Annotated in this window: 192 protein-coding genes, 7 tRNA genes, 1 rRNA gene and 1 pseudogene; 97 read left to right on the forward strand and 104 right to left on the reverse strand. The window is 48.7% G+C overall.

The features are described from left to right. A partial coding sequence (locus H7F15_RS19335) for a hypothetical protein (protein ID WP_221627094.1) occupies positions 1 to 180 on the forward strand: 180 nt, incomplete at its 5' end. 173 nt (positions 181 to 353) lie between these two features. Here the strand turns inward: H7F15_RS19335 and H7F15_RS15030 are convergent. After that, the gene (locus H7F15_RS15030) at positions 354 to 1,808 is read right to left on the reverse strand and encodes a tyrosine-type recombinase/integrase (protein WP_185197822.1); all 1,455 of its coding nucleotides are present in this window, start codon (positions 1,806 to 1,808) and stop codon (positions 354 to 356) included. Between the two features lie 106 nt (positions 1,809 to 1,914). Between H7F15_RS15030 and H7F15_RS15035 the strand changes: the two genes are divergently transcribed. Further along, on the forward strand, positions 1,915 to 2,295 hold the full coding sequence (locus tag H7F15_RS15035; protein WP_185197823.1) for a hypothetical protein: 381 nt from the start codon (positions 1,915 to 1,917) through the stop codon (positions 2,293 to 2,295). A 158-nt stretch (positions 2,296 to 2,453) separates the two neighbouring features. Here the strand turns inward: H7F15_RS15035 and H7F15_RS15040 are convergent, their stop codons facing one another. Both H7F15_RS15040 and H7F15_RS15045 read right to left on the reverse strand, forming a co-directional pair. Beyond that, the gene (locus H7F15_RS15040) at positions 2,454 to 3,161 is read right to left on the reverse strand and encodes an SOS response-associated peptidase (protein ID WP_255481270.1); all 708 of its coding nucleotides are present in this window, start codon (positions 3,159 to 3,161) and stop codon (positions 2,454 to 2,456) included. A 536-nt stretch (positions 3,162 to 3,697) separates the two neighbouring features. Then, positions 3,698 to 4,510 (reverse strand): AraC family transcriptional regulator, encoded by an 813-nt coding sequence (locus tag H7F15_RS15045; RefSeq protein ID WP_185197824.1) that lies wholly within the window; start codon positions 4,508 to 4,510, stop codon positions 3,698 to 3,700. A gap of 325 nt (positions 4,511 to 4,835) precedes the next feature. Between H7F15_RS15045 and H7F15_RS15050 the strand changes: the two genes are divergently transcribed. The 5 genes from H7F15_RS15050 to H7F15_RS15070 all read left to right on the forward strand — a co-directional run bounded on the left by H7F15_RS15050 (position 4,836) and on the right by H7F15_RS15070 (position 12,263). Beyond that, entirely contained in the window at positions 4,836 to 6,227 is a 1,392-nt protein-coding gene (locus tag H7F15_RS15050; RefSeq protein ID WP_185197825.1) for an alpha/beta fold hydrolase, read from the forward strand. A 615-nt stretch (positions 6,228 to 6,842) separates the two neighbouring features. Further along, complete coding sequence (locus H7F15_RS15055; protein ID WP_185197826.1) at positions 6,843 to 8,045, forward strand: C45 family peptidase; 1,203 nt, start codon at positions 6,843 to 6,845, stop codon at positions 8,043 to 8,045. A 20-nt stretch (positions 8,046 to 8,065) separates the two neighbouring features. After that, positions 8,066 to 9,232 (forward strand): serine hydrolase, encoded by a 1,167-nt coding sequence (locus H7F15_RS15060; protein WP_185197827.1) that lies wholly within the window; start codon positions 8,066 to 8,068, stop codon positions 9,230 to 9,232. A 112-nt stretch (positions 9,233 to 9,344) separates the two neighbouring features. Beyond that, the gene (locus tag H7F15_RS15065) at positions 9,345 to 11,759 is read left to right on the forward strand and encodes an outer membrane beta-barrel family protein (RefSeq protein ID WP_185197828.1); all 2,415 of its coding nucleotides are present in this window, start codon (positions 9,345 to 9,347) and stop codon (positions 11,757 to 11,759) included. Positions 11,760 to 11,858: 99 nt separating this feature from the next. Then, the gene (locus tag H7F15_RS15070) at positions 11,859 to 12,263 is read left to right on the forward strand and encodes a nuclear transport factor 2 family protein (protein ID WP_221627095.1); all 405 of its coding nucleotides are present in this window, start codon (positions 11,859 to 11,861) and stop codon (positions 12,261 to 12,263) included. Between the two features lie 308 nt (positions 12,264 to 12,571). Here H7F15_RS15070 and H7F15_RS15075 read toward each other — a convergent pair. The 3 genes from H7F15_RS15075 to H7F15_RS15085 all read right to left on the reverse strand — a co-directional run bounded on the left by H7F15_RS15075 (position 12,572) and on the right by H7F15_RS15085 (position 12,982). After that, a tRNA-Arg gene (locus tag H7F15_RS15075) sits at positions 12,572 to 12,645 on the reverse strand. A gap of 65 nt (positions 12,646 to 12,710) precedes the next feature. Beyond that, a tRNA-Pro gene (locus H7F15_RS15080) sits at positions 12,711 to 12,784 on the reverse strand. Between the two features lie 111 nt (positions 12,785 to 12,895). Next, a tRNA-Ser gene (locus H7F15_RS15085) sits at positions 12,896 to 12,982 on the reverse strand. A 307-nt stretch (positions 12,983 to 13,289) separates the two neighbouring features. Between H7F15_RS15085 and H7F15_RS15090 the strand changes: the two genes are divergently transcribed. The 5 genes from H7F15_RS15090 to H7F15_RS15110 all read left to right on the forward strand — a co-directional run bounded on the left by H7F15_RS15090 (position 13,290) and on the right by H7F15_RS15110 (position 17,196). Further along, positions 13,290 to 14,261: a VWA domain-containing protein gene (locus H7F15_RS15090; protein ID WP_185197830.1), complete on the forward strand. Its 972-nt coding sequence runs from the start codon at positions 13,290 to 13,292 to the stop codon at positions 14,259 to 14,261. Next, positions 14,258 to 15,172 (forward strand): aerotolerance protein, encoded by a 915-nt coding sequence (locus H7F15_RS15095; RefSeq protein WP_185197831.1) that lies wholly within the window; start codon positions 14,258 to 14,260, stop codon positions 15,170 to 15,172. Before H7F15_RS15090 ends, H7F15_RS15095 begins: the two co-directional genes overlap by 4 nt. Before the next feature lie 82 nt (positions 15,173 to 15,254). Then, a complete protein-coding gene (locus H7F15_RS15100) occupies positions 15,255 to 15,854 on the forward strand; it encodes a TetR/AcrR family transcriptional regulator (protein ID WP_185197832.1) in 600 nt (199 codons plus the stop codon). A gap of 50 nt (positions 15,855 to 15,904) precedes the next feature. Next, positions 15,905 to 16,417 carry a thioesterase family protein gene (locus H7F15_RS15105; RefSeq protein WP_185197833.1) on the forward strand — a complete coding sequence of 171 codons (513 nt, stop codon included), beginning with the start codon at positions 15,905 to 15,907 and terminating at the stop codon, positions 16,415 to 16,417. Between the two features lie 98 nt (positions 16,418 to 16,515). Beyond that, a complete protein-coding gene (locus H7F15_RS15110; RefSeq protein WP_255481271.1) occupies positions 16,516 to 17,196 on the forward strand; it encodes an HD domain-containing protein in 681 nt (226 codons plus the stop codon). A 67-nt stretch (positions 17,197 to 17,263) separates the two neighbouring features. On the opposite strand, the gene H7F15_RS15115 is transcribed toward H7F15_RS15110, so the two are convergent. Continuing rightward, on the reverse strand, positions 17,264 to 17,653 hold the full coding sequence (locus H7F15_RS15115; RefSeq protein WP_185197834.1) for a VOC family protein: 390 nt from the start codon (positions 17,651 to 17,653) through the stop codon (positions 17,264 to 17,266). A gap of 93 nt (positions 17,654 to 17,746) precedes the next feature. On the opposite strand from H7F15_RS15115, the gene H7F15_RS15120 reads away from it, so the two are divergent. Beyond that, positions 17,747 to 18,193 (forward strand): PaaI family thioesterase, encoded by a 447-nt coding sequence (locus tag H7F15_RS15120; RefSeq protein ID WP_185197835.1) that lies wholly within the window; start codon positions 17,747 to 17,749, stop codon positions 18,191 to 18,193. A gap of 282 nt (positions 18,194 to 18,475) precedes the next feature. On the opposite strand, the gene H7F15_RS15125 is transcribed toward H7F15_RS15120, so the two are convergent. Further along, positions 18,476 to 21,346: a S9 family peptidase gene (locus H7F15_RS15125; RefSeq protein ID WP_185197836.1), complete on the reverse strand. Its 2,871-nt coding sequence runs from the start codon at positions 21,344 to 21,346 to the stop codon at positions 18,476 to 18,478. Positions 21,347 to 21,678: 332 nt separating this feature from the next. Here H7F15_RS15125 and H7F15_RS15130 point away from each other — a divergent pair, with 332 nt between their 5' ends. The 4 genes from H7F15_RS15130 to H7F15_RS15145 all read left to right on the forward strand — a co-directional run bounded on the left by H7F15_RS15130 (position 21,679) and on the right by H7F15_RS15145 (position 26,071). After that, positions 21,679 to 22,758, forward strand: a complete 1,080-nt coding sequence (locus H7F15_RS15130) for an ATP-binding protein (protein WP_185197837.1) — start codon at positions 21,679 to 21,681, stop codon at positions 22,756 to 22,758. A gap of 123 nt (positions 22,759 to 22,881) precedes the next feature. Next, the gene (locus H7F15_RS15135; RefSeq protein WP_185197838.1) at positions 22,882 to 24,066 is read left to right on the forward strand and encodes an acetyl-CoA C-acyltransferase; all 1,185 of its coding nucleotides are present in this window, start codon (positions 22,882 to 22,884) and stop codon (positions 24,064 to 24,066) included. A 125-nt stretch (positions 24,067 to 24,191) separates the two neighbouring features. Beyond that, entirely contained in the window at positions 24,192 to 24,725 is a 534-nt protein-coding gene (locus H7F15_RS15140; RefSeq protein WP_185197839.1) for a HEAT repeat domain-containing protein, read from the forward strand. A gap of 29 nt (positions 24,726 to 24,754) precedes the next feature. After that, positions 24,755 to 26,071, forward strand: coding sequence for a toxin-antitoxin system YwqK family antitoxin (locus H7F15_RS15145; RefSeq protein WP_185197840.1), 1,317 nt, complete (start codon positions 24,755 to 24,757; stop codon positions 26,069 to 26,071). Positions 26,072 to 26,140: 69 nt separating this feature from the next. On the opposite strand, the gene H7F15_RS15150 is transcribed toward H7F15_RS15145, so the two are convergent. The 11 genes from H7F15_RS15150 to murI all read right to left on the reverse strand — a co-directional run bounded on the left by H7F15_RS15150 (position 26,141) and on the right by murI (position 40,266). After that, the gene (locus tag H7F15_RS15150) at positions 26,141 to 28,033 is read right to left on the reverse strand and encodes an amidophosphoribosyltransferase (protein WP_185197841.1); all 1,893 of its coding nucleotides are present in this window, start codon (positions 28,031 to 28,033) and stop codon (positions 26,141 to 26,143) included. 8 nt (positions 28,034 to 28,041) lie between these two features. Beyond that, complete coding sequence (locus tag H7F15_RS15155) at positions 28,042 to 29,556, reverse strand: NADH-quinone oxidoreductase subunit N (protein WP_185197842.1); 1,515 nt, start codon at positions 29,554 to 29,556, stop codon at positions 28,042 to 28,044. Beyond that, on the reverse strand, positions 29,557 to 31,230 hold the full coding sequence (locus tag H7F15_RS15160; protein WP_370523747.1) for a NuoM family protein: 1,674 nt from the start codon (positions 31,228 to 31,230) through the stop codon (positions 29,557 to 29,559). It abuts the gene before it with no gap. Between the two features lie 175 nt (positions 31,231 to 31,405). Further along, positions 31,406 to 33,577 (reverse strand): NADH-quinone oxidoreductase subunit L, encoded by a 2,172-nt coding sequence (gene nuoL, locus H7F15_RS15165; protein WP_255481272.1) that lies wholly within the window; start codon positions 33,575 to 33,577, stop codon positions 31,406 to 31,408. A gap of 228 nt (positions 33,578 to 33,805) precedes the next feature. Next, on the reverse strand, positions 33,806 to 34,111 hold the full coding sequence (nuoK, locus tag H7F15_RS15170) for an NADH-quinone oxidoreductase subunit NuoK (RefSeq protein WP_221627096.1): 306 nt from the start codon (positions 34,109 to 34,111) through the stop codon (positions 33,806 to 33,808). 2 nt (positions 34,112 to 34,113) lie between these two features. Then, positions 34,114 to 34,626: an NADH-quinone oxidoreductase subunit J gene (locus H7F15_RS15175; protein ID WP_185197844.1), complete on the reverse strand. Its 513-nt coding sequence runs from the start codon at positions 34,624 to 34,626 to the stop codon at positions 34,114 to 34,116. 29 nt (positions 34,627 to 34,655) lie between these two features. Next, the gene (locus H7F15_RS15180) at positions 34,656 to 35,246 is read right to left on the reverse strand and encodes an NADH-quinone oxidoreductase subunit I (RefSeq protein WP_185197845.1); all 591 of its coding nucleotides are present in this window, start codon (positions 35,244 to 35,246) and stop codon (positions 34,656 to 34,658) included. Between the two features lie 82 nt (positions 35,247 to 35,328). Beyond that, positions 35,329 to 36,432 (reverse strand): complex I subunit 1 family protein, encoded by a 1,104-nt coding sequence (locus tag H7F15_RS15185; RefSeq protein ID WP_185197846.1) that lies wholly within the window; start codon positions 36,430 to 36,432, stop codon positions 35,329 to 35,331. Positions 36,433 to 36,774: 342 nt separating this feature from the next. Then, complete coding sequence (locus tag H7F15_RS15190) at positions 36,775 to 37,959, reverse strand: glutathionylspermidine synthase family protein (RefSeq protein ID WP_185197847.1); 1,185 nt, start codon at positions 37,957 to 37,959, stop codon at positions 36,775 to 36,777. 23 nt (positions 37,960 to 37,982) lie between these two features. After that, positions 37,983 to 38,534 (reverse strand): hypothetical protein, encoded by a 552-nt coding sequence (locus tag H7F15_RS15195; protein ID WP_185197848.1) that lies wholly within the window; start codon positions 38,532 to 38,534, stop codon positions 37,983 to 37,985. A gap of 916 nt (positions 38,535 to 39,450) precedes the next feature. Then, positions 39,451 to 40,266, reverse strand: a complete 816-nt coding sequence (murI, locus tag H7F15_RS15200; RefSeq protein ID WP_185197849.1) for a glutamate racemase — start codon at positions 40,264 to 40,266, stop codon at positions 39,451 to 39,453. A 331-nt stretch (positions 40,267 to 40,597) separates the two neighbouring features. Between murI and H7F15_RS15205 the strand changes: the two genes are divergently transcribed. The 3 genes from H7F15_RS15205 (at position 40,598) to H7F15_RS15215 (ending at position 43,561) form a co-directional block, all read left to right on the forward strand. Continuing rightward, a complete protein-coding gene (locus H7F15_RS15205) occupies positions 40,598 to 41,101 on the forward strand; it encodes an RDD family protein (protein ID WP_255481273.1) in 504 nt (167 codons plus the stop codon). A gap of 93 nt (positions 41,102 to 41,194) precedes the next feature. Continuing rightward, positions 41,195 to 41,590 (forward strand): SPW repeat protein, encoded by a 396-nt coding sequence (locus H7F15_RS15210; protein ID WP_185197850.1) that lies wholly within the window; start codon positions 41,195 to 41,197, stop codon positions 41,588 to 41,590. A gap of 93 nt (positions 41,591 to 41,683) precedes the next feature. After that, positions 41,684 to 43,561, forward strand: a complete 1,878-nt coding sequence (locus tag H7F15_RS15215) for an ABC-F family ATP-binding cassette domain-containing protein (protein ID WP_185197851.1) — start codon at positions 41,684 to 41,686, stop codon at positions 43,559 to 43,561. Between the two features lie 79 nt (positions 43,562 to 43,640). Here the strand turns inward: H7F15_RS15215 and H7F15_RS15220 are convergent, their stop codons facing one another. Beyond that, positions 43,641 to 43,937 carry a hypothetical protein gene (locus H7F15_RS15220; RefSeq protein ID WP_185197852.1) on the reverse strand — a complete coding sequence of 99 codons (297 nt, stop codon included), beginning with the start codon at positions 43,935 to 43,937 and terminating at the stop codon, positions 43,641 to 43,643. A gap of 34 nt (positions 43,938 to 43,971) precedes the next feature. On the opposite strand from H7F15_RS15220, the gene H7F15_RS15225 reads away from it, so the two are divergent. Continuing rightward, positions 43,972 to 44,712 carry a phenylalanine 4-monooxygenase gene (locus tag H7F15_RS15225; protein ID WP_185197853.1) on the forward strand — a complete coding sequence of 247 codons (741 nt, stop codon included), beginning with the start codon at positions 43,972 to 43,974 and terminating at the stop codon, positions 44,710 to 44,712. A gap of 55 nt (positions 44,713 to 44,767) precedes the next feature. Here H7F15_RS15225 and H7F15_RS15230 read toward each other — a convergent pair whose 3' ends face one another. The 3 genes from H7F15_RS15230 to H7F15_RS15240 all read right to left on the reverse strand — a co-directional run bounded on the left by H7F15_RS15230 (position 44,768) and on the right by H7F15_RS15240 (position 47,777). After that, positions 44,768 to 45,607 (reverse strand): Ig-like domain-containing protein, encoded by an 840-nt coding sequence (locus H7F15_RS15230; protein WP_185197854.1) that lies wholly within the window; start codon positions 45,605 to 45,607, stop codon positions 44,768 to 44,770. Between the two features lie 293 nt (positions 45,608 to 45,900). Continuing rightward, on the reverse strand, positions 45,901 to 46,578 hold the full coding sequence (locus H7F15_RS15235; RefSeq protein ID WP_185197855.1) for a hypothetical protein: 678 nt from the start codon (positions 46,576 to 46,578) through the stop codon (positions 45,901 to 45,903). Positions 46,579 to 46,676: 98 nt separating this feature from the next. Beyond that, complete coding sequence (locus H7F15_RS15240) at positions 46,677 to 47,777, reverse strand: CaiB/BaiF CoA-transferase family protein (RefSeq protein ID WP_255481274.1); 1,101 nt, start codon at positions 47,775 to 47,777, stop codon at positions 46,677 to 46,679. 777 nt (positions 47,778 to 48,554) lie between these two features. On the opposite strand from H7F15_RS15240, the gene H7F15_RS15245 reads away from it, so the two are divergent. Further along, the gene (locus H7F15_RS15245; protein WP_185198003.1) at positions 48,555 to 49,928 is read left to right on the forward strand and encodes a DEAD/DEAH box helicase; all 1,374 of its coding nucleotides are present in this window, start codon (positions 48,555 to 48,557) and stop codon (positions 49,926 to 49,928) included. A gap of 994 nt (positions 49,929 to 50,922) precedes the next feature. On the opposite strand, the gene H7F15_RS19560 is transcribed toward H7F15_RS15245, so the two are convergent. From H7F15_RS19560 to H7F15_RS15260, 4 genes are read right to left on the reverse strand one after another with little or no spacing between them, the layout of a single operon-like run. Continuing rightward, positions 50,923 to 51,390 (reverse strand): hypothetical protein, encoded by a 468-nt coding sequence (locus tag H7F15_RS19560; RefSeq protein WP_255481275.1) that lies wholly within the window; start codon positions 51,388 to 51,390, stop codon positions 50,923 to 50,925. Further along, positions 51,360 to 52,967, reverse strand: a complete 1,608-nt coding sequence (locus H7F15_RS15250) for a ComEC/Rec2 family competence protein (protein WP_255481276.1) — start codon at positions 52,965 to 52,967, stop codon at positions 51,360 to 51,362. Before H7F15_RS15250 ends, H7F15_RS19560 begins: the two co-directional genes overlap by 31 nt. Before the next feature lie 59 nt (positions 52,968 to 53,026). Beyond that, positions 53,027 to 53,455 (reverse strand): GNAT family N-acetyltransferase, encoded by a 429-nt coding sequence (locus H7F15_RS15255; RefSeq protein ID WP_185197856.1) that lies wholly within the window; start codon positions 53,453 to 53,455, stop codon positions 53,027 to 53,029. A gap of 11 nt (positions 53,456 to 53,466) precedes the next feature. Continuing rightward, positions 53,467 to 54,498, reverse strand: a complete 1,032-nt coding sequence (locus H7F15_RS15260; protein ID WP_185197857.1) for a PhoH family protein — start codon at positions 54,496 to 54,498, stop codon at positions 53,467 to 53,469. Between the two features lie 98 nt (positions 54,499 to 54,596). On the opposite strand from H7F15_RS15260, the gene H7F15_RS15265 reads away from it, so the two are divergent. The 6 genes from H7F15_RS15265 (at position 54,597) to H7F15_RS15290 (ending at position 58,462) form a co-directional block, all read left to right on the forward strand. After that, positions 54,597 to 55,373 carry an S-adenosyl-l-methionine hydroxide adenosyltransferase family protein gene (locus H7F15_RS15265; RefSeq protein WP_185197858.1) on the forward strand — a complete coding sequence of 259 codons (777 nt, stop codon included), beginning with the start codon at positions 54,597 to 54,599 and terminating at the stop codon, positions 55,371 to 55,373. Between the two features lie 103 nt (positions 55,374 to 55,476). Then, positions 55,477 to 55,767, forward strand: coding sequence for a putative quinol monooxygenase (locus H7F15_RS15270; RefSeq protein WP_185197859.1), 291 nt, complete (start codon positions 55,477 to 55,479; stop codon positions 55,765 to 55,767). A gap of 160 nt (positions 55,768 to 55,927) precedes the next feature. Beyond that, positions 55,928 to 56,461, forward strand: a complete 534-nt coding sequence (gene hscB / locus H7F15_RS15275) for a Fe-S protein assembly co-chaperone HscB (protein ID WP_185197860.1) — start codon at positions 55,928 to 55,930, stop codon at positions 56,459 to 56,461. A 23-nt stretch (positions 56,462 to 56,484) separates the two neighbouring features. Beyond that, positions 56,485 to 56,568: transfer RNA gene (locus tag H7F15_RS15280), tRNA-Leu, on the forward strand. 167 nt (positions 56,569 to 56,735) lie between these two features. Beyond that, positions 56,736 to 57,329, forward strand: a complete 594-nt coding sequence (locus tag H7F15_RS15285) for a hypothetical protein (RefSeq protein WP_185197861.1) — start codon at positions 56,736 to 56,738, stop codon at positions 57,327 to 57,329. Next, positions 57,326 to 58,462: a DUF262 domain-containing protein gene (locus H7F15_RS15290; RefSeq protein ID WP_185197862.1), complete on the forward strand. Its 1,137-nt coding sequence runs from the start codon at positions 57,326 to 57,328 to the stop codon at positions 58,460 to 58,462. Before H7F15_RS15285 ends, H7F15_RS15290 begins: the two co-directional genes overlap by 4 nt. A 328-nt stretch (positions 58,463 to 58,790) precedes the next feature. Here H7F15_RS15290 and H7F15_RS15295 read toward each other — a convergent pair whose 3' ends face one another. The 10 genes from H7F15_RS15295 to H7F15_RS15340 form a co-directional block, all read right to left on the reverse strand. After that, complete coding sequence (locus tag H7F15_RS15295) at positions 58,791 to 59,102, reverse strand: hypothetical protein (protein WP_185197863.1); 312 nt, start codon at positions 59,100 to 59,102, stop codon at positions 58,791 to 58,793. Between the two features lie 162 nt (positions 59,103 to 59,264). After that, complete coding sequence (locus tag H7F15_RS15300) at positions 59,265 to 59,573, reverse strand: hypothetical protein (RefSeq protein WP_185197864.1); 309 nt, start codon at positions 59,571 to 59,573, stop codon at positions 59,265 to 59,267. Positions 59,574 to 59,682: 109 nt separating this feature from the next. Next, positions 59,683 to 60,129, reverse strand: a complete 447-nt coding sequence (locus H7F15_RS15305) for a hypothetical protein (protein WP_185197865.1) — start codon at positions 60,127 to 60,129, stop codon at positions 59,683 to 59,685. Between the two features lie 54 nt (positions 60,130 to 60,183). Further along, positions 60,184 to 60,486, reverse strand: coding sequence for a hypothetical protein (locus H7F15_RS15310; RefSeq protein ID WP_185197866.1), 303 nt, complete (start codon positions 60,484 to 60,486; stop codon positions 60,184 to 60,186). Between the two features lie 38 nt (positions 60,487 to 60,524). Beyond that, a complete protein-coding gene (locus H7F15_RS15315) occupies positions 60,525 to 61,733 on the reverse strand; it encodes an ATP-binding protein (protein ID WP_185197867.1) in 1,209 nt (402 codons plus the stop codon). Further along, positions 61,723 to 62,295 (reverse strand): chemotaxis protein CheB, encoded by a 573-nt coding sequence (locus H7F15_RS15320; protein WP_185197868.1) that lies wholly within the window; start codon positions 62,293 to 62,295, stop codon positions 61,723 to 61,725. Before H7F15_RS15320 ends, H7F15_RS15315 begins: the two co-directional genes overlap by 11 nt. Continuing rightward, positions 62,295 to 63,125 carry a protein-glutamate O-methyltransferase CheR gene (locus tag H7F15_RS15325; protein ID WP_185197869.1) on the reverse strand — a complete coding sequence of 277 codons (831 nt, stop codon included), beginning with the start codon at positions 63,123 to 63,125 and terminating at the stop codon, positions 62,295 to 62,297. Before H7F15_RS15325 ends, H7F15_RS15320 begins: the two co-directional genes overlap by 1 nt. Next, positions 63,115 to 67,137: a response regulator gene (locus tag H7F15_RS15330; protein WP_185197870.1), complete on the reverse strand. Its 4,023-nt coding sequence runs from the start codon at positions 67,135 to 67,137 to the stop codon at positions 63,115 to 63,117. The genes H7F15_RS15325 and H7F15_RS15330 overlap by 11 nt, the downstream gene beginning before the upstream one ends. 185 nt (positions 67,138 to 67,322) lie before the next feature. Beyond that, the gene (locus H7F15_RS15335; protein WP_185197871.1) at positions 67,323 to 67,571 is read right to left on the reverse strand and encodes a hypothetical protein; all 249 of its coding nucleotides are present in this window, start codon (positions 67,569 to 67,571) and stop codon (positions 67,323 to 67,325) included. 98 nt (positions 67,572 to 67,669) lie between these two features. Further along, positions 67,670 to 68,713 (reverse strand): COX15/CtaA family protein, encoded by a 1,044-nt coding sequence (locus H7F15_RS15340; protein WP_185197872.1) that lies wholly within the window; start codon positions 68,711 to 68,713, stop codon positions 67,670 to 67,672. A gap of 224 nt (positions 68,714 to 68,937) precedes the next feature. Between H7F15_RS15340 and H7F15_RS15345 the strand changes: the two genes are divergently transcribed. Further along, positions 68,938 to 71,136 carry a M3 family metallopeptidase gene (locus H7F15_RS15345; RefSeq protein ID WP_221627098.1) on the forward strand — a complete coding sequence of 733 codons (2,199 nt, stop codon included), beginning with the start codon at positions 68,938 to 68,940 and terminating at the stop codon, positions 71,134 to 71,136. Between the two features lie 74 nt (positions 71,137 to 71,210). On the opposite strand, the gene H7F15_RS15350 is transcribed toward H7F15_RS15345, so the two are convergent. Next, positions 71,211 to 71,651: a hypothetical protein gene (locus H7F15_RS15350; RefSeq protein WP_185197873.1), complete on the reverse strand. Its 441-nt coding sequence runs from the start codon at positions 71,649 to 71,651 to the stop codon at positions 71,211 to 71,213. 175 nt (positions 71,652 to 71,826) lie between these two features. On the opposite strand from H7F15_RS15350, the gene H7F15_RS15355 reads away from it, so the two are divergent. The 4 genes from H7F15_RS15355 (at position 71,827) to H7F15_RS15370 (ending at position 74,094) form a co-directional block, all read left to right on the forward strand. Continuing rightward, complete coding sequence (locus tag H7F15_RS15355) at positions 71,827 to 72,276, forward strand: GNAT family N-acetyltransferase (RefSeq protein WP_185197874.1); 450 nt, start codon at positions 71,827 to 71,829, stop codon at positions 72,274 to 72,276. Between the two features lie 74 nt (positions 72,277 to 72,350). Continuing rightward, the gene (locus H7F15_RS15360) at positions 72,351 to 72,632 is read left to right on the forward strand and encodes a GNAT family N-acetyltransferase (protein WP_185197875.1); all 282 of its coding nucleotides are present in this window, start codon (positions 72,351 to 72,353) and stop codon (positions 72,630 to 72,632) included. Positions 72,633 to 72,696: 64 nt separating this feature from the next. Continuing rightward, positions 72,697 to 73,419, forward strand: a complete 723-nt coding sequence (locus H7F15_RS15365) for a hypothetical protein (protein ID WP_185197876.1) — start codon at positions 72,697 to 72,699, stop codon at positions 73,417 to 73,419. A gap of 9 nt (positions 73,420 to 73,428) precedes the next feature. Further along, positions 73,429 to 74,094 carry a hypothetical protein gene (locus H7F15_RS15370; RefSeq protein ID WP_185197877.1) on the forward strand — a complete coding sequence of 222 codons (666 nt, stop codon included), beginning with the start codon at positions 73,429 to 73,431 and terminating at the stop codon, positions 74,092 to 74,094. A gap of 20 nt (positions 74,095 to 74,114) precedes the next feature. Here H7F15_RS15370 and gnd read toward each other — a convergent pair whose 3' ends face one another. Both gnd and H7F15_RS15380 read right to left on the reverse strand, forming a co-directional pair. After that, positions 74,115 to 75,014, reverse strand: coding sequence for a phosphogluconate dehydrogenase (NAD(+)-dependent, decarboxylating) (gene gnd, locus H7F15_RS15375; protein ID WP_185197878.1), 900 nt, complete (start codon positions 75,012 to 75,014; stop codon positions 74,115 to 74,117). 55 nt (positions 75,015 to 75,069) lie between these two features. Beyond that, a complete protein-coding gene (locus tag H7F15_RS15380; protein WP_185197879.1) occupies positions 75,070 to 76,605 on the reverse strand; it encodes a gluconokinase in 1,536 nt (511 codons plus the stop codon). Positions 76,606 to 76,733: 128 nt separating this feature from the next. Here H7F15_RS15380 and H7F15_RS15385 point away from each other — a divergent pair, with 128 nt between their 5' ends. From H7F15_RS15385 to H7F15_RS15400, 4 genes are all read left to right on the forward strand, one after another. Further along, on the forward strand, positions 76,734 to 77,066 hold the full coding sequence (locus H7F15_RS15385) for a helix-turn-helix transcriptional regulator (RefSeq protein ID WP_185197880.1): 333 nt from the start codon (positions 76,734 to 76,736) through the stop codon (positions 77,064 to 77,066). Positions 77,067 to 77,120: 54 nt separating this feature from the next. After that, complete coding sequence (locus tag H7F15_RS15390; RefSeq protein WP_185197881.1) at positions 77,121 to 77,966, forward strand: arsenite methyltransferase; 846 nt, start codon at positions 77,121 to 77,123, stop codon at positions 77,964 to 77,966. A 148-nt stretch (positions 77,967 to 78,114) separates the two neighbouring features. Next, complete coding sequence (arsB, locus tag H7F15_RS15395) at positions 78,115 to 79,194, forward strand: ACR3 family arsenite efflux transporter (RefSeq protein WP_185197882.1); 1,080 nt, start codon at positions 78,115 to 78,117, stop codon at positions 79,192 to 79,194. After that, on the forward strand, positions 79,191 to 79,808 hold the full coding sequence (locus H7F15_RS15400; protein WP_185197883.1) for a protein-tyrosine-phosphatase: 618 nt from the start codon (positions 79,191 to 79,193) through the stop codon (positions 79,806 to 79,808). Before arsB ends, H7F15_RS15400 begins: the two co-directional genes overlap by 4 nt. A gap of 1 nt (position 79,809) precedes the next feature. Here H7F15_RS15400 and H7F15_RS15405 read toward each other — a convergent pair whose 3' ends face one another. Both H7F15_RS15405 and H7F15_RS15410 read right to left on the reverse strand, forming a co-directional pair. Next, positions 79,810 to 80,268 (reverse strand): META domain-containing protein, encoded by a 459-nt coding sequence (locus tag H7F15_RS15405; RefSeq protein WP_185197884.1) that lies wholly within the window; start codon positions 80,266 to 80,268, stop codon positions 79,810 to 79,812. Positions 80,269 to 80,337: 69 nt separating this feature from the next. After that, positions 80,338 to 81,168 carry a hypothetical protein gene (locus H7F15_RS15410; RefSeq protein ID WP_185197885.1) on the reverse strand — a complete coding sequence of 277 codons (831 nt, stop codon included), beginning with the start codon at positions 81,166 to 81,168 and terminating at the stop codon, positions 80,338 to 80,340. A 268-nt stretch (positions 81,169 to 81,436) separates the two neighbouring features. Between H7F15_RS15410 and H7F15_RS15415 the strand changes: the two genes are divergently transcribed. The 3 genes from H7F15_RS15415 (at position 81,437) to H7F15_RS15425 (ending at position 86,680) form a co-directional block, all read left to right on the forward strand. Next, positions 81,437 to 83,236 carry a PDZ domain-containing protein gene (locus tag H7F15_RS15415; protein WP_185197886.1) on the forward strand — a complete coding sequence of 600 codons (1,800 nt, stop codon included), beginning with the start codon at positions 81,437 to 81,439 and terminating at the stop codon, positions 83,234 to 83,236. Between the two features lie 1,020 nt (positions 83,237 to 84,256). Continuing rightward, on the forward strand, positions 84,257 to 86,014 hold the full coding sequence (locus H7F15_RS15420; protein ID WP_185197887.1) for an SLC13 family permease: 1,758 nt from the start codon (positions 84,257 to 84,259) through the stop codon (positions 86,012 to 86,014). A gap of 57 nt (positions 86,015 to 86,071) precedes the next feature. Beyond that, a complete protein-coding gene (locus H7F15_RS15425) occupies positions 86,072 to 86,680 on the forward strand; it encodes a hypothetical protein (RefSeq protein ID WP_185197888.1) in 609 nt (202 codons plus the stop codon). 1 nt (position 86,681) lies between these two features. On the opposite strand, the gene H7F15_RS15430 is transcribed toward H7F15_RS15425, so the two are convergent. Together H7F15_RS15430 and H7F15_RS15435 are read right to left on the reverse strand one after the other, a co-directional pair. Next, positions 86,682 to 87,035 (reverse strand): hypothetical protein, encoded by a 354-nt coding sequence (locus H7F15_RS15430; RefSeq protein ID WP_185197889.1) that lies wholly within the window; start codon positions 87,033 to 87,035, stop codon positions 86,682 to 86,684. A gap of 12 nt (positions 87,036 to 87,047) precedes the next feature. Further along, a complete protein-coding gene (locus tag H7F15_RS15435) occupies positions 87,048 to 87,476 on the reverse strand; it encodes a TerB family tellurite resistance protein (RefSeq protein WP_185197890.1) in 429 nt (142 codons plus the stop codon). A gap of 262 nt (positions 87,477 to 87,738) precedes the next feature. On the opposite strand from H7F15_RS15435, the gene pfkA reads away from it, so the two are divergent. Continuing rightward, positions 87,739 to 88,710 (forward strand): 6-phosphofructokinase, encoded by a 972-nt coding sequence (gene pfkA, locus H7F15_RS15440; RefSeq protein WP_185197891.1) that lies wholly within the window; start codon positions 87,739 to 87,741, stop codon positions 88,708 to 88,710. 132 nt (positions 88,711 to 88,842) lie between these two features. Here pfkA and miaA read toward each other — a convergent pair whose 3' ends face one another. Next, positions 88,843 to 89,769: a tRNA (adenosine(37)-N6)-dimethylallyltransferase MiaA gene (miaA, locus tag H7F15_RS15445; protein ID WP_185197892.1), complete on the reverse strand. Its 927-nt coding sequence runs from the start codon at positions 89,767 to 89,769 to the stop codon at positions 88,843 to 88,845. Between the two features lie 164 nt (positions 89,770 to 89,933). Here miaA and H7F15_RS15450 point away from each other — a divergent pair, with 164 nt between their 5' ends. The 5 genes from H7F15_RS15450 to H7F15_RS15470 all read left to right on the forward strand — a co-directional run bounded on the left by H7F15_RS15450 (position 89,934) and on the right by H7F15_RS15470 (position 98,344). After that, the gene (locus H7F15_RS15450; protein WP_185197893.1) at positions 89,934 to 95,135 is read left to right on the forward strand and encodes a PAS domain S-box protein; all 5,202 of its coding nucleotides are present in this window, start codon (positions 89,934 to 89,936) and stop codon (positions 95,133 to 95,135) included. A gap of 9 nt (positions 95,136 to 95,144) precedes the next feature. Further along, positions 95,145 to 95,525 (forward strand): response regulator, encoded by a 381-nt coding sequence (locus H7F15_RS15455; protein ID WP_185197894.1) that lies wholly within the window; start codon positions 95,145 to 95,147, stop codon positions 95,523 to 95,525. Continuing rightward, positions 95,526 to 95,798: a hypothetical protein gene (locus H7F15_RS15460; RefSeq protein ID WP_185197895.1), complete on the forward strand. Its 273-nt coding sequence runs from the start codon at positions 95,526 to 95,528 to the stop codon at positions 95,796 to 95,798. Beyond that, the gene (locus H7F15_RS15465; protein WP_185197896.1) at positions 95,799 to 96,560 is read left to right on the forward strand and encodes an MBL fold metallo-hydrolase; all 762 of its coding nucleotides are present in this window, start codon (positions 95,799 to 95,801) and stop codon (positions 96,558 to 96,560) included. A 212-nt stretch (positions 96,561 to 96,772) separates the two neighbouring features. After that, positions 96,773 to 98,344 (forward strand): NFACT RNA binding domain-containing protein, encoded by a 1,572-nt coding sequence (locus tag H7F15_RS15470; RefSeq protein WP_185197897.1) that lies wholly within the window; start codon positions 96,773 to 96,775, stop codon positions 98,342 to 98,344. Positions 98,345 to 98,377: 33 nt separating this feature from the next. On the opposite strand, the gene H7F15_RS15475 is transcribed toward H7F15_RS15470, so the two are convergent. Beyond that, a tRNA-Leu gene (locus H7F15_RS15475) sits at positions 98,378 to 98,460 on the reverse strand. Between the two features lie 394 nt (positions 98,461 to 98,854). Here H7F15_RS15475 and H7F15_RS15480 point away from each other — a divergent pair. The 3 genes from H7F15_RS15480 to H7F15_RS15490 all read left to right on the forward strand — a co-directional run bounded on the left by H7F15_RS15480 (position 98,855) and on the right by H7F15_RS15490 (position 102,024). Further along, positions 98,855 to 99,616, forward strand: a complete 762-nt coding sequence (locus H7F15_RS15480) for an ABC transporter ATP-binding protein (RefSeq protein ID WP_185197898.1) — start codon at positions 98,855 to 98,857, stop codon at positions 99,614 to 99,616. Positions 99,617 to 99,697: 81 nt separating this feature from the next. Continuing rightward, positions 99,698 to 101,056 (forward strand): hypothetical protein, encoded by a 1,359-nt coding sequence (locus tag H7F15_RS15485; RefSeq protein ID WP_185197899.1) that lies wholly within the window; start codon positions 99,698 to 99,700, stop codon positions 101,054 to 101,056. A gap of 161 nt (positions 101,057 to 101,217) precedes the next feature. Beyond that, the gene (locus tag H7F15_RS15490; protein WP_185197900.1) at positions 101,218 to 102,024 is read left to right on the forward strand and encodes an SDR family oxidoreductase; all 807 of its coding nucleotides are present in this window, start codon (positions 101,218 to 101,220) and stop codon (positions 102,022 to 102,024) included. 85 nt (positions 102,025 to 102,109) lie between these two features. Here H7F15_RS15490 and H7F15_RS15495 read toward each other — a convergent pair whose 3' ends face one another. Further along, positions 102,110 to 102,802: an SH3 domain-containing protein gene (locus H7F15_RS15495; RefSeq protein ID WP_255481277.1), complete on the reverse strand. Its 693-nt coding sequence runs from the start codon at positions 102,800 to 102,802 to the stop codon at positions 102,110 to 102,112. Positions 102,803 to 102,916: 114 nt separating this feature from the next. Between H7F15_RS15495 and H7F15_RS15500 the strand changes: the two genes are divergently transcribed. Further along, positions 102,917 to 102,989, forward strand: a tRNA-Lys gene (locus H7F15_RS15500). A gap of 151 nt (positions 102,990 to 103,140) precedes the next feature. Then, positions 103,141 to 103,213: transfer RNA gene (locus tag H7F15_RS15505), tRNA-Lys, on the forward strand. A gap of 752 nt (positions 103,214 to 103,965) precedes the next feature. Here the strand turns inward: H7F15_RS15505 and H7F15_RS15510 are convergent. The 3 genes from H7F15_RS15510 to fabG form a co-directional block, all read right to left on the reverse strand. Next, positions 103,966 to 106,047: a VWA domain-containing protein gene (locus tag H7F15_RS15510; RefSeq protein WP_185197902.1), complete on the reverse strand. Its 2,082-nt coding sequence runs from the start codon at positions 106,045 to 106,047 to the stop codon at positions 103,966 to 103,968. A 20-nt stretch (positions 106,048 to 106,067) separates the two neighbouring features. Continuing rightward, positions 106,068 to 106,766 (reverse strand): hypothetical protein, encoded by a 699-nt coding sequence (locus H7F15_RS15515; protein WP_185197903.1) that lies wholly within the window; start codon positions 106,764 to 106,766, stop codon positions 106,068 to 106,070. Between the two features lie 140 nt (positions 106,767 to 106,906). Beyond that, entirely contained in the window at positions 106,907 to 107,653 is a 747-nt protein-coding gene (fabG, locus tag H7F15_RS15520; protein ID WP_185197904.1) for a 3-oxoacyl-[acyl-carrier-protein] reductase, read from the reverse strand. A gap of 617 nt (positions 107,654 to 108,270) precedes the next feature. Here fabG and H7F15_RS15525 point away from each other — a divergent pair. The 3 genes from H7F15_RS15525 (at position 108,271) to H7F15_RS15535 (ending at position 111,693) form a co-directional block, all read left to right on the forward strand. Then, on the forward strand, positions 108,271 to 109,596 hold the full coding sequence (locus tag H7F15_RS15525) for a peptidoglycan DD-metalloendopeptidase family protein (protein ID WP_185197905.1): 1,326 nt from the start codon (positions 108,271 to 108,273) through the stop codon (positions 109,594 to 109,596). A gap of 535 nt (positions 109,597 to 110,131) precedes the next feature. Beyond that, a complete protein-coding gene (thiL, locus tag H7F15_RS15530) occupies positions 110,132 to 111,157 on the forward strand; it encodes a thiamine-phosphate kinase (protein WP_185197906.1) in 1,026 nt (341 codons plus the stop codon). A gap of 203 nt (positions 111,158 to 111,360) precedes the next feature. Beyond that, positions 111,361 to 111,693, forward strand: coding sequence for an endonuclease domain-containing protein (locus H7F15_RS15535; RefSeq protein ID WP_255481279.1), 333 nt, complete (start codon positions 111,361 to 111,363; stop codon positions 111,691 to 111,693). A gap of 119 nt (positions 111,694 to 111,812) precedes the next feature. On the opposite strand, the gene H7F15_RS15540 is transcribed toward H7F15_RS15535, so the two are convergent. The 3 genes from H7F15_RS15540 to H7F15_RS15550 form a co-directional block, all read right to left on the reverse strand. Beyond that, on the reverse strand, positions 111,813 to 112,181 hold the full coding sequence (locus H7F15_RS15540; protein ID WP_185197908.1) for a hypothetical protein: 369 nt from the start codon (positions 112,179 to 112,181) through the stop codon (positions 111,813 to 111,815). 98 nt (positions 112,182 to 112,279) lie between these two features. Continuing rightward, on the reverse strand, positions 112,280 to 113,692 hold the full coding sequence (gene rlmD / locus H7F15_RS15545) for a 23S rRNA (uracil(1939)-C(5))-methyltransferase RlmD (protein ID WP_370523743.1): 1,413 nt from the start codon (positions 113,690 to 113,692) through the stop codon (positions 112,280 to 112,282). A 52-nt stretch (positions 113,693 to 113,744) separates the two neighbouring features. After that, the gene (locus H7F15_RS15550) at positions 113,745 to 114,938 is read right to left on the reverse strand and encodes an aspartate aminotransferase family protein (RefSeq protein ID WP_185197909.1); all 1,194 of its coding nucleotides are present in this window, start codon (positions 114,936 to 114,938) and stop codon (positions 113,745 to 113,747) included. A 207-nt stretch (positions 114,939 to 115,145) separates the two neighbouring features. Between H7F15_RS15550 and H7F15_RS15555 the strand changes: the two genes are divergently transcribed. Continuing rightward, positions 115,146 to 116,288, forward strand: a complete 1,143-nt coding sequence (locus tag H7F15_RS15555) for a PAS domain S-box protein (RefSeq protein ID WP_185197910.1) — start codon at positions 115,146 to 115,148, stop codon at positions 116,286 to 116,288. Positions 116,289 to 116,372: 84 nt separating this feature from the next. Beyond that, on the forward strand, positions 116,373 to 116,549 hold the full coding sequence (locus H7F15_RS15560) for a hypothetical protein (protein WP_185197911.1): 177 nt from the start codon (positions 116,373 to 116,375) through the stop codon (positions 116,547 to 116,549). 75 nt (positions 116,550 to 116,624) lie between these two features. Here the strand turns inward: H7F15_RS15560 and H7F15_RS15565 are convergent, their stop codons facing one another. After that, positions 116,625 to 117,701 carry an MBL fold metallo-hydrolase gene (locus H7F15_RS15565; protein ID WP_185197912.1) on the reverse strand — a complete coding sequence of 359 codons (1,077 nt, stop codon included), beginning with the start codon at positions 117,699 to 117,701 and terminating at the stop codon, positions 116,625 to 116,627. A gap of 418 nt (positions 117,702 to 118,119) precedes the next feature. Here H7F15_RS15565 and H7F15_RS15570 point away from each other — a divergent pair, with 418 nt between their 5' ends. The 3 genes from H7F15_RS15570 (at position 118,120) to pepE (ending at position 119,629) form a co-directional block, all read left to right on the forward strand. After that, complete coding sequence (locus H7F15_RS15570; protein ID WP_255481280.1) at positions 118,120 to 118,350, forward strand: hypothetical protein; 231 nt, start codon at positions 118,120 to 118,122, stop codon at positions 118,348 to 118,350. 90 nt (positions 118,351 to 118,440) lie between these two features. Then, positions 118,441 to 118,704, forward strand: a complete 264-nt coding sequence (locus H7F15_RS15575; RefSeq protein ID WP_185197914.1) for a hypothetical protein — start codon at positions 118,441 to 118,443, stop codon at positions 118,702 to 118,704. Positions 118,705 to 118,909: 205 nt separating this feature from the next. Continuing rightward, on the forward strand, positions 118,910 to 119,629 hold the full coding sequence (gene pepE, locus H7F15_RS15580) for a dipeptidase PepE (protein ID WP_185197915.1): 720 nt from the start codon (positions 118,910 to 118,912) through the stop codon (positions 119,627 to 119,629). Positions 119,630 to 120,416: 787 nt separating this feature from the next. Here pepE and H7F15_RS15585 read toward each other — a convergent pair. Both H7F15_RS15585 and H7F15_RS15590 read right to left on the reverse strand, forming a co-directional pair. Next, positions 120,417 to 121,760: an amidohydrolase family protein gene (locus tag H7F15_RS15585; RefSeq protein WP_185197916.1), complete on the reverse strand. Its 1,344-nt coding sequence runs from the start codon at positions 121,758 to 121,760 to the stop codon at positions 120,417 to 120,419. A 102-nt stretch (positions 121,761 to 121,862) separates the two neighbouring features. Then, positions 121,863 to 124,886, reverse strand: a complete 3,024-nt coding sequence (locus H7F15_RS15590; protein WP_185197917.1) for an amidohydrolase family protein — start codon at positions 124,884 to 124,886, stop codon at positions 121,863 to 121,865. A gap of 210 nt (positions 124,887 to 125,096) precedes the next feature. On the opposite strand from H7F15_RS15590, the gene H7F15_RS15595 reads away from it, so the two are divergent. From H7F15_RS15595 to H7F15_RS15660, 14 genes are all read left to right on the forward strand, one after another. Continuing rightward, the gene (locus tag H7F15_RS15595; protein ID WP_185197918.1) at positions 125,097 to 126,218 is read left to right on the forward strand and encodes a BamA/TamA family outer membrane protein; all 1,122 of its coding nucleotides are present in this window, start codon (positions 125,097 to 125,099) and stop codon (positions 126,216 to 126,218) included. A gap of 49 nt (positions 126,219 to 126,267) precedes the next feature. After that, positions 126,268 to 127,215 carry a YeiH family protein gene (locus H7F15_RS15600; protein ID WP_185197919.1) on the forward strand — a complete coding sequence of 316 codons (948 nt, stop codon included), beginning with the start codon at positions 126,268 to 126,270 and terminating at the stop codon, positions 127,213 to 127,215. Between the two features lie 267 nt (positions 127,216 to 127,482). Then, positions 127,483 to 128,991 carry a catalase gene (locus H7F15_RS15605; RefSeq protein ID WP_185197920.1) on the forward strand — a complete coding sequence of 503 codons (1,509 nt, stop codon included), beginning with the start codon at positions 127,483 to 127,485 and terminating at the stop codon, positions 128,989 to 128,991. Positions 128,992 to 129,399: 408 nt separating this feature from the next. Continuing rightward, on the forward strand, positions 129,400 to 129,705 hold the full coding sequence (locus H7F15_RS15610) for a helix-turn-helix transcriptional regulator (RefSeq protein WP_185197921.1): 306 nt from the start codon (positions 129,400 to 129,402) through the stop codon (positions 129,703 to 129,705). Between the two features lie 153 nt (positions 129,706 to 129,858). Continuing rightward, entirely contained in the window at positions 129,859 to 130,242 is a 384-nt protein-coding gene (locus tag H7F15_RS15615) for a rhodanese-like domain-containing protein (protein WP_185197922.1), read from the forward strand. A gap of 37 nt (positions 130,243 to 130,279) precedes the next feature. Continuing rightward, a complete protein-coding gene (locus tag H7F15_RS15620) occupies positions 130,280 to 131,623 on the forward strand; it encodes an MBL fold metallo-hydrolase (RefSeq protein WP_185197923.1) in 1,344 nt (447 codons plus the stop codon). A gap of 206 nt (positions 131,624 to 131,829) precedes the next feature. Beyond that, positions 131,830 to 132,237 (forward strand): hypothetical protein, encoded by a 408-nt coding sequence (locus H7F15_RS15625; RefSeq protein ID WP_185197924.1) that lies wholly within the window; start codon positions 131,830 to 131,832, stop codon positions 132,235 to 132,237. Between the two features lie 130 nt (positions 132,238 to 132,367). Further along, entirely contained in the window at positions 132,368 to 133,597 is a 1,230-nt protein-coding gene (locus H7F15_RS15630; protein WP_185197925.1) for an exonuclease SbcCD subunit D C-terminal domain-containing protein, read from the forward strand. A 153-nt stretch (positions 133,598 to 133,750) separates the two neighbouring features. Beyond that, on the forward strand, positions 133,751 to 134,398 hold the full coding sequence (locus H7F15_RS15635; RefSeq protein ID WP_185197926.1) for a hypothetical protein: 648 nt from the start codon (positions 133,751 to 133,753) through the stop codon (positions 134,396 to 134,398). 10 nt (positions 134,399 to 134,408) lie between these two features. Further along, positions 134,409 to 138,056: an AAA family ATPase gene (locus tag H7F15_RS15640; protein WP_185197927.1), complete on the forward strand. Its 3,648-nt coding sequence runs from the start codon at positions 134,409 to 134,411 to the stop codon at positions 138,054 to 138,056. A gap of 1,057 nt (positions 138,057 to 139,113) precedes the next feature. Continuing rightward, entirely contained in the window at positions 139,114 to 142,536 is a 3,423-nt protein-coding gene (locus tag H7F15_RS15645) for an amidohydrolase family protein (RefSeq protein ID WP_255481281.1), read from the forward strand. A gap of 204 nt (positions 142,537 to 142,740) precedes the next feature. Continuing rightward, positions 142,741 to 144,741, forward strand: a complete 2,001-nt coding sequence (locus H7F15_RS15650) for a tetratricopeptide repeat protein (RefSeq protein WP_185197928.1) — start codon at positions 142,741 to 142,743, stop codon at positions 144,739 to 144,741. A 45-nt stretch (positions 144,742 to 144,786) separates the two neighbouring features. After that, on the forward strand, positions 144,787 to 145,629 hold the full coding sequence (locus H7F15_RS15655; RefSeq protein WP_185197929.1) for a thermonuclease family protein: 843 nt from the start codon (positions 144,787 to 144,789) through the stop codon (positions 145,627 to 145,629). Positions 145,630 to 145,664: 35 nt separating this feature from the next. Then, a complete protein-coding gene (locus H7F15_RS15660; protein ID WP_185197930.1) occupies positions 145,665 to 146,048 on the forward strand; it encodes a hypothetical protein in 384 nt (127 codons plus the stop codon). 34 nt (positions 146,049 to 146,082) lie between these two features. Here H7F15_RS15660 and H7F15_RS15665 read toward each other — a convergent pair whose 3' ends face one another. The 3 genes from H7F15_RS15665 to H7F15_RS15675 form a co-directional block, all read right to left on the reverse strand. After that, positions 146,083 to 146,934, reverse strand: a complete 852-nt coding sequence (locus H7F15_RS15665) for a universal stress protein (RefSeq protein ID WP_185197931.1) — start codon at positions 146,932 to 146,934, stop codon at positions 146,083 to 146,085. A gap of 131 nt (positions 146,935 to 147,065) precedes the next feature. Next, positions 147,066 to 148,127 carry a DUF6687 family protein gene (locus H7F15_RS15670; protein WP_185197932.1) on the reverse strand — a complete coding sequence of 354 codons (1,062 nt, stop codon included), beginning with the start codon at positions 148,125 to 148,127 and terminating at the stop codon, positions 147,066 to 147,068. 157 nt (positions 148,128 to 148,284) lie between these two features. After that, a complete protein-coding gene (locus tag H7F15_RS15675) occupies positions 148,285 to 148,581 on the reverse strand; it encodes an HNH endonuclease (protein ID WP_185197933.1) in 297 nt (98 codons plus the stop codon). A 143-nt stretch (positions 148,582 to 148,724) separates the two neighbouring features. Here H7F15_RS15675 and H7F15_RS15680 point away from each other — a divergent pair, with 143 nt between their 5' ends. After that, positions 148,725 to 149,975 (forward strand): MFS transporter, encoded by a 1,251-nt coding sequence (locus tag H7F15_RS15680; RefSeq protein WP_185197934.1) that lies wholly within the window; start codon positions 148,725 to 148,727, stop codon positions 149,973 to 149,975. A gap of 79 nt (positions 149,976 to 150,054) precedes the next feature. Here H7F15_RS15680 and H7F15_RS15685 read toward each other — a convergent pair whose 3' ends face one another. The 7 genes from H7F15_RS15685 to H7F15_RS15715 all read right to left on the reverse strand — a co-directional run bounded on the left by H7F15_RS15685 (position 150,055) and on the right by H7F15_RS15715 (position 157,380). Continuing rightward, positions 150,055 to 151,566 (reverse strand): carboxypeptidase-like regulatory domain-containing protein, encoded by a 1,512-nt coding sequence (locus H7F15_RS15685; protein ID WP_185197935.1) that lies wholly within the window; start codon positions 151,564 to 151,566, stop codon positions 150,055 to 150,057. Between the two features lie 282 nt (positions 151,567 to 151,848). Continuing rightward, positions 151,849 to 152,217 carry a curli-like amyloid fiber formation chaperone CsgH gene (gene csgH, locus H7F15_RS15690; RefSeq protein ID WP_185197936.1) on the reverse strand — a complete coding sequence of 123 codons (369 nt, stop codon included), beginning with the start codon at positions 152,215 to 152,217 and terminating at the stop codon, positions 151,849 to 151,851. Between the two features lie 30 nt (positions 152,218 to 152,247). After that, positions 152,248 to 152,832 carry a hypothetical protein gene (locus H7F15_RS15695; RefSeq protein ID WP_185197937.1) on the reverse strand — a complete coding sequence of 195 codons (585 nt, stop codon included), beginning with the start codon at positions 152,830 to 152,832 and terminating at the stop codon, positions 152,248 to 152,250. 92 nt (positions 152,833 to 152,924) lie between these two features. Continuing rightward, the gene (locus tag H7F15_RS15700) at positions 152,925 to 154,040 is read right to left on the reverse strand and encodes a hypothetical protein (protein WP_185197938.1); all 1,116 of its coding nucleotides are present in this window, start codon (positions 154,038 to 154,040) and stop codon (positions 152,925 to 152,927) included. Positions 154,041 to 154,958: 918 nt separating this feature from the next. Further along, positions 154,959 to 156,365, reverse strand: a complete 1,407-nt coding sequence (locus H7F15_RS15705; protein WP_185197939.1) for a CsgG/HfaB family protein — start codon at positions 156,363 to 156,365, stop codon at positions 154,959 to 154,961. 68 nt (positions 156,366 to 156,433) lie between these two features. Continuing rightward, positions 156,434 to 156,856, reverse strand: a complete 423-nt coding sequence (locus H7F15_RS15710; RefSeq protein WP_185197940.1) for a curli production assembly/transport component CsgF — start codon at positions 156,854 to 156,856, stop codon at positions 156,434 to 156,436. A 35-nt stretch (positions 156,857 to 156,891) separates the two neighbouring features. Further along, positions 156,892 to 157,380, reverse strand: a complete 489-nt coding sequence (locus tag H7F15_RS15715) for a CsgE family curli-type amyloid fiber assembly protein (protein WP_185197941.1) — start codon at positions 157,378 to 157,380, stop codon at positions 156,892 to 156,894. Positions 157,381 to 157,630: 250 nt separating this feature from the next. On the opposite strand from H7F15_RS15715, the gene trxA reads away from it, so the two are divergent. Next, the gene (trxA, locus tag H7F15_RS15720; protein WP_185197942.1) at positions 157,631 to 157,939 is read left to right on the forward strand and encodes a thioredoxin; all 309 of its coding nucleotides are present in this window, start codon (positions 157,631 to 157,633) and stop codon (positions 157,937 to 157,939) included. Between the two features lie 62 nt (positions 157,940 to 158,001). Here the strand turns inward: trxA and H7F15_RS15725 are convergent, their stop codons facing one another. From H7F15_RS15725 to H7F15_RS15735, 3 genes are read right to left on the reverse strand one after another with little or no spacing between them, the layout of a single operon-like run. Further along, entirely contained in the window at positions 158,002 to 159,306 is a 1,305-nt protein-coding gene (locus H7F15_RS15725) for a hypothetical protein (protein WP_185197943.1), read from the reverse strand. A gap of 19 nt (positions 159,307 to 159,325) precedes the next feature. Further along, the gene (locus H7F15_RS15730; protein WP_255481288.1) at positions 159,326 to 160,687 is read right to left on the reverse strand and encodes a PAS domain-containing sensor histidine kinase; all 1,362 of its coding nucleotides are present in this window, start codon (positions 160,685 to 160,687) and stop codon (positions 159,326 to 159,328) included. Beyond that, positions 160,677 to 162,059: a sigma-54 dependent transcriptional regulator gene (locus H7F15_RS15735; protein WP_185197944.1), complete on the reverse strand. Its 1,383-nt coding sequence runs from the start codon at positions 162,057 to 162,059 to the stop codon at positions 160,677 to 160,679. Before H7F15_RS15735 ends, H7F15_RS15730 begins: the two co-directional genes overlap by 11 nt. A 284-nt stretch (positions 162,060 to 162,343) precedes the next feature. On the opposite strand from H7F15_RS15735, the gene H7F15_RS15740 reads away from it, so the two are divergent. The 8 genes from H7F15_RS15740 (at position 162,344) to H7F15_RS15775 (ending at position 175,535) form a co-directional block, all read left to right on the forward strand. After that, positions 162,344 to 163,594, forward strand: a complete 1,251-nt coding sequence (locus tag H7F15_RS15740; RefSeq protein WP_185197945.1) for an efflux RND transporter periplasmic adaptor subunit — start codon at positions 162,344 to 162,346, stop codon at positions 163,592 to 163,594. Positions 163,595 to 163,756: 162 nt separating this feature from the next. Then, positions 163,757 to 164,473, forward strand: a complete 717-nt coding sequence (locus tag H7F15_RS15745; RefSeq protein WP_185197946.1) for an ABC transporter ATP-binding protein — start codon at positions 163,757 to 163,759, stop codon at positions 164,471 to 164,473. 100 nt (positions 164,474 to 164,573) lie between these two features. After that, positions 164,574 to 166,970, forward strand: coding sequence for an ABC transporter permease (locus tag H7F15_RS15750; protein WP_185197947.1), 2,397 nt, complete (start codon positions 164,574 to 164,576; stop codon positions 166,968 to 166,970). Positions 166,971 to 167,010: 40 nt separating this feature from the next. Then, positions 167,011 to 169,410: an ABC transporter permease gene (locus H7F15_RS15755; RefSeq protein ID WP_185197948.1), complete on the forward strand. Its 2,400-nt coding sequence runs from the start codon at positions 167,011 to 167,013 to the stop codon at positions 169,408 to 169,410. A gap of 40 nt (positions 169,411 to 169,450) precedes the next feature. Then, a complete protein-coding gene (locus tag H7F15_RS15760; RefSeq protein WP_185197949.1) occupies positions 169,451 to 170,194 on the forward strand; it encodes a toast rack family protein in 744 nt (247 codons plus the stop codon). Between the two features lie 77 nt (positions 170,195 to 170,271). Further along, the gene (locus H7F15_RS15765; protein WP_185197950.1) at positions 170,272 to 172,158 is read left to right on the forward strand and encodes a PDZ domain-containing protein; all 1,887 of its coding nucleotides are present in this window, start codon (positions 170,272 to 170,274) and stop codon (positions 172,156 to 172,158) included. Between the two features lie 270 nt (positions 172,159 to 172,428). After that, on the forward strand, positions 172,429 to 174,735 hold the full coding sequence (locus tag H7F15_RS15770) for a TonB-dependent receptor (RefSeq protein WP_185197951.1): 2,307 nt from the start codon (positions 172,429 to 172,431) through the stop codon (positions 174,733 to 174,735). Then, on the forward strand, positions 174,735 to 175,535 hold the full coding sequence (locus tag H7F15_RS15775; RefSeq protein ID WP_185197952.1) for a DUF4249 domain-containing protein: 801 nt from the start codon (positions 174,735 to 174,737) through the stop codon (positions 175,533 to 175,535). The genes H7F15_RS15770 and H7F15_RS15775 overlap by 1 nt, the downstream gene beginning before the upstream one ends. A 128-nt stretch (positions 175,536 to 175,663) precedes the next feature. Here H7F15_RS15775 and H7F15_RS15780 read toward each other — a convergent pair whose 3' ends face one another. The 4 genes from H7F15_RS15780 to H7F15_RS15795 form a co-directional block, all read right to left on the reverse strand. Then, a complete protein-coding gene (locus H7F15_RS15780) occupies positions 175,664 to 176,479 on the reverse strand; it encodes a purine-nucleoside phosphorylase (protein WP_185197953.1) in 816 nt (271 codons plus the stop codon). Positions 176,480 to 176,739: 260 nt separating this feature from the next. Next, the gene (sppA, locus tag H7F15_RS15785) at positions 176,740 to 178,503 is read right to left on the reverse strand and encodes a signal peptide peptidase SppA (protein ID WP_185197954.1); all 1,764 of its coding nucleotides are present in this window, start codon (positions 178,501 to 178,503) and stop codon (positions 176,740 to 176,742) included. Between the two features lie 277 nt (positions 178,504 to 178,780). Beyond that, complete coding sequence (locus H7F15_RS15790) at positions 178,781 to 180,052, reverse strand: replication-associated recombination protein A (protein WP_185197955.1); 1,272 nt, start codon at positions 180,050 to 180,052, stop codon at positions 178,781 to 178,783. 212 nt (positions 180,053 to 180,264) lie between these two features. Beyond that, on the reverse strand, positions 180,265 to 181,419 hold the full coding sequence (locus tag H7F15_RS15795; RefSeq protein WP_255481282.1) for an AI-2E family transporter: 1,155 nt from the start codon (positions 181,417 to 181,419) through the stop codon (positions 180,265 to 180,267). A 74-nt stretch (positions 181,420 to 181,493) separates the two neighbouring features. Between H7F15_RS15795 and H7F15_RS15800 the strand changes: the two genes are divergently transcribed. Continuing rightward, positions 181,494 to 182,387 (forward strand): DMT family transporter, encoded by an 894-nt coding sequence (locus tag H7F15_RS15800; RefSeq protein ID WP_185197956.1) that lies wholly within the window; start codon positions 181,494 to 181,496, stop codon positions 182,385 to 182,387. Positions 182,388 to 182,529: 142 nt separating this feature from the next. Here the strand turns inward: H7F15_RS15800 and H7F15_RS15805 are convergent, their stop codons facing one another. From H7F15_RS15805 to H7F15_RS15850, 10 genes are all read right to left on the reverse strand, one after another. Next, a complete protein-coding gene (locus H7F15_RS15805; RefSeq protein ID WP_185197957.1) occupies positions 182,530 to 183,834 on the reverse strand; it encodes a DEAD/DEAH box helicase in 1,305 nt (434 codons plus the stop codon). Between the two features lie 221 nt (positions 183,835 to 184,055). After that, positions 184,056 to 184,802, reverse strand: a complete 747-nt coding sequence (locus H7F15_RS15810; protein ID WP_185197958.1) for a class I SAM-dependent methyltransferase — start codon at positions 184,800 to 184,802, stop codon at positions 184,056 to 184,058. Between the two features lie 3 nt (positions 184,803 to 184,805). Further along, positions 184,806 to 185,813: an alpha/beta fold hydrolase gene (locus H7F15_RS15815; protein ID WP_185197959.1), complete on the reverse strand. Its 1,008-nt coding sequence runs from the start codon at positions 185,811 to 185,813 to the stop codon at positions 184,806 to 184,808. A 122-nt stretch (positions 185,814 to 185,935) separates the two neighbouring features. Continuing rightward, positions 185,936 to 186,076, reverse strand: coding sequence for a hypothetical protein (locus H7F15_RS15820; protein ID WP_185197960.1), 141 nt, complete (start codon positions 186,074 to 186,076; stop codon positions 185,936 to 185,938). Between the two features lie 245 nt (positions 186,077 to 186,321). After that, entirely contained in the window at positions 186,322 to 187,440 is a 1,119-nt protein-coding gene (locus H7F15_RS15825) for an acyl-CoA desaturase (protein WP_185197961.1), read from the reverse strand. 210 nt (positions 187,441 to 187,650) lie between these two features. Continuing rightward, positions 187,651 to 188,763 carry an acyl-CoA desaturase gene (locus H7F15_RS15830; RefSeq protein WP_185197962.1) on the reverse strand — a complete coding sequence of 371 codons (1,113 nt, stop codon included), beginning with the start codon at positions 188,761 to 188,763 and terminating at the stop codon, positions 187,651 to 187,653. Between the two features lie 310 nt (positions 188,764 to 189,073). Next, complete coding sequence (locus tag H7F15_RS15835) at positions 189,074 to 190,288, reverse strand: multidrug effflux MFS transporter (RefSeq protein WP_185197963.1); 1,215 nt, start codon at positions 190,286 to 190,288, stop codon at positions 189,074 to 189,076. Between the two features lie 92 nt (positions 190,289 to 190,380). Next, positions 190,381 to 191,025 (reverse strand): NAD(P)-dependent oxidoreductase, encoded by a 645-nt coding sequence (locus H7F15_RS15840; protein ID WP_185197964.1) that lies wholly within the window; start codon positions 191,023 to 191,025, stop codon positions 190,381 to 190,383. A gap of 110 nt (positions 191,026 to 191,135) precedes the next feature. After that, positions 191,136 to 191,984 carry an AraC family transcriptional regulator gene (locus H7F15_RS15845; RefSeq protein ID WP_185197965.1) on the reverse strand — a complete coding sequence of 283 codons (849 nt, stop codon included), beginning with the start codon at positions 191,982 to 191,984 and terminating at the stop codon, positions 191,136 to 191,138. Between the two features lie 30 nt (positions 191,985 to 192,014). Then, positions 192,015 to 192,542, reverse strand: coding sequence for a GNAT family N-acetyltransferase (locus H7F15_RS15850; RefSeq protein WP_185197966.1), 528 nt, complete (start codon positions 192,540 to 192,542; stop codon positions 192,015 to 192,017). A gap of 973 nt (positions 192,543 to 193,515) precedes the next feature. Between H7F15_RS15850 and H7F15_RS15855 the strand changes: the two genes are divergently transcribed. Then, the gene (locus H7F15_RS15855; RefSeq protein ID WP_185197967.1) at positions 193,516 to 193,791 is read left to right on the forward strand and encodes a glycine zipper domain-containing protein; all 276 of its coding nucleotides are present in this window, start codon (positions 193,516 to 193,518) and stop codon (positions 193,789 to 193,791) included. A gap of 64 nt (positions 193,792 to 193,855) precedes the next feature. On the opposite strand, the gene H7F15_RS15860 is transcribed toward H7F15_RS15855, so the two are convergent. Together H7F15_RS15860 and lpdA are read right to left on the reverse strand one after the other, a co-directional pair. Continuing rightward, the gene (locus H7F15_RS15860; protein WP_185197968.1) at positions 193,856 to 194,614 is read right to left on the reverse strand and encodes a hypothetical protein; all 759 of its coding nucleotides are present in this window, start codon (positions 194,612 to 194,614) and stop codon (positions 193,856 to 193,858) included. A 136-nt stretch (positions 194,615 to 194,750) separates the two neighbouring features. Further along, positions 194,751 to 196,145, reverse strand: a complete 1,395-nt coding sequence (gene lpdA / locus H7F15_RS15865) for a dihydrolipoyl dehydrogenase (RefSeq protein ID WP_185197969.1) — start codon at positions 196,143 to 196,145, stop codon at positions 194,751 to 194,753. A gap of 324 nt (positions 196,146 to 196,469) precedes the next feature. Here lpdA and H7F15_RS15870 point away from each other — a divergent pair, with 324 nt between their 5' ends. Beyond that, on the forward strand, positions 196,470 to 197,078 hold the full coding sequence (locus tag H7F15_RS15870) for a tetratricopeptide repeat protein (RefSeq protein ID WP_221627099.1): 609 nt from the start codon (positions 196,470 to 196,472) through the stop codon (positions 197,076 to 197,078). Between the two features lie 139 nt (positions 197,079 to 197,217). Next, positions 197,218 to 197,748 carry a GNAT family N-acetyltransferase gene (locus H7F15_RS15875; RefSeq protein ID WP_185197970.1) on the forward strand — a complete coding sequence of 177 codons (531 nt, stop codon included), beginning with the start codon at positions 197,218 to 197,220 and terminating at the stop codon, positions 197,746 to 197,748. 88 nt (positions 197,749 to 197,836) lie between these two features. Here H7F15_RS15875 and H7F15_RS15880 read toward each other — a convergent pair whose 3' ends face one another. The 4 genes from H7F15_RS15880 to H7F15_RS15895 all read right to left on the reverse strand — a co-directional run bounded on the left by H7F15_RS15880 (position 197,837) and on the right by H7F15_RS15895 (position 202,571). Then, complete coding sequence (locus tag H7F15_RS15880) at positions 197,837 to 198,769, reverse strand: 1,4-dihydroxy-2-naphthoate polyprenyltransferase (RefSeq protein ID WP_185197971.1); 933 nt, start codon at positions 198,767 to 198,769, stop codon at positions 197,837 to 197,839. A 37-nt stretch (positions 198,770 to 198,806) separates the two neighbouring features. Continuing rightward, positions 198,807 to 199,418 (reverse strand): glutathione peroxidase, encoded by a 612-nt coding sequence (locus H7F15_RS15885; protein WP_255481283.1) that lies wholly within the window; start codon positions 199,416 to 199,418, stop codon positions 198,807 to 198,809. Between the two features lie 390 nt (positions 199,419 to 199,808). Beyond that, the gene (gene argS, locus H7F15_RS15890) at positions 199,809 to 201,599 is read right to left on the reverse strand and encodes an arginine--tRNA ligase (RefSeq protein ID WP_185197972.1); all 1,791 of its coding nucleotides are present in this window, start codon (positions 201,597 to 201,599) and stop codon (positions 199,809 to 199,811) included. Next, the gene (locus H7F15_RS15895; RefSeq protein ID WP_185197973.1) at positions 201,600 to 202,571 is read right to left on the reverse strand and encodes an arginase; all 972 of its coding nucleotides are present in this window, start codon (positions 202,569 to 202,571) and stop codon (positions 201,600 to 201,602) included. 78 nt (positions 202,572 to 202,649) lie between these two features. Here H7F15_RS15895 and H7F15_RS15900 point away from each other — a divergent pair, with 78 nt between their 5' ends. The 3 genes from H7F15_RS15900 to H7F15_RS15910 all read left to right on the forward strand — a co-directional run bounded on the left by H7F15_RS15900 (position 202,650) and on the right by H7F15_RS15910 (position 204,856). Next, positions 202,650 to 204,044 carry an arginine decarboxylase gene (locus H7F15_RS15900; protein ID WP_185197974.1) on the forward strand — a complete coding sequence of 465 codons (1,395 nt, stop codon included), beginning with the start codon at positions 202,650 to 202,652 and terminating at the stop codon, positions 204,042 to 204,044. A gap of 92 nt (positions 204,045 to 204,136) precedes the next feature. After that, on the forward strand, positions 204,137 to 204,316 hold the full coding sequence (locus H7F15_RS15905; RefSeq protein ID WP_185197975.1) for a hypothetical protein: 180 nt from the start codon (positions 204,137 to 204,139) through the stop codon (positions 204,314 to 204,316). 162 nt (positions 204,317 to 204,478) lie between these two features. Next, positions 204,479 to 204,856, forward strand: a complete 378-nt coding sequence (locus H7F15_RS15910) for an endonuclease domain-containing protein (protein ID WP_185197976.1) — start codon at positions 204,479 to 204,481, stop codon at positions 204,854 to 204,856. 63 nt (positions 204,857 to 204,919) lie between these two features. On the opposite strand, the gene H7F15_RS15915 is transcribed toward H7F15_RS15910, so the two are convergent. Next, positions 204,920 to 205,447: an HAD-IIIA family hydrolase gene (locus H7F15_RS15915; protein ID WP_185197977.1), complete on the reverse strand. Its 528-nt coding sequence runs from the start codon at positions 205,445 to 205,447 to the stop codon at positions 204,920 to 204,922. 147 nt (positions 205,448 to 205,594) lie between these two features. Here H7F15_RS15915 and hemG point away from each other — a divergent pair, with 147 nt between their 5' ends. From hemG to H7F15_RS15940, 5 genes are all read left to right on the forward strand, one after another. After that, positions 205,595 to 206,944 (forward strand): protoporphyrinogen oxidase, encoded by a 1,350-nt coding sequence (hemG, locus tag H7F15_RS15920; RefSeq protein ID WP_185197978.1) that lies wholly within the window; start codon positions 205,595 to 205,597, stop codon positions 206,942 to 206,944. Positions 206,945 to 206,957: 13 nt separating this feature from the next. Then, positions 206,958 to 207,692, forward strand: coding sequence for a polyprenol monophosphomannose synthase (locus tag H7F15_RS15925; protein WP_185197979.1), 735 nt, complete (start codon positions 206,958 to 206,960; stop codon positions 207,690 to 207,692). A gap of 158 nt (positions 207,693 to 207,850) precedes the next feature. After that, a complete protein-coding gene (locus H7F15_RS15930) occupies positions 207,851 to 208,819 on the forward strand; it encodes a TerC family protein (protein ID WP_185197980.1) in 969 nt (322 codons plus the stop codon). A 280-nt stretch (positions 208,820 to 209,099) separates the two neighbouring features. After that, on the forward strand, positions 209,100 to 210,140 hold the full coding sequence (locus H7F15_RS15935) for a 3-deoxy-7-phosphoheptulonate synthase (protein WP_185197981.1): 1,041 nt from the start codon (positions 209,100 to 209,102) through the stop codon (positions 210,138 to 210,140). Positions 210,141 to 210,246: 106 nt separating this feature from the next. Beyond that, the gene (locus H7F15_RS15940) at positions 210,247 to 210,573 is read left to right on the forward strand and encodes a DUF3817 domain-containing protein (RefSeq protein WP_185197982.1); all 327 of its coding nucleotides are present in this window, start codon (positions 210,247 to 210,249) and stop codon (positions 210,571 to 210,573) included. A gap of 103 nt (positions 210,574 to 210,676) precedes the next feature. On the opposite strand, the gene H7F15_RS15945 is transcribed toward H7F15_RS15940, so the two are convergent. Continuing rightward, on the reverse strand, positions 210,677 to 211,726 hold the full coding sequence (locus tag H7F15_RS15945) for a bile acid:sodium symporter family protein (RefSeq protein ID WP_185197983.1): 1,050 nt from the start codon (positions 211,724 to 211,726) through the stop codon (positions 210,677 to 210,679). A 77-nt stretch (positions 211,727 to 211,803) separates the two neighbouring features. Beyond that, entirely contained in the window at positions 211,804 to 213,783 is a 1,980-nt protein-coding gene (locus H7F15_RS15950) for a biosynthetic peptidoglycan transglycosylase (protein ID WP_185197984.1), read from the reverse strand. 268 nt (positions 213,784 to 214,051) lie between these two features. Here H7F15_RS15950 and purB point away from each other — a divergent pair, with 268 nt between their 5' ends. Next, positions 214,052 to 215,404 carry an adenylosuccinate lyase gene (gene purB, locus H7F15_RS15955; protein ID WP_185197985.1) on the forward strand — a complete coding sequence of 451 codons (1,353 nt, stop codon included), beginning with the start codon at positions 214,052 to 214,054 and terminating at the stop codon, positions 215,402 to 215,404. 136 nt (positions 215,405 to 215,540) lie between these two features. Further along, positions 215,541 to 215,996: a DoxX family membrane protein gene (locus H7F15_RS15960; protein ID WP_185197986.1), complete on the forward strand. Its 456-nt coding sequence runs from the start codon at positions 215,541 to 215,543 to the stop codon at positions 215,994 to 215,996. 57 nt (positions 215,997 to 216,053) lie between these two features. Here the strand turns inward: H7F15_RS15960 and H7F15_RS15965 are convergent, their stop codons facing one another. From H7F15_RS15965 to rrf, 12 genes and pseudogenes are all read right to left on the reverse strand, one after another. Continuing rightward, positions 216,054 to 218,489, reverse strand: coding sequence for a hypothetical protein (locus H7F15_RS15965; RefSeq protein WP_185197987.1), 2,436 nt, complete (start codon positions 218,487 to 218,489; stop codon positions 216,054 to 216,056). A 33-nt stretch (positions 218,490 to 218,522) separates the two neighbouring features. Further along, positions 218,523 to 219,674, reverse strand: a complete 1,152-nt coding sequence (locus tag H7F15_RS15970; protein WP_185197988.1) for a DUF4249 domain-containing protein — start codon at positions 219,672 to 219,674, stop codon at positions 218,523 to 218,525. 4 nt (positions 219,675 to 219,678) lie between these two features. Next, the gene (locus H7F15_RS15975) at positions 219,679 to 222,459 is read right to left on the reverse strand and encodes a TonB-dependent receptor (protein ID WP_185197989.1); all 2,781 of its coding nucleotides are present in this window, start codon (positions 222,457 to 222,459) and stop codon (positions 219,679 to 219,681) included. A 45-nt stretch (positions 222,460 to 222,504) separates the two neighbouring features. Further along, positions 222,505 to 223,260 (reverse strand): hypothetical protein, encoded by a 756-nt coding sequence (locus H7F15_RS15980; RefSeq protein ID WP_185197990.1) that lies wholly within the window; start codon positions 223,258 to 223,260, stop codon positions 222,505 to 222,507. Between the two features lie 130 nt (positions 223,261 to 223,390). Continuing rightward, on the reverse strand, positions 223,391 to 224,536 hold the full coding sequence (locus H7F15_RS15985) for a glycosyltransferase (protein WP_185197991.1): 1,146 nt from the start codon (positions 224,534 to 224,536) through the stop codon (positions 223,391 to 223,393). 2 nt (positions 224,537 to 224,538) lie between these two features. Next, positions 224,539 to 225,513, reverse strand: a complete 975-nt coding sequence (locus tag H7F15_RS15990; protein ID WP_185197992.1) for a glycosyltransferase family 2 protein — start codon at positions 225,511 to 225,513, stop codon at positions 224,539 to 224,541. A gap of 3 nt (positions 225,514 to 225,516) precedes the next feature. Continuing rightward, the gene (locus H7F15_RS15995; RefSeq protein WP_185197993.1) at positions 225,517 to 226,047 is read right to left on the reverse strand and encodes a DUF4199 domain-containing protein; all 531 of its coding nucleotides are present in this window, start codon (positions 226,045 to 226,047) and stop codon (positions 225,517 to 225,519) included. A 23-nt stretch (positions 226,048 to 226,070) separates the two neighbouring features. Then, a complete protein-coding gene (locus H7F15_RS16000) occupies positions 226,071 to 226,580 on the reverse strand; it encodes a DUF4199 domain-containing protein (protein WP_185197994.1) in 510 nt (169 codons plus the stop codon). 69 nt (positions 226,581 to 226,649) lie between these two features. Continuing rightward, positions 226,650 to 227,912 carry a dihydroorotase gene (locus H7F15_RS16005; protein ID WP_185197995.1) on the reverse strand — a complete coding sequence of 421 codons (1,263 nt, stop codon included), beginning with the start codon at positions 227,910 to 227,912 and terminating at the stop codon, positions 226,650 to 226,652. Between the two features lie 3 nt (positions 227,913 to 227,915). Next, positions 227,916 to 229,610 (reverse strand): hypothetical protein, encoded by a 1,695-nt coding sequence (locus H7F15_RS16010; protein ID WP_255481284.1) that lies wholly within the window; start codon positions 229,608 to 229,610, stop codon positions 227,916 to 227,918. Between the two features lie 75 nt (positions 229,611 to 229,685). Next, positions 229,686 to 229,910 (reverse strand): annotated as a pseudogene (locus tag H7F15_RS19675) (BatA domain-containing protein); the annotation flags it as partial. Between the two features lie 261 nt (positions 229,911 to 230,171). Beyond that, positions 230,172 to 230,276 (reverse strand): 5S ribosomal RNA (gene rrf, locus H7F15_RS16015); the annotation flags it as partial.

Genomic DNA, 230,276 nt, shown 5'->3' on the forward strand with positions numbered 1-230,276 from the left:
CACCAAAGTCTTGCCTGGACGCTTCCGTCCGAAAGCCAGCTTTCTTCCGGCACCGCCGAAGCAAGACTTCTACTCAGAAACTGCTTTTCTTCCTTTGGCTCTTTTTCTGATCGTTGCCCGCCTTTAGTGGCCTTTGATGCCTTCCAGCCCTTAAAAAGCCTGAAAAGCGCACCACTTTAAAATCTGAAAATAAGCCCAATCACGGCCAACTATTGGATATACGACAACATACGCTTATCTGCACTATGTACGTAACTGCTTTTACCCATTCTGTCGCAGGTTTTGTTTCTGGATCTGGTATAAGTAGTTGCAGTACACATGTTGTTATATCGTTGAGCTAATATAGGTGTTTACTACAGATTATCCAACGGGCTGACAATTTTATCCAAGGCATGGGTGGTGATGTGGGTATAGATCTCGGTGGTCTTGCTGCTCCGATGCCCCAGCAGCACCTGGATGTAACGCAAATCCGTCCCCTGCTCCAGTAGATGCGTGGCAAAGGAATGCCGGAGCGTATGGGGCGTAGCAGGGGCTTTCACCCCAGCCTTTTCTTTACTTGCCCGAAATACGTTGCGGATGCTTTCCACCGTGTACTGCCCGCCTGTCTGCCCTTCAAAGAGCCACACCTTGGGCTTATACTGCTTATAATACGCTCGCAGGCTTTCCAACAGCTTTTGCGAGAGCAGCGTAGTGCGGTCTTTCTTACCCTTACCGCCACGGATCAATAGCAAATTTCTATCTGACTGCACATCGGTCAGTTTCAGGTTGATCACCTCCCCTATTCTTAGCCCGCCTGCATACAAGAGCTGCAGCAGGCAGCGGTGCTTCAAATTCTCTGTTACAGAAAGAATCTTCAATACATCCTGCTTGCTCAATACCTGTGGCAAGCGTTCTGGCTTTTCTGGCCGCTCCACTTGGTTTAACTGCACCTCATGCCGCAGCAGCACCCGCTGGTAATAAAACTTCACCGCATTGATACTCTGGTTGATAAAGGATACAGAATACGTGCCTGCCTGCACCATCTGGCGGTGGTAGTGGTTGATCTCTTCTTCTGAAAAGGCATGAATATGTTCCAGTCCCTTCTCTTTATAAGTGTTCAGAAAACGAAGCAGCAAAGCGTGATACGAGCGGATGGTGCTCAGGCTATAGTTAAGTAAAAACAACTTTTCAATATAGTTCAGCGGGCAAGCGATATACCCATCGCCTTTCAGGTAGCTTTGCTCCCAGAGTCTTGCCTGCAAAGCCATGTCTTTTACCTGCATCGTCTGAGCCAGCCACAGCTGGGCTACAGGTTCTACTTCTGTCAGCAGTGTGTGCATACTGCTACTTTCGGTAGGGATCACAAAGCACTGCATCTCTGATAGCCACACAGCTACCTTGCTTTGCTTCAGGCAAACATAGATATCTTTGTTGTAGGCGTAGCTGAGTTGTATATAAGCTTTGCCCTGATGCTCCAATGGCTGCAAACGGATTACTGGCTTTAGGGGCACTTTCTTTAGGGGTTCTGCCTGTAGTGTCTCTTCTTGCAAAATGATGGTGCCATGGGCAGGACGCAGGCGTTTGGGCTTATACAAATAACGGGTATCTACTTTGGCCAGCCCCTGAAAGTGCTGGTGCGTCATCTCAATGGCCTGATTTGTATGATGCATCACAAAGCACTTGTAGGTCTTGCTGAACTTAAGCCAAGCGGCTTCCTTTAAGCGTTTACTGATAAAAGGGTTAGGCTTAAACCACAGGCGAATGAATTTTTTACCTGCATGTTCCAGCGGGTTGAGGTAAATAACAGGTAAGGCGGACGGGTAAGACATAAGCACTGCACATAGAAGAAGGCTTAAAGGTAAAACCTTCTCTTGCCCTAGCCGTGTTATTACCCGAGTATAAACGGATATACTCGGGTAATAACACACGTAGTGTATGGAGCAAAGCAACAAATGCCTGCAGTGTGCAGCAACTATAATGGGCAGAAGCGACAAACGCTACTGTTCTGATCAATGCCGCTATCTGGCCAACAACAAAGCCAAGCGGCAGAGTCAGGGAGAAAAACGCATCCAGCAGGTCAACGCAGCCCTTCGGAAAAACCGCAGCATCTTAAAGCAGCTCAGCCCGCAGGGAAAGACCACCATCCCCCGACAGTATCTGGAGCTGGCAGGCTTTGACTTCCGCTACCTCACCCAACTTTACCGCACCCAGAAAGGAAATACCTATTCCCTATGTTATGATTATGGCTACCTGCTCCTGCCCGATGAGAAGGTGCTGATTGTGAATTGGCAGCCTTACATGGATGGGCTTAGCTAAGGGTAGCCGGTTTGCTGCCGTTTTGAGATATGCAAGTAAGTTATTACAGTTTTACCGCTACCACTAAGCTGCCACCTCATACGTAATACAATAGCACATACAGATTGTGTGGTTTCTTTTCAATTCGACTGAATGTAGCCGTTACAAGTTGTTACCCGCTAAAACAGGCTTCCCTGTTCAGGTGCCGGTAGCCAGAGAGCAGGTGTGTTATGGGCAACAGCATTTACCAAAGCCGAGACCGGATAGGCTTTCATTTCTTGGGCCGGAAAAGGCTGCAACAGTGTGTGTAACGTATGGTAACCTGCCTTTGTAGTCAGCCAGGCTTCTTCCTTTTCCGGAGTCAGTAGCACCGGCATCCGATCGTGTGTTGGCCTTACCAGCTCGTTAGCCTGCGTGGTGATGATGGTAAAGGTGTTCAATACCTGGCCGGTATGCTTATCCGCCCACGTATCCCAGAGTCCGGCAAACGAGACCAGTGCTTCGCTTTGGAGTAGAAAACGGTAAGGCACTTTGCCGGCCGCCGTATTACGCCATTCATAAAAGCTATTGGCGGGCACCAGGCACCGCTTGCTTGTGATTAGCGCCCGGAAGCTGGGCTTTTCCAGTAGCGTCTCTGCCCGCGCGTTGATGGGCGGCTTATTGCGTGGAGTTAGATCGGTAGACCAATGCGGAACCAGGCCCCAGGAAAAGAGCTGTAGCTGATCGGGTTTATCGCCTGTAACAACCGGTAACAGCTGCGGCGGGGCGGCATTGTACCGCGCTTCCAGTTGATACTTTTCAAGCAGCTGCGCTACGCGTGAAGCCTTATTATTTTTATCTTTTACCCTAATAGCTACCGAGTACCTGCCACACATAGAGTTCTTCATTTATTTAGCACTTTTTGCCCCTTCTTACATACCGCGTAATTGTGTGGTAAAAAAGGTTACAGGCAAAAGTACCGTAAGAATAATGGATACAAAACCGCTTTACTTCATGCATGTGTTTGCAAAGCTACCTTTGTGTAAAAGGCGCTGACCGTAAGCTGGTAACTATAAGTTACCGGAAACTGACACATTCCGCACACGCTAAAACTACTTAAAAAAAATTGTAAGGGTGATCAATAAAAACTTTTCTTTATAGTAGTTTACGGAAAGCCTATTCTTACGCGTAACATTATGCACTAAATCACCTGTTCTGAAAGTAGACAGTACGGATTCACAGCGCGGCGCTACTTAAATATCTAATTTCTAAAAGCCGGACACGATAGTGCCTGCAAAGAGTGCCGGCACAGTGTTAGTGATACCCGGCGGTGTATGATGCTACCTCTGCTAACCAGGACTGGCTTCTGAGGGAGTTTTCCTGCTAACAATACACAGCAGGAGAAACAGGCAATTTTTGACCGGATACAGGCTAAGTTAAGGCGTTAGAAAAGGACCTTGGATGGCGCTATACCTTTAATTTTTTTAAAGCTCTTACTAAAAGCTGCCAGATCGGTAAAGTTTAACTGTGTGGCAATATCAACCCATGAAAGGCCGTCCTTCTTCAATTCTATACTTTTATCAATGCGTTTTTTAAACAGGTAATTATAGGGGCTGTCACCAAAGCATTGTTTGAATAACCTGTAGAACCTGAATTCAGATAAGCAGCAGGCTTCGGCAACCTGCTTTATACTAAGATCTGAGAAAAGACTGTCGTCGAGTACTTCTTTACCGGTTAATAAGCGTCTGAACAATTCCTGGCGCGTAGATAATTTCGCTGTTTCGAGGCTATAGTAAGACTTTATAGTTTCTTCGCTGTTCTTCACAACCAGTGAGGTAAGTTCGTAAATCAGTTCGATGCCTGGCCTGTCAAGTGTTTGGGAAGCGGACGATGATATGATAAAGTTCAGTAGCTTCTGCATGGGCTTTTCAGCCACGGCCTCATTCACAAATAATTCCGGTGTTAGCAGGTACTGGGCAGTACTGTTATAGTTATCCAGGTCGTTCGGGTAAATGGTCTGTAGCAGTAAATCATTCACAAGCGCGGCATCAATATCCACACAAACAGCCCGGGTTATAGCATTTTTAATGGTAATATCGAACCTTGGTAAAGTTTCATTTACCAAAAGATACTTGCCGTTAGTAACGCTGAAACGTTTATCCTTCAGCCAGTAACTTTCCTCGCCCTGTGCCACAAACTTTATCCCCAGCCCCAGGGGCTTTATTTCATCTTCCAGTGAGGTAAGACAAGAGCTCATGATCCGGTTCTTACTTTTCCTTTCTTTTAATGCATGGTAATTTTTATCCGTTACATGCAAAACCTCGCAGCTATTGCTATAGCCTGAAGTACACTGCTTATAAGGATTTCCCTCCACTATTTCCATCTGTAATTGTATTTAAAGCCTAAATATAAAAACATATATCAGGAAAGATTATATAGCCGGCCCAACAGGAATAAAAAAGGCAGGATTTTACAAGTCTACCAATCGAAAAGCTTCTTCTTTTGTACTTTGATACATCGTGGCCTTTATTTTTCATGTTAACTGAAAACACAATCTTAACGCATAAACCAAGTCAATTTATATGAATACCTTTCTATCCTGTAACCTGGTCCAACTCGGCAGGTTACTTTTCATACTGGCTATACTTGTAGCCGGCCAGGCAGAAGCACAACAACTTAAACGCAAGGCCACACTCGGGCTACGCACTGCTATCCTTCCGGATTCGCTGGCCAGGGTGCATCAACTTAAATCAGGTATAGTTGTAACAAGGGTCAGCCCACATTCTACGGCAGAGGTACTGGGTATCAAGGAGGGCGATATTATACTTTCGGTAAACAAACAGGCGGTGCGAACTCCAGAAGATGTTGCCAGTGTAAACCAGCTGTTAACCCCAGGCCAAACTATAACTTCGCAGCTTTTGCGGGATGGTAAAAAGAAAAATATAAAAGGGAAAGTAGTTGCTAAACCTCTGGAGACAGCTGAAAAGGCCGATGTCGTTTATGACCAGGCGCCTTTCCGAAACGGACAGTTACGCACCATTACGTATACCCCAAAAACAGCCGGTAAACACCCGGCGATACTCTTTATACCTGGCTTTCCGTGCCAGTCAATTGACGATTATGGAACCTCTCCTTATAACCAGCTTATAAAAGGCTGGAGCGATCTAGGGTATGTGGTAATGCTGGTAGAAAAACCGGGTTTGGGCGATAACGTGAACACACCCTCCTGCTTCGATATTGACCTTTCCACAGAGATAGAAGCGTTTGAGCAGGGTCTGTTAAAACTAAAACAACTGCCGCAGGTAAACCCGGATAACGTTTTCATTTTTGGCCACTCGATGGGTGGAATCGTAGCACCCATCCTTAGCCAAAAACATAGCCTGAAGGGTGTTATGGTCTATGGCAGCCCTTACCGCCCGTGGTTTGAATTTGCAACAGAAATGTTCAGGTTCCAGGCACCCGCAACCGGTAAAGACTATGTAGCCCACGAAGAAACCATGCGCCAGATGCACCATGTAATGTACCGTTTCTTTGTACTGGGCCAGCACCCTGATACCATAGCCGCAGCAGATCCGGCTTATAAAAAGATCTTACAGGAAGAATTTCAGCACACGGGTGGCGATATGTTCTGGTCAAGGGATTACCGTTACTGGCAGGAAATTGACGAGCTAAACCTAACCAAAGCCTGGGCCGAAACCGACGAACAGGTGCTTTCTATCTGGGGCGAATATGACTTTGAGATCGTAAACGCTGAAGACCATAAACGGATTGTAGAAGTGGTAAACCATTATCACCCCGGCCACGCTACTTTCCTGACGATGCCTAAAACAAACCACTCGCTGATCCTTGTGCCGGGCATGGCCGAAGGTGTTGTCCAAATGAACAGGCGCGACCTGAACTATAACAAAGCTAACTTTAACAAAAACCTGATAACAGAAACGGACGCCTGGATGAAACGGGTGATGAAAAAATAAAGGTACTATAGCCCTTAAATCATAAACCCTGTTTGCGTTTGGTAGCGCAAACAGGGTTTACTTTTTGCTGATGATTCAAGAAGTTTATAAAGCTAAGTAACCAGCAAATGGCAACTTCTTGTTTGTGTACTTCAGTTTATACTTCCGGGTATAGCTTTTAACTTTACCGCCAAACGTCCGATGAGGTAATCATTGTTCCGGCCATTCATACCTGAAAGCTGCCTGCTGTCAGGTATAACTTTCCAGATTTTACGACTTCCTCATTCTTGTTCCCTACCTCAAGTAAAGCGGGGTGCTTAGGTGGCACTTGCTTCAGTTCGTATCGTTTCACTAGCGGCGCTTCCTCTTCATTTAACACCACCCTGTCACCCGTTAGGAAGTAAAGGAACATTGCTGTATAAATTTAGGAATTAACGGATCCGGAGTGTGGGCTTACGTATACACCTAACTGAGCTTGAACTTTCCAATAAATACCTGGAAGCCACAAAATTGGCAGGATTTTACAACTGCTGTCTGTTCCCTTTAAATTAGTTTTGATTCAACTGCCAATCCGCTTTAAAGGCAATCTATGCTTTGGTTTCACAGCATCACATATTATCTATATAAACTACAACTATGAGAAAAATTACCTTTTTACTCTTACTTTGTTGCGTGCTGGCAACAACTGCCGTGACATTTGCCGCTGGTAAACCGCAGAAAAAAGTACCGGTCCTTTCTTTAAGTGGCAATGCTTACCAGCGTGGTTTTCAGCACGGGGCTCAAATGCGGACTGCCATTGCCGAAGTATACAAAAAATGGAAAGCTTCGATAACTAAAGACACCGGTAAAGACCCTGATGCCGTGATCGCCGATTTCTTGCGTACCTCCGACTACAAAACTGCGATCCTAATGTATACGCCTGCGCTTTGGCAGGAAATACAGGGCATGGCGGCCGGCTCCGGTCAAACAGAAGAAGATGTGCTTGCCTTTCAGTTGATTGATGAATACTGGGGATACCTGGACCGCCTGAAAAATGGCTCCGTGGCAAAAGAGCATTGCAGTGCTATTGGCGTGGCAGCCACCAAATCCTCTCCTGCTTACATCGCCCAGAATATTGACATAGACTCGTTTATGCACGGCTACCAGGTACTCCTGCACATTGTAGCGTCAGAGGATGTGCCGGAGCAGTATATTATGTCGTGTGCCGGTTTCCTTGGTTTTGCCGGGATGAATAACGATGGGGTTGGCGTTGTCATTAACGCCTTAACCGACCTGAACAGTGAGCCGGAAGGCCTGCCAGTGGCCTTTGTAACAAGAGGAATACTTAACCAGAATTCCGGGGAAAAAGCGTTGGATTTTGTTAAAAATGTAAACCACGCCACCGGCCAGAACTACCTGATCGGCACCAACAATGAAGTTGTGAACCTGGAAGCATCTGCAACAACTGTCGTACCATTTTATCCAGTTGCAAGCAGGCATGTGGTGTATCATACCAACCACGCACTGGCAAACCACGATGTAAAACCCTGGAAGCAGGAATACCACGCCCGTATCCTGGCAGGCACCACACCGCATACCAACAGCCAGAAACGTTTTAAGGCACTGGAAACACGCCTGGCAAACCCGGAAACGATGCTTTCCCCGGAGGTAGTGCAGGCAACCCTGCGCTCGAAAGACGATCCACAGAGCCCGGTATGTGTTGCCTTTAACAAAAAAAACGCATCCTTTACATTCAGTTCCGTACTCTTCACCTTCGGCAGAAAACCATCGGTGCAGGTTACCTATGGTTCACCTGATAAAGCAGGCTACCACGAATACTTTTTCGAACAGATCATCTGATTCTAACCACTCTACTTACGATGAGAAGATTAACCCAGCTGCGCTTCGTTATCCTTATACTTTTCTGCTGCGCGTACCTGCCTGTACCGGCCCAGCAACCTGCAAAAACGGCGGAACTTACAAAGCGCCTGCAGGTAAAACTTGATTCCCTGCAAAAAGCCAATGGTTTCCCGGGAGCTACCTTCAGCATAGTATTGCCATCCGGGGAGCAGTTAACGATAGCTACCGGCCTTGCAGACTCTGTAAGCAACACCCCTATGCGACCTGATAACCGTATGTTTTCGGGAAGTAATGGCAAAACCCTGTTTGCTGCCTCCGCTATGGTGCTGGCAGAACAGGGCGTATTTAGCCTGGATGATAAGATCGAAAAGTATATCGGTAAAGAAGCATGGTTTAACAGAATTCCGAATGCCAGGAGTATAACCATGCGTATGCTCCTGAACCATACTTCAGGGATCGAAGAATACTATGAGCTGGGAGATTTTATGCATCGTTTGCAGGCCAACCATACCTGGACCCCGGTAGAAATCCTGGCGTATGTGTTTGACCGCAAACCCCTGTTTGAAGCCGGAACAGCCTTTGGCTACGCTGACACCAACTACATCCTTTTCGGCTATATCATCGAAAAAATCAGTGGAAAAAAAATGTATGACCTGGCAGATAAGTATGTAGTGAAACCATACCGGCTGAAAGCAACAGAACCATCTGTAAAAATGAAGTATAAAAACCTGGCAGTTGGCTACGTAAACCCAGATGGGCCCTTCCCGGTGAAAGGTGCCTTTGTAAAAGACGGGCAGCTTGCTTTAAACCCGCAGTTTGAATGGACAGGTGGTGGTTATGTTTCAAGTGCGGCAGACCTGGCAACCTGGGCTAAGGCATACTATAACCTTAAAAGTATTTCACCGGCTTTACGCGGGCAAATGCGCCAGGGCGTGGCTGCCAATACCGGCAAAGACCACCTGTATGGCTTAGGCATGCAGATCAGGCCGGGGGGTGCTGCGGGTATGGGCTACGGGCATAGCGGCTGGTTTCCGGGTTACCTGACGGATGCGGAATATTTCCCGGAGCTGGACCTGGCCATGGCTATACAGTTTAATACCGATAATTTCCGGTTACTGAAAAGAACACCACATGCTTACCTGCTGGATATGGCAAAAATCATTGCCCCTGTCCTGCAGAACCCATAGCGTGTAGCTCAGACCGGCACGCTATACTCCAATAAATATTTTCAGGAATAAAAAGTCGGGCACCGTTTACGCGGTGCCCTTCTATACCTATATCCAAACCACAACTTTATTTATGAAATTTCCGCTGCTGACCACGGGCCTCTGCTTGATACTTGCCACCAACACGTTTGCACAGCTAACAGGTACATTAAAAGATGAGAAAGGCACTGCCCTGTCCTACGCCAATGTAGCCGTACTGCTGCTACCTGATTCCACGGGCATAACCGGGGCCATGACCAGTGAAGCCGGTTCATTTTTAATTCCAACGCCAGCACCGGGCAACTATATCCTACGGATCAGCACAATAGGCTATACCCAACTTTACACCCCTGCCTTCCGGGTAGATGACAGCTCGTTCAAGAAAGACATTGGCATAGTTATTTTGAAAGAAGACGCAAGGGCACTGCGCGAGGTGACCGTTAGAACGACACGGCCCGTTATTACCGTTGAATCTGATAAAATGGTAGTGAGCGTGGCAGGAACGGCTTTAGCAGCAGGCAGCACTGCATTTGAAGTGCTGGAGAAAGCACCGGGTGTATTTGTAGATCAGGATGGCAATATTCAACTGAATGGAAAAGCGGGTGCAAACGTGCTGGTGGATGGCAGGCTCACTTATTTTACAGGAAAGGAATTGCAAAATTACCTGGAGGCCATATCTGCCGAAAACATAAAGGAGATTGAAGTGATCTCGAACCCGTCGGCAAAGTACGAAGCGGCCGGCAGTTCCGGTATCATCAATATTAAACTGAAACAAAACACCCGCCTGGGCCTGAATGGGAGTTTAAATGCCGGTTACCAGTATAACGGTGCCTCGGGGTACGCAGCGGGGATAAACCTGAACTATAAGGCAGGCTACTGGAATTCTTTTCTGAACCTGGACATGGCCGAGCGGCCGCGCCTGCGCGAAGGGGTCATGGTCCGGGAATTTCACGCCAATGGGGCCGATGCCCGTTTTCACCAGCTGCGCGATGAAACGTTAACAATGCACACTCCTGCCCTGCGTTTTGGTACCGATTATGACCTGAATCCACGCCATAGTCTGGGGGCTGTTTTGAGCCTGGGCATAAATACCATGGACCGCGCTTTTTACTCCGGCACCGACATGAATGACCGGAAAACCGGAAAACATACGTTTGTGGAAGCCGGTAACTTTAACGACAACCGCAGCACCAACCATGCTTTTAACCTGCACTACAATGGCCAGCTCGATACGGTTGGTACCACCCTGGCGCTAAGTATAGATTACATTCAGCTACAGAATAAAGCCAACGCCCGCTACGAAAACCAATACCGGAGCCTTAACGACAACACGATAACCGACGAGTTGCTGCGCACCTATAATCCCGGCTATTACCACATTTACTCCGCCAATGCCGACTATAGTATGAATGCCTCGCAAAAAGCAAAGCTGGAGGCAGGCCTGAAAGCAAGCTATGTGGTATCTGATAATGGGCTCAGTTTTTATGAAGTGAAAGGAGAACAGGAAGAGCTTGATGAGAACAGAAGCAACCATTACCGCTACACCGAAAGTATACTGGCAGGCTATATAAACCTGAACACCAACCTTAGTGATACATGGAAATTGCAGGCCGGCCTGCGCGGTGAACAGACCTTCGGCAAAGGCAAGCCGGAAGCTTCAGACGCCATCCGAAAGCGTTACCTGAACCTGTTCCCAAGCGTGTTTTTAACGCAGAAGGTAAGCCAGCAATACCAGGTAACCTATAGTTACAGCCGCCGCATCGACAGGCCAAATTACCGCTCGCTTAATCCTTTCATCTTTTACCAGGACCCTTATAGTTGGGCGGAAGGCAATCCCGATTTAAGACCGCAGTTTACCAGTGTTTTCCAGGTAAACCAGCTGTTGCACAACACCTATAGTTTGCAGCTTGGCTATGCGTACACAAAAGATTTCTTTGCAGAAGTGCCTGAGCAGAATTCAGAAGACAATACCACCGTCTACAAAGAACGAAATATTGATAAAGCCGAGAACTATAGTGCAACGCTTATTGCTCCTGTCAGGCTCCTATCGGGTTGGGATGTGAGCAACAACCTGGTGGCTGGTTACCAGAAAAACAAAATATTTTTAAAAGAGGAAGAATTACAAAACAGCCAGCTCTACTGGATGCTGCAATCTACCCACAACGTGTTGCTGCCCTGGGATCTGCAACTGCAGGCTACGGCCGGGTATAACTCCCCATCAAACCACGGCATTTACCAGTTAAAGCGACAATGGTGGCTGGATGCCGGACTCAAGAAATCGTTTATGAAAGATAAGCTGGATGTTACCCTGGGAGCCACCGACATTTTCAGGACAAGAGATATGCGCGGCGATGCCAGCTATAACGGCGATGTGTTCCGGTTTGTGAACTACTTTATGGTTAGAAGCATCAAACTGAACCTGCGGTACAACTTCCAGCACGGCCAGAATTTTAAAGCCCGCAACAGAAGTATAAAACTGGAGGAATTAAACCGCGCTGGCGGCCAGTAAAAGTATAAACTATAATTTTATCTATTCCCCTACCTCAACCTTCAAACGATGCTGAATAACGTGTTTAAACTAGTTCTTTGCCTCTTATGCAGCATTCCGGTGCTTGGGTTCGTCGGCAAGGCAAACCTAGAAGCAAAACAGGAAGTTGCCGCCTTTATGCAGCGGTATGTGGCAGCCACTAACTCGCATAACTTTGCCAATGTACAACCGCTGTTGCAACCCGGTGCTGTGTACTGGTTCAACAAAAAGGAGAGCAGGGGATTACCCGAAATAGAAGCAGGTTTTAACGAAAGCTGGAATTACCTGCCTGACGAAGTATACGGAATTGAGAACATTACATGGCTGTCAATAGACAAGCGCAGTGCTACCTGCATTTATATTTATACCTACCAGGGTACCCACAACGGGAAACCTGTACAGGGCAAAGGCCGCGGCACAACTATACTTGTAAAAGAGAATGGTAACTGGAGAATAGCACACGAGCATTTATCTATTCCCCAGTAAAAGGTCTTCAAGATGTTCACAAATTACCTATTCTGTATATCAGATAGTCACGCAAAATCTAATGAGTAAAGCATAGGCCTTCCAAGTACTCGCCACATTCAGGCAAAAACCGAACAAGTTGGTTAGCCCAGGACAACTAAAACCCTGCAAATGCTTCATTTGCAGGGTTTTAGTTGTTTTTGATAGTACTACCAGCAGAGAGTAGTGGTTTTCACCTTAGGGAACAATGGCCGGGAAGCTGTGTGCAAATTGTGTGCACATAAAAAAAGCACTTACAAGTTTTATCTTATAAGTGCTTGATTATCAGGTGATCCCGTTTGGATTCGAACCAAAGACCTACTGCTTAGAAGGCAGTTGCTCTATCCAGCTGAGCTACGAGACCATGGCTACAGTAATTACTGTTTCCTTTAAACAAAAAATTTCGGAATCTCTTCCGAAATTTTGTTGTCGGGGTGGCAGGATTCGAACCTACGACCTCCACATCCCAAATGTGGCGCGATACCGGGCTACGCTACACCCCGAACTATGCTTTCAACTCCGGAAGCGATTTGTGTCGCTGTTATTGTTGAACGCGGTGCAAAAGTAAGCGAAGTTTTTAAACTGTCAAAATATTTTTTAAAAATTTTCGCTTGCGGAGAAGGGGGGATTCGAACCCCCGGTACCGTTACCAGTACGGCAGTTTAGCAAACTGCTGGTTTAAGCCACTCACCCACCTCTCCGGGACTCTTTCTGCTAAAGAGACTGCAAACATACAATAAACTTATCCATGGCGCAATAGGCTGTGGCAAAATTTAACGCCCTTCCGGTCAAAAAAATTACCGGCTGCAGAACAACTATAGCCTAAGTTATTGATAGTAAATCTGCTTGATTGAGGCTGCGCTTCAAAACTTTTTCCCCCGATGATCAAAAAAAATCCTAAGGGGCGTTCTAAAGCCATGCATGGGCTGCAATTTGCAGCTGCTAAATGCTATATTTGTAACCAGCCTGCCTGCATTTAACCCAGTGCAGTGGCCTTTTAATACGAACATGACCTGGTACCAATCCCTTACGTTGCTCGAACTTTTATTCGGTGTGCTCTTCCTAGGGCTCTACATCGGCTATTTGTGGCGCGTGAGGCGCGTGGCACTTTTTTTCGGGCAGCGGCCGCACGGCATCTGGGTTAAGTTTGTGCTGCGCCACCTCTATCTTATCCTTATTGTTATCGCGATACTTGGCCCGAGCTTCGGCGCCATGAAAAAGGAGATCAAAACCATTGGCAAGGAAGTGTACATTGCCGTGGACCTTTCGGCGTCCATGAACGCCACAGATGTACAGCCCTCGCGGCTCGAAAAAGTAAAACAGGAAATACAGCGCCTCATTACCCGTTTTAATTCCGACCGCATAGGATTGATGATCTTCGGGAACGATGCCTACCTGCAAAGCCCGCTTACCTACGACCAGAACGCCCTGCAACTATATACCCGCACGCTGCAAACCGGCCTGCTGCCCTACTCCGGCACCAACTATGAGCCGGTGTTACAACTGGCCCGCGAAAAGTTCGGGCAATTAGGCAACAGTCCTTCTGCGGAGCAAAAAGCGAAAATACTGGTACTGATAAGCGACGGCGAGGATTTTGGGGAAAACGTAGAGCAGCTGGCCGAGCAGCTGAATGAACAACAGGTACGGGTCTTTACGCTTGGCGTAGGCACTACCAACGGTAGCCGCATACCAGTCGGTAACAACTATAAACGTGACCAGGAAGGCAACACTGTTATCACCAAACTGCAACCGGAGCCCCTTATGAAGCTGGCAGAGCTTACCAACGGGCAATATTTTGAAGTTAACGACCGCGTCAGTGAAGTCAGCAAACTCATTAATGCCATCAACAACATAGAAGGCGAGCTGCGCGAAAGCAAAACGATAGATGTTACAGCTAACAAGTACATCTATCCGCTTGCGCTGGCGCTTATCCTTATATTGCTGGATACCCTGCTAACTATAAAGATCGTGCGGATATGAAGGTGTGGATGGCCATATTGCTGTTGCTGGGCATACCGGGATCGGGTATAAAGACCATTTCCCGGATAAACGACTATGCCGACCGTGCTGCCAAAGCCTACAACCGCGAGCAGTATGCCGAAGCAATTACAGCATACGAAGTGCTCCTGAACGATATGGAAGTGCAGGACGACCAGATCCGACTGAACCTGGCACATGCCTACTATAATGCCGGTCTGCTGAGCCAGGCACGCGACCAGTACCGTTTGCTTGCCGATCATCCATCGGAGCATATCCGGTCGGTGGTGCATCTGCAGCTGGGCAATATTGCCGGTACTCACAAAAAGTATTTGCAGGCGCTTTCGATGTACCGCAACGCACTGCTGGCAGACCCCGAAAACGATGTGGCCCGTTATAACTACGAGCTCGTAAAAAAATACCTGGCCCTGCACCCCGAAAAAGCTGCCCAGGACAAGCCCGAACCTCAGCCGGAAGAAACGCAACTGCCACCACCCGCAGCCGAAGAACAGGAGTCGCAACCAAAGCAGAACCCGGATGCGAACGGCGACCAGGAAGCTGAAACAGAAACACCACAACCCGACCCGGCCGGAAAGCCACAGGGCCAGGGTGGCAACGGCCAGCAACCCCAGGACAAGCAAAAGGAAGAGGCAGCAGGCAACGACCCGGGCCAGACCAAGGGTCAGCAGTTTGACGACCAGCATACACAACAGCCAAACGAACGGACCAGCAGCGACAATGCAGCATCCGGCGACGACCGTGCCCGCACCGAATCAAACTATAAGCAGGTAAACATCAGCCCTGAAAAAGCACGCATGCTGCTGAATGCCATGCGCGATGCAGAACTACAATACCTGCAGCAACTGCCTAAAAAAGCCCAAAGCAAACCCGATAAAAGCAAACCCGACTGGTAAGCAGCTGCTCAACTATAGTTTTCTCAACTTTTATTTTGAAATAAAAAACCAATCGGTTTATTTTGGAGTATAGAAGCAAACTATGGAAGCCCTGACCAAAGCCGAACGCACACGCCAGTACATTATTGAACAGGCATCGCATCTCTTCAACCAAAGGGGGTATGCGGGTACGTCGTTACAGGATATTATGGCGGCTACCAAACTGACCAAAGGCGGAATTTACGGACACTTCGAGAGCAAGGAAGAAATTGCCCTTGCTGCTTTTGAGCACGCATCCGGCCGCATACTGCAGTTGCTGGCGCAAACTATAAGCCAGCACCAGACGGCGGTAGCCAAGATCGAAGCCTTGCTGGAGTTCTACAGAAATTACCTTATTTCGCCGCCTATAACAGGTGGCTGCCCTGTTTTAAACACCTCTGTGGAAGCTGATGACACCAACCCGTTGCTGCGTGCCAGCGTGGTAAAAGTGCTGAACAAAATGCACCGCGCCCTGCAGAACATTGTACAGCAAGGCATACAGGACGGAGAATTTAAAGCTACTGTTAATGCAGAGCAGTTTGCTATACTTTTTGTGAGCATGATAGAGGGCGGTGTAATGGTATCGAAAGCATACGGAAAGCCGCTTTACCTGCACACCATCCTGAAACAACTGCAACTGATGACAGAAGAAATGAAAGCTTAATTTTTTTAACCTAAAATAAACCAAACGGTCTTTTTTAAAATTTTTCAACTATGAACGAAACTACCTTACCCAAGTACCTGGAAAGCCAGGCGCTGATCCGCTTTGAAGATTGCGACCCTTTCGGACACCTGAATAACGGCCGCTACACCGATTATTTCCTGAATGCCCGCGAAGACCAGCTACGCGACAACTATAACCTGGACATTTACCGCCACATGCATACTGCCGGCAAAGCCTGGGTGGTAGCTACCAACCAGATGGCGTACCTGCGCGAGGCAAAGCTGATGGAAAAAGTAACGATCCGTACCTGCCTGCGCTGGTTCACCGAATCAGACATCCTGATGGAAGCACTGATGCTGGACAAAAAGACCGGAACTATAAAATCGGTGGCCTGGATGCGCTTTAGCTATGTGGATGTAAAACAGGGCCGGAAAGTGCCCCACGAAGAACATTTGCTCAATTTATTCGGGCAGGTGGCTATACTTGGCGAAGGCCGTGATACGTTAATGTTTGAGGAGCGGGTAAAAGAACTGCGCCAGGCAGCTGCGCCGGTGGCAGGCTGAGGCCGGAAAATTTCTGAAATTTATTCGCACCTGCTTGCAACCATCTGCCTGTTTAGCGGCTCTCCTAACTATAGCAATTAAACTATAGTTGCAAACCGTTGTCTAACGTAGCATCGTCATTCACGCTTACGCGCCTGTCTTTTATGGAAAGAGAACTTAAGAACATACTGGAAGTGCTTACCCTTGCCGAGCGACTAAAATCAGAACTTCGCCACAGCTGGTTATCAGACGGGCGGCAGGAAAGTGTAGCAGAGCATACCTGGCGCATGGCGCTGATGGCTGTGTTGCTGGAACCTTACCTGGATGAGGAAGTAGACACGGCGCACCTCCTGAAGATGATCCTGATCCATGACCTGGTAGAGATTGAAGCAGGCGATATGCCCGCCTTTACCGTGCTGACCGAAGAAGCAAAAGCCCTGAAGCATCAGAAAGAGCTACAGGCCATCGAAAATCTTCGCGAAAAACTGGGCGTAGGCATCGGGCAGCATATTTACGAACTATGGCAGGAATTTGAAGCCCGCGAAACCTACGAGGCCAAAGTTGCCAACGCACTGGATAAGCTGGAAGTACGCCTGCAGCATAACCACGCCGACATCAAAACCTGGCTGGAAGTAGAACAGGAGAACGTTTTTAAAATGGGCGACCACACCGCATTCGACTCGTGCCTGGACCAGTTAAAAGACCTGATACAGGAACAAGGCGTGCAAAAAATGGAAAATGCCGGCATTTCAACTACCAAAGTACTGGCCCGGATCGCCTCACAAAATGCACTGGCATAAGCGAACATACATACAAACAGGTGAATTTCAGAAAGCGTTGGTAGCAATACCGGCGCTTTTCTGTTTTCTATAGTTTGATGTCGGGAGTATGAGCCACTTCCAGCACAAATCCGTTGGGATCACGGAAATCTACGGTATAGTAGCTGGCATCGTACTGTGGCATTTCCTGCGGCCCGCGGATAACATCGGCACCTATAGTTTGCAGCCACTCCCCTACCTGGTTCACAACGTCGCGGCTGGTGGCATGGAAACAGATGTGCCGCACACCCAAACTATCGCAAAAAGCAACCGGCATCTCTTTAAAATAAATTTCATGGCGGCCACAACTATAGGAAGTTCGCGTCAGCTCATACCAGCCGATCATCGGGAAAAGTTTGCTGTAAAAAGCCAGCGATTGCTCCAGGTCTTTTACCCAGAACTCGATGTGATTGATGCCCGGTCCGTAAGGGTGTTCCATAGTTCTATAGTTTGAGATAGCGCCGGAAAATTAAGGAAAGTAAAGCGAATTGCTGTAGATTACCGTCTGGTTTTATTCTTACCCACTTTACTTATGGAAACCACGCAGCACTACCGCCAGCTCGAGAAACTATACCACAGTGCCCGCATTCAGCAATTTATAGCAGGCAGCCAGTTAACCGTACAACACCAGACTGCCGAAATAACCTTGCCGGTAAAGCCAGACTATAGCCACGGAGCCAATGCCATGCACGGCGCTTTATACTTTAAACTGCTGGATGATGCCGCCTATTTTGCCGTGGCTTCGGTGGTGCAGGATGTGTTCATCGTTACCTCTTCGTTCCAGATAAACCTGGTACGCCCTGTTACCGGCGGAACTATAAAAGCCGTTGGCAAAGTAAGAACGATAGGCAAAAACCTGTTTGTAGCAGAAAGCACCCTTTACAACGACGAAGGCAAAGAAGTAGCCTTCGGCACCGGCCAGTTCATGAAAACAACCCAGCCACTCAGCAGCCTGCAAGGCTATAGTTTGGGAAGTTAGTGAAGTAAGAAGTTAGAGGTAAGAGGTAAGAGGTAAGAGGTAAGAACTTGACGCTGCACTCGCTCGCCTCCTGCAAGTGTGAGCTACCCGCGGACTCCGGCCGCTTTATAACTTATGCTACAACTATAGTTCAAACCTCACCAAACACTTAATTGAACACCACGAAAAACTAAAAGAAACCCGACCTCACAGTGTCTCCAAGACCTGTGAGCGTATTACCATAAACAAAAACGGGAAGCAAGAATAAACCTGCTCCCCGTTTTTTTATGAATCAAACTATAGTTACTCTGTAGCCTGACCTGCAACTTCAGGTTGTGGCTCGGGCTCTATCAGTTCAAAGCCATAGTTCTTCCCTTTCTGTATAGAAGGTACTCCCTGCTTCATCCAGACTGGCATTGGGGCACCTTTCAGGTAATAATCAAAGAACTGCGACATACGCACCGACAGGTCCTTGCGGTTTTTGCGCTGCATCAGGTTATGATCTTCACCGTTGTATACCAGCATCCAAACCGGTTTGTTCAGGCGGCGGAGCGCCATAAAATACTCAATTCCCTGATACCACGGCACAGCACCGTCCTGGTCGTTGTGCATAATGAGCAGTGGCGTTTCCACACGGTCAGCAAAGAACAGCGGCGAGTTCTCGATAAACTGCATCGGTTTTTCCCACAGCGTACCACCAATGCGACTCTGCGTTTTCTCGTACTGGAACTGGCGGCTCAGGCCTGTACCCCAACGGATACCACCGTAGGCACTCGTCATGTTTGATACCGGTGCACCTGCCATAGCTGCTTTAAACAGGTTGGTTTTAGTAACCATGTAAGCGATCTGGTAACCACCCCAGCTCTGGCCTTGCAGCGCCATGTTCTTTTCATCCACGTAGCCCTGCATCACCAGTTTCTGCACGCCCGGTATAATGCAGTCCATAGCGCTCTCGCCCGGGTAGCCGTTTTTGTACACAATATCCGGCACAAATACCAGGTAGCCGTTGCTCACAAAATAAGAGATATTAACCGTAGAGGCACTTGGCGCAGGTGTTTTGTGGCTGTGCAGCCCGTCCGAAGAACGCTCGTAGAAATACACGATCATCGGGTACTTTTTGGTCGCATCAAAGTTCTCCGGCTTGTACAGCAAACCTTCCAGCGGAATACCATCAGTCGATTTCCAGTTTACCAGCTCCACTGTGCCCCACAGGTAATCTTTCATTTGCGGGTTGGCGTTGCTAAGTTGCGTAGGCTTGGCAAAATCAGCTATAGTTGTATGCAGGTCCGGGTACTCCTGGAAAGAGCCTCTGCGGAATGTAAAACGATCCTCATTTTTCGCCTTGTTTAACCGTGAGTAGCTATTGGCTGTCATCACCAGTTTTTCAGGCTGTGCTTCTTTGCTCACATAGTCGCGGAAGTAGCCACCGGATTTATCGGTATTGTTAAAGGCGCTCAGGTATAGCGTTGCATTGGCAGGAATAAACTTCTGATCTTCGTCCAACTGCTCATAACGGAAGGTCAGTTTGTTCTTGCGGCCATAGTTGTCGGTTAGGTTTACCGGTGCTTTTTTACCGCTTGGGTCCAGTTTCCAGATGTCGTACTTGTCATACACCAGCAGGTAGCTGTCGTTTTCTACCCAACCGGCAAAATCGTAAGAGCCTGGCAGGGCCGGTACGTCGTTGGTCTCATCGTAAAACGGCAGGCCGATGCGCTTTGTCAGGTTCAGGTTTTTACCGTTTTTGGTAGCAAATGTATGCCAGCTGCTGTCGGTTGGCTCGTACCAGTACACATAGTTACCCAACGGCGACAGGCGCGGATAGCCTCGTGTTTCGTTCAGTACCTGCTTGAGGGTGCCTTTTTTCAGATCGATCAGGTAGGCATCTTTGCGGGTCGGGGTGTCGTAACCTATCGTTATTTTATACTTTTCATCGCTCACACCAAGCGCCACATCGCCTTGTCCGTATGCGTCCAGGTATACATCCGGCATATCCAGGGTGGCCAGCTGCTGCATTTTTTTGCCTTTCAGCTCATACATGGCCAGGAACGACTGCTTCAGGTCGCGGTCTTTGTTCTTTAGCTGCATCGGCTGAATGAGCGGATCTTTGTACGTCCAGATATCCAGGTTTACTTTGTCTTCTTCCAGTTGGGTGGTATCTTTTTCGTAGCGCGTCGGGCGCGGGAAGGTTCCGAAGAAAAGGCGCTTTCCATCTTCCGAGAAACGCAGTCTGCCATGCTCGCTCACCATCCAGGCTTTCGGCATTCCGGCGCTGGCTGTATCGGCAAGTATAGTTTTGCGGTTGTCTTTTTTAGTCCAGTGGTGCAGGGCATAATAGCGGATCTCAGCTTCCAGGGTATCGTTGGTAGCCACAAATGCCAGCTGTTCGCCTGCTTTGTCCGGTGTTAAGCCCTTGTAAGTAACTTTGCCCGTGTCAACCGGTATCACTTTCAGGTCGGCTATAGTTACAGCATATACGCCGGCTTTATGCAGCGAGTCCAGCTCATCTTTCACAAAGTAGAGCATGTTGCCTTTCTCCGAAAAAGTATAGTCTATCACGCGGTCGTAGCGCTGCTCCTGGCCGGTTTGCAGGTTGCGTAGTACCAGTTCGGTACCGTTGTACTTCCTGTTCTTCTTCAGTGGCTTTTTAGCTTCCGCTTTCTTTTCTTCGCCTTCAGCTTTCTTCTCTTTCTTAGCAGGAAGCTCTTTCTCGAGGTGGTAAGCTACCCAGTTATTGCCTTCTTTCGGCAGCTGGTACGATTTTACGCGTGGTATCTTAACCACGTTCATGCTCTCGAGCATCACAATTGCCAGCGAGTCTTTTGGCAGGTCGTCGCCTTTCTTCTTTTTAAGCTTCAGGGCGCGCACTTTCTGGTACTCCGGCTTTATTTCGAACACAGCATAGCGGCTATCGTTTGTGAAAGCTGCTTTTGTGCCACGCGCAAACGTGGTGAGCTTGTTGTTTACAAGGTCGCGCATCAGCAGTTCGCCATCACCTTCCTGCGGGTTCACGCTAAACAGTACGTATTTTCCGTTATTGGAAATCTTCTCGCCGTCAACGCCTTTCCAGCTGTCGTACACGTCGTGGGTGAGCGGTTTTTTAGCTGGCTGCTGTTGTGCCTGCGCCTGCAAAAGGCCCATGCTACCCAGCACCGCCAGGTATAAAAATTTCTTCATCCTTTGGTTAAAATAGGTTAGTAAACTATAGTTGTTCAGTTGTTGGTTATTAAAGATAGGGAAAAGCGTAAAAGGTTTAAAACTTACCACCGGTTATGCCTAAATCCATCTATAGTTTATACCTGACATTTATAAAGTATAATAACCTTCACCTCAAGACCGGAGTGTGTGGCAACGGTTCAGGCACCAGCTTTGTAGCCGCTTAAGTATAAACCTCATAATCAGCTTCATCACGTAATAAATTATCCTTATAGTAAGGATGCAGGCAGTAACAAACTTCACCTTTACATAGTAAATAACGCCTGACTATTACTGCCTGCAAATCTGAATAAATGGAAAAACCGACCGAGAAAACAGCAGCTCACAAGAGGGTGATCGAGCTGAACGACGAACTGGAAAACTATTTCAGCAATACTATAATTCCACAGTTGTTTGTAGATGCCGATCTGATCGTGCGTAAGTTTACCCCGGCTGCCATGTCGCACTTTAAACTATCTGAGGACGACCTGGGCAGGCATGTAAGCGATGTAGCCAATAACATCCGTTTCCCTACCATACTGGAAAATATACAGGAGGTCATAACCAACAAACAAGGTATTGTAAAGGATATTCAGACAACGGACAAGGTATGGTACCAGATGAATATTCTGCCTTACATCATCCGGAAGGAGAACCGCACTAATGGTGTTATCATCACGTTTGTTGACATCAACGACCGCATCAAAATTCTGAATGGCTACGAACGGCTTAACCGTAGCTACGAGAACATCATCCACTCCATATCCCACGACATAAAAGGCCCGCTATCGAATATAGATGGGTTGGTAAATGTATTGCGTGAGAAACAGGACAATGAAGAAGAGAAAACAAAAATACTCGACATGCTGAGTAAATCAGTAGCTCACCTTCGCAAAACTATAAACGACCTGGCTGATATAAAGGAAAGCGACACAGACTTTGCCAAAGGAGAAGAGCTTCTTAATTTCGAGAACATAGTAGAAGATGCCAAGTTGGCCCTGAAAGGTAAAATAGCCGAAACCGATGCACAAATTGAGACCGACATAGGCGTTACGCAGGTAAAACTATCCAGAAGAAACATCAGGAGCATATTGTATAACCTGCTGAGCAACGCCATTAAATATAATTCAGCTGCACCACCTAAGATCCTGATCAGAACCTGGAAATCCGGCGACAAAATAGTACTGGCAATAACCGACAATGGCATAGGCATACCCCCGGACAAAAGGGAGACCATTTTTGAGCGTAATACCCGCGTAAACACGCATGTAGAAGGTACCGGCATGGGCCTGTTTATAGTTAAGCGCATGGTAGAGGACATGGATGGCAGCATTGAAGTTGACAGCGAAGTAGGAAAAGGCTCTACCTTTACTATTTATTTCAGAAATCAGTAGTAATGCGCAGCATAGCTATTTATAGTTTGTAAGAGCCGGGACTACTTTCTCTGCCTAACGTCCGTTTGGTTTTAAGCATAAATCCTGATAATTTCACACTACAAAATCAATCCTTACAAAATCATGCAAGTTAAAGAAGTATATATTATCTCGGCGGTTCGTACGCCAATTGGCAGCTTCGGCGGTGTGCTGTCCAGCCTGAGCGCTACACAACTGGGTGCAGCTGCCATTAAAGGTGCTGTAGAGCGTGCCGGTATTGATAAAAAAGAAGTGCAGGAAGTGATCATGGGTAACGTGATCTCGGCTAACGTAGGTCAGGCTCCTGCGCGCCAGGCAGCTATTTTTGCAGGTCTGGGCCACGAGGTGGAGTGTACTACCGTAAACAAAGTTTGTGCATCAGGCTCTAAAGCCGTAATGTTTGCAGCGCAGGCCATTATGCTGGGTCACAAGGACGTAATTGTGGCAGGTGGTATGGAAAGCATGAGCAACGTGCCTTATTACCTGGACAAAGCCCGTTTCGGTGCGAAGTTAGGTCACGGCCAAATGACGGACGGCTTGCTGCGCGATGGTCTGTGGGATGTTTATAACGACTTCCATATGGGTAACGCTGCCGAAAACACTGCCCGCGAAATGAAGATCACCCGCGAAATGCAGGATGAGTACGCCATTGGCTCCTATAAAAAATCAGCTGCCGCTGCCGAAGCCGGTTTCCTGAAAGACGAAATTGTGCCTGTGGAAGTACCACAGCGTGGCAAAGATCCGCTTGTGATCACAGAAGACGAAGAATATAAAAAAGTTAGCTTCGATAAGATACCTGGCCTGAAGCCGGTATTTGATAAAGCCGGTACAGTAACAGCTGCAAACGCATCTACGCTGAATGATGGTGCCGCAGCCCTGGTACTGATGAGCAAAGAAAAAGCAGAAGAACTGGGCGTGAAGCCGATCGCTAAGATCCGTGGCTTTGCCGATGCCGAGCAGGACCCGATCTGGTTCACGACTACGCCATCGCTGGCCATTCCGAAAGCGCTTAAAAATGCCGGCGTATCTGCCGAAGAAGTTGACTTCTACGAGATCAACGAGGCGTTCTCGGTGGTATCTATCGCCAACAACCAGAAACTTGGCCTGGAAGGTGGCAACGTAAACGTGTATGGTGGTGCGGTATCGCTTGGTCACCCGCTGGGTGCTTCCGGTGCCCGTATCCTGGTAACACTTTGCAACGTGCTGGATAAAAAAGGTGGCAAAATTGGTGTTACCGGTATCTGCAACGGCGGTGGCGGTGCATCTTCCATCGTGATCGAAAAAGTATAAATTGCTGCAAGGCATACCATTTGCAGGAAGCCTTACGTTATCGCGTAGGGCTTCTTTTTTATAGGCACAGCTGCATTTTAAACTGTTTCCTATAGTTTTAGTGTTGATCTATTTTACAGAAACAAATGTTATTGCAAACCGAGTTAGCTAAGTTCTGGAGCTGGGCAGGCATGACGCCCGAAACTTATAACGAAGAGCGTGGCTTAGGCGAATGGGAAACAGCGTACCCGGGCTGGGACGCCCTTTACAAAGCGGCTGTTGAAGCACTGGAGCAACTCAATACCGGGTTTAACCACGACCTGGCACAGCAATTGGTATATGCCCTTGCTATTGATAACGAACAGCAGGTAATCCTTCAGAAAGTTGAAGAACTGCTGGAATCCAAGCTCAGGTTCGTGAAAAAGGCCATTAACTCCGATCAGCCGCAGGCACGCTGGCAGGCGGCCGAGCTGCTTGGCCGCTCTGAAGTGGAGGACCGCGAAAAACTGCTGGCAAACCTGATAAACCGCGATGCAGACAAGTATGTAAAGCGGCGCGCCCTGATGAGCCTGAGCAAGGTAAACCATGCAACGGCGCTTGAGTTTGCCAAAGGGTTTGTAAAAGACCCGGACCCGTTTCTGAAATTAGTAGCAAAAGAGATCATCAAACAGAAAGTATAAGTTTATACTTGCTAACCTTGTAAATACCTATGCCTAAGTTGCTTTCACTCTTAGCAGTTATGTTGGTTGCAGGCACTGCTGCATCGGCGCAAACCCGTAAGGTTGTAACCCATTACCAGAACGAGCCCGGCGCTGTAAAGGAAGTCTATTTTATGAAGCCCGACTCTACTATAGTTGGCTATTACAAACGCTACTACCCTACCGGCGAGCGCGAGGTATTCGCCAAATTTGTGGAAGGCAAAAAGGACAGTGTTTTCACGGAGTACTATAAAAATGGCAACCCAAGAATTAAGGTAACCTATAAACTGGACGTGAAGCAGGGCCCGTTCCTGGCCTATCACCCCGATGGCCGCCTGATGCAGGAAGGCCAGTACGAAAACGACCAGCAAAGCAATGTTTTTAAAACCTTTTACGATGACGGAAAGCTGCGCAAGGAAACCAACTTCGTGAATGGCTACCCCGAAGGGCTGATGAAAGAGTTTTACCCGGATGGCAAAGTAAAGTCGGAGCTGTACTATAAGGATAGAAAGCAGAGCGGCCCGGCCAAAACCTACTACCCGAACGGCCAGCTCGAAACGGATGCCAACTATAGAGCGGGTATGCTGGAAGGCTCGTACAAAACCTACTTTGAGAACGGACAGCTGCAGCAGGAAGTGAACAACGTGGCCGGCCAGAAACACGGCACTTTTAAAAGCTATTACCCGGATGGCAAACTGAGTACGGAAGGTGGTTTTAGTGCCGGCAAAATGAGCGGACCAAGCAAATCTTATTACCGCAACGGCCAGCTGCGCAGCACTATAAACTATAAGAACGGCGAGCCCAACGGCTTAACACAGCACTTTTATGAGGACGGCACCCTGCGCGAACAGGGCAACTATAGCAACAACGGCGCCGACAGCAAAGTAACCACTTACTACCCCAGCGGTAACATAAAGGCCGAAGAAGAATTTAAGAACAAACTACAGCAGGGCAACTGGAAAACCTACTTCGATGGTCCGGGCAAAAGAGTAAGTACCAGCGAGGTGTTCGACAAAGGCAAACTGCAGGGCGAGCGCGTGGCGTATCATGAAAATGGCCAGATCCGGTCGAAGGCTACCTACCAGAACGGCAAAGTAATAGGCTATAGCTACGAATATTACCCTGATGGCAAGGTAAAGACCGAAACCGCCTATAAAGACGGCAAAAAGACAGGCGACTATAAAACCTATTTCGAAAACGGTAAGCCGCAAACAGAAGGCCGCTTTGCCACCGACCGCCGGGTAGGCACCTGGAAGTATTACAACGAAGATGGCAAAGTAATTAAGACAGAAACCTACCGCAATGGTGTGGTAGTGGAAACCAAATAACAAACTATTTTACAACAAAAAAGCACTACCATTATATGAGCAGTGCTTTTTTGTTGTAAAATAGTTGGCTTAATAAGCTCTCACTGATTTTTTCTCTACAAAGTTCATGAACGCACGGTTCACTACTCTTGTGCCGCCCGGCGTTGGATAGTTTCCTGTAAAATACCAGTCGCCTTTGTGGTTCGGGCAGGCCTGGTGCAGGTCTTCTATAGTTTGGTAAATTACCTGAACTTCGGCATGTACATCCGGGGCCTTTACAATTTCAGATACTTTGGCGGCCAGCTCATCGTGCGTGAACAGGTCGTATAGTTCCTTCATAAAGTTGGTCTGCTTAAAGGCTTCGGTGCCTTCGGTAGCCACACACTTGTCGTACACTTCGTCAATTTTATAGTACAGACCACGGTCCTTCAGCAGTTCCAGCATTGCTCTGAACGCCACAAACTCCTTCACACGGCTCATGTCTATACCATAACAATCGGGATAACGGATCTGCGGTGCACACGATACGATGATGATCTTTTTCGGCTCCAGCTTATCCAGCATCTTTATGATAGACTTCTCCAGCGTGGTGCCCCGAACTATAGAGTCATCCAGTACCACCAGCGTATCCACACCTTTCTTTACTACTTCGTAAGTCGTATCGTACACGTGCGTTACCAGGTCGTCGCGGTTGCTGTCGTCGGTAATAAAAGTGCGCAGTTTTACGTCTTTTATCACCAGTTTCTCGGCGCGCGGCTTAAACGACAAGATCTCGTCCAACTGTTCCTCGCTAAGCTCCTGGTTCAGGATAGCCTTTTTACGGTAGGTGCGCAGGTAGTCTTCAATGCCCTTCATCATGCCCAGCCACGATGTTTCGGCCGTGTTCGGGATGTAAGAGAAAACCGTATTCTTCAGGTCGTAGTTAACGGCTTCCAGAATCTGGCGGCAAAGCAGCTTGCCCATGTTCTTGCGCTCCTCGTAGATCTCCGGGTCGTTGCCGCGCGAAAAATAGATACGCTCAAAGCTGCACGATAACTTCTCGCGTGGCTCCAGGATCTCTTTCAGAGTCGGATTCCCTTCTTTATCAACTATAAGCGCGTGGCCCGGCGTAATCTCTTTGATAGCGCTGTAGTCTACATCAAAGGCCGTTTTAATGGCCGGCTTCTCCGATGCAATTACAACTACCTCGTCGTCAATGTAATAATAGGCCGGACGGATACCGTTCGGGTCGCGAACCACAAACGAAGCACCATAACCAGTTAAGCCGGCCATGGCATACCCGCCGTCAAAATCCTTGGCTGCACGCTTTAGCACGCGTTCCAGGTCAAGGTTTTCTTCAATCAGGCTGGTAATTTCCTTGTTCGTGAATGCATCTTTATAAGAATCGAACAGCTCCTGGTTTTCTTCGTCCAGAAAGTGGCCGATCTTTTCCAGTACCGTAATAGTGTCGGATTTGTGTTTCGGGTGCTGACCAAGCTCTACCAGTTTCTGGAACTGCTCGTCAACGTTGGTCATGTTAAAGTTACCGGCTACGGCCAGGCTGCGGCTGCGCCAGTTGTTTTCGCGCACCATCGGGTGGCAGTTGTCCACGCTGTTGATGCCGTGGGTACCGTAACGCAGGTGACCCAGGTAAACATCCCCTAAAAACGGCATGTTCTCCCAGATCCATTCTATATCTTCCGCCTTCTCAGGATTGTTCTCCTTCAGCTGCTTATATTCTTTACCGATCTTGCCAAAAATACTGTCGATGGCGCGGGTCTTTACCGAACGGAAACGGCTGATGTATTCCATGCCTGGACCGGCATTTATCTTGATGCTGGCCACGCCTGCCCCGTCCTGGCCGCGGTTGTGCTGCTTCTGCATAAGCAGGAACAGTTTGTTAACGCCATACATGGGCGTGCCATACTTCTCAACGTAATACTCAATTGGTTTTCGGAGCCTGATCAGGGCAATACCGCATTCGTGTTTTATTGAATCGCTCATGTTTGCTGTTAAAGAGTTTGTGCCAATAGCCTCTCGATCCAGTGGAGCAGCAGGTCGGGTTTAAAGAACAGGACCAGCAGCGGCACCGCAAAAAAAGCCAGCAGCAGCTTATCTGACAGTGAAATAACTAATTTTTCTTCAGTTAAATTCCTTTTCAGGAAAAGGTAGTATGGAATCCGGATATAGTAAAATAAGGCCACGCCTGTCAGAAGTACACCCGCTACCAAAAGGGTCAGCAGCATAGGTTTACCGAAGGCAGAATACGCCTCCCAGACGTTGGTAAAAACCAGCAGCTTGCCCGTAAAACCAGCCAGCGGCGGCAGCCCCGTAAGCGACAGCAGGTAGAGCAGCGCCATAACGCCCAGGTAAGGCAGTTTGTGCCCTAAACCTGTAAAATGCTCCAGCTTCTGCACACCAAAATTCTCTTCGGATATTTGCAGAAACAGGAACATGCCATAGTTCATGAACAACAGCACCGATAAGTAGAACAATACACCCGTGGTATAGTTGGTGCCAAAGGCCATCAGCGCCATCAGCAGGAAACCGGCATGCGACACGGAAGAATAAGCCATCAATCTGCGTGGTGTTTTTTGCCAGAGGGCGGTAAAGTTACCGACTACAAGGGTTGCCAATGCCGCAATACCCAGGAACAACAGCACATCATCAAAATAAGCAGCTACAACCGGATCGGAGAAGGCAGCCACGAAGCGCAGAATAACGATGATACCCGCCATTTTAGGCCCTGTGGAGAACAAGGCAACTATAGGCATGGGCGCGCCCTGGTACACATCCGGCACCCAGAAATGGAAAGGCGCAGCTGATATTTTAAAGAAGAAACCGGCAAAAACAAGGATGGCAGCTATCGTTACCAGCAACACATCGGCCTGCAAAAGTGCCTGCCAGAAGGTGCCTTCGGTATAATTTAAGGAACCGGTAAAGCCATAGAAAAACGACATGCCATACAGCATCACACCTGCCGACAGCGTACCGTATAGTACATATTTCAGGCCGGCTTCTACGGCGCGCTTTTCCTGTTTTAAGGTGAGTGTCAGGATGTAGGAGGCAATGGAAACGAGCTCGATAGCCAGGAAAACCATGAGCAGGTTGATGGATTTGGCCATCAGGTTCAGGCCCAGCACCAGCATCAGGATCAGAGCATAGTATTCGCCGCGGCTTTCTTTCAGCTTTTCCAGCACTTTGCTTTGCAGCGACAGAAGCACCGTAAAGATACCTGCCGCACTGAACAAAATACCACTGAAACGGGCCAGGCCATCCGAGCGCAACAGATTCAGGAACTGCACGCCACCAGACGTATAGCCACCCAGGAACTGAAGAATAAGTGCTGAGAACAACCCGGTAAGCGCCAGCCACGGCAGCAGCTGTTTTATAGTTCTGGATCTGAACAGGTCTATAGTTACCAGCAGCAAAAAGAACCCGGCCAGCAGAAATTCCGGCAGCAGCGAGCCTGCCCCGGCAAGTATAGCATCAATAGATTGGGATAAGTATGCTGTTTGCTCCTTCACTTACTTAACTATAGTTGATAAGACCATTTGCAGCTGCTCCTGCCCGTTGCGCAGCACAAACTCCGTAAACCCTTGTGTTGCCATTCCAATCTTGTTCAGCAGCAGGTGCGGAAAAATACCGAACAGCAGCGCCAGAACAGCTAAGGGTACCAGCATCAGGTATTCGCGGGCATTCAGGTCGCTCATTACCGCTTTGGCGCGTAGCTCCGGGAAGATCCAGTATTTACCGAAGAACATGCGCTGCAGTGCCCACAGGTAATAGGCAGCCGCCAGCAGCAAACCGATCACGGCAACTATAGTTAACCAGCGCGGCAGCAAACCAGTAATATCCGGAGCGCTAAAGCCACCTACCAGCACCAGCAGCTCGGCTATAAACCCGGAAAAACCCGGCAAACCTAAGGAGGCAAAGAAAGCGATCACCACAAACGTGGTATAAGCCGGCATGCGTTTGGCAAGACCACGGAAGTTCAGGATCATGCGGTCGTGGGCACGGTCGTAAATAACGCCTACCACCAGGAAAAGCATAGCCGAAATAATACCATGGCTGAACATCATGTAAATAGCACCATTTACCCCTTCCGAAGTAAGCGAGGCCAAGCCCAGCAATACAAACCCCATGTGCGATACCGACGAGTAAGCGATCAGCTTTTTCAGATCGTTCATGGCGAGGGCACAAAGGGCACCATAGATGATGGAAAGCACACCTAAACCACCCACCAGCACCGCAAAATAAGCACCGGCATCCGGGAAGATCGGGTAAACTATACGAATTAGACCATAGCCACCTACCTTTAACAGGATAGCCGCCAGCAACACCGAAATAGGTGTAGGCGCCTCTACGTGGGCATCGGGCAACCAGGTATGCACCGGCACTGTGGGCACTTTAATGGCAAAACCGGCAAACAATAACAGGAACGCGATAAAACGAACCGGTAGGTCCCACAACACTGTACCCGAAAGCACATGCAGCAAACTACCCGGTATAAAGTTGGCCGGGTCCATCATGGCCGGAATACTGAAGGTACGAACTATATCAGCTCCACTTATCGCATTCTGCTGTAACGCCTGCTGCACCTGCAGGATCGTATCCGGATTAATGCCACTGGTCTGCAACATACCCAACTGCGCAGCTGTAGCCAACGGGTCAATTACAGATGTATAAAGTCCGATCATCACGATCAGGATAAAAAGGGAACCTACCAGGGTATAGATGAAGAACTTGATGGCTGCATATTCGCGTTTCGGGCCACCCCAGATACCGATCAGAAAATACATTGGCAGGAGCATAAACTCGAAGAACAGGTAAAAAAGGAAGAAATCCAGGGCCAGGAAACAGCCCATTACGCTGGTCAGCAGCAGCAGGTAGAGCAGGAAATAGCCTTTTATGTTCTTTTTGATCGTCCAGGAAGAGATAACGCCGATAACGCCAACTATAGCCGTAAGCAACACCATGCTGATGCTGATGCCATCCACACCCACAAAATATTCGATCTGGAAACGGCCCAGGTTTCCCAGCGAAAAGCTGATCCAGTCCAGTTTATTTACGAACTGGTAGCCCTGCTGTCCGTTGGCGGCGGCTGTGCCATCAAAGTTCAGATACAAAACTATAGCCAGCACCAGTTGCAGCAAAGCCCCGCCCAGTGCCACTCCTTTTATAGTTTTAGGCAGGCGCATGGGTAGCAGCAGTACTATAAACGCTGCCAGTAACGGAGAAAAAATAAGGCTGCTTAGTATAAAATCCTTCAAGCTACTTATTGTTGATTGTTAATTGCTGCTTGTTGTTTTTAACACCACTTCAGCAAAATCTTATAATCTCTTAAATCTTATAAATTCTAGTTCCAAAGATACTTTAAAACAACACGATATATAGTATTATCAGAATAAATCCGAATAATGAATAGGCGTAGTAGCTCTGTACCTTACCATTCTGCAGATTGCGGCCTAACACCCCGAACATTTTCGAGAGCGCAGCCACGAGCCACACCAGCCCATCAACCACCAGCCTGTCGAACCAGCCCACCATTTTAGAGAGCACGACCAGCCATTTGCTGCCATAGTTCAGCGTGTAATCGATCACGCGCTTGTCTACCCGGTAAAGTGTTCTGGAAAGCAGTAAAGCAGGCTGTATCAGGGTTCTGTTATAGATTCTATCAAGGTAAAAGTGGTTGTAGGATAACCTGGCAAAAGTACCTGTTGGTTGTTCCTGAAGCAGTTCTTCGCTGGTTTTACGGTTATAAACGACAAGGGCAGCAACTATACCCGCAGCGGCCAGCAAAGCCGACACTACACCAATTACAATATGCTCCAGGTGATTGGAATCGTCCTGCAATGTTACTGCCTGTACCAGGTTGTCGGCTAACAGCTTTAGGGAGGCATTATCTAAGCTAACACCGTTCACCACCCAACTGCCGCTAAAGCTCAGCGGATTAAGCGAGAAAAAAATACCCAGCGATAGTATGGCCAACAGAAGGACCGGTGCCAGCATCACACGCTCCGTTTCCTGCCGAAGCGAATAACGGATATGCTGCACATTAAACGGTGACCGGAAGCTACCAAAGAACATGAACCATAGGTGGCGCGTCATGTAAAAAGCGGTGAGCACTACAACTGCAAAGCCCGTTACCGGAACTATAAAATACAGCAGGTTGCCATTTGCGCTCATGGTCTGTGCCCAGGCCCAGCTAACCGAAAGAATAGCATCCTTTGAAAGAAAGCCGGAAGTGAGTGGAATACCAGCCAGAGCCGCTGCCGCAACCAGGTAACTATAGAACGTAAACGGCATTGTTTTGCGGAGCCCGCCCATGTTGCGGATGTCCTGTGCATCCAGGTGCTCCAGGTGCGCATGGTGCAGCCCGCGGTGCATGGCGTGTATGATGATGCCCGAGTTTAAGAACAGGGCTGCTTTAAAGAAAGCGTGCGTGGTCAGGTGGAAAAGAGAGGCATCGTAAGCGCCAATTCCCATACCCATCACCATGTAACCTAACTGCGAGATAGTGGAAAAAGCCAGCACAGCTTTGATGTCGTATTGCTTTAGCGCAGCCAGGGCACCTACCAGCGCGGTAATAGCGCCAACTATAGCTATAACAGTCAGTGCATCCGGCGTTAAGAAACTATAGCAGCGGGCCACCAGGTAAACACCTGCTGCCACCATGGTTGCCGCGTGTATCAGCGACGATACCGGCGTCGGGCCTTGCATGGCATCTGGTAACCAGACCTGCAACGGAAACTGCGCCGACTTGCCCACACACCCCATAAACAGGCCAAGGCCGGCAAGAGTAAGCAGCAGCGGCGTAAGCTCCAGTAGCCACGGCTCTCCGTTAAAAGTGCAAGCAAGTATAAAATTTCCGTTCACCCAGTTGCCAGCGCTTATAAGTGACCGGAGGGCTTCCAAATCGAAAGTGCGGAAGTAGGTGTAGAAAGCAAACAGCCCAAGCAGCAAGCCGATATCACCTACCCTGTTTACCAGGAAAGCTTTTTTGTTGGCCGCCACTGCTGCCGGTTTGTGGTACCAGAACCCGATGAGCAGGTAAGACGACAAGCCCACCAGTTCCCAGAACATGAACAACAGCAACAGGTTATCAACTAGCACAATGCCCAGCATACTGAACGTAAAGAGCCCCAGGTAAGCAAAATAACGATGATAACCGGAATCACCGTGCATATACCCTACCGAAAACAGCTGCACCAGCGTGGAAATGAAGGTTACGATTACCAGCATCAGCACGGTCAGGTTATCCAGCAGAATACCGGCTGTAAAATCTGAAACTATAGTTGATGGCAGGCTGAACCAGGTCATGCGGGCATGGTACGTATTAGAGTCCCAGGTCTGGGCGAACAGGTAAACCGATAACGCGAAGGTTATAGTTGAAATACCGATCGCCAGCCAGTCGACGCGGCGTGGCAGACGCTTACCGAAAAAGAACAGCACCAGAAAAGCCAGCAGCGGCAGCAGTAACACTACCAGGGCAGTAGCGGTTTGCGGTGTACCAGCCAATGGCTTTAAAAGTTCGGTCAGCTCCAAGTTTACAGGTTATAGTTTGGGGTTTCGGCGGCCAAAGTTAAAATATTTAGACCAGTGATTAAGGAGATTAAACTGATTTAGCTGATTTTTCTATTAGTGTCAGGGCGATTAAAATGATTTCTTAAGCTCTGTAACCTGCTCCTTTTAGATTTCAAAGGCTTAAATAGTCAAAATCAAGCTGCTGCTATAACTATAGGAGAATCATATAAATCAACTTAATCTCCTTCATCACTGGTCTGTTGCTATCTCGTTCAGGTTGGCGGTTTTGAAATGCTGGTACACACGCAGAACTATAGCTAAGGCAACAGCAGCTTCGGCAGCAGCCACAACTATAACAAACAGGGAAAACAACTGCCCCTGCAACAACTGCGGATCGTGGCGGCTAAAAGCGACCAGATTCAGGTTGGCAGCATTAAAGATGAGTTCAATCCCCATCAGCACCACCACCGCGTGGCGTTTGGTAATAACGGCAAGTACACCAATGCTAAAAAGCACGGCACTCAACAGCAGAATATGTTCTAAAGGAATGTTCATCGTTATACTTTCTGTCTGTCGGTGGCAATGTAGGCGGCTCCCATCAAAGCGATGAGCAGCAGCAGCGACGCAATTTCAAAAGGCAGTACAAAGTCTGTCATCAGCTTTATTCCTATAGTTTGCACCGTACTTTTCTGGTCTCCGAGCACTGTTATTTCTGTAGGCTGCAGCCAAGGCAAACTGCTGATATTTGCTTTTAAGATACTATAGCTCAAGCCTACAACTATAAGCCCGGCTACCAGCGCGCCCCAAACCGTATTCACGTTCTCCGACAGCACCGACTTATCGTGCACCCGGCAACTGAGCATGATACCGAAAAGTATGAGCACCAGCACCCCGCCCACGTACACCATCAGTTGCGTTACCGCTATAAAATCTGCAAACAGCAGCACATAAATGCCGGCTACACTCAGCAAGGTTATCAGCAGCGAAAAACCTGCATACAACAGGTTGCGCGTCAGTACCATGTAAGCCCCCGAAACTATAGCCAGTGCGGCAAAGATGTAGAAAAGCATTTTTTCAGTTATCAGTTAACAGTAATTAGTTATCCTTGCCTTCTTGCTGCCAGCGCGGCTGCTTTGGCGGCGGCCATTTCTTCCTGCTGCTTAGCCAGAAGCTGCTTTTTCTCTTCGGCCTGCTCCGGACTCAGATCAGTGAAATGGTAGATCATGTTTTTGATGTCTACTTCAGCAAAATCGTAAACCGGCGTCATAGTCAGGCAGTCGGTTGGGCAGACGGTGGTGCAGAGGCCGCAGTAGCAGCACTTAGCCATATCGATATCGAATACCGGTGCGTACAGGCGTTTTTTGGTACCGTCTGATGTCATCCCAATTTCTTCCGTCGCTTTTACAGACTCAATGGTAATGCAGTTTACCGGGCAGATTTTGGCGCAAAGGTCACAAACTATGCAATCGTCAATCTCGTTGTGCAGGCGGTAACGGCCGTTGTCTGGTACCGGAATGGCCTCGTACGGGTAAGTTAGCGTCACCAGTCCGTCGGGTTGGTTGAAGTAGTTCTTATCAGTCACGTACTCCGGCGTACGGCGGTTTTTGGCATTCTTAAAATGCTTCCACGTCAGCTGCAATCCACTTACCAGCGACTTTACCGCAAACCAGAAACCGGATCTGTTTTTCACTTCGTTCAAGTTAAGAGTTATGAGTTAAGAGTTAAGAGTTCAAATCACTTTAAACTTTTAACTCTTAACTTTTAACTAAATATCATATCATCAATAATCGCCAGATGCCTGCTATTAACACTACACCTAACGCAATGGGCGTAAGCACTTTCCAGCATAAGTGCATCAGCTGATCTACGCGCAGACGCGGATAGGTCCAGCGGATCTGCAGTTGCAGGAACAGCAGCACAAACGTTTTGCTCAGCAACCAGAAGCCTCCCCATAGTATACTTGATAGCTCTCCTACGGTGCCGGTGGTCCAATAAGCTAAACTGAAAGGGCCGATGTTCGGCAGTGGTGTATTCCAGCTTCCCAGGAAAAGGATCACCGCTACCAGGCTAACCAGCACCATCATGCTATACTCTGCCAGGAACAGCATGGCAAACCGGAACCCTGAATATTCTACGTGAAAACCCGCCACCAACTCCGACTCTGCTTCCGGAATATCGAAAGGCGCACGGTTGCTTTCGGCCAGCGAGGCGATGAAGTAGATCACAAAAGCAACCATTAGTATAGGAGCCCGGAAAATGTTCCAGGTGGTAATGCCGCCTATAGTTGTCGTGTTGATACCCAGCGCTTCGATGCCAAACAACCAGTTTATTTCATGTTCCAGCCCCGGAAACTGGTTTATCAAAGCGCCTTGCTGGTAACTGATCTCCTGAAAATCCAAAGATTGGCACACCATAACAGCAGCAAGTATAGCCAGGCCAGCCGGAATCTCATACGACACGATCTGCGCTACCGAGCGCATGGCTCCCAGCATGGCATATTTGTTATTAGAGCCCCAGCCCGCCATCAGCAAACCAACTACATCCAATGAGATGATTGCCAGCAAGTAAAAAACGCCAATACCGATGCCCGCAGGCACCAGATCCGGAGTGAATGGAATGACGGCAAAACCAGCAAAAACAGCAGCAAAAATTAGGATCGGGGCCAGTTTAAACAGCTTTTTATCGGCAGCGGCGGGTACTATGTCTTCTTTCTGCAAGAGCTTTAGTACATCCAGCACTGCCTGTAACGAACCGTGCGGACCTGCCTCGGTTGGGCCCATGCGGTCCTGCATAAAAGCCGCCACCTTCCGCTCTGCATACGCCAGCACGATCACTATAGATAGTAATAGCACAAGTGTCAGCACAAAAGCGAGCATAGGCGGTTAGGGTTTATTAGCTGGCAAAGGTAGTTTTTAATGTGCTAATGTGGTAATAATTGTTTAAGGTGCTAATGTCTGAATCTTTAAACAGGACCCCTACCCCAAGGATTTACAAAATTTAGGGATGAGCAGGATAAAACTATAGTTTCACATTTTTGCTGGCGCGAGTTTGTAACTCGTGCCTATTTATAGTGTTGAGTTTGTAACTCAACTGGGCGGGACGCCCAACTATAGTTCGTCACGAGCGAGGACGCTCTCGCCATCGCATTAACCTATATTAGTTCAGCACATTAACACATTTTTACATCAGCACATTACTCCATCTTCAAATCTGAGAACCTACTCTACCAAATGCGGCACAAACTGCGACAGGTTGGTGATGATGCCTTTCTCTCTTCTAAAACCGATAGCACAACCTTCTCCTGCCCAGAAAACGCCTGCCTGGTAGGTATAGCCTTTGTTGTCTTGTGGCAGGTCGCACCAGCGTTGGTATACCTGCTGTTGCTGGTCGTATTCGCCTTCCATTTTGGTAACACGTACCTTATCTACCACTTCTATACTCTGCCCTTCACGGCCGAAATATGGCTTACGGATGTACTTGTCTCTTAAAGGTGCAAGGTCTGCTTCTAATAGTAGCGGGTGGTACGGGTAGGCTTTCCAGAGCCAGGCCAGCATGCCTTTGCTTTGAAACAACAAGGTATAAGCCGGGTTCGCGATCACCACATTCCGGCTGCGCACAAGCTGCGTCAGGCTTTCGCAAAGTTCAGGTTCTTCCCAGGCAATCTGCTCCCAGGGCAGTAACTTGAACAGGAACGGAAACTGCTGCCATTGCTCCTGCCCTATCTGCGCCCAAACGCCACGCTCTGCACCCTGTGTAGAAATATTTACTTCCTCAATCGGGCTCAGGTGTGTATCAAAACCGGCTTCGGTGGCAGCCTGGGTCAGCACAGCACAGTTGGTTTCGTCTTCGGCGCTACCACCGATATAGGTCAACAGCAAAGCAGGGGCAAGATCATTGTTCATCATGCGCCAGGTTTTGAATTGCTCAACCAGTGCCTCGTATAAGCCGGAATACTGGTTAGCATCGTTTTTACCGGCCGCCGCCAGGCTTGCCCATTGCACCACAGCCGTTTCGGGTATGGATGTGGCTGTATCAGCGTTAAACTCAAGCAGCTTCGGTCCTTCGGGGGTTTGGGCCAGGTCAAAACGGCCATACAGGTGCCAGTGGCGGTCGTCGTTCCAAGACTGGCGTACCAGTTGCCACAGGTTCTGCGGTATTCCCAGCACATTCAGGAAAGCATCCGGCAGATCGTCGGGCACCGCCTGTAGCATCATGTCGTACAAGGTGTCGGCAGCTTCCAATAAGGCATCGGCATCCGTTTCGTTCAGGACCACAGCCTCACCGGGTACATAATTGGCGCAACCATCTTCCACACACCAGTCCCAGCCAAGTCCGCGCACAGCAGTTTCTACATCGCCCGTGTGTGGTTCCAGGCGCATTCTTATTCTTAAATTATCCAGCATCAACTATAGTTCTGAAATGATACTTACCCGCCAAAACCGCCGCCACTGCTGCGACCTCTGAAATAGCCACTTCTGCCGGAGCGCGGCGCTGTGCTCTGCTGCCGGTAGGTCTGTACGTTCTGGCGCCAGGCTGCCGTGTTGTTCATAACGCCGGGGTTTGCATAGTAAGCAGGTCGGGGCGACATCATGCGGCCTGCCATGTAGCCCATGCCGCTCCACCACAACACGCTGCCCAGTCCAAAACCACCCTGCTGGTATGTTTGCTGGTTAGCTGCCAGGTCTTTCATCTGATTTTCGAGTGCCAGACCCTGAAGCGTGTCTACCCGGCCATCGTTATACTTTAAAATAGCCATACTTCCACCCGGAGCGGTCGTGCGTTCGTCAGTGATTTTCCATTGATCAGGCGCTTCTTCGGTAAGTTCGGTAATGATGCCGTCCGGTACTTTCACTTCTTCACTGGTACCTGTAGTGTTGTTACTGCTGTCGCCGCAGCTGGTCAGGCCCATACAGGTAGCTGCCGCTACAATAAAAGCGTTTCGTTTCAGGTCGCCAATGCGCAGGTATCGTTTTTTCATAAGTTCTGATGGATTACAGTTAAAGGTACGGTTTTTACACCGAATTTGATAATTAAGCCCGGATTTGGGCCTCAATTGGTCTGGTTGAAGGGCTTTGGTTTAGCTATAGTTTTATAGTTGAAACTATATTCTCAAGGTTATGAAAAAACACCCCCTACCCCTCTCAAGAGGGGAATTTCAGCTATAACTTTAGTTTGATTTATAGTTTCATAGTTGCAGTGGTTCAAACCACCCCTACCCCTCCTTATCCAAGGAGGGGAACTCCGATACTGCTATAGATTCAACTATAGTTCTATAGTTGCTGCTTTAACACCCCTGTAGTCCCCTCAAGGGGACAATCTCTGCCTTTGCTATAGTTGAAGCTATAGTTCTATAGTTACAACTCAAGAGCAGGTAGGCGCAGCCTGCCCCGAGGAATTACAACCACGAACAAGAAATCAATCTGCTATCACTACAAGCAGGTAAAGCAACTATAGCCAAAGTCGTAGCTATCGAATTTGATCTCAGTCTTTGGGTTGAGCGCCTTTGACTTGTTGCGGTGCCGCCAGGCAATCCGAGGTACGAGGATAGCAAGAAGGCAGCAGCGCGATGCCCGAAGACGGGGCCTCCCGGCCCGGGAGGGAGCCAAGCTAACTATAAAACGATAGGCTCATAAAGCTCCCAGGATTAGAAGTAGCTATAGAACTACGGCTTGGTTCTAATAGTAGGCAACGTAAACTATAGAAGGATAGGCTGTATAAGATCCCTCGACTTCGCTCGGGATGACAAAGAAGCAACTATAGCCTGAGATAGATTTCTCACTCTGTTCGAAATGACAGAAGTGTGTTATTGCACATATAAGATGTCTCGGCTTTGCTCGACATGACAAATAGGGAAACTATAACTTATCAAACTATAGCTCAACCCAGAACCGACCTTATTCCCATAACGGATAATGCTCCAACTCTACTTCCCTCTTAAAGAAAATACGGGTGCTTTCTTCGAAGGAACGGGTAAAATCAGACACATAGAAATGATGATCGCCGGTTAACTTATCCGAGGCCAGGTCATGCTGCTCCAGGTAGTTCTTCACGTGCTGAGCTACAATCTGGCTGGCATCCAGCACATCCACTTTGCCTTTATAGTAATTTTCGATCTGTTTTTTGATGAGCGGATAGTGCGTACAACCTAAAATGAGCGCTTCAATGTTGTAAAGGTCCGGGTCCGAGAGGTAAGCATGAATGACACTTTCTGAGATGGTATCGTTAAAGAAACCTTCCTCGATCATGGCGGCCAGCAGCGGCGTAGCATGCGACTTCAGTTCGATGCCCAGGTCCAGCGCATCTACTTTTTTGCGGTACACATTCGAATTTACAGTTTGCTTGGTGCCGATCAGGCCGATGGTTTTGCCGGGATAGGTATTGCCGATGTACGAAACAATCGGGTCGATCACGTTCAGCACTTTGGCTTTGCTGCCCACATATTCTTTTACCAGCTCGTAAGCCGCCGCCGAAGCCGAGTTGCAGGCTATCAGAATAACTTTACATTGCTGCTTCAGGAGCAGGTTACAGATCTTGACCGAGTAAGCCTGTATGGCCGCAGCCGACTTATCGCCATAGGGCAAGTGAGCAGTATCTCCGAAATAAATCAGTTTTTCGTTGGGCATCAGTTTTGTAATTGCCTGAGCCACAGTAAGTCCGCCAATACCGCTGTCAAAAATTCCGATCGGCCAGTGTCTTTTCTCGTTTTCCATCGTATGCGAAATTACTTAAAAACCGATTTATATGCCGTTTACCCGTAAAATATGTGTGTTCACAAAGTTGGGCAACCTTTTTGAATTATATAAAACTTAACTCAGTTACATTTGCAACAAGTATATTACAATAACAAAAACAATAGTATAACTTTTATCAATTTCTTTGTAAATTTTAAACTAAAAGTTATATTTAACTGAATTTAGATTCCACAACTGTTGTCTTAGCCAGATAGCAGCCTGCCAAAGGTGAACCTACTGCATAGTTTATGTGCACACAGTCAGACTATACTATTTTTTATTTCCCGGATAGTTAGATAAAAAGACCCTTATGCAAACAGCTCTTACCTTGCCCGCACCTACTATAAAGCGTTCATCCCTGTACGGCAGCCTGACCAGTCGTTTTGTGGCTTTTCTGGTTGATACGACCTTACTGGTGTTCTTTTATACCATTATCTTTTATTCAGCAGGCAGCAATGCCCAGCACATCAGCTCCTGGGATAAATCGATGCACTCCGATGGCATCAGTTTTTCGGAATTGCTGCTTATTGGCAAGGTATTGTTCTTTAACGTGTACTTCCCGGCCGTGCACTGGCTGTATTATACCGTACTCGAGTCGTCGATGAAGCAGGCAACGATAGGCAAATTTACGCTTGGCCTTAAAGTGACCGACCTGCGTGGCAAACGCATCAGCTTCTGGCAGGCCAATCTCCGCTACTTCAGCAAGCTTTTATCCATTGCACCGGTTTGCCTTGGTTTTCTGCTGATGCTGACCACCCGCCGCAACCAGACATTTCATGATTATTTTGCACGTACGGTAGTTGTATCTGATTAGGGCTTTTCCTAAAAAAATTGTACAAAATATTGCCACATCCTTTTACGGGACTCGTATACCTATACCTGAGTATCAACAAGAAAGGAGTATAATATGCGATTTATCCCAACCCGTTTCCACGGAGTATTGGACTATATAGTAGGTATCTTTATGATCATAGCACCGTGGATCCTTGATTTTTCGGACAACGACTATGCCACCTGGACGATGGTAATTGCCGGCCTTGCCACTTTGCTGCAGACCGTGTTTACCGACTTTGAAGTTGGATTGGTTCGCCGCATACCCATGCAGAGCCATCTTATAGTTGATTTTAGTCTGGGTGTGCTGCTGGCGCTGTCGCCGTGGATGTTCGGATTTGCCGATCGTGTGTTTTTACCGCACCTGATCGTAGGTATTTTCTCTATCCTGGCTTCGCTTACCACGCACCGCGTACCAAGCCGTAGTTACAGGGCAGAGCATACCACCCCGGATCATATCCGAAACTTTTAAGAACAAGCTACATTAGTTTAAAAACAGGCCAGCCTTATCGGTTGGCCTGTTTAATTTTACCTCCTTCCGTCAGAAATACCTTAACTTTGCTTTATGAATTACCTATCCGCAGAAAATATAGCAAAAAGCTACGGTGACCGCTGGCTGTTCAAAAACCTGAACTTTGGCATCAGCCAGGGGCAGCGTGTGGCACTGGTTGGTGTAAACGGCTCCGGAAAAACCACGTTACTGAATGTGCTTGCAGGCAAAATTCCGCCCGACGAAGGCATTGTAAGCGTGCGCAGGGAAGTGAGCATTGGCTTTTTAGGACAGAACCCTGAGTTTGACGAGAACCTGACCGTGCAGCAAACTATATTTTCGGGACAGAGCGATGTGCTGGATGCCATACGTGAGTACGAAGTTGCCCTGGAGAACCCTGCTACCAGCCCAGACAAGATGCAGCGCATTATGGAACGGATGGATGAACTGCAGGCCTGGGACTTTGAGCTAAAAGTAAAACAGATCCTGTCCAAACTGGGCATTCATAACCTCGAGAACAAGATCAGCCATTTATCCGGAGGGCAGCGCAAGCGTGTGGCCATGGCCCGCGTACTGATTGAAGAGCCCACCATGCTGATACTGGACGAACCGACCAACCACCTGGACCTGGACACGATCGAATGGCTCGAGAACCTGCTCTCTACCCAGAACACTACCCTGCTGATGGTAACCCACGACCGTTATTTCCTGGACAAGGTAGCCAACGAAATTGCAGAACTGGACAACGGCGAACTATACACGTACAAAGGCAACTATAGCTATTTTGTAGAGAAGAAAGCATCGAGAGAGGAAATGGCCGCGGCCGAAACCGAGAAAGCCCGCAACCTGATGCGCAAAGAACTCGACTGGATTCGCCGTCAGCCAAAAGCACGTGGTACCAAAGCCAAGTACCGGGTTGATGCCTTTGAGGAACTGAAAGAGAAAGCGGCAAAAAAAGTGAGTGGCCCGCAACTGGAACTATCGGTGAAAACCACGCGCCAGGGCGGCAAGATCATTGAAGTAGATCATATCTCGAAGTCGTTTGGTAGCAAAAAGATTGTGGATGACTTTAGTTATGTGTTCAAGAAGAAGGACCGCATTGGTATAGTTGGCCCGAACGGTGCCGGCAAATCTACTTTCCTGAACATGCTGGTAGGCAAACTGCAACCCGACAGCGGAACAATTGATGCCGGCCAGACCACTGTTTTCGGTTACTATACCCAGGAGGAGCTTACGTTTAAAGAAGGACAGCGCGTTATTGATATTGCCAAGGAGATTGCCGAAGTAGTGGAAATGGCCAACGGCGAAGTAATTACAGCCAGCCAGTTTCTGCAGCATTTCCAGTTTGCGCCGGCGCAGCAATATACCATGGTTAATAAGCTGAGCGGTGGCGAAAAGCGTCGTCTGCAGTTGCTACGCGTGCTTATCAAAAACCCGAACTTCCTGATACTGGATGAGCCTACCAACGACCTGGACATTATTACGCTCAACATATTGGAAGACTTCCTGCTGAACTTTGGTGGCTGCCTGCTTATCGTCAGCCACGACCGCTACTTTATGGACCGTTTGGTAGAGCATTTATTTGTATTCGAGGGCGAAGGCAAGATCCGCAACTTCCCGGGCAACTATACCGACTACCGCGAGTGGCAGAAGGAACAGGGCAAACAGGAACCGGAAGTTAAAACTATAGTTGCCGCCCCTGCTCCCGAGAAAAAAGAAGAACCTGCGCAGGCAAAACGCAAAGCCACCTACAACGAGAAAAAGGAATACGAGCAGTTAGAGAAAGACATTGCCAGGCTGGAAGCCCGCAAATCAGAGATTATAGAGCTGATGAACGCCGGCACCACCACCGACCACGCGCAATTAACCGCCTGGGCTACCGAACTGGAAACGATTAACGAACAATTAGAAGAGAAGGAATTCCGCTGGCTGGAGCTGGCCGAACTGATGTAACTATAACCGATTGCAACTATAGCAGAGCGCTGTTCAGGTAAACCCGGGGCAGCGCTTTTTTTAGCTAAATTTCCGACCTTCACGTAACAGTACTTGCAAATCCGGAAATATCTCCCATATTTGCAATACAGATAAACACATGCACCAACCAGCTCCCATAGCAATCACACTTACCCTGCCGACCTCTGTTGGCCAGGAGCTGCTGCATATTGCCTATACTTATTGCCAGAGCATCTATAGCTATTACCGCTATTATTATCGCCGCCTGCGCTGCGCTCTCTTTGGCAATCACACCTGTTACAATTTGTAAAAAGTAAACCGCAAGGTTATACCTATAGTGATATCGAAAGCAGAGCGAAAGCTCTGCTTTTTTCATTTATACCCATTTGTAAACTATAATCTAAAGTACCATGAACCTGACACAGCACTACAGCAACTACACCACCGAGAACCATACCGTTTGGACCATCCTTTTTGAGCGACAGTACCAGAACCTGCAGGGCAAAGCCATTCCCGAGTTTTTTGAAGGGCTGGAGAAAGTAGGTTTCGACCGCGACCGCATCCCCGATTTTGTGGAAGTGAACAAGCGCCTGAAACCACTGACCGGCTTTAAAGTGGTAGCAGCCCCCGGCATTGTGGACGATGTTCTTTTCTTTCAGTTGATAGCAGATCATAAATTTCCGGCCACCGTCTGGATCCGGAACATGGACCAGCTGGATTACCTGGAGGAGCCGGATATGTTTCATGATGTGTTTGGCCATGTGCCGCTGCTTACCATTCCGGTGTACTGCCAGTTCCTGGCTAAGCTCTCGCAGCTGGCCCTGCAGTTTACCGACCGCCCCGATGTAATAGACCTTTTAACGCGCATTTACTGGTACACCATCGAGTTCGGCCTGTTCAACCGGAATGGCAAAGCACAGATCTATGGCGCGGGTATTCTGTCGTCGGTAGGTGAAAGCAACCTGTCTGTTTCGGAGGAAAGTGTGAAGTTTGGGTTTGATGTGGAACAGATCCTGAACACGCCTTATATTAAAGAGACTTTCCAGAGCCAGTACTTCCTGATCTCTGATTTTAAAGAGCTGCTGGCTGCACTGCCAGCCCTGGAGAAAGCCCTGCTCAGACTAAAAGCAGCACAACCCGCTGAAGTATAAAAAACTATAGCAGGTCCCGGTTACAGAACTATAGCCGGGACTTGCTATAGTTACCTTAGGGTAAAAAATACTTCATTATTTTCTCTTTAAACTCATCTGCAGTCACTTCCTTGTCATTATTTTCATCCCAAAGTGCGCCAACCCCATCTGTCAGCTCATTCTCTGATATAAGTTCATTTTTGTCGATATCCCACCGCTCAAAAAAGTTAAGGTCCTCCATTCCCTGTTCAAATTCGCTGTACTCGAGGTATTCGTTTTTATTTGTATCCAGCGTTGTCCATAGTTGGAGGTGCCCGCCGAAATCCATCCCAAACGTATTCACAAAGTCAGGCTCAATGTTATAGTCCCAGCTGTTCCTGTTTAGTATAGTATAAAAGGCCAGGTTGAAATCAGATAAGTTCAGATCGTCCTGGTTACCGTCTGCCAGCTCAAACCAGCCAGTTGTAGTGAATGCCGTATAAAAATTGAGCTGCGCGAGATCTTCAGTGATAAGATTGATTTCCACCGATCTGCTGGAAACATTCTGGTAATGGTCCTCGGCTTCCACTACAAGTTTGTACAAACCGGAGGCAGCAACGCCGGGCTGTATCACCTGGTTTATATTCCTTTCCTTTGCGGTAATCTCCCGTCCATCATCCTGCACATCAATAGGAATCCGTTTACCAGCACGATCTTCCAGAAACAGCCTCATTTCTTTAATGCCCTCCCCATCGGTGGCAGTTGCTCTAATGATCACAAGGCCGATCGCTAAGTACGTATCATCTGCTATAGGAGAAGTAATGGTGATCTGGGGAGCCACGGTATCCCGGTTCGGGTCGGGTACCTCGTCGTTGCTGTCGCAGGCTGCCAGCGCAAGCAACAGCACGCACATCTTAGGCCAATAATTTTTTTTCATAGTTCAGATTTAGTTTTACCAGCAGAGGGACAAAAGCAAATCAGAAGGCAGGTACTCTTCAGCAGAGCAGGGATTTTAGGTAGAGCTCAAACCCGGGGAGGATCACAGCTACATAACAATCAGTATGTCAATTATTTATAACGAAACTCTACTTTACTGGTTGTTAATAGCAGCGCAAACTTATATCCCAACTATAGCAAAAGGGAACGCACTGAACTACAGACAGCACATTCCCCTTTACCGGTAATTTTAGCTGGCACAACTATAGCCAGCCGTATAGTCAGAATCTATCGTTAATGTGTAAGCGTGGAGCTCACCTGGAAGCCTAATTTTCGTGGCTGTGTGATCACGTTTTCCTGTTTCTGTTTTAGGGTGATACGCTCAATTTCGCTCACGTCCTGGCCCATCAGATCGTTGTTTACAGCAGCAACCATGGCGCTTTCAATGATCAGGCGCAGCGTTTTGTTGTTGATCACGTTCTGAGCGATGCGGTCGTAAGGTAATTCCATCTGCTTCACGCCTTCAATCACGAAGTGGCGGTCAATATTGATCAGCATGCGGCCAACCAAGTAACCCGGGTCGTCCATGCGGTTATACTTTATAGTATCGGCCATAAAGTTGTAGGCCATGATATGCCCGAAAAACCTGCGTCTGAAATCTTCCTCTATGTAGTCGTTTCGCATCAGCTCGTAATCCTCCGGGAACGTGATAATGTTGGTGTGCATAATGAACATGAGCAGGTCGCCGGAGAACTTTACATGAAACTCGAATTCGCTGATATTTATGTATTCGATGATCACATCAGCGTCCTTTTTGGTTATGCGGGTGGTCAGTTTCTTTACTATATCCTGGGCAATTTCCTTCATCCGGTCGAAGGTAGCTTTTGTGTTGCGGTAAATAGCTTGCTTGGTTACAGATTTCTGGTGAAGCCCATTAATAATATCGTTAAGTCTTTCGTCTGATACTGCCATGGTTTTTGTATGCTCGGTAGTTTGAATGATTTTACAGCAGAAACTGGTAAAGAGTTATAAAATATAGTTCTGAAGGTGTTGCAACTATAGTTACATTCTCAGGTTTTGTAAGCCGGCGGAGGCGTAAGCTGCAGGGGCTCTTCCTCTCCTGTTTTAAACGCGATCTGGCGCACACCCGGCTTTGCGTCAGGACTTTCCAGCAGCATCTCCCTGGCTTGCGGCAGTTCAAAAACATCAGCAACTGTGTTTACGGCACCGGCAGGTACATGCAGTTTATGCAGGGCAGTTAAAAGTTGTTGCCGGGTATGTTTTGCAATGAGCTGGCCTAACAGTTCGTTCAGTTCCTGCCTGTTTTGTACGCGGCTATAGTTGGTTTTAAACCTGGCATCATGTGCCATTTCCGGAGCTCCCAGCACAGTACATAAGCGCTCAAACTGCCGGTCGTCGCCAATGGCCAGCACCAGTTGCCTGTTATCGTGGGTAGTATAAACCGTGCCGTAGGGCACAATGCTGGGGTGGCCCGAGCCCATACGCTGCGGATTGTAGCCGGCTACCAGCCAGCCGGTGGCCTGGTTTGCAAGGGCACTCACGGCTGCCTGCATCAGCGACACATGCACATACTGCCCCTGCCCTGTTCGCTCCCGTTGCAATAAAGCAACCAGCAAGCCTTCTTTCAGCTGATGTGCAGCCAGTAGATCTATTAAGGCAACAGGCATTTTGGTTGGCAGTCCGTCGGGTTCACCGTTCAGGTACATAAACCCGCTTTCTGCTTGTATAACCGCATCGTAGCCAGCCCGGCTATCGTCGGTGCCGTAGCCTGTCAGGTGCCCGTAGATCAGCCGTGGGTTTATTTTCTGAAGCGAACTATAGTCTGTGTGCAGTTTTTCGGCATCGCCGGGCTTGTAGCTGGCAATTGCAATATCGGCCTGCTTTACGAGGGCATAAAAGTGTTGCAGATCGGTAGCGTCAGAAAGGTTTAGCGGCAGTGACTCTTTGCCCCAGTTGGCAGCACAAAAGTAGGCAGGTGTATCGGTATCGGCAGGTTCGGAGCTGAGCTTCCAGCGCCGGGTTACGTCGCCGTTTGTGGCCGCATTTTCTATTTTAACGACGCGGGCACCAAGCTCTGCAAAAAACTGCCCTACGCTTGGCCCGGCCAGTACGCTTGCCAGTTCCAGCACCAGCATATCCTTTCCTATCATGGTCGGTTTGTTATAAAGGCCCGGTTTTGTGGCAGCAACCAACTACCCGCACCAGATCGGCTGCAATATATAAAACACAACCATATACCCACGCAGCAGGCAAGGCAACTATAACAGCAGGAATTGGTTTGGAGAATGCGAGCGGAAACTATAGAGATGCGCAAAAGCTGCCTGCAAGGAGCCGGGGAAGTGCTGCTCCGCAGAGGGATTTACCAGCTAACAAATTGCCAGGCAGCAGGTTACTATAGTAAAAAGAAAATCGCGTTGATAATGTTCACTCCTAACAGCAGGTAGAAGTTTGGTGATTCTTGTATAGCCTTTTTCATATTCAGAGATTATAAGGTGTTAAAATAAGGTAGTGTTAAACACTTTCTCATCTTACGCCCGGCTATAGCAAATGTTACACACAAATATAACTTTTCATATAAACACACTTATAGATAGATATATCTATTTTTATATATAATGCAAAATATATTAAAATTTACACCCTAAAATCAACCTGACAGCTACTTAAGTGCAACATATACCTAATTCTATATTTTGCACTACACAATATATTGTTCAATTTTTTATAAACATATAACTAACTATATTTTTCGGGCTGATGCTTGCATGACAAGTGCTGTGCAGAAAAAATGTAAAAAAACTTTATCTTTACCATAGCCATACGAAGCACTTTGCGTAGCAGGCGTATAACAGACTGACATAAAGAACACAACGTTGAATTTCCATTCATTTAATTTACACGCAGATGTTGTAACAGGTATAGAATCGATGGGCTATAACACGCCTACGCCTATACAACAACAGGCCATCCCTTTAATTTTAGAGAAAAAAGACCTGATTGCCTGCGCCCAGACCGGGACAGGCAAAACAGCAGCGTACCTGCTCCCGCTTATCGACAGGATTTCGCATGCCAACGCCTCGCACACCAGCACCCTGATTCTGGTTCCTACCCGCGAACTGGCCAAGCAGATAGATGAGCAGGTAGAAGGCCTTGGCTATTTTGCTCCGGTCAGCTCTATTGCCATTTACGGCGGTAACAAAGGTGACGAGTGGGACCAGCAGAAACGCGCCCTAACCAGTGGGGCTGATATTATTATTGCCACGCCGGGCCGCCTGATGTCGCATATGGCGCTGGGCTACGTAAAGCTGGACCAACTGAACTACCTGGTACTGGACGAGGCGGATAAAATGCTGGATATGGGCTTTATGGACGACATCCTGAAGATCGTGCGCCAGCTGCCAACAGAACGCCAGACCTTGCTGTTCTCGGCTACCATGCCTAAAAAGATCCGCGACCTGGCTCAGCAGATCCTGAAAAGCCCGGAAGAAATAAACCTGGCCGTATCGAAGCCTGCCGAGGGAATTGACCAGCGCATGTACCTGACGTACGACAACCAGAAACTGCCTTTGCTGGAGCACCTGCTGCGCCAACTGGATGTGCAGAACATGATCATCTTCACGTCGCGCAAGTCGAATGTGGCGCAGATCGTAAGGTCGTTGCGGAAGATGGGCTTCGAAGCAGAAGGCATACAGTCGGATATGACGCAGGATGAGCGTGAGGCGGCGCTACGCGATTTCAAGAACCGTAAATACCAGATACTGGTTGGTACCGACATCCTTTCGCGCGGCATCGACATCGACAACCTGAGCCACGTACTGAACTTTGATATGCCGCAGGATGCCGAAGATTATGTACACCGCGTGGGCCGTACGGCACGTGCTGCCTCCACTGGTATGGCTATTACCTTCGTGAACGAGAACGACATGTACCGCGTGCGCCGCGTAGAGCAACTGATCGAGCGCGACATTCCGAAGCTGCCTTTACCGGAAGACTTCGGCCCTGGCCCGGTATATGACCCGACTAAAAAAGGCCATACCCGCCACCGCGAAGGCAGCAAACCAGGACAAGGCAACCACAACCGCCCTCAGGACCGCAACAAGAACCGTAACCGTAATAAACCAAAGGGCCCGAGACCGGAGCAAACAACAGCTACCGCAGAGGCACGCCATGCTGTAGCACAGCCAGCTGCCGAAGGTGAAGCCACCAAGCCTAAAAAGCGCCGCAATAACCGGAACAGGAACCGCAACAAGCGTGGCCCGTCCGGTAACGCCACGCCATCCGCAACCCCAACCGAAAGCTAAGCTTTCCCTTACCCGGGATTTACTGGAATAAGAAGACTCAGAAGAGACGCACGGTGTTGCGTCTCTTTTTTTGGTCCAGTGATTTACGGGATTTTACTGATTTTTATGATTGAGGCTATAGTTATAGTTTGGGTTCTATAGTTACTGTTTATTATCTGATCCTGCACAGGAGCGGGAGATTTACCCCTTCCCAGCCTTCCCCTAAAAACAGGGGAAGGAGCTTAGCTATAGTTTTATAGATAGCAAACACAGCCCTACCCTTCTTGAGAGGGGGATTGTCTGAATCAGGATTTGCAGGATTAATGGATTTTCAGGATTGGGCTTGGCTATAGTTGACTACCATAGTTTTATAGTTACAGTTAGTCATCCCCCTGCCCCCTTCAAAGGGGGACTTTCTGCTATAGCTATAGTTTAGGCTATAGTTCTATAGTGGTTGTAGTTCAAACCACCCCTACCCCTCCTTATCCAAGGAGGGGAACTCTGCATCTGCCATTTCACAAACTATAGTTACAGACCGAGAGCAGGACAGGTTTACCTGTCCCTACGGAAATACAACCACGTGTAAAACAGTTTTACTATAACCAAGAGACAATAAGCAAACTATAGCCAAAGCAGCAGCTATCGAATGTGATTTCAGTCTTTGGGTTGAGCGCCTTGTAGATTTCCGGTGCTGAAAGCATTGCGAGGTACGAGCAAAGGAAATGTACACCGCGCGATGCCCGAAGACGGGGCCTCCCGGCCCAGGAGGGAGCCAAAGGAACTATAAGAAAATAGGCTCATAGAGCTCCCAGGATTACATGTAGCTATGAAATAAACGGCTTGGTTCAAGTGGTAGGCAAAGCCAGCTATAGCACCAGACGCTAGCAGGAGCTGCGCACGCTGCTAGGTCTTTAGCAACTATAGTTTGAGATAGATTTCTCACAGTTACGCTGGTCCCTATTGACTCTCTTCTCAGGCATGTTCGAAATGGCAGGAGAGTGTGAAGAAAAACCAACTATAACTCCTCCACAATTGCCCCTTCGGTAGTTACATCATAAACCGGCAGGTTATACTTTGCCAGCTCCTGTTTCATACGTTTGATGTACCAGGGTTTATTGCTGCCATCCAGTACTATCGCTTTTGCTTTAAAGGGCTGCAGTGCTTCCGGTTTCAGCCGGACATTTTGCGCAAGTATAATGTAATCTAATTCAAGGGTTGAAACCGGCTGTAGCTTTAGCGGTTTATGCAGATACAGTATCTTTTTCCCCTGCCAGACCAGCAGTTGGTTCCCGTCTGGTAAAGTTTTACCGGCGATGGCAACCGGGTCCCCAAACAGGTGAAGCGCCGGTACGGTGATGCCAGCTTCCCACAAATGGTTCTGGATGTTGAAACTATAGTTCTGCCGGTCTGCCAGTAGCGTGCTGTCGGTTACGAGTATGGCTTGCTGTTTAGCTATAAAACCCAGGGCGCTGCTGCCCCGCAAACTATAGATCGCCAGTTTTTCTGGTTCTGCTGCGCTATTGTTTCCATGATCTGCTGTACCGATAACACACCAACTATAGCTGTAGCCATTACCAGGTAACGGAGCTGTTTTTGTACCAGGAACAGCACGAGCAAGGCCAGCACACCATACAGCAACCACGACTGCAAAGCCGAAATATCCAATCCGTTTATTAGCGAGCCCGGCAGGTTCATGAGCAGCTGGTTGAACTCGTTCATCCCCCAGAGAAAACCATAGTGCAGGTAAAACAGCAGATCAGAGAGGTAGGGTATCCAGCTCAGCACCAGCCCGGCCATGCCAAAGTAAAGCGCCAGTGTAGAGGCCGGTACCACCACAATATTGGCCAGCCAGAAGTAAACCGGGAATTGGTGAAAATAATAGATGCCCAACGGCAGCGTAATGAGCTGTGCCGCGACCGCTATCGAGAAGAGCTCCCAGACGCCATCGGCAAAACGGTTGTTGATATCCAGCAAACTATAGATGGCCGGATGCAGCGCTGCAATACCAATTACCGCCAGAAAAGACAACTGGAAACCCACATCGAAAAGCATGTACGGATCGAAGCACAGCAGCGCGAAGGCGGTCGCTGCCAGTGTGTTGTAAATGTTATGCCGCCTGCTCAGCACCTGCGCCAGCAACACCAGACTAAACATCAGCACGGCCCGCAATACTGACGGCGACAAACCCGTCATGAAGCCATAGCCCCACAGCAGGACCAGTACCAGCAAGGCCAGCAGCAACCGCTGACTTTTGCGCATGATTACTTTTTTGAGGAGCAGCAGAAATACGCCAAACACCAGCCCCACATGCATCCCCGACACGGCCAGCACATGCATGGTGCCGGTGGCGGCATAGGCATCGCGAACGGCATTGTCCAGGTCATCTTTCACCCCTAACAGCAGGGCGGTAGCTATGCTTTGCTCACGTCTGGCAGTAACTTTTTCACGGATGGTCTCTTCGAAAAAGCGGCGCACGCTTATACTGGCATAAAGGAGCAGGTTGGGCGGGCCGTTGCCGATGTGTCTGAACTGATGAGCCTGCAAATTCTGGCGGTGATAAATACCTTTGAGCTGCAGGTATTCCCTGTAGTTAAATTGCCCGGGGTTAAGCGGCGGCGCAACAGGCTGTGGCGCTCCTTTTATAAACAGTTTATCGCCGTAAGTAAAAGTATAATCTTCGGGTGTGTCGTGAGGTACGGTTACCTGCACCTGCCCGCTTGCTGCCTGCCATTCGCCGTTTACAAGCACCTTATCCACCTCAACTATAGTTCGCTGGTATCCCGGTTTCTGTACCACAAAATCACTGACCACACCAGTATAATAGGCCGGCGGTGTTCTCAGGTTGGTAAGATGATCGGGTTTGAGATGCGGCGTACGCAACTCGGTTAGCCAGAAGCCGGATGCGGCAAAGCAGAACAGACCAACTATACCTACCCAGGTGTTTACATCTGCTGCCTTTACCCTGCGCGAATACAGGTACAACCCAAAAAACAACAGTACAAAAAAAGCGAAGACCTCAGAAGCAAACCTGAAGCCTTCGCCTATAATGGTATACAGCAAAATGCCCGCTATAAAACTAAGCGCTATCCGGATGAAGGGATATGGCGCCCAGTGCAGCATCAGCCGGCCAGTGTCATTTTATAGTGTTGAATATCGCACTCGGTAAACATATCGCCTTCGGTTACAAAGCCGTTACGCCTGTAAAAATTAACAGCCGGCAACTGCGCGTGCAGATATACTTTTTTGCCCGGTTGTTCTGTTTGCACATCCTGCAACACCGCTTTCAGCACCTGCTCCCCTACCTGCCTGTTTCTATAGTTGGGCAACACCGCAAAGCGCTCCAGCTTCACGCCACTTTCGGTGGTGCGCCAGCGGGCAGCGCCACAGGGTACGCCGTCTATAGTTGCCAGGTAATGGTTGGCAGAATCTTCAAACGTATCGTATTCGGCTTCGCGGGGCACTTTCTGCTCTTCTACAAACACCTGCTCTCTTATCTTAAAAGCTTGTTTGCGATCCTGCTCCTGCGCTGCTCTTATAACCTGGATCATGTAAGCTATAATTACGCGTTCTGTCTTACGCGTCTGTTATTTACAACTCCGTTTTTCTCATCTTCTTCGGCCTGTGCATCGCGCTTGGCACGTTTCTCTTCTTCCAGCTTGGTATAGGCATTCACGATGTCTTTTACCAGACGGTGGCGCACCACGTCATCGGCCGTCATTTCTACCACGCCAATGCCTTTTACACCGCGCAAAATGGTCAGGGCTTCCATCAGGCCGGAGCGCTGGTTACGCGGCAGATCTATCTGCGACCAGTCGCCGTTCACCATCAGTTTGGCGTTCGGGCCCATACGGGTCAGGAACATCTTCATCTGGGCTGGCGTGGTGTTCTGGGCTTCGTCCAGCAATACAAACGCATTGTTCAGCGTACGGCCACGCATATAGGCCAGCGGCGCAATCTCTATGATCTTGTTTTCCTGGTAATACTTCAGTTTTTCAACCGGTATCATGTCTTCCAGAGCATCGTAGATCGGGCGCAGATACGGATCCACCTTTTCCTTCATATCACCGGGCAGGAAACCAAGACTTTCGCCGGCCTCTACCACAGGTCTGGAGATGATGATCTTCTTAACTTCCTTGTTCTTGAGGGCACGCACCGCCATCGCTACCGACACGTAGGTTTTACCCGTACCGGCAGGCCCTAAGGCAAACACAAGGTCGTTCTTCTCCACGGCATCCACCAGTTTCTGCTGGTTCGGGGTCTTGGCCTTTATAACACCGCCCTTCGAGCCATACACAATCACATCCGGCGACGTTACGATCACTTCCTCATCGGTAAAAGAATCAGAAGAAAGGTATCTATTTACGCTGTTATGCGTAATCTTCCCGAACTTATGGTAATGGTCTATCAGCGACGACAGAATTTCGTGGATTTTAGTGATCTCGGGCGTCTGGCCCTGTATTTTTATCTCGTTACCTCTGGATATGATTTTGCTGCTTGGAAAGGCGGCAGCCAGTTGTTTTATATTCTGATTCTCGGTTCCCAGGAAGTCGATCAGGGAAATATTTTCGAGGGTTATGACTTTCTCTACCAAATGTTTAGCTCTTATATAGAATGTTGGTAATATTTCTTTAATTTAAAAGAAAATTTAGTTTATATAATTACAAATCTATTGAAATTATAGTTCTAAAGATGGCTGTAATTACGTTTATATCTGATTTTGGATATACTGACCACTACGTAGCGGCAGTAAAAGCAAAACTTATTTCGCAAGACCCTGACTGTAAAATAGTTGACATCACGCACGCGATAGAACCTTTTAACATAGCGCACGCGGAGTATGTGCTGGGCTCGGTGTACCAGGATTTTCCGGAAGGTACGGTGCATCTGGTAGGTGTGGATTCGCACGGGAGCAAAAGTGGCCGTTTTCATGCGGCGCGCCACAAAGGGCATTACTTTCTGCTGCCGGATAACGGGCTTTTGTCGCTGCTGACCGACGGGCAACCGGAGCTGGTGGTGGAGCTGAACGTGGAGAATCCGCTGATGCCTTTCCCGGTGAAAGACCTGCTGGCACCTGCAGCTGTGTACCTGGCCAAAGGCGGCGACATTGAGGTATTAGGCGAACGCACTTACGAACTGCGCCAGCTCCTGAACCGCCAGCTGCGCCTGAACGACCACTCCATTACCGGCCACGTGATACACGTAGACCGCTACGGCAACCTGATCACGAACATTACCCGCGACTGCGTAGATACGATAGCCCATGGCAGAACTTTCACCATACACTTCGGCCGCGAAACGATAGGCCGCATCTACCCCAACTATACCCAGGTAGACGACGGCGAATGCTGCTGCATTTTTAACGCTCAGAACCAGCTCTGTATCGGCATCAACAAAGGCCACGCCGCCGAACTCCTCGGCCTCGGCTTCGACTCGCAGGTTGACGTGCGCTTTTATCCGGGAAATTAGATTGAATTTTGAATGACTGAATAACTGAATGATTGAATAAGGCTGGTATAAAACCTAACTTTACTTCTTGATTCAGTTATTCAATATTCAATTATTCAAAATTATGCTTATTCGCATCGTCCGGATGACTTTTCAGGTGGATAGAACGGAGGAATTTCTGGAGATCTTCCGCAGTTCGAAAGACAAAATCTGCGGGTTTGATGGCTGCAACCACGTGGAGCTGCTGCAGGACCTGAACCACCCCAACGTGTACAGCACCTATAGTTTGTGGGACTCTGAAGAGCACCTGAACAACTACCGCGACTCCGAACTTTTCGGGCAGGTCTGGAAAGCCACCAAAGCCCTTTTCGCCGACAAACCACAGGCCTGGTCAAACATTTCAGTTAACATCTGAACAGTAAACAGTTAGCAATTAACAGTAAACAGCAACCAATTTTCATTGAACGGTAAACAACTATAGTTGTGAACAATACTGTGGCTTTTACTGTACTTTTGTAGTGGTAACTGCTAACTGTTTAATGGTTACTGCTAATTGTTTACTGATCACTGAAACTATGGATTACTTCGAATTTTATAATATACCTGAGAGCTTTTTACTGGACGAGAAGGCGTTAAAGAACATTTACTATAAACTGAGCCGCGAATACCATCCGGATTTTTACGCCAACGAGCCGCAGGAAAAGCAGCAGGAAATTCTGCAGCTGAGCACACAGAACACCAACGCTTACCGCACCCTTTCCGACCCCGACCTGCGCATGCAGTACATTTTAAAACATCATGGCCTGCTGGAAGAAGGTGGCAAAAACGAACTGCCCGCCGGTTTCCTGATGGAAATGATGGAGATAAACGAAGAGTTGATGGAACTGGAGTTTGACTTTGATGCTGCCAAACTGCACGAGATAGGCGAGCAAACAAGCGGTATAGTTGCCCAGCTCGACAACGACATTCTGCCGGTATTACAGCGCTACCCTGAGCTGCACGGAGTTACCAAAGACGAGGCCCTGGACGAAGTAAAAACCTACTACCTGAAGAAAAAATACTTGTTGCGTATTCAGGAAACTTTATCTAAGTTTGCAACCCGTTCCTGATAGCAGATCAGGGAGGAAGTAATGCCTTGGTGGCGGAATTGGTAGACGCGTTGGTCTCAAACACCAATGAGGTTACACTCGTGCCGGTTCGACTCCGGCCCAAGGTACAAAAGCCCTGCAGATGTTATTTCTGCAGGGCTTTTTTTATTTACATGAGACAGCACAGGGAACGGAATTAAATTATTATTTAATGTAATTTATTTACATGATTTCATTTTAAATATAAATATTAGCTTCAGTTAATATATATTTGAATATATAGTTGTCCAACCAAATGGATTTAGATAAAGTACAAGCCGATTTTTTAAGAACAAGTCCTAAGGATATTTACATGAATTATCTTCAGGGAAATGATGTGTGGTACTTCTCTGAATATCTAAAGAAGCCAAATTATTCAAAATCTTATGATGATTTTAAAAGGTTTATTGCATCTAATTTAGGTGTTAGCTTTAATAATATTTGTGTTATTGGAAGTTGTAAGTTAGGATACAGCTTGGCTCCATCTAAAAAGTTTAAAACCTTCGATGAAGACTCAGATATTGATTTGGTGCTAGTATCTAATAGTTATTATAATAAATTTTGGGATGCTTACTTTGATTTGTATGATCAAAGGGCGAACCTAGATTATAAGTTCATAGCTAATAATATCTTCAGAAGATTTGTCTCTATTAAAAACCCTGAACCCATTCATCCATCATTAACAGACTGGATATCTAAAGTTGAAAAGTTCAACAAAGACTATCAGACCTTGTTTGACATTAAGCATGAGATAAATTATAGAATTTATGACTCATGGGAGTCAGTTGAGAGATATCACATTAAAGGAATTACTGAAATCCAACACCAATTAAGAAAAACAATCCAATGAGTCAAGTTATTGATAATATATACATAGAGAGAAAGAGTGTTAAATGGCTAACAGACCAGATAAAGAATGAACTCTTGTATGTAGACAATTCCTTTCAACGACATTATGTTTGGACAACCAAGAATCAGATGAGACTAATAGAAACAATATTAGTTGGTTACGCGATTCCTGAAATATATATATGGGAAAGGGATACAGATTCACTAACGGGGTCTACTAAATTAAGCATTGTAGATGGTCAACAACGGCTAGGAGCTATTGCTGATTTCATTAATGATAAATTCCCGTTAAAAGTCTCTGCAATAGATAATAAAACATCGAGCTATGCGGGTAAAAAGTTTTCTACTTTAACAGAAGATGAGCGAAACCTTATTTGGAAATACCCTTTTACTGTACGGTTTATTAGAGAAGTAGTACGAAGAGACGACATTGTAAAAATGTTTTTAAGGCTAAATAGCACTAGTGCTTCTCTCAACCCGCAGGAACTTAGAAACGCAGAGTTCGGAGGTGAGTTTATTAGGTTAGCTAATGAAATAGCAGATAACGAGTTCTGGGCTCGTAATGAATCTTTCAATGTTTATGACCTTAGAAGAATGTTAGATATTGAGTTCATCAGTAGTATTCTGATATTCTTTAGACTTGGTATTGAAGAAGAAACTACCCAGTCTGCTATCAACAAAGCATATGACTCATTTAATGCTAAGTATGATGAGGCAGAGCAAGACAAAGCATTATTTTATGATTTATTAAATGAAGTAGATAAAATCATAAAGGATAATGAACAGGTTAAAAAATTTCTTAAAAAGAAGGTCCATTTGTATACTTTGATTACATCTGTTTATTACTTCTATAAAACTGAAGGTGGTGTGAATCAAAAGAGTATAGATAATTACCATGGCTTTGTTAGTGCATATGATGGGGACAAGGGCACACTAGAAAAATTATTTTTTAATGATAAATCTAGTGATCAACTTACTGCTACCCAAGTCGAGGCTCTTAAATATTTCAACGGAATAATTGAAGAATATAAACAATTAAGTAATGAGGGTACACAGAAGAAAAGTAACAGATTTAGAAGGATGGAAATAATCAAAGATGTAATGTCTAATCTAAATACTATTATTGATGAGTAAATAAAAAGCCAGAGCAAACTCTCTGGCTTTTTATTTATAGCTCTTCTATTCCTAAAATTGAAGAATACACATCGCAGTTAGGGCAGTAAAGAAAGTAGTCAATCGATTCTTTAATTCCAGACTTTTTCCAATGCAGTTGTTCTTTGTCTGGTAGCTCTTTAAAGAAAGATCATCTCTTAAGATATTACAAATATCTACAATTATCAAGTCATATCATTCTGCTTGAGTCAGCCAAAGAAGGTAACCAAGCTGTCCATAAAACAAAAATTCTCCCGGAAGTGCGGGAGAATCTGTGCTATAGTATCATAAAAGAACTGCTATCCGGCAGCTATCGCTCGGTGCAGTCCCAGTCTTTGATGGCATTCAGGTTTTCTTCAGCTGCCTGGATCATGTTTGCATCACCGCATTGTTTGGCTTTGTTAAAGAAATCGGTAGCCGTCTTTTTCATGGCTTCGCAGTTTTCCGGTGTCGGGTCGTTCGAGAAGGCCAGCGTTTTCTCATAGTTCACCTTTGCCAGCGCATTCAGTTCTTCCATGCAGGATTTGCCTTTATCTTCATCGTCATCGCCAAGGCAGGAGGTTAGGGCAACTGAGCAGAAAAGTGCCACCAATAGCAGCAGGAATGAGTTTAAGTGTTTCATAAAAAAATTGGTTAGGATTGATGAAAATGGAAGATAGGTAAATAATATAGAAAAGACTATATATTCACCTGAACTATAAATGCCTGTCGATTACAAAACAAAAAGTCCCCCGGCTGCCCGGGAGACTCTTGCTGTTAAATGAAAGGTAATCGGAATCTGAAACTATAGGTCGCTGCAGTCCAGGGCTTCGGTCATGGCTTTGCTTCGCTCTGCAGACTCGATCATGTTTTTATCCCCACACTCCTTAGCCTTGTTGTAAAAATTGATGGCAGCCTCCTTAAATGCGTTGCAGTTAGCGGTGGTCATGTTAGTAGAGAGGGCCTGTGCCTTTTCGTTGGCTATCTGCGACAGGCGCTGTAGTTCGTCGTAGCAGCTCTTTTCATCATCTTCGTCGTCGCCGAGGCAGGATGTAAAAGTAACCGTACAGAAAAGTGCTACAAAAAGCAGCAGAAGAGCGTTGAAGTTTTTCATGAATAAGGGTTTAGGTTTAGGCACCCAAGCTACCGTAAACCCTTACATCAAACAATACCTATATTTGAGTATTTTACTTTAATCAAGAAAAAGTTTACTCAAATACAGGCTATTTATTCAGCCTTTCGGTCAGCCCATCAATTACAGCATCGCAGAACTGACTAGCTATAGTTTGTGTTTCCGCAGTTTGCCAGCGCTCTAAGTAATTTTTCTCCAGCCAGGTGTTCTCCTTATCCGGCCCTACGCCATAGTAGTTATAGTGCAGTTTAAAGAGCAGGTCTTTGGTCAGGTCGAAGGGTTCAGTACCGGGTTTGTTGAAGCCCTCCAGGCGCAGTTTCAGGCCGAGCAGCTGCACGTTTCCGTTCTCTATGCTTACCTCCTTTTCCGGGTCGGCGGGGTCTTTGGTGCGGGTATCGAGCAGGCGCTCTAAGGTAAAGTTCTCGAACAGGGCAAGCACTGGTTGCAGTCCCTGGTGCACCTGTTGTGCCAGGGCTGGCAATACATCGTTATAAAGCTGTTGTATGGCTTTTTTATCGCGGAGCGGTCGGTCTTCCATAGGTATCTTAAAATTGGTAACAGGTAACGAACAGGAAACTATAGTTTGGGCGGATCAGCCGCGGGCAATTACCACGTAGCGGGCACTATAGCCATTGCTTTTATACAGCAGCTGCAGCGCCGAAATAAACGAGCGCTTTGCAGAACAATAGTGCTGCTGCCCGGCCAGCGGCTGTAGGTAGTTTTTAAAACCAGACTCCGGTACGCGCTGCAGGCAGCTTCTTACATCAGCTTCGGCCACATCGGTCAGGGCTTTGGCCAGCACTACCTGCGGCAGATAAGGCAGGGCATCGCGCATGCTTTGGTAACCCGCAAACGCATACAACCTATAGTTGCCTCTTAGTATTACAGAATTCATGCAGCTGTTTCAGCGCTGGTCAGGTCGTATAGTCGGGTCTACTTCAGGTATAGTTTAAAGGTGCAACCACCGTCTGGGTTATCATCCAGTTCAATGCGGCCTTCGCAGTTCTCAACAATGCGCTTTACTATAGCCAGCCCTACGCCGGTGCCCTCTACGTGCCCGTGCAGTCGCCTGAACATATCAAACACTTTATCCTTATCCTGCTTGCGCACGCCAAGGCCGTTGTCCTGCACTGTCAGCAGCGTAAACTCGCCTGCCTGTGTGGTGGTTATCTTAATTTCGGGTTTGCGTAACGGCGAACTATACTTAATGGAGTTGGAAACCAGGTTGTACAAAATACTGCGCAGGTTCTTTCTAAAAAACAGAATATCCGGCGCCGCACTGAAATCCTCCGTTATAGTTGCATCATATTTCAGGATCAGGTCTTTGATGCTCAGCTTTACATCATCCAGCACTTCACTGAACAGCACACGCTCCTGCGGGGTAGCATCTTCGTAATTTATTTTGGCAACTTCGGTCAGGTCGCGCAGGGTAGCTTTAAACCTGCCGATCGAGCTGTCGATCATGTCCATGATATTATCAATGCCGCTCAGCTCCACTTCTTTTTCCTGCAGGGTCTCGTACAGGGCTTTTACCAATCCTTCAATGTTGCTGATAGGTGCTTTCAGGTCGTGCGAGGCTGTGTATACAAAGTTGTCGAGGTCCTTGTTTACTTTGGTAAGCTCTTTGGTGCGCTCTTTTACCCGCTCCTCCAGTTGCTGGTTAATTTCGAGGGTAGCTTTATGTACGTACTCCAGTTCCTTCTTCTGCCGGAAAAACCGGACAAAGTTGGCTACTTTTACTCTTGTAATATAAGGGTGCAGCGGCTTAAACAGAAAATCAACGGCGCCTGCCTCAAATCCTTCAATCACGTGCACTTCCTGCTCGTTTATGGCCGTCACGAAAATGATCGGTATATCCCTTGTTTTGGAAATGTCGCGCAGGTAGCGGGCCACTTCGTAGCCGTTCATGCCGGGCATCTGCACATCCAGCAGTATCAGGGCAAGTTCTTCCTGCAGGGCAATTTTAAGGGCTTCCTCACCGGATAGGGCTGTCAGGTAGCTGATACTTTCATCGCCGGTGGAGAGCATGCTTTCCAGGCTTACCAGGTTCTCTGGCATATCATCTACCAAAAGTACCTTCATCTGCTGTGCATCTGTAGTACTTGCAAATACCGGTGGTGTTGTTTGCGGGTCAGTTAACATGTAAGGAAAGTAAAAACTCCTGAATATCAATTAATTGCATGATGCGGCAGCCGGGAGTTGCCCGTATGGCTGCCAGGGGCATGGTATCTATTTCTGCTTCCTGGGGTTGCTGCACCAAAGCAGTTCCACCTTTCTCAAAGATATACTTTAATCCTGAACTTCCATCACTGCTGGCGCCGCTTAGTATGATGCCGGCTACCTGGTCGCCGTACACATCGGCGGCGCTGGTAAAGGTAACATCGATCGATGGCCTTGAATAATTCTCCAGTTCCGAGTCATCCAGGGCAAAGGTCCGGTCGTTCTCCAGCAGCACATGGTAATTCGGGGGCGCCAGGTACAGCATACCCGGAACCAGCTGTTGCTTGTCCTCTATCTCGACGGTGGTTAGCCTGGTTTTCCGTTCAAAAATCTCCTGCAGGTTGCCTTCCTGGTCGCGCAGGCGGTGCAGTACCAGCACTATAGGCAAACTATAGTTTGGCGGCAGACCTTTGAGTATCTGCAGGGCAGCCTGTATGCCGCCCCAGGAGCCTCCTATCACCACAAGTTCCGGTACGCGCTGCATCAGTTCAGTTTCCGGTAAATCCGGTTAGTTTTATCTACTGCGTTATAGTAGGGGCTTATCCCCGACATAGCCAGTGTTTCTTTCTTGCCCAGCCCTAAATAGCCCAGGCTTACCAGACTCTCATCAAACAAATTAAGCACCCGCTCCTGCAGCTCACGGCCAAAGTAGATCAGCACATTGCGGCACAGAATAAGATGAAACTCATTGAAAGACGAATCGGTGGCCAGGTTATGCGGGTAAAATACCACGTTCCGGACCAGTTCCGAGTTAAACTTGGCATTGCCATAGTTGCTGCGGTAGTAGCCCGAAAATTCCTGCTTGCCTCCCGCTGCATAGTAGGCTGCCGTGTAGGCCGGTATCCGGCTCACCGGAAAAATACCCTCTTTTGCCTGCCGGAGCACTTTCTGGTTTATATCGGTGGCGTAAATTTTGGTACGGTTCAGCAGGCCTTCTTCCTGCAGCAATATGGCCAGCGAAAAAAGCTCCTCGCCGGTCGAGCAGCCCGCATCCCAGATCTTGATATAGGGATACGTAGAAAGCAACGGCAGCACGTTTTGCCGCAACGACAGGAAAAACGACGGATCACGGAACATCTCGGTCACGTTCACGGTCACATCCTGCAGAAACACCTCAAAAAAGAAGCTGTCGGAGAACAACGGTTCGCGTAGCTGCTGCATGTTTTCCAGGCCTTTCTGCCCCATAAACCGCTTTACCCGGCGGTACACCGAGGCCCGCGCATACCCGCTGAAATCGTAGCCGTAGTGTTGTTTTATCTCCCCAATCAGGACTTCTACCTCCTGCTCAAACTGTGCATCGCTGCTAAGCTTCATATAGCCACACGCGCATTAAGGTCAGTAATTTATCGGTATCCACAGGTTTTGGTATATAATCGGATGCACCGGCCTGCAGGCATTTCTCCCGGTCTTCTTTCATGGCTTTTGCTGTAAGTGCAATCACAGGAAGTTGCTTAAAACGAGAAATCGCCCGGATTCGTTTTGTTGCTTCTATGCCATCCATTTCCGGCATCATCACGTCCATCAGCACTATGTCTATTTCCTCTTCCTGCTGCAGCTTTTCCAGTGCTTCCTTTCCGTTGTAGGCTACTGCCACTTCCATGCCGTTCATTTCCAGCAGGCTGCTCAGCGAGTAAATGTTGCGCACGTCATCATCCACTACCAGCACTCTTTTGCCTTTCAGTACTTCTTCGGGCACATGCAGCTTCATTTTAAAGCCCGGGCCGGCCGGTAGTTTCTGGTTAACCCGGTGCAGGAACAGCTGCACTTCATCCAGCAGGCGCAGGTACGAGTATTCGTTTTTAATGATAACTGTATTGGCAAATGCACGCAGGGCATTCTCCTCGTCTTCGCTCAGGTCTTTGCCCGAGTAAATAATGATTGGGATATCAGAAAGGCCCGGGTTGGCTTTCAGCTTTTTCATCCAGTCGTAGCCTTTCATGCCCGGCAGGTTCAGGTCCAGAATGATGCAGTCTACTTTTTGCTTGGCCAGCACCTGTTCCGCTTCCTCGGCCGTGTATGCCGAAGCGGACTTGATGCCATGCGCCAGCAGCAGCTCCGACACCGCCTTGTTTTCTATCTCATTGTCTTCCACGATCAGGACATTCCGGATAGAAGTGCCCGAGGAATCAGCTATAGTTGTAAAGGCTTTGTTCAGCATCTCCAGCGTTACTGGTTTTGGCAGATATTCTTCGTGGCCTTCGTGCGCGCCTATCACTTCCTTGTCATAAGCCGACATTACGTGCACGTTGGTTTTGCGCAGGGCCTTGTCTTCGCGTAACTGCTTCAGCACGTCCCATCCGCTCATATCAGGCAACTGAATATCAAGTAGCATGGCGTCGGGCCGCTGTACGCGGGCCTGGTTCAGACCATCGGTACCGGTGTAGGCCTGATGCACTTTAAAGTTTCTGGATCTCGCAAAGTCAGCCAGTATGTCGCTGAAGCCTTTGTCATCTTCCACGATCAGCAGCGATACATCCTCGTTCAACTTGCCCGGTTGTTGCTCCACCTTATCCAGTAGTTTGCTTACCGAGTTGGCCCGGCTATAGTTGGTGCCGTTGGTTTGCTTTACCGGTTGCGGCTTTTTCGCTTCGGTGACACGGGGCTCGCGCGGCAGGTACAGGGTAAAGGTACTGCCCTTGCCCGGCTCGCTTTCCACCATCACTTCGCCGCCCAGCAGGGTTGCCAGCTCTTTGCTTATAGTTAGCCCCAGACCGGTGCCGCCGTACTTGCGGGTAGTAGAGGTATCGGCCTGCTGAAAGGCTTCAAACACCACATCCAGTTTATCAGCAGGTATACCGATGCCCGTATCGCGTACGGCAAACGCTACTACCTCAGGCTGCTCGCGCAACTGCTCCGACTTAAATGCCGGCCGCTGTTTTACTTCATAAATGGATAGTTCTACTTCGCCGCCCTCGTCGGTAAACTTGATGGCGTTTCCGATAAAGTTCTTCAGTACCTGTTCCAGCCTGAACCGGTCGGTCACGATGGTATCGAAGGACTGGTGTGCTACTTTTTCGTTGTAGCGTATCTTTTTCCGGGCAGCCATTTCCCGGAAGATCGGCTCCATTTTAATATCATCCAGCTTCACCTCCTCGGTCTCCAGCTTCACCACCCCCGACTCTATCTTGCTCAGGTCCAGTATCTCGTTTATCAGGCGCAGCAGGTCGTTGCCGGATTTATGGATGATCTGGGCATGATCTATCTGCTTGGTCGACAGCGTATTTTCCACGTTATCAGCCAACAACCTGGACAGGATAAGGATACTGTTGAGCGGCGTTCGCAGCTCGTGGCTCATGTTGGCCAGGAAATCGCTCTTGTACTTGCTTACCTGCTCTACCTGCTGCATTTTAAGCTCTATGGCTTCGCGGGCATCTTCCAGGGCTTTGTTCTTTACACCCAGTGCTTCGTATTGTTCTTCCAGCAACTGGGCCTTTTCTTCCAGTTCGGTGTTCTTTTCCTGTAGCTCTTCCTGGTTTACGCGCAGCTCTTCTTCCGACGCCTTCAGTTCGGCGTTCAGCTGGCGCAGCTCTTCCTGCTGGGTTTCCAGTTCTTCGGCCTGGTTCTGTGTTTCGTACAGTAGTTCCTGTGTCTGCAGATGGGCCTGCAGGGTGTGAATCACAACAGAAAGGCGCTCGGCTACCGCATCAAGGAAGCGTTGCTGCAACGGCGTATGCGGCTGTCGCGAGCATAGTTCCAGGGCACCAACTATAGTTCGGCCAAAGTATAGCGGCACTATCACCACCGATGCCGGCTGCACTTCTGCCAGGCCCGACCGGATCCGCAGGTATTCATCCGGCACATTGTCCAGTACCAGCACCTGGCGTTCGCGCACCGCCTGCCCTACTTTTCCGCTACCGATCTCGAAAACCGGAAGCTGCTGAAGCGGAACAGGCACGCCATGCGCTGCAACAGGCGCCAGTCTGCCGCTGCTGTTATGCAGGTACAGAATTCCGGTTTCGGCATCGGTATAGTGGCTCAGGAATGTAATAGCTTTTTCGGCCACACGCTCTACGGATGTCTCGCTGCTTACCTGGTTGTTGAGCTCTGCCACCCCGGACAATACCCAGTTGCGGTTTGCGTTCTCGGTGGTGAGCACATGCAGGTTGTCTTTCATGTCGCGGATAGCCAGGCTGAGCACATCTTCCTTGCTCTGTACCGGCACTTCCACATCGTAGCGGCCTTCGCCTATAGTCTGGGCCACATTGGCCAGCACCACCGATTTGTTTATTACTCCCCTGAAAGAGGAAGCCACACTGCCTATCTCATCAGAACTATAGATATCGATTTTAACATCGGTAGCACCCAGTTTAATACGCTCTGCTGCTGTTTTAAGCGCCGCCAGCGACGTGGAGATCAGGTTGATGATGTAAATGGACAGGATGGTAACCAGCACCAGCAGCGCCACGATCGAGATGACCAGAATCGTCATGTTCTGCTCTTTCTGGGCTATCTCCCCTAACACCTGCGTCCGTATCTGACGGATAAGTTCGTTTTCAGCGGTGCGGTAATCCTCTATGCTCCTTGTAAAAATATCGAAAACCGGACCTGCCTCATACGCTTCCAGGCTCTGCTGCGGGTTGTTTTCAAGAGACTGCAGTAGAACGGAAACCTTCTTATAGTTGTCGGTGGTTTGTACAGCCTGTACACTTTTTAAGGCCTCGGGGCTGGCGCCGCGGTTAAAGAGCACCAGCATGCGCCTGTAGTTCTGGAGCTGCGACATGAACTGGGCAAACTCCTCGTGCGAGAAGCTGTCGTCCTGCAACACACGCATCAGCAGGCTGCGCATACGTCCCAGGTGTATCTTTGCTTCGGCCAGGTTCCGGAAACTTTGCAGTTGTTGCGTTATCCGGAGGTTGCTGATGCCATTGGCGTTGTCGTTGATGCGGTCCAGTAACTGAAAGATCAGGTCTGCAGAGTAGGCACGAAACTTTTCTTCGTCGAGCTCATTCTTGTCAAGTGCCTGGCGGTAGGTTTGCATCTCGTTGAGCCGGGCGAGGTCCGGGAACTGCCGGTTAGAGGCAGCCAGAAAGTCCTTCAGGTCGCGGTCGGCGCGGTCGGTGGCGGCACGCAGGCTGTTGGCTTCTGCCAGGTAGGCCGAGTCGCCATAGGCTACCATTAATATGCGGGCGCGCTCTTTCTGCAGCACGTGCACCAGTTCAGATATCTTTTCAGATTCCTCTAACTGTAGGGCTTCCAGTTGCAGGGCATCGTTGGCAGCTACCTGCTCCTGAATGGTAGTTACAGCAAAATACATTACCGGAATAAGCAGCAGCAACAGCAGCAGTAAAAGCTTGTCCCGTATTTTCAGGTTCTTGATAAAGTTCATTCGCTAAGGGTGTGAGTACGTACAGGTGGTGTTCTACCAAACGGCAAATTAAAAAAAATGAACCCAAACATGTGCACTAAATAGAACAGATATGTTGCCGGACCAGCTGCCGCGGGTAAAACACCCGGCCGGCAAAGCGTTATAAGTCCGCTAAAAGTGCTTAACAGGAATACAGCGCCATCTGTTTAGTTAAACATCTTTTTAAGATTGATCTGGTCGAGAAAGGGATCGAGCGCTTTCTGGCTCTTGTAGCCACGCACTAAGGCCAGCACGTTGGTTTCGGGGTTAAACCATAGTTCTGCCACAAAATTACCGAGGTCGTATAGTTCTATCCGGTAACCCCTGCGCCCACGGTAAGCGATAAATATACCGTGTTCCCAAACGATCTCGAACCGGGCTCTTGTAGAAAATGTGTTGAAGAGGGAAAGGTCCATACCCCATTATACGGAGCGGCCCGTAAAATAACTGCCTGCGGCAAGGCCCTTTTTCAGACTTCACGGTTTAATGCAAAACCTGCCCTGCCGCTACCAAGCTATAGTTTGGCTGGCGTACCTATAGTTGGTCGGGAAGTTGCCTGGTGCAGGAGCAGCACGCTCAGGCCAAACAGCACTACGGCCATGGCCTGGTGCAGCACACCCCAAATTACCGGCACGGCCAGCAGTAGCGTACCAATGCCCAGCACTACCTGCACCAGTGTGGTCAGCAACAGCAGGCCTGCTATCGTTCTTACATCGGGGTAGGCCGACTTACGGGCAGTTAGCCAGGCACCCAATACCACCAGCAACACTACCACAGCCACCCAGCGGTGCAGGAACTGTACAAATACACCATTCTCCAGAAAATTACCCCAACCCAAATGGCCCTGCAGGTGCGATGGCAGCAGTTCGCCGTTCATAAGCGGGTATGTATTGTACGAAAAACCAGCCTTTAACCCGGCCACAAATGCACCCAGCACGATCTGCAGCAGCACTATAAAAAACACCAGGCCAGCATACCGTTTTATAGTTCCGGGTAAACTATAGTTGCGGGCTGGAAGCGCCAGGTCAGCTATGGTCCAGAGCAGCGTACCGATAAGCGCGAGTGCCAGGCAAAGGTGTGCCGCCAGCCGGTAATGGCTCACGTGCGGGTTTTCAACCAGGCCGCTTTTTACCATCAGCCAGCCCATCAGTCCTTGTGCCATGCCCAGCAAAAGTATCAGCAGCATTCTGCGTTTCAGCCAACCGGCAAACTGACCCGTGAACCAGAAATACAGGAACGGAACTATAAACACAAGCCCGATCAGGCGGCCCAGCAAACGGTGCAGGTACTCCCACCAGAAAATGCTTTTAAACCCATCCAGCGTCATGCTATAGTTCAGCTTCTGATATTCGGGAAACTGTTTATATTTCTCAAAAGCAACCATCCAGGCAGCCTCGTTCAGCGGCGGCAGGGTGCCGGAGATCACGTTCCATTCCACGATAGAAAGCCCGGATCCGGTAAGCCGGGTAATGCCACCAATTACGACCATGACCACAATAAGCAATACACCGCTCAGCAGCCACCAGACTATAGCTTTGTTATAGGTTACCTGTTGCATAGGTTTCTGTTAAAAACAGGCAAATGTCGGAAGTTTAAACATCGCGAAACATGATGCTTGTCATTGTAACTATAGTTGCTGCCACAGAAAATTAGTAAACTGCCTGTATGTGGTTCCAGGCCTGTCGTTCGGGTGCCGGTTGCAGTTTATCAGCATGATTTTTGTATCTTGTGCATGAATCAGGACAAGATGGGCCTGTTTTTATTGTACTATTACCCTTACTCATGAAAAATAAGATCACCAAAACCGGTAAAATAACCGGTCTGATGGCTGTGCTGGCCCTGGCAAGCTGTACTACTACCACAACCACCCAGCAGTCGCAGCAAACTACAACTGCCATGGAGCAACAGAAACCAGAAACCAACCCGCTTTTAAAAGAATGGACAGGCCCCTACGGTGGTGTACCGGCCTTTGATAAGATGAACCTGGCCGACCTGAAACCAGCAATGGAAAAGGCGATGGCTATGAACCTGGCCGAGATCGAGGCTATTGCCAATAACCCGCAGCCAGCTACCTTCGAGAATACGATAGAAGCCATGGAGCGCGCCGGCGAAGAACTGGGCCGCGTGTTTACGTACTATGGCATCTGGAGCAGCAACGTATCTACGCCGGAGTTCCGCAAGGTGCAGGCCGAGATGGCACCAAAGATCTCTGAATTCTCGTCTAAAATAAACCAGAACGAGAAACTGTTTCAGCGCATTAAAACGGTATACGAAAACTCCCGGAAGAACCCCTTACCGGCTGACCAGCAACGTGTGGTGCAATTAGTGTACGAAGGCTTTGCCATGGAAGGCGCCGACCTGAGCCCGGAAGCCAAAAAACGCTATGCCGAGATCAACAAAGAGCTGTCGTCGCTGTACACGGCTTTCTCTAACAACGTGCTGGCCGACGAGGAAAATTACGTAACCTACCTGACCAAAGACCAGCTGAGCGGACTTCCGGAGTCGTTTGTGAAAGCTGCTGCCAAAGCGGCCGCCGACAATGGCAAAGAAGGTATGTATGCCGTTACCAACACCCGCTCCAGCATGGACCAGTTCCTGACCTATTCGGATGAGCGTGCCCTGCGCGAGAAAGTATGGAACACCTACTACTCGCGCGGCGATAACGGCGACGACAAGGACAATAACGCCAACATTGCCAAAATACTGAAACTGCGCAACGAGCGCGTAAAACTGCTGGGCTTTGATAACTATGCCGAGTGGCGCCTGCAGAACCGCATGGCCAAAAACCCGGAAAACGCAATGGCCCTGATGAACGCTGTATGGCCTGCTGCCATTGCCCGCGTGAAGGAAGAAGTAGCCGACATGCAGAAACTGGCCAATGCTACCAGCAAAACCAAAATCATGATACAGCCCTGGGACTACCGCTACTACGCCGAAAAAGTGCGCAAGCAGAAGTACGACCTGAACTCAAACGAAGTAAAGCAATACCTGGAGCTGGGCAACCTGACACAGGCTATGTTCTTTACGGCAGGCGAGCTGTTCAACTTTAAGTTTACACCAGTAGCCGAGGGCACCGTGCCGGTTTTCCATGAGGATGTGAAGGTTTGGGAGGTAACCGATAAAACAACCGGCGAGCACATTGGCCTGTGGTACTTAGACCCATTCGCACGCCAGGGCAAGCGCTCGGGTGCCTGGGCCACTACGTACCGCGCCCACACAACGTTCGATGGCAAAGAGACGGTGCTGGCATCCAACAACTCTAACTTTGTGAAGCCTGCCCCGGGCGAGCCTGTGCTGGTTTCCTGGGATGATGCGACAACGTTCTTCCACGAGTTCGGCCACGCGCTGCACTTCCTGGCATCTAACGTAAAATATCCTACGCTGAACAGCGGCGTTAGAGACTATACCGAGTTCCAGTCGCAGTTGCTGGAGCGCTGGCTGTCTACTGACAAGGTGATAAACCAGTTCCTGAAGCACCACGAAACCGGCAAGCCGATGCCGGCCGATCTGGTAGCCAAAATAAAGAAAGCGGCTACGTTTAACCAGGGCTTTGAGACAACCGAATACCTGGCATCCGCCATTATGGATATGAAACTGCACCTTACCGACCCGAACGGTTTAGACCCTGATAAGTTTGAGCGCGAGACGCTGGCTGCTATGAACATGCCGAAAGAAGTAGTAATGCGCCACCGCACGCCACACTTCGGGCACGTGTTCAGCAGCGAGGGGTATGCTACTGGTTACTATGGTTACTTGTGGGCCGATGTACTAACTTCTGACGCCGCCGAAGCATTTGAGGAAGCGCCAGGCGGGTTTTATGACAAGGAAGTAGCAGCCAGACTGGTGAAATACCTGTTTGCCCCACGCAACTCCATGGACCCGGCCGAAGCATACAAACTGTTCCGTGGCCGCGATGCCAAAATAGATGCCCTGATGCGCGACCGCGGTTTCCCGGTGCCGGCTGGCAGCTCTAAAAAGTAAGCAACTATAGTTGCACATTAAAAAGCCCTGCAGGTTACCACCTGCAGGGCTTTTGTTTTATAGTTCGGCTTTGCTTAAGACCGGAGCCAGAGCATGGCTGTCTCGTAATCTGTAAATACTTCGTGCTCGGTTTTGCCGTGGTGCTTATAGTTTTGCTGGGCTTTTCTGGTAAACTCTGTGTTCGTCTGGATGGCATTGTAGGCTTCCTCGGGCAGATAAACGGCAATTTTCTCGATCCCGGAGTCGGCAACTATTTGTGTCCATTCGTTTTCTACCCATCTTTTTTCTTCCGACGTGATGATGTAGATCTCTTCGTCATCAATGAGCCAGTTCCTTACCTTTCTTTCTTTTGAAAAATGGTAAGCCCATAAAAAAGTCTCTTTGCGCTCCTGCAGATCGATCTGCCGCTTCCACTTTAGCAGAATGCAGGACTCGGCCGGGGCGTAAACAATTGTAACAAGCTTGTTTTCAAGCACCTTTTCAGTTTCTGAATCGGCACGGAATGGTAGTTTCATAAGTTGCGGGGGCAGGTTATAAGCAGAAGTAAATGTATAAAAAAAACAATATAATCTACACTATATATTTTAGGGATATACACCCTGTCTGGCACGGTTACAGATAATTCCGGACTGTTGTTTCTGATTACCCGTTCCGGTGCCTTACCTTTGTGGCAGTTCATACTTTTAGCATATGTCCCTTACCACTATCTGTAAACATTTTACCGACCTTACCAACACAGAACTATACGACCTGCTACGCCTGCGCAGCGATGTTTTTGTGGTAGAACAGAACTGTATTTTTCTGGACCAGGACAACAAAGACCAGCAATGCCACCATGTTCTGTTTTATGATGCGCAGCAGGAACTGGTTGCCTGTGCGCGTTTGGTACCGCCGGGGCTAAGTTACCCTGAAATGTCGATTGGCCGGATTGTTACCAGCATGAAAGTGCGCGGAACTGGTGTTGGCAAGCAGTTGGTAGCGTTCTCGATAGCAGAATGCCGCAGGCTTTTTGGGGAAGGGCCAATTAAGATCGGGGCGCAACTATACGCCAAAAAGTTTTACGAGAGCTTCGGGTTTGTGCAGAGCAGCGATGTGTACGACGAAGACGGCATCGACCATATTAAAATGATACTGGCCTAACTATCGTTTTATAGCTACCGGTTCGCCCAAAAAAGCGGTTGCTGCGTAAAGCTACAACTATAAACTATACAGTTATGGATGTAAAGATCGTGCACGAAGCAAAATACCAGCAGTTCACCGCACCCCTGGAAGGCGACGAAGAAGCAGAACTGGCCTATGCCTGCCCATCTGAAAAAGAGATAGATTTTACCCACACCTTTGTACCCGAATCGGCAAGGGGCAAAGGCATAGCCCAGCAACTGATCGAGCACGGCCTGTGCTTTGCCCGCGACAATGGTTTGTTAGTAATTGCCACCTGCCCCGTTGTAGCTAAATACATCGCCAAAAATGAACAGCACCAGGACCTGCTTAAATAAGACACTTTGTTCTGGCATTTAGAATTTGCTATATTGCATTTGAATTGCGCTAAGCTTCCTTCAAATGAAAACAAAACTATCCTTTTTACTTAGCTGGCTGTTGCTGTTCCTGAGCAGTTGCCATACGCAATCCGACGATTTTATAAGCAAATACTGTCCCGGCTCCTGTACGGTAATTAAAGGTAAACTTACTACCGATGGTAGAACCAAACCCTTAGCCGGTGTAACGCTGGAAGTGAACTGGTATACTTATTCTTCCCCGGCTATAACGAGCAATACCCGCCGCAAAGCCATCACTACCACCGATGCCAACGGCAACTTCGAGCTTCGCTTCCTTATCCAGGACGATGAACTGCCGAACGAATATACCAACACTAGTTACTTCCAGGTTAAAGCCAGTGCAGACAAAAACACTTACCTGTTCTGTCTGGGCGATAACCTGTTACTGGAATATACCGACCTGGAGCGGAACACCACCATTAATGCCAACTATAACCTGCCCCGGAAGGCGCAACTCGTGTTGCAGGTAAGCAATCCGCAGGCTATGGCTAACGGAGACAATATTCAAAGTAGTATTTTAATGGATGCTGGAGTTAGCGGTACATCTTATGGTTGTTCAGTGGGCGCATACCTGACTGCCGGAAATGCTCAGACAACTATAGCAGTAGCTGCAAACGAGGATATTGTTATCCGGTCCGTCAAAAATAAAGCCGGCTCCCAAACCACCAGCAACCAAACTATAAGATTAGCTCCGGGGCAGGTTCTGCAACACCAGATCACTTTTTAAGCTACCTACATGAAACAGCTTGTACTTACGGCTTTACTGGTTTTTACTGGCTTTACTATAGCTGCGCAGGACGTAGCCAACTATAGTTCCGGGATACGATTGCAGTTTGGCGGTGCATTTCCGGTGGGCAACTTCAGTAGTGATGATTTTGAAGAGGATTACCCGGCCTTTGCCATGTCCGGGCCGTTGCTGCAACTGAGCTACAACAGAACTATAAACCCGCGCTGGGCTGCAGGCGCCACATTTGCCCTGCGTCGCAATCCTTTTAACCTGGATAAATTTGCCGACCCTACCGATAAGTTGGTGCTGAACCGGGAAAGTGAGCCCTGGCAATCGGTATTTACGCTGGCTGATGTGTATTACCGGATGCAAACCGGCGATAAGCTGTTCTATCTGAAAGGATCGGTTGGAGCGGCTTTTAACCGGCGGGCAAAAGTAACTATAGCAACACCTTACGGAACTATAGATCACAAAGCAGATCGAAGCACCGCATTGGCGTATGGATTGCATGTTGGTCTCAAACAGAATTTTGATCGTTGGAGCATTGGCCTGGAAACAGGAATACTTTCCGGGAAACCTATTTTTGAGATGCCAGACGCACAGGGCAACAAGATCAACTATAAACAACCAATGACCACAGTAAATGCAGGTTTGTTTGCTGCGTATGCCTTTTAAACAGACATATAAACTATAGTTTACTCCGCCTGCTCCACCTTATGCCCGCCAAACTCGTTTCGCAGGGCCGCTACCACTTTCCCCGAGAAGGTATCAGCTTCGTAAGAGCGGTAGCGCATTAAAACAGAAAGGGCAATTACCGGCGTGGGCACCTGCATATCCAGGGCCGTTTCCAGGGTCCATTTGCCTTCGCCGGACGAGTGCATGATGCCTTTTATAGTTGAAAGCTCCGGGTCTTTGCTGAAGGCGTTCTCTACCAGTTCCATCAGCCAGCTACGCACCACCGAGCCATGGTTCCAGACACGCGCCACTTCCTTGTAGTCCAGCCCGAAATCGCTTTTGTGCAGCACTTCAAAGCCTTCGGCTATGGCTTGCATCATGCCGTATTCCACTCCGTTGTGCACCATCTTCACAAAATGTCCGCTGCCAGGTTTGCCCGTGTACAGATAGCCTTTCTCCACCGAAATATCCTTGAATAGCTGCTCTACATAGGCAAAGGCATCCGGGTCGCCGCCTACCATGGTGCAGGCACCGTTTCGGGCTCCGCTTAATCCGCCGCTTGTGCCACAGTCTAGGAAAAAGATCTGCTGTTCGCGCAGTTTTTCAGCCCTAACTATAGAATCCTTATAGTTGGAGTTTCCTCCATCTATGAGAATGTCGTGGGGTTGCAGATGGGGCAAAAGCTGCGCAATAACGGCATCTACAGGCTCCCCGGCGGGCACCATGATCCAGATCACTTTGCGGCCGGTTAGTTTTTGCGCCACCTCCGGTAACGTATAAGCGGGTGTAATTCCTTCGGTGGTGGCTTTCTCCAGAAACTCCGGATTAATATCGTAGGCCACAACCTGGTGCTGGTGGTCGCGGAGGTTCAGGGCCAGGTTATAGCCCATTTTTCCTAACCCGACAAGTCCTATCTGCATCTCTCTTTTCTTTTTATCCAACTATAGTTAAGTAAAGTTTACTCGTTATAAAGGGCTATGGTTCATGCCGCAGTGCATCCAGCTGGTCAAAGGTTTCTTTCAGCTTAGGGTAAAGGGTTTCGAAAATGCGGTATATTTGCTGGTAAAGGCGGTTATTTCCCGGGTTGGGCGTATAGGTTTTACTTATAGTTACTAATTGCGCAGCTTCCTCCAGGCTGTTGATCCTGCCCAGCGCATATAACCCAAGAATAGCTGCACCAAAAGCTGAGCTCTCATAAGTTTCGGTCAGGTGTACTTCTTTGTTGAACACATCGGCCAGCAACTGTACCCAGAACGGCGAGCGCGAAAAACCACCATTGGCATACACTTTATGAATGGGGCCGGTGAGCTGCTCCAATGCCTGGGCCACACTATAAAGGTTGAACGTAATGCCCTCCAGCAGGGCTCTTACAAAATGCGCACGGGTGTGGTGCAGCTGCAACCCAATGAAACCTGCCCGCGCCCCGGCATCCCAGATCGGCGCCCGCTCACCTAACAAATAAGGCAGAAATAACAGGCCATCGGCTCCGGCGGGTATAGTCTCCGCTTCGTGGCAGAGCAGCGCGTATGGGTCTTCGTTCAGGGTTCGGGCCGAAGCGGTTTCAGAAGGATAGAACGTATCCCGGAACCATTGCAGCAACACGCCCCCGTTGTTTACGGCGCCGCCCAGTACATAATTGCCCGATGAGAGCACATAACTGAAAAGCCGCTGTTGTTTGTCGGTAACAGGTTGCCGGGCCATCACGCGCACCGCCCCGCTTGTCCCGATCGTGACGGCTACATGTCCGTCGGCAATGGCATTGGCGCCCAGGTTAGCTAGGCAGCCATCGTTGGCCCCAACTATAAACGGCACATTTTCGGGCAGATGCAGGGCTTCGCTGTAAGTTGGTTTTAAACTATAGTTGCAGTATGTGGTAGGTACGGGCCTGGAGAGCTGCACTTCGGTTATGCCGGCTAACTGCAGCGCTTCCTGGTGCCAGGCCAGGTCGAAGATGTTGAACAAACCCGTAGCCGACGCCACCGAATGATCGACCACAAACTCGCCGAACAGCCTGTGCCATACATACTCTTTTATACCAATGTACCGGACGGCTTTGCGGTGTATTTGCGGCAATTGCTCGCGCAGCCACATCAGTTTGGGCAACACGGCCATGGGGTGCAGCGGCGTGCCGGTGTGCAGGTAAATGCTGTGCCCTGTCTCGCTCTGCTTCAGCTTTTCTGCCTGTAATTTGCTGCGCGTATCGGCCCATATTATACAATTGGTCAGTAATTTACCCTCGGCATCCAGCGCTATTAAACTATGCATGGCGCTACTAAAACTCACCCCAACCAACCTATAGTTTGCCTGCCGTATCTGGGCCACTATGGTTTTAAGGGTTTGCAGTACCGCATTAAAAACCACTTCCGGGTCCTGCTCGGCGTAACCGGGCTGCGAACTATAGATGGGATATTCTACAGCATACTGAAACAGCAGCTTACCGGCTGTACTAAAAGCCACGGCTTTGGTGCTGGTTGTGCCAATGTCAACGCCAACTATAGTTTCCTGCTGCATTACCCCGTTTACGCAGCTAAGGCGCTAAGTTTATAGTTGCCCAACTATAGTTCCGTAAAAAAAATCAGCCCGATGCTTTACTTTTTATTTTCATCATCGTAATATTACGATAAATACAAACGATAGAAATGGGAGCTACTAAGACTGAAGCCTTTACCGATGCCGAACTGACCCTAGCCGCTTATGCCAAAGCCCTGGCACACCCGGCGCGTGTGGCCATCCTGCGCATTTTACTGGAGCGCAGTGCCTGTATCTGTGGCGATATTGTGGATGAATTGCCGCTGTCTCAGTCTACCGTGTCGCAGCACCTGAAAGAGCTGAAAGAGGCCGGCTTGATAAAAGGCGATATTGACGGTAAAAAAGTGTGTTATTGCATTGATGAAAAAGCCTGGAAGCATGCCCAAGTACTGCTGCAGCAACTGTTTGCCAGTTATACTTCGTGCGGCACCAGCTGCTGCTAAAATTTTTTGAACGCTTTAATCGTAAAATACCGATAAATTTTAAACCTTACAACTATGAACAAGGCAGAAGAATTAAAACAGATCGTAAAAGATAAATACAGCGAAATAGCGCTGCAGAGCAAAGAACAGAACGAAGCCTCGTGCTGTGGCGCCACTGGCTGCTGCACCGTAGACTACGCCATTTTTGCCGACAACTATACCGAACTGGAAGGCTACAACCCCGATGCCGACCTTGGACTGGGCTGTGGTGTGCCTACCGAGTTTGCGCAGATCAAAAAAGGAGACACCGTACTGGATTTAGGCTCCGGAGCCGGTAACGATTGCTTTGTGGCCCGTGCTGTAGTTGGTGAGACCGGCAAAGTGATTGGTGTGGATATGACCGATGCCATGATCGCCAAAGCCCGCGACAACGCCGGGAAACTGAACTTTAACAACGTAGAATTCCGACAGGGCGAGATAGAGGATCTGCCATTGGCTGCCAACCGCGTGGATGTAGTGATCAGTAACTGTGTGCTGAACCTGGTACCAGATAAAAAGAAAGCCTTCGCCGAAACCTACCGTGTACTGAAGCCGGGCGGCCATTTCAGTATTTCGGATGTGGTGCTGGTTGGGGAGTTGCCTGCCGGTCTGGTAAATGCTGCCGAAATGTATGCCGGTTGTGTGTCGGGCGCCATCCAGAAAGAAGCTTACCTGAACATCATCCGGGAAGCCGGTTTTGAGAACGTAGTGGTGCAGAAAGAAAAAGTCATTCACGTGCCCGACGAGATCCTGAAAGATTACCTGGACGAAGCTGGTATCAGGGCTTTCCGCGAGAGCAATACCGGCATTTACAGCATTACCGTGTACGGCGATAAACCTGCAGCCGCCGCCTGCTGCGCACCTGGCTCGGGTTGCTGTTAAATTACTTTGAAAGGAGTAAAAACTGGTGCGGAAGTTACTTCCGCACCTACTTATAAGTGCGAACCTCAGATTCGCTTTTATAGCAGGTCACGGAAATAATTTCCGCGCCAGATAATACATCAACTATAACACAACTTTACACCCTTACATGGAACATTGCGCACCTGCCCACAACCGGAAAAAACTGGGCTTCCTTGACCGCTACCTAACACTCTGGATCTTCCTGGCGATGCTGGTTGGCGTGGGGCTGGGCTATTTTATACCGGACAGTTCCGGTTATATCAACTCCTTATCCAGCGGCACTACCAATATTCCCATTGCTGTGGGGCTGATCCTGATGATGTATCCGCCGCTGGCAAAAGTAAACTATAGAATGCTGCCCAAAGTGTTCCGGAATGTGAAAGTGATCGGGTTGTCGCTGTTGCTGAACTGGGTGATCGGTCCGCTGCTGATGTTTGTGCTGGCCATTACCTTTTTAAGAGATTACCCCGAATACATGACCGGCTTAATTCTGATCGGACTGGCCCGCTGTATTGCTATGGTATTGGTCTGGAACGACCTGGCCGATGGCAGCCGCGAATATGCCGCCGGGTTGGTAGCGCTCAACAGCATTTTTCAGGTGTTTCTCTATAGTTTCTATGCCTGGCTGTTCATTACAAAACTGCCTCCCCTGTTCGGTTTCGAGGGCGCTATAGTTGATATTTCCATCGCCACTATAGCTGAGAGCGTAGCTATTTACTTAGGTATCCCGTTTATGCTGGGTTTGATGAGCCGCCTGATTTTGGTGCCGCTTAAAGGACAGGAATGGTACCAGACCCGCTTTATCCCTGCCATCTCCCCCATCACGCTTATTGCGCTGCTGTTTACTATAGTTGTGATGTTCAGTTTAAAAGGAGAGCTGATTGTAACTATACCGTTTGATGTGCTGCGCATTGCCGTGCCGCTGGTCATTTACTTTGCCGTGATGTTCCTGGTAAGTTTTATAGTTGGCAAAGCTGCTGGCGCCGATTATTCAGAGAATGCGTCGGTGGCGTTTACGGCGGCAGGTAACAATTTTGAGCTGGCTATTGCAGTAGCTATTGCCGTGTTCGGTCTTAATTCCGGAGAAGCCTTTGCCGGCGTGGTGGGGCCGTTGGTGGAAGTGCCGGCGCTTATTGCACTGGTAAATGTGGCGTTCTGGTTGCGCCGCAAACTATACGCTGACAAATTAACTAAAGAAACCGCATGAGCCTGACTCCTGAACTTGCCCGAACCGCCGCAGAATTGGAAGCTTCTTTTCCAGAAATTCCTGCCGAACGGAAAGAACTGCTGAAACAATTGAGCAGCTACATCAGCCAAAAGAAGGAAACCGGCCAGCCTGTAAATCTGGTTTTTATCTGCACGCACAACTCACGGCGCAGCCACATGGCACAACTATGGGCACAGGCTGCAGCTGCCTACTATGGCGTTAACAGTGTGCATACCTTCTCGGGCGGCACCGAGGCCACCGCGTTTTACCCGGCTGCCGTGCAGGCCATGCAGCAACTTGGCTTTGAAATAGAAAAGCAATCAGAAACGATAAACCCGAAATATAAAGTAAACTATAGCCCTGACGAACCAACTATAGAAGTCTGGTCCAAGAGGTTTGATGACGTAGCTAACCCGGATACTCATTTTGCAGCTATCATGACCTGCTCTGACGCCGATGAGAACTGCCCGTTTGTGCCCGGCGCAGAAAAACGCATTGCCATCACCTACGCCGATCCGAAATTATCAGACAACACGGCTTTGCAGGCACAGACCTACACGGAGCGTGCCCGGCAGATAGGCCGCGAACTGTTGTTTGTTTTTGCGCAGGTATAGGTTAGCGGTTGGTTGGCTCCAGGTTTTCGGGGTTGCCCGACCGGAAAGTGGCTACGGCTTCTGAACCGGCAAAAAGGGTAAGGATCTCACCGGCTACCTCAAACGAATCCACACGCTCCAGCATCTGCAAAAATTTGGTTTCCTGCTCCATGTCGGGGCACATCATGCGGGTAGCGCCAATGTTACGGAACCGCACCGATTTTCCGCTTAGCTCATATTTGCCGAAGATGGTGTTGCAACCGGTATTGCCTTTCAGGTCGTTTTCTGTTTCCTGTAGCCTGATGTAGGCTTCGCGGGTGTTGTTTGGTGCCTGCGGGCTCTGGCCTTCCAGCGAAAGCAGCATCCAGTAGGCATCTACTATCGTTTCGTCGCCGGCGGCGGGCTCGGCTGGTCGTATGGTTTTGCATCCGGCTATAACCGTTATCAGCAGCAGAATGCCCCAGAAGTAACCTAATCTCATACAATACATTTTTGGTAGAAAAGAAGTCCCGCCTGGTTAACTTCAGGCGGGACAAATTGTTTATGCTATTTACAAACCAAAAGACTCATTGCCATAACCACTGATCGGTGAGCTGGCTGAATAATCTGGCCCGGAGCGTGGATGGCGTCTTTCGCGGCTGCTGTAGCGCTCACCGTCGCTCTCGTTGGGGTGGTCTGCCAGGTAAGCGCGGTTAGACGAATACAGGCCGGTAGCATAGTTGTCACGGTCCGAAGACGAATTGCGGCTTTCGATGCTTCCGCTGTAGCGGTAGTCGGCGCGGTGGTCGTAATAGTCGCGTTTGTTGCCCGGGTTATAGTCGTTCTCTGAGCTGCTTGGCACTTCGCCCCGGTCATGGTGTATGTCGGTCAGTTCGTGGCTATAGTTGTAGCGCTCGTCGCGGCCATAGTCGCTGTAGCGGCGGCCGTGGCCCGGGTTCTGGTAACTGTTTTCCTGGCGGGCATACTGGCGGTTGCCGGCTATATCATACCCCGAACTATAAGGCTGGCTGCGGCTATAGCTGTCCTCGGCAGAGTACTGGTTGGTCCGGTTTCTGTATTCCGGGCTTCGGTAGTCCTGGTTGCTATAGTTACTCTGGCCGGTATAACCATGACTTCTTCTGAAATGGTTGTCGTCGCCATAGCGGTAATGGTCATCGCGGTTGCGGTGAATGTCGTTATAGTTTCCGGCGCCATAGCCCCCTGACGGCCCGCTGCTGAATTCGTTAAAATCGGATCGTTGCTGCATGCGCACGTTGCCCGAACCATAGTCGTTGCCCGACATGCCATAGTAGTTGCCGCGCTGGCTGTAACGTTCGCCGGAGCGGTTACCGTCTTCGTACTGGTTATAGTTGCGTTCGTAATAATGCTCGTTTCTTTCCATAGCTTCTCATAAAATTTGGTTACACGTTCTTTATAAACGCACTACGGCCGGCAGTGTTAAGCCAAACAGCAAATTATGAAGATTCTGAGCCACTGTTTTATGCTGTTTGAGCTGCAAACTATAGTTGTTGCCAATGCCCGGAATGCCGCCCGCCACCTGCTTTCGTCACTTCGTTCGTCCCTTGGTCGACAAGTTATGTGGGTTCATCTATTTTGTTGGCAAAAGTAAAAGCGATGCTATACTTTCAGCTAAATCTTTCGAAACAACTATGAAAAAGCTAACCACCTCGGCTGCTTTGCTGTGCCTGCTGGCCTTTGCGCCACTCGCCCAAGCCGCCAAAACACCAGAACTAACCTATACCGTTAACCTGAACGACCGCGCCGACGACCGCTTTAAAGTTACCCTGCATGTAAAAGGGCTACAGGCGGATAATAACGTGTTTCAGTTTGCAGCCACTGCCCCCGGCACCTACCAGACAATGGACATGGGCCGTTTTGTAGAGAATTTTAAAGCCTACGACAAGAAGGGACGTGAGATAGAAGCCACCCAGATCAGCACCAACCAGTGGCAGCTCAGCAAGCCTGAAAAAGTACGCAAAATTACCTACCAGATAGCCGAAACTTTTGACACCCCGGTTGATAAAGACCAGATATACGCCATGTGCGGCACCTCGCTGGAGCAGGACCACGCCCTGATAAATGGCCAGGCTGTGTTTGGTTACCTGAAAGGCCTGCAGGCCACCCCGATGCGCCTGAAACTGGAGAACCCGCAGGATTGGCAGGTAGGCACCGCCCTCAACACCGATAAAAAAGGCTACTACATGGCCAACAGCTACGACCATATTGTTGACTCCCCTATTATGGCCGGCGAGCTAACCAAAGCCACCACCAACTACAATGGCACCACCATCGACATCTATACTTATTCCAAAACCGGCAAGATAAAGTCGCAGGACCTGATGGCGAACATGACCACCATGCTGGAGTCGGCGCATAAGTTTGTGGTGGATTTCCCGGTTGACCGTTACACGTTTCTGTACCACTTCGAGGACCAGGACTGGGGCGCGTGGGAGCACTCCTATAGTTCGGGCTATGTGATGCAGGAAAAAGACCTGACACCGCAATACGCCAAGCACCTGACCGATATCGCGGCCCACGAATTCTTCCACATCATTACGCCGCTCAACATTCACAGCGAAGTGATCGAGCAGTTCAACTTCGAAAAACCAACCCCATCGCAGCACCTGTGGCTGTATGAGGGTACCACCGAGTGGGCGTCGCATATCATGCAGCTGCGCAGTGGCCAGAAACCGCTGCCTGCTTATTTAGCTGATATCCGGCAAAAACTGCTGATCGACGACCAACTGGACAAGAACTATAGCCTGCAGAAACTGGCACTTACTTCTTACACACCTGAAGGCCACAAGCAGTATTACAACATCTACAACCGCGGCGCTTTGGTAGCTACCCTGCTGGATATCCGCTTACTGGAATTATCTGGTGGTAAAAGAGGCCTGCGCGAAGTGATCAATGAGCTCTCCAAAGAGTACGGCCCCGATAAAGCGTTCCCGGAAAACGATTTCTTCAACATCTTCGCCGCAAAAACCTACCCCGAAATAGCTGATTTCATGAACAGCTACATTAAAAACGCTGAGCCATTACCGGTTGCTGCCTATTTCGGGAAACTGGGCATTAACTACGAAGGAACTGTAAGTACAGGCAACAAAGTAAAAGGCTTAGGTTATGCCATTGGTGCGCCGGGCGGCGTGCTTTCTCTGACACAGGTAGAAGCAGAAATGCAGCAAGCTGGTCTACAGGCCGGTGACGAGCTCATCGCGCTTGATGGCACTCCTTTATCGCTGGGAAATGCCAACCAGGTGCTTCCAAAGCTTGGCACCCTGCAAATCGGCGACTCCTACACTTTCACTATAAAGCGTAACGGTGAGCAGAAGGACGTTGTCTGCAAGATCTTAAGCCAGGAAGAAGTAAAGAAGCATATGTTTGAAGTGAACGAGCAAGCCACTCCACAGCAACTCGCCCTCCGCACTGCCTGGATGAAGAATTTATAGATTGTTTGTGTTTTTTGATCAGAAGCTCCTGTTACCCCGTAGCAGGAGCTTTTTGTTTTGTCCGGACCATGGATTAATTGGGATTTAAGGGATTTTCAGGATATGTTTTACCTCTCCCCAGCTCTCTTCTAAAAACAGGAGAGGGAGTTTTGTCTGAATCAGGATTTACAGGATTATGGGATTTTCAGGATTTGGGCTTTTGCTATAGTTGACTGCAATAGTTTCATAGTTGGCAAACACACCCCTACTCCTCCCCAAGAGGGGAATTACTGCTATAGTTATAGTTATAGTTACAGTTCTATAGTTGCTTTAGGTCCAACCACCCCTGCCCCTCCTTATCCAAGGAGGGGAACTCTGTCTTCGCTATAGTTTGAACTATAGTTCTATAGTTAAAGTCCACGAACAGGACAGGTTTACCTGTCCCTTCGGATTTACAATCACGTGTAAAACCGATCTGCTCAAGCTAAGAGCAAGCACAGCAACTATAGCTAAGGCAGCAGCTATCGAACTGTTATCAGTCTTTGGGTTGAGCGCCTTGTAGATTTGCGGTGCTGAAAGCATTGCGAGGCACGAGCAAAGGAAATGTACACCGCGCGATGCCCGAAGACGGGGCCTCCCGGCCGCAGAGGGAGCCAACCAAACTATAAAACTGTAGGCTCTTAGAGCTCCCAGGATGTAGAACGGCTATGCAACTATGGCTTTTTTCAGGTAGTAGGCAATGTTATCTATAGCACCAGACGCTAGCAGGAGCTGCGCACGCTGCTAGGTCTTTAGCAACTATAGGCTGAGATAGATTTCTCACTACACTCGAAATGACAAGAAGCGGACACATAAGATGTCTCGGCTGCGCTCGACATGACAAATGAGAAACTATAGTTATAAGCCCCATTTCTTATTCAAAAACACAGACAAGACCGAAGAATCTTAATTTTTTTTCAGTGAGAATACCACCGGCAAGCCAGCACTAACGTAAAAGCCGAAACTGCTTGTAATAATACCGCTTTAAACAGACCCGCATCTATGGAAATTGCCCTTGTGCTTTCACTTCTGGTAATAGCTATAGTGCTGTTTGCAACGGAAAAACTCTCCGTCGAAATCACAACGCTGCTTATCCTGATCGTGCTGGCAAGCATGCGTATCATTTCTCCACAGGAAGCGTTTGCCGGTTTCAGCAGCGATTTTATCATCATTATTGCCTCTATCTTCATCATCAGCGCTGCCCTCGAAGAAACCGGTATTCTTGACTTTGCAGTGATCCGACTGGCCGGGCTGGCCAAAAAAAGCAAGTCCCTGATGCTGTTTATCGTAATGTTTGTGACCGGCATTGTTTCCGCATTCATGAACAACACCACCGTCACGGCCATGTTCATTACGCCGCTGGTGGGCCTTACCAAACGCATCAATTCCAACCCCTCTAAGTTCCTGATGCCGCTGGCGTACGCAGCCATCCTTGGCGGTACCTGCACGCTTATCGGAACCTCGACCAACGTAGCTGTGAGTGGCTATATCGCAAAAACAGGCCTCGAACCAGTAGGCCTTTTCGAGATATCGGGAATCGGACTTATCATTTTTCTGATCGGCATTGCGTACATGATGACCGTCGGGCAACGGCTGCTCCCCGACAACCCGGACCAGGAGCTGACCGAGGAATACAAACTGCAGAAGTACCTGACAGAAATCATCGTAATGAAAGACTCGCCCCTGATCGGACAGCTGGTTTTTGCGTCAGACCTGACCACCCTGCATTTCCGGATACTTAACATCATCCGTCAGAAAGAGAACTTTTTGCCGGATTTCCGCACCCGCATCGAGGAAAACGACGTGCTGCTGGTAGAAGGTGACCTGGACAACCTGATGAAGGTGAAGGAAACCAAGGGCATCGAGATCATGGCCGATGTGATACTGGAGAAAGACCTGCAGACCGAGGATATACGCCTGGCAGAGCTCATGATTCCACGCCAATCCAACCTGATAAACAAAACGGTAAAGGAAGTAAACTTTCTGCAGCGCTTCGGCCTGATCGTGATCGCTATTTCGCGGCACGGCGAAACCCTGCGCTCCAAGATCGGGAGCATTAACCTGCAATTAGGGGATGTACTGCTGGTGCAGGGCGCCTCTACCCGACTGAACCAATTGCGCTCCTCAGGCAACGTGGCCTTACTCGATGAATTTGAGCCGCTGCTATTCAAAAAACGAAAGGGCACGCTGGTGATCGTTATTTTTATGCTGGCTATTTTGCTGGGTACTACCAACATTCTGCCTTTGTCTATTGCCTTTTTGATGGCAGCAGTAGCTTGTATCGTGCTCCGCTGCATCAGCACCGAAAGGGCCTATGCCGCTATAGACTGGCGATTGCTCATCCTGATCGGGGGTATGACAGCTTTTGGTACGGCCATGGAGAACTCCGGCGCAGCAGACTTTTTAGCGAAAGGCATTGTAGATACAATGGGGCCGATGGGAAAAATGGCGGTGCTGGCAGGCTTTGTGGTGCTAACGGTATTGCTGACCCAACCGATGTCTAACGCAGCGGCGGCGCTGGTGGTGGTGCCGGTGGCCTTACGCGCAGCCCTGGAGATGGATGCTGACCCGCGTACCTTTGCCATTGCCATTATGCTGGCGGCCTCGGTGTCGTTGGTTACTCCTTTCGAGCCGGCCTGTATTCTGGTATATAGCCCGGGCAAGTACCGTTTCAGCGATTTTATAAAGATCGGCTCCCCGCTCACCATACTCCTGATCATGGCGATTCTGCTGCTGGTCCCGGTTTTCTGGCCAATGTAACTGGCAGCCCCATAAGGCAGTACCACTATCTATAGTTACCTCAAAACCTATAGTACCATGAGAACGAACTGCCTGTTTGCCATTTTTATAGTTTCCCTGCTCGGCTGCGGCCCTAAAAACGAAGAAGTAACCGATGAACAGATAACTGTCGAAGCCCCTGCAGCAGCACTTGATTCTGTATCGACTACCCGGAAAGATGCCGTGCGGGTTAATCAAAACGAGTTAATGCCTGGTCTACCTTTGCCTGCTACAGATCTACTATCCGAAAAGTACCCGGGCTGGCAACAGCCGGAACTCACTCCCGCAGCAAAACAGGCCGCCAATGACTCCATTTTGGTAAGAGGTGAATTTAATGGAGATACCCGGCAGGATATTGCGCTGCAACTACAGCAGAACCAGGATGTGGTGGTAGTAGCGCTACTGGAAGGCGAGAATGGTAACTGGCAACTGTTTGAATTACACCGCGAGAACCTGCAGCAGCAGAATAACAGCCTGCAAAGCCCCATTGCGCTGAGCCTGCGTGGTAAAGGAACAGAACTTAAAACAACTGCAGATAGTCAGAAGATGACATCGCCTTACGATGCGATTGCGCTCACCCAAAACGGCCAGACTACGGTCTATCTTTTCCGGAATGGCAGGTTCAGTAACTATAGCATTGCCCGGTAAACTATAGGTAGAAATAGGAAGGGTATTCCTGGTATAAGTATATCAGCAACGCTACCCCGGTGCAGCCGGTTATCCCCAGCCCGATCGCCACAAAACCTGCCCGCTGCGATAGCTTTTTATCAGGCTCCTTCAGAAATAAACTATAGTAGCTTAACTGCAGCAGAAAGAGCGTTACTGCAATCAGAACACTCACCAGCCAGAACAAAGAGAAACGGACCAGAAACAGCAATGGCAGCTGGTTATGCAGCTCGTGCAGCACATAGGACTCCCGAAAAACGAACCACGATGCCAGGCAAATCATCAGGCACCCGTAAACGAGCAGCAGCAACGCGTTACTATGAAACAGGTTTCGCATAGGCGCGGCAGCTTAGTAATCCAGGTAAGCCTGTGCTTCCTGTTTGATGTGGTCGCGGGTGAGACCGTCTTTTACGCCTGTGGTTATTTTGCGCACCAGCACCCCTACCACCGATTTTTTGAAGCCGAGCCGGGTAGCCATGTGCATACAAAAATCCATTTCGTTCTCGTCCACAATGCCGTCGGCCAGCATCATTTCCACCAGGTCGTATATCTGGTCAAAACGCTCCGAATCGTTATGCGGAAGCTGCGGCGTAACGCGGCCGGAGTCAGCTAACAGGCTTTTTACTTCGCTGGCGCGCATGCCGTGGCGGGTGCCTATGCCAATAATGAAGTCGATCTCGGCAGGGTCCAGGTGCCCGTCTATCTTTGCCAGTGCGCCCAGATTGGTCAGGTGGCTTTTCAACTTTTTTGTTTCTTCGCTTTCAAATAAACCAAACATAGGTTGCCTAACTTTTCTATTATCCTTTACTTAGCTTCAGGGGTAAGATTAACCCGATCTACCTTATGTTACGCTACAGGCACAGCCCGGCATAAAACAGGGAACAACGTTTACCGCTCATACATACGGTTTTCTATATTTAACAGATAACCTTTTATACTATTTTTTAATTCTGCCCAGTTTTGTGCTACCTCTTTGCTGTTTTCGGGTATAAGTTATAGTTGTTTGAAAACAAAAGAATAAAATACTACTTTAAGGCTATATGAATAAAATAGCAGTTTTTAGTTCCGGTGGCGACGCACCCGGTATGAACGCCTGCATACGGGCAATTGTACGATCGGCTATCTATAACGGGCTGGAGGTTTACGGCATCCGGCGTGGCTATAGTGGCATGATAAAAGGGGAGATCTTCAAAATGGAGTCATCATCGGTCAGCAATATCATACAGCGGGGCGGCACCATCCTGAAATCGGCGCGTTGCAAAGAATTTACGACCAAAGAAGGCCGCCAGCAAGCATACGACAACCTGAAAAAATTCGGTATTGATGGCCTGGTAGCTATTGGCGGCGACGGCACGTTTACCGGGGCAAATATTTTTTACGAAGAATTCGGCATACCTACTATTGGCGCGCCCGGAACTATAGACAACGACCTGTACGGCACTGATTATACCATTGGCTACGATACGGCCATAAACACGGCCATAAACGCAATAGACAAGATCCGGGACACAGCCGACAGCCACGAGCGTGTATTTTTTGTGGAGGTAATGGGCCGCGACTCCGGTTACATTGCCATACCGTGCGCAGTGGGCGGTGGGGCCGAAATTGTGATGATACCCGAAACCAAAACAACTATAAGCAAGGTAGTGGAAACGCTACGCACCGGCTGGAGCCGCTCCAAAACATCGTTTATAGTTATAGTTGCCGAAGGCGACGAAGAAGGAACCGCCGTAGAGATTGCAGCAAAAGTGCAGAAAGAGATTCCGCAGATGGATGCCCGTGTAACGATACTGGGCCACGTACAGCGTGGCGGCGCCCCCTCAGCCGCCGACCGGATGCTGGCCAGCCAGTTGGGTATTGCCTGTGTAGAGGGTCTGTTACAGGGCCAGGCCTGCGTCATGGCGGGCATTGTCAATTCACAACTCGTCTACACCCCGTTCATCGACACCATTTCTAAAGTAAAAGCCATAAACCCCACCATGAGCCGCATGATAGACATACTTTCAGTTTAGGAGTTAGAAAGTTGGGAAGTTAAAAAGTTAGAAAGTTCAGAAGTTATAGCGTTTGGGAGTGAGAGTTAATTACGAAAATCCTTCAACCAAACTATAGGCGCTTTTCTAACACCTTTTTAACTTCCCAACTTTCTAACTTTTTAACTTTATGTGTTCTATGATCTCCTGGAACTGGCTCGGATGGAACCAGCTGTATTCGTCGGGGTGCTTGGTAAACCAGGTTAGCTGGCGTTTGGCATATCGGCGGCTGTTGCGCTTCAGCAAGCGTACTGCTTCATCCCAGTCGTATTTCTCTTCCAGGTAATCAAATATCTCTTTGTAGCCTACAGTCTGCAGGGCATTGTGGTGACGGTGCGGATAAAGTGCTTTTGCTTCTTCCAGTAATCCCTGTTCCAGCATCAGGTCCATGCGCTGGTCTATGCGTTGGTATAGTTCCGTACGGTCGCGGGTAAGGCCTATTTTTATGATATTGAACGGCCGGACGGGGCGCTCGCTCCGCCGGAACGACGAATAGGGCTGCCCGCTCGATAAGCAGACTTCCAGCGCCCGCACTACCCGCTGCGGATTTGCTTTATCCACCTGGGCAAAATATTCCGGATCCAGTTCCTGCAGCTTTTGCAATAACGGCTCCAGTCCTTGGGCCTGCCATGTTTCCGTCAGCTGTTCGCGTATGGCCGGGTCCGTTTCCGGCATATCATCCATACCTTCGCACAGGGCACGTACATACAATCCCGATCCACCGGTAAGAACTATAGTATCGTGTACTTTAAACAGCTCGCCCAGCAATTGCAGGGCATCCTGCTCATAAGCGCCGGCATTGTATTCCTCCACTATGCTATGCGAGTCTACAAAATGATGCGGAATACCCTGCTGCTCTTCGGGAGTGGGCTTGGCAGTACCAATGTGCATTTCACGGTAAAACTGCCGCGAGTCGGCGGAAACAACATGGGTCTGAAAATACGTTGCCAGCTTTACGCACAGGTCTGTTTTGCCTACTGCCGTAGGCCCTACCACCACAATCAGGCTTTTATTTTTGCTTCTATCCGTAGGTTGTATCATGGTCAGGGTTCTGCTTTTATTGCGTCTTCGCGGTAAGGGTTCAAGGAACGGAAGGCACCAAAAGTTCTGTTTATCTTGCAAAATTATTTCTTAAATCGTAATATTTGTAAAGCAGCGTACGAATACCTATAGTTCCTGCTCTTGTACCTTAGCAACTTACTATAATGCCATATATACCTAACAGGCAAACTTCAGAACACTTACCGATACAGGGCAATGCACTGCTGCAGGTGCTGGTACAGTTCCACGAGCCGGGCACGCTGCTTATAGTTGCATCGCAGGCCGGACAGGTGCTGGCTGTCAATGCCCCGGCTGCCGCTCTTGGTGCAATGTCTTCGGGCAACAACCTCTGCAAGCTGCTGGGCATCCCTGAAAAAAAGCTGCAAACCCACACCCACGGTAAGCTGAAAGCAGGTAGTGAGAACTATAGTTACACGATCAAACCGGTAGAGTACGACGAGACATCTTTTCTGTGTGTGGAACTAACACCGCAAACCGCCGATCCGGGCAGGGTGGAGATAGATGATGACAGCTATCATAACGTGTTCGAAAACAGCACCGAGCCCCTTTTTATAGTTGATGAGGACGGCACTTTTGTAGATGTTAACGAAAAGGCACTACGCATGGCCGACCGCAAAAAAAACAGCCTGGTTGGCCAGACCATTTACAACAGCTTTAACCTGAACCTGTTTGAGCGGGTAACCTTAAAAAAACAACTGCAACAGGTAATGGCCGGCGAGCCACAGCGGTTTGAGTGGTGGATACAGGACAGCACCCACGACCTGCTTCCCATCGAGATATCGTTGCGCAAAGGCTGTTTTAAAGGCGATGAGCGCATATTTGGCTCTGCTAAAAACCTGTACGAGGTGGTAGGCACCGAGCAGGATGTACGTTTCCGTAACCGGCAGCTTGAATTTGTAAATAACCTGATCACCAACCTGTCGGTGGCTGGCAGCCAGCAGGATGTACTGAAATATACCCTGGAGGAGCTGCTGGACAAAAGCGATCTGACCTGTGGCTGTGTGTACACTTACACCCAGAGTACCGGCCTGGCAGAACTCGCTTACTCGGCCGGCGATGCCAAGGGCATGCAACACCCGGCAGAGCTCCGGATAGCTCCTGCCCTTGCCCGCCAACTGACAGGACAGGATAAAAGGCGTGCACTTACCACCCTTACCCGGCAACTTTCGGCCCATTTCGAGCTTGAGCTGACGATAGTACCCGTTACCTCCGACGAAAAACTGCTGGCTGTATTGCTGTTCTGGCCGGGCGGCAGCAGCCACATGACTCCTTCCTTTACAGCACTGCTGGACTTTGTCGGCTCTGCCATTGGCAACTATATCTCGCGGCACGAGCTCATGATGCAGCTTTCGCACAGCGAAGATAAATACAAAATGCTGTTTGATGCATCGTACGACGCCATACTGGTATTTAAGGACGGCCGCGTAATTGATTGTAACGAAAAAGCCCTGCAGTACTTCCGCTGCAAACGCGAAGACCTGGTCAGCGCTACGCCTATGGATTTCTCGCCGGAGTTTCAGGCAGATGGCATGCGCTCCAGCGAAAAAACGGCACAACTCATGGAGCAGGTACTAACAACAGGTGTACCGGTAACCGTAGAGTGGCAGAACATCCGGAAGGATGGTACATTTGTAGAATCGGAGATAAATCTGAACCGCCTGATGCTGAACGGCGAGTATTATGTGCAGGCTTTTAAGCGCGACATTACCCAGCGCAAACAGATGCAGCAGGCGAAGCGCCGCGAAGAAGTAGCGCAGGAGTCGATGTTGCAGTTCCGGAACTTCCTGGATAAAGTGAACCTGGTACACTATAGCCTGGATGTGGAGGGCAATATCACGTTTGCCAACAACTTCTTCCTGAAGTATGTGGAGTATGAATACGATGAGCTGATAGGCCAGAATTTTTACGAGTTGCTGGTACCCGAACACGAACGCGAGCAGCGCCTGCAAGACCTGAAACACACCATTGCTACCCGGCACTTAAACACTTACTACGAGCGCAACATTGTTACCAAATCGGGACAGCTGAAGACGCTGCGCTGGAACTGCATGCTGGAATACGGACCTGATGGCGAAGTAGTGAGCATAACCAGTGTTGGTAAGGACATGACCGACAAGCGTATCGCGATGGAAGCGCTGAAGGATAACAAAATACGCCTACAGGACCTGTTCGACAATGCGCACGACCTTATCCAGAATATTTCGGTAGACAACAAGTTCATATTTGTGAACAAAGCCTGGAAAGACCGCCTGGGCTATACCGACAAAGACATTGAATCGCTGACGCTGAACGACATAGTGCACCCGTACTATAAGGCCAAGCTGATCTACCAGCTGCGCAATCTGTACAAAGGCGAAAATGTAAACAAGATCGAAACGGTTTTCCTGACCAAGGCCGGCAAGCCCGTGCACCTGATCGGGAGTATAACCTGTAGCTGGCAGGACGACCGCCCGGTTGCCACCCGCGCCATTCTGCACGACATTACAGACCGCATCAAGGCAGAGCGTTTACAGAAAGTATACTATAGTATTGCCAACCTTGCTATCAGCAGTAAGGACCTTAACTCGCTTTACAGCGCCATCCACCGCGAGCTGAGCAAGATCATCGAAACGCGCAACATCTACATCGCCCTCTGCGACAACGAACATAGTTACCTGCAGTTTGCATACCTCGTAGATCAGTTTATTGATAAAACAGCAACAGCGCAGCGAACAAGGCCTTTCTCGAATGGGTTGTCAGAATACATTATCCAGACAGGCAAGCCGCTGTACATGCAGAAACAGGAGCTGCTGGACCTGGCAGAACGTGAAAACCTGACTATTCGTGGCTCGGTTCCGGAAGTGATCCTGTGCTCCCCGCTTGCTATCGGCGACCGTATCATTGGCGTTATTACGCTGCAGGACTACCAGAATCCGGATGCTTACGTGCACACCGATATCGAGATCCTGCACTTTATATCGAACCAGGTGGCGCTTGCCATTGAACGTAAGCGTAACGAGGAACAGATAAATAACCAGAACGCCAAGCTTAACGCCATTTTCGAAAGCGGTACGCACCACATGTGGTCATTGAACCGCAACTTCGAGCTTACCTCCTTTAACCGCAACTTTGCTTCGTCGTTCGAGCAGCGGTCGGGTAAAAACCTGGAGCTGTTTACCAGCCTGACTGAAAGCCACCTGGTAGATAACCATGAACTTAGCGTTGATTTCTGGCTGCAGAAGTACACAGATGCCTTTAACGGAAAACCCCAACATTTTGAGGTACACCTGCAAAGCCCGGAAAGCTGGCGCGAAGTATTCCTGAACCCGATCTACCTCGAAGACGGGACCTTTGAAGAAGTATCTGGTATAGCCCTCGACATCACAGATAAAAAACGCTCGCAGCTGGCACTGGCCCAGAACGAGGAGAAGTTCCGTACTATTTTCGAATCGTTCCAGGACGTGTATTACCGTACTTCACTGCAGGGTCCGCTGGAACTGGTGAGCCCGTCGGTAAGGCAGGTATTGGGCTATACCGAAGAAGAGGTACTCGGCAAAGACATTACGTTCCTGTATGTGTATCCTGAAGAAAGGAAGCGCATGCAGCAGTTTGTGAAGGACCAGAAAGTTATCCGGAACTATGAGATACAGATGTACCGCAAGGACGGCAGCCAGATTACTGTGCTCGCCGATGCCCGCCTGAAGTATGACGAGAATGGCAAGCCGGTAGCGCTGGAAGGTGTAATACGCGACGTAACGGAGCTTAAACGCACCCAGATCGAGTTGCTGGAAGCCAAGGAAGAAGCTGAACACCTGCTGAAAGCCAAAACACAGTTCCTGGCAAACATGAGCCACGAGCTGCGCACCCCGATGAATGGCATCATCGGTATGATCGACCTGCTGAGCCACATCAACACTGACCCCGAACAGCAGGAATATATTGATACGCTGCGCAAGTCGTCGGATGCGCTACTGGCTATACTGAACGATATCCTGGACCTGAGCAAGATACAGGCCGGCAAACTGGTACTGCACGAAGGCAGTGTAGACCTGCACGACACGCTGGGCAAGATACACTCGCTGTTTGCCAACCGTGCCCAGCAGAAGGACCTTACTTTTACCTTTAACATAGCCGATAACACACCACGCTACGTGCTTACCGATGAGACTCGCCTGCTGCAGGTATTGTCGAACCTCACCTCGAACGCCATTAAATTTACCAATGCCGGCGAGGTAAGCATATCCGTAAACAGTGAGCTGATCAACAAAAAAACGGAAGAATACATGCTGCATGTGCGGGTAAAAGATTCCGGTATAGGTATCAGCCCCGAAGACCAGCAGCTGTTGTTCACCGACTTTACACAGCTCGATAACTCCTCTACCAAAACTTTTGGTGGCACCGGCCTGGGCCTTGCCATTTCGCGGCAGCTCACCCACATTATGGGCGGCGAAATTGGTGTGGAATCGAAAGAGAATGACGGCAGCACCTTCTGGTTTAAGATAAAAGTACGCAAAGCTGACGATGCCGCCGTTAAAGAACAGCAGCTACGCCTGCAGGAGCAGAATGCCGAAGTAGAAGTGCTCGAAAACAGCCCGTATGTGCTGCTGGTAGACGATAACCAGATAAACCAGAAAGTAGCACAAAAGCAGCTGGAACGCCTGAACTGCCGCACCGACATCGCCTCGAATGGTTTTGAGGCCATAGAGCTGGCTACTACGCACAACTATAACATCATTTTTATGGACATACAAATGCCCGAGATGGATGGTGTTACGGCCACAAAGCACATCAAGGAAAAGCTAAAAAATGCCTGCCCGCCTATAGTGGCCATGACAGCTTACTCGATGAAGGATGATGCCGACAAGTTTATGGGCCAGGGCATGGATGACTATGTATCGAAACCGGTGAAGAGCAAAGACCTGCTGGCCGTGATCAGTAAATGGGAAAAGCCTGAGTGGTATGGCAAGCAAACGCTTGAAGACAGCACCCCCGAAGGCACCCAAAACACAGCCCCGGAAGGAGAAGGACAAGCTATTATAAATGAAGAAGTTGTAGAACAGCTGAAGCAGATCGGTGGCGAAGAATTTACAAGGCAACTGTACGAAGAATTTGAGCAGGAAGCCGCTGAATTGCTGGAGGAGGCCAAAAAAGAACTGCAGACACAACATTACAAGAGTATTTTAAGTACATTGCATCAGCTAAAAGGAACCGGCTTTACGTTAGGTATAAACCAACTTGCCGAACTAGCCAAACAGCTGGAGCACGACATTAAACAAGACAAGTTCGAGAGCGTGCATGATAACTTTGAAAAGCTGTTAGAACAGTACGAGAACTATCGTAAAACTTATAAAGAAATCATCATCTAACCTACACCTATGGCAGAGACCAAGACAATCTTGATAGCAGAGGATAGCTCTGTAATTCTGAACCTGACAAAAAAGATCCTGGAACTGCAGAACTACAAAATCCTGACCGCTAAGAACGGCGGTGAAGTGATTAAAACTGTAGAGAACAACAAGATCGACGCGATCCTGATGGACCTGAACATCCCGATCAAAAACGGAATGGACTGTACCCGTGAGATTCGCGCGAGCAAAAACAAAGATATCGCCAGTATTCCGATTATAGCGGTAACAGGCAACGCCAACAACTATAGCATGGAAGACTTTAAGGAGGCCGGCATCAACGCTTACCTGCCTAAGCCACTTGACTTCGACATGCTGGTGCAAACCGTAAAAGAGTACACTGCCAAGTAAATGGAGCTGAAGTACACGCGGCCTTTCTTAAACAAGCTGGAGGATATTTTTGCAGAGTCGGATTTTGTGCTGCGTTACGAAAAGGGCAACTTTAAAGCCGGCTACTGTGTGCTGAAGGATATGAAAGTGGCTGTGGTAAACAAATACTATAGCCTGGAAGGCAAAGTAAACTGCCTGTACGATATCCTGCGCACGGTGTCGCTGGACGAAAGCCGCCTGAGCGACAAAAACCGGCAACTATACCACGATATCCGAAACCAGGAAGAAAAGTAATTGAAAGTAACACTGTTAGGTACGGGAACCTCGCAGGGTGTGCCTGTGATCGGGTGCAACTGCGAGGTTTGCCGTTCTGTAGACTATCGCGACAAACGCCTGCGCGTATCGGTGCACCTGCAGGTTAACGGCAAAAGCTTCATCATTGACTCCGGCCCCGACTTCCGGCAGCAGGCCCTGCGCGAGCGTATCCGAACGCTGGACGCCCTGATCTTTACCCACGAGCACAAAGACCACACTGCCGGCCTCGACGATATCCGGGCCTACAATTTCAGTCAGCACAAAGACATGCCGCTGTATGGCGAAGAGCGTGTGCTGGAACAACTGAAGCGCGAGTTTGCCTACATCTTTTCGGGTGTGCAGTATCCGGGCATCCCCAGAGTGCAGCTGAACCCTATTGCCGAAGACCCTTTTACTATTGACGGAGTTGAATTTATCCCGATCCGGGTAAAACACTATAAACTTCCGGTGCTTGGCTACCGTGTCGGCGACTTTACCTACATCACCGATGCCAATTTTATTTCGGAAGAAGAAATGGACAAGGTGCGCGGCTCAAAAGTTATAGTTCTCGGTGCCTTGCGTAAAGAACCCCACATCTCCCACTTCTCGCTACAGGAGGCTATAGATGTGCTTACCGAACTAAAACCAGAAAAGGCCTACCTCACCCACATCAGCCACCTGATGGGCCTGCACCACGAAGTAGAAAAAGAACTACCAGACTTTATACGCCTCGGTTACGACGGCCTGCAGATCGAGCTATAGTTTGTAAGTGTATTTTGTATTTCGTTTTTAGTGTTTCGGGTTAGTATTGGCTAAAATCGTGATTCTTACTTTACTTCTCTACTTTACCATCGAAACACTAAACACGACACACGAACTATAGTCATTAAAAAAAGCGTAATTCGTAATTCGTAATTCGTAATTCGTAATTCGTAATTCGTAATTCGTAATTCGTAATTCGTAATTCTAAAAAAGTGCATCAGAACTACCATTTTATTCAGCATCTATCCGCCAGGCTAAAGCAGGAGTTGGTGGGCATGGAAGTTGTTACCTGTTTCAGCCAGAATAAGGATGAACTGGTGATAGGCTTTGCAGCTGGCGAAAAGGAGTTCTACATACGTGCAGCTTTAACAGCACACTTTTCTGCACTATCGTTTCCGGATGACTTTAAGCGGGCACGGGCGAACAGCGTAAACCTGTTTAAGCAGATGATCGGGCAGAAAGTGCAGGATGTGGTACAGCACCGCAACGAGCGCAGCTTTTACCTGCAACTCACCGACGACATGCTGTTGCTGTTTAAGCTGTTTGGTAACCGCTCTAACATTGTGCTGTACCAGCATGGCGAACCTTTGCACCTGTTCCATAAAAAGTTTGCTGCCGATGCCGAACTGAACCCACTGGAGATGCACCGCCAGCTACCCCAGAACTATAGCGCTTTTGAAGCGGCTGATGGTAACCTGCGCAAACTATACCCAACCTTTGGCGAACTGCCAGCCGAGTACCTGGAAGAGCGAAACTATAGTTCGGCCACGCTGAAAGAAAAATGGGAACTGGTGCAGGACGTACTGGAGCAGTTAGATAATCCGGAGGCTTACTACATTATAAGGTACAAAGGCAAACTACGGCTGTCGTTGTTGCCAATGGGCGAAGTAGTCTATAGTTACCCGGACCCGCTGGAGGCCCTGAACAACTATACCCGCCTGTATTTATCGGAGACCGGTTTTACGCAGCAGTACGAACAGGCAAAACAGCAGCTCACCAAAAGATTAAACGGCTCCCAAACGGTACTGGAACAAGCTACCCAGCAACTACAGGAAATGCGCGGCAACCGATCCTATTCTCAGACAGCGGATATTCTGATGGCTAACCTGACCAACATTCCGCCACAGGCTGAAGAAGTAGAGCTCTACGATTTTTATACCGACCAGAACCGCACCTTTAAGCTAAAACGCAACGAAACGCCGCAAAAGCAGGCCGAGAAACTATACCGCAAAGCCAAAAACCAACATCTCGAAATTCAGCAACTGGAAGAGAAAGCGGAGCGGAAAATGGAAGAGATCATTCTGCTGGAATCTGCAATGCAAGCCCTGGCCGAAGTAAAGAACTATAAGGAACTGAAACTATACCTGCGCGAACACGCTCATCTTCTGTCATCTAAAAAGCAGGCGCAGCAACAGTCGCCATTCCGGGTGTTTGAAACCGAAGGCTTTAAAATTCTGGTAGGCAAAAGCTCGCAGAACAACGACGAACTGACCCAGCGCCACACCTATAAAGACGACCTGTGGCTGCATGCCAAAGATGTGTCGGGCTCGCATGTAGTAATAAAGCACCAGGCTGGCAAAACGATACCAACTACGGTGCTGGAGAAAGCCGCGCAACTGGCTGCCTATTACTCCAAACGCAAGCAGGATTCGCTTTGCCCGGTTATCTACACACCTAAAAAGTGGGTGCGGAAAGCAAAGGGTGCGCCGGCCGGAGCAGTTATAGTTGAGCGCGAAAAAGTGTTGCTGGTAAAACCTGAAAATCCTTTCGAGAAAAGAAAATAGCCGTAACTCGTTAAAGCTACGGCTATTAAAATGTGCGCGCGGGGAGATTCGAACTCCCACACCCGTAGGGCACCACCCCCTCAAGATGGCGTGTCTACCAGTTTCACCACGTGCGCAGGTAAAAGTAGGATGCAAAAGTAAACAGCTCTCCGCACATATCCAAATCCATCTTCAGGTTAAATAAACAAAGATTTAAGGCAATAGCAGCGGCTTAAAAACTAATACCTCTCCTGCTCATACGTATCGTTTAAGTGCAATAACTACAGGCAACAGCAACTATAGTTTGCGGTCAATTTTTCAATCCTGAAACAAAGCTGATTTTATAGAACTATTTTCTTTATTCTGGTTGTTGCAAATCAAGCACACTGCTATTTAAGGTATTCGGCTTATAAACTATAGTTAAATCTCGCGGGCAATGTTAGGACTTTAAACAGATTGCGCGTAACTTTAAAGCGGAAGCTTTTTTAAGCAACAACAGATCAGCACAAAGGTAAAAGTACAAAAGAGTATATGAGTATAGCGATAAAAGGATTAACAAAGACATTTGGCAAGAAACAAGTGCTACAGGATCTAGACCTGACCATAGAAGCCGGCCAATGCTACTGTTTACTGGGCAAGAACGGAATTGGCAAAAGCACTTTCCTGAATGCTATACTTGATCTGATAAAGGCAGACAGCGGCAGCATCAGCCTTTTTGGGAAGGATTATGCTACCAGTGCCCTGGAAGTAAAGCATAACCTGGGCGCTCTGTGCGAAGACAACCCGCTGATAGAAGAATTTACCGGCCTCGAGTACCTGAACTTTGTAGCCAAACTATACCACCTGCCAACCGCCGAAGCTGCCGAACGCATCAAAAGCCTGACCAATTACTTTTTCACAGACCAGGAGTCGCTGCACAAGAACATTGCCGGCTATTCTACAGGCATGAAGAAAAAAATAGGCATTGCCGCAGCTATTCTGCATAAACCACAAGTACTGATCCTGGATGAGCCGTTCACGGGCCTGGACCCGATCGCGGCACAGCTACTGGTAAAACTTATCCGCAACTACTCTACGCCAAACCGCGTGGTGCTTATTTCGTCGCATGACCTAAACTATGTTGAGCGCATTGCCACACACATTGGTGTACTGAACGATGGACAACTGATGTATAACGGCACCTTGCAGGAGTTTACCATGAACGGCGAAAACCTGATAGACCAGGCGCTGTTCCAGTTGCTTACCCCGCACCACCAAACCGCCGAAGCCGACTTCGAGTGGATGATCAACTAAGTTAAAAAGTTTGGAAGTTAGAAAGTTAAAAAGTGATTTTCCAACTCTTAACTCTAAACTCATAACTCTTAACTATAGAAAATGGATTTAGTACTGTTTGCGCTTAAGGCCAGGCTCGACGGATTTTTCAGGCAGAACAAACTACAGCGCGTATTGCTGCTGGGTGGCGGTATTGTGCTGTCCGGGTTTTACGGCTGGCTGTTTTCGTATATGTTGGAGCAGGCACAAAACGGCGGCGTAACTACAGTTACCGAAGTCATTCAGTACATCAACCTGTTTGTGCTGGGTATTACCATTATCCGTGGCTTTTTCCCGGCCTACGTTCCCAAACTCGACCTCATCCCGAGGCTGTATCCTATAAAACCAATGAAGCGTTTTTGGGTGGAGCTGCCTGTGGAGCTGTTCTCTCCTTTTAACTTTATACTTGTTAACTTCCTGTTCCTGCTGTTTATTCTGGCGCCTACCTATACGCTGCTGCATTTGCTGCAAACTATAATAGTTCTGCTAACGGCGCACGTAACCAAGCGCTCGTTGCAGGTAATGGTAGAGCGAAAGATGCGCTGGCTACACATCAACTTTCTTTCGGCGGCGGTGCTGGGTGCTGGTTTTGTGGCCTTACAAGCGCAGCTACCAATGTATAAACCTGCTACCAGTTGGTTTGAACTGGTAGTACACCTGGCAGCGCTGGGTCTGTTTTTAGGTGCCAATTATTTCCTGGAACTGGCCGCCTTTGAGCCGAAAAAGAAGGTAGTAAACTATAGCCATAACAAGAACCGAAGCCTGAGCTGGCGCCTGTTCAAAAACTCAAAACATCCCAAGCAATTATTGCTGTTCGGGCTCGGCTTAAAGCTGATCATACTGGGTGCGGATGCGGCTCTGTATACAGCCAAAGGCATGCACATCTATGAAAAGAACCTGACGATCTGGATCTTTTTCGGGCCGGCCATTATCTATAGTTATGTATTTAACAATACCTGGGGATTCTATAAAAACCTGTGGTTAACCGTAGAACGCACCGGCGGTGGCATACAGGATTTCCTGCGATCGAGCCTGATACCGTTGCGTGTGCCCCTGTTGATAGATGCTGCCATCCTGGCTGTATATGTAGCTTTTTTCAACCACGAAGACGGCCTGTTCATGCTGATCATGTATGCGGGCTCGGTGCTGGTACTTACTCCGCTGGGCATTGCAGCATCTTTTATAAGTCCGAAAGTGGTGAAAGGCAGCATCATGAGCTTTAGCGCTAAGACCTCTTACCTGTACAACATGCTATCGCTGCTGCTGGTTGGCTTGCTGCTTTTACCCTTGCTGCACAACATTCTCTTCCTGATTTATCCGGTGTTGATTGGTATCACCATGTTTGCGATGATCGCCGTGCTGAAAGAAAACCGCAACTATAAGCACGAGCTGTTCGGCAAGCTTTTTAAAGCGGACGCTTAATCTGTAGCACGACACACGTAGCACGATTTCAAATTCAGGGAATGCTCAAGAGCTTCCCTTTTATTTTTTAAGCTCTACAAGAGCGTCGTGATACTTGATTTGTGCTACCTGATACGAAAGAATAAATTCTATCTTTGCAGCTATAGTCAGAGCAAAATCAGATGAAAGATAAGGTAGTATTGATCACGGGTGGTACGTCAGGTATAGGCAAGGCATGTGCGTTTGCATTTGGTAAAGCTGGTGCTAAAGTAGCCGTATCGGGCCGTAACCAGCAGAACCTGGACCAGACCAGCCAGGAGTTAAGCGCAGCCGGTATTGAAAATGTTGCAATTAACGCCGACGTTAGCATTGAAGCCGATTGCCAGCGCATGGTGCAGGAAACTGTAGATCGTTTTGGTAAGCTGGATGTATTGATCAATAATGCCGGAATCTCGATGCGCGCCTTGTTCCAGGACCTGGACCTGGATGTGATCCGTAAGGTAATGGACATTAACTTCTGGGGTACGGTGTATACTACCAAGTTTGCACTGCCTTACATTATGGCTGCCAAAGGCTCTGTAATTGGAATATCCTCTATAGCGGGTTATCGTGGCTTGCCGGCCCGTACCGGTTATTCTGCATCTAAATTTGCCATGCACGGCTTCCTGGAAACGCTCCGCACCGAAATGCTGCATAAAGGCGTGCATGTGTTAGTAGCCTGCCCGGGCTTTACAGCATCCAACATCCGCAATACCGCACTGGCAGCAAACGGCCAGCAGCAGGGCGAGTCGCCACGCGACGAAGGCAACATGATGACCGCCGAAGAAGTAGCCGACCAGATCCTGAAAGCAACTATAAAACGCAAACGCGACCTGGTGATGACCTTCCAGGGCAAGCTCACCGTGTTCCTCAACAAGTGGCTCCCCGGCCTGACAGATAAGCTGGTTTACAATGTAATGGCCAAAGAGAAGGATTCGCCGTTGAAATAGTTTTTAGCTGTTAGTTATTGGTTATTAGTTGTTGGGGAGATCATCTTAGTTCTACTAACTAATAACCAGCAACCAATAACTACTATTAAGGCAACTGCAGCAGGTTATTCTTTCGGATGTAGGCTTTCTCGCCTTTCCATTTTATTTCGTACCAGATGTCCTGCTCGCCGGTAATGGGTACTTTGTGGCCCTGTGATACCGTAGCCAGCCAGTTTGCACCCGCTGATGGTGCCGACATAATGGCCACCTGATCGTTTTTGATGATGCCGCCACGCCCCAGGTTCAGGAAGTTGATGTAGTAAACTATAAACAGCAGGTAAAGTACAAAACCAGTTTTAAACTGCCGGGTAAACCTGTGTCCCTTTCGCCAGCTCACCACCATTACAGTAGTGGTTACTACGGCTGCCAGCAACATTAGCTCCAGTATGCGCATGTAGTACTTGCTGAACTGCGTTTTAAAGAACTGCAGGTCGTTGTACTCGTAGCCACTTAGCCGATGTGTTTGTGCCAGCTCTTCCATTTTCTTTAGTACAGAACGGCTGGGTTGTTTGGTATAAAACAGGTGCAGGTAATACATAGCCCCTGTGTAGTCGCGGAGGCCTTCTTTGATATAAGCCATTTTAAGCAGCATGCGGGGAGAGTATTGCTCCTCTTTTGTTAAAATCTGCTCGTAAAGCGTAAGGGCTTCGGTATAATGTTGCTGTGCGAACAAAGAATCTGCTTTGGCGTACGCAAATTTATGTTCCTGACTATAAGCTGGTTTAAAAAACAGGAACAAAAAAACAGCTGAAAAGAGAGATATTTTGAACCAAAGATTTTGCATTTAATCAGATTGCTGTTACTTTTGCATCGCAATTAAGGGAAACGCCCTTAGCACTGCAAGTTACTAAAAGATTCCGTAGCTCAGCTGGTAGAGCAATACACTTTTAATGTATGGGTCCTGGGTTCGAATCCCAGCGGGATCACTTTTAAGAGCGAGAGCCTTTTCCGAAAGAGAAGGCTTTTTGTTTCTAACTCCTGCAACGGTAGCAGTAAAAATAAAAGCTGAAAATTAAGTTTGATTTTTAAAACAAAGCTTCTACTTTTGCACTCCCATTCAGGGTAACAAGCAGTACCGATTCCGTAGCTCAGCTGGTAGAGCAATACACTTTTAATGTATGGGTCCTGGGTTCGAATCCCAGCGGGATCACAAGATAAAAAGCCACTCGTAAATGAGTGGCTTTTTTGCTTTTAGTCTGAACCAGGATTTTCAGGATTAAAGGATAAACAGGATTTCTGTTTCAGCTTCACTTCTATAGTTGACGTTTTAACCCACCCCTACCCCTCCCAAGAGGGGAATCTCTACTTCAGCTATAGTTGAACTTAAAGTTTTATAGTTGCTGCTTTAACACCCCTGTAGTCCCCTCAAGGGGACAGTCTCCATCTTGCCATAGTTGTAACTATAGTTCTATAGTTACAGCCCAAGAACAGGCAGGCGCAGCCTGCCCCAAGGAAATACATCCCCGAGACAAACGATCTGCTTTAACCAAGAATGAAAAAGTAAACTATAGCCAAAGCTTAGCTATCGAACTGTTATCAGTCTTTGGGTTGAGCGCCTTGTAGATTTCCGGTGCTGAAAGCATTGCGAGGCACGAGCAAAGGAAATATACACCGCGCGATGCCCGAAGACGGGGCCTCCCGGCCCGGGAGGGAGCCAAGCAAACTATAAAACTGTAGGCTCTTAGAGCTCCCAGGATTAGAGGAAACTATAGAATGAAAGGCTTGGTTCAAGAGGTAGGCAAAGTCAACTATAGCCAGACACTAGCAGGAGCTGCGCACACTGATAGGTCTTTACAAACTATAGTAGTCTGAGATAGATTTCTCGCTACACTCGAAATGACAACACTGTTTATAACTCTCTACTGCACTCAACAAGATAGAAAATAACGAACAGCAACTTTATCAATAACTCCCATTATACTTCCTCACAAACCACTCTGCAGTTATCAACGCTAACAGCACAAAGAACAGCCATTTCAGATCAACAATATCCTTTACATCTTCAGAGCTGTCGATAACAGGTTTATGGTTGGCTTTTAGAATATCCTGCTCCAGTTGGGCTAAGGTTGTCGGAAAGTACAGGTTAGAGCCTGTGTTACTGGCAAGCTGATAGAGCAGGTTATGATCGGCGACAGCATGTAGTGCTTCCAGTTGCAGTTCTTCAACTATAAATTCGCCTTTGTCTTGCTGCAGGGAGCCATTGATGCGGGCTGAAGCGGTGTAGGTATAACGGCCACCGGGCAGCGTACCTATGTTCACGCCGGATTGATTTTCGCCATTGGCAAATGTAAATGACTTGGTTTGCCCATCTTCATCGGTCACTTTTAGTGTAATGTTCTGGCCATAGATCGGTTCTAAAGCTTCGTTGTAGGCTTCAGCTTCAAACGTGATCTCGTCGTTACTGGTGTAATCGTTTTGGGCGGGATAAACGTTCAGGCGTTTCTTGTTGCGTGGCGCGCTCAGGAGCTGCACCAGGTTCGTGATAAGTTTGTCGTAGACTACCGGGTTCTGATTGTTGGCCGCCTCGGTAATGCGCCACTGCCAGGTACCGGATGCCAATAAAGTGGCGTTACGGGTATTGCCGACTGTTTGTACAGTTAGTAAAGGTTTATTAGTCCTCACGCGGCCTACCTGCTGGTAAAGTACGGTTTCGGTATTAGGCGCTACCTGGTACTCGCCGAAAGGAACCGTGGCTGGCGGGTATTGCTGCAAACGCTCGTTAGCTTCGTCGGCTACTTTAAACGTGCTGAAATTCGGGTTAATGGCTGTAGTTACTTCGTCGGCCTGGCCGGTGGTATTTACGCGCACACCTGCATTTAAACGGTTAAAGTCCTGTATGTCGCTTTGCGGACCAAGTATAAACAGGCTGGGGATGCTTTTCTGGCGAACAAGATTTAAGGCAGCATCGCCACCGGCTGTTCTGCCTGGTAACTGGTGAAGTATGGCAACGTCGTAATCCTGTTGCTTTAGGTGTGTAAGGCCCGGTATAAAGAGCTCAGTTTCGTAGTTCTCGTTCGTTTCGATGGCAGCGCGCAGGGCATTAATGTCGGGGTGCGGAGCAGCGGCGGCAACCAGAATTTTGATCTTGCCTTTTACTACATCAATGTATGCGTGCTTGGTGTTGTTGATGGCGGTGAATTCGCCTTGCTGCGGCACTACTTCCACTTCGTAATGGCGCTTGCCCAAGCCACCAGCCATCACCTGAAACGGAACCTGTTGCACCGCCTGCCCCTGTTTTAGAACTATAGTTTTACGATCTATCGGTTTGCCATTCTCTTTTAAAGTAACGGCCACGGTTCTGCCATCAAAGCCCTGCTGCTCCAGCTCTGCTTCCAGCGGGAAACGATTGCCGCTATAGGTAACTTTGTTGTACCGCAACGATGCCAGTACAATGTCTTTTTTAGGCACCGTATCGCCTACGGCCACCGGGTAAATGCTATAGTTATAGTTGGCATAAGTTGGCGAAATGCCCTGGTTCACAATGCCATCTGAGAGCAGCACAACGCCTGCCAGGTTACGATCGCGGTAATCGTCGCGCACGGTCTGCAACAACTGGCTCAGGTTAGTAGCAGGTGCCCCAAATTGTATTTTATCTAAAGATTCAGGTTTGGTAGTATCGCTCAGAGTTCGTATCTCAGTTTCGTAGCCGGCATCCTGTAGTTTGGTAAGCATGGTTTGCAGTTGCAGCTGCGCCTGGTTCAACTGCACCGAGTCTGAGAATAACTTTACCGACTGCGAATTATCCATCGCAAAAACGATGGCTGGCTTTATAGTTTCGTTGGAGATGTAGCGCACCATGGGCCCTAGCAGCAGAAAGCACAGAAAGCTCACCACCACAAAACGAAGTGTAGCCAAACTATAGTTTATGGGTTTAGGCCACGGCGCACGCTTGCTGTACAGCAGCCACGCATACAGTGCGCCCACAGCCAGGCAGGCCAGTATCAGCCACGGCGAATAAGTCGTTATCAGTCGGAAACCGGTCAAATCTTTATTTATAAATGATGTTACTTCTGGATAATTCTTTCTTTAAACCGGATCCAATCCTTGAGCTGACTTATACTACTACTATATAGCTTTGGCTCCACTTCTGCTAGCTCTTCCATTGTGGGTATCATTATGGAATCCGCTTTTGTTGTAACCATTGTATTGAACAAGTTTAAAACCTTCACTATCTGCTTATACTTAATAGAATCGCAATTCTGTAAAAATTCACTAAATTCTTCTTCTGTTAACTGATCTAAAGCAGAAGTCTTAATACTGTAAGCCTCATCATAAAACACATAACCTTTAGAATATTTATTAGTTAAGTTCTTAAACCCCTTCAGACTATCTTTTTTCAGAAACTCAGCAATTACAGCATATTGTAATGATGTAATGTCCTGCACCCAATACAGATGGTTCGGGTTAGGATTATCATGCTCTTCAGTAAAGAAAATCTGTTTAGGCGTTACTGTAATAGTAAAGCTGCCATCTGTGCAGCCCGGATGCCAGTAAATTTCGAACATCTTCTTATCCCTGACCTTCTTTCTTGGATGAAAAAAGGGCATTCCGACAGCTTTAACTGTTGTATCTGATAAAGCAGATGCAGGAATAATGAAATATCCTTTCTCAACGGTGGCCAAAACAATATCTTTCTCTACAGTTTGCCCTATAGCCTTATAAATCCCTATCAGAACAAGTAGTAGAGTAAGAAATCTTTTCATCAGATTATTCTTGAAATTTTATCATGAAATATAAAACAAAAAGACCAATGCTACTAACGTAAACGTTACCGCATTGGTCTTCATATAGTTTTACGAACTATAATATTAATTCATAATTCGTAATTCATCATTCATAATTCTTACGTCAGCATGCCGCCGTCAACCTGCAGCACCTGGCCGGTAATGTAAGCCGACTGGTCTGATGCCAGGAACACAGCGCAATTTGCTACATCTTCCGGGGTACCGCCACGCTTCAGCGGAATTGCCTTTCTCCATTCGTCTACCACCTTCTGGTCCAACTCGCCGGTCATTTCGGTTTCGATAAAGCCTGGGGCAATGGCGTTGCAACGGATATTACGAGAGCCTAACTCCAGCGCAACAGACTTAGTGAAGCCGATGCTACCTGCCTTAGAAGCCGCATAGTTGGCCTGGCCCGCGTTGCCTTTTATACCTACCACCGATGTAATGTTAATGATAGAACCAGACTTAGCACGCATCATATGCTTGGTAGCGCCTTTGGTCAGGTTGAACAGCGATTTCAGGTTGGTGTTGATCACGGCATCCCACTGCTCTTCGCTCATACGCATCAGCAGTCCGTCGCGGGTAATACCGGCGTTGTTCACCAGAATATCAATCTTTCCGAAATCAGCGATCACATCTTCTACCAGCTTATCCGCCTGCGCCAGGTCCGATGCATCAGAGCGGTAGCCTTTTGCTTTGCCACCGTTGGCGCTCAGTTCCTGTTCCAGGGCCTGTCCTTTCTCAACACTCGATAAGTAGGTAAACGCTACCTGCGCGCCTTGTTCCACAAACTTTTGTGCAATGGCACGGCCTATTCCTTTTGATGCCCCGGTTACCAGAGCTACTTTTCCTTCTAATGCTTTCATAAGCACCAAAGTTATAAAAGATTTTTTAATGCAATAATGCAGGCAGGTTTTAGGTTAAACTATAGTTGAGAGATGAGATGGAGTTATGAAGCTTCAGAAAGCATGAACTATAGTTGGTATAGGCCAAGTGGGTCATTCAAACTATAGGTGTATGGACAATCTTCTATAGTCGAGAACAAACTATAGTTAAGCCGAAAAGCAAGTAGCAGAGAATCAAAAGTGTAACTATAAGCCCTTTGTCTATTGTCAAAAAAAAATCCTTTGTCAAAACCTGGGCATGCCGGCAAGCCGTCGGGCTCTCGCGGCTCGCTCTATAGTTTGGTGCCAAACTATAGGAGCTCAAACAACCGCTCCATCCCTCACGCGTTTTCAGTGAGCAGCAAACAGTTATCAGTTAACAATCAGCAGTTTAGCAAACCATGAATCAGCAATCAACTATTAACAATTTAATAATCTAAACCACCCAACAATCAACAACCAGCAATCAACAATTATATTGACATATCCAACAAAATGATTGCAACATATTTATAATCTGCTTATTGTGTTAAAATGGATTTTTATTTCTATTGTTTTAGCCATATTTTCGCCACAATTTCAACTTTAGCCTATTAGTAATGTTTAAGCGTAGTATCGGACTAGCCACCCTGATCGCTGTTTCTCTGCTTTTATCTTTTATTGCAGTTCAGAATTTAACTTTCGACAAAGCCAGTGCCCAAAGCCTGCCAGTCAAAACCGTAAAACCGGAAGCCAAACCCGAAGTTAAAGCACCAGCCCCCATCGTTTACGGTATCCCAACCGACTCTTTAGAGATTGTGGAAGCCAAAGTAAAGCGCGGCGAAAACCTCTCTGAAATTCTTGATAACTATAATATTTCGCTGACTACTATTTCGGAGCTGGCAAAAAAGTCGAGGGATGTGTTTAATGTGCGCCGCATTAATGCCAACCACAACTATACCATCCTGCACCTGCCCGACTCTGGCAAAACTGCCCAGTACTTTATTTACGAGCCCAGCGAAACCGAATATGTGATTTATGACCTGCGCAAAGAGCTGAATGTAACGCTGGAAAAACGCAAAGTAGACACCGTAGAGCGTGCCATTGCCGGCATCATTGAGCATTCACTTTTCGATGCCCTGATCGAAGCAGGCGGCTCGGCGCAACTTGTAAACCACTTTGCCGACATCTACGCCTGGCGCCTGGACCTGAACCGCATACAGCCCGGCGACAAGTTCAAGCTTATTTATGAAGAGTACCTTGTGGGCGGCCAGACCATAGGTTACGGCAGCATAAAATCAGCGTATTTTGAGCACGAAGGCGAGGAAATTTACGCCATCGGTTTCGACCAGGGCAAAGGCACCGGCTACTACGACCAGAACGGCAAAAGCCTGAAACGCGCTTTCTTAAGAGAGCCGCTGGAGTACAGTCGCGTAAGCTCACGTTTCTCTAAAAACCGTTTCCACCCGGTGCAAAAGCGCTACAAGCCACACCTGGGCACCGACTTCGCAGCCCGCACCGGCACGCCTATCCGTACGGTTGGCGATGGCGTGGTGCTAGAAGCCAAGTATACCCGTGGCAACGGCTATTATGTAAAGATCAAGCACAATAAGACCTATACTACGCAATACCTGCATATGTCGCGCTTTGCGAAAGGCATGCGCCCTGGCAAACGTGTAAAGCAAGGCCAAACCATTGGCTATGTTGGCAGCACTGGCCTGGCAACTGGCCCACACCTTTGCTACCGCTTCTGGAAAAATGGCCGCCAGGTGGATGCCCTTAAAGTAAAACTGCCATCTGCCGACCCGGTAAGCAAAAAACACCTGGATGCTTTTGAAGAAGTAAAGGAAACTATAGTTACCAAAATGCAGGCTATTGATTACAAAGGCGCTAAACAGCAAGACCTGCTGGCATCCGGCAAACAGGAACCACAACAGGGAGCTTAATTTTTGTTATAGTTGAAGATGAAAAGGCGCAGCTTCGGTTGCGCTTTTTCTGTTTGTCTGGATCAGGATTTAAATAGGGCCCCTACCCCAAGGATTTACAGGATTTAGGGATTGGATTCATTTTCTTTTTTGTCATCCTGAAAGGATCTTGGTAACAAGTAGCAAATGTTTAAACTCCAGGGTTGGGGCCCTCTTTCTCAAACAAGTTTCTTTACAGAATGACAGTTTTTAAAAATCTCCATGCCGCAAGTTTAGCGAAGCGCAACTTGTGGCTATGCATGGGGCCAGTTTTTAACTGGCTTTGCTTTTCAAAAGCAATACTAACTATAGTTTGAAAGCAACTATAGACTATATCTACATAGCATCTCTTTTCTGCTACCGCAGAAAGCCAGTTGCAAACTGGCGCCAACTATACCGCCAGTTATCGCTGCGCTCAAACTGGCGGTATAGTACAGCTATAGTTGTCGTTACATAACAATCACCATTTCCCACTTATATTTCGTAATTTTGCAGCCAATTAATTTCAGATAGAACTATGAGCGAACTAACTCCACTAAGCGAAGTAGGCGAGTTTGGGCTGATCAGACGCATAAAAGATAAAGTGGTGTTACAGCACCCATCTACTATAAAAGGCATTGGTGACGATGCCGCTGTATTGGAGCCCGAAGAAAAGCAACTGGTTGTAACCAGCGATATGCTGCTGGAAGGCATCCATTTCGACCTGACCTTCTGCCCGCTGAAGCATTTAGGTTATAAGGCTGTGGCGGTAAACGTGTCGGATATAGCGGCTATGAACGCAAAGCCCACCCAGATAACGGTAAACATTGCCGTAGGTGCACGCTATACGGTAGAAGCTATCGAAGAACTATACGAAGGCATCCGCTTAGCCTGCGAGAACTATAAAGTTGACCTGGTTGGCGGCGATACCACATCATCAAGAGCTGGTTTGGTTATAAGCATCACAGCCATTGGCGAAGTAGCAAAAGGCGAAGCCGCTATGCGTAGCGGCGCCAAAGTAAACGACCTGATCTGCATTACCGGGGACATCGGCGCAGCTTACATGGGCTTACAGGTGCTGGAGCGCGAGAAGCAAGCCTTTATGGCCGACCCTGAAATGCAGCCGCAGCTCGAGAAATATGAATACATAGTTGGTCGCCAATTGAAACCGGAAGCCCGCATGGATGTGATCTACGAGCTGAAAGAGTTTGGCATTAAGCCAACGGCTATGATCGATGTGTCAGATGGGTTGGCTTCGGAACTGATGCACATTTGCTCGCAGTCGGGTGTGGGGGCCACTATTTACCGCGAAAACCTGCCTGCCGACAACCAGATGCTGGAAGCTGCCATGGAGTTTAACCTGGACCCGGTGATGTGTATGCTGAATGGCGGCGAAGACTACGAACTGCTGTTCACCATTCCGCTGGAAGATTACGAGAAGATCAAAAACCTGCCGGATGTAAGCCTGATCGGAAAAATTACAGAAGCCAGCGAAGGCATTAACTTAGCCAACAAGCACGGCCAGGCATTCCCGTTAAAAGCGCAGGGCTGGACGCATTTTTAGACTTTTGATTACGCAAATTTTGGAGAAGGGAGAAGCTGTAATGGTTTCTCCTTTTTTGTTTTATAGCTGCTGTGTATCAAACCACCCCTACCCCTCCTTATCCAAAGAGGGGAGCTTTTTACCTACTCATTTGCTTGCCTTTCGTTTAATATTCCTCAACCAATACCTCTTGGCATAAGATGGCAGTGCACAATCGAAGATACTTGAAAGAAAACCGTAAGAGATTAAGAAGTAGTTTAACATCGGCAGAGGCTGAATTATGGAAGCACCTGAAGAATGGAAACCTGGAGGGCAGAAAATTCAGGCGGCAGCATAGTATCGGTAATTATATAGCGGACTTCTACTGTCCTGCTGAACAGTTAGTTATTGAATTAGATGGACAAGTGCATATGAATTCTGTAGCAGAGCACGCAGACCAAGAGAGGGATCAATATATGAAAAGACTCAACATAAAAGTACTTCGATTTGAGAATAAAGACGTTTTTGAGAAACTGAGCGCTGTGCTTCAGGAAATCAGCAATTGCTTCAGTAAGTAGTAGCTCCCCTCCTTGGATAAGGAGGGGCAGGGGGGGTGATACAGGCCAACTTTAGAACAAAAGGAGAAACCATTACAGCCTCTCCTTTTTCTTTTGTCACAAAATCCTTTGTCAAAAAATCAATCTTCCGGATACGGTATGAACACGAAATTCTGAAATTCGCCGTCTACTACAAACAGGCAGCAGAACTCGTCCGGGTCTTTGTAGGCAGCCTGAAAATCTTCTACACGATCTTCTAACACCAATTGGCGCTGTACAAAGTCTTCCAGGTACGATGCGTTGATGTTCCATTCCAGCGCCAGTTCTTCTTTAGCCAGAAAGTTAGAACCAACCGGCACTTGTGTGCGGCTGAACACGAAGATCGGGTATTTGGAAATATTACGTTTGCGCACCTGGTACGATGCTTCTCTCAAAGTTTCGGCTACCACTACAAAATCCTTCGAAATGGTGCCCAGGTATTTACCGTTTAATTCCGGATCGTTTTCCATGGTTATTTTAAGATGGTAGATGCTAGATTTTAGATGTTAGGTTTCCTGCATTTATAGTTATACTGGGTATCTAATTTCTAACATCTAGTATCTAAAATCTATTTAGCGGTTAGTAAAACTATATTTTCTACGTGGTGCGTCTGCGGGAACATATCCACAGGCTGCACACGCGTTACATCATATTTCTCTGACAATAGTTCCAGGTCGCGGGCTTGCGTGGCCGGGTTACAGCTAACGTAAACTATACGGTCGGCGTGTACCTGCAGCAATTTTTCTACCACATCAGGGTGCATGCCAGCGCGCGGCGGGTCAGTAATCACCACATCTGGTCTGCCATGTTGCGCAATCAGTTCATCCGATAAAATGTCCTTCATATCACCGGCATAAAAAGTAGTGTTGGTGATGTTGTTGAGCTGCGAGTTTATTTTGGCATCTTCGATGGCGCTCGGCACATATTCAATACCAATTACCTCGCGGGCCTGGCGGGCTACAAAGTTGGCTATAGTTCCGGCACCAGTGTAAAGGTCATACACCAGTTCATTTCCGGTCAGGCCGGCAAACTCGCGGGTAAGGCGGTATAGTTCGTAGGCCTGGTCGGCGTTGGTCTGGTAAAACGATTTAGGCCCCACCTGGAAACGGATATCTTCCATCTGCTCGTAAATGTAAGGTTGCCCTTTGTAGCAGATCACTTCCTGATCGTGGAAGGTATCGTTCATTTTGGTGTTCACCACATACTGCAGCGACGTGATCTCCGGGAATTTGACATACAGGTCATCCAGAATCCCAAAAATGGCAGGTTCGTCATTATACTTCACCAACAGGATCACCATCAGATCGCCGGTGTTGGCTGTACGAACTATAAGATTACGCAGGAAGCCGGTCTGCTTTACGGCATCATAATACTCCAGCCCTTGTGCCCGCGTATAATCGCGGACAGCTAAGCGAATAGAGTTTGATGGCTCTGGCTGAAGGTAACAGTTCTGGATGTCCAGTATCTTATCGAAACGGCCCGGCATGTGGAAACCCAGCGCATTGCGGTCATAATCTAACCCGGACTGTATCTGCTCATTTGTCAGCCACCCAAAACCTGAGAAAGTAAACTCCAGCTTGTTGCGGTAGAACTTATCTTTCTTAGAGCCCAGTATCGGGTCAAACTCCGGAAGCGCTACTTTACCAATGCGCTCCAGGTTATCGCGTACTTGTTTCTCTTTATAGTATAGTTGGGTGTCGTAGCCAATGTGCTGCCATTTGCAACCACCGCAGATACCAAAATGCTCACAAAACGGCTGTACGCGTAGTTCAGAATATTCTCTGAACTGCACCGGCACGGCTTCCATAAAGCTTTTCTTTTTCTTGGTAACGCGCAGGTCTACTACGTCGCCGGGGGCCACACCGCCCACGAATACTACCATGTTGTTATGGCGCGCCAGGCATTTGCCTTCGGCCACCATCTCTTCTATCCTAATATTTTCGAGTATCTCGAACGTCTTTTGCTTCTTCGTATTTCTCACAGTGCTGCAAAATTAGCTATTTTCCTCGACTTGGCTGTTAGCTCTTTACCCCCTACTTCCCTACTGTCTCGTCAATCGAGCGGAGTATGATGTCGCAGGCTTCGCGGATCTGGTCTTCGGTTATAGTTAGCGGCGGGGCAATGCGCATGGAGTTATCACAGAACAGGAACCAGTCCGTCAGTACACCATTAACTATAGCTTTATCAATTACTGCTTTCAGCACATCAAAACTCTCGAACTCGGCAGCCATCATCAAACCACAGTTCCGGATCTCTTTAATGCGCGGGTGCACCAGCAGCTTTTTAAACAGCTCGGCTTTTTCAGCTACTCCGGCCAGCAGGTTCTCTTCCTGTATAGTTTGCAGGGTAGCCAACGAGGCTGCACAACTTACTGGGTGCCCGCCAAAGGTGGTGCAGTGGCCCAGTATTGGGTCGGTTTTAAACGAAGCCATAATTTCCTGCGGCGCTATGAATGCGCCTATCGGCATGCCGCCACCCATACCTTTAGCACAAAGCAAAATATCCGGCTCTATGCCAAACTGCTCAAATGCCCAGAAAGTACCTGTGCGTCCAAAACCAGACTGTATTTCGTCTAAAATAAGCAGGGCACCAACTTCGGTACAGCGTGCACGCAGGTGTTGCAGGTAGTCGTTCTCAGGTACACGCACGCCGGCCTCTCCCTGCACCGTTTCAACTATAACAGCAGCTGTACGTGTTGTAATATCCTGCAAATCAGGCAAATTATTGTAGCGGATGTGGCGTACATCAGGAAGCAACGGACGGAAGGCATTCTTGAAGCTCTCGCTGCCGTTCACCGATAATGCCCCTTGTGTAGACCCATGATAAGCGTTACGACACGATATCAGTTCGGTACGACCAGTATAGCGCTTAGCTAACTTAAGAGCGCCTTCCACAGCCTCAGCACCGGAATTCAAAAAATACACATTGTTTAAGTGGGGCGGCAAGGTGGCTGTAAGGGCTTCGGCCAGTTTTGCCTGTGGCGCCTGTACAAATTCGCCGTACACCATCAGGTGCATGTACTTATCAAGCTGGTCGTGGATTGCCTTTACAACTTTGGGGTGACGATGGCCCACATTGCTCACACCAATTCCTGAAATAAGATCCAGGTAGCGCTCGTTTGCAGTGCCATACATATACACACCTTCCGCGCGTTCCACCTCAATCATCAGCGGAAAATCAGATGTCTGCGCTTGGTGTTTTAAAAATAACTGTCTAATCGGAATCATGTTGCAAAGATACTCAATTGCGGCTTCAAACTATAAACTGTACAATTTTCGTGTTACACCAAACCTTATCCGGACTTCTGAAGTATAGCAGAGATTGTATATGGTTTGTAATTCGGGGATAAAGCGGCTAACTTAGAAGTTGCTAAAGAACCAATACGCTCTAACAGTTTTAAAAACGTAGCCATTTTCTGGTGGCATTTCCTGATAATGCACGAAAATAAAAAACCAGCCGTAGCCAATACTCCAGCTGCTGCCGACGATACGCCTTTCGATTATAAGAGCGAGGAACTTTATAAGCTCCTGATAGAAGGTGTAAAAGACTATGCCATTTTTATGCTGGATGTGAACGGGAACATCGCCACCTGGAACAAGGGAGCCGAACGCATAAAAGGCTACACCGCAGAGGATATTATAGGCAAGCACTTTTCCATTTTTTACACACAGGATGCGCTGGACAGCGAGTTTCCGCAGTACGAGCTTGCCCAGGCCAAACTAAACGGACGCTTTGAAGACGAGGGCTGGCGCGTACGCAAAGACGGCACCCGCATCTGGGCCAATGTAGTGATCACAGCTATTTTTGACCGTACTGGCCGGCATATCGGGTTTACCAAAGTAACCCGCGACCTGTCGGAGCGCCGCCGGAACGAAGAGCTCATGTTTAAGAACCGCGAGCTGCAGCGCATCAACACTGACCTGGACAATTTTATTTACACAGCATCGCACGACCTTAAAGCACCGATCATTAACCTGGAAGGGCTGGTGGCTGTGCTGAAGGAAGACCTGGGACAGGACCAGCACACCGAAGTGCTCGACAGAATAACCGGCTCCATTGCCAGGCTGAAAAACGTGATCAACGACCTGACCGATATAGTACGCCTGCAGGATGGCAGCAGTGTAAAAGAACCTATTGTGTTACATGAGCTGCTGGATGATGTACTGGCAAGCCTGAGCGAACCCATTATTAAAACCGGCGCACAGATAAACACAAATCTGAAAGACTTTAAACTTTCAGGCTATTCCCGTAAAAACCTGCGCAGCATCTTTTATAACCTGATATCAAATGCGCTGAAATATGCCCAGCCTGGCCGAACCCCGGAAATAGATGTTTCTGCTGCGTTAATGGAGCCCGGCCTGCTTCGTCTTTCGGTTTCAGATAACGGACTTGGGCTTTCCCCAACGCAGAAAAACAAAATATTCTCGATGTACAAGCGCATGCACACGCACGTGGAAGGTTCCGGCCTTGGCCTGTACATTGTAAAGCGCATCCTGGAAAACAACGGCGACCGCATTGAGGTAGAAAGTGAAATAGGCAAAGGCACTTCCTTCCATATTTTCTTCAGACTATCGTAGCGGCTGCTTCCCTCTTTTATGACTGCACACGTATACATTATTTTAAGCCTGCGGGCAGATCATAAACTATAAAACGTGAGAACTATGGCACAAGGAGATAAATCAGCTTACACAGACAAACAGAAACGCAAAGCTGAGCACATTGAAGAAGGCTATGAAAAACGCGGCGTAAGCCACAGCGAAGCCGAAAAAAGAGCCTGGGCTACCGTGAACAAACAGGATGGCGGCGGCAAAAAGAGCGGCTCCGGACGTAAATCTTAAACCCAAAATCAAACTATAAAACAGAAAGACCAGCCGCTGTAGTGGCTGGTCTTTCTGTTTTATAGTTTACTCCGCTCACGGATAGTTATTGGTGTGTTCCGGGCCGTCGTGGTCCGCGCCGGTGGCCGGTGCCGTATCGCTGACAGGCCGGTTATGTGAGTAAGGACGGTTGATGCCCTGCAGGTTGTCCGTTCGCTTTTTATTGTTTTTGCTGCGCATAGTCAGGATAGCTGCGCCTGCCAGGGCCACAACGCCTGCTGCCAGCATTACTTTGGGAACCGAGTTACTTGGGGCAGGCGGCACTGATACTACACCGGCCTCATCGGTAATAGCGGGCGCCTGCACATAACGCCCATGCGTTGGTACGGCTACTTCCCAGAAGTTACGCACCAGGTCTTCCAGCTGAAACTGCATGTTTGGTCCGCGCATAGGCATGCCATGGCCGGTAGCTGCTACGGCAGGGTTCAGGTCTGCCAGCTTTTCAACGGAGCGGTAGGCCTCTGCCCAGTCGGAGGTATAATATTTTGGCGGGCCGTACACATGCTTTTTCTGCGTCATCACAGCCATCACCGACTCGCCGTGGCGGGTTATGAAAGCATCGCCGGCCAGCAATACTCTATCCTGCTCGCGGAAGAAAGAAACGTGCCCGGCTGTGTGGCCCGGCGTGTGCAGCCAATGCCAGCCTGGCAACCCCGGCACCGAACCATCTTCCGGCAATAACTCTACATAACTGGTTATATCAATAGGTTTTTTCGGGTACAGGAACGACATATAAGCCATACCACCACCGCCTACACTTGGGTCTGGTGGCGGATAAGCAGAGCGACCGGTCAGGTAAGGCAACTCCAGCGGATGCGCGTAAACCGGCACATCCCATTCGGAAGCCAGTTCTTTTACAGCCCCGATGTGGTCGAAGTGGCCGTGTGTAAGCAGAATGCAGCGTGGCTTGTTGCCGTGGCCAAACAGCTCTGCAGCAGCCTCTTTTATTTTGGGGGCAGCACCATACACGCCTGTGTCCACCAGCACCCACGAGCCGTCGGGTTCTGCCACAAAGTACAGGTTCACGAATATAGTTTTCAGTCCCCATACTCCGGGCGCTACCGGGAACGAGTGTTTTCTGCCGGTTTGGCTGTGTCTTTCAGTTGTTTCCATAATTATGGCTGTATAGTTTGTGTAACCAGATAACTCAGAGGAATACTTAACTACGCACTGCCGGCCAAAATGGCTGACCTGAAATCAGAAGTCTTATAAACCTCTGATCTTCAATACCTATAGTTGCAAATATCAACATATGAATATACAAACAACCAGATCTGAAACAAACTATAGTTGCCGTCTGTCAATTACCGGACAGTATTGCATCATAATGTTCTATGTACTATCTTACAACTACTGTTTGCCTGTACACACCAAAACCGCGGTTTTCGAGGCTTCTCTGATGCTATGTATTACAGGCATACTTTTTGTAAACAGATCTGTAGCTGCCTGCCCGGGCGCGAAGGCAGCGGAATTATTTTCCTGATTTTGAAGTTGAACTGATATGGTTAATTTATTTGTACCTCCAAGCTATATGGCAGTTTATGCCAAATGCATAGATGCCTCGCTTCCGGCTTTTGAACCTGACGAATGGGTGGAAGAAGGAAAAATTTACCCCGTAAAACATTTTACTGAGCCGATGAACCAGGGAGACGGCTTTGCAATAACCCTGATGGATGATGATGGCGTTGAAATTCACCCGTCTTCGTCGCACTGGAGCTTTGCTTCGCACCGGTTCGAATTGTATACTTTGTATCTGAATTAAAATCTTTCAATAGCTATTTACGTTAATGAAAAAGGCTGCCACGTGCAGCCTTTTTTAATTACCGTCGGATTGTGCGTACCCGAATAAATTATGATCAGCCCCGAAGATTTTAACAAGCTGCCCCCCTACCAACAGGCAGAACTGGTTTTAACCCAAGGACACTACCTGCACCACCGCATCCGTGGCTGGTGCAAAATAGACCTGTACTGGCTGTATGATTTTTATGTAGAGCTCTGGTTTATGTACGACCTGAAAAGCATTGGCCTGGTGCGCGCCCTTACCACCTATAGTTCCCTGGACCCCTACACCGAAACTATAAAACTGAAGCTTTCCATCAACAAAGAGAAAGAGTGAGCTATAGTTTGAGAGTTAGAAAGTTGAGAAGTTAGAAAGTTAAAAGGTGTAAGGGAGTAATGCGATGTGTTAGATATATTCAATGAGTTAACAATTAAACCTTTTAGCAATTTAGCCTTTCAACAACATTCAACAATAAATAATCAGCAACCAACAATCAATTGAATCAACTATAGAATTCGGGCAAATTCTCTATTTTTGGGGTATGAGCAGAAATCTATTATTGATCAGCACGTCGACTACGCACGGCACCGGCTACCTGGAGCATGCCGCAGAAGAGATAAAAGAATTACTGAAAGGGAAAAGCAGCATCTTGTTTATTCCTTACGCACGCCCGAATGGCATTTCGCACAATGACTACACAGCCAAGGCCCGCGAAGCATTTGAAAAATGGGGCATCAGTGCTACTGGTGTGCATGAATATGATAACCCTGTAAAGGCAGTTAACGAAGCCGAAGCTGTATTTATAGGTGGCGGTAACACGTTCCTGCTTTTAAAGCAACTATACGCCAATAAGCTGGTAGAGCCGCTGCGCGAGCGCGCCTTAAAGGGCATGCCGTACATAGGTACCAGCGCCGGAACCAACGTAGCTGGCAAAACCATCGGCACTACCAACGATATGCCCATTGTGCAGCCTAAAACGTTTGATGCGCTGCAACTGGTACCCTTTAACATCAACCCACATTACCTTGACCCTATCCCGGATTCAACCCACATGGGCGAAACCCGCGAAACAAGAATAATGGAGTTCCATGGGCACAACCGCCAGCCGATAGTGGGCCTGCGCGAAGGCAGTATGCTGCGCGTAGAAGGTGATAAAATCCGGTTGTTAGGTCCGCTTACAGCCCGCATTTTCCTGCAAGGCCAGAAACCAATGGAGTTTGCCCCTACCGATGATATCACGTTCCTGTTGGAAGCTTATTAAGCTTAGCTTAATGATATTAGAAAGAAAGGCAGTTGCTTTCACAACTGCCTTTTTTTGTCTGGATCAGGATTTACAGGATTATAGGATTTTCAGGATTGGGCCTTTGCTATAGTTGTAGCTATAGTTCTATAGCTGCGTTTGGTCCAACCACCCCTGCCCCTCCTTATCTAAGGAGGGGAACTCCTGTACCTGCTATAGTTTAAGCTATAGTTCTATAGTTACAGACCAAGATAGGACAGGTCGCGACCTGTCCCTACGGAATTACAACCACGAGAAAAGCTATGCAACTCTAACTTATCAAACTACAGCCAGAGCAGCAGCTATCGAATATGATATCAGTCTTTGGGTTGAGCGCCTTTGACTTGTTGCGGTGCCGCAGGCAATCCGAGGCACGAGGATAGCAAGAAGGCAGCAGCGCGATGCCCGAAGACGGGGCCTCCCGGCCCCAGAGGGAGCCAAGTAAACTATAGAACGGTAGGCTCTTAGAGCTCCCAGGAATAAAAACAGCTATGAAAGAGAAGGCTTATATCAAAGAGTAGGCAAAGGCAACTATAGCACCAGACGCTAGCAGGAGCTGCGCACGCTGCTAGGTCTTTACAAACTATAGCCTGAGATAGATTTCTCGCTTTGCTCGAAATGACAAAAGGGAGGCAAAGTCAACCACAGGCCATATAAGATGTCTCGGCTGCGCTCGACATGACAAGAGAAGGTAACTATAGCATAAAACAAAACGAGCTGGCAGAAAACTGCCAGCTCGTTTTGTTTTATGCTATAGTTCAAGTATAAACTACTTTCCAGCTGAAGTAGTAGCACCAGCTGGTGCTTTCTTCTGCTCTTTATACTTGTTATCAAACTTCTTGTAAAGGAACTGCTGCTTATCGTCCAGGTTTACTTTACGGCCCTGGATGAACGCGTAGGTAACATTGTTGGTACGCATGTCCAGCAGGTCGCCAGATGATACTACGATGGTTGCATCTTTACCAACTTCTACAGAACCAGCCTGCTTATCGATACCTAAGATTTTGGCAGCGTTCAGTGTTACTGAAGCCAGTGCTTGCTCTTTATCTAAACCAAACGCAGCAGCTGTACCGGCAATGAAAGGCAGGTTACGGGTACCGTGGATGCTCAGGTCGTAGTCCAGGGCGAACTGAATGCCGGCTTTGTGCAGCAGGTACGGTGTTTTGTAAGGCTGCCACACATCTTCTTCGGCGCGCGATGGCAGGGCATGCACACCAGAGTAAATAACCGGAATGTTATTGGCTTTCAGGAAATCAGCTACGGCCAGCGCATCGCCTGCCCCAACTATAACGATATCCTTCACGCCATGCTGCTTCGCAAAATTCACTGACTCGATGATCTCCTTGCCATAGTTGGCATGGATGTACAGCTTTTTAGAACCATCAAACAAACCGGCCATCGAGCTCAGCTTCAGGTTCTCTTTGTTAGCTTTAGCTGCTTTAAAAACGGCAGCATCGCTCAGCAACTGACTCAGATCGCGCAAGGTCTTCTCACGGTTTTCCTTCATGCGGTTCAGGCGCTCGTCACGCTCTTTGTCGCCGGTTGGTATCAGCATAGCAGGCCAGTTCAGGTGTATGCCTTCATCCGCTTTAACTATAGCATCTTCCCAGTTCCAGGCATCCAGCTGCACCACCGACGACGAACCAGCTATAGTTCCGCCGATTGGCGTCAGCTGTGTCATCAGCACGCCATTGGCACGAACCGTCGGAATAATGTCCGAATCGGTGTTATAGGCTACTACAGAGCGTACGTTCGGGTTAAAGTCGCCTACTTCGCGCCAGTCTATAGTCGCACGCACGCTTTCCACTTCGTTCAGGCCGAGGCTGGAGTTTGGCTGTATCAGGCCGGGGTAAATGTGCTGGCCGGTTACGTCTACCACTTCGTAGCCGCTCAGGCTGTTGGCACCTGCCTGCGGACCAGCGTAAGTGATCTTCCCATTGTCAAAACCTACGGCAGCATTCTCTACCACTGTGCCATTGCCCACGTGCAGCGTAGCGCCTTTCAGCAACACAGGTTTGCTTTGCTTGGCAGCCGGAGCCGGCACCTGCGCAAAGGCAGCCGTGCTCAGCAATACAGCTGCAAAAGCGGATATATATCTTTTATGGATCTTCATTTTATTTGATTGTTAGATTGCTGCATTGTTAAATTGTTGAATCTGAAAACTATAGCTCAACCTTTTAACCTGCAGCAATTTAGCCATTTAACAATTTAACACTTAATAAGCCAGGTAGCTCTCTTCTTCGTGATGGTGCACATCTTCGCAGTGCAGTACGCTTGCCTTCTTTATAGTTGGGTTCTGCGTTCTGGCACCACCAGCTTTGGCATTCAGCATCTTCTGGATTAGGCGCATGCGCTCCTGCTCCATTTCCTGCTGCATCTTGGCGTCGCGCTCCACATCGAAGTAAGCGATTCCATCCACAAAAGTCTTTTCAGGGCGTGCATAGATCGAAAGCGGATGTTCGTTCCATAGTACCACATCAGCATCTTTACCGCTTTTCAGGCTACCCATTCTGTCGTCCAGGTGCAGGAGTTTGGCTGGGTTTAGGGTTACCATTTTCAGGGCATCTTCTTCGCTTACACCGGCATACTTCACACTTTTGGCAGCTTCCTGGTTCAGGCGACGCGCCATTTCAGCATCATCCGAGTTAATGGCCGTAACCACACCCAGGTTGTGCATAATGCCTGCGTTCTGCGGGATAGCATCTTTCACTTCCATTTTGTAAGCCCACCAGTCAGAGAAGGTTGAGCCACCAGAGCCGTGCTCCTTCATTTTGTCAGCTACTTTATAACCTTCCAGGATGTGTGTAAATGTGTTCACTTTAAAGCCCATCTGGTCAGCTACCTTAATCATCATATTGATCTCAGACTGCACGTAAGAGTGACAAGTGATGTGACGCTTGCCGTTCAGGATCTCAACCAGCGTTTCCAGTTCCAGGTCGCGGCGCGGGGCTGCGGTTTTGGCCTGCTGCTTTTTAGAAAGCTTGTTATAGTTCTTCCAGGCCTGCTCGTATTCTTTGGCACGGGTAAAGGCATCTACATACACCTGCTCCACGCCCATTCTGGATTGCGGGAAGCGTATAGTTTGTGTATTGCCCCAGTTAGACTGCTTCACGTTTTCGCCAAGTGCAAATTTGATGAAACCATCAGCGCCTTCCACCATCAGGTCCTGCGGGCTCTTGCCCCAGCGCAACTTGATAATAGCCGACTGGCCACCAACAGGGTTAGCCGAACCGTGCAGCAACTGCGAAGTCGTTACACCACCTGCCAGCTGGCGGTAAATGTTCACATCGTCAGAGTTCACCACGTCAGCCATGCGCACTTCAGCGGTAACAGCCTGAGTGCCTTCGTTTACGCCGTTCAGGGCGATGTGCGAGTGCTCATCTATAATGCCCGGCGTTACGTGTTTGCCGGTACCGTCAATTACTTTAGCTCCTGATTCGCTCAGGTTCTTGCCTACTTTCGAGATCTTGCCATTCTTGATCAGGACATCGGCATTCTCCAGTTTGCCTTCTTTTTCGTTGGTCCAAACGGTAGCATTTTTGATAAGTACAGTCTCCTGCTTTGGCAGCTCAGTTTGGCCATAGGCACGGAACGGATAGATCATCTTACCCAGTTCTACCTGCTCAGCTTTCTTGGCCGTATCTTTTTTATCCTGCTGCGTCATAGCTTCCGAGAACGTAGCCGACCATTTTACGGTGCTGGCATCCGGCAACTGGCCTTCGCCCTGCAGGTTTTTATCAGCCAGCCAGCCGCTTAGTCGTATAGTTTCGTTGCTCTTTTTGCTGTCGGTAAACGATAGCGTAACCAGGTTACCATTGAAAGAGATCTTACCCTTTACTGTATCGGCACCAATTACCGAAAGCTCCGGCTTATCAGGAGTACCAGCAATTTTCAGTATTTTAGATGTGTTGTTGCCGATCTTTAAGGTATAAACGCCTCTATAGTCTGATGGCACTTCGGTGATCTTGTAGCGGTCACCCTGCACCCAGTTTTCCAGGATCAGGTTATCGTCTTCGAACAGGTTGCCTGACGTAACAATGAAGTTAGCCAGTTTACCAGCATCCAGGCTACCTACCATGTTTTCAGCTTTCAGTAACTTGGCAGGCGTAGCAGTAAGCGCTTTCAGGGCTTCTTCTTCCGGCAGACCATACTTTATTGCTTTGCGCACGTTCGGCAAAAAGTCCTTTTTATCCTTCAGGTCAGATGCCGTGAAGGCGAATGTAACACCGGCTTTCTGCAACATGGCCGCGTTGGCAGGTGCCATTTCCCAGTGCTTCATGGCATCCAGCGATACACGACGCGCATCATAAGGGTCTTCCACGTTATAGGCATCCGGGTAGTTAACTGAAACGATTAGCGGCGCGTTGGTCGCTTTAATTTCGTTCAGCATCTGGTACTCGTCGCCGCTGGTTTTAATGATGTATTGTGTTCTGAATTCATCGCCCACTTTATCGGCACGCAGTACATCCAGTTTGCTGCCTGCTTCAAAGATCTGCGGGAAACGATTGGCGTCTGTAAAAGCTTTCAGCGAGATATTCTGCTCGCGGCCCGGGTTCTGATTGTTCCACTGTGCATCTAAATATGTCTGGCGCAACAGGGCAATAGCACCCATCAGCGATGCCGGGTAGTCCTGTGTAGAAGAACCTTTATCGAACGACAGGGCACCGGCGGCTTTATCCAGCACGATTACTTCATTTTCGCGCTTGTCAGCCAGTGTTACCAGGGCAGCCGTACCACGGGCAATGCCATCGCGGTGGATAGCCAGCACCGTACCAAAACCCTGCTTGCGCAGTTCATCGGCCTGCTTACTGTTTGCCTTGAAAAGTTCTACCGCGTTGGTTTCCGGACGGATGGCCTGGTTCCAGTTGTAGGCACCTTCTTTTTTAGACTCCATTTGCGGAGCGGCACCCCAACCACGTTGCTCGCGCTTTACTTCCGGCAATCCGTAAGTAGAGAACATATCCACGAAAGCAGGGTAAATGTGCTTGCCTTTGGCATCAACTACAACAGCACCAGCAGGCACTTTTAAGTTGGTGCCTACGGCTTCTACTTTCCCGTTGCGGATAAGCAGCGTAGCGTTGTTGAGCGTGGTTTTATAGTCGGTGTGGATGGTGGCGTTGGTCAGGGCTACCAGGCCTGGCCGCTCATCGTACACCCCATTGCGCGGAAAAGTCTCCTGCGCCATCGCGCTGCCGGCTCCAAATGCGAGACAGGCTGCAATGGTTAAGATTTTCTTCATGAGTTAGCGTAAAAGTGAGAGATAGTTACAGTTAGTTTAGTGTAATCAAATATAAGGATACTGTTGTTAAAACATTTATACCGTAACTAAAAAATATGAGCGGCTCACCCAACTATGTACTATATTGTAAAAATATTATATCTTACTGTGAGCTAAGCCTTTTATGTAAGCCGGTTTACCTGAGAGCAGCCAGATTTTAAACTATAGTTTATGAACTACCGCCACCCGCTCCTGCTCTCCCTGTTACTGCTAACTATAGTTTTTAAAGTAGCAGCCCAAACGCCCGACTCAACTATAGTTACCCAAAAGAAAACCAAAGGGCTGATACCGGTGCCGGTGCTTTACTATACCCCTGATACCAAACTCGGCTTTGGGGTTGCGCTGATCGGCTTTTTTAAACTGCAAAGCAAAACAGACAGCACCTATACCCGTCTGTCTACAGCCCGTTTGATTGCGGATTACACGCTGAACAAACAGATGGACCAGTGGCTGGAGTGGAACATTTTTACCAGGGAAGAAAAGTACCTGCTGCGCGGCGAACTACGGCACCGCATCTATACAGATCGTTTTTATGGTACTAGCAACAACAGCTCGCTGGATAACGAGGAGCGCTACGAATATGACCTGATCGGCACCAAACTGGCTGCGCTGAAACAGGTTGGGAATGGCATTTTTGTAGGCCCTGACCTGCAGCTCACCAAATACTATAACTCCGAAACCAACCCGATCTCAGAAGACCAGCCGAGCCAACTGGAAACCCAAAAAATAAGGGGCTACAAAGGTGGTTGGAACAATGGTTTAGGGCTGGTGCTGTTATTTGATAGCCGGGATAATGTTTCGTTTGCCAGCAGCGGGATGTTACTAGAGCTGTCGGGTTACCGGTTTGGCAGTATGTTGGGTGGCGGCTTTAACTACAGCAACTATAACCTGAACTTCAGCAAGTATTTTGCACTTAAACCTAACCACGTACTGGCTAGCAACACGGTACTGACTATAAATACCGACGAAGTACCTTTTATGCGCATGGCAACTATAGGCGGCGACCGTTTGCTGCGTGGTTATGCCCGCAGCCGTTTCTTGGCCCGTAATGTAGTAGCCACGCAACTGGAATACCGCTTTCCTATAAAAGGCAGGTTTGGGCTGGTAGCTTTTACAGGTATAGGTGATGTTTTTGATGAAACAGAAGACCTTGCCTTTGACCGGTTGAAGTACACCATTGGCTCCGGATTGCGCTTTGCCCTGAATCCGAAAGAGAAAATTAACGTGCGTCTGGATGCCGGCTATGGCCACGAAGGCATAAACTTTTTTGTAGTGCTGGGCGAGTCGTTTTAGGTTATGGTTGTAAACTATAACTTTGTTGCACGCTACCATACAAACTACAATGCCCCTACCGCTACTCAACAATTACCCCTTACTCCAGAAAATACTGATAGCTGGTTTAGTGCTTGCTATAGTTTCCACAGCTTACATTTCCGCGCCCCTGGCTTTGTTTCTGGGCTTGGTGATGGGAATTATAGTTGGTAACCCGTGGCAGAAACATACTTCGATGGCGTCTAAATACGCTTTGCAAATTGCTGTAGTTGGCCTTGGGTTTAGCATTAACCTGCACCAGGTAAGCGCTACTGGTTTATCGGGCATCATCTACACAGCCATATCACTGACTATAACGTTGGGCCTGGCTTATATTCTGGGTAAAGTGTTTAACATACAGGCAAAGCTGTCGCATTTAATTGGAGTGGGCACGGCTATTTGCGGGGGTAGCGCCATTGCAGCAGTGGCTCCAACTATAAAAGCCGAACCTGCCGAGATCTCGGTTTCGCTGGCTATCGTTTTTATTTTAAATGCGCTGGCCCTGTTCGTATTCCCTATAGTTGGCGATTGGTTTAACCTGACGCAGAGCCAGTTTGGCGTGTGGGCAGCCATTGCCATTCACGATACAAGCTCGGTAGTAGGGGCAGCCAGTAAGTATGGTGCTAAAGCCCTGGAGATTGCCACTACGCTAAAACTAACCCGCGCGCTTTGGATCATCCCGATGGTACTGGTGTCGGCCTTCCTGTTCAAGAGCAAAGAGACAAAACTCAACCTGCCGCTTTTTATTCCACTGTTTGTGCTAGCATCGGTGCTCTTTACGTTCGTACCTATAGTTGCCACTGCAGCGCCGGCTATAGTTTTAGTTGCTAAAAAATTCCTGCTGCTCAGCTTGTTTTTCATCGGCATCAACCTGAACCTGAAAACCATAAAAAGTATTAGCGCACGTCCGTTTTTACAAGGAGCTATACTTTGGCTGCTGGTGTCGGCAGGCTCGTTGTTCGCTGTCATTTTCTTTTAAGCTATAGTTCGGTAAATTGATCAATCGAAAAACAATTTGTCATTCTGTAAAGAAACTTGGTGGAAGGTAGGTTAAGCTTTTGCTAAAAGCCCACAAGATCCTTTCAGGATGACAAAAAGCCCAGTCCTTTTTCTTTCTCTACACCACAGTCAACTATAGTTATAAACAGAAACTATCATTTTATAAAATTAATCAATTTGATTTATAAAACCACTCCCGGTACTTTTGGAGCATCCTTACAGAACACTACTCTAAAAGAAACCGACCATGAGCGAGAAAGAAAAAAACCACAAGATCACCACCGCATCCGGTATACCAGTTTACAACTACGAAGATTCTCAAACAGCTGGTCCGCGCGGCCCGGTATTGCTGCAGGATTATTTTTTACACGAGAAGCTTGCCCATTTTAACCGCGAGCGCATACCAGAGCGCGTCGTGCACGCCAAAGGCTCCGGCGCGTACGGCACCTTCACTGTTACCCACGACATCACCAAATACACCAGAGCCAAACTGTTCAGCGAAATTGGTAAGCAGACACGTGTTTTCCTGCGCTTCTCAACAGTAGGTGGCGAAAAAGGCAGCGCCGACAGCGAGCGTGACCCACGTGGTTTTGCCCTTAAATTTTACACCGAAGATGGTAACTGGGACCTGGTAGGCAACAACACGCCGGTGTTCTTTATCAAAGACGCCAAAAAATTCCCGGACTTTATCCATACCCAGAAACGCGACCCTTATACCAACTGCAAAAGCGCAACTATGGTATGGGATTTCTGGAGCCTGAACCCGGAAAGTCTGCACCAGGTAATGATTTTGATGAGCGACCGCGGCACGCCGTTCTCTTACCGCCACATGCACGGGTTTGGTAGCCACACGTTCTCGTTCATTAACAAAGAAAATGAGCGTTACTTCGTGAAATTCCATTTTAAAACGCAGCAGGGCATTAAGAACTTTACCGATGCAGAGGCTGCTAAAATGCGCGGCATAGATGCAGACCACGCACAGCGCGACCTGGTAGAAGCGATTGACAAAGGCGACTTCCCGCGTTGGGACCTGAAGGTGCAGATCATGACCGGAGAGCAGGCTGCCAACTATAAATTCAATCCGTTTGATGTAACCAAAGTGTGGTCGCAGAAGGAATTCCCGCTGATAGATGTAGGCGTGCTGGAACTGAACGAGAACCCGGACAACTATTTTGCACACGTAGAGCAGGCCGCTTTTGCACCGGCGCACGTGGTAGATGGCATCTCGTTCTCGCCGGACAAAATGCTGCAGGGCCGTATTTTAGGTTACCCCGATGCACAGCGTTACAGACTGGGCGCCAACTATGAGCAGATACCGGTGAACCGTTGTCCGTTTGCTACCAGTAACTACCAGCGCGACGGCGCCATGCGCATAGACGGCAACGGTGGCAGCAAACCAAACTACTTTCCGAACAGCTTCGACGATAATTTTGCCGATGAAAACTATAAGCAGCCAGCCGAACCGCTACAGCGCGATGTATATGCCGACTGGTTTGACCGCAACGGCGAAAACGAGAACGACCACTACTCACAGCCCGGCGACCTGTTCCGTTTAATGACCCCTGAAGAAAAAGCAAATACGATCAGCAACATAGTAGGCGCTATGCGCAGCATCAGCGGCGAAAAACGCGACCTGATCATTAACCGCCAGTTGTGCCATTTCTTCCGTGCCGATATCAGCTTAGGTCTGGGTGTGGCGCAAGGCTTGGGCGTAGATGTTACCCAGCACGCTACAGGTATGGTGCATCCTAACTAAGATTCCTGAAAAGTAAACCCACCCCTACCCCTCCGAGGAGGGGAATTAGAAACCGTTAAAATTCTTTCTGCTGGCGCGGATCTGCGATCCGTGACTTACCTATAAAGTCGGATTTGCAATCCGACTGGGCCGGAGGCCCAAACTATAGTTTAGCACGAGCGAAGACGCTCGCGCCATAGGGACTAAATTAATTGAGCAGAAATTCCCCTCCTCGGAGGGGTTAGGGGTGGGTTAAATACTCCTGAGCAAATCAATTAATCTCCCGTTTCTTATAGTTAAAAGCAGCGCGGGCTACGGCTTGTGCTGCTTTTTTAATTTACTTTAGGAACTACGCAGGCTTTAAAATTGTACTGAATTAGTAAACATGAACACATGTTCATGTATTGCAAAAAGCTAATACAAGACACTATGAGCAGTTTGAAGGTACGGTTAGATAAGAAAAAGTTGGAGCGTGCAGCGTATGTGCTTAAAAGCGTGGCGCACCCGGTCCGCATCAGCATCATAGACCTGCTGCAGCAAAAGGAGCGCTTTACTGTAAGCGAATTGCAGGAAATATTACAAATAGAACAATCCTTGCTGTCGCACCACCTGACCAACATGCGCGACAAAGGTGTGGTAGATACCAAGCGCGAGGGCAAAAATGTATTCTACTTCCTGACAGACAGCTCCATTACCAGCATTATAGATTCGATAAACACCTGCCGCATATTTTAAAACTTTAGTACGCAACTATAGTTTACCGCCACTGTTGCCCCATGCTGCAGTGGCGTTTTATTTGTGGTGGGTGGCGCATAAAACAATACAGACTGCTGGTAGTTTTTACCTTAAATTGGTACCTTTAACTGTTCAAATCTCAAGAGAAAGCCCATGAAACTGATCTTAGTAACTATAGTTTCCGCATTTTTCAGCTGCGGCCAGCCACAGCAGGATGCCACCACCGCCAAGCGCCTGACGCCAACCGAATATAAACAACAAGCCACCACACAAAAAGGTGTGCTGATTGACGTACGCACCCAGGAAGAATTTGCTTCGGGCCATTTGCAGGGTGCTGCCAACTCCGATCTACTGAATGGTGATTTTGCCAAAAGCTTAGATGGCCTGGATAAGGAAAAGACCTACTACCTGTACTGCAAAAGCGGCAACCGAAGTGGTAAAGCAGCCAAACTGATGCAGGATGCCGGCTTTAAAAATGTATTTAACATTGGTGGCTACGAAGAACTGAAAAGTGCCGGTTTACCAACCAAAGAATAGCCCAACCATCACGATTTTACAAGTATAATTACATACAATGAAAATAGAGCAGTTTTACGATAAAGGCCTGGCACACGCCAGCTACGCCATTATAAGCGAAGGCCGGATGGCCCTTGTAGACCCGGCCCGCGACCCGCAGCCGTACTTCGACTTTGCTAAAGCCAACAATGCCGAGATTGTAGCCATTTTTGAAACGCACCCGCATGCCGACTTTGTAAGCTCGCACCTGGAAATAGCCCAGAAAACCGGCGCCACCATTTATGTAAGTAAACTGTTGGGCGCTGATTACGAGCATGAGTCTTTTGATGATGGCGATGAAGTAAAACTGGGCAAGCTAACCCTAAAAGCTCTGAACACGCCAGGTCACTCCCCCGACAGCGTAACTATACTTTTGCTGGATGAAAGCGGCAACCAACACGCAGCTTTTACCGGCGATGCCCTGTTTGTAGGCGATGTAGGCCGCCCGGACCTACGCGAAAATGTAGGTAACATGACGGCCAAGCGCGAAGAACTGGCCCGCCAGATGTACCACACTACCAACAACGTTTTCAAAAAACTGAACGAAGAAGTACTAGTGTACCCTGCCCACGGCGCTGGCTCGCTTTGCGGTAAAAACCTGAGCTCCGATACGTTCTCCACGATAGGCCGTGAGAAAAAAACGAATTATGCGCTGCAGGACATGAGCGAAGATGAGTTCATCAGAACCTTGCTCGAAGATCAGCCTTTTATTCCAAAATACTTCGGCCACGATGTGACCATGAACAAAGCCGGCGCCCGCAGCTTTGAAGAAAGTATTGCTGCTGTGCCACGCTTAACGCAGGATGCTGCTTTGGAAGAAGGCATTTTAGTCGTAGATACACGTCCGCAGGCAGCTTTCAAAAAAGGCCATAAGCCTAACAGCATCAACATTCAGGAAGGCGGTAAATTTGAGACCTGGCTGGGTTCTATAGTTGGCCCGAACGAGAAGTTCTACCTTATTGCTGAGAACGAAGAAGTGTTAAACTCTGTGATCCGGAAAGCAGCAAAAATCGGTTACGAAGGCAATATAAAAGGAGCGCTGCTAACACCAACAGACCTGCCAGAAACCAGCGTAGAAACCGACCTGAACGACTTCCGCCAGAACCCGGATAACTATACTATAGTTGATATCCGTAACAACGGCGAAGTAAAAGCAGGCAAGATATTCGACAGTGCCATCACCATTCCGTTGCCGGAGTTGCGTGAGCGCAAAAACGAGATTCCGCAGGACAAACCAATAATGGTACACTGCGCCGCCGGTTACCGCTCTGCCGCCGGACAAAGCATACTGGAGCAGGAATTCGATGTTCCGGTTTACGACCTGAGCGATGCCATTACCAGCTTCCAGAAAGTGAACGCTTAACTATAGAAATCCCGCCTCTAACAGGCGGGGTTTTTTCTTTTACATACACGCTTAAATTCAGTGCAATTTAAGGAACGGCAGTAGACGAATAGGCAGGATTAAAATAATAAACTTAAGACAACACGCAGTATGTATTTTTTTACATACTTTTGATGATTAGATTGCCCGATGCAACGACAGCAACTATAGTTATTTAATGCAATTTTATGCCTTTCACTACTGTCTACTCTTCCGATTATTATAAGATCGAAGTCGATCTGAAAGGCAATTTGCTGCGCTCTGAATGGCTGCGCCATGTAACCGACGACGAGCTGATTGCCGGTGGCACAAAACTATACGAAGCGCTCCGCGACCACAAAGTAGAACGGGCCATTGCCAGCGGAAAAGTGTTAGGTGCCCTGGGGCCTAAAGCCAAAGACTGGATGGCTAACGAATTTTACGAACTGCTCTCGCAAACCAACCTTAAAAAACTGGCAAGGGTGCTCCCGGAAAGCGTTTTCCATAAACTATCATTAGAATCAGTTATTTCCCGTGCCGAAGCGCAGGGCAAAACACGTTTCGAAGTGAAAAGCTTTTCGGATAACGACGAAGCCCTGAAGTGGCTGCTTGCTTAAAACTATAGCTACCTAGCTAATTTTTACCGCTCTGCCCACTCCCAAGCTATTAGCATAATATTCTTTCCATCCAATTTGCAATATTTATATATTCCGATGTATCTTGTTTCGGATTTGGAGCTGAAGATTTATGCGTGCATTACACACATCAGACTGGCATCTGGGCCAGCGCCTTGTTACCCTCGAACGTACCGAAGAACACCAGCACTTCCTGAACTGGCTGCTGCAAACCATTGAGCAGGAGCAGGTAGATGTGCTGCTTATGGCCGGCGACGTCTTCGATTCCGGTGCTCCCTCCAACACTGCCCTTAAACTATACTACGACTTCCTGCGCAAGGTAACCGCTACCTGCTGCCGGCACATTGTATTTATAGGCGGAAACCATGATTCGGTCTCGACAATGAATGCCCCCAGGGATTTGCTTGCCAGCATGAACATTCAGGTGATAGGCGGTGCCACTCCCGATCCGCTGGATGAGCTCATCGTTCTGAAAAACGCTGCCGACCAACCGGAGCTTATAGTTTGTGCCGTGCCGTTTTTGCGCGACCGCGATATCCGTTTGTCTGTTCCCGGCGAAACGTATGACGAACGCGAAGCACGCTTAAAGCAAGGCATTGCCGACCATTATGCCCAGTTTGTACCGCACATCCAACCTTACAAAGTGCAGCAACTACCTGTAGTAGCCATGGGCCACTTGTTTGCAGCCGGCGGCACCGCATCCGAGAGCGAGAAAGAGATACACGTAGGAAACCTGGGGCAGATAGGCGCAGACCAGTTTCCGAAGGAGTTTGACTATGTAGCGCTGGGCCATTTGCACCGTCCGCAGCAGGTAAACAACACGCACCACATCCGCTATTCCGGCTCCCCTATTCCGCTTAGCTTCAGCGAAGTAACCGACAGCAAAGTAATTTTTATCCTCGATTTTGAAGCTGGTAAATTGGTTGATTTGCGTGAGTTAGCCATTCCGGTTTGCCGCAAACTGGTGCGCTTTAAAGGCTCGTTGGAAGAAGTGAAAACTAAGATCACTACTTACGACAACAGCAACTATAGTTTGCCCGCCTGGGCCGAGATACAACTCGAACTTGACGCTCCTCTACCCGACCTGAACCAGCAACTGGAAGAAGTACTGCAGCTTAAAAAAGATGAACTGCACCTGCTCATCCATCGGCCGCCCATTTTTAAACGCGAGCGCCAGGGTTTGGCGCAACAGGTACAGGAAGAAGCTGACCTGCACACCCTTAACGAGAAAGAAGTATTCCTGAAACGCTGCCAGAGCGCCTTTCCGGACTCAGACCACACCGAACTGGTAAACAGCTTCAGTGAACTGCTGGAACTGATGCGCCAGGAACAGGAAAGCTAACTATAGTTTAGGAGTTTAGGAGTTAGAGAGTTTGGAAGTTTAAGAATGAGATGTAGTGACTCAATACCTTGCGTCTTAAATTATAGCAGACCTCGTAGCGTGCGCAGCTCCTACGAGCGTCTTGTCAGCTATGAAACATTAAACCGGAAATCCGTGAAGAAACTACTGCTTCTTTTACTACTATTACCACTTGCGGTTAGTGCGCAGCGCTATAAGAAAGGCAACCCATGCGCCAGGTATACAAACTACCTGACAAATGATCTTCCTCGTGGTTTTAAGGGTGACGCCTACACTTTTAAAGACGAAATATTCTTAACAGCGAAGGACTTTAATGTCCAGGCTATTACAGATTCGGTAGCATTAGGAAAGCTCCGGGAAATGGCTAAACTTGACATAACATGCTTTCTAAAAAGTACCCCAGGTAAAAAGTACCGTGCTATTTTAGAGAAAGATTATACAGAATTAAACTATAAGCTCTATAAAACAGACGACGGGTTAATATTTGGCATCCTGAAAGCTGTTACCGGAAATCCTGAGAAATTTTATGCCCATACCATGATGGTAATGGATGGCAATATAATACATGCTTATTCTGATTTTGCTCAGGTAGACTATAACATTGAGCTTTTCGGCGCCGAGTTTAATGGAGAGTATTACACCCTTCACGGGGAGGAAGAGAAAAACATCAACTCATATTACTATGGTAAATTCAACTATAGTTTTAAGCCGAAAGAAAATGTGGCGACTTTCGAAAAATACATAAAGCACAAAATTAATTATAACCGACCCATTACCCATTAACGATTACCCCATGAAAATCCTGTCTGTCCGTTTCCAGAACCTGAACTCGCTGCGCGGTGAGCACGAGATCCGTTTCGACCAGAGTCCGCTGGCTGAGGCAGGCTTGTTTGCCATTACCGGGCCAACAGGCGCTGGCAAAACCACCTTGCTGGATGCCATTACAGTAGGACTTTATGGCGTAACGCACCGCCACGGCACCTTAACGATAGGGGAACTGATGACACGGCACACCGGCGAGTCGTTTGCAGAAGTGGTATTTGAGGCAAATGGCAAAAGCTACCGCTCAAAGTGGGCTCTGCACCGTGCCCGTCGCAAACCCGAAGGCGAACTGCAGCCGGTAAGTATGGAGCTGGCAAATGCCGAGACAAACGAACTGATAGAGACCGGCAAAAGCAAAGTTCCGGATAAAGTAGTCGAGATTTCGGGGCTGGATGCAAAGCAGTTTCTGCGCTCTGTTATGTTGTCGCAGGGCGATTTTGCCGTCTTTCTGAAGTCCAGTGCTAAAGAGCGCAGCATATTGCTGGAGAAGCTCACCGACACCACCATTTACTCTGAGATTTCAGCTTTTGCCTACCGCAAGGCCAAAGACGAAGAGCAGAAAGAAAAAGACCTGAGACTGAAACTGGAAGACGGCAAATTACTGCCCGAAGAACAGCGCCAGGCTTACCAGGCAACTATAGCAGAGCTCACCAAAACAGAGCGTTTGCTGGCAGCAGAACACAAACAACTACAGGAAAAAAGCCAATGGCTGACCCAGCTGCAGCAACTACGCGACCGTGCCGAAAACTGTAAACAGGAGCTACTGCAGCAGGAAGAAAAACTGGCCACCCTGCAACCGGATTTCATAAAACTACAGCAGCACGAACAGGCTACCCAGTTTACAGGCGAGCTTGCACAGATTAATGCCGCCAACGGCCGCCTGACCGAAGTACGCGAACAACTCCTGACCCTCGAAAAACAAATACCGGCCCTCGAAGCCGAACTGGAACAAGCCGGCCTGCTGGTACTGGCAGCCGCAAAAGCGCATCAGCAGCAGGAAGAGGCAGTACAGCAACTCGAGCCCTTGCTGGCACAGGTACAGCAACTCGATCATCAGCTTGAAACTATACGCGGCCAGTTTAAAACGGAGAAGGATACCTATGTGCAGCATGAGCAAATCCTGAAGCAGGAGAAAGCCACGCTGGAACTGAAAGATGCGGAGCTCACTACGGTAACACAAAAAGCTACGGCCCTTAAAAAATGGCTGCAGGAGAATGCCAGACTTAAAGACCTGCGCGAGAACCTGCACGAGTTCAGGCAAACGATAAAAGACCTTTCAGATGCCGACAGAACTATAGTTAGCATCCGGAAAGAGCAGCAAACTATAGCAAAGCAACTACAGGCCGATGCTCTGCAACTGCAAACTATAGCTACGGCCCAACAGGAACTGCAACAGAAGCAAACCGAGCTGGATGCCCAAAAACAGGAAAGCCTGGCAAAACTACAGATCATACTTGCCACCAGAACGATAGATGAACTGGAGCAGCTGGCACAGGAGCAGCCGCTGCTGTTGTCCCGGTACGAGCGGTTGGTAGAACTGGCGAAGAACTATAGTTTGCAGCAGCAGAAAATGGTATTGCTGACAGAGCAGACAACTACGCTGGCACAAACTATAGCTGCTAAAAAAACAGAGCTCGCCACCACCGAAAGCAACTATAAAACGGCTACCGAAAAGCTGGAAGACCTGCAGAAACTGGTTGTCCTGCAACAGCGCATTCAGGAGTTGGAGCAGCACCGCCATGCCCTGCAACCCGACCAGCCCTGCCCGCTCTGCGGCTCGGAGCAGCACCCGTTTGTGGAAGGAAACTATAGCAGCACCCTCTCGGAGGAAGAGCAGCGCCGCGATGCCCAGCTAATTACAGTAAAGGAACTGGATGCAACTATAAAACAGCTGCAGCTTAGCCTGAACACCTTGCAGAACCAACACGAAGCCGCTACTAAAACCCGGCTCGAAACAGAAACAGAACTGGCCCGCCTGCAGGAAGCATTTAATCAGCAGCGCGGAAATATAGCAACCGCCATTACCGAGCTCCAGAAGCTGGAGCAGCAACTGGCGGCACAGCGGCAAACGACCGGCACCCTGACACAGGCCCTTACTACGGCCCGCACGCTTAGCCGCCACATCGAAACTATAAACCAGCAGCTACAAAAATACCGCGAAGAGCAACTTCAGGCCCAGGCGCAGGTCAGCAAACTGCAGCAGTCCGAGGATATGCTAAAGGTGCAGCTACAGCGCTATAACACCCAATTGCAGGACGCGCAGGAGCAGCAGCAGGTATTTACCCAAACGGCACAGTCGTTTGCGGCCAGCTATAGTTTTGCCTTTACGCCACAGCAGGGTCCCGAAATTTTGCAGCAACTGGAGGCTAAAACAAACGCCTACCAGCAGCAATGCGATACCTACGAAGCCCTCCGTGACCCTTATGTAAAACTGGATGAGCAGGTAAAAGCCCTGAAAGAAAAGGTTGCGGAGAAAGAACAGGCCCTGCTGGATAAGAAAAATACATTGGAGCAGATACACCAGCAACTCACATTGCTTAAGGATGAGCGCACCAGGTTATTCGGAGATAAAAGACCGGAGCAGGAGCGTCAGCATGCCGCTACCGAGCTTACACGCCTGGCAAAAGCCGCCGAATCTGCACGCGCTGCCCAACAGAAAAAGCAATTGGAACTACAGGAACAGCACCAGCGCCAGCAGGAGTACACAAGCACGCACCACAGCAAAAAATCGGAACTGGATACGCTGTGCGACGGCCTGTTGCAAGTACTGCAGCAAAAGGGCATCGAAACGATTGAAGCCCTCAGCCAGATGCTACTGCAACGGGACGAAGCCGACCGCCTGGCCAACCTGAAAGCCCAGACAGAAAAGCACCTGACCGAGCTTCGCAGAACCCTGAGCAATGTACAGCAGGACCTGTCCCAGACCGAGGCCCGAAACCTGACCACCGAAACTATAGAAGCGCTGCAGCAACAGCTTGTAGCCAAAACCACCGAGCAACACGACCTTATTGCCCAACGGGCCCGGTTAGAACATTTGCTGGAACTGGATAAACAGCAAAGCGAAAAGAACCAGGAGCTTACCGCCCAGCTAAAATTACAACAGCACGAATGCCGCCGCTGGAGCCAGTTATCGGAGTTGATCGGTTCCGCAGATGGTAACAAGTTCAGTAAATTTGCACAGGGGCTCACACTGGCAAGGCTTATAGAACTGGCCAACCGCCACCTCCAGAAGCTCAACGACCGCTACCGCATCCTGAAATCCGCTACCGACGAACTGGACCTGCTGATCGTGGATCTTTACCAGGCCGAAGCTGTGCGCCCGGTAAACACCCTCTCCGGCGGCGAAAGCTTTTTGGTCAGCCTGGCGCTTGCCTTGGGTTTATCAGACCTGGCCGGCCGGCGCACCCAGATCAACTCGCTGTTCATTGATGAAGGCTTCGGCACCCTGGATGCAGACACGTTGGATTCGGCTATCTCTACTCTTGAGAACCTGCAGGCCAGCGGTAAAATGGTCGGCATCATCTCCCACGTCGAAGCCCTGAAAGAGCGAATCGGCACCCAGATCAAGGTTCATAAATTAGCTGGTGGGGTTAGTAGGGTCGAGGTTGTAGGATGGTAGGGTTTTGATGGTTTAGCTATAGTTTCAAGCGGTACCCAGTTGCTGGCGTTAACCAAAAGCTGGCTTAAATGCTGGCGCGAGCATCTTGCTCGTGACTTACCATAGTGTTTAGTCTCCTGACTAAACTGGCCCGACAGGGACAAGCTTGTCAAAGGCTTGGGCTATAGTTAGGATACTATAGCTCTATATTTCTTCACGTTTGTCATTTCGAACAAAGTGAGAAATCTATCTCAGCCTATAGTTGATGCTCAAAGGCTATAGTCTATAGTTGCCTTTGCTTACTACTGGAACTAAGCCGTTGTTCCATAGCTTCTTTAATTCCTGGGAGCTCTAAGAGCCAAACGTTCTATAGTTAGCTTGGCTCCCTCTGGGGCCGGGAGGCCCCGTCTTCGGGCATCGCGCGGTGCCAGCTTCCTGCGCTCCTTACGTCGCGCTGCCTATCGGCACCGGAACCTGCCAAGGCGCTCAACCCAAAGACTGTAATCTTTCGATAGCAAATCTATAGCTTATTTGATTAGCTATAGTTCTGTAGCTTTTCTCGTAGTTGAAATTCCGTAGGGACAGGTAAACCTGTCCTGTTCTCAGGCTGTAACTATAGAACTATAGTTGAGACTATAGCTTTTGCAGAGATTGTCCCCTTGAGGGGACTACAGGGGTGTTAAAGCAGTAACTATGAAACTATAGTTAAAACTATAGCAATAGCAGAAATTCCCCCTTCGAAGGGGCAGGGAATGACTAACCGTAACTATGAAACAATAACACTAACTATAGCAAAGCCCAAATCCTGAAAATCCCTAAATCCTGTAAATCCTGATTCAGACATAAACTCCCTCTCCTATTCATGGAACAAGGCCTGAGTAGGATAAACCCAGGCGGTGACATCGAATGCCAACTATAGAACCATAACACCCAATCCACAAAACACAGGTTAAGCCAATAAAACAACCTATCTGCCGACAATTCAGCTGTATTTGTCTAAAGCAGTTTTTTACTCAATTCTCAATTCGTATATTCACTTTGACTAACCTTACTCTTTTGTTCATCAATCAGAACAAACATGAAAAAACCAATACTAACCTATAAGCACAGCTGGAAGAAAAACCTGCTTCTGCTCTGCTCGGTAGGCTTGCTGCTGGAGCCTGCTATGGCCCAGGAGGCAGCCAAACCCAAAAAAGACGACACCAAAAAGGAAGAGAAAAAAGATCTTCCGCTGGAGGGTGCCCGCAAGATCAGCATCAACACCAGCGAAGGCTCGTGGCTGGCCCTGGATGTAAGCCCGGATGGCAGCCAGATCATTTTCGATATGCTGGGCGACCTGTACCTGCTACCTATAACAGGAGGTAAAGCAACCCAACTGACCGAAGGCATGGCTTTCGATACACAGGCCCGTTTCAGCCCGGATGGAAAGTCGATCGTGTTCATTTCGGACAGAGATGGCTCGGACAACGTCTGGACGATGAACCTGGCTACGAAAAAGACGAAGCAGATCAGCAAGAGCAAGAACGAAAACTTCTTTTCAGCGGAATGGACGCCGGATGGCGAGTACCTGGTAGCATCAAAAGGACGCCGTAACCTGAAGCTGCATCTGTATCACAAAGACGGTGGCACGGGCGTACAGCTCATCAGCAAACCGGAAACCCTGAAAACTGTAGAGCCTGCTTTTGGCAAGGATAGTCGCTATATCTGGTTCTCGCAGCGCATCGGTGCCTGGAACTACAACGCACAATTACCACAGTACCAGTTAGCCACCTTCGACCGCCAGACCGGTGAAGTAGATACCCGTACCTCGCGCTATGGCTCTGCCTTCTCGCCTACCCTGTCGCCGGACGGCACCTGGCTGGTATATGGTACGCGCCACAACAACCAGACGGGCCTTATTGCCCAGAACCTGAAAACCGGCGAAGAGAAATGGCTGGCCTACCCGGTGCAGCGCGACGAGCAGGAAAGCATAGCGCCAATGGGCGTATTACCTGCCATGTCGTTCACCCCGGACAGCCGTAACCTGATCGCTTCGTATGGCGGTAAGATCCACAGTATTCCGGTAGCAGGCGGTGCAGCCAAAGAGATCCCGTTTGAAGTTAAGACCGAGATCGCCGTTGGCCCGCAGCTGGACTTTAAATACCCGATAAAAGACGACAAAATGATGACGGTTACGCAGCTGCGCGATGCAGCCGTGTCGCCGGATGGCAAGCGCGTAGCCTTTACCGCACTGGACAGACTTTATGTAATGGACTACCCGAACGGCACACCAAAACGCCTGACGGAGCAGGACTTTACACAGGCACAACCAGCCTGGTCGCCGGACGGTAAATCTATCGTTTATGTAACCTGGGATGAGAAAACCGGTGGTGCCATATACAAAACAAACGCAAACGGCAAAGGCAAACCAGTAAAACTGACCGAAGAAAACGCTGTTTTCCAGGAGCCTGTCTGGACACCGAACGGAGAGCGCATTGTGTTCTCGAAAGGATCTGCCCATGAATACAAGATAGCCCCGGGCCCGGGTGCTTTTGATGCCCGCCAGACCATAAACTGGATTCCGGCAAAAGGTGGCAAAAGTACGTTTGTAACCAATGCCAGCATCGGTGCTAACCCGCACTTTGTAAAAGGCGAAGACCGTATTTACCTGTACAGCGGCTCCGATGGGCTGATCTCGATCCGTTGGGATGGTACCGATAAGCGCTCTTACCTGAAAGTGAAAGGTATTACCACGTTTGGTACGGTTGCCGGCGATGGCGTGATGGAGGAAATGTGCCACATGCTGCACCAGAACGAGCGTGAGCCACAGCAGAAACCTTCCGAAGCCACTACGCTTATTAAAGCGCCTGTCGGCGATAAGGCCCTGGCGCTCATCAACAACGAGATTTATGTGGTAACTATACCGGTAGTAGGTGGCGAAACGCCAACTATATCAGTAGCAGATGTAGCTACGTCCTCTTTCCCAAGCTGGAAACTAACCGAAATTGGCGGGCAGTTCCCGAGCTGGTCTGCTGATGGCAAAACGGTTTACTGGACGATAGGCCATGGTTTCTTTGCTTATAACCTGGACGAAGCCCGCGCGAAGAAAGAGCAGATGGACCTGGATGCCGAGAAGAAAAAAGAAGCCAAGGTAACCGAAGCAAAAGCAGACAGCGCCAATGCTGAAAAAGAAGCAATTGTTATAGAAGGCTACAAGCCAAAAGAAACCAAAATTGCCATACAGGTACAGCGTGACATTCCGCAGGGCATTGTGTTGCTGCAGGGTGCCCGCATCATTACCATGAACGGCAACGAGGTGATCGAGAACGGCGACATTCTGGTAGAGAACAACCGCATAAAAGCTGTTGGTAAATCAGGTTCGCTTACAGTGCCGCAGGGTGCTAAAATAGTGGACGTAAAGGGCAAAACCATTACGCCTGGCTTTATTGATACCCACGCACACATGTGGCCGCGCTGGGGCGTGCACACCAACCAGGTGTGGATGTATGCCGCTAACTTAGCTTACGGCGTAACCACCACCCGCGACCCGCAAACCGGAACAACAGACGTGCTGACGTATGCTGACCTGGTGGATGCCGGTAAAATGGTTGGTCCGCGCGTGTACTCTACCGGCCCGGGCGTAGGCTTCTGGTCTTATAACCTGAAGAGCCTGGACCAGGCAAAGAGCATTCTGCGCCAGTACTCAGAGTACTACAATACCAAAACTATAAAGATGTACCTGGTTGGTAACCGCCAGCACCGCCAGTGGATCATTATGGCTGCCAAAGAGCAGGGCTTGCTGCCAACTACCGAAGGTGGCCTGGACTTTAAACTGAACATGACACAGGCCATCGACGGTTATCCGGGTCATGAGCACGCCTTCCCGATCTACCCGCTTTACAAAGATGTGATCGATTTTGTAGCTGAGACCAAAATGGCTTACACCCCTACCCTGCTGGTATCGTATGGTGGCCCGTGGGCAGAGAACTACTACTATGCTACAGAAGATGTGATCGGCGACAAAAAGCTGAACTACTTTACTCCAAAACCGGAACTGGATGCCAAAGCACGTCGCAGACCAGGCTGGTTTGCGAAAGAAGAGCACATTTTTGAGCGCCACGCCGAGTTTGTGAATAACCTGGTACAGAAAGGTGGCCTGGCCGGTATCGGCTCGCATGGTCAGCTGCAGGGCCTTGGCTACCACTGGGAGCTTTGGTCGGTGCAGTCGGGTGGCATGAGCAACCACGATGCCCTGAAAGTTGCCACGATTCTGGGTGCCAGATCACTTGGCCTGGAAGGTGATATCGGATCTATTGAAAACGGCAAACTGGCTGACTTAGTGATTATGGACAGTAACCCGCTGGAGAATATCCGTAACACCAACACCATAAAGTACGTGATGCGTAACGGCCGTCTGTACGATGCCAATAACATGGATGAGCTGGCCCCTACCGCCCGCAAAGCGCAGGAGTTTAACTGGCACAGCGCAACACCGGTTGGCGTACCTGGTATTCAGGAATAAGTTAAAGTTATAACAATGCCTATAAAGCCCTCCGTTTACGCGGAGGGCTTTATTTTTTATAGTTCATGCAACAGCAGAGCGGCTGCGTAACATACAATAAAACAATTATATAGAAATGTGCATGTTAAAGTAAAAACGTTATATTTGCTAAGTTTAAGCCGCCACTTTTCTACTACAAAACAAACTTTTACGCCACCGTTGCTTATGATTGCAGCTCTACTGATCCAATTTATTTTACTGCTGATTGTGCCGCCCAGGGCAGCGGAACCTACTCCTCTTACCGGCCCCTCAAGAGCAGCGCTGCACCATAAAGTGGAGGAACTATGTGAGCTCAGCAAGAACTACTGGTACACCGATCCCAAAAAAGCAGTTGCCTATGGCAAAGAAGCCGTAGAGGAGGCAACCAAACTACAGGACAGCGCCCTGCTGGCCCTGGCTTACAACAATGCCGGTGCCGGCTTCTATAACCTTGGCGACTATAACACGGCCACCGAATATTATTACAAATCGTTGCGGTTGCGCGAGGTGCTGGCCGATACGATAGGATTAAGCACCAGCTATAACAACATCGGCAACATTTACATCAGCCAGTTCAACTATAGCAAAGCCCTGAGCTACTATAACAAGGCCATGCGCCTGGCCGAAAAAGTTAATGATACCCTATCAATGAGCAGGGCGCTGAACAACATGGGCAATGTGTATGAGCGCCAGCATAAATACCACACGGCCCTGCACTATTACCTGAGAGCCCTGCCCCTGAAGGAAAAAACAAACGACAGCAGAGGCACCACCATCAGCCTTGTAAACATTGGCTACACGTACCAGAAGCTTGGGAAATACACCCGGGCACTCCATTACCTGCAGCGCGGCCTTGCCCTTACCATCCGAACAAATAACCTGAACAACCAGGTTTATGCCTACCGCGGCCTCGCCGAAACCTACCAGGGGCTGAAAAATTATCCTAAGGCGATCCTGTATGCCCGAACAAGCCTTGAGCTCGCCCAGAAAACCAACTCCAAAGCCGAAGCCAAAGAATCTGCTGATGTGTTGCACAAGATCTTTAGCAGTACCGGCGATTATAAACAGGCCTACGACTACCTGCAGCTCTCCTCGGCCTATACCGACAGCATTAATTCCGAAGAAATAACCCGCCAGACCACCAGCTACCAGGTAAAGTACGAAACAGCCCGGAAGGAAAAAGAGAACCTGCAACTGCTGGCCGAACACGAACTGCACAAAAAAGAGATAGAGCACAAAACCCTTATCCAGTATGCAACTATAGTGCTGCTGGCCATGGCCCTCGTGCTGACCGTTATTGTATACCGGGGCAACCGCCGCATCAAGCGCATGAACAAGGCGCTCTCCCGCAAAAACAAAAAAGTAAGCCGCTACAGCCAAAGCATTAAACGCCAGAAAAACGAACTGGCCACACAGGCACTTGCCCTGCATCAGCAGAAAGAAGAGCTCGAGAAACTGAACAAGCTAAAGGATAAGCTCTTTTCGGTGGTGGCTCACGATATTAAAGGTCCGCTGCAGTCTCTGAAATCGTTGCTGGATATGCTGGCCATGGGCCGGGTACCGGAAGAGAAATTTGCGTACTTTACTGAGTTACTGGCAAGCCAGCAGCAAAGCACTCTCTGGCTGGTAGACAACCTGCTACTCTGGACACGGTCGCAGATGCAGGGCACAAACGTTAAGCTGCAACCCGTAAACCTGCATGCCCTTACTGAGGAAAACATAACCCTACTTTCGCCGCAGGCTCAGCGCAAAGGCATCAGCCTGCATAACATGGCGCACTCCAAAGCCATTGTGCTTGCTGATACCGAAATGATTAAACTGGTGCTCCGTAACCTGCTCTCGAATGCCATTAAATTCTGCAGTCAGGGCGATGAGGTAACTATAGAAACAGAACTACTGGACGGTAACGAGCTGCAGGTAACTGTGCGCGATACGGGAATAGGCATTAGTGCTGAAAACCAGGCACGCCTGTTTGGCTTACGCACCTACACCACACTTGGCACGGCCCGCGAGAAAGGCAGCGGCCTGGGGCTGGCGCTCTGCAAGGATTTTATAGAGAGCAACGGAGGAAGCATCTGGGTGGAGAGTGCGCCGGGCGAAGGCTGTACCTTTAAGTTTACACTGCCTGCCCTTGTACGCCAGCCCAACGAAGTACAAGCCGTACAGCTTGAAGCCGAAACCGCATAAAACCACTGCCAGCCCGTTATAGTATAAGGTTGTAAATTCTGTCTTATGTTCTCTAAACTATACCTGTACCTTGCCCTTATCTGTTTGTTCGCCTGTAAGCAAACCGATAAACAGGAGGTGCAGGAGCAGTTCCGGCAGCGGCAACAGGCAGCCCGGCAGGGCGCTACAGACCAGCACAGCACCGCCACACAACCTACCCCGCAAACCACAACAGCACCGCAGCAGCCCGAAAATGCAGCAACTCCCACGCCTGCCGGCGATAAAGTAGTAGCTGTAAAAGATGGCGACACGATAGAACTGCTGCGTAACGGCGAAACGATAAAAGTAAGATTGTATGGCGTGGACAGCCCGGAAAAGACACAGGATTTCGGGCAGCGGGCCCGGCAGTTCACCTCCGACCTGGCTTTCGGGAAACAAGTGCGCCTTATAGTTCATAACAAAGACCGCTATGGCCGTACTGTTGGCACCATTATATTACCCGATGGCCGCAACCTGAACGAAGAACTGGTAAAGAACGGCATGGCCTGGCACTACAAGGCTTACTCCAAAGACAAGAACCTGGCTAACCTGGAAGCGGATGCCCGCAGGTACAAACGCGGATTATGGGCAGAACCAAACCCTACTCCGCCCTGGGATTACCGCAAAAACGAGCGTGAACTATCGGCAGAGAAAAAGGCTAAAAAAGAAGTTGCAGCACAAAACGCCCCGCTGCCAGCCGGCGCTACCAAACGCACTGTGTACCTCTGCAACAGCTCCGGCTCTAATGTTTACCATGTAAGCAAAAACTGCTCTGTGTTAAAACGCTGCAAAGCCGATGTACTGACTGTTACAGAAGCCGTAGCCATACGCGAGTATAACCGCCGCGCCGACAAGACCTGCGCCAATTAAAAACAATCCGTATCTTTGCTCCATACACCCTTTTTATGAAAACCAGAAACATCTTTGCCCTTGCTATAGTTGGAATACTTTTGTTTGCCTGCCAGCCAACTGAACAGCAACAGGAAACTACAGTTGCAAATCCGCAACAGCCTGCTATTACCATAGATACTACACAACGCCGTCCGGCACCGGACTTTTATGTGATAGCGCCGGGCACAGAACGCAAACGCGTATGGGTGTGTGATGATCAACGATCCGACGTGTTTCACGTGGACAACCGTTGCGAAGTGCTGCTGACTTGTACCGGGGTATACAAAAATGTATCGTTACAGCGCGCGGTAGAAGAGTACGACCGCTACCACTGCGAAACCTGTAGCCAGGAATATGCCGATATGTTTGATCAGGATAAAGTGCGCTACGACTTTTAACCACATAACGAAAAAGCCCCTTTCGGGGCTTTTTTTATTTTCTGTCGTGTAATATCAGCAAAGGTATTTCGGCCTGGTAGGTCATGCGGTCGGCGAGGCTTTGCGAGAACAGTTCTGCAAAAAAGCCTTTGTGCCTGCGCAGAATAGCCATAACACCGCCCTGGTGCTGAGTGAAATAGCTGCTGAGACCTTCGTCGCGGCGCTTGTTTTCAACAACATGCATTTGCAGCGGCACATCCGGGAAAGTGCCTTTTACACTGTCCAGGAATCTCTCGGCACGGGTGTTTTCTTCTACGCCGGTTTCCTTTACCACATGCACCATATCAATCTGCGAGTTGAAAAGACTGCCCAGTTCCACTACTGTTCGCAATGCATTCAGGTCGTCATCGGCATAATCGGTTGCATAAATGATGTTGCTGAAGTCCGGAGCTGCTGCCTTTGCCGGTACGGCCAGTAAGGTACATTTCACTTCATCTACAACGGCTTCGGTATTGCTGCCGATCAGGAGTTCTTCCAGGGCACTTCCGCCGCCGGTTGTTCCCATAACTACCAAGTCATACCCTTCATTTTTGGTCAGGTGCTCGGTCAGATCGGTTAGCAGGGCTTCTTTCAGGAGGTAATCGCAGGTAAAGCTGCCTGCCCGGTTGGCGCCGTATCTTTCCTCTATCTGCATTACCTGTGCTTTCAGGCGCTCGCCGGCATCGCGGAGCTGTTCGCCCAGCAATTCTCCTGCTACCAAAGCTGTTTCGGAGGTATCAACTATAGGCAAATGCACCACGTGCAGCACCGTTAAGTGCCCGCCCGACTGCTTTGCAATATAAATGGCATATTCCAGGGCTTTGGTTGCAGTCGGCGAAAAATCGGTTGGGCAGAGTATCTTTTTCATGAGTTTTAGGTTACCGTGTAGCTATTTATATGCTAATATTACTATCTATACGCAGGATGGCAAATCTGTTGCATGGAAAGATCCCGAAAATGACAACAATCATCTGCAGCCGTTGCTGCCGGTAAGCCAAACTATAGTTGCTGCCCCAGCACCTTAATTTCTTTCCAGGACCAGTTATACTTCGGTACAATACCCTGGTAGGCCTGCCGGTAATACTGCACCACTGTTTCCTTTAAAGTCTCAACCGGTATCCCCGAACTATAGATCTCCCGCTCTGTAGGGTTGGCGTAACTTTCCTCACGGTTCAGGTCCTTGCCCTGCAGGCGTAACAAAGGGCCGGTTTCGGTCAAGGCGTCGCTGGTCCAGGTACGTTCGCCTGTTTCCAGGGCATTGAGGCGGGCAGCAAGCGGGGCCATGGGCAGGCGTGGCAGCACTGGCCGCGAAGCAAGGTCTACCCAGGTAGTGTACTTGTATTCCAGCTCGTAGCGGTTATTATCGTAGCAGGTCAGCACCATATCAAAACCGGCTGTCCGGCTGAATAGCGCATAGTAATGCACAGGTTCAGGTGTTTCGATAATGATAAGGCCGATCTCAGGATGGCGCGTGAGCCTGGTAGCAGGACTATACAGGGTGCGGTACCCCAGCAGCACATCGCCAACTTCATCTTCCCAGATGCCGCGTTCCCAGTCCGGGTCCTGTAAAACCTGCTTAAAGCGGGGCAGGAAATACTCAAATTTCTTTACGCACTGCACCGTCTCTTTCTCTTCCATTTCGTCGGCAGCAAAAGGCTTGTAAAACAGTTCCCGCTCCCGGGAATTTATCCAGCAGACAAGTTTCAGCGCTTCGCCGGCCAATGGGTGGTTCAGGTCCAGCTCCCTGAAATCGCCGATAAGCGCCATCTGCCGCAGCAGTTCCTCGTGCTCCAGCGCCAGTTCCGGGTTCAGCAAACTCCAGACACCCACAAAACCGTCGATGTCAAAATGGTTGGCCGTTACGTAAGGCAGCTCTAGCCCGGGCAGGTTTTGACGTAAGGCATTCAGCACCATGGCAGCGCTGGTATCGTCGCGCACATCGGCTGGCGTAGGAGCGCCGCGCCAGTGCGACAGCACCAGCCCGTTCGGGTGCGTGCTATCCACAACTATGGCTTTTTTATCTTTTAACTCCGAAAACGGAATAAATTTCTTCTTGATCATGGTATAAAGGTGCGAAACCGGCAGCTCAGAACCAAAAAAGGCTACTCACAACTATAGCTATGTCGTCCTGAAATTTCCGGCAACTATAGTTTTGCCGGTTCTTAAAGATGATTATCAACTATAGTTCTTTTATCGGGGCCGGTCTTTCAGCTAAAGTTTATCTTTTACGGTTTCTGCCACGACGGTTCGAGATACGTTCCAGTCGTTTGCCTTTTACCCATTTCAGGTACTTTTGCAGCGGCTCGGCCTGTTGCAGCGCTGGTATGGTGTTGTAAAGCACGGCCAGCTCGCGGTTGGTGAAGGTAAGGTGCAGGGTGCTGTGGCAGGGCTGGCAAAGCTCGGCGGTGGCACCATAGCGGCCGCCCTCTTCGCGCGGCACCAGGTGGTGCCTGCTTACCTGCTGCACCTCACGCCCGCAAAGCTCACACTGTATATCTCCTTTTTCAGCTGCCATAAACTGCCGGTTTGCCAAACTATAAACAACTAACTATAGCTGCTGGTTATATACGATGTCCAAAAATAATACAGGTAACCGTACTGCAAAATGCGTATGAATTAGCTGTACATTTGCCGCCTTACTTTGCCCCAGAATAAACTATGAAAATGCCGCACCAACCAAGAACCAATACTACCGCTACCGCCGGAACGCTGGTACCGAAAACAGAGATCCGCGAAGGCCTGCTGATCTTTACGCTGGCAGCCATCCAGTTCACGCACATGATGGATTTTGTGATCATGATGCCGCTGGGCCCGCAGCTGATGCGTATCTTTAACATTTCGCCGAGCGAGTTTGGCCTGCTGGTTTCGGCGTATACGTTCAGTGCGGCTGTGGCTGGTTTTCTGAGTGCCCTCTTCATCGACAGGTTTGACCGGAAACATGCTATGCTGGGGTTATACTTCGGCTTTACGATAGGTACGCTTGCCTGCGCCCTGGCCCCTACATTCAGTTTGCTGCTGGCGGCACGTGTGGTGGCAGGTGCTTTTGGCGGTGTGCTGGGCGCCCTTATTTTAGCCGTTATCGGTGATGCCATACCAGAAGAAAGACGTGGTGCCGCGACTGGTAAAGTAATGGCAGCGTTCTCGGTGGCCTCAATTGCCGGAGTGCCGGTGGGGTTGTACCTGGCGAGCGTTACCAGCTGGCACGCGCCATTCTACCTGCTGGCCGGGTTAAGCTTTCTGGTACTGCTGGCATCTTTTAAGCTGTTACCCCCCATGCGCGGCCACCTGACCAACGCCGTAAAACAAAACCCGTTTCTGGTGCTGAAAGAGATCCTGCAGAAGCGCAACCTGCAATGGGCCATGGCCCTGATGATCACGTTGACGATGGCTGGTTTCCTGGTGGTGCCATTCATCAGCCCGTACATGGTTGCCAATGTGGGTTTTACAGAAACGGAGCTGAGCTACATTTACCTGTTTGGCGGTATTGCGACGGTGTTTACCTCGCAGTGGGCCGGGCGCCTTGCCGATAAGCATGGCAAGCAACGTGTGTTCATTATTTCGGCGGTGCTTTCTATGGTGCCCATTTTGCTGCTTACCAACCTGCCACCGGTGCCGCATTACATTGCGCTTATTGTTACCACCATCTTTTTTATATTGTTTGGTGCCCGCTTTGTTCCTGCCATGGCCCTGATCACATCCAGCGTAGAGCCAAAGCTGCGCGGTAGTTTTATGAGCATCAACTCATCGGTGCAGCAGCTGAGTGCAGGTGTAGCCGCTTTTTTATCAGGTCTGATCGTGCAGGAAACCGCATCTGGAAAACTGCTTAATTTTAACTGGGACGGCATTCTGGCCTGTGTTATTACTTTGCTGGCAGTTTGGGTGGTGCGCTACCTGAAAGCAGTAGGGTAATAGCCAGCTAAACCAACTATAAACTATAAAAGCCGCGTGAAGTGCGGCTTTTATAGTTTATAGTTCAGGTAAAGGTTTTCTATTTCCAGTCCGGCATAGTACCGTTTGTGAAGAGCTGTTTGCGGTTGCTTCCGTCGGTGGCATCCATTACCCAGATGGTGTTTGGTCCCTGGTTATCGTTAGGGGCATTTACGAAAATGATCTTGGCACCATCCGGAGAGTAACGCGGGAACAGGTCGTTGGTGCCGGCCGGTTTGTTTCTCGACATATCCACTTCCTCGCCGGTAGCTATGTTACGTACAAAGATACGGGCGTTGAGCTGACGGCCTTCGGCATTCTCGAAACCATCCACATCTTTGGTATATAGCAGCTTCTGCCCGTTTATAGAAAGTGACGGACTCTCCACACGGCCCGGCAGGTTACCTACCAACAGTGTCATGTTGCTACCGTCGGCATTCAGAATGTAAATCTCGGAGTCGTTTATGTCGGAACCTATAGTTTGTGCTACAATCTTATCGCCGCTGGCAGTCCAGTCGAGCATGCGGAAGTGGCGGCCGGCCGGCGCTTTGGCGATCAGGCGCAGACCAGTGCCGTTGCGGTCGATGCGGTACAGGTTATCATAGTTGGCGTAAAGTACCTGTCCTCCATCCGGAGACCATGTAAAACCGATACCCTGGTTATGGTAACCAACCAACGGAATAGTGGTAAGCTGGCGTTTTTCGGAACCGTCGCGGTTCATGGTATAAATGTGCGGCTCCATACCGATGTTGGAAGAGTAAGCGATCTTATCACGGTTCGGGCTGATGACAGGCCACCATTCGCGGCTAAAGGAGTCGGTCAGGCGGAAGCGTGTGTTCTGGGTGCCATCCGAACTATAGATATCCCAGTTACCGTTTACTTCGGAGGCAAACACGTAACGGGCCAGCGGCATCTGCTGGGTGGCAAAGCTCCATACCGGGCCGTTGGTTACTTTTCCGCTACTGTTCTCTACCAACACCTGCCAGAAGTAAGTGGTATTGTACTTCAGGTTGGTAACGGCTACCATGGTGTCGGTTACATTCTCTTTTATAAGCTGCTTGTGCGTAGAGCCCGATTCATAGAGGTACACATCATAGGTAAACACGGAATCCTGGCCTTTTACAAAAGCAGGCCTTTGCCAGCGGAGCGTATCGCTTATCCCCTGGTTCTGGGCGTTCTCGGCAGGATCCGGGTTGGAGGGCAGGCCGGGAGCACCTGTGCTGGTACCGTTTTCCGCTGTCATCATGATCACCACATCCGTCTGTACATCATTTTTAACAGCTACTGATACCGTCTCGTTTTTATAGCCCGCCTTTTTAGCAGTTACCATATAGTTGCCACCCGATACACCCACCAGCCGGAAACGGCCTTCATCGTCGGTAACTACAGCTGTGGAAGCAGGGTTGGTAGTAATGGCCGCCCCGATCATGGGCTGGCTGGTTTCCGCATTCAGTACCACGCCACTGATAGACCCTTCGCCGGTTGGCGCAATGGTATCTTCGTTGCAGGCAGCGAATCCGATAAGTAAGGCAAACAACAGAATAAGGTTAAGGGTGCTTGTTGTTTTGAACATAGGTTAGCGGTTTAGAAGATATGTTTTCGGAGTTTGGATACATGCTCGCTATAATGGCTTTAAGGCATAACTATAGTTTCAGATCGCCTCAGATTGTGCCATTAGTTTCAAATATAGTTATATACGGATATAGTAGTTTATAGTTATAAATCCCTAAAATTTCTTTGCAAAATTTAATTTACATCTTGTTCTGACTCCCCGAAACCATAAAAAAACAAAGCCACCCCCGCCCCTTTTAAGAGCGCTGGTGGCTTGTGTAGTAATACTTACTGACGGTATAGCTTACTCCTGACCGGAACTATAGGTAGCTGTGGCAACCGGCTTCCCGTCCCGGAACACATCCAGGTGCAGCCTCAGGTCATCGGCCGGCGAAACAGACACGGTGGTTTGTGATAACGTTACCGTTTGCCCGGGTGCTGCCTGAAACGCACCTGCCTGCGAGGTGGTGGAAGTACCGGAACGGCCCTGCCTGCTGCACCTGAACTTGTAGGTGAAGTTAGCTTTCCCGGGGCTGTTGTTCTCAAACACATTACTGATCTGCAGTCTACCATCTTGCCACTCTGTTTCGATGCGGGCATCGTATGGCGTGGCCTGGGTCTGCTGACCGGCAAAAACTATAGTTGCCAGGCACATCAGGAGTAGTAGATTCATGGTAAATAGGGTTTAAAGACAAAGGTTCGGTTACTTTTTAGACGCAGCTATAGTTACCGGCACGCCCCAGTTGCTTTGCTCTATGGTGATCTGCATGTTGTTGCCCTGTTGCACCACTTGGTACGAACGCGAATTAAGCGTGGTCTCGATCTGGTTGATGGTGTTGTTATGGCCCTGCTGCACCAGGGTATGCTCTAAATTGGAGCCGCTTATGACCTGGTTTATTTTATTCCCTGAGCCATCCTGCACAATGCCCGTGGTATTGTTGTAGCCATTTATGTAGCCGGTATACAAGTTATTATTACCCTGCTGCGACACCACCGTGGTATTGCCCTGGCCTTGTTGGGTAAGCATTGCATTGTTCAACAGGCCTGCCTGGGTAATTACCGCTATATTAGGCTTTGCGCCGGCTGTGTATTGGTCTATAGTTGCTGCGTTGGAGTTACCTGCCTGGTGAATCAGTGCTTTGGACTGCTGGGTCTGCCGGCTTACCAGTTCTGCAAACTGCTCAGTGCCGATGGTGTTGATCAGCATGCGCTCTTCTTCGGTGGTTTGCGCAAAAAGTGTGGCTTGTAGCCCCAGTTGCAGTAAAATAAAAAGGATTGCCTTTTTCATAGCACATGATCTTTACAACGTGACTCTTTAAATAAAATGTCCTCCCCGGCCATAGTTTATACGAACCGGGGAGGACAAGTAGTGACACTATATTATTGGTTGATAGTAGCTACGTTAGACATACCTACCTGCGTGGCGATGGCTGTGTTGTTTACACCACCCTGCATGATAGTGGCTCTGTTGTCCCAGCCGGCCTGGAATACAGCAGCTGTACCGCGCTCGCCCCACTGGTGCACATCGGCCATGTTCTCGTAACCAGACTGAACTACGGCAGCTGTGTTCAAGGTACCTTCCTGGGTTACGTAAGCTTCGTTGCCTTCACCAATCTGCTGTACCACAGCGGTGTTCAGGTAATCTTCCTGCGATACATAGGCTTCGTTACCTGTACCAACCTGCGCTACAACAGCCATGTTCATCACTCCATCCTGGTAAACATCGGCCAGGTTGTCTTCGCCCATCTGCACTACAGCAGCGCCGTTCATGCCATACTGGTCAATGATGGCTTCGTTTCTGCTACCAGACTGTACAGCCATTGCTGCGTTTGAACCATCCTGATCCACATCGATGATGTTTTCATCGCCACCTGACTGCGACGTCACGGCTATGTTCAGGTAACCATCCTGCTCTACCCAGGCTTTGTTGTTGTAACCGCCAGTCTGAGCCATGTAAGCCTGGTTCAGGTCGCCGTCCTGGTCTGCGTTAGCATAGTTATCACGACCGCCAACCTGTACAATTTCAGCAGTGTTCATCTCGCCGCCATACTGTCTGATGTAAGCTTCGTTGTCTCTGCCGCGCTCCTGAGAGATGGTAGCAGTGTTGTGCTCATCTGACTGTAGAATGTCGGCAGTGTTTCTGCGGCCGCCAGTCTGATCGATGGTAGCATCGTTTGAGTAGCCACGCTGATCAACAACGGCATCATTTCTTCTGCCTCTTGTCTGGGTTACAGTTGCTCCATGCTCAGCACCAGACTGCTCCACATAAGCGCCGTTGTTTCTGCCTCTTGTCTGAGTTACAGTAGCGCCGTTGTCGATACCAACCTGGGTAACAAAAGCTTCGTTTGAGCGGCCACGCTGCTGGGTTACGGATGCATCGTTAGAGATACCGGCCTGGTTAACGCTGGCAGTGTGGTTTCTGCCGCTCTGAGCAAATGCAGAGCTGCCCGCTAAAAGCAGAGCTAATGTTGCTGAGTAGATGAATGATTTTTTCATAATGGTTTTAATTGGTTTAGGGTTTTAAAAATGATTTAACTATTTGAATTAATTTTTATATTATCCTTATACATTGATAAATACAAATAGTTACATATTTAGATGAAATAATTAAAATATTCCATTATGAATTTTAACTTAATCTTTAAAATGTTTGTTTAAACGCTGTTTTAAGCTTTTTGATAGTCAATTTTATTTAGAAATAATTATAAAATAATTTTAAAATTTATTTCAATCCCCTGATTTATACTTTAACAACAATTACACTTTACCAATCAACACCTCTCATATTCCTGTATTTAAGGGCATATTTTTTAATTAAAGTATGATACAACGTGAAACTCATTCTTAAAAACAGGTCATCGAAGAGCGTAAACTAACCGAATTTGTGCTTTTCAGAGACAGGCACATAGGCTTATAGTTGTTGCAAAACCACCTGAATATAACTTTACCAATAACTATAGTTTAAACACTATAACATAAAGCAGGAGCAACAATAGGAAATGTAACTATAGTTTAGAGCAACTGCCAAAACGCAGTAACCGGTTAGACTTCTTCACCCTCATTCACAGGTCACCCTCTAAACCACACTGAACTATAGCACCGCGCTGAATTGAACTGAACTGAGAAAAGTAGCAACTATAGTTTGGCCACCTGATTTTCTTCCGGAGTAAACATCCTGGTGCACCGGTTGGGCTAACTATAGTTTAGTGAGAAGGGAGATTTCTACATAAGGAAGCGGAACTATAGTTAGTGGGAAGAAAACTACAGTTCGAAGCGCGGGAGGCCATAGATGATGCTCGCGTAACTATAGCTATAGTTTTACAGATCAGGCTTCGAGAAAACCAGACAAGCTGAAGTAAAAAAAGAAGCCTGGCTTGGCCAGGCTTCCGGGGTATAAAAAGTAAAGGGTTGGGGTTACTCGTACAGGTTAAAATAAAAGTTAAGACCTACCTTGCCCGTCCAGAAGTAATCGTTAAAGCGGCCGCGTTCCAATCTGTCCAGTTTATCGTTCAGCATGTAGGTGCTGGTGGCACTAAAGTCGAGGCCTATTTTGGGGGTAAGCAGGTACTCCATGCCCACACCTGCCTTTACATAAGGCGTGACAGCATCGGCAGTTGAGTTGTTAAAGAAGTCGCCGAAGCTGCGGCCGGTAGTAAGGGCGCCAGCTCCCACCTGTATATAAGGCGTGTATTTCAGTTTCGGGAAAATGAAGTAGTTCAGGTTTGCTTCAGCGTAGTTTATTGTCAGGCCAAAGTTTTCGGTGGCGGCCAGCTCTCCCCTGCCCAGGCGCAGGTCAAAAGCCAGGTTGTTTGGTGTGCTCAGGCGCAGGCCAGCTTCTCCAAAAGGCTTCAGGTCGGGGTTGCTATAGTCTCCTTTATAGTAAATAACGCCGCCGGCCACGCTCGCGCCAATCAACCCCCGGCGGTTCGCCATTATCTGGCCGTGGATGTCTGCATTTTTTATCTCTTCCTTTTCTTTAAAGTACTCCTGTATCACCGGCGACTCCAAGTCCTGTTTGTTTTTCAGGCCCCAGTACCCTTCCTGTATGCCTTCTATTATAAGGCTCTGCACCGCTTTATCAATTGCTTCTTTCACGGCCATTTCAGATGGTTCGTTGTAGGTAAAACCGGTCTCGGCTTCAAGCAAGCGCTTAAACTTTACGTACCGGAACACCCCGATATCTACCGACTGCGAAAGAATGGTTTTTGAGGTATACACGGTTTTCAGTATCTCGCCGGTGCTGGTAGAAATGGCCCGCAGGTACACCGTTACTTTGTCTTCGCGGTACTGCCCGGAGCCACCCGCACTGAAATAGCGTAGCCCTGCCCCGCCCGTTATCACGTTGGCATCATACGAAATTATACCGCCTTCCAGAATGATACCGGCAAACAGCAGGCCCGGCAGGTTTGGCTCTTTTTTTCCCGTCATGGCCTCCGACTCGGCCCGGGTAGAACGGATGATCTTGCGCTCGTTCAGCAGGTTTCCTAAGTTCTCGCGCTCTATCGGCGAAAACCAGCCTGATTCTTCCAGCGACTTCAACAGGATAGTGGTAGTGCCCTGTGTTACCGCTGTAGACCAGTTGGCGCCGTTAACGGATGGTTTATACTGCCCGGTCTGATCCCGGAATTTGTACACAGCGGCCACGATCTTCTGCTGCGGTGGGGGCAGGTTTACCAGGTCGTCGTTGCCAGGGGCGGCAACTCCCAGGCTGGCCCGCGACGTTTGCATCGGTTGATTAAAGTAAGGGGAACAGGCTGTAAACAACAGTACAAACAGCAACAGCCATAAAGCTTTGCAGCCTTCGGTTAAATTTTTCAGCATAATAGGGTGTGTTATGCGTGGTTCAGAAAATGTAAGGGCAAGCGGAACGTGTGCGTATAGTTGGCAGATCAATAATAGGGTACTGTAACAGTAGTACGGTCGCCGGTCATGGTGTCGGTAATCTGTATGTTAATGCCGCTTCCGCCTTCGGTTACTTCTATCTGGTAATCGCCAATGGTATAGCTGCCGGGCTGCAGGCTATCTTCGCCAAACTGCGACACCACAAACTGGCGCGACAACTGATTCAGTATCTGCCGGTTAAGGTTATCTTTAAAGTCCTGCAGGGCATTACGTTCCAGCATAGTGGTAGCATCCGGGTCTTTCAGTTTGTCCTGCGACTGGGCCGAGCTCTGCAGCCACTGGTAGTTAAAGGTATCGCCGCCAAAGGCCGGGTTGCGCGCCTGGTACACAAAGTCCTGGGCCGAGGCTGGGGAAGCACCTGCCATGTAAGCAAGGGCTAAAAACAGAAAGGAATAAAAGAACTTCTTCATGAGGGTGATCTATCGTTTTGAGTTAAGTTCAGGTCTTAAAAAACTTCGCGTGCTTTCTTTCCTTCTGCCTCCAGTTGCTTGTTCAGCTGGTCTGTCACCAGGTATTCGTACACCATGGCCACCGTATAGTTGGCTACTTCCTCTATTACATCGTAGCGGGGCTGCAGCTGGTATTCAAATACGGGCTCGTCGTTAACGCTTACTACCACATAGGCGCCGTTGCTGCGGGTTGGTTTTTCTTCTATTAGTATGGTAAAGTTGTGGGCATCTGCAGGGGCCTCCCACTGGCGGTGAAAGATGTCGTAAAAGTCCCGCCCGATCTTGGTGATGGTTCTGTCAACTATAAGCCCGTCCACTTCCAGGTCGGCAGAGCGCACGAAACGCTCCATGGGCTGGTTTTTCTTTTCGTAGGTTACCGTGTCCTGGGGTACAGGTTGTTTTTTAGATTGCGCAAAAGCTGATGTGCCTGCCAAAAGAAATGGCAGCAAAAGCAAAACAGCAACTATAGTTGTTTTCAGATGCATGAAAAACAGGTGCGCTTTCTTAAACAATATTATTCTAATAGTATATAGTCTTTATACTTTATTTAAAATTAAAAGTTTCTATTTTATATTAAAAAGTTATAATATTTTAATCTATAAGATGATTTACTGCTTGATAAGTAGAGATACGCCTTTCGCTGAGATTGTGGTGAAGTAGTTGGTCTATAAAACCGGGTTCTATACTTTTGCCTGACCAGTGCGTACTATATTTACCATCATACCTGAGAGAACTATGGCAAAAAAATCTTTTAACGAACTGATAAGCAGCCCCGGCATGCCGGTTTTAGTAGACTTTTATGCTGATTGGTGCGGCCCCTGCAAAGCAATGAACCCGGTGATACAGAAAGTAGCTTCGGATTTTTCGGGGAAACTGAAAGTGGTGAAGGTAAATGTAGATAATAACCAGGCCGCTGCCTCACAATACCGGGTGCAGGGCGTGCCCACGTTTATCCTTTTCCATAAAGGGCAGCAGGTATGGCGCCAGTCCGGCGCGTTGCCAGGCAACCAGTTAGCACAGGTAATACAGCAGTATGTAAGCTGATTTTAAATAACTGACTTACGAAAGGACTGAAAAAGCCGATGCAAGAGTTATGTCGGCTTTTGCTATAGTTGGGCGGGCAGTTCGTGTTCCAGTAACTGGGGCAAACCTTCTTTCTCGAACAGGATCCGGCCAATCTTAAGCTGCGACCAACCGTTTTGTAGTTTGTAAGTAAATGTTGGTTCTCCGTTCTGAAGAGAACACTCTATATAGCATTTCTGCACACTTTCGCTGGTTTCGGGGTATAGTTGCTCTTCGAGTTGAAGCATGTGGGTAGATACCATAAAGTGGGATCCTTTTCTGCCAGCCAGTCCGTTTATAGTTGTCCGGGTAATTTCCAGCGCATCGTCTACGTTCGTTCCCCGGAAGATCTCATCAAAAACAGCAAAACATTTACTGCCGTTGTGGCTGACCTGCAGTACCGCTTTCAAGTTTTTAAGCTCGGTCATAAAATGGCTGTACCCGTCCCGCAGATTGTCGTTCAGATTAATAGCAAGCACCACGGCACTAAAAAAAGGAACAGTGCAGGCGGCGGCAGGCACCGGAAACCCAACTCGGGCTAAATACACGCACAAACTAACGGCTTTCAGTAAGGTAGATTTTCCGGCCATGTTCGCTCCCGTCAGCAGCAACACATTCTGCTCCTCCGTAAACCTGACCGAATTTTTAACTGGATATTTTATAAGCGGATGGTAAAAGTCAGTTATCTCCAGCACTTCATTGTTGAAATCTGAGAATGTAAAGCCATGGGTTTGCATGGACCTGGCTATAGACCAATAGGCTTCAAACTGGAAAAAGAATTCCCAGAAACGCCGGACTTTCGTTGGGGCAAGCGCAGCAAGCCGTTCAGAAAATTCTACCACGTGGGTCGTTCTGAAGCTGTTTTCGCGTACTACATTCGCCATAGTTTCTAAGTGCAGCACCTCCAGGAACCGGACAGCCGCAATCAGTTCTGCTTTAAACTTGTCCGGGAAAGCGGCACTGCGCAGGCGGTTCAGGTATTGTTGCTGTAGCCCGTTTAGCAGCAGTATGAGTTGCACAAGCTTTGCCTGCAATTGGTGGCGCTCCGCATCGTAGACTTTAAACCGTAACCAACTTTTTAATCTGCTTTCACGGTAACCTGTGCCCGCAATAGTTTCCATAAAAGCATGCACTTCCAGCAGGTCCAGCTTATGATAGGTAAAGTCTTTTAATACAGCCCAGTTCACCAGCATTCCGTGAACTATAGCTACGCGTTCTGCTACTTCCGTTTGCGTATCGGGGGCGTGCTGCAGCAGGTACAACAGCCGTGCTTCCGAATGGCTGTTGTTCGTAAAGTTAAAGAAGGGCAATACTTCCTCTTTCAGCCTTAAATCCTGTACCTGCATCATGGCAACTATAGTTTAAAGATTACAACTGCAGCGTGAACACGGTTGGGCCTCCGGCTTTGCTGTTTACCCGTATGCTTCCGCCGTGCTGCCGCATGATCTGTTTCGATAAGCTTAACCCGATGCCGGAGCCCTGTTTTTTGGTGGTGTAAAAAGGGATGAACAGCCTGTCCAGCACATCATCCGGGATGCCCGAACCGTTGTCACGCACTTCTATCCGCACGGTGTATTTGTGTTGTTCATCGCCATAAGCCAGTACTTCTACCCTCGGGTCGGGACACTCGGTGCAGGCCTCTTTGGCGTTTTTCAGCAGGTTTATTAATACTTGCTCCAGTTGTTCGGGGTCGGCCTGCAGGCTTATGTCGGAGGCCGGCAGGTAAACAGCCAGCTCTACGCCTTCCTTCTCAAAATCAGGTTTCAGGAGGGTATGTACTTCGCGCAACAGTTCGTTTATGCTTACCGTTTGCAGTTCGGGCAGGGGCAGGCGCATCAGGCGGCGGTAGTTCTTTACAAAGTGCAGCATGCCGGTTGCCCGGCGCTCTATGGTTTTCAGGCCGTCCTGTATGTCCTCCAGGGCTTCTTCGCTGATGCGCTCCCCTTCCTGCCGCGCCGCTATTTCCTCCTCCAGTATGCTGCTGACTGTGGACGTAAGCGAAATAACCGGCGTCACGGAGTTCATGATCTCATGCGTAAGCACGCGTATCATTTTCTGCCAGGTCTGCACTTCCTGCTCTTCCAGCTCGGCCTGTATGTTGTGCAGTGTTATAATTTTGATGCTTTTGCCCTGCGACACCAGCACCGTAGCATGTACTGAAAGCAGCAATTGGTCACGTTGATGGTGCAGGGTAACCAGGCCTTTCTCGTTGTTCCCGATCTTTTGCAACACTTCCAGCAGTTGCGGGGCTGTGCGCTCCAGAGCCCGGATATTGGTCAGGTGAGGGGAACTGAGGAGCTCTTTTGCCACATGGTTCAGCAGCATCACATTTCCGTCGGCATCAAACGACAGGATGCCAATGCCCACGTGCTCCACAATCGCCTGCAGGTATAAATAGTGCGCCTGCTTCTCCGCCTTTATCTTCTGAAAAGCACCCGAAACTTCATTAAATGATCTGTATAGATGGCCGAAGGTGGCATTATGTGCGTGCTCCGGAAAGCGCTGGGTAAAATCAGAATGGCGGATGGATTCTATAAAACTGGTGATGTCGCGGTTAGTGCGCTCTACAAAATGCACAAGGCCGTATAGTTGCAGCACCAGCAGTGCCGCGATGCAGAAAGCCGTAACGTACCATTCGGTGCGGTACAGCACAATAACCAGCGCCAGCATGCTCAGCATGGCCAGCCCAACCTGCAGCAGCAACCGCCCTCTGAAAAAACTATAGCCCATGTTTCTCAATTCGGCGGTAAAGTGCCGTTCGGGTAATGCCCAGTTCCTTAGCAGCGTGCGTTATGTTGCCGGAGTGTTTTACCAGTACTTTCTGCACCATCATTTTTTCCAGTGCTTCGAGGGTATAGTCTCCATCAGATAAAGGCTGAGAAGTTTGCTGCTGTGAGCCGGAGGCAACATGCCCGCCACCGTCCTGTGCAAAATAAAAATCGTCGGCACGCAGCTCGCTGCCATCGCACAGGATAACGGCGCGCTCCATAGCATGGTCCAGTTCGCGGATATTGCCGGGCCAGTGGTATTCGGTCAGCTGGCGCAGCGTGTTACTGCTCAAGCCCAGGCCGGGGCGGTTATATTTCTGACTATAAACTTTCAGGAAATGTTCGGCCAGCAATTTAATATCTTCTTTGCGCTCGCGCAGGGGCGGTAATTTTATCTCCACCGTATTGATGCGATACAACAGGTCCTGGCGGAAAGTGCCCTGACGCACCATATCGTAGAGTGGCATGTTGGTGGCACAGATCAGCCGGATATCAATAGGGCGTGGCTTGTTGGTACCTAAGCGGATTACCTGGCGGCTTTGCAGGGCGGTAAGCAGTTTGGCCTGCAACCCTAACGACAGGTTCCCGATCTCATCCAGAAAAAGGGTTCCACCCGAGGCAGCCTCAAACCGGCCGGCGCGGTCTTCTTTGGCATCGGTAAAAGCACCTTTGGCATGCCCGAAAAGCTCGCTCTCAAACAGGGTTTCGCTAACGGCACCCAGATCCACTTTCTCAAAAGCACCGTGTATTCTTTTCGATTGCTGGTGCAAAGCCCTGGCCGCTACTTCCTTACCGGTTCCGTTCTCACCCAGTATCAGTACGTTGGCATCGGTAGCGGCAACTTTATCTATGGTCTGGTACACGCGCTGCATGGCCGGCGACACACCTATAAACTCGCCGTAATGAAAGGTGGAGTTCTCAGTTGTTGATTCGGTAGCGGGTAAAGTCTGTTGCTGGCAGGCTGTTCTGAGAATGGCAACCAGCTTTTCGTTTTTCCAGGGCTTCAGTACAAAATCGGTGGCTCCTTCTTTCAGGGCGCGCACGGCCAATTCAATGTCGCCGTAAGCTGTCATCAGGATAACAGATACATTAGGGGCCAGCTGCTTTATCTGTTTCAGCCAGTGCAGGCCTTCTTTGCTGCTGGTGGCACCGGCGCTATAGTTCATATCCAGCAACACCACATCTATCGTTTCTTCGGTCAGGATGGTTGGTATCTGGTAGGGGTCTGAGGTGGTCTTTACTTTTGCAAAGTGCTGTTTCAGCAGTAGCCTGCCGGCTGTCAGGATGTCTTCCTGGTCGTCTACTATTAAAATGTGGCAGGCAATTTTACTCATAATACCGGGGCGTTACTGTATTTAATATACTAATGTAAGTGTTTTTTATGCAATTAGCCAAACTATAAACTATACCGTGGCTATGCTCTGCCCTTAGTTTCCGGCGGTTCCCCATGCCCGCCCTGCTGGTGTGTCCGGTTGCAGACAGTGCACTGTTCGGATGCGGACACTTACAACATAGGCAAAGCGCTATAGTTTGCCACAATCATCTGATTTACAACGTATTAAACATTATGGCACAAGTATTGAAATGAGAAGAGCTACCAGATACAATTACCTGAACTATGGATCGCGTCATCGAGAAAAAAAAGTATACGCCTAAAAAGATAGCCATTATTGCTGCTGTTGCGCTGGTAATGGTGGTAGTTATTTATAACCTGCTTTTTGCGGAGCATACTTCCAAACTGAATGTAGAAGCCCAGCGCGTAACTATGGGCACCGTGCAGGAGGGCATGTTTCAGGAATTTATAGCTGTTGATGGTTCTGTTGATCCGCTGAAAACCTTTTTCCTGGATATTACCGAAGGCGGCCGCGTGGAGAAGATCTATACCGACGATGGTAAAATGGTGGAGAAAGGCGACACGATCCTGAAACTCTCGAACACTACGCTGCAGATCGACTTTATGACCCGCGAAACGCAGCTGTACGACCTGATGAACGAGCGCCAGAACTCTGAAATACTGATGAAGCAGGACCAGATCCGGAAAATGAACGAACTGGCCGAAATTGAATACAACCTGACCACAGCCGAACGCACCTATAGCCGCAACAAAATGCTGGTAGCGGAAGGCGCCATTTCGAAAGAAGAATACGAAACCGCGAAAGACAATTACCAATACCTGAAGCGCCGCAGAGAATTAGGTGAACGCTCCGTAAAACAGGACGCCCAGCTGATGGAAGACCGTTTGCGCCAGCTGGATGAATCGATCCGACGCATGCAGGCTAACATAAACATGGCCCGCAACACCCTGAACAACCTGTATGTAGTGGCACCTTTTACCGGGCAGTTATCCACCCTAAAAGCTGAGGTGGGCGAAAGCAAAGCCGCCGGCGAAAACATTGGCCAGGTAGACGACCTGAACGGCTATAAAGTGAAGGCGAACATAGATGAGCACTACATTTCGAAGATTTACCCGGGCCTTACAGGCAACTTCGATTTTAACGGTAAAACTTACCAGGTTAAGGTGTCAAAAGTGTTCCCGGAGGTGCAGAACAACACGTTTCAGGTGGATATGGAATTTGCAGAAGGCACACCCGAAGGCATCCGTCGCGGACAAACGCTGCAGCTGAAACTGAACCTGAACGATGGCAGCAAGGCCGTGTTACTGCCACGTGGCGGCTTTTACCAGAGCACCGGCGGCAACTGGGTGTTTGTGGTTGATAAATCCGGAACGTTTGCCGAGAAACGAGCTATAAAACTGGGCCGCCAGAACCCGAACTATTACGAAGTGATAGAAGGCCTGCAGCCCGGCGAAAAAGTCATCGTCTCGTCCTACGACAGCTACGGCGACATAGACCGGTTGGAACTGAAGTAAATGGTTGAATGGCTGAATTGTTAAATTGTTAACACACCACGAGTCAACAATTTAACCATCAACAATATAACAATTAAGAAACACCGCGCCCTTAGTACAAAATAAAACTAAATTGAAAACCGAATAACGGACAACCATCAACGGATAACGAAATAGAACATCATGAACAAGGAACTACTCATCGAAACAAAACAGCTGCAGAAAAAATATGTAACGGATACAGTTGAAACTACAGCCCTTGCCGGCGTTGACCTGCACATCGCCAAAGGCGAATTTGTGGCCATTATGGGTCCGTCGGGTTGCGGCAAATCTACGCTGCTGAACATTCTTGGCCTGCTGGACAGCCCATCTGGTGGTACATTCAAGTTCCTGGGCCAGGACATTACCCATGCCAGCGAGCGCCAGCGTGCCAAAATACGCAAGCAGAACCTGGGCTTTGTGTTCCAGAGCTTTAACCTGATAGATGAGCTGACCGTGGAAGAAAACATTGGCCTGCCGCTGGCTTACCTAGGCATGAGCAAAGCCGAAACTGAGAAACGTGTAACCGAAGCCATGGAACGTATGGGCATTGCGCACCGCCGCAACCACTTTCCGCAGCAATTATCGGGTGGGCAGCAGCAGCGTGCGGCCATTGCCCGTGCCACAGTAGCAAGCCCCAGCCTGATACTGGCCGACGAACCGACCGGTAACCTGGACTCGGTACATGGCCGTGAAGTAATGGCACTGCTAACCGAACTGAACGAAGCCGGAACTACTGTAGTAATGGTAACGCACTCCCCTTCCGATGCCGAGTACGCACACCGCATAGTCAACCTGTTCGATGGCCAGATTGTGACAGAGAACCTGAACGTGAGAAAACATGTGGCGGAGCTGCTGTAACTATAGTTTATAGTTCCGCTGTGATGTAGCGACAGAATATCCTGCAGAAGCGCCGGTAAAGGTGCTTCTGCCATCTGTTTTAAACCCTTTGCACCAACTTATGCTGAAGAACTACCTGATCCATACGTGGCGAAACCTGCTCCGCAATAAAGTATACACAGCCATTAACCTGATCGGGTTAGCAACCGGCATTGCCTCCTGCCTGCTTATTTTCCTGTACCTGCAGCACGAGCTCAGCTACGACCGGCACTTTACCCATGCCGACAGAATTTACAGGGTAACCAGCGATGTACAGAAAGGCGACCAGACAGTAAGATCGGCGGCTGCGGTGGGCCCCCTACCGCAATTGCTTAAAGCAGATTACCCCGAAGTTGAGGCAGCCACGGTACTTGTAAACATGGGGCAGAACGCGATACGCACAGAAAAGCAGGCCTTCTACACCGATAACATCATCTATGCCGACAGCACTGTTTTTTCGGTGCTGGATTTTCCGTTTATAGTTGGCAACCCCGCCACTGCCCTCAAAGAGCCTGCCTCTATAGTGCTTACTGCTGAGCTGGCCACCAAACTATACGGCTCTCCGGAAGCGGCCATGGGTAAGCCCGTTAAATACATTGCCAGCACTTTCCTGGTTACCGGCGTTATCTCGCAGGCAGGCCCTTCTCACCTCACACCCGGCGCCATACTTCCGCTGCATTTCGATGCTCAGACTGAATATTATGTAACCGACTGGAACGGCATTGGCGGCTATACCTATATCAAACTTAAAGACAGTAACCAGGCACCGGCACTACAGGATAAAATAAGCGACCTCCACAAACGCAAAGCAACTCCGGGCGAATCGCTGGCTGGAATTACCGGGGCCACCTTTCAGCTGCAAAACATTACCGACGCCTACCTCGACAACGAACGTGAAATGCCCGTAGGGGAAGTCGGCAATATCACCTACCTCTATATTTTCGGAATTATTGCTGTTTTCCTGCTACTGATCGCGTCCTTTAACTATATAAACCTGGCCACGGCAAGGTCGGCGAAGCGGGCAAAAGAAGTTGGGTTACGCAAGGTAATGGGTGCCAGCCGTGCACAAGTGGTGCAGCAGTTCCTGAGCGAGTCTGTATTGCTGGCGGTAATAGCGGCTATAGTTGCGCTGATGCTGGTGGAACTCACCTTGCCCCTCTTTAATGCGGTTACTGGCAAAAATGTAAATACGGTCTTTATTTTTAACACCGGGCTGATCTTGGCAGTGCTGGCAATTGTAATGTTCATTGGCGTAGCGGCGGGTAGTTATCCGGCATTTTTCTTGTCTCGCTTTAGCCCGGCGCAGGTCTTAAAAGTTAACCAGACCCCCAAAAGCAGCAATGCCCTGTTGCGCAAAGGGCTGGTAGTAGCGCAATTCACGATCTCGTTGGTGCTGATAACCGGAACAGCCATCGTTTACAGCCAGATGCAGTATATCCGGAATATGGACCTGGGCTTTAGCAAAGAGCACGTGATCGCTGTAGAAATACCATCTATCGGGTGGGTAAAACAGAAAGAGAACCTGGCCGCCATAAAACAGGAATTGCGCAGACTGCCACAAGTAGTGCTCACTACCAATGCCCAGCACTTACCCGGCGATGCTCCCATTCCCGGCGAGTACCTGACAGAGCAGGAAAACAAACTGATAAAGAAACACATCAACAGCATTGCGGTCGGGTATGATTACCTGGCCCTGATGGGAATACAGCTAAAGGAAGGCAGAGACTTTTCAGAAAAAATCCGTACCGACCAGGACTATAGCTACATCATAAACGAAGCGGCTGCCAGGGAATTAGGCTGGGCCGATGCCATTGACAAACGCATTAAACCAACCTGGGCAGATACCGCCAACGGCCGTGTAATTGGTGTCGTGAAAGATTACAACTATAGATCGCTGCACAGCAAGATCGAGCCTTTGATCATCAGCCTGGACCCCAACTTTGGCAAACTGCTCATCCGTGTTCAGGCAAAAGCGCCGCTGCCGGCCACCCTTACCTCCATCGAAACCATCTGGAAAAAGCACTTCCCGGGCTACCCGATGGACTATAGTTTTCTGGACGAGAGCTTTCACCAGCAATACCAGGCAGAAGATAAAATGCTTACTATTTTCACCTTTTTCGCGGTGCTAACTATAGTTATTGCCTGCCTGGGGCTGTTTGGGCTGGCGAGCTATATGGCCGAGCAGCGCACCAAGGAAATAGGCATCCGGAAAGTATTGGGTGGCAGCGTTGCCGATATTGTGCTGCTGCTCTCCGGCAACTTTGCAGTACTGGTATTGCTGGCGGTGCTGCTCTCCGTGCCGATTGTTTGGTACACCATGGAGCAGTGGCTGCAGCATTTTGCTTACCGAATTGAGCTGCGCTGGTGGCTATTTGCGATAGCAGGCAGCGCCACCATGCTGATCGCTTTGCTTACCGTTAGTTACCACGCTACCAAAGCAGCGCTTACAGACCCTGTAAAAGCCCTGCGCACCGAATAGATTTTGCACATGACCTATAATCGTTTTAACGAATTACCTTATGGTTGGCCATTATTTTAAAGTTGCCCTCCGCAACCTGTACCGCAACAAGGTATACTCCGCCATCAACATTGCCGGGCTGGCCTTGGGCGTGGCTTCGTGTATCCTTATTTTTCTGTATGTGCAGGATGAACTGAACTATGATAGCCAGTTCAGTAAAGCCGACCGCATTGTGCGGGTTGCCGGCGAAATAGAGCACGATGGCCAGACAAACAAATTTGCGTTGTCGGCATCACCGCTTGCTCCTTTCCTGCTGAAAGATTATCCCGAACTGGAACATGTAACCCAGCTGCTGCCTGCCAATAAACAAACCATCTGGTACAAAAACCGCAGCTTTAACGAAGATAAACTGCTATTTGCTGACAGCGCATTCTTCGAAATTTTTGACTATAAGTTTCTGGCCGGTAACCCTGCTACGGCTTTAGATGAGCCCCGAACTATAGTTGTAAGCGAACAGATGGCACAGAAGTATTTTGGAAGCGCAGAAAAAGCCATGGGCGAAGTGCTTAAATTCAGCCGCTCCTCTTACCAGGTTACAGGTGTGTTTTCAAACGAAGGCAACTCCCATATACAAGCCAACGCTTTTCTGGCCCGCAGCACGTTTGATACACAACGGCAGGATGTATTAACCGATAATAACCACTGGTTCCATATGAGCCGGTATACCTATGTGCTGCTCCGCGATGAATCCCAGATCGCACCTTTCCAGGAAAAGCTGAAGACATTTGCTGACACCCACGTAACCCCCTGGTTAAAAGAAAACGATTTGCAGGCCTCGGTGACATTTGTATTGCAGCCATTGCGTAGCATTCACTTCGATACCGAATATTCGGAAGATATATCCGCGCCGGGCAATATCAGCTACATCTATATTTTCTCGGTCGTGGCTGTTTTTCTGCTACTTATTGCCAGCATAAATTACATGAACCTGGCTACCGCACGCTCTGCCAAACGTGCCCGGGAAGTAGGCTTACGAAAAGTGGTTGGTGCGTATCGCTCCCAGATCATTGGCCAGTTTATAGGCGAATCCCTTCTGATAACTGTACTGGCAGTAATTCTGGCACTTGCCCTGGCGCAGATCCTTATTCCTACTTTCAATTCACTTACAGATAAGCAGTTCGACTCGAATTTCTTTGTACAGAAGGAAGTTATAGTTGCGCTGCTTGCCATTGTCGTGTTTATCGGGGCGGTAGCCGGTAGTTATCCTGCCATATTCCTGTCCGGTTTTAAACCTGTTGATGTACTGAAAGCTGACAAAGCACCCCGTGGCGGAAACGCCACCTTGCGCAGGTCGCTGGTTGTTATCCAGTTTACCATTTCGCTCATCCTTATTATTGGCACCCTGGTGGTTTTCAGCCAGATGCAGTTTTTAAAGAACCGCCAGCTTGGGTTTAACAAAGAGCAGATACTCATCATCGATATCCCGACCGGCGACTCAACTTTAGTGAAAAAACTGCCCAGTATAAAACAGGAACTACTGCGCAACCCGAACATCGAAAAGGTATCCAATTCGTTGAGTATCCCGGCTGACGAAACAAGTACCATCCTGGTATATGCCGAAAAGGACGGTGGCACCCTGCAAAATGCGATGGATGTCATGTTCGTGGATTATGATTTTGTGGATGTGATGGGTATTGCCCTGAAAGAAGGCCGCAACTTCTCCAGAGAATTTAAAACAGATCTGAAAGGGGGCCTGATCGTAAATGAAGCGGTTGTAAAAAAAATGCAGTGGAAGAACCCGATCGGTAAACGCCTTCAGATGGCCGACTGGGATGCAAAAGTGATCGGTGTAGTGAAAGACTTCCACATAAAATCGTTGCACAGCAAGGTAGAGCCGATCGTACTGGCACTTGTACCTGAATCGCCGGGCTTTCTTTTAGTAAAGATGAAACCACAGGACATACCGGCAACTATAGCTTTTGTACAGGAAAAATGGCAGGCCTTTGATACAAAGCACCCGATGGAGTATTTCTTTATGGACGAACATTTTGACCAGCAATACCGCGCCGAAGAAAAAATGCTGACCGTATTCGGCTACTTTGCCGGGCTGACCATTTTTATCGCCTGCCTGGGTTTATTTGGCCTTGCCTCGTTCACAGCTGAGCAGCGCACCAAAGAGATCGGTATCCGGAAAGTACTGGGTTCCTCTACGGGCGGTATCATCCTGCTACTTTCCAAAGACTTTGCCCTGCTGGTACTGATCGCTATCGTTTTAGCTACCCCCATTGCCTGGTATAGCATGGATAAATGGCTGCAGGATTTTGCTTACCGCACAGCACTTAGCTGGTGGATGTTCGCCGCTTCGGGGGCAGCCGCTATGGCCATTGCGTTGCTTACGGTTAGTTTTCAGGCCCTGAAAGCCGCCATGCTCGATCCGGTGAAAGCCATCCGGACACAATAGATCTATAGTTTAAGTTTATAGTTTACAACCAATCCTGACCATGAAAAAACGCCTCTTCCCGATCCTGCTACTGTTGCCGCTCAGCCTGCTGGCACAGGATGCCCGCCAGTTTAAACAAAGCATTCCTGTAAACGATGCCCGTCAAAGTACTGTGAAGCTGGAAATACCAGTAGGCGAACTGAACCTGAAGACAGGGAGCACCCAGCTGCTGGAAGCCAACGTAGCCTACGACCGTGTCGACCGGAAACCAACTATGCAGCTGAACAGAACGAACGGCAGCACCAGCCTCACCTTAAAGCAGGGCGATTTTAAAAGTGAGAATAAAACCGGCGACAACAAATGGGACATCAGCCTGAGTAAAACGCTGCTACTGCACCTGGAGCTGGAAATGGGTGCCGGTACCTCTAAACTGGACCTGAGCAACAGCCGCCTGCAAACCCTGGATATTGAAGCCGGCGCCACCAGCATTGACCTGAACCTGAAAGGAAGTACCGTAAAAGAAGTGGAAATTGCGGCCGGCGTAGGAGAACTGAACCTCGACCTGACCGGCAACTGGAACCACGACGTGAAACTGGAAATTTCCGGCGGAATTGGCGAAGTGAACCTGAAACTACCCAAAAACACCGGCGTGCGCATTAACCCGACCGGGCTGGGCAGCAGCAACCTGAACGGCTTCCGCAAAAATGGGTCTTATTACCAGAACGCCGCCTACGGCAAATCCAAACATACGCTAACTATACACGTATCCGGTGGCATGGGCAGCTTAAACGTAATAGAGGGGTAAACCCGCTTTTGCGCCATCTGCCGGCCTGCGCCGGGCTCCGATGCGGCTTTTGCAATGCCCTGTAACCAAATCCGAACATGAAGATCCAGAAACTATCCCTGCTGTTCTGCCTGACCGTGCTGGTTGGATGCTCCTCGGGCAGGCCAGCCCAGACATCGCAGGCGAATGCCGACGAAACCTACAAGGTAACTATAGACCTGACCCAGGTGAAGAACGACAAGGTACCCGTTACCATCGTAGCACCTGACATAAAGCAGGGCGAGATCGTTTACAACATGCCTAAGGTAGTGCCGGGCACCTACTCTGTTTCTGATTTTGGCAGGTTTGTTTCTGAATTCACTGCGCTGGATAAAAATGGCAACAAGCTGCCCGTCGCAAAACTGGACACCAACCGCTGGCAGATTAAAAATGCCGACGACCTGCACCAGATTACCTATTGGGTGGACGACACCTTTGATTCGGCCCGTAAAGGCGACGCTGTTTTTGAGCCGGGTGGCACTAACATAGAGGCCGGCAAAAACTTTTTGCTGAACACATTTGGGTTTGTGGGTTATTTCGATGGCATGAAACAGCTGCCTTACCAGCTCACAATTACCAAACCTGAAGGCTTTTATGGCTCTACACCGCTCAAGGCAACCACCACTTCCCCTACCTCCGATACCTATCTGGTAGAAGACTACGTGCTGCTGGCCGACTCGCCACTGATGTATAACCGCCCCGACACCACAGTGCTGAACGTGGGAGAAGCTAAAGTGCTGGTATCGGTGTACTCGCCAAGCGGTAATGTAAAATCGAAACCTATTGCGGCCAACATTAAAGACATACTGGAAGCGCAGCGCAGCTACCTGGGCGGCAAACTGCCCGTTGACAAATACGCATTCATCATCTATGTGCCGGAAAGAGTAGGCAAATCAGGTTCGTTCGGGGCGCTGGAACACTCTAATTCGTCGGTGTATTACCTGCCCGAAATGCCGGAAGAAATGTTCAGCAGCACCATGCGCGACGTAGCCGCACACGAATTCTTTCACATCGTAACGCCGCTCACCATCCACTCCGAAGAGATCGGCAATTTTGATTTTGTGAACCCCCGAATGTCGAAACACCTTTGGATGTACGAAGGCGTAACTGAATACTTTGCCTCGCATGTGCAGATCTATGAAGGCCTGATTGACCTGGACGCCTACCTGAACAAGGTACAGGAATACATTGCCACCTCGCGGGCATACTATAACGACACCCTGCCTTTTACCGAAATGAGTGCCAACGTGCTGGATAAGTACGAAAAAGAATATGGCAACGTGTACCAGAAAGGCGCACTGATCGGGCTGGTGCTGGACGTAAAGCTGCGCGAATTGTCGGGTGGGAAAAACGGCCTCCGCGACCTGATGCGCGACCTCGGCAAAACCTACGGCAAAGACAAATCTTTTAAAGATGATGAGCTGTTTGATAAGATCACAGAGCTTACCTACCCCCAGATGCGCGAGTTTTTCACGAAGTATGTGGAAGGCAACGAACCACTGCCGCTACAGGAAACCTTTAAAAAAGTAGGTATTTTGTACGAGCCTATGTCACAGCAGCTGGTGAACTCTTACGGCAGTTTTGTGCCCGGTTATGATGCCGAAAGTGGCCGGATTGTGGTGGAATCTACGGAAGGGATGGACGCCTTTGGAAAAGAACTGGGCCTGCAGCCCGGCGACCAGCTACTGAAATGGAACGGCACCGAAATAACTCCCAACAACGTGCGCCAGCTGATAGGCGATGAGCTGCAGCAGTTAAAGCCCGGCCAGGAAATAACCGTAACCGTTGCCCGCCCGAACAAAGCTAAAAAAATGCAGGAGGTAACCCTGAAAGCCAAAGTAAGACAGATTGAGCGTACCGTGCCGCACTACCTGCAACCAGACCCCAAAGCTACGCCACAGCAGCTGGCGCTCAGAGCCGCCTGGCTGGGCAAAAATGCTGAGTAACCCTGAACTATAGTTCCCACGATCCCTGCAGCGCCTCTTCTCCGCCCTGCAGGGATCGTTCGTTTATGAGCTTCCGCGTTGCTATAGTTCTATAGTTTGGCAGCCGTAATTTTGGCGAAGCATCCAGTCCGCTCAAACTATAGTTACTTAAACTTAATCTGGCTTAAACAATAGCGCCTTTGGGTAGTTCGTTTCTGGGACAGTGAAATATAGTTCGCCAGCTTCCCCGAAATATTTACCTTTGCACCTGATTTACAAAAATTTACCTACATGCCCGCATACGCTTTCCGGCTAATAATACTACTGTTTATAGTTTCCAGTACCAGTTTTGCACAGGGTTTCCGGGTGAGCGGTTTTGTGCGGTCGGCAACAGATAACCAGCCCCTGATTGGTGCCACGGTAGCCGTACGGGAACTTGGCACCGGCACCACTACCGATGCCCGCGGGTTCTATAGTTTAAACCTGCCACCCGGCACGCACCAGCTGCAGGCCACCTATATTGGCTTTCAGCCCCTTACGCAAACAATACAGGTAAACGGCTCCGCACAAACTATAAACATCGGGCTACAGCCGCTGGATAACCAACTGCAGGAAGTGGTTGTGGAAGCCAACAGCCTGCAACAGAAACTGACCGACAACCGCATGAGCGTGGAGCAGCTTACCACCCGCGAAGCCAAGTTACTCCCAGCCCTTTTCGGTGAAGTGGACCTGATCAAGACGTTGCAGCTTAAACCGGGCGTGCAGTCCGGTGGCGAAGGCTCGTCGGGGTTGTATGTACGTGGCGGTGGCCCCGACCAGAACCTGGTGCTGCTGGATGATGCCGTGATCTATAACCCGTCACATTTGTTCGGTTTTTTCAGCGTGTTTAACCCGGATGCGGTACGAAGCGTGGAACTATACAAAGGCGGCTTTCCGGCGCAGTTCGGCGGCAGGCTGTCGTCGGTGCTGGAAGTGCAGCAGAACGAAGGCAATAACGAGAAAATAGGCGTAAACGGTGGTATCGGCCTTATCTCTTCCAGGCTAACGATAGATGGCCCCATTGTTAAGGATAAAGCTACGTTTCTGGTATCTGGCAGGCGCACGTATGTAGATACCTTTACCCGCCTTATCAACAAACTGAACGAAGGCAAAAAAGACTACAATCCCATCCCCGACTATTACTTTTATGACTTTAATGCCCGCGTAAACTATAAGCTAAGCGCCAAGGACGAACTGACGCTGAGCGGCTACTATGGCCGCGACTTTTTTACATTTAACGATGCTGGTTTCAGTTTTTCGTTCGACTGGGGAAACACCATGGGTGCCCTTAACTGGCGCCATAGCTTTAACACGCGCCTGTTTGTAAACACTACCCTGGCTGCCACCGGCTACGAGTATAAGATCAATAACAAGATCGATGTGTTCAGCTTTAACCTGCGCTCGGCGGTGCAGGACTTTACTCTTAAAACCGATTTCGAATGGCTGGCGCACGATAAACATACCATACAGTTCGGGGCATCCGGCATAAAACACAACTTTACAGTAGGCCGCCTGAACTTCGACAGCGACGACGACCGCCAGAACTTTAGTGCCGGCAACGACTATACAGCCAATGAGTTTGGGGCTTATATCTCGGATGACTATAGTCTTACTACCCAGCTGGCCGTGAACTATGGCCTGCGGCTTTCTGGTTTTAACAGCGATGGCAAGACCTATGCAGCCCTGGAGCCGCGCGTTGCCACCCGTTACACCATAACGCCAAACACTACCGTAAAGGCCAGCTATGCCGGCATGATGCAGTACATACACCTGCTGGCCAACTCCGGCGCATCACTCCCTACCGATATCTGGTTTCCGTCCACTACCCGGGTCAGGCCGCAGCGCTCGCAGCAGGTGGCAGCTGGGGTAAGCCATTTATTTGGAAACGGCAAATACCTGATCACGAATGAAGTATACTATAAATGGATGCACCGCCAGATAGATTTCCGGGATGGTGCTAACCTGTTTGTGAACGACAGCCTGGAAAATGAATTCCTGTTTGGCAAAGGCGAGAGTTACGGAAACGAGATATACCTGGAGAAAATAAAAGGCCGCACCACCGGCTGGCTGGGCTATACCCTGTCGTGGACCTACCGCCAGTTTGATGAAATTAACGATGGCCGCCGCTTCCCGACCCGTTACGACCGCCGCCACGACCTGAGCCTGGTAGTGCTGCACAAGGTAAACGAACGACTGCACCTGACCGGAGCCTTTGTGTACGGTACCGGCAATGCCTTCTCGTTGCCGGTTGCGCGGTTTGCTTTTCAGGATGTGGAGGGAAAAGAGCCGGGCTTTGTACCGATCTACACCGACCGGAACAGTTTCCGGTTAGATGCCTCGCACCGCCTGGGTCTGGGCGTGGTCTGGAAATTGAAGCCGAAACGGGGCGAAGCCGACCTTACCTTCAGTGCCTATAATGCCTACAACAGGCGCAACCCATATTTTGTGTACTTCGAGCAGGTGAAAGACGAAGCCGAAGAAGAGACCATTGGTTTCCGGGCTAAACAGGTATCGCTGTTCCCGGTTATTCCATCTGTTACCTATAATTTTAAGTTCTGATGAAACGCCTGCTATACCTGCTGCCACTGTTTTTTATAGTTGGCTGCAACATGGAAAAAGAGATAGAGATCGTGCTGCCCGCCCATGAGCCGCAACTGGTAGTAGAGTGCTATATTGAGGATGGTTTCCCTTTTGAGGCTACCGTCCTCGAATCTTCCTCTTACTTCGATTATCCTGCACCGCCCGTGGTGCCCAGCGCCCAGGTGTACATCATGTACCGCGACCAGCGTGTAAAGCTAAACTATAGCCCCGGCTACAACAGCCGCACCAACCGCTATTTTACACACATAACTACGGTAAGGGCACAGCCCATCCCCGGCGAAACCTATAGTCTGGAAGTAACAGACGACAAAGGCCGAAAAGTGACCGGTTTCACTACTATTCTGCCGAAAGTGCCCATTACCAACGTAGAGTGGCGGTTTAACGAAAAAGACAAAGCCCTGCTGCTGACAACTTTCCAGGACGACCCGGCTATGCCAAACTACTACCGCTACATGACCCACGGCGATACCCTGAAAGAAGGCTCGCTGCGCGATTTTACAACCAGCGATGAACTGACCAACGGCAAGGAAACCACCTACGGCTCGGGCTACGACTACGAAGAGGGCGATACGCTTATTATTTCGCTGTTCCACATCGAGAAACAGTATTATGATTTTCTGCGGTCTGTACGCGATGCCCAGAATGCCAACGGAAATCCGTTTGCGCAGCCAGCCCGTGTAAAATCATCCTTGCAGGGCGGCATCGGCATCTTCACCAACCTGGCCTTCGACCGCGATACCGTTATCATTAAAAAGTAGAAGTTCGTTTTGTAGAGATCATAGTTTACGGAATCTGATTCTTGCAACAATCTATCAGCGAGCAACTATAAAACAAATCCGCCCCAACTATAGCTGGGGCGGATTTGTTTGTAAACTATAGTTTGTACTTACTGAATTGCAATCAGCTCACGGATAAGTTTGGTCATGCGTGGCTCAGCAATGGCAGCAGCATCCAGGATATCTTTCAGGATCACTTTCTTGATACGGTCCGGTGTGCCCATGTCGGTGATAACGGAGATGGCAAAACATGGAATGCCCATGTGGCGGGCAGCTATTACTTCCGGCACTGTAGACATGCCCACAGCGTCAGCGCCAATGGTACGGATGTAGCTATACTCAGCCAGTGTTTCGAGCATAGGGCCCGGCACGGAAGCATACACACCGGTGCGCACTGTAAAGCCTTCTTTGGCAGCTATCTCCACGGCCTGCTCTACCATTTTGCGGTCGTAGGCTTCGCTCATATCCGGGAAACGCGGACCCAGCTCATCCAGGTTCGGGCCAAGCAGCGGGTTTGATGGCTGCAGGTTGATGTGGTCTGTCTGGATCATCAGGTCGCTCACGTTATAGTCCGGATTAAGGCCGCCCGATGCGTTGGAGACAAACAGTTTCTGAATGCCCAGCAGCTTCATGACACGAACCGGGAACACCACCTGGTGCATAGTATATCCTTCGTAATAATGGAAACGGCCCTGCATTACAATAACCCGGCGGCCACCCAACGTGCCCAATATCAGTTTGCCGGAGTGGCTCTCAACAGTTGATACCGGGAAGTGCGGAATATCGGCATACGACAGGCTGTGCTCTATCTGTATCTCGTTTACAAGCGCGCCCAGGCCGGTGCCCAGTATAATCCCGAACTCAGGGGCAAAGTTACTGGTGTTATTTTGTATGTAAGCTTTCGCTTCGTGTAGTTGCTGCATCATGGGTTTAATGTGCTAATTCGTTAATATGCTAATGTATAAATTGACTGTGCGAAATAGGCGATTTTATAGTTCAGAATAAATGATTTTCATCACAGGTTTCCGGCATTACACTATAACCCCCTGAACTATAGTTGCCGGCAAGTTGCAAAAATTTACCCTGCCCCAAAAACAAAACTGCCACGACTACAACTATAGCCGTGGCAGTTTTTAAGCATAACTGATAAATCAATTCGATTATTCAGTCAGTCACTCATTCAAAATTATTCAACACTCAGGTCGTATGGCATACGGGTCTGGATGCCTTGTATGTGCTCCACTTTTTTGTACATGTTGTAAAGCGGGTATAGTTCGCCCAGTTCGGCTTTTACATAGCGCTCTTTAACCTGCTGGCCCATATCGCCCATCAGCTCATCGAAGAACGTTTTGCGGGCTGGCAGCTCGGTCAGTCTATAGTCGCCTTCAATGTTGGCTTTGGCAGCCGCAATCTCAATGGCTTTATCAAGGCCACCAAATACATCTATTAGGTTGCGCTCTTTGGCTTCGGTGCCAGACCATACACGGCCAGAGGCATATTCTTTCAGTTTGTCCTGGCTCATGCCCCGGCCCTGTGCTGCTTTCTTTGTGAACACATCGTAGATCTGATCGATCTGCTGCTGTACCACCTGCTGCTCAAAGGCAGTCATCGGGCGGGTAAGCGTCGGCACATCTGAGTATTTACCGGTTTTTACGTTATCTATGGTGATGCCCAGCTTGTTGTTCATAAAGCCCTGAATGTTAGGAATAATGCCAAACACGCCAATGCTGCCGGTTATAGTGTTCGGGTGCGCTACAATAGTATCGCAGCCCATGGCCAGGTAATATCCGCCCGAAGCTGCCATATCAGACATAGAGGCAATTACCGGTTTCACTTTGCGGGTCAGTTGTATTTCACGCCACATTACATCCGATGCCAGGGCACTGCCGCCCGGCGAACTGATGCGCAGCACCACCGCTTTTACGCGCTCGTCTTCGCGGGCTTTGCGGATGGCTTCGGCATAACGCTCGCTGCCAATGTTGTCGTCATCGCCTTTGCCGTCTACAATGTCGCCTTCGGCATAGATAACAGCGATGCGGTTTTTAGAAGAGTTGGATTCTTTCGCGCCTTTCGCTTTTTTGTATTTGTTCAGGGTAACCAGTTCCAGCTTGTCGTCACCGGAAACACCGGCTTTCTCTTTCAGGTAGCTGATCGCTTCGTCATAGTAGCCCACATCGGTGATCAGGCCATATTTTTTAGCGTCATTGGCATCGCGCACCAGCAGGTTATCCGAAATATTCTTCAGCTCCTCGTAGGTCTTGTTGCGGGCTTTGGCAATGTTGCGCAGCTGGTAATCGTTGATCGAGTTCAGGAACGACTCCATCTGCAAACGGGCCGGATCGCTCATTTTATCCAAGAAGAAAGGCTCTACGGCACTTTTAAACTCCCCTACTTTAAATATCTGTGGCTTGATGTCGAGTTTATCCAGAGTCCCTTTAAAGAAGTACACTTCGGAGCTCATGCCGTTAAACTCTATGGTGCCCAGCGGGTTTACATAGATCTTATCGGCCACAGAGGCCAGGTAATATGCTTTCTCCTGCGACAGGTCGGTATAGGAAACGATGAACTTGCCGGACTTTTTAAAGTCGATGAGCTCGTTTCGGATCTCTTCGAGTTTGGCCATACCGGCATCTACAAAGCGCATGTTCAGGAAGATGCCTTCAATGTTATCGTCGGTTTTAGCTTTGCGGATAGCTGCTTTTATCTGGTCCAGGCCATCGGTGCTGGAGAAGCCACCAAACGAAAAGCCCAGTTCGCCCAGCGGGTCCTGAGGGTCGCGTTCGGCAATCGGGCGGTCAAGTTTCAGTTCGAGCACGGAATTTTTAACAATGCGCACTTCATCGTCAGAAGCAGCACTGGCAGCAATCCCGATCAGGATGAGCAGGCTCAGGAAAGAGAATAAGAGCAGGCCTACTATAGTTGCCAGCACATATTTCAGGAATTGTAACATAGTTATTTGTATGGATTTATACTTGTTTTAAGGTGCTGCTATACGAAGCCGCACATTACTAATAAACAAATTTAGTGCGTATAGTTCAAGTCTCCCTCCCCTTCTCGACCAACCTCGGTATTGTATAGACTAATTTAATTACGAATTAAGAATGTTCACAACTATAGCTTAAGACTTTACCAACGAATGCCAAACCTTTAACCTATCACAATTCAATTGTTCAAGAAAATGAATTCGTAATTCGTAATTCGTAATTCGTAATTCGTAATTCGTAATTCTAATAACGATATTTTTTCCCCCACTGAGATTGCAGTTGTTTACGCATGTCGTTTTCGCGGGCGTTGTTGCCGGGCTCGTAGAACGTGGTGTTGTTCAGGCCGTCGGGCATAAACTCCTGCTGCACAAAATTGCCTTCGTAATCGTGGGCGTATTTATAGTTGTTACCGTAGCCTATTTCCTTCATCAGCTTGGTTGGTGCATTGCGGATGTGCAACGGCACCGGCAGGTTACCGGTTTGCTGCACCATTTGCCGCGCATTTTTAATGGCCATGTAGCTGGCATTGCTCTTAGGCGAGGTGGCCAGGTAAACCGTGCACTGCGACAATATAATCTGCGCTTCGGGGTAACCGATCATCTGCACCGCCTGAAAACACGATGTTGCCATTAGCAAGGCATTGGAGTTAGCCAGACCGATATCTTCTGATGCTGAAATAAGCAACCTGCGGGCGATAAACTTCGGGTCTTCACCGCCCTCTATCATACGGGCCAGCCAGTATACCGCCGCATTCGGGTCGGAGCCGCGGATAGATTTGATCATGGCCGACACCAGGTCGTAATGCATTTCCCCCGACTTGTCGTACATCACGATGTTCTGCTGCGCTACCTGCTTTACCAGCTCGTTGGTAACTATAACTTCATCCACGTTCTGCACGCCTTCGGCTACAATTTCCAGCAGGTTCAGGAGTTTACGCGCGTCGCCGCCCGATATAGTCAACAGCGCTTCGTATTCCTGCACTTTTACATTGCGGTGGCGCATCCACTCGTCCTGCTCCAGTGCCTTGTCTACCAGCTCAATCAGTTCGTCTTTGCTCAGGTGTTTCAGGATATACACCTGGCAGCGCGACAGTAAGGCGGAGATCACTTCAAAAGACGGGTTCTCGGTGGTGGCGCCTACTAAAGTTACAATGCCTTTTTCTACGGCGCCCAGCAAAGCATCCTGCTGCGATTTATTGAAGCGGTGAATCTCATCGATAAACAGTACCGTACCCTGCCGTTTTTTAGCCTGATCAATAACATCGCGGATATCTTTTACGCCCGAATTTATCGCGCTCAGCGCCACGAAAGGCACCTTCATCTGGTTGGCAATAATATTAGCCAGCGTAGTTTTACCAACACCCGGAGGCCCCCACAAGATCATGCTGGGAATAACGCCACCTTCTATATAGCGCCGCAAAATTCCGTCCGGCCCAACGAGGTGTTTTTGTCCGTAATACTGATCTAAATTATGCGGCCGCATGCGCTCGGCCAACGGTATATTCGGGTGAATCATAAGCTATGTAAAATACCTGTAAGGGTAAAAGCAAAGGTACGGATTTGCGTGCAAACAGATGAGCTATAGTTTAACACCAAACTATAGTTGCATGTTCAAACTATAGCTCAACCCAAAAGGTGAAGCTCCTGCAAATGAGTAGAAGAATATCTCAGTAACCACTTCTGTCCTTTACCTATAGTTCTTCACTTATGCATTCAAACTATAGTTTGTCAGTCTTCGCGTGGTGGCTCTACGTCGTTTTTTCGTTCCAGTCTTTCGCGGGTTTCATCGCTGTCGTCGCGCATGGCTGGCTCCTGCATCGGGCTGCGTTCCGGCAACTCATCGCCGAATAATACGCCCCACTGTTTAAAGTTCTCAGTCCGGTCGAATACCACTTTCAGTACTGCAATAATGGGCAGCGACAGAAACATACCGGCTATTCCGGCAATCTCGCCGCCAACCACTACGCCAACTATAGTTGCCAGCGCATTTATCTTTACTTTAGAACCCACAATGCGTGGCATCAGGATATTGTTATCCAGGAACTGCACCCCGGCAATTACGCCCAGCACTGTAACGATAGGCCATAGTTCGGATGACGAAGCCAGCGTAAGCAGTACGCCGATGATGTTGCCCAGCAGCGCCCCTACATAAGGTATCAGGTTCAGGAACGCGAAGATCAGCCCGATCAGCAGCGCGTGCTTAATGCCGATGAGCAGCAAAATCCCGCCCAGCAGAATGGTCATATAAGTAACCTGGATCAGCAGCCCAAACAGGTAACTTTTGATGATGACCTGCATCTCCCCTAAGGTTTCTTCTACTTTCTCATGGCGTTCTGGCGGAAACCATAAAAACACGAAGCGCAACAGCAGGTTTTTGTAGAACAGCACCAGAAAAATATAGATCGGCAGCAGCCCCAGAAAAACCACCAGCGATGTAACCGACCCGGCCGCCATGCCCAGCAACGAACCCGCATAGTTCAGCAGCTTGGCACTCTGATCCTTTATAAAATTCAGCTGTTCGGCCGTAGAGTAAGGCGTTATTCCTTCCAGCCACGCACTCAGGCTACTCAAGTGGTTGGTCACGTTTTTCTGGATGGTCGGGAAATCCTGGATCAGATTACCTATCTGGATCGCAAAAAACCAGATAATACCGCCAAACACAACGGCCAGCGCCAGCAAACTGATCACGATACCCAGCACATCGGGTACGCCGCGTTTTTTTAAGAACCGGTATACCGGCAGCAGCATAATACTTATGAAAAATGCCATCAGCAGCGGTGCCAGAATGCCTTTGCCCAGCACAATTATCCAGCCCAGGAAAAACAGCCCGGTTATTTCGATGGCCCGCCTAACGGTAAGGGGCATTTTCTGCAGAGAGTTCATAGTTATTTGCGTGAGTTGCAGGGTTTATTGCGGTACTTATACGAAGCTAACACAAATAGCGCGTAATTTGCAACATGAGTAAACAAGTGCAGGTGCATGGCGCACTTTTCCTGGTTGCCCTGATTTACGGGAGCAACTATAGTATAGCCAAAGAAGTGATGCCATTTTACGTTGGTCCTTACGGGCTGATCGTGATACGCGTGGTGTCAGCAGCTATCTTTTTCGGGATATTTTCGCGGTTGGTGATACGGGAGAAGATTGTGGGTTGGAATGATAACATGCGCTCTGTGCTGTGCGGCATTACGGGCATCGCCATTAACCAGCTTTGTTTTTTCGGTGGCCTTAATCTTACTTCGCCAATCAACGCTGCCCTGCTGATGGTGATCGTGCCGATCATTGTGCTTATTTTCTCGGCCATTTTGCTGCGGGAGCGGGTGAGCACGCGCAAAGTATCAGGTATTGCACTGGCCTGTACCGGCGCTTTCCTGCTCATCTATAGTTCGCGCGGTGAAGGCACTCCCGGTAACCTGTGGGGCGACCTGCTCATTGTTTTAAATGCTGCAAGTTATGGCCTGTACCTGGTGCTGGTTAAGCCCCTGATGCAGAAGTACAATGCCTTTACCATCGTCAGCCGCATTTTTGCCGTGGGTGCTGTTATTGTCGTGCCTTTTGGCTTTAATCAGGTGATGGCACCTAACTATAGTTCTTTCCCGGCAGAGATCTGGTGGGCGATTGTATTTATGGTACTGGCGGTAACTATAGTTGCGTACCTGTTCAACACCTGGGCGCTGCGCTATGCCAATCCGTCGTTGGTAGGTGCTTACATTTACCTGCAGCCACTCATGGCTATAGTTATCGCTATAGGTTTCGGCAAGGATGTATTTACCCTGCAGAAAGGGATTTATGCGCTGCTGATATTTGCCGGGGTTTACCTGGTGAGCAGGACAAGGCAGGCGGTGGCGGAGTAATTGTCTGACCTCGCAGAAGCTGCGCACACTGTGAGGTCAGGAAACCAATAACAAAAAACTCCTGCCAAATTAACTTCAGCAGGAGTTTTAAATACTTTATACGTAAGCCAAATTATGCGCTGGCAGTTCTGGACTTATTCCCCTAGTTTCTGTTACCACCACTACGCTGGCCTGACCCACTGCCAGCGTTATGGCTGCGGCTCTGGCCACCGCCGTTTCCAGATGGTTTGTTACCCCAGCGGCTTCTGCCACCACGACCACCTTTGCTCTTTTGCTCTTTAACCGTACTGGCTGCTTCGGCAAAATCTTTGGCTGTCATCGGGTACGGGTGGTTGTCTACCACCGGCACGTTCTTCGAGATCAATTTCTGGATGCTTACCAGGTACGATGTTTCTTCGGCATCGCAGAACGAAAGCGCCGTACCGCTTGCGCCGGCACGACCTGTACGGCCAATGCGGTGCACATAGGTTTCCGGTTCGTTTGGCAATTCAAAGTTGATCACGTGGTTCAGGTCGTCAACGTCAATACCGCGGGCGGCAATATCGGTCGCCACCAGCACGCGTGTTTTGCTGCTCTTAAAATTATCTAAAGCGCGCACACGGGCGTTCTGCGATTTGTTACCATGGATGGCTTCCGCCTGGATACCAGCTTTTGTAACGTCGCGGGCAACTCTGTCGGCGCCATGCTTGGTTCTGGTAAATACCAGTACTCGGTCAATTTCATCGCCTTTCAGCAAATGTATCAGCAGGTTTTTCTTGTCGCCTTTCTTTACATAGTAAACCTTCTGCTGTATGGTATGCGCCGTGCTCGAAACAGGCGTTACTTCTACTTTGGCAGGCTCTACCAGTATGTTATCGGCCAGCTTCATGATCTCCGGAGCCATAGTTGCCGAGAAGAACAACGACTGACGTTTTTCAGGTATCACGTTCAGTACTTTACGTACATCATGCACAAAACCCATGTCCAGCATGCGGTCAGCTTCGTCCAGTACAAATATCTGCAGATCACGCAGATCAATAAACTTCTGCGCCATCAAATCCAGCAAACGGCCTGGGGTTGCTACCAGAATGTCTATTCCCCTTTTCAGGGCTTCGGTTTGCGGGTGCTGCGAAACGCCACCAAAAATAACCGTGTGCTTTAAGCCCGTGTTGCGGCCATATGCGCCAAAGCTCTCACCAATCTGCAAAGCAAGTTCTCGGGTTGGCGTCAGTATCAGCGATTTTATAGTTCGCTTGTTACGCTCCTGTGGCAAGGCACTCAGCAACTGCAGAATAGGAATGGCAAAGGCAGCTGTTTTACCCGTACCGGTTTGCGCACAACCCAACAGGTCGCGTTTCTGAAGTATGTAAGGGATTGCTTTTTGCTGTATTGGAGTGGGCTTGGTATATCCTTCAGTTTTAAGAGCGGCAAGGATAGGCTCTATCAGGTTTAATTCGTTAAATGTCATGTATTTGGTTTAAGTGGGCTGTACAATGCCATGTGCACTGTCTCAGCAGTCCCGGGAATACATTGCATTTGCGATCAATCCCGGCGTATTTTTAATTAACCTTTAAACGGTAAGTATAGTTCTACTTGACTAGTTTAAAGACGAAGGGTGCAAATGTAAGGCTAAATCAGGTAGGTTCCTATTGGTGGGGCCAAACTCAGCCTGCTAACTATAGTTGTAACTTAAGTGGTACCAACACGCATAGCTATCGGGAACTGTACTTTCAGTGCAGCATTCTCCGGCCATACATTTCTGAATTTTTCGGCCAATTGCGGCACCGGCGAGTTACCGTTCTTCTCTATAAAATGCTGCACCGCCGACCACGAGTTCAGGTAACCGATCAGTTGCTCCAGTGTCCAGTTGGTATCTATGCTAAACTCAGGCTTTTCTTCTATCTCATCAAACGGGAACGGGATGGTGCTATAGTTCTCATCAATGTAGGTACGCTCGGTGTCCCAGTAGCCGTCCAAGGTATTGTTGTAGAAATCGTCCAGGGTAGCATCTATTTCAGGAGAGATGCGCGGCAGGTTATAGCACCACACAGCCACTACGGCGCCGGCTTTGGTAACACGGTATACTTCGCGGTAAAAAGCATCAAAATCAAACCAGTGAATAGCCTGCGCCACCGTTACCAGATCTATAGTTGCATCGGGCAGGTTGGTTTCTTCGGCGCGGGCACGCAGGTAATGGATGTTCTCTTTCTTAATGGCATTATCAAGCTGACTTTGGCTTATGTCGGAAGCGTAGACCAGGTGGCAACGTTCAGCCAGTTTGGCTGCAACCTGCCCGTTGCCCGTCCCGCAATCCCAGGCGTTGGCGTAATGTGGTTTCAGGCTAAAGATAAAATCGTACAAGGCATCGGGGTACACCGGCCTGAACCTGGCGTACAGATTTGCCTGCGTGGAGAAATTATCTTTAGCCTGTTTCATGGTTTATTTTTTCAGGAAGTTAAGCAAAGGATTAATGAATTTATCAAACGCTTCGATGTGCGGCATATGCCCTACTCCTTCCAGTTCAACCAGCGTACTGTTCTTTATTTTTTTGGCAGTGTCTTTACCCAACTGAGGATAATTGCCCATTGTTGCAGCTACTTCTTTCGGAGCCAGGTTTTTGCCTAATGCTGTACGGTCGCGCTGACCGATGATGAGCAGGGTTGGCATTTTCAACTGGTCAAATTCATAAAGCACCGGCTGCGTAAAGATCATGTCGAATGTAAGCGCTGCATTCCAGGCAATAAGCGGGTAGTTTTCATTTATGGTCCAACCGGCCAGCAATTCAGCCCACTCGTCGTACTCGGGCTTCCATTTGCCGCCGTAGTAGTTCTCCAGTTGGTACTTTTTGATCTTGTCGTAGGTCTGTTGCAGTTCGCCCTTGTAGGCTTGGTCTATGGTTTGGTAAGGTGCTTTCCGCTTCCAGTCTTCCAGGCCAATCGGGTTAGCCAGTATCAGCTTTTCCGTCATGTCCGGGTACATCAGGGCAAAGCGTGTGGCCAGCATGCCGCCCATTGAGTGGCCCAGTACCGCTACTTTTTTAATGTTCAGGGTATCCAGTATGGCTTTTGTATTGGTTGCCAGTAACTGAAATGTGTACTGCAACTGCTCCGGCTTCGAGCTCTTGCCAAATCCGATCTGGTCTGGTATAATGACCCGGTAACCAGCTTTAGAAAGTGCGTCGGCGGTTTGTTTCCAGTAAGCCCCGTTAAAGTTTTTGCCATGCAGCAGCATAACAGTTTTACCGTTCGCCTTCGTTGGTTTCACATCCATGTAAGCCATCCGCAGTTGCTGCTTTTGTATGGTCAACGGGAGGTACTGCACAGGGTACGGGTATTTATAGTTCTCCAGGTTGATGTCCAGGTTTTTCAGGTCCTGTTGTTTCTGCTGGGCTATAGTTGGAAGTTGCAGCAACAAAAGGGCAAGTAAAAGGAAAGTAACTTTTCTCATTAGTAATGACGTGATGATTTAAACTATACGCTTATGTCTGAACCGGGATTAAGCGGAATTGTTGAGATTTAAATGATTTAATTAGTCGTGGCTCCCTGTGTCTCCAATATAATACTATAGTTCTAACTATAGTTTGGCGCTGCGTTGTAACTATAGCCCAGCGAGTCTGGGGACTCACGTACACCCTGCGGCACTGGTTGGGTACCGTCGCCAGGGTAAACTATAGCTGCAACTATAGAACTATATTTTGTTTCTGTTTTCAACTATAGATCAGCCTTTTAAACTATAGTTTTCTGCTGATGCAAAAAGCCAGTTATAAGCTGACATCACGTTCAATCACAAGTTACGCTTAGCTAAACTTGCGGTATGTACTATAGTTTAAATCCTGCTAATCCTAAAATCCTGTAAATCCTTGGGGCAGGGGCCCTATTTAAAGATTCAGACAAACAAAAATCGCCCGGCCTACTCTTGTGCAAACCGGGCGATTTCAAACTATAGTTTCAGCTTTTTAAGCCATTACTTCATTCAGGTTTGGCAATTGCAATCTGCCGAAGCGATGCAGCGTATTCAGATGCGAGCGCACGGCCTGCAGGAAGGTTTTGCTCTCGATATAAGTGAGGTTAAATTCGGAAGCAGTTTGCTTTACAATGTCTGCAATGGCCGGGTAATGCACATGGCTGATGCGCGGAAACAAATGGTGCTCGATCTGGAAATTCAGTCCGCCTACGTACCACGACAATAGTTTGCTCTTACGGGCGAAGTTAGCGGTAGTGCTTAGTTGGTGTATCGCCCAGTCATTCTCAATAATACCGGTCTCACTTGGCAGCGGGAAGCTGGTACCTTCTACGGTGTGCGCCAACTGGAACACTGTAGAAAGAATCATGCCTGCCACAAAGTGCAACACTAAAAAGCCAAGCAGAACCTCCCAGAAAGGTATCCCGAAAATAAGCGTTGGAGCTACCAGGATCGAGAAGAAGTAGAGTATTTTAAAGGCTAAAATCTTAACAAATGCAACCGTGTTATCTGATTTGGAATTAGCATTTACCCCGCTTTTGATGTACTTGAAAAACTGAATAAAATCTTTTAGAATCACCCAGTATAGTGTAAGCAGTCCGTAAAAGAACAAAGCGTAGGCCCACTGCAGTTTATGAATGAATTTCACTTTTGTATGTGGAGAAAAACGTAGCACGACCATATCATCTATGTCTTCGTCCATTTCCACCACATTGGTATAGGTATGGTGCAGGATGTTGTGTTGTAGCTTCCAATTAAAGGCAGATGCGCCTAACAGGTTCACGGAGTGCGCCATCAGGTAGTTCATGGTTTTGCTCTTCGAAAAAGCACCATGATTGGCGTCGTGCATCACGCTCATAGCCACGCCGGCCGCACCAAAACCCATTACAGCCCACAACACCAGGCTAATCGCCCAATGCGGCGTAAAGGTGAGCAGAACCACAAAAGGCAATACATAGATCAAAAGCAGTATAATGCTCTTTACCAGGATGCTGGAGTCACCGTATTTGGGTAATTTATTCTCTGAAAAATAAGCGTCCACACGTTTGCGGAGCGTCGGAAAAAACAAACTTTTGTCTTTGTTAACGAATTTTACTTTGCCTTTAAGCTTCATTTAATCTACTTGATATTCTAAAAATTACGCGCAATCCAAAAGCTGTTTTTACGACTTTGCTGGTAACCATGTTTAAAGCAGTTTAGCTAAACACCTCTCATTTTCTCCTGATAGAAACTTCCAGATGATACTATAAGCACGGATCTGCGCGATTGGGGTGCAAATATAGAGGGGAAATGGGACACTATAAGCTTTCAAGATTATTTGATTTTAGCCAATGGCCTCGTTCAAACCTGGCAGCCTTCCGAAGCGGTGCAGTGTAGCAATGTGCGAGCGCACGGCTTGCCCAAATGTTTCATTTTCCATGTACGGGATATCGAACTCGGCTGCCGTTTCTTTTACAATACCGGCAATGGCCGGATAGTGTACATGGCATATACGCGGAAACAGGTGATGCTCGATCTGGAAGTTCAGGCCGCCCACGTACCACGAGAGGATCTTGTTGTGCCGTGAAAAATTAACCGTCGTATTCAGTTGATGAATAGCCCAGTCATTCTCGATAATCCCATGCTCGTCCGGCCTTGGGTGACTGGTACCTTCTACGGTGTGCGCCAGTTGGAACACAACGGTCAGGATGATACCCGCCACAAAGTGCATTAACAAAAAGCCAAGCAGCACCTGCAAAAACGGAATCCCGAAGAACAGTACAGGCACACCTAATACAATAAAAAAGTACAGTAATTTCATAGCTACCAGCTTGGCAAACCAGGCTCTGTTCTCTGCAGTTGAGTTATTATTTACACCTGTCTTTTTGAAGAGTGCATACTGCACAAAGTCTTTTGCCACTACCCAATACAGCGTAAGCAAACCATAGAATACAAAGGCGTAAACCCACTGCAGTTTATGGAAGAATTTCACTTTGGAATGGGGGTTAAACCGCAGTACCAGCCTGTCCTGTATGTCTTCGTCCATTTCCACCACGTTGGTATAGGTATGGTGCAGGATGTTGTGTTGCAGCTTCCAGTTAAAAGCGGAGCCGCCTACAAAATTTAAGGTATAGCCCATCAGGTCATTTACACGCTTGCTTTTAGAAAAAGCACCATGGTTGGCGTCGTGCATAATGCTCATGCCGATACCTGCCACGCCCAGGCCCATCACAAACCACAGCAACAAACTACCCGGAAAGGCCGGTTGAAAAGCGAGCAGCGCCACAAATGGCAAAAAGTAGGTTAGCAGCAACACCACACTCTTCACTTTCATGGTAGTGTTGGCGGTTGTCGGAATATTGTTTTCGGTGAAGTAGGCATCTACCCGTTTGCGGAGTGTAGCGAAAAACAGGTTTTTGTCTTTGTTTACGAATTTTACTTTGCCTTTTAGTTTCATGTAATCTTTTCTGTGTGAAAATCATAACTCACACAGCGAATCAGAAACTCAAGGGGTGAATTGCGGGGAAATTTAAAGCATACGTGCTCTTATCTATACGCATGCCATAATGGTGCCAGTAACGGAATTGTTATCAAAGTAACCACTTCCTGTGCTGTAATACACCACAAGGTAACTATAAAAAGGAGATATCTGACTACGGCAGCCCTAAAATCAGCATCCCTTTTACAACCCTGCTGCCTGGCTTATAGTTCAGGCAGCCGCTTTCCCCGCTCCTGCCCAAACTATAAAACGCCGGTTAGACCATGGCTTATACTTCGCATAATTGGGCGGCTACGGCTTTGCGCTCGTTGCGTTTGGCAACTATAAGTATCAGCAAACTCAGCGTAGTTAAGGTAGCCATTACGCCCGTCATGGGCACCATGGTTCGGTTATGTAAAACGCTTACCAGCGCCGATGCCAGCGCGCCTGTACCCATCTGCAAACTACCCAGTATAGCCGATGCGCTACCTGCATTTTTTGTAAATGGTACCAGGGCCAAAGCCGAAGCATTTGGGTTAATAATACCTAAGCTGAACATGAACGTGAACAGCAAAACCAGGGTACTGATAGCAGTTAAAGTACCCGTGAAACTGCCAAACACCAGGGCAAGAGCTGCTGCAAACTGAATAAACCCAACTTTTAGCGTGATCTGCTTACTTGTATTACGGCGCAGCAGCAACCTGTTAAACTGGCTACCAATTATGTAACCGGCTGCGTTCATGGCAAAAGCAATACCGTATTGCGTGTCGGTTAGGCCAAAGTGCTCCATAAACACAAACGGCGAACCCGAAATGTAAGCAAACATACCCGCCGCTGCCAGGCTCCCCGAAATAGCATAGGTCAGGAAGGTAGGCTCTTTCAGCACGTTGGCAAAATCACGGAGTATAAATTGTGGCTTGAGCGAGATAGTCGTATCCGGTCCTTTACTTTCGGGCAATAGTTTAACTACAGCGAACAGCACGGATGCCGCAATAGCCGCCAGCACCACAAATATAAATTGCCAGCCCAGGTGTGCAGTTACATAGCCGCCTATAGTTGGCGCAATGATCGGGGCCACGCCCATCACCAGCATCAGCGTTGAGAACACGTTCGGTATATCTTTGAGGGGGAACAGGTCGCGCACCATGGCACGGCTTGCCACCATACCCACACAACCACCTAACGCTAACAGCAAACGCAACCCAATCAGCCATTCTACCGACGGCACCAAGGCACAACCCAGCGCAGCCAGCACAAACAGACTCAGGCCTATGATCAACGGCTTTTTACGCCCAAACCTGTCCACCAACGGACCATAGATCAGCTGGCCGGCAGCAATACCAATAAAGTAACTTGTAAGCGATAAGCCAACGTGGGCAATGTCGGTATTCAGATCTTTGGCAATGGCCGGAAAACCCGGCAGGTACATATCTATTGCAAACGGACCCAGCGCAGCTAAAGCGCCAAGTACCAGAATAATGGTTCTATATTGTTTCTTATCCATGTAAAAAATAAAACGGCCGAAGCCGGAAATAAAGGAAAGCGCAAACCAAGCAAACTATAGCCAGGCCTGCGCTTTCAGAAATATGTAAAGGGTTAGTACCCGATTGTAAAGCGCTGACGAATAAACTGCGGCTTTTCAAGTTCGTCTATCACAGCCACGGCATAGTCCTCGTAAGAAATGTTACTTTCTCCTTTTTCGTTCATTACCGGATTGTCGGTACCCAGACGGAACTTGCCCGTGCGCTCGCCCGGACCGATCATAAACGCCGGGCTGAAGAAAGTCCACTCCAGTTCTTTTTCCTGCTGGTAGATCTTTAATGAATCGCGCTGCGCTGATGCACCTTCTTTCCAGTCAGCCGGGAACTCAGACGTATCAACAGCCTGCACGCCAGGGGCTACATACAAACTACCAGCGCCACCAACATTCAGCACGCGTTTTACACCCGCCTTTTTTGCAGCTTTTATCACCGATTCTGCCACGCTGTTATGGAGCGAGTAGTCTACACCGGGCCCCCAGCCCGAACTATAGGATACCACCACAGCATCATGGCCTTCTATTTTAGCAGCCAGGTCATCGGTATCCAGGGCATCGCCTTTTGTAACTACCAGGCTTTCATTTTCTAAAGTAAGTTTAGACGGATCGCGCACAATAGCGGTCACTTCATGTCCACGGCTCAGGGCTTCGTGGGTAATGCGGCTGCCAACATTGCCGCTGGCTCCTATTATGGCTATCTTCATAGTTATCAAGATTATAGTTGTGCTATGATAGGTTTACACCAAATCACGCTACAAAGATACGCAAGTAACGGGCCAGTGCGGTGGCCATTTTCCGACTTTGGCTGGTCGCTTTATGCCTGCCGGTATTGTATGCGAAAAGCGGTTGGTGTAACCCCTTCCAGTCGTCTGAAAGCGCGGGTAAAATGCGAGTGGTCAGTATAACCTAAGGTGTAAGCAATTTCCTGCACCGTGTCTGTGGTATAGATCAGAAAACGTTTGGCGGCCAGTATCACACGTTTTTCGATGATGCGGGATGGCGTGTCGCCGGTGATGGCTTTGCTGAGCTCGCCCAGCTTTTTGGTGGTGATGTTAAGCTGACCGGCGTAATACTCTACGGAACGGTGGCGGGTAAATTCGGCATCCAGCAAGGCCAGAAACTTACTGAACGTGCTATAGTTGCTGTCGTCTGCTGCTGTGTCGCCGGACGTTCTCTTTTGTTGTTCTTCGCGCAGCACAGAGAGCAAGGCAGAAAGCAGGTGTCGGATGTATACTTTGTTCGGTTCGGCCTGCTGGTACTCCTGGTGCATCAGTTCGAACAGGCTTTTGATCTTATACTGCAGCTCCGAAGTGTAGACCGCCAACGATGTAAAATCAACTACCTGGCTGAAGAGTCCTTCAACGGGGCGTGGCAAAAACTCATTTGTAAAACGCAGCACGTATAGTTTGGTCCATGGTTTGGGAATGAAGCGATGCACCTTGCCCTGCGCTATGAGCGCTACAAACGGCCCCTGTAGTTCGTCATGCGCTGTATCGATGGTGTGTTTGGCGCTGCCCTGCTCTATAAAGATGATCTCCTGGAACGCATGCCGGTGCGCCCGCTGGTCCTGTGGCTCTTCGGTGGCCGGCACTTCCCGGTGCCAGATCTGAAAATCGGCTTCGGGTAGCTCAGGTGCTCGTGGTTTTGTGCGCTCAGGATGCATGGTTCTGCTTACGGAATGGGCAGCTATAGTTTACTTCATCTCTTTTTTCATGACCACCATGCCGTGGAATTCTGGCTTCATAGCTTCAAAATCCAGTGTGTAGGTACCGCAATGGGTGTAGCCGTTCTGCTCATAAAACCGGATAGCATCGTGGCTGCTGTCCATGGCCTTCAACCAGATCACACGCTTGTTTCTTTCCCTGGCAAACTGCTCAGTAAATTCCATCACTCGTTTACCCACTCCTTTTCCGGATGCAGCTTTGGTGAGGTAAATACGTTCCAGCTCCAGCGCATCTTCCGAACTATAGTTATCCAGCGCCTTGTCGATGTTCAGTTTCAGGAAACCTACCAGTTCTTCATCCGCATATATCAGAAAAAATGCGGCATTGGCATCTTCCAGTTCACTTTTCAAGGCGGTATCGCTGAAGCTGCGCTCTATGTACCAGGCACCGCCGTCATTCCATAAATGCAGGTAGTGGTCGCCATAAGCATTCAGGGCAATGTCCTGCAGCGTATGTAAGTCGGCAACGGTAATAGGAACTATGGAAACGGCTGGCATAAGGTGGAATGTATATGTTTTATAGTTTACTAATTGTCATGGCGAGCACGGTCGAGAAATCTTATAGTTGGCTATAGTTACCTATTGCTGGCGCGAGTCTCCAGACTCGTGACTTACTATGGAGTTGAGTCTCCTGACTCAACTGGCCTGAAAGGACAGGCTTACCAATAGTGCTGGCTATAGTTCGATAAACTATAGTTCCCTATTTGTCATGTCGAGCGAAGTCGAGACATCTTATATGTCCTATAGTTCTATAGTTCACTTTGCCTACCACTTGAACCAAGCCTTTCTTTCATAGCATCTTTTATTCCAGGGAGCTCTACTTACCTATCGTGCTATAGCTTCTTTGGCTCCCTCCCGGGCCGGGAGGCCCCGTCTTCGGGCATCGCGCTGCTGCCTTCTTGCTATCCTCGTGCCTCGGATTGCCTGACGGCACCGCAACAATTCAAAGGCGCTCAACCCAAAGACTGAAATCAGTTCGATAGCTAAGCTATAGTTTAATGATCAACTATAGCTCTTAGCTTTTCTCATGGTTACAATTCCGTAGGGACAGGTCGCGACCTGTCCGCTCAATATCGTAAACTATAAAACTATAAGTCAAACTATAGTAACGGCAGAGACTGTCCCCTTGAGGGGACTACAGGGGTGTTAAAACGCAAACTATAGCAACAGCCCAAATCCTGCAAAGCCTTTAATCCTGTAAATCCTTGGGATAGGGGCCCTATTTAAAGATTCAGACAAATACTATAGAACCTCAACTCAAACTATGGCAAAAGTACAGCACTTCACGGCAAGGAGAAAATGTAAGCTATAGTTTTTACTCAGACCAAGTCTACCAAAATTGTACTCTATATCAGCACACCAAAAACACACCTGCTTCTTCGAAACCCATAAAACCCTGACTCATAAACCATAGCAAACAAAACCACAATAATTCGCTGCCGTAAAATAGTATTATTAAATATACAAAACTATGAAAATACTTAATAGATTTATACCATTACTGATCACCGTATTTCTGCTGGGCAGTTGTACTGGTGAGGGCTGGAGCCGCAAAGCGAAAGGTGCTGCCGTTGGTGGTGCAACAGGTGCTGCGGCCGGTGCTGTAGTTGGCGGTACGGAAGGTGCTGTAGTTGGTGCTGCAGCTGGTACCGTGGCTGGTGGTGCCATTGGCCGTAAAAAAGATAAAAAGAAAGACCGCAAGCGCTACGAACAGTACCGCGACAAGGAGAAACAGGAGCAACGATAACCTATAGTTTATACTCCGCTTTAAAAGTAAAAAGGCTGACCGGCAAACCGATCAGCCTTTTTGCTTAAATATATTTCCCGGCTATCGTTCCGAGCTTTACTTTGTAGCGGGTAATGCCATTAAACTTCTCTTCCATCTTCAGTACCTCATGCGATTTCTTGGTGATCCAGAAAATGCCATAGTTCTCAGGGCTATAGTCTATCCGCAGCAGCCAGCAATCTATAGTTTGGTTATTTATAGTTGGTAGTTTCTCGGAGCCGGTTACTTTATAAGCATAATATTGGGGACCAGTTTTACTGCCCGGATGGTAAAAATTGATCAAGAAAACAGTATTGGGCTTGAGTGGCAGGCTCTCGAAAAATTCCAGGTCCAGTTCCCAGTTATAGGTTGGCTCCGGAACCGGCATCACAAAGTTTCGCCAGGGGTTGGTTCTGGCAGTATCGGCAGCTGTAATCTTATCGGGGTAGAAGTTAAAGGCGGCCGTGCCTCTTGCCGAGGTGCTTGTATGAAAGATCGGAGTAAAATCCTTTTCCATAACGGATTCGATAGTGCGGTTGCTCAGCGTATCTGCTCCGATCCAGTTCTGGCGAATTACCATGCGCTCCCTGCCCTGCACCTGCTCAAAACGGACATCCCGGTTCCAGAGACTCTGGGTCAGCACCTTCGGGTTTTTGGGGTTGCTTATAGTTACCAGGTACTGGCGCGTGCCCGGCTTCAGGTGTTTGGTGTTGATGTGTTTGCCGGTTACCCGCACGGTGTCGGGTTGGGCATACGCAGCGGAGAACATGATGCCGCAAAGCATCAATAAGAGTAATTTCTTCATAGTTATAGGGTTGGATGATGTAAACTATAGTTCGATGTTTAAACTATAGTTTGCAAAGTAAACAAGTATGAAAGCAACAAAAAAAGGGTTAGCCGCAAAATCGACCAACCCTTTTTAAATATCGTTAAACGTATACTTACAGGTGAATTACTTCGTCGTAAGCAGCGGCGGCAGCTTCCATAATGGCTTCGCTCATGGTTGGGTGCGGGTGCACCGACTTGATGATCTCATGGCCAGTAGTTTCCAGTTTACGGGCTACTACTACTTCAGCTATCATCTCAGTTACGTTCGCACCGATCATGTGCGCGCCCAGGAACTCGCCGTACTTGGCATCGAAGATAACTTTTACGAAGCCATCTTTCGCACCGGCTGCACTTGCCTTACCAGAAGCCGAGAATGGGAATTTACCAACTTTGATCTCGATGCCCTGCTCGCGTGCCGCTTTCTCAGTAAGACCAACCGAAGCGATCTCAGGAGAGCAGTACGTACAGCCTGGTATGTTGCCATAGTTCAATGGCTCAGGGTTGTGGCCTGCAATTTTCTCCACACAGATAATACCTTCGGCAGATGCCACGTGCGCCAGCGCCGGACCAGGAACGATGTCACCGATCGCGTAAATACCGTCTACGTTCGTTTTGTAGTACTCATCCACTATCACTCTGCCTCTGTCAACTTTAATGCCCAGCTCTTCAAGGCCGATGTTCTCCAGGTTTGTCTGGATACCAACTGCTGAAAGCACAACCTCAGCTTCCAGTATCTCTTCGCCTTTAGCCGTTTTAACCGTTACCTTGCACAGGTCACCGCTTGTATCTACTTTCTCAACAGAAGAATCCGTCATGATGTTGATGCCTGACTTGCGGAAAGATTTTGACAGCTGGCGCGATACTTCTTCGTCCTCAACCGGCACGATGTTCGGCATGTACTCAACTATAGTTACCTTCGTGCCCATTGCGTTGTAGAAGTAAGCAAACTCCACTCCGATCGCACCGGAACCAACTACTACCATGCTCTCCGGCTTCTTATCCAAAGCCATGGCCTGGCGGTAACCGATGATCTTTTTGCCATCGATCGGCAGGTTAGGCAGCTCGCGTGAGCGGGCACCTGTTGCGATGATGATGTTGGTAGCCTCTACTGTATCTTTCTTGCCTTCCGCGTCAGTTACTTCAACTTTGCCTTTGGCAACAATTTTACCGGTTCCCATTATCGCATCGATCTTATTTTTGCGGAACAGGAACTGGATACCTTTGCTCATGCCATCAGCCACACCGCGGCTGCGCTTTACAACTGCATTAAAGTCTACAGAAGCTTCGCCGATGTTGATACCATAATCAGCGGCATGGTTGATATACTCAAAAACGTTCGCGCTTTTAAGCAGGGCTTTTGTAGGAATACAGCCCCAGTTAAGGCAGATACCACCCAGCGACTCGCGCTCGATAACACCTACTTTTAAACCCAACTGCGATGCACGGATAGCTGCTACATAACCGCCCGGGCCACTGCCAAGCACTACTAAATCGTATTTTGATGCCATAGTTTCTCTTTATTAAATGATGAGCAAAATTAATCGGAATTACTTACTTAGCAAAACCTGTTTCTGATGCCGGTGGTTGTTAACCAGAGCCTTTCTTTTTTGCATCCTTTGCGTGTTCTTAACGTTTAGGCTGTCCGCACCGGACGCAAAGGCTTACCCAAGGGTCGCAAAGTACAAACCTGTTGTGCCGCCAGGTGCAATGGCACAATGGTAAGATGAATATGGTACGATGCCACCAAAACGCTATAAAAAAGGCAAAATACTTTTAAAAGAGGCCATTACTGCTGTTCTTTGCGCTGAAATTGACTACATTACCTTTTTTGCATGAAGAAATTTTTACCTTTTATACTTTTCCTGCTTGTCTCGATTACCGCCTTTGGCCAGAAAAATGCCAAGGATTATTTTGTGAGCGGTAACGAAAAATTTAAAGCCGGGAAATATGCCGAAGCCATTAAAGACTATAACCAGGTACTGAAACTGGAGCCTAAACACGCTGTAACGTTTGCTAACCGTGGCGTAGCCAAAGACCGTCTGCTGGACTACCGCGGTGCCATAGAAGACTTTACACAGGCCATTACCCTGAACCCAAAGTATACAGAAGCTTACCTGAGCCGTGGCCTGAGCAAGTACAACCTGAAAGACTACCGCAGCGCCCTGCTGGACTATAACAAAGGCATAGAACTGAACCCGAAAGATGCTAAAGCCTACAACAACCGCGGCCTGGTACGTTACGGCCTGAAAGACTATAGCGGCGCCATTGCCGACTACGACAAAGCCATTAGCCTGAATACCCGTTACGAAGAAGCTTACTATAACCGCGGCGCACCCAAATACAACCTCGGCGACACCGCAGGTGCCTGCGCCGACTGGACCAAAGCCAAACAATTAGGCGTAAAAGAAGCGGACCAATATCTGAAAAAGTTTTGTAAGTAAGCCTGTATAACATGGCCTGAACTATAAACCCCGGGTACTCTGCGTGAGTAGCCGGGGTTTATAGTTTAAAGAACATAACGCCTTGTTAAAGACCTTAAATTTCCTGTTATTCAGTAGACAACACTTAATGAAATAAACTATGAAAATCACGATCAGACAGGAAGAGCCCAAAGATTACACAGCCGTTTCCGAGTTAATTGAAGAAGCATTCAGAAACGAAGCATATTCAGACCACAAGGAACACTTTCTGGTAAAGCGTCTGCGAAAATCAGATACCTTTATTCCTGAATTATCAATGGTTGCAGAAGTTGAGGGAACTATAGTTGGCCATATTTTACTGACCAGGATTTCGATTGTAAATGGAGAGCATAGGTTTCCATCATTGGCGCTTGCCCCGGTTTCTGTAAAGCCCGCTTTTCAGGGAAAAGGAATAGGCTCGCAGCTGATCCGGGAAGCTCACAGCATTGCAAAAGCGCTTGGCTATAGTTCTATAGTTCTGCTGGGCCACGAGAACTATTACCCCAGATTTGGCTACGAGTTAACAGATAAGTATAACATCAGGTTGCCATTTGATGCCCCGAAAGAGAATTGCATGATCCTGCCGCTTTCAGAAAATGCTTTGACAGGCGTAACCGGAATGGTTGAATATCCGAAAGAATTTTATCAATAACACGCTGAAAATATTGGTTCCCATAAACGATAGAAGCCACTACAACTATCCAGTTACAGTGGCTTCTACCTTATAAAACTATAGTTCTCTACAATACCTGCCCCAGCCCAAACAGCAGCACAAACAGCAGGGTAGTCATTGCCATTTGCTTTAGATAAGGATCAAGTTCTTTGGATGTTTGTTTACGCCACACGTTTACGCCGTTCACTATAACTAAAGGCACAGCCAGTAAGAACAGCAGCTGCCACCAACTATAGAAGTTAAGCGCCACATACGCAAAAGCACTCAGCGTTCCGGCTGTCAGCAAAAACAGGTGGTAAATTCGCGCGCGTTTCGGGCCCAGGCGTACAGGAACAGAATACTTCCCGGCCAGCACATCAGAGTTGATATCGCGGAGATTGTTCACGTTAAGAACAGCAGTAGCAAAAAAGCCGCAAACTATAGCCGGAAGTATAACGATTGCATCCATGGTTTGCGCCTGCAGAAAGTAGGTACCCAAAACACCCACCAACCCGAAAAAAAGGAACACGAACACATCGCCAAAACCGGCATAGCCATACGGGTTAGAGCCCGCCGTATAGTTGATAGCCGCCCAGATAGAAGCCAGCCCCAGTCCCAAAAACAATAAAGCCAGCAACATGCCTTCGCTGCCAAATGCCACCCAAAGCAGCGCCAGCCCCGACACCAGCGACAGCAGGCTAAACACGATCATCCCCTTCTTCATGTGCTCCGCTGTAATAAGCCCTGCCTGTACAGCCCGCGCCGGCCCTTCGCGATGCACACTGTCGGCCCCGTGTTTGGAGTCGCCGTAGTCGTTGGCCAGGTTGGATAGGATTTGCAGGAAAAGCGTGGTGAGTACGCAGAGGGCAACTATAGTTCCGTTAAAAACGCCGTTCGCTGCCGCCATAAAGCCGCCCATACCAATGCAACTGAGCGCCAGCGGCAAAGTACGTGGCCTGAAAGCCGAAATCCAGGCCTTTACCAGGCCTGGATTTCGGGATGTATGTTCTGATGTCGTCAATGTAATTGCTGTTTTGCTCTCGCAAATATAGCTATAGTTATTGGTTAATGGCAGCCAGTATCTCCTCACCCATCGGCTTTACTTTAGACGGGAAAAACGCTACTACTTTGCCATTCTCATCTACCAGGTATTTGCAGAAGTTCCAGTTCGGTTCTTCGTGGTTCGGCGCGTTCTGTGCCAGCCAGCTATAGAGCGGGTGCTGGTCGTCGCCCACTACCGAAATCTTATCCATCATCTGGAACGTTACACCATAGTTCTTCTCACAGAAAGCCGCGATCTCTTCGCTGGAACCGGGCTCCTGTCCTCCAAAGTTATTCGCCGGAAAACCAACTATAACTACTTTATCGCCATGTGTTTTGTGAAGTTCCTGCAGGTCTTTGTACTGCGGGGTATAACCACACTCTGATGCTGTATTCACCAGCAATAATTTCTTGCCTTTAAACTGCGAGAAATCAATTTCACGGCCCTCCAGCGTAGCCATTTTAAAATCGTAAAACCCTTGTTGTGTCTGTGTTTCTGTTGCCATAGTTTTATCGGTTTGTGCGTTATCGGTGGCTGCTGTGTTGCTGTTATTATTGCCTGAGCCCGAGCAAGCTACCATCATACCTAATACCGGCACAAACGCCAAAAGTTTAACAAGTTTTCTCATAGTGTTTTATAGTTTTCGGTTGATAACCGGTGATTCTAGTTAATTGTTTGCTTTACCTCTTCCCAACCTTCCCCTAAAAACAGGGGAAGGAGGTAAGCTATCGTTTATAGTTCCTTTTTGCTGGCGCGAGCGTCCTCGCTCGTGACTTATTATGATGTTGAGTCTCCTGACTCAACTGGCCCGGCAGGGACAGGAATAGCAAAGGCTGAAGCTATAGTTTTATAGTTGCCATAGTCCAACCACCCCTAACCCCTCCTTGTCTAAGGCGGGGAGTTTTACTGCTACTACTATAGTTTGAGTTGTTGTTCTATAGGTGCAAACTATGGCAGACAGTTTTATTAGACACAATCCTGCAAATCTTAAAATCCTGTAAATCCTGATTCAGACAAACTACATACGCTCCGGCACGGCAATACCTAACAGGCTCATGCTTTCGCGCACAAAACGGGCTACCATGGCCGACAGAGCAATACGGAAGTTACGGGCCTGTTCGTCGGTTTCGTTGAAGATGGAGATCTCCTGGTAGAAACGGTTATAGGCTTTGGCCAGCTCGTAGGCATAGTTCGCAATAACCGATGGCGCGTGCAGTCTGCCGGCTTCATCCACTACCGAACTATAGTTTACTAATTGGCTTATCACTTCCTGCTCCGCTTCGTGCATCGTGGTCACGTTATCAAAAGCAATTACATCCACCTTTAAGCCCATCTCGCCAGCCTTGCGAAGAATAGCCGCAATACGTGCGTGCGTGTACTGAATGAACGGACCTGTATTGCCACGGAAATCAATCGACTCCTGCGGGTTGAACAGCATGCGTTTCTTCGGGTCTACTTTCAGCAGGAAGTACTTGAGTGCGCCCATAGCCAGCGTGTGGTATAGTTCCTGCGCCTGCTCCGGTGTAAAGCCTTCAATCTTGCCCAGTTCTTCGGTCTGCTGACGAGCCGTGTCGATCATTTCCTGCACCAGTTCATCGGCATCAACTACCGTACCTTCTCTCGATTTCATTTTACCGGAAGGCAGGTCCACCATGCCATAAGATAAGTGATAGATGCCTTCGGCGTAGGGTTTGCCTAATTTCTTAAGCACAGCTTTCAGCACCTGGAAGTGGTAATTCTGCTCGTCGGCTACTACGTAAATGGACTGGTCGTATGGGAAGTCGTTATACTTCAGCTCGGCCGTTCCCATGTCCTGGGTAATATAAACCGATGTGCCATCAGCTCTTAGCAATAGTTTCTCGTCCAGGCCTTCTTCTGTCAGGTCTACCCACACAGAACCATCTGGCTTTTTGAAGAAAACGCCTTTGGCTAAACCTTCTTCCACGCGCTCTTTACCCAGCATGTAAGTCTCCGACTCGTAGTAGAATTTATCGAAATCAACCCCGATGTTTTTATAAGTCGCATCAAAGCCTTCGTACACCCAACCATTCATCTGCTTCCACAGGTCAACCACTTTCTTGTCGCCTTCTTCCCATTTGCGCAGCATTTCCTGAGCCTCTAACATCAAAGGAGCTTTCTTTTTAGCGTCTTCTTTGTCCATGCCGCCGGTTACCAGCTCGTCTATCTGCTCTTTGTAGGCCTTATCGAACTGCACATAGTATTTACCAGCCAGGTGGTCGCCTTTCGTATTGCTACTCTGTGGTGTTTCGCCGTTGCCAAACTTCTGGTAAGCCAGCATCGATTTACAGATATGTATCCCGCGGTCATTCACCAGGTTGGCCTTCATCACCTCGTGGCCGTTGGCTTTCAGTATCTCTGCTACCGAATACCCTAAAAAGTTATTGCGCAGGTGGCCTAAGTGCAGCGGCTTGTTCGTGTTCGGCGATGAGTATTCTACCATTACCTTTTTACCGCTGTTGCTGCCGTAGCCATAGTTGGCGTTCTGCATCAGGTCGCGGAACAGGCGCAACCACTCGGTTTGCTCTACTTCCAGGTTTAGGAAGCCTTTTACCACGTTAAAATCTTTTATCTCCGCAGCGTTCTCTTTCAGGTACTCGCCCAGTGCCTGGCCGACCTGCTCAGGGCCTTTGCCAGCCTGCTTGGTGTACGGGAAGGTTACGAAAGTAAAAGAGCCGGCAAATTCCTTGCGGGTGGGTTGCAGGGCAATTTGTGCGGCATCAACTGAAATATTAAAAAGAGCTTGCAGCGCCTGGCTGATACGTTGGGCAATAGTAGCTTGTAATTGCATTTATTGTATGACTGTACTTTTAGATTCTTTATGTAAAATGGCTTCGGTGGCGGTTTCCAGTATATCAAAGGCGTTCTCGGCCATGGTGTTCTCGGTGTCCAGCGTCGGGTTGATCTCGGTCATTTCGTAACACACAATGCGTGGGTCCTGCAGCAGCGTATAGTTCAGCTCTTTGGCCTGCTCTACAGTTAAGCCCACTTCTACAGGTGTGCCTGTCCCTTTCGAGAACTTGGAGTCCAGGCTGTCCACATCAAACGACACGTAAATAATATCGCAGTCGCGCAGGTGCTCGAGGGCTTCGGCAGCTACCTGGGCAGTTCCTTTCGCATTCAGTTCGGCGTACGTAAAGTTCCGGATACCATACTTGTTCATCAAAAAGTCTTCAGGCTCTTCGGTGTCGCGCACTACCATGTACACCAGGTGCTTCGGCTCCAGTTTAGGACCATCCACACCAAGTTTTTTCAGCGAGTTCCAGAAAAATATGGTTTCCGGGGCTGGCTCGTTTATCTGGCGCTCCAGGTTATCGATGTGCAGGGCAGCGGCCAGTGGCATGCCATGTACGTTGCCCGATGGCGAAGTGTAGGGTGAGTGAATATCGGCATGGGCATCGATCCAGATCACACCCAGCGTTTTATCCGGGTAAGCGGCTTTGATACCGGCTATAGTTCCGTGGGCATTGGAGTGGTCGCCGGAAAGTACCAGCGGAAACATGTCCATGGCAATCGTTTGTTCTACGGTATTGGCTATGTTCTTCTGCACGGTCAGGATGCTGTCGATGCGGTGTGCATTCGGAAACAGGTCCTTGTCGAACAGGGTATAGTTCAGGTCCGGCACAGAAACAGAGTTGAAACGCTTGAAGTAGTCTGATCCTTTGTCCCAACAGGCTACCCGCAGGGCATCTATCCCCATACTGGCTCCCCGCGTTCCGGCACCAAGCTCCGACCTCACTTCTATCAGTTTCACTTTTTTCATAGATTTTAAACAAACTTATTGCAAAGATGGTAAATAACGATCAATATTGCATATTTTCTTATAATCCCACAATCGAGAATGGATAAATATACCGACCTCATCCACCAGACGTTCGACTTCCCGACAGACGAGTTTCAGGTGGAGAACAATGAGCTGCTTTTTAATGGTATCCCGTTGATGGATATCATCAAACAATACGGCACTCCGCTAAAATTAACATACTTACCTAAGATAAGTTCTCAGATACAGCGCGCTAAAAAGCTGTTTAACGAGAGCATCGAGAAGCTGAACTATAACGGTACCTATACTTACTGCTACTGCACCAAGGCTTCGCATTTCTCTTTTGTGCTGGAAGAAGCGCTGAAAAACGGCATCCATATCGAGACATCGTCGGGCTATGATATGCAGATCATCCGGGCGCTTTACAAAAAAGGCAAGATCGATAAGAACACTTATATCATATGCAACGGCTTTAAGCGCGAGCAATACCGCCAGTGGATCTCAGAATTTATAAACGAAGGCTTTGTGAACTGCATGCCGATACTGGACCACATTGGCGAGATAGATTACTACAAAGAGCACGTAAAAGAAAAGACCAAGGTGGGCATGCGCCTGGCCTCAGACGAGGAACCAAAGTTTGAGTTCTATACCTCGCGTTTGGGTGTGCGCTACAACGATGTGATCGACCTGTATGAAAAGCAGATAAAGCCGGACGATCGTTTCGAGCTGAAAATGCTGCACTATTTTATTAACACAGGCATAAAGGATACTTCCTACTATTGGTCGGAGCTGAGCCGTTTTGTGCACAAGTACTGCGAACTGAAGAAGGTGTGCCCGGAACTGGATACGATCGATATTGGCGGCGGCTTCCCGATCAAAACCTCTATTCAGGTAGAATATGATTACCGCTACATGACCGAGGAGATCCTGCGCACCATTAAGCGTATTTGTACGGAAGAAGGAGTGCCTGAACCGAACATCTTTACTGAATTTGGTATTTTTACAGTAGGCGAAAGTGCAGCCAACATCTACTCTATCCTGGACGAAAAGCTGCAGAACGACAAGGAGCTTTGGTACATGATCGATGGCTCGTTCATTACTAACCTGCCGGATGCCTGGGCCCTGAACCAGCGCTGGCCACTGCTTGCCATTAACCACTGGGACAAAGAGTACCGCAAGATACAGTTAGGCGGCATGACCTGCGACAGCCAGGACTACTATAACTCCGAGATGCACTCGTTCCAGGTGTTCCTGCCTAAAATACCTAAAAATGAGCCGCTTTATATCGGGTTCTTCCATACGGGTGCCTACCAGGAACAGCTTAGCGGGTACGGTGGCATCAAGCACTGCCTGATCCCGTCGCCGCAGCATATTCTGGTTGACCGGGACGAAAATGGAGAACTAAAGACCTGGCAATTTGCGCCGGAGCAAACAAGTGAGTCGATGTTACGTATCTTGGGTTACGAAGTATAAGCAAATTACTATTTTCACTTTTTTAGTAAACTGTTTTTGCTTTAATTGTATTTCCCTTATTTTTGATCTACCATCGTTAAATATTCACCGTCATGAAAAAGTTATTAGTATTCGGTACGCTTTGCCTTGCTATGGGCATGGCTTCCTGCAAAACCTACTGCCCGGCTTACAACTATAACCTGGGTAACGTAGAAAATCCTACTGTAAAGGAAAAAGTTAGCGTATCGGCATCTAACGAGACTACTACTGCTACAGAAAGAGTAAACGGCTAATACAGCTACTTACACCCTTAAAAATATAAAACCGGCTTCTGGCCGGTTTTTTTATTTTGGGTAAATTAAAGCAATGTAATATGAATAAGCGTTACAGAGTACAAGTTCTAAATAAGTAGGGAACAATTCCCCTCTTGAGAGGGGTTAGGGGTGTGTTTACTTATGAGAGAGTACATACCATACAAACCCTACTTAAAAGAACTGGCAAGGCAACTCCGTAATAACAGCACCCTTAGCGAGGTACTGCTTTGGCAGGAACTGAAGAGCAGAAAAATGCTGGGTTATGACTTCCACCGTCAAAAGCCACTCGATAATTTTATAGTTGACTTTTACTGCAGTGAATTGAAGTTGGCTATTGAGATAGATGGGGATTCACACAACTATAGCTTTGATGAAGATATAGAAAGACAGCGGCAACTGGAAAGCTTTGGGATTAGCTTTCTAAGATTTACCGATCTGGAAGTGAAACGAGATATGCTAAATGTGCTACTTACCATTGAAGGCTGGATAATAGAAAAGCAACTGCAGACACACCACTAACCCCTCTCAAGAGGGGAATTGTTCTTGCTTACTTCTGGGTTACAGAAACCTACCTGGCTAAAATCACAAACTATAGTTCCCACCAACTATAACCTGCGCCGCTTCCCACAAATCATGCATGTGCAGCGGGTAAGAACCTGCGCTATACTTATCCCCCACCAATATAGCCTTTACGCCTACTTTTTCAGCTGCTTCCAGGTCGCGCATTGAGTCTCCTACCATCCAGCTTTGGGTAACATCAATATTATACCTGGCAATGGCCCGTTCCAGCATCAGGCTGTCTGGTTTGCGGGACAGGGATTCGCTATAGTTGGGGTGCGAGGGGGCGTAGTAAATAGCATCGATCAGGTTGTCGCAGCTTTGCTGTAGTTTGTGGTGGCAGGCCATTACATCGTTTTTAGTAAAGAGGCCTTTGGCCACCCCGCCCTGGTTGGTAACAACTATAAGCAGATAGCCGTGTTGTTTCAGCAGTGCCAGGGCTTCGGGCACCTTTGGCAGCACTTCAAAATCATCCAACATATAAGTATAATCGCCGCGCTCGCGGTTAAGTACGCCGTCGCGGTCCAGGAACACACATTTCTGGTGTGGCATAAAAGTGTAGCTGTTTTAAATGCTAAAATAGAAAATAAAGCGTTGATAGGAAGTACAATTTCTGAAGGGGCCACGTAAATACAAGTAGGCGTTCTGCAGAAAAGGGAGAAAATTTAGTGCAATAGTTGGACGAACAAAAGCGAGCGTATGAGAGTGGCGATAGTTGGAGCGGGGATTTCGGGATTGGCGCTGGCTTACTACCTGCAGAAATTAGGTATACCCTACGACCTGTTCGAAGCAAGTGAACATGTTGGTGGCAACATTAAAACCATGCAGGAGAGCGGTTACCTGCTAGAGCTTGGCCCCAATGCCCTGCAATACACACCTGAGCTTGAAACACTGGTACGCGAACTTAAACTGGAGCAGGAGGTAGTACCAACCGCAAAGGCCGGGCACCACCGGTACGTGCTGCGCAATGGCAACTACGAAAAGTTACCCGATTCTCCTTTCTCACTTCTTTCCAATGGCATCTTCTCCTGGAAAACAAAGCTCCGCATACTTCAGGAAAAAGATGTCCCGCCCGCCGACATCGATTACGAAACTATAACCCAGTTTTTTGAGCGCCGCTTTGGCCCCGGGGTGATCGAATATGCCGTTAACCCGTTTATTTCTGGAGTGTATGGCGGAGACCCCTCACGTTTGCTCGTGCATAAGGCGCTGCCACTGCTCAAGGAAATGGAAAACCGCTACGGCTCTGTTCTAAAGGGTTTGCTGAAGCATCCGGTCAGCCAGTTCGGGTACGAGAACATTTCGTTTGTGAAGGGCATGCAGACCTTACCAAATGCTATTGCGGAGAAACTGATCTCGCTGCACACAGGCCTGCCGGTAGAAATGATCACGCGTAACCAGGGCAAATACATCATCAGCTGCTCTGCCACCGGAGACTACGACACCGAAGAATACACCATGCTGGTACTGGCACTGCCTGCCCAGCCCGCAGCCGAGTTGCTGCATTATACTTTCCCTGGTATGGCAGCCGCCCTGCAAAACATTCATTACCCGCCCATGTCGGTGGTGCATACCGTTTACCACCGCCGCGACGTGAACCATGTCCTGGATGGCTTTGGAGCCTTACACCCGAAAGCCGAATGTCCGTTTGCTGCCGGGGCCGTATGGTCCAGCTCGTTGTTTGATGGCCGCTGCCGCCCGCACGAAGTGCTGTTTACCAGTTTTGTGGGTGGCGCCCAATACGAAGCACATGCCCTGACCGACAAGGAAAAACTGATGGAATGCGTGCACCAGGAATTAAAAGAGACCCACGGCATAACAGCAGACAAACCGGTCTTTCAGCACATGTACTTCATGGAGCATTCCATTCCACAATACGACCTGTACATAGAGGATGCGCACCACATGGCCGAACAGCTGGAGCAGGAAGGATTATTTATTGCAGCTAACTGGCAGGCAGGCGTATCGGTGTCGAGCTGCATCAGGCACGCCAAGGAGCTGGCGCATAAAATTAATTTAAAAAGGCCCGCACCTTCAATAGCTGAATAGCTATATTTGCGGTATGAAAGAATCGTTGGTGATCATCCCAACCTATAACGAGCGGGAGAACATTGAAGCTATAGTTCGGAAAGTGATGTCACTGGCTCACCCCTTTCATTTGTTGATCATCGACGACAACTCTCCTGACGGTACGGCCACTATTGTGCGCGACCTGCAAACCGAATACCCCGACAGACTGCATTTAGAGACCCGCACCGGGAAACTGGGCCTTGGCACTGCCTACATTCATGGGTTTAAGTATGCACTGCGCAACGGCTATGAGTATATTTTTGAGATGGATGCCGACTTCTCGCACAACCCCGACGACCTGATCCGGTTACATGATGCCTGCGCCGTAGATGGTTACGATCTGGCCATTGGCAGCCGCTACATACAGGGCGTGAACGTAGTAAACTGGCCCATGAACCGTGTGCTGATGTCGTGGTTTGCGAGCTGGTATGTACGCCTGATAACGGGTATGCCCATTGCCGATACTACGGCCGGTTTTAAATGCTACCGCCGCCAGGTTCTCAAAACCATACAGCTGAACAAAATACGTTTCGTAGGGTACGCCTTCCAGATTGAGATGAAGTTCCTGACCTATAAGTATGGCTTTAAGATAAAAGAAGTGCCTATCATTTTTACTGACCGCACCAAAGGCCAGAGCAAAATGTCGTCGGGTATTTTTAAGGAAGCTGTACTGGGCGTGCTTAAAATGAAAGTGAACAGCTTCTTCCGTCACTTCGATCGTTATTAATTTACTGCTTCGGTAGCATCGGCTTTATTTCTGCTTTCTGTCAGAATTTCATAGCGCTTCACTATATATCTACACGCAAATAAATTAACTTTACCCCTTGTGCACCTGCAAAGCCTATAGTTTGGCAGGGCTGTTTTTTGTTTCTGATCTCGCTGTTTATGGATAGTATTTATTTCTGGATCTTCTTTAACATTTTTGTGCTGCTCCTGCTGGGACTGGATCTTTTTGTTTTCCACCGCAAAGAGCACGAAGTAAAAATTAAAGAAGCCTTGCTGTGGAGTGCTTTCTGGATCGGGTTGTCGCTGGCTTTTAATGCCCTGATCTATTACCTGGAAGGCCCCGGCCCCGCGCTCGAATTCCTGACGGGTTATCTCATAGAAAAATCGCTGAGCGTAGATAACCTGTTCGTCTTTATCCTGATCTTCAATTATTTTAAGGTACCTACTAAATTCCAGCATAAAATCCTGTTCTGGGGTGTTCTGGGGGCTTTGGTGTTCAGGGCTATCTTTATTCTGGTGGGTGTGGCGCTCATTGCCAAATTCCACTTCATCATTTATGTTCTCGGCGCCTTCCTGATCTTTACAGGTGTAAAAATGGCTTTCCAGAAAGGTGATGACGAGCTGCACCCGGAGCAAAACCCGTTTATAGTTTGGATAAGCCAGAAGTTACCGTTCACAAAACATTCAGCTGGTGGCAAGTTCTTTACCAAAATAGATGGTAAGATATTCGCCACACCGCTATTCCTGGTGCTGATCATGGTGGAGACAACTGATATCGTGTTTGCCGCAGACTCTATCCCGGCTATACTTGCCATCTCGAAAGATCCGTTCATTGTTTACACCTCCAACGTATTTGCATTGCTGGGCTTAAGGGCCTTGTACTTTGCGCTGGCGGGCATTATGCAGCTGTTCCATTACCTGCACTATGGCTTGTCAGTAATCCTGGTATTTATTGGTTTAAAGCTGATGCTGAGCGATGTTTACCACCTGGATATGCGTATTGCGCTTGGCTTTGTAGGCTGCGTGCTGGCCATCTCGGTTATTGCTTCGCTGCTGTTCCCTAAAAAGGAAGATGAGCTGCCTAAACCGCAAAACTTCGATCAGAAAGAGGACGGCGGCGTAAAATAATTACGGCTTAAAAATTGTTTAGAAGTTTAAAATACTTTTAATTGCAGCCATAAAGACAAAAATGACACTATTCTGTACATATCTGTTTACCAATATTTCCAAGGTCCAGCTTAGCGGGGCTCTGGTGGTAGACCATTGTGTATAGTGTAACTTATACCGTATTTGGACCATTAAGAGCCCCGCTAAGCAGCGGGGCTTTTTTGTTTTATACCCATTTGCAAACAGATAAACCAAAAGGCCGAAAGCCGATTTTTAACAATTAATTATTTTATGTACAGTCATGAGAGCAAGTAAAACCACCATCAGCGCAGCACCGCAGTCCAGCTTCAGGAATGCAAGCGGACTGCCCGTGCTGATTGCTGGCCCATGCAGCGCCGAAAGCGAAGCCCAGATAATAGAAACCGCCGGACAACTGCAATCCCTGCAAAATGTCACTATTTTTAAAGCGGGCATCTGGAAATCGCGCACACGCCCCAACAGCTTTGCGGGTGTAGGTACTGCTGGCTTGCCCTGGCTGCAAAAAGTAAAACAACAGACGGGCATGCGCCTGGCCGTAGATGTATCGAACGCGCAGCAGACCGAAGACGCCCTGCGCCACGGCATCGACATCCTTAGCCTGAACGGAAGAGTAACCGTGAACCCATATGCGGTACAGGAAATTGCAGAAGTACTACGGGGCACTGCTACGCCACTGCTTGTAACCAACCCGGTTTACCCGGACCTGGGGCTGTGGATAGGTGCTTTTGAAAGACTACAGCAGGCCGGCCTCACCGACCTGGGAGCTGTGCACCGGGGCTTCTCGGGCGAGGATAAAGAGCTGCTGTACCGCAACCAGCCAAAATGGGAAGTAATGCTGGAGCTGCGCCGCGAGCTGCCGGAACTACCAATACTTTGCGATGCCAGCCACATTGCTGGCAAACGCAGCCTGTTGTACCCTGTAGGCCAGCGCGCCCTCGACCTGGGAGTGGATGGCCTGTTGTTTGAGGCCCATAGCAACCCGGCGGCGGCTCTGAGCAGCCAGCAGCAACAGCTGATGCCACAGGAACTGGATGTGCTACTGAACGCCTTGAAAACCCGCGTAAAGCTGACCGAAACCACTGAACTGGTAGAGCACCTGGATGCCCTGCGACAGGAAGTGGAAACACTGGATCAGCAGCTGACTGAACTTTTGCTGCACCGCACTGCCGTAACCAGCCAGATGAGCAGCTTCGGGTTGGGCAGCGCTCCGGCAGCCGCCGTGTTAGGCAAAAAACAGGAACACTTATCCGGGTTGTTGCTGGGCAAAGACCATGGCAGCGAACACACCAGTGCGGTTGCCTGATGCTTTTACTTAAATGTGGAAGAAGTATGAATTATAAGCTAAAAGGCACGTATTCCGGAAGTTGTGTGTTAAGTTGCAATATCATCCGAAAAACAGAAGAACTGATATGAGTACTCCACTTTCACGTTTCCGGGCAGTTGCCCTTTACGAAGGTATATCGTACCTGGTATTGTTACTGATCGCAATGCCCCTGAAGTATATGTTTGGCATACCTGAACTGGTAAAATATGTAGGCTGGGCACATGGTGTGCTGTTTGTGCTGTATGTAGCTTTCCTGGCGCAGGTATTCTTCACAGAGCGCTGGTCATTGCTCAAGGCTATAGTTGCGTTCATCCTGTCGCTGGTGCCTTTCGGTACATTTTACCTGGAAAAGAACCTGAAGCAGGAAGAAGAAGCCAAACTGATGCAGCAGCGCGAAAAGCAGGTTGCCTAACTATAGCTATAGTTGTTAATACAACAAAAAAGCCCCTCCAGTAATGGCGGGGCTTTTTTGTTGTATCTATAGTTTGATAGAAGTTAGATAAATAAATTCTGAACTATAGTTTAGTAGCTTCCTCTTTCCGGGCCCAGGCCTGTGCCATAATACTGGCCACCACAAGCTGCAGTGCGTGGTAGATCATGATCGGTAGTAATATCACCCCTACCATGTTAGCGTCCGGGAAGAGCACCTTGCTCATAACGGTACCATGCACCAACGATTTTTTAGACCCACAGAACACAGCAGTAATGTTATCCTCCCGGGCTAAGCCCAGTAACCGGCTGATGCCTGTAATAATCCCGAATATGCAAAAAAACAGCACCAGCATGCCAATGCCCAGCTCCACAAGGTGCAGCATACTCAAACTACCAAACAGATCACGGGCATACGACTCGCAAAACGAACTATAGACGATAAGCAGGATTATGCTCTGGTCGAAAAATCGGATACGGGATTTGTTGCGCTCGGCCCAGGCGCCAAGCCGGTGATGCAGTAATATCCCAACTATAACCGGGGCAAGCACCTGCAGTACCAGTTTCAGCATTACATCCTGTGTATCTATAGTTGCATCGCCGGTAGTCAGGAATACGCCCATCCAGAGCGGGGTAATGAACACCCCCAGCAGACTGGAAATACTGGCATTAAAGATGGCAGCCGGCATATTACCACCCACCACCGACACCATCACCACCGACGAGGAAACCGTGGAAGGCAGCGCTGCCAGGTAAAAAACACCCAGCCACAACAAATCAGAACTATCTGCATTAACCAGCTGCATCACCAGCAGAATAAGTACCGGAAACAGCACAAATGTACTGAGCTGCACCAGCATATGCAGCCGCCAGTTACTCAGGCCGGCTTTCAGCTTTTCGGGGCTCAGGCGCAACCCATAAAACAGGAAAATAATTGTTACGCCTACATCGGTTATAGTTCCGAGCGCCAGCGGTCCTTCTTTCAGGCCTACCTGCGGCCACAGGTAAGCCAGCACGATCATGAGCAGCAGTGCCAACAGAAACCAGTCCAGGCCCAGGCGGCCGGCCACTTTGCGGGCACGCGGCAGTAACCCTATCCCCTTTGCAGCACTTTCGTTCGCTTTATCTGATCGCATGCAGAATTTCCGGTTTAACGTACAACGGCTCTGCAGTTTTGCTGCAGAGCCGTGCATATATGGTTTATAGTTCTTTGTTAAAAGTCGAGCAGGTCAATTGTTTCCAGTTCAAACTCCGAGGTATCTTCCTGTATTTGTGTGGTATCAGTGGCTGTTACGATCAGGTCGCGGGCACGGCCATAGAGCGTGACGTTCGGGTACAGGTTTTCGTATTGTTCCTGCGTTATCAGGCCACGGCGGCGCATAATGCCCCCTATCAGCCTATAGTAGTACCCTTTGTGGCTGCGCAGGTTTCCGTAACTGTCAAACGACGAACGGTAACGTTTCGGGCTCGGGATAATACTGGTCAGGAAAATGGCTTCGGCGAGGTTAAGCTCGTTCGGCTGCTTGCCAAAGTAAAACCGGGAGGCATCCTTGGCACCGTACACGTTTGGTCCCCACTCAATAATGTTCAGGTACACTTCAAACATGCGGTTCTTCGATACCAGGTCCAGGTTCTCGATGAGCCAGACGATAATGGCCTCCTCTACTTTACGGGTGATCGTTTTATGGCGCGTCAGGAAAACGTTTTTAACCAGCTGCATGGAGATGGTACTACCCCCGCGCACAAATTTCCCTTCTTTTAAGTTGGTGATGATCGCCTGGCGGAAAGCCTCTTCATGGAAACCGTTATGGGAATAAAACCCAGCATCTTCGGCCGTCAGGATAGCATTGCGCAGGAACGGCGAAATCTGGTTGATGGGCGCAAAGAACGGGTTTGTCGGCCCGACAGTAAAGGTACGCACCGGCTTGCCATACTCATAAACGGTATGCACAAAGGGCCCTTTTATCTTCTCTATATTGGTTTTGCCCCACTTCAGTATCTTGAAATCTTTCGAGGCTTCCAGGTCAGGATCAAACTTGAGGCTATCGAGCTGGTCCATGTTTACGTGGAAGCTCATGGCATACTGCAGGTCGCCCTGTGCCTGTATGCCCTCCAGGTTCTCAAACAGCCCGGGCGGCAACGAATCGAAGAAGTTGTTGGCCGGTATAGTTTCGGTATTTACTTTCAGGTCGATGATCTTGGACGGAGCTGTCTGGTAGCTGGCCTCTATACTGGCAACGGCCTTGTTTACACGCACCTGCGTAGGCTTTTCCACTGCGTAATAGTTCTTGCCTATCGTTACCACATACTCCACTGCACTTTCATTCACGTGCACATCTTCGGTCGCAATTTTGGGGTGGTTTACCACCAGGTTCTGTATTTTGGCATCGCCTTTAATGGTCAGGCGCTCGCGTTTATAGCTTTTATCTTCCAGGCTCAGGTGCAGGGAATCAAACTTTACCGTAGCGCCAAATTTATCATGCACATAAGGCACACGAATACCAAGGGTATCAGTAGCAAAAATGCTGGTAGCAATATGATAGTCGCCGGGGTCTATGGTGCCTTTTATCAGCATGTTGTTCCGGATGCTGTCCATCTGCACAGCCAACTGTGTTGCTATTTTGCCATCATCTATTTTCAGGTAAGGCATTTTCACATCGATCGTGCGGTTCGGCGACACATACGACACGTTCAGGTTACGGAAGTCTACCTGGTCCGGTACATTGTCGAAGGCGGTTTCGATGAGCCTGTTCAGCAGTTCGCCATAGTTGCGGCCACCTTTGGTGGTATCGGCAGGCGCTGCTTCGTCATCAGACTTAAACAGGAACGAGAAATTGTTGATATCGCCATTTTTACGGGCCGTCAGGTAGCCGTCGGTTACCTGCAACCTGTTAAATACCGCCCGTCCCTTTAAAATAGATTTAATGCTGACCGTGGCATGCACGCTGTCAGTAACAAACAGGGTATCGCGCTCGTGTGGCACCAGCGAGATACCGCGCAGCACCACCGAGTTCAGGTCAGTAAAGCGGGCTTCCTCAATCTTAAAATCTACAGGGTATTTATTTTCGATCTTTGCTTCTATCCTGCTAAGGGTTATCTCCAGAAGCTTGGTTCTGAAGGCAAAGAGCAGTACAAGCAAAACAAGCAGCAACGACACGAATATGCCGGCTCCAATCAATATCTTTTTTTTCAATCGCTGATTCAAAATATTCGCTGCGAATTACGCTATTTAGATTCAGTATCTAAAATAAGTGCACAGATTATTATGCACCTTTACCGATACGCTTTATGGTGTAGTTTATGTTATCCCAAACACATACGCGGATGTGCTTTTTTTGATATAGTTATACCTTAATACTTCTATAATACCATTTACGGCAACTATAAACTATAGTCTTTTCGTGTTCGGCAGTTGGCGTACTATGCCTTTCCTGTTTATCTTTGAACAAAAACTATACCCAATGAACCTGACAACGCTTACTGCCCTATCGCCGGTGGATGGCCGCTACCGCCGCAACACAGCTGAGCTGGCTGCTTATTTTTCTGAGTTTGGCCTGATCCGTTACCGTGTGCTGGTAGAAGTAGAGTATTTTATCGCGCTGTGCGAGCTGCCCCTGCCGCAACTACAGCAGGTGGATAAAGGACTGTATCCGGCGCTGCGGGCCCTATATGAGCAATTTACCGAGCAGGATGCCCTGACTATAAAAGAGACCGAAAAGACGACCAACCACGACGTAAAGGCAGTTGAGTATTTCATAAAAGATAAGTTTGATGCGCTGGGCCTGGGGGAATACAAAGAGTTCATACATTTCGGGTTAACGTCTCAGGATGTAAATAACACGGCCATCCCGTTATCGATGCGCGAAGCGGATGAGCGTGTGCTGCAGCCTATGTTCCAGCACCTGCACCAGACGCTGGCCGAACTGGCACAGCAATGGAAAAATATACCGATGCTGGCACACACGCACGGGCAGCCGGCTTCACCTACCCGCCTGGGTAAAGAAATGATGGTGTTTGCCGAGCGACTGGAAGCCCAGATGGATCTGCTGCGCCAGGTACCTTTTTCGGCTAAGTTTGGCGGGGCAACCGGCAACTTTAACGCGCACCACGTGGCGTATCCAACTATAAACTGGCCGGATTTCGGTAACAGATTTGTGCAGGAAAGCCTTGGCCTGCGCCGCAGCCAGTACACCACCCAGATTGAACATTACGACAACCTGGCCGCTTACTTCGACGGACTGAAACGCCTGAACACGATCCTGATCGACTTTTCGCGCGATGTGTGGCAGTATGTATCGATGGGCTATTTTAAACAGAAGATCAAAGCCGGTGAAGTGGGTTCGTCGGCTATGCCGCATAAAGTAAACCCTATTGATTTTGAGAACGCGGAAGGTAACTTAGGTATCGCCAATGCCCTGCTGGAGCACTTGTCGGCCAAGCTTCCAATTTCGCGCCTGCAACGCGACCTGACCGACTCTACGGTGCTGCGCAATGTGGGCGTACCGCTGGCGCATATCGTTATTGCGTTAAAATCACTGGAGCGTGGTATTAGTAAACTGGAGTTAAACGAGGCTGCCCTAACCCACCACCTGGAAGAGAACTGGGCTGTGGTGGCAGAAGGCATCCAAACAGTACTACGCCGCGAAGGCTATCCGCAACCATACGAAGCCCTGAAAGCCCTGACCCGCAAAAACGAAAAGATCACGGCCTCAACCATCAGCAATTTTATAGATACCCTGCAGGTAAGCGACACCATAAAAGCAGAACTGAAACAGATAACCCCTTATAGTTATACCGGCGTAGATCTGCTCTAACTATATTCTATCCCGATCACAAATAAACGCCCCAGCTACAACAGCCGGGGCGTTTTGTTAATAGTTTACCCGTGTTGTAAAGTTATTTCAGCAAAATGCGTTTAAGTATAGTTAAGCTTTGGAATAAGGCAGCACTATGGAAAAATATTTACCTTATGCGGTACTCCTGCTGCGGCTGGCGCTGGCATTTACGCTGCTGGCTATAGTTGCTGATAAATTTGGTTACTGGGGCGAGGCCGGCACTCCCGGCACCCTCTGGGGCGACTGGGACACCTATGCTGCCTATTTCGGTACACTTGTCCCGTTCCTGCCCGGTAACATCTCCGAGAAGCTGGCTATAGTTTGTACTTTTCTGGAGATTGCACTGGCAATAATGTTACTGTTCGGGCTTAAAGTACGCTGGGCTGCTGTGGCTACCTGCATCTATACGTTGTTACTTGGTATCTCTATGGCTGTGTTCATCAGTATTAAAGCGTCGTTTGACCATAGTTTATTTGTTTGCAGCGCGGCCGGTTTCCTGCTTGCCTGTTGCCCTATCTATAAATTTACGCGGCACGGCATTAAAAAGCGCAGCACCTATCATCCGTATTAAGCAAGCTTATACAATGCAGGTGCTGCGCTTTTCCGGTTTCCGGTCCGGCACTATAAACTATAGGTTAGGCTGACTTACCGTAAAGGTATATGTTTTGCTGCCTGCCTTGCCATCTGCCGTTAACCCTTGAACTACAACCAGGTATGTCCCCGTCTGGTCAGATGTATAAAATGATTTCTCCGCTTTTGTTCCGGTTTCCAGTTTCAGATCCGGCGCCCAGTGCAGCAGGTTTCTGAAATCGGCCAGGCGGCTAAGCTTATGCTCCGGTGTGTCGTAAACCGGGGCGTAAAACTCGCGCTGCAGCTGCAGTCCTTCATAAGATTGCATCAGTGCACGCGGGTCCGGCTCAAAACCTGCCAGGTCGCCGGTATAAGTTATAAAGCTCACAAGGCCGTCATACACCTGCGGACCGTTAAAGAACCTGCTGGTCACCACATCCAGTTTCTTCACTTTCAGCGGGTCAAAAGCCATGATCTTGTCAATGTCAAAAACAGGCACACCATCTAGCAATACCATCGGGTTCTCCTGGAAGATAGTTTTGTTTGGCCTGTCGAACACCATAAAGTGGAAGCCGTCACGGCGCTTACGCAGCTGGATGCCCGGCACATATTCGCGCAGCACTTCTTCCATCACCTTAAAGCGCTTGTAGTCATCAAGGAGGTATTGTTCCGGCGCCTGCCCGTAAATGGTGGTGCTATCTGCCTGACCCGTAACCGCTCTGTTAATGACATTTCCAAAGTAAGCATGCTGTGTCTGTACCTCCACGTGGCGCAGCGTCAGTTCCTCCTGCAGCGATGATGCCAGGTTCGGTGCCGGTACCATACGCTTCGCGAACTTATCCGAGAATGGATTGAACACCTGGAAATGGTAAGTGCTGTCTTTGGTATAATTGCTTTGGATAATGATGTCTTTTGCGTCAAAGAAATCCTTCACTTCGTAGCGGATGGTACCATCCGGAGCGCTGGTTGAGTTGTATAACCGGATGTTTTTGCCCGGCGAAGCAAGAAATGTAAGAATGCCCGGGGCAGCCTCGCCAGATACCTTATGGGTGACTTTACCTGTTATCAGGTGTCCGTTATACTCCGGTACATAGGCAAACGGAGCAGGTTTTTCTGCTAAAACATCAGTCCAGGTAAAGCGGCTCCAGCCATGGGTCAGCATCAGGTTATCCATAGCCTGTCTGTCCGAAGCGCCAAAGCCTGAGAAATAGTATCCCGGTTCTTCTATAGTTCCTTTCAGGTCAGATGTAAGCCACAGATAACTTTCTATAGTTTGGGCTGGTGCCCCCTGCAGCGAATCAACTTTATACACAGCCATCGACAGGTTAGCCGGTGTATCTTTTGCACCGTTGGCCTGCGCCAGTATGTCCAGTGTTACTTTATCGCGGGTAGTGTACTGAGGTTTGTCTGTGGCAATTTTCAGATCAAGCGTATGAGTTGGTGCTTTAAAATACAGGCGCTCGCATACAGGCTGCTGCCCCGCATTGAAAACCGTAAAATGCGTTATTCCATCCGGCAGTTGCTTTTTGTCAACTATAAACACGGCTGCACCATTGTTTACGGTGGCACGCTCTGAGTAACCGATGATCTGCCGGGCATGGCCCAGCAAAAATACCTGGTCGCCCGGGCGATTCTGCTGACGCACTGTAATTTTCAGTTTCTCAGCATCAGCATCCTCTAACTGCAGGGCATAACCTTGCTCCTGCACCTGCGGCAATGGAGTGGTAAAACCTTGTGTTTCGTTTAGTTTAATAACGGCTGTATATTTTTTACCGGGCGCAGGCGTGAAGGTGAAATGCCCCATGCCAAATTTATGAGGTGCAAAGTCAAGTACTTTTTGTCCGCGCTCGTCCTGCAGCTCTCCTGTAAAGTTTACACCTTTGCCGCTAAGCTCGCTTAGTGCCTTAAACGCTACTTTATTGGGTACACCTGCTACTAAGTGGCCACCCTCCGGGAAAAACTGTACCGTATAGCCTTTAGCTTGCTCTGCTGGTTGCGGGTCTACTTTCCGGAAGGTGTTAACTATAGTTACCGGCTGTTCAAAATAAAACTCGGGGCTATAGTTCTTCATCCAGTTGGTATAGGCACGCACGCTATAGTTACCCGACCCAAGCTCTACCGGCAAACTAAAGGAGCCTTTTCCTTTGCCATCCTGTAATGCTACCTTGGCCTGCAACACAGGTTTCTGAGCCGCATCCAACACTTCCACATAAGCTACTTTGCTGATATCCAGCGGGCGGTGCTGTGTACCATCCACATCGTAAATGCTGAACCACATGGTTTCGCCGCAGGCATATACTGGCCTGTCCAGGTGCAGGTATAGTTTCTCCTGCAGGGCTTTCTGGCGGTATTGGTCAAACGCACTTGTAATACTGCTGAAACTGCCGGTTTGTGCAGCAGCCTGACTGGTAAGCCCCAGGCTACAGATAAGCCCGAGGGCTACCCGTATGCCGGCTCTAACTATAGGTTTTGCTACGATAGTTTTATTCTTCAACACCTTCGTCTTATTGTAGGTTAGGTACTGCATTTATTCCCAGAAGTAAGGTTTAACATTGGTGCCTGCGGTGCGGCAATCCACACAGCTCTTGTCAGCATACACATACCCGATCGGGCTCATGCTACCACCGACATAAATCCCGGTTACAGGCATAATGTATCCTTCCTTAAAATAATCAACTACACTGGCCTGAGCCAGGTACATGGTATCAGAGTAGCAGGAAGGTGCGAACAGGCTCCATTCCCTCGGCAGTTCTTTACTGTCAATAAAAATTCTTTTCTGCTGCATGGTGCTGGCCGATATATACCCGATCACAGGCTCATTTGAATCGTCCAGGCTGCGGATGTTACCGTTAAGCTGAGAAGGCAGCGGATCGAACAGTGTACCGATCTCTTCGGTGTTCTTCTTAAGCGTTTCCCAGTAACTATAGGCCTCCTGCGTCAGGGCATATTGTTTCACCAGTATACTATACTTTATCGCCACTTTCTCTGAGTTCGACGGAATAGCAAGCAGCTTGTACTTGTTTATTCTGTCCTCGGTCAGGCGTTTGGAATTGCTAAGCTCTATAGTAGTGGATTGTTCCGTTTTCCAGCAGTTGTAGATGTCTTCATCATTTTCATCGCGGTAATCGATACGGCCATCTATGTATTTAAACGGCGTGAAGAATGCCGAGCGGAAGTGCCAGGTATGCTCGTACTCCCAGCGGTAGTACCAGGTGTCGTTTGCCGGGTCGTGAGTATTTACGCTTACCTCTACTTTCCCGTCCACCGGTTCCCAGTTCACTTCATCTATGGCAGGAGTGTGTTTTACTTCTACATATTCCGAAGCATATTCTCTTCCATTTCTTGTCCGGATAAACAGGCGGTATTTTTTCTGGCTATCCAGTGTAAGGTCGGCAGATACATAGATGCCATTACCTTGCTGATGTACGCCATATTGTTCGCCATCTTCCGCTTCAATCATAACTATAGCGCCATTTTCAGCTGGCGGCATAGTTTCCTCGTCCAGGTTCTGGGTGCGCAAAAGCTGTATGGTGCTCGGGCCGTTGGCATTTATAAAACCGTTTACTACCAGGTAAGAGTTAGGCCCCTGCATTACTTCCGGCAGGTAAGGCTCCACGCAGCCACTAAGCAACAATATAAAAAACAGGCCTATCGTATTTTTCCAGTTCATGATCTTCATGCGCTTAAAACTTAAAGTTATAGGTAACGGTAGGTATCGGCTGCCCGAAAACCGACATCTTGTACCCTTTAATGATGCCATTCTCCGATTTAAAGTAAACCGAGTACGGGTTCTTTCTACCGGTCAGGTTGTACACGGCAATGGTCCAGGAGCTGTGCGCCAGCTTCTTTATTTTGTGGTTGCCCTCTATGTTCACGGCCAGGTCTACGCGGTAATAATCCGGGATGCGGTACTCGTTGCGGTCGGAGTATACAATGCGGTACGAGCTGCCGTCGTAGTACTTGGCCAGGGGCAGCGTGATGGGTCTGCCGGTACTATAGGTAAAGTTTAACGACGAGCTGAAACGCTGGCTGAATCTATAGTTGCTGATAAGGGTAAAGTCGTGCGGTTTGTCGAAGTTGCTTGGGTACCACTCGCCTCTGTTTATGATCTCAGACGTGCCGGCATCATTTACACGTGCCAGCGTGCGGGAATACGTATAGCTTACCCAACCGTTCAGTTTACCCGTAGCTTTCTTCAGCATCAGTTCCACCCCATAGGCTTTGCCCTCGGCATTGGCTACGTCGGTCTCTATGTGGTGATTCATGATAATGGAGGCGCCGCTTCTGTAATCTAGGAAGTCCTTCATCCATTTATAATAAGCCTCTGCCGAAAACTCTACCGTATTGGCTCTCAGGTTACGGTAGTAGCCCAGTGCTATCTGGTCTCCTATCTGCGGACGGATATTGCTGTCGCTCAGTTTCCAGGTATCGGTCGGTGACATAGAAGCTGTATTGGACAACATATGCACGTACTGGCGCAGTCTGTTATAGCTCAGCTTTACCGACGAATTATCGGTCAGGCCATATCTTGCTGAGAAACGGAACTCCGGCCCGTGATACGTGGCAATGGATTTGCCGGAAGCATAGCTAACCGTATCGGTAATGGTACCCTCTGTTTTAGGCACACCGGCCGCGTAGGTGTATACATCGCGTGGGCCATAGGCATTAAAGAAAGAATAGCGCAGGCCGATGGATATGGAAAGGCGCTGGTTTACTTCGTACTGATCTGAGATGTAAACCGCTGCTTCCATCGCTTTCTCACCCTGTAACTTATCGTCCTTTATCAGCGATTGAGCACTATTAGGGGTAAGAGAGCCGGGTTGCGTGTCGTAGAAGATGGTGCTTGCGCCAAAGTCTAAGGTATGCTTCTCGTTCGGAAAGAAATTGAAATCTGCCTGCAGGCCGGTCTGCTTGATGCCAAAGGCCAGGGTAGAAGCATTTACTTCATTCTGCTCGTTTGAGATATCATAATTATACTGGCTGTGCGTACCGGTAACTACGCTGTATAGTTTATTGTGGAAGTTGTGCTTCCATTTTACACTGGCATTATAGTTTGCGAATCTGTAAAGCGTATCTGAGGCCAGCTTAAAGCGGTCTTTGCTCAGGTAACCGGTCAGGTAAACGCTGTTCTTGCTGTTGATCTCGTGGCTGATGTGCGCGTTCAGGTCATAAAAAGCGGCTTCGCTGTCCTTGTACGACTGGTTTGGCAACTGCTTCAGTATCCAGTCGGAGTAGGTGGTGCGGCCACCTAACAGGAAAGAAGATTTTTCTTTCACGATAGGCCCCTCCAGGGTAAGCCGGCTGGTCAGTAAACCAATACCGCCTGCACCGGTAAATTCTTTTTTGTTGCCTTCGCGGGTTGTTACTTCCAGCACCGACGACAGCCTGCCGCCATAGCGCGCCGGCACAGCACTCTTGTATAGTTCTACCGACTTCAGCACATCCGGGCTGAAAGCCGAGAAGAAGCCGAATAAATGTGATGGGTTATAAATAGTAGCATCGTTCAGCAGGATCAGGTTCTGGTCTGTAGAACCGCCGCGCACGTTCATACCAGTGCTTCCCTCCCCTACTGATTTTACACCAGGCAGGGTAAGCACCACCCGCAGAATGTCCGTTTCGCCAAAGGCGGTCGGCACCTGCTTTATAGTTCTGATGTCAAGGCGCTCCATGCCCATCTGCAGGCCTCTTACGTTGCGGTCCTTTTCAGCTTCTACCACCACTTCCTTCAGCGAGCGCACATCTTCCTCTACCTCAATGTTCAGTCTGCCATCGCTGTGCAGCATAATATTGCGTTTTGCGTTCTTAAAGCCAACTCCACGCACCTTCAGCTCATGGCGGCCAACCGGGAGCGTCAGCGAGTAAAAACCATACTGATCGGTGGCGGTACCGATGGCCGGAGATTCGATGTAGACGTTGGCGCCGATGATAGGCTCGCCACTGCTGGCATCGCGTAAAGTACCAGCCAGGCTGGCTTTCCCGTTCTTGCTGTTGCCAGGCACACCGATCTCGTATAGTTTCAATTCAGAACCTGATCTGCGGGTCGGGGCTTCCTGTTGCACGTACAGATCGGCCAGTTCGGGCTGCTTACCAACTGCTTTTTGGTTCTCTTCGTTAAAAAAGTCATCAGGCAGGCTGGTCAGCAGGGCTTTGTTGGCTGTAATAAAAACCTGCTTTTGCCCGCTGATAGCGAACTGCAGTTTTGTCTCTTTCAGTGCCTGCTCCAGCACCTGCCCAAGCGGCAGGTTCTGTGCCTGCAGGGTTATTGTAACACTATCGGTAGCAGCGGCGTCGTAGTAGAACCGGTAGGACGTTTTTGCTTCGAGGTCCTTTACAAATTCCTGGAAGGGTGTACTGGCATACGTACCCATGATCCGGGGCTCGGCTGGTTGCTGTGCAAAGCATGCTCCTGCAGCACTTGTTATAAGCAGCACGAGCACTATCAGTTTTCGGTAAAAGTTGGCCATTATAGGGGCTTGTTCAATAAGAAAATGCTTAACAGAAGGAACGGTTTACTCTCCGGTGTTGGCTTCCAGGGAGTCGTAGTGGGCTGCGATTTTTGCAAGGGCGCTTTCACGCTGGTATTTGAACCGGATGCTGTTCTCCCTTATAAATTTATTCAGCTCTTTTTTCTGGTCACGCAGCACGTTCAGTACCGAGCCTTTGCTCTTCACCGGATAATACACGCCATCTTTCAGGAGATAGAAGCGGTCGGTTGTTTTGTACTCGCCTTCGTAGCCGTTGTTGGTTACACGCTCCTGCAATACTTTCTCGCGACGATGCAGGGCTTTAGTCTCGCCATCGTACAACAAACTATAGAAGCCTGGTTTTAAAGAAGCTTTGGCAGCGCTGTCGACAGCAATCCGGATAAACGTGTGTTTCCCGATCTCAAACCCGCTTACTTTTTCTTTTACCAGCTTCTGCGATAAACCGCTTACAGGGTGTATGGTGATCACCTCATCCAACTCCACATCATACAACAAAGGAACGCTACTGTACAGGGCGCCATCGTAGGCTACATTTCCTTCTACAAACGTTTTGGCATCATAATACTGGTTGCCTTCAATGTGCGGACGTACCTGTACTCTGTATTCGGAGCCATTGTACAATAAGGCCTGCATGCCTATTGTTTGCTGATAAGATTTAATAGCCCCTGAAACAGATTGCTGCAGAAAGCCGGTATCGGCTTGCCCGGACTGGGCTTGTACTATAGCAGGCAGGCATAAAAAAGCGACAAGCGCACTGACTGGCAGGAAACGTAATGACATAGCTGGCTAAAAGGTAGTTGTTAAAGTTGGTGCTTTAAATATATACCTTTTTAATGTTGTAACAACTGAACACGTTTATAATTTTACTATTGTATCTACGAAAAGCTAAATAGTTTCTACCAAACCGGGATCAGCGGCATTGTTCGGCCAGTTTGTAAACGGCTTCGGTAAAAGTGCCCCAGCTAAAGCGCTGCTTGTATTCTCGGATATGCTGCTCCAGTTGCGCAGCCCGCCCGGAACTATAGAAATTGAGGATGGCATTGGCTATAGTTTGCGGCTGTGGTGCTACCACATATCCCACTTTGCCATCGGGCACCAGCTCGGCCAGGCCACCTACATCGGTTACCACCATAGGCTTGTTAAAATGATAGGCAACCTGTGTTACGCCGCTCTGTGTGGCATGTTTGTATGGTTGTACCACCAGGTCGGCAGCGCAGAAATAATGGCGCACTTCGGCGTTGGGAATAAAATCAGTGTGGAGGATAAGCTGTTGCTGCAACTGCAGTTCTTCTATCAGTTTATAGTAGTGCGAGGCTTCTTCATAGAACTCACCAGCCACGATAAGCTTCAGGTTTTTGAGGGCTTTGATGCGCGGATCGGCCATGGCCTGCAGCAACAGGTCGAGCCCTTTGTAAGCGCGTATAAACCCGAAGAACAGCAGATAACTATAGTTTGGATCAAGCCCGAGTGCAGCACAGGCCTCCGTTTTGGATTCTATAGTTCCGAAGTTATCATAGAGCGGATGGGCTAAATACAGGTTTGGCTTATCAGGTTCAAAGCGCTGCAGGTCCTGCTGCACCGACCGCGACATGGTTATAAACCCGTGGCAGGCACCAAGGAAATATTTTGTAAAAGGTACATCGCCGGGACGCTTCTCATGGGGCACTACATTATCAGTAATAGCTAAAACACGGCTATAGTTGTTGCGGCGAATGATGCGGGCTATAGTTCCGAGGGCAGGGCCCATAAACGGTAGCCAGTACCTGAAAATAACAATATCCGGTTTTTGCCTGCGGATGTAGTTACCGGTTTTAAGCCAACTGAGCGGGTTAATGGAGTTGATAAGGACTTTGATCTGCAAGCCTTCGGGGGCGGGCTCATCAGAATACTGGCTTTTGCCCGGGAACAGGAACGACGGATACTGTAAGCTGAAGGTAACGATCTCCACTTCATCGCCATTCTCCTGGAAAGCCTGCGCCAGCCGCTCGTTAAAAGTTGCCATCCCACCGCCACGCAGCGGGTGTGCCGGGCCAACTATAACTATACGGCGCGCCATAACTATACTCTGACAGCGCCCACCTGGTCGCGTACCAGGTATTCGTTCTTTTTGCTGGATGTCATGGAGATCATCTCAGCCAGGAAGCCAGCCAGAAACAGCTGCACACCCAGGATTACTGTCACCAGCGCCAGGAAAAACAAGGGCTGATCCACAATATCGCGCACGCGGCCATCAGAATACAACCTGAACAGCTTCTGTACGATGAGCCAAACCGTTATACCTAAACCGGCTGTAAACATCAGGGTGCCCAGGGTACCAAAAAAGTGCATCGGGCGTTTCTTAAACCGGCTTACAAACGTGATCGAAAGCAGATCCAGGAAACCGTATACGAAGCGTTCCAGGCCAAATTTGGTGGTACCATACTTGCGCTCCTGGTGTTTTACCACTTTCTCGCCAATTTTGGTGAAGCCGTTCCATTTGGCAATAACCGGAATATAGCGGTGCATTTCGCCGTGCACTTCTATCGTCTTTACTACCAGTTGGCGGTACGCCTTCAGGCCGCAGTTAAAGTCGTGTAGTTGTATGCCCGACAGTTTGCGGGTAGCAGCGTTAAATAATTTGGTAGGAATGGTTTTGCTAAGCGGGTCGTAGCGTTTCTGTTTCCAGCCGCTTACCAGGTCGTATTTCTGGTGCTTGATCATGTCGTACAGCGCCGGAATTTCATCGGGGCTGTCCTGCAGGTCGGCATCCATGGTAATTACCACCTCGCCGGCACACCGCTGAAAGCCCATGTGCAGCGCTGCTGACTTGCCATAGTTGCGGTTAAAGCTGATGCCTTTTACTGTGTTGTCTTCGGCGCTCAGGTCCTGAATCACGTCCCAGGAACGATCGGTGCTGCCGTCGTCAACCAATATAATCTCATAAGAAAACTCGTGCGCATGCATCACACGTCTGATCCAGCGCACGAGTTCTGGCAATGATTCCTCTTCGTTAAAGAGCGGAACTACTACCGAAATATCATAAGGGTATTGCATTTTTTATTCGAACTCCGGCCTGTTTCTTTTCATGATAGCAGAGAGAATCAAAGATAATAGAAAACCTATTACAACCGCTCCTATCAGACCACCTAAAATCAAAGCTAACGGTCCCTGGAACTTCTCTGACATGGACATGGCTGCATCTACCTGCTCATCCGTCATCCCCTGGTCAAGCAGGGCGTCTATCTGCTTGTCGCGCATACGGCCCATGTACTCGGTATCAACAAACGTGGTATAGATCCACATAAAGATACCTGACAGCAAGCCCGAAATGGCCGAAACCAGCGTTCCGATGCCAAGCCCCTGCCCATAGGACATAAATCCACCGTTAAGGGTGCGGTATTCTTTCATGGCCAGCACAATACCGGCAATCATAATGATGAACGACAGAGCAGATAGCCAGCGGTTATCGCTCATATCCAGCACCATAATGATTAAAGTATAAACGATACTTACGAGTGCGGTGATGAGACCATACTTCAGCGCTACCGAAGTAACAGAAGGTTGTTGCGTTTGTGAATAGTTGTCCATGGTATAAGGTTAAGGGTTAAAGATTACTTACGGTAAAATACGGCGGCTACCAACGCAAATATCAACCCTCCAAAAAACCGCTTCACAAAATCATCGGCTGCTAGCATCGATGGCGTGATCGAATCCAGTGCTTTGTAGCCTTCTTCGTACATACGCTCACCTAAAATTTTTATCTGCTCTTCGCGGGTTTGTTCCAACAGCGCTTTCATTTCCTGTATGTGCTGCTGTATCAGTTCGGGGCCTGCGAAATATGCCAGGATAAACACCAGCATAGAGGCGCACAGCGATATATAAAACGTAACAGCTGCCCCAACCCGGAACCCGCGCAAAAAGCCCAGCTCGGTATCGATAAACTTTTTGTAGTACCTGATTCCCCAGAAAATGGCAAACGGAACAGGTAAGTAACTATAGCGACCGTAATCGCCGAACGGGTTTTTCCCGAAAAGATAGACCAGGAGCAGAATAACAAAACAAATTATGCCGCCTGTAACGCCATAGCGTATGCCTACCCTTGTAATTGCCTGATTAAACATTATATGAAATTTACCAGCGCAACAGCTATAGTTGCTAACTGTAATATAGTTATAAATTTATGAAAAAGACTAATTTAACACCAGCTGTCCTTTGTGAATGATGCCGATCACTCTGCCGGTGAGCTGCTGGCCAAAGAACGGACTGTTCACGCCTTTTGACCGGGCAGTACTTTCATCATACACCCAGCTCTGGGTCGGGTCGAAAATAGTGAGATTGGCTTCTGCGCCTTCGGCTATAGTTGGCTGAGGCAGTTGCAGTATGGTGCGCGGAGCAGTAGTTAGCTTGTCAACTATAGTTTCCAGAGGCACTGCGTCGGTTAGCGAAGCGTTGGCCACGGCAAAAGCAGTTTCCAGGTTTATGATACCGAACTCTGCCAGGTCAAATTCCAGCTTCTTGGCTTCGGTATCGTGTGGCTGATGTCCTGAAACTATAGCATCTATCGTTCCATCGGCAAGGCCCTGTTTTATGGCTTCCGCATCAGCAGCACTCCGGAAAGGCGGGTTTACTTTATAGTTTGTATCAAAAGGAGCAATGGTTTCGTCGGTAAATGCAGCCTGGTAACTGGCTACATCGCAGGTTACCTGCAGGCCATCGGCTTTCGCTTTCCGGATGCTTTCTACAGCGCCTTTGGTGGATATCAGGGAGAAATGGAGTTTACCGCCTGTGTAAGCCAGCAACTGCAGGTCGCGGGCAACTATAGTTTCCTCGGCCAGGGCGGGCAGGCCTTTCATACCCAGCATGGTACTGGCTACTCCTTCGTGCATCTGCCCGAAAGCAGTGAGTCTGGTGTTTTCCGGCCGGTTCAGCAGCAGTCCGTCAAATAACTGCAGGTACTGTAAAGCCTTCACCATCACTTCAGCGCCCTGTATGGGGTGTGTGCCATCGGTAAACGCTATGGCACCTGCCTGCTTCAGGTCTATCATCTCAGTCAGCTCTTTGCCTTCGGCTTCCATAGTTACCGCCGCAGTCGGGTGCAGTGTTACCGGCAACTGTAGCGACCTGTTCCTGATATAATTGATAGCGCCTTTGGTTTGTACTACCGGGTTTACGTTGGGCAGGCAAAGTACTTCTGTAAAACCACCGGCTGCGGCGGCCTGTGCCATGCTTTGCAGGTCTTCCTTGTGCTCCAGGCCTGGTTCGCCGGTTACAGCAAACATATCCACCCACCCTGCCGAAACGCACAGGTTATCTGCGGCTATAGTTGTATCAGCCTGCTTTTCGTCAGGACCAATGTAGGTTATCTTTCCCTGCTCTATTAAAATGTTTTGCTGTTGCAGGTGATGCTTAGATGCTGGATGATAGATGGTAGCGGCTCTCAGGAAAATGTTCATGTGTCAACGGAATCGTATAAGGGCTATTTCGGCCATCAGAAAAACCAGACACAATATTAGACAATATTTCCAAAGCTTCACGCCAAAATATCTTTTTTCAAACTCATTCTTCACCGAGAAGGCGTCGCCATAGTCATAGACGTGTACATTTGGCTTGTCCTTGCCTATCAGGATGCGCAGTTCATCAGGCGTATATTGTTCCAGGTATGATTCGCGGTTGTCATAATTAAAAGCCACAGAACCAACAGGCGCATCATCCAACGTAAGATTATAGATTCCGGCCTCGTTCAGGTCAGGTGGAACTGTAAAATATAAGTTGCCCCCTCTTATCTGCTGTTCCGGTATAAAAACGGCACTGTCTTTCTGTAGTTTGTAGATTCCTTCGCCGGCTATAGTTTGTGCTACCGGCATACGCACTGTGCCAGAACTCATGGTATAAGCCAAAGGCTGTTCCTGTTTATATCCAGTAATGGCGAGCTTATACAACACGGGCAGCAACAGTGCGTGGTTCACAAAGGAGGTATACTCCTCCTGCAGAGGCGATGCCAATAAATAAACCTGGCCTTTGCCCCGCTCAAACCTCGACAAAAATGGTGTACCGCCTCTATATTTGAGAATGTCATCTGAGGCTCGTGCCCATTGAATTGTTCTGGCAGCAGCAGGCATCTGCATCTTTTTATCGTATTCTGAAAAGATGCCCCTAAAAAAAGGATTGTCCGGAGCAGGTGGCAAAAGTTCCGTTTTGGTTTTGTTGGTTGAACCTATAGTTCGTGCGGCTATAGTTATTTGCCTGAAAAGTTCATCGTAACCCTGTACTTCCGAAGTAGCAGCCGGAACCACCAGTAATGTACCACCGTCCTTCACAAAATTACCAGCAGTAGTTGCCAGGCCTGTGCTTATTGTTTTCAATCCGTGCAGTATAAGCACATCAGCTGCATTCACACGCGCATAATCTACCCCACCAGAAGTAAAGCGGGTATAATCGAAAAGCGGTTCCTTGCTGTATAGCTCTTTAAGATCAATGTCCCCGCCATCTGAAATCTCTGCAATGCGCACACCCGGAGAAGCTGACAGCGTGAAATAATACGTGTTATCAAACTCTACCGGGTAATCTTCCAGAACTATAGCCGCCCTGCTCGTCTTATTATCCCCTACTCTGAATTTTATAGTTGCCGTAGTCGCCTGTTTCGGCGGGAGGTCCAGGCTCATGGCTGCTACCTGCTCATTATTTACGATCAGCTTTAAAGGTACATCTTCAGCCGTTTCTGAACCGGTGTTGTAGACTACAGCATGTATCATCGTCTCAGCCCCTTTCCGAATAAAAGCATCTTCCAGGTACACAGTGTCAACAAAAATATTGGAAGTTCCACCAGCCGCAACAGGAATAATGTGCAGCTGGGTTTTGTCAGGAAACAATTCGATATCTGAAGCAGCAAACTGGTTCTTCTGAAAATCTGAAAACCAGAAAACATGTCCATCGGAATTACTTCTGAAACCCCGCATTGAGGCGGCACTAAAATCAAGATGATTTAACTTATCAGATGCATCAGGCAACGAAGCAAAGTGGTTACGGGAATAACTGCTGTTGTCGAACACATCATAAACAGTAGCGGGCGGAAAAAGACTAAGCACCGTACGTGCTTTATCAATACTATAGGAAAGCAGCGAAATATCCTGTCCTTCATGCAAATTCTGCATACTATAGGAGTTATCCACTAGAATAGATACATCGTTCTGAGAGCTTTGTTGCGATACTGCGCCAGGTATATAAGGTTGGGCAAAAGCCAAAACTAAGAAAACAATAAAGAGGATGCGGCATAATAAAATGAGCAGATCTCTTAGCTTACGCTGACTGGCAGTAACTTCCTGAGACGCCTGAATGAAACGCACATTACTGAACTGTACCCTTTTTGCCCTGCGCAATTGCACCAAATGCAAAATTACAGGTATAGCCGTAGCCAGAAGTGCCGCCAAAAAGGTAGGATACAGAAAAGTCATAGATCAAGTTAGACAGGAAATGCCAAATATACAACGGCAATCACGTCAACCTATTACGCGCTATACTGCAAAATGATATTAACAGCGAAGTAAAAAAGAAAGAGTTACTATAGTTGGGTGTAGAGATAAAAGAGACTTCAACAATTTGGGATTAGCCACTATAGATTAAAGAAAATTTAGACCTTCTTCCCCCTCCCCTCCTATATGCCCTAAAACGAGAACACCCCTTGTCTTTTTGAGGGACAAGGGGTGTTTTGTTGGGGTTGGCGGCCACCTACTCTCCCGGATGTGACTCCAGTACCATCGGCGCGTCCGGGCTTAACTTCTCTGTTCGGGATGGGAAGAGGTGCTCACCGGAGCCATAGC

The sequence above is a fragment of the Pontibacter sp. Tf4 genome, assembly GCF_014212495.1.
In the GTDB taxonomy this organism is placed as follows: domain Bacteria; phylum Bacteroidota; class Bacteroidia; order Cytophagales; family Hymenobacteraceae; genus Pontibacter.

Excerpts from the sequence above, each read along its gene's own strand:
- H7F15_RS15960 (WP_185197986.1), top strand. The coding sequence starts at position 215,541 with ATGGAAAAATATTTACCTTATGCGGTACTCCTGCTGCGGCTGGCGCTG.
- H7F15_RS15875 (WP_185197970.1), top strand. The coding sequence starts at position 197,218 with ATGAAAATCACGATCAGACAGGAAGAGCCCAAAGATTACACAGCCGTT.
- H7F15_RS15190 (WP_185197847.1), bottom strand. The coding sequence starts at position 37,959 with ATGCTGGATAATTTAAGAATAAGAATGCGCCTGGAACCACACACGGGC.
- H7F15_RS15220 (WP_185197852.1), bottom strand. The coding sequence starts at position 43,937 with ATGAAAAAAGCAGAGCTTTCGCTCTGCTTTCGATATCACTATAGGTAT.
- H7F15_RS15615 (WP_185197922.1), top strand. The coding sequence starts at position 129,859 with ATGAAACTGATCTTAGTAACTATAGTTTCCGCATTTTTCAGCTGCGGC.
- H7F15_RS15905 (WP_185197975.1), top strand. The coding sequence starts at position 204,137 with ATGAAAAAGTTATTAGTATTCGGTACGCTTTGCCTTGCTATGGGCATG.
- H7F15_RS15830 (WP_185197962.1), bottom strand. The coding sequence starts at position 188,763 with ATGAAACTAAAAGGCAAAGTAAAATTCGTAAACAAAGACAAAAACCTG.
- H7F15_RS15915 (WP_185197977.1), bottom strand. The coding sequence starts at position 205,447 with ATGCCACACCAGAAATGTGTGTTCCTGGACCGCGACGGCGTACTTAAC.
- H7F15_RS15840 (WP_185197964.1), bottom strand. The coding sequence starts at position 191,025 with ATGAAGATAGCCATAATAGGAGCCAGCGGCAATGTTGGCAGCCGCATT.
- H7F15_RS15150 (WP_185197841.1), bottom strand. The coding sequence starts at position 28,033 with ATGAGCGATTCAATAAAACACGAATGCGGTATTGCCCTGATCAGGCTC.
- H7F15_RS15325 (WP_185197869.1), bottom strand. The coding sequence starts at position 63,125 with ATGAAGCTTAGCAGCGATGCACAGTTTGAGCAGGAGGTAGAAGTCCTG.
- purB (WP_185197985.1), top strand. The coding sequence starts at position 214,052 with ATGAACCTGACAACGCTTACTGCCCTATCGCCGGTGGATGGCCGCTAC.
- H7F15_RS15650 (WP_185197928.1), top strand. The coding sequence starts at position 142,741 with ATGATTGCAGCTCTACTGATCCAATTTATTTTACTGCTGATTGTGCCG.
- H7F15_RS15215 (WP_185197851.1), top strand. The coding sequence starts at position 41,684 with ATGAATTACCTATCCGCAGAAAATATAGCAAAAAGCTACGGTGACCGC.
- H7F15_RS15065 (WP_185197828.1), top strand. The coding sequence starts at position 9,345 with ATGAAATTTCCGCTGCTGACCACGGGCCTCTGCTTGATACTTGCCACC.
- H7F15_RS15240 (WP_255481274.1), bottom strand. The coding sequence starts at position 47,777 with ATGATAGGAAAGGATATGCTGGTGCTGGAACTGGCAAGCGTACTGGCC.
- H7F15_RS15255 (WP_185197856.1), bottom strand. The coding sequence starts at position 53,455 with ATGATCCAGGTTATAAGAGCAGCGCAGGAGCAGGATCGCAAACAAGCT.
- H7F15_RS15245 (WP_185198003.1), top strand. The coding sequence starts at position 48,555 with ATGGGCTATAACACGCCTACGCCTATACAACAACAGGCCATCCCTTTA.
- H7F15_RS15775 (WP_185197952.1), top strand. The coding sequence starts at position 174,735 with ATGAAACGCCTGCTATACCTGCTGCCACTGTTTTTTATAGTTGGCTGC.
- H7F15_RS15525 (WP_185197905.1), top strand. The coding sequence starts at position 108,271 with ATGTTTAAGCGTAGTATCGGACTAGCCACCCTGATCGCTGTTTCTCTG.
- H7F15_RS15140 (WP_185197839.1), top strand. The coding sequence starts at position 24,192 with ATGTTATTGCAAACCGAGTTAGCTAAGTTCTGGAGCTGGGCAGGCATG.
- H7F15_RS15895 (WP_185197973.1), bottom strand. The coding sequence starts at position 202,571 with ATGAAAAAAGTGAAACTGATAGAAGTGAGGTCGGAGCTTGGTGCCGGA.
- H7F15_RS15350 (WP_185197873.1), bottom strand. The coding sequence starts at position 71,651 with ATGAAACTACCATTCCGTGCCGATTCAGAAACTGAAAAGGTGCTTGAA.
- H7F15_RS15770 (WP_185197951.1), top strand. The coding sequence starts at position 172,429 with ATGCCCGCATACGCTTTCCGGCTAATAATACTACTGTTTATAGTTTCC.
- miaA (WP_185197892.1), bottom strand. The coding sequence starts at position 89,769 with ATGATACAACCTACGGATAGAAGCAAAAATAAAAGCCTGATTGTGGTG.
- H7F15_RS15755 (WP_185197948.1), top strand. The coding sequence starts at position 167,011 with ATGGTTGGCCATTATTTTAAAGTTGCCCTCCGCAACCTGTACCGCAAC.
- H7F15_RS15780 (WP_185197953.1), bottom strand. The coding sequence starts at position 176,479 with ATGATGCAGCAACTACACGAAGCGAAAGCTTACATACAAAATAACACC.
- H7F15_RS15575 (WP_185197914.1), top strand. The coding sequence starts at position 118,441 with ATGATCAGCCCCGAAGATTTTAACAAGCTGCCCCCCTACCAACAGGCA.
- H7F15_RS15425 (WP_185197888.1), top strand. The coding sequence starts at position 86,072 with ATGAGAACGAACTGCCTGTTTGCCATTTTTATAGTTTCCCTGCTCGGC.
- H7F15_RS15030 (WP_185197822.1), bottom strand. The coding sequence starts at position 1,808 with ATGTCTTACCCGTCCGCCTTACCTGTTATTTACCTCAACCCGCTGGAA.
- H7F15_RS15835 (WP_185197963.1), bottom strand. The coding sequence starts at position 190,288 with ATGGATAAGAAACAATATAGAACCATTATTCTGGTACTTGGCGCTTTA.
- H7F15_RS15090 (WP_185197830.1), top strand. The coding sequence starts at position 13,290 with ATGACCTGGTACCAATCCCTTACGTTGCTCGAACTTTTATTCGGTGTG.
- H7F15_RS15640 (WP_185197927.1), top strand. The coding sequence starts at position 134,409 with ATGAAAATCCTGTCTGTCCGTTTCCAGAACCTGAACTCGCTGCGCGGT.
- H7F15_RS15310 (WP_185197866.1), bottom strand. The coding sequence starts at position 60,486 with ATGAATTCTGTAATACTAAGAGGCAACTATAGGTTGTATGCGTTTGCG.
- H7F15_RS15935 (WP_185197981.1), top strand. The coding sequence starts at position 209,100 with ATGAGAGCAAGTAAAACCACCATCAGCGCAGCACCGCAGTCCAGCTTC.
- H7F15_RS15680 (WP_185197934.1), top strand. The coding sequence starts at position 148,725 with ATGAAAATGCCGCACCAACCAAGAACCAATACTACCGCTACCGCCGGA.
- H7F15_RS15225 (WP_185197853.1), top strand. The coding sequence starts at position 43,972 with ATGAACCTGACACAGCACTACAGCAACTACACCACCGAGAACCATACC.
- H7F15_RS15040 (WP_255481270.1), bottom strand. The coding sequence starts at position 3,161 with ATGAAGAACTCTATGTGTGGCAGGTACTCGGTAGCTATTAGGGTAAAA.
- H7F15_RS15795 (WP_255481282.1), bottom strand. The coding sequence starts at position 181,419 with ATGAACTCTCTGCAGAAAATGCCCCTTACCGTTAGGCGGGCCATCGAA.
- H7F15_RS15850 (WP_185197966.1), bottom strand. The coding sequence starts at position 192,542 with ATGCCAGCCGTTTCCATAGTTCCTATTACCGTTGCCGACTTACATACG.
- H7F15_RS15855 (WP_185197967.1), top strand. The coding sequence starts at position 193,516 with ATGAAAATACTTAATAGATTTATACCATTACTGATCACCGTATTTCTG.
- H7F15_RS15675 (WP_185197933.1), bottom strand. The coding sequence starts at position 148,581 with ATGGCAGCTGAAAAAGGAGATATACAGTGTGAGCTTTGCGGGCGTGAG.
- H7F15_RS15370 (WP_185197877.1), top strand. The coding sequence starts at position 73,429 with ATGAAACAGCTTGTACTTACGGCTTTACTGGTTTTTACTGGCTTTACT.
- H7F15_RS15685 (WP_185197935.1), bottom strand. The coding sequence starts at position 151,566 with ATGTTCAAAACAACAAGCACCCTTAACCTTATTCTGTTGTTTGCCTTA.
- H7F15_RS15120 (WP_185197835.1), top strand. The coding sequence starts at position 17,747 with ATGGAAACCACGCAGCACTACCGCCAGCTCGAGAAACTATACCACAGT.
- H7F15_RS15235 (WP_185197855.1), bottom strand. The coding sequence starts at position 46,578 with ATGGCAGTATCAGACGAAAGACTTAACGATATTATTAATGGGCTTCAC.
- arsB (WP_185197882.1), top strand. The coding sequence starts at position 78,115 with ATGGAACATTGCGCACCTGCCCACAACCGGAAAAAACTGGGCTTCCTT.
- H7F15_RS15315 (WP_185197867.1), bottom strand. The coding sequence starts at position 61,733 with ATGTTAACTGACCCGCAAACAACACCACCGGTATTTGCAAGTACTACA.
- argS (WP_185197972.1), bottom strand. The coding sequence starts at position 201,599 with ATGCAATTACAAGCTACTATTGCCCAACGTATCAGCCAGGCGCTGCAA.
- H7F15_RS15160 (WP_370523747.1), bottom strand. The coding sequence starts at position 31,230 with ATGCGCCTGCCTAAAACTATAAAAGGAGTGGCACTGGGCGGGGCTTTG.
- H7F15_RS15270 (WP_185197859.1), top strand. The coding sequence starts at position 55,477 with ATGCTTATTCGCATCGTCCGGATGACTTTTCAGGTGGATAGAACGGAG.
- H7F15_RS15480 (WP_185197898.1), top strand. The coding sequence starts at position 98,855 with ATGAGTATAGCGATAAAAGGATTAACAAAGACATTTGGCAAGAAACAA.
- H7F15_RS15585 (WP_185197916.1), bottom strand. The coding sequence starts at position 121,760 with ATGAAGATCCATAAAAGATATATATCCGCTTTTGCAGCTGTATTGCTG.
- H7F15_RS15980 (WP_185197990.1), bottom strand. The coding sequence starts at position 223,260 with ATGTCATTACGTTTCCTGCCAGTCAGTGCGCTTGTCGCTTTTTTATGC.
- H7F15_RS15870 (WP_221627099.1), top strand. The coding sequence starts at position 196,470 with ATGAAGAAATTTTTACCTTTTATACTTTTCCTGCTTGTCTCGATTACC.
- H7F15_RS15930 (WP_185197980.1), top strand. The coding sequence starts at position 207,851 with ATGGATAGTATTTATTTCTGGATCTTCTTTAACATTTTTGTGCTGCTC.
- H7F15_RS15430 (WP_185197889.1), bottom strand. The coding sequence starts at position 87,035 with ATGCGAAACCTGTTTCATAGTAACGCGTTGCTGCTGCTCGTTTACGGG.
- H7F15_RS15760 (WP_185197949.1), top strand. The coding sequence starts at position 169,451 with ATGAAAAAACGCCTCTTCCCGATCCTGCTACTGTTGCCGCTCAGCCTG.
- H7F15_RS15725 (WP_185197943.1), bottom strand. The coding sequence starts at position 159,306 with ATGATGCAGGTACAGGATTTAAGGCTGAAAGAGGAAGTATTGCCCTTC.
- pfkA (WP_185197891.1), top strand. The coding sequence starts at position 87,739 with ATGAATAAAATAGCAGTTTTTAGTTCCGGTGGCGACGCACCCGGTATG.
- H7F15_RS15800 (WP_185197956.1), top strand. The coding sequence starts at position 181,494 with ATGAGTAAACAAGTGCAGGTGCATGGCGCACTTTTCCTGGTTGCCCTG.
- pepE (WP_185197915.1), top strand. The coding sequence starts at position 118,910 with ATGAGCAGAAATCTATTATTGATCAGCACGTCGACTACGCACGGCACC.
- H7F15_RS15925 (WP_185197979.1), top strand. The coding sequence starts at position 206,958 with ATGAAAGAATCGTTGGTGATCATCCCAACCTATAACGAGCGGGAGAAC.
- hscB (WP_185197860.1), top strand. The coding sequence starts at position 55,928 with ATGGATTACTTCGAATTTTATAATATACCTGAGAGCTTTTTACTGGAC.
- H7F15_RS15055 (WP_185197826.1), top strand. The coding sequence starts at position 6,843 with ATGAGAAAAATTACCTTTTTACTCTTACTTTGTTGCGTGCTGGCAACA.
- H7F15_RS15290 (WP_185197862.1), top strand. The coding sequence starts at position 57,326 with ATGAGTCAAGTTATTGATAATATATACATAGAGAGAAAGAGTGTTAAA.
- H7F15_RS15750 (WP_185197947.1), top strand. The coding sequence starts at position 164,574 with ATGCTGAAGAACTACCTGATCCATACGTGGCGAAACCTGCTCCGCAAT.
- H7F15_RS15825 (WP_185197961.1), bottom strand. The coding sequence starts at position 187,440 with ATGAAGCTTAAAGGCAAAGTAAAATTCGTTAACAAAGACAAAAGTTTG.
- H7F15_RS15265 (WP_185197858.1), top strand. The coding sequence starts at position 54,597 with ATGGCTGTAATTACGTTTATATCTGATTTTGGATATACTGACCACTAC.
- H7F15_RS15900 (WP_185197974.1), top strand. The coding sequence starts at position 202,650 with ATGGATAAATATACCGACCTCATCCACCAGACGTTCGACTTCCCGACA.
- H7F15_RS15355 (WP_185197874.1), top strand. The coding sequence starts at position 71,827 with ATGTCCCTTACCACTATCTGTAAACATTTTACCGACCTTACCAACACA.
- sppA (WP_185197954.1), bottom strand. The coding sequence starts at position 178,503 with ATGTTACAATTCCTGAAATATGTGCTGGCAACTATAGTAGGCCTGCTC.
- H7F15_RS15385 (WP_185197880.1), top strand. The coding sequence starts at position 76,734 with ATGGGAGCTACTAAGACTGAAGCCTTTACCGATGCCGAACTGACCCTA.
- H7F15_RS15135 (WP_185197838.1), top strand. The coding sequence starts at position 22,882 with ATGCAAGTTAAAGAAGTATATATTATCTCGGCGGTTCGTACGCCAATT.
- H7F15_RS15705 (WP_185197939.1), bottom strand. The coding sequence starts at position 156,365 with ATGCTGAAAAATTTAACCGAAGGCTGCAAAGCTTTATGGCTGTTGCTG.
- H7F15_RS15305 (WP_185197865.1), bottom strand. The coding sequence starts at position 60,129 with ATGGAAGACCGACCGCTCCGCGATAAAAAAGCCATACAACAGCTTTAT.
- H7F15_RS15300 (WP_185197864.1), bottom strand. The coding sequence starts at position 59,573 with ATGAAAAACTTCAACGCTCTTCTGCTGCTTTTTGTAGCACTTTTCTGT.
- H7F15_RS15670 (WP_185197932.1), bottom strand. The coding sequence starts at position 148,127 with ATGATCAAGAAGAAATTTATTCCGTTTTCGGAGTTAAAAGATAAAAAA.
- H7F15_RS15730 (WP_255481288.1), bottom strand. The coding sequence starts at position 160,687 with ATGGGCTATAGTTTTTTCAGAGGGCGGTTGCTGCTGCAGGTTGGGCTG.
- fabG (WP_185197904.1), bottom strand. The coding sequence starts at position 107,653 with ATGAAAGCATTAGAAGGAAAAGTAGCTCTGGTAACCGGGGCATCAAAA.
- H7F15_RS15610 (WP_185197921.1), top strand. The coding sequence starts at position 129,400 with ATGAGCAGTTTGAAGGTACGGTTAGATAAGAAAAAGTTGGAGCGTGCA.
- H7F15_RS15745 (WP_185197946.1), top strand. The coding sequence starts at position 163,757 with ATGAACAAGGAACTACTCATCGAAACAAAACAGCTGCAGAAAAAATAT.
- hemG (WP_185197978.1), top strand. The coding sequence starts at position 205,595 with ATGAGAGTGGCGATAGTTGGAGCGGGGATTTCGGGATTGGCGCTGGCT.
- H7F15_RS15565 (WP_185197912.1), bottom strand. The coding sequence starts at position 117,701 with ATGGAAACAACTGAAAGACACAGCCAAACCGGCAGAAAACACTCGTTC.
- H7F15_RS16005 (WP_185197995.1), bottom strand. The coding sequence starts at position 227,912 with ATGAACATTTTCCTGAGAGCCGCTACCATCTATCATCCAGCATCTAAG.
- H7F15_RS15095 (WP_185197831.1), top strand. The coding sequence starts at position 14,258 with ATGAAGGTGTGGATGGCCATATTGCTGTTGCTGGGCATACCGGGATCG.
- H7F15_RS15125 (WP_185197836.1), bottom strand. The coding sequence starts at position 21,346 with ATGAAGAAATTTTTATACCTGGCGGTGCTGGGTAGCATGGGCCTTTTG.
- murI (WP_185197849.1), bottom strand. The coding sequence starts at position 40,266 with ATGGAAAACGAGAAAAGACACTGGCCGATCGGAATTTTTGACAGCGGT.
- H7F15_RS15380 (WP_185197879.1), bottom strand. The coding sequence starts at position 76,605 with ATGCAGCAGGAAACTATAGTTGGCGTTGACATTGGCACAACCAGCACC.
- H7F15_RS15230 (WP_185197854.1), bottom strand. The coding sequence starts at position 45,607 with ATGAAAAAAAATTATTGGCCTAAGATGTGCGTGCTGTTGCTTGCGCTG.
- H7F15_RS15540 (WP_185197908.1), bottom strand. The coding sequence starts at position 112,181 with ATGGAAAACGATCCGGAATTAAACGGTAAATACCTGGGCACCATTTCG.
- H7F15_RS15740 (WP_185197945.1), top strand. The coding sequence starts at position 162,344 with ATGGATCGCGTCATCGAGAAAAAAAAGTATACGCCTAAAAAGATAGCC.
- H7F15_RS15415 (WP_185197886.1), top strand. The coding sequence starts at position 81,437 with ATGAAAAAGCTAACCACCTCGGCTGCTTTGCTGTGCCTGCTGGCCTTT.
- H7F15_RS15550 (WP_185197909.1), bottom strand. The coding sequence starts at position 114,938 with ATGATTCCGATTAGACAGTTATTTTTAAAACACCAAGCGCAGACATCT.
- H7F15_RS15185 (WP_185197846.1), bottom strand. The coding sequence starts at position 36,432 with ATGCTCGCTTTTGTGCTGACACTTGTGCTATTACTATCTATAGTGATC.
- H7F15_RS15715 (WP_185197941.1), bottom strand. The coding sequence starts at position 157,380 with ATGCATCTGAAAACAACTATAGTTGCTGTTTTGCTTTTGCTGCCATTT.
- H7F15_RS15210 (WP_185197850.1), top strand. The coding sequence starts at position 41,195 with ATGCGATTTATCCCAACCCGTTTCCACGGAGTATTGGACTATATAGTA.
- H7F15_RS15435 (WP_185197890.1), bottom strand. The coding sequence starts at position 87,476 with ATGTTTGGTTTATTTGAAAGCGAAGAAACAAAAAAGTTGAAAAGCCAC.
- H7F15_RS15600 (WP_185197919.1), top strand. The coding sequence starts at position 126,268 with ATGCCCCTACCGCTACTCAACAATTACCCCTTACTCCAGAAAATACTG.
- H7F15_RS15945 (WP_185197983.1), bottom strand. The coding sequence starts at position 211,726 with ATGCGATCAGATAAAGCGAACGAAAGTGCTGCAAAGGGGATAGGGTTA.
- H7F15_RS15340 (WP_185197872.1), bottom strand. The coding sequence starts at position 68,713 with ATGCAACAGGTAACCTATAACAAAGCTATAGTCTGGTGGCTGCTGAGC.
- H7F15_RS15050 (WP_185197825.1), top strand. The coding sequence starts at position 4,836 with ATGAATACCTTTCTATCCTGTAACCTGGTCCAACTCGGCAGGTTACTT.
- H7F15_RS15420 (WP_185197887.1), top strand. The coding sequence starts at position 84,257 with ATGGAAATTGCCCTTGTGCTTTCACTTCTGGTAATAGCTATAGTGCTG.
- H7F15_RS15940 (WP_185197982.1), top strand. The coding sequence starts at position 210,247 with ATGAGTACTCCACTTTCACGTTTCCGGGCAGTTGCCCTTTACGAAGGT.
- H7F15_RS15330 (WP_185197870.1), bottom strand. The coding sequence starts at position 67,137 with ATGAACTTTATCAAGAACCTGAAAATACGGGACAAGCTTTTACTGCTG.
- H7F15_RS15845 (WP_185197965.1), bottom strand. The coding sequence starts at position 191,984 with ATGCATCCTGAGCGCACAAAACCACGAGCACCTGAGCTACCCGAAGCC.
- H7F15_RS15405 (WP_185197884.1), bottom strand. The coding sequence starts at position 80,268 with ATGAGATTAGGTTACTTCTGGGGCATTCTGCTGCTGATAACGGTTATA.
- H7F15_RS15655 (WP_185197929.1), top strand. The coding sequence starts at position 144,787 with ATGTTCTCTAAACTATACCTGTACCTTGCCCTTATCTGTTTGTTCGCC.
- H7F15_RS15660 (WP_185197930.1), top strand. The coding sequence starts at position 145,665 with ATGAAAACCAGAAACATCTTTGCCCTTGCTATAGTTGGAATACTTTTG.
- H7F15_RS16000 (WP_185197994.1), bottom strand. The coding sequence starts at position 226,580 with ATGTTTAATCAGGCAATTACAAGGGTAGGCATACGCTATGGCGTTACA.
- H7F15_RS15175 (WP_185197844.1), bottom strand. The coding sequence starts at position 34,626 with ATGCTTTTCTACATCTTTGCCGCACTGGCTATAGTTTCGGGGGCTTAC.
- H7F15_RS15665 (WP_185197931.1), bottom strand. The coding sequence starts at position 146,934 with ATGAAAAAGATACTCTGCCCAACCGATTTTTCGCCGACTGCAACCAAA.
- H7F15_RS15515 (WP_185197903.1), bottom strand. The coding sequence starts at position 106,766 with ATGAAAAGATTTCTTACTCTACTACTTGTTCTGATAGGGATTTATAAG.
- H7F15_RS15105 (WP_185197833.1), top strand. The coding sequence starts at position 15,905 with ATGAACGAAACTACCTTACCCAAGTACCTGGAAAGCCAGGCGCTGATC.
- H7F15_RS15805 (WP_185197957.1), bottom strand. The coding sequence starts at position 183,834 with ATGACATTTAACGAATTAAACCTGATAGAGCCTATCCTTGCCGCTCTT.
- H7F15_RS15555 (WP_185197910.1), top strand. The coding sequence starts at position 115,146 with ATGCACGAAAATAAAAAACCAGCCGTAGCCAATACTCCAGCTGCTGCC.
- thiL (WP_185197906.1), top strand. The coding sequence starts at position 110,132 with ATGAGCGAACTAACTCCACTAAGCGAAGTAGGCGAGTTTGGGCTGATC.
- H7F15_RS15710 (WP_185197940.1), bottom strand. The coding sequence starts at position 156,856 with ATGAAGAAGTTCTTTTATTCCTTTCTGTTTTTAGCCCTTGCTTACATG.
- H7F15_RS15390 (WP_185197881.1), top strand. The coding sequence starts at position 77,121 with ATGAACAAGGCAGAAGAATTAAAACAGATCGTAAAAGATAAATACAGC.
- H7F15_RS15285 (WP_185197861.1), top strand. The coding sequence starts at position 56,736 with ATGGATTTAGATAAAGTACAAGCCGATTTTTTAAGAACAAGTCCTAAG.
- H7F15_RS15695 (WP_185197937.1), bottom strand. The coding sequence starts at position 152,832 with ATGAAAAAGGCAATCCTTTTTATTTTACTGCAACTGGGGCTACAAGCC.
- nuoK (WP_221627096.1), bottom strand. The coding sequence starts at position 34,111 with ATGAACATTCCTTTAGAACATATTCTGCTGTTGAGTGCCGTGCTTTTT.
- H7F15_RS15620 (WP_185197923.1), top strand. The coding sequence starts at position 130,280 with ATGAAAATAGAGCAGTTTTACGATAAAGGCCTGGCACACGCCAGCTAC.
- H7F15_RS15590 (WP_185197917.1), bottom strand. The coding sequence starts at position 124,886 with ATGAAGAAAATCTTAACCATTGCAGCCTGTCTCGCATTTGGAGCCGGC.
- H7F15_RS16010 (WP_255481284.1), bottom strand. The coding sequence starts at position 229,610 with ATGCAGAATTTGCATGAAGGACAGGATATTTCGCTGCTTTCCTATAGT.
- gnd (WP_185197878.1), bottom strand. The coding sequence starts at position 75,014 with ATGCAGATAGGACTTGTCGGGTTAGGAAAAATGGGCTATAACCTGGCC.
- H7F15_RS15985 (WP_185197991.1), bottom strand. The coding sequence starts at position 224,536 with ATGGCGCGCCGTATAGTTATAGTTGGCCCGGCACACCCGCTGCGTGGC.
- H7F15_RS15035 (WP_185197823.1), top strand. The coding sequence starts at position 1,915 with ATGGAGCAAAGCAACAAATGCCTGCAGTGTGCAGCAACTATAATGGGC.
- H7F15_RS15490 (WP_185197900.1), top strand. The coding sequence starts at position 101,218 with ATGAAAGATAAGGTAGTATTGATCACGGGTGGTACGTCAGGTATAGGC.
- H7F15_RS15735 (WP_185197944.1), bottom strand. The coding sequence starts at position 162,059 with ATGAGTAAAATTGCCTGCCACATTTTAATAGTAGACGACCAGGAAGAC.
- H7F15_RS15860 (WP_185197968.1), bottom strand. The coding sequence starts at position 194,614 with ATGAAGAAATTACTCTTATTGATGCTTTGCGGCATCATGTTCTCCGCT.
- csgH (WP_185197936.1), bottom strand. The coding sequence starts at position 152,217 with ATGAATCTACTACTCCTGATGTGCCTGGCAACTATAGTTTTTGCCGGT.
- H7F15_RS15195 (WP_185197848.1), bottom strand. The coding sequence starts at position 38,534 with ATGAAAAAACGATACCTGCGCATTGGCGACCTGAAACGAAACGCTTTT.
- H7F15_RS15045 (WP_185197824.1), bottom strand. The coding sequence starts at position 4,510 with ATGAGCTCTTGTCTTACCTCACTGGAAGATGAAATAAAGCCCCTGGGG.
- H7F15_RS15645 (WP_255481281.1), top strand. The coding sequence starts at position 139,114 with ATGAAAAAACCAATACTAACCTATAAGCACAGCTGGAAGAAAAACCTG.
- H7F15_RS15560 (WP_185197911.1), top strand. The coding sequence starts at position 116,373 with ATGGCACAAGGAGATAAATCAGCTTACACAGACAAACAGAAACGCAAA.
- H7F15_RS15815 (WP_185197959.1), bottom strand. The coding sequence starts at position 185,813 with ATGAGAAAAGTTACTTTCCTTTTACTTGCCCTTTTGTTGCTGCAACTT.
- H7F15_RS15205 (WP_255481273.1), top strand. The coding sequence starts at position 40,598 with ATGCAAACAGCTCTTACCTTGCCCGCACCTACTATAAAGCGTTCATCC.
- H7F15_RS15990 (WP_185197992.1), bottom strand. The coding sequence starts at position 225,513 with ATGCAATACCCTTATGATATTTCGGTAGTAGTTCCGCTCTTTAACGAA.
- H7F15_RS15975 (WP_185197989.1), bottom strand. The coding sequence starts at position 222,459 with ATGGCCAACTTTTACCGAAAACTGATAGTGCTCGTGCTGCTTATAACA.
- H7F15_RS15400 (WP_185197883.1), top strand. The coding sequence starts at position 79,191 with ATGAGCCTGACTCCTGAACTTGCCCGAACCGCCGCAGAATTGGAAGCT.
- H7F15_RS15145 (WP_185197840.1), top strand. The coding sequence starts at position 24,755 with ATGCCTAAGTTGCTTTCACTCTTAGCAGTTATGTTGGTTGCAGGCACT.
- H7F15_RS15295 (WP_185197863.1), bottom strand. The coding sequence starts at position 59,102 with ATGAAACACTTAAACTCATTCCTGCTGCTATTGGTGGCACTTTTCTGC.
- H7F15_RS15455 (WP_185197894.1), top strand. The coding sequence starts at position 95,145 with ATGGCAGAGACCAAGACAATCTTGATAGCAGAGGATAGCTCTGTAATT.
- H7F15_RS15765 (WP_185197950.1), top strand. The coding sequence starts at position 170,272 with ATGAAGATCCAGAAACTATCCCTGCTGTTCTGCCTGACCGTGCTGGTT.
- H7F15_RS15450 (WP_185197893.1), top strand. The coding sequence starts at position 89,934 with ATGCCATATATACCTAACAGGCAAACTTCAGAACACTTACCGATACAG.
- H7F15_RS15360 (WP_185197875.1), top strand. The coding sequence starts at position 72,351 with ATGGATGTAAAGATCGTGCACGAAGCAAAATACCAGCAGTTCACCGCA.
- H7F15_RS15060 (WP_185197827.1), top strand. The coding sequence starts at position 8,066 with ATGAGAAGATTAACCCAGCTGCGCTTCGTTATCCTTATACTTTTCTGC.
- H7F15_RS15345 (WP_221627098.1), top strand. The coding sequence starts at position 68,938 with ATGAAAAATAAGATCACCAAAACCGGTAAAATAACCGGTCTGATGGCT.
- H7F15_RS15790 (WP_185197955.1), bottom strand. The coding sequence starts at position 180,052 with ATGATTCACCCGAATATACCGTTGGCCGAGCGCATGCGGCCGCATAAT.
- H7F15_RS15410 (WP_185197885.1), bottom strand. The coding sequence starts at position 81,168 with ATGGAAAGAAACGAGCATTATTACGAACGCAACTATAACCAGTACGAA.
- H7F15_RS15130 (WP_185197837.1), top strand. The coding sequence starts at position 21,679 with ATGGAAAAACCGACCGAGAAAACAGCAGCTCACAAGAGGGTGATCGAG.
- H7F15_RS15810 (WP_185197958.1), bottom strand. The coding sequence starts at position 184,802 with ATGAAACAGGCTAAAGATAATTTCTCCACGCAGGCAAATCTGTACGCC.
- H7F15_RS15970 (WP_185197988.1), bottom strand. The coding sequence starts at position 219,674 with ATGAAGATCATGAACTGGAAAAATACGATAGGCCTGTTTTTTATATTG.
- H7F15_RS15910 (WP_185197976.1), top strand. The coding sequence starts at position 204,479 with ATGAGAGAGTACATACCATACAAACCCTACTTAAAAGAACTGGCAAGG.
- H7F15_RS15365 (WP_185197876.1), top strand. The coding sequence starts at position 72,697 with ATGAAAACAAAACTATCCTTTTTACTTAGCTGGCTGTTGCTGTTCCTG.
- H7F15_RS15605 (WP_185197920.1), top strand. The coding sequence starts at position 127,483 with ATGAGCGAGAAAGAAAAAAACCACAAGATCACCACCGCATCCGGTATA.
- H7F15_RS15630 (WP_185197925.1), top strand. The coding sequence starts at position 132,368 with ATGCGTGCATTACACACATCAGACTGGCATCTGGGCCAGCGCCTTGTT.
- H7F15_RS15995 (WP_185197993.1), bottom strand. The coding sequence starts at position 226,047 with ATGGACAACTATTCACAAACGCAACAACCTTCTGTTACTTCGGTAGCG.
- H7F15_RS15595 (WP_185197918.1), top strand. The coding sequence starts at position 125,097 with ATGAACTACCGCCACCCGCTCCTGCTCTCCCTGTTACTGCTAACTATA.
- H7F15_RS15700 (WP_185197938.1), bottom strand. The coding sequence starts at position 154,040 with ATGAAAAAATCATTCATCTACTCAGCAACATTAGCTCTGCTTTTAGCG.
- H7F15_RS15460 (WP_185197895.1), top strand. The coding sequence starts at position 95,526 with ATGGAGCTGAAGTACACGCGGCCTTTCTTAAACAAGCTGGAGGATATT.
- trxA (WP_185197942.1), top strand. The coding sequence starts at position 157,631 with ATGGCAAAAAAATCTTTTAACGAACTGATAAGCAGCCCCGGCATGCCG.
- lpdA (WP_185197969.1), bottom strand. The coding sequence starts at position 196,145 with ATGGCATCAAAATACGATTTAGTAGTGCTTGGCAGTGGCCCGGGCGGT.
- H7F15_RS15100 (WP_185197832.1), top strand. The coding sequence starts at position 15,255 with ATGGAAGCCCTGACCAAAGCCGAACGCACACGCCAGTACATTATTGAA.
- H7F15_RS15335 (WP_185197871.1), bottom strand. The coding sequence starts at position 67,571 with ATGGACCTTTCCCTCTTCAACACATTTTCTACAAGAGCCCGGTTCGAG.
- H7F15_RS15885 (WP_255481283.1), bottom strand. The coding sequence starts at position 199,418 with ATGAGAAAACTTGTTAAACTTTTGGCGTTTGTGCCGGTATTAGGTATG.
- H7F15_RS15320 (WP_185197868.1), bottom strand. The coding sequence starts at position 62,295 with ATGCAGCGCGTACCGGAACTTGTGGTGATAGGAGGCTCCTGGGGCGGC.
- H7F15_RS15570 (WP_255481280.1), top strand. The coding sequence starts at position 118,120 with ATGGCAGTTTATGCCAAATGCATAGATGCCTCGCTTCCGGCTTTTGAA.
- H7F15_RS15625 (WP_185197924.1), top strand. The coding sequence starts at position 131,830 with ATGCCTTTCACTACTGTCTACTCTTCCGATTATTATAAGATCGAAGTC.
- H7F15_RS15485 (WP_185197899.1), top strand. The coding sequence starts at position 99,698 with ATGGATTTAGTACTGTTTGCGCTTAAGGCCAGGCTCGACGGATTTTTC.
- H7F15_RS15115 (WP_185197834.1), bottom strand. The coding sequence starts at position 17,653 with ATGGAACACCCTTACGGACCGGGCATCAATCACATCGAGTTCTGGGTA.